Here is a 230,686-nt window from a genome sequence, read left to right on the forward strand (position 1 = left end):
CATTCTAGTTGTCCTGACTTCCCAAATGTATGGGCAAACCTTTATGGAGAAGGGGCTTGTATATAAGATTTTGGAAGATAGTGTCAGTGTAAAACTTACTGGATATCAATCAATAAACCAATTTGAAAGAGAACAACCATTCCATATTCCTTCAACTGTGTTACATGAAGGAAAATCATATCCGATAAAATGTATCGGCAATGAGGCTTTGGCTGGTCTTTCTGTTGTAGAGTCAATCATTGTTGATGATGGCATAGAGATTATTGGCAATTATGCTTTTGAAAGTTGCATCAACCTCAAATCAGTATATATACCAGCATCAGTTAGAGTAATTGGAGAGGGCATATTTGGCAGTTGTTACAACTTAAAAGAGATTGTGGTGGACTCTCTTAATGAGGACTTTCAGTCGCCAGAAGGGTCGAAAGCGATTATTGCTGACGATGAACTTGTTGCCGCATGTCCCAATGTCAGGATTCCATCGTCCGTGACAATTATTGACGACTATGCATTTTATCATTGTAATACCATGGAGCAGATAGTAATACCTGAGGGCGTGGAAAAAATAGGCTTTGGAGCATTCCAAGGCTGTAGCAGCCTGAAACGTATCACCCTGCCAGAATCTCTCAAAAGAATAGGACCGGATGCTTTTCATGGTTGCACCTCGTTGGATTCAGTCTTTATCCCAAAGAATGTGAGTGAGATATCGGGAGATAATATCTTTGCGGGATGCTATCGTCTGACATCTATAGTTGTTGACAAGGACAATACTGTTTTTGATTCACGAAACGATTGTAATGGAATAGTGAGAAAGGAGGACGCTACTTTGATAGCCAGTTGTGCTACAACTACAATTTGTGAAGACATCAAGGCTTTAGCTAATGATTGTTTTGAGGGCGTCATTCTGCATACTATCAGTATACCTAAATCTATGGAGAAACTGTCAGGCGGAGCCTTTTGGGGATGCAACGAGATTGATTCTCTTTTTGTTGACCCGGATAATGCCTTTTATATGTCACCCAAAGGTGCGAATGCAATCCTGACAAGAGACGGAAAGACTTTGGTTGTAGGATGTCGTTCCACAGAAATACCTACTGACGTAGAAACTATCGATGATTACGCCTTCGTGGGAAGATATACCAAACCGATGTTGAAGTTACCAGAAGGTCTAAAAAAGGTAGGAACCTCTGCCTTTTCAGGATGTAATATGATGATAGAGCTTATTATCCCATCTTCCGTTGAGGACATTTCGTCTTCTGCATTTTCAAATTGCAATAACCTCAATGTTGTACAGTTATTATCGCCCATGGAGAAAATAAAAAAAGAAACCTTTGGCGATTGCAAATCTCTCTCTGTCCTTAGTCTTCCAGAAGGATTAAAACAAATAGATAACTTAGCCTTCAAAAACTGTGTTAGTTTGAAGAATGTTCATCTCCCATCAACTATTGAGGTCGTGAAGGATGGTGCTTTTGAGGGGTGTCCGTATAGTAATAAATGAAGTATATGTATAGGTTCTTTGTTTCTATATTCGTCCTTGTATTTTTCTTGCATGGTGAAGTTCATGCAGATTCCATTTTTTGTGGATTCAGGCATTTAAACACAAGGTAATAGATGGTGAAGCAGAAGTTTCTTTTTATTAATAATCATAAACAATTTATTTAAAATGAAAGGTATTAGAATTTTGTTATTAGTTTTGTTCCCATTATTGCTATCGTCTTGCGGAACAAAGCAGGTACTGACAAAAAATGGCACTCAGGTAGCTAATTGTTGTAGCTATGGCACTGAGGTGGATTTGACAAGTCGTTATGTTCTTGATTATGACATGAATCTATATTTTCCTAAAAATAAGATTCAGTCCTGCTATAGTAGAGCTAAAATAATAGACAAAGTAGAGCACGATACAGTTGAGGTGAAGATGGAGAACTTGAAGTGTGCTATAATAAATAATCCACCGGTAATATTCGCTGGCGTGTTTGAGATAACGCATCAGGATCAACATTATATTGTTCACTTCCTCTGTGATGACAGAACCATAATGAATAAGAAGAAAGGTAAAATGGAATATACTGTGAAGTGCTACAACGTAGAAGATTTAGAACCTGAGATACTGAAACGCTATGCCAAGCCGTAATGATAATCCTGGGATTGGCAGGACTTGCAAGCTACTCCTCTGAAGTAAGGGCCAGTCCTGCTGATCTTTTCAGCTATGTTTTATTTCCGTCAATAGCTAAAATAAATACAATATGTGTAGTAATATATCTGATATTCGGAGAAATATTTTTTTTATGATGTCCTGTGTTTTCTCTATTGTTTGTTATTCGAACAATAGTGTTACTATAGGTCAATTTTGTTTAACACCATGTTCTGATAATCCGTCGGAATATATCATCTCAATGAATAAGGAAGCAGTTATAGATAAAGGAAATGAAACCTTACGTATTCCTTCGGAAATTAAAGATAAAGGGAAAACGTACAAAATTGTTCAGGTGGCACCAAAAGGATTCGTGAACTGTTGCTTTATAAAAGAATTGGTGATAGATGAGGGCATAGAGACGGTTGGAGGAATGGCATTTTATGGATGTTCTGACCTCCGTTCTGTTAGTTTCCCGTCAAGTATATCATCATTGGGTGAATGCATCTTCTATAATTGCCCGGAATTACAAATTATTGAAGTAAATAAAGGAAATCCAGTTTTCGACTCCCGTGAGCAGTGTAATGCTGTTGTCCGAACGTCTGATGACGCCATTGAATTGGGTTGTGCAGGGACTACATTCCCCCAAAGTATATCCCAGATATCTAAAGGTGCTTTCTGTGGATGTACAGGCTTGATAAGTCTTAGCATTCCTAAATGGATAGAGGTTATTGAGGATTATGCGTTTTCCGATTGCTTCCGACTTGAAAAGATCGTCTTGCCAGAGGACGGCACATTGCAATTCGGTCAGTCAACATTCGATGGCTGTTGCTCTCTTACATCGTTCAACCTTCCTGCTGGAGAATTTTATTTTTTCCAGAATCCCTTCACTAATTGTGAGAATCTTTCTTCCTTTACAGTTTCTCCTAAGAATAAAGACTATCGTGCCAATAAGGAGAAGAATGCCTTGGTAAGCATTGATGACTCGGTGCTGTTTGCCGGTTGTTACAATACAACCATCGGTAATGATATAAAGAGAGTATATGCTTCAGCCTTTAAGGGTTGCAGACGACTGACCAAAGTGATTATCCCTGCATGTGTGGAAAAAATAGATGCTGATGCTTTTTCCGGTTGCGTAAATTTGGTAAGCATATCTGTTGACAAAGACAATAAGTTCTATGATTCGCGCGAAGACTGTAACTGCATCGTTGAGTCTCAGTCAAACAAGATTGTCTGTGGTAGTCCTGTTGCTGTAATTCCCAAGAGCGTGAACTCGATAGGAAAATTTGCGTTTTGCGGTATGAATATGCCTGCAGTATTCCATATCCCGGATAATATACTGAAAGTGGAGGAATTTGCTTTTGGGGGCTGTAATGGCCTTAATCAGCTGATTATTCCCGCCAACACAGAACTGAAATATAATTCCTTCTATGGTTGTGCGTATTTGACGAGTGTTATATATGAACCCCAAAATAAATATATAAAGACAAGGAAGGATCTGACATTTATGAATTCACCATATATTTCCTGTAAAAGTCTGATGTCAATAAGTATCTCTGGAGAAAATGTTCCTGCTATAGAATACGGTCTATTTGTAGGTCATAAGGAAAAGTGAAGTTCAGTAAGAGGGTAGCGTGACGGTATTGGATACTGGTGCCAGTCACTGCCTCTACTGACATCTTGATAGTTTAGAGGATGCTATACATTGTTACTTTTTTTGCTATGGGTAATATTCGCTGGCGTGTTTGAGATAACGCATCAGGATCAACATTATATTGTTCACTTCCTCTGTGATGACAGAACCATAATGAATAAGAAGAAAGGTAAAATGGAATATACTGTGAAGTGCTACAACGTAGATGATTTAGAACCTGAGATACTGAAACGCTACGCCAAGCCGTAATGATAATCCTGGGATTGGCAGGACTTGCAAACTACTCCTCTGAAGTAAGGGCCAGTCCTGCTGATCTTTTCAGCTATGTTTTATGATTGACGGCAAGGAGGAGCCTTTCTGGTTATTGCATGGAAAGAAATGATGATATCGATGATTCCCCATCAGTCACCATCCCAGAATTATTCAATGAACATCAGAATCTGATTTGCAATCTGTTCCTCAGTCTTGCCTTCAGAATTGAAGACGAGGTCGTAGTTGCGGGTCTCGTAGCGGGAAGTGGCAGTAAACCGCTTTACGTAATTCTCACGCATCCTATCCACCTTCTCGATAATCTTGCGGGCTTCGTCTTCAGAGATATTCTTTTTGGTGGCGACACGTGCCACACGGTAGGCCATCGGTGCCTGAATGAGAACGCTTAAATGATTCGGATGGTTTCTGAACACGAAGAAACCGCAACGGCCGGCAATGACGCACGACTCCTCTTTAGCAATCTCATGCAGAATCTCCGTCTCTGCCTTGAATACGTTTTCAGTAGTCAGCACATCAGGCTCCTTTTCATATTCTGTAAGACAGAATTTGCTGTCAATCAATCCATCGCCGACACCTACAACACGCTTGAAGCCTTCCCACCATCTGATCTCGCGTCCCTTCATCTTCTCAATCTCTTCGGCTGTGAGATTATACTTCTTTTCTAAAGCCTTGATTAAGGCCTTATCGTAGAAAGACACACCTAGCTTGTGGGCCAGAATTTCACCAATGGTGCGACCACCACTACCTAACTCACGATTAATAGTAATCACAAAATTCTCGTTCCTATTCATAATGCTATAGTACTTTTAGTTTGTTTTACTCTATTTTAAAAGAGGACAATCACGGAAAACGTGATGACGGGGGCATTTCTCTATGCTTTCTGTCCTGTTACTGCCTCGCGCATCTCTTTCAGCAGGTCGCTGGCGAAGATGAAGTCGGTGAGGCGCTTGTTGGTGCTGTTCATAATCTCTGATGAGACGCCCTGCCACTCTTTGTGACCTTCGTAGATAAAGACGATATTCTCGCCAATACCCATTACGGAGTTCATGTCGTGGGTATTGATAATCGTGGTCATGTTGAACTCCTGCGTGATGCTATGCAGCAGGTCGTCGATGACCAGCGAGGTCTTGGGGTCAAGGCCGGAGTTGGGCTCATCGCAGAACAGGTATTTGGGGTTCAGCGAGATGGCGCGGGCAATAGCCACACGCTTCTGCATACCTCCAGATATCTCGCCAGGGAATTTGTGTTCGGCGCCAATCAGGTTTACACGGTCCAGACAATACATGGCGCGCTCCTTGCGCTCACGCAGGGTCATAGACGAGAACATGTCAAGCGGGAACATCACGTTCTCAAGGACGGAAAGGGAGTCGAAGAGGGCGGCGCTCTGGAAGATCATGCCCATCTCGCGGCGCATCTGTACTTTCTCTTGTTTCGACATCTGCACGAAATCGCGCCCGTCGTAGAGCACTTGTCCGCTGGTAGGCTCGAAGAGGCCCACGAGGTTTTTCATCAGTACGGTTTTTCCGCTACCGCTCTGACCGATAATCAGGTTGGTCTTGCCATCCTCGAACACGGTATTGATGCCTTTGAGCACCTCTTTGTCGCCAAATGATTTATATAGGTTCTTTACTTCGATCATGATAGTAGCTGCGTTAAGAAGATGTCACTAAACAGAATCAGCATGCTTGATGAGACAACGGCATCCGTAGAGGCCTTACCCACATTGACGGAACCGCCCTCGACTGTGTAGCCAAAGAAGGCGGGAACACTACTGATGATGAAGGCAAAGAACTGACTCTTGATAATACTCATCCACAGGAACCAGGGGATGAAATCGTGCTGCAGACCAAGGGTGAGGTCGTCGGGCGGCATGATATGTCCGATATAGGCTGTACCATAGGCTCCTACGATACCCATACCACTGGAGAAAATAACCAGGATGGGCATGATGGTGAGCAAACCGAGAATCTTTGGCAGGATGAGATAGCAGGCGGAGTTGACGCCCATAATCTCCAATGCATCAATCTGCTGGGTGACACGCATAGTACCTATCTCTGAGGCGATGTTGGAGCCTACCTTACCAGCCAGTATCAAACACATGATACTGCTTGAGAACTCCAGCAGCATAATCTCGCGGGTGGTGTAGCCGGCAACCCAGCGCGGCATCCAGGGACTCTCGATATTGACCTTCATCTGGATGCAGATAACGGCTCCAATGAAGAACGAGATAAGCAGTACGATGCCGATAGAGTCGATGCCCAATTGCGACATCTCCTTAACATATTGCTTACGGAACATTCGCATGCGCTCGGGCATGGAGAATGTACGTCCCATCAGCATAATGTATTGTCCGAATGTGGTTAGTTTCTTCTGAATAAACATGTTCTACTGTCGTTTTGAACGGATGCAAAATTACAAAAAAAAATAGAAATGCGTCACTAATTATCAAAAGATTATTGTTTTTCGCTGAAATTTAGTACCTTTGTCCCCGATTATGGAAGAAGAAAGTATTGTATTGAGGACCGAAGGCCTCGTAAAGCGATATGGTAAGCGTACGGTGGTGAGCGATGTGAGTTTCCACGTGCGTCAAGGTGAGATTGTGGGACTGCTGGGACCTAACGGTGCAGGTAAGACCACTTCTTTCTACATGACTACCGGACTGGTGCTGCCTAATGGTGGTCATATCTATCTGGGTGACCATGAGGTGACCGACTATCCCGTGTATAAGCGTGCAAGGGCAGGTATCGGCTATCTGGCCCAGGAGCCCAGTGTCTTCCGTAAGATGTCGGTTGAGGACAACATCCTCTCTGTGCTGGAGATGACGGGCAAGCCCCGTGACTACCAGATGGAGAAGCTGGAAAGTCTGATTAGTGAGTTCCGTCTGCAAAAGGTGCGTAAGAATAAAGGTGACCAGTTGTCGGGTGGCGAGCGCCGTCGTTGCGAGATTGCCCGCTGTCTGGCTATCGAACCAAAGTTTATCATGCTTGATGAACCTTTCGCCGGTGTGGACCCCATTGCCGTAGAGGATATCCAGTTTATTGTGTGGAAGCTCAAGGACAGAAACATCGGAATTCTGATTACCGACCATAACGTGGAGGATACGCTGTGTATCACGGACCGTGCCTACTTGTTGTTTGAAGGCCGCATTCTGTTCCACGGCACTCCAGAGGAACTGGCTGCTAATCAGATAGTACGTAAGAACTACCTTACAGACTCGTTCGTGCTGCGTCAGAAAGACTTCCAAAAGTTGGAAGAGGAGCGCATGAAGGAACGTGAAGAGTAAGCTATTCGTTCTTTATAACTGCGTTAAAAAATCGTAATTGTGCTATTTTTACGGCAATTATGAGTAATTTTGCACGCTCAAAATGGAATAATATAATAAATAAGGTATAAAAAGAGATGAACATTAAGTTTGAAAGTGCCGATAAAATCAATGGTCTGATGACTATCAGCATTGAGCAGGCAGACTATCAGGAGGCTGTTGACAAGAAGTTGAAAGAGTATCGCAAGAAGGCTCAGGTACCCGGATTCCGTCCAGGTATGGTTCCCATGGGCTTGATCAAGAAGCAGTATGGCACAGCCGTGAAGGTTGACGAGGTAAACCGCATTCTTGGCGAGAAGCTCTACGAATACGTTCGTGAGAACAAAATTCAGATGCTGGGTGAGCCCCTTCCTAACGAGGAGAAACAGCAGCCCCAGGATTTGGCTGGCGACGGTCCCTTTGAGTTCGTATTTGACATTGCTGTCGCTCCCGAATTCAAGGCTGAGCTGACTGGCAAGGATAAAGTGACTTTCTACAACATCAAGGTTGACGATAAACTGATTGACGATCAGGTTCAGATGTATGCTTCTCAGGCTGGTGAGTTTGTTGAGGCTAAGGAGTGGAGCGGCAACGATACCCTGAAGGGTGACATCCGTCAGCTGGATAAGAAGGGCAATACCCTCGAGGGTGGTATCACCGTTGAAGGTGGTATGATTATGCCTTCATACGTTAAGGGTGAGGACGAGAAGAAGAAGTTCGACGGCGCTAAGCTGGGCGACATCATCACCTTCAACCCCAAGAAGGCTTATCCCGATAACGATGCAGAGGTTGCTGCCCTGCTGAAGACCGACAAGGAGGCTGTGAAGGACCTGGATGCAGACTTCAGCTTCCAGATTACTGAGATTCGTCACTTCCAGCCCGCTGCCGTTGATGCTAAGCTCTTCGAGAAAGTGTTTGGTGAGGGTGTGAAGGATGAGGCTGACTTCCGTCAGCGCATCGCAGACAGCCTGAAGGGTCAGCTGGTTCTGAACAGCGACTTCAAGTTCCTGCGTGACGTACGCGCGTACGTAGAGAAGAAGGTAGGCGATCTGCAGTTCCCCGAGGCTCTGCTGAAGCGTGTGATGCTGAACAACAATAAGGATAAGGGCGAGGAGTTCGTGGAGAAGAACTTCAAGGCTTCTATCGACGAGTTGAAGTGGCACCTCATCAAGGAGCAGCTTGTTGCTGCTACCGGGATTAAGGTGGAAGATGCCGACCTGAAGGCTGTGGCTAAGGATGCTATCCGCGCGCAGTTCGCTCAGTATGGTATGACCAACATCCCCGAGGATGTGCTGGACAACTATGCAGAGGAGCAGCTGAAGAAGCGTGAGAATGTGGAGAGCTTCGTAGAACGTGCCATCGATGTGAAACTCACTCAGGCCCTGAAGGGTATCGTGAAGTTGACAGAGAAAGAGGTAACTCTCGATGAGTTCAACAAAATGATGCAGGAAGCATAAAAGAAGATTTTTTTAATTCTTTAACCAAAAATAAAGTCGGGATGTTTTGCGTCTCGACTTTTTTTTGTAATTTTGTATTTATAAAACACGAAAGATAGGTATAGATATGAACGATTTCAGAAAATATGCAACTCAGCACCTGGGCATGAATGGCTTGGTGCTCGATGATGTGATGAAGACTCAGGCACAGTATATGAACCCATATATCCTGGAGGAACGCCAGTTGAACGTGACCCAGATGGATGTCTTCTCGCGCTTGATGATGGACCGCGTGATTTTCCTTGGTACAGAGGTGAACGACTATACGGCTAATGTGCTGCAGGCACAGTTGCTCTATCTCGATGCTAACGACCCTGGCAAGGATATCAACCTCTATATCAATTCTCCTGGCGGTAGTGTGTATGCAGGACTGGGTATCTATGACACCATGCAGTTTATCTCATGTGACGTGGCTACTATCTGTACGGGTATGGCTGCTTCGATGGCTGCCGTGCTGCTCGTAGCTGGCCAGGAGGGAAAGCGTTCGGCTCTGCCTCATAGTCGTGTGATGATTCATCAGCCTCTGGGAGGCGTGCAGGGCCAGGCTTCTGATATCGAGATTGAGGCCCGTGAGATCCAGAAGTTGAAGAAGGAACTCTATACCATCATCGCCGACCACTCTCATACTGATTATGAGAAGGTGTGGAATGATTCAGACCGTAACTACTGGATGACGGCTGAGGAGGCACGCGAGTATGGTATGATTGACCAGGTGCTGACGAGAAAGTAATTAAGAGTTCTTGGCGGAGCCAAGCGGCGAAGCCGAGCGAAGAATTAAGAGTTAAGAGTGAAGAAAGTATGTAATTTTTGCGGCCGTTCTGAACGTGAGGTGCGTTTGCTGATCACGGGTATCAACGGTTATATATGTGAGGATTGCTCACGCCAAGCCTATCAGATTGTAAAAGAGTCGGGCTTGCTTGAAAGCAATAAAGAGGTAAGTGGCGACAGCGACGGCAAAAAGGCTGCCAAAGAGAAGAAGATTCCTAAGCCTCGTGAGATTAAGGAGTATCTGGACCAGTATGTTATCGGTCAGGACGACGCTAAGCGCTTCCTGTCTGTGGCCGTGTATAACCACTATAAGCGTCTGCAGCAGAAAAAGGACGATAAGGATGGCGTGGAGATTGAGAAGTCGAACATCATCATGGTGGGCTCTACGGGTACAGGTAAGACCCTTCTGGCACGCACCATTGCCAAGTTGCTCGACGTACCCTTCACGATAGTTGATGCTACGGTGTTTACAGAGGCCGGTTATGTAGGCGAGGATGTGGAGAGCATCCTCAGTCGTCTGCTTCAGGTGGCCGACTATAAGGTAGATGCTGCCGAGCGCGGTATCGTGTTCATCGACGAGATTGACAAGATTGCCCGTAAGGCCGATAATCCTTCCATCACACGTGACGTGAGTGGTGAGGGCGTGCAGCAGGGACTCTTGAAACTGCTTGAGGGAACGATGGTCAATGTGCCCCCTCAGGGCGGCAGGAAGCATCCTGATCAGGAGTATATCCACGTAGACACAAGGAATATCCTGTTTATCTGCGGCGGTGCCTTCGATGGTATCGAACGTAAGATTGCACAGCGCCTGAATACCCACACGGTGGGTTATAACTCTGTGCAGAACGTGCGTAAGATTGACAAGGATGATCTGATGAAATATGTACAGCCTCAGGACTTGAAGTCCTTCGGACTGATTCCTGAGATAATTGGTCGTCTGCCAGTGCTCACTTACCTGAACCCCTTGGACCGTGCTGCCTTGGAACGTATCCTGACGGAACCCAAGAACTCTATCGTGAAGCAGTATGTCAAACTGTTTAAGATGGATGGGGTTGACCTGGTGTTTACGCCAGAGGCCCTGCGCTTCATCGTGGATAAGGCCGTGGAGTATAAACTCGGTGCCCGCGGTCTGCGCTCTATCGTAGAGAGCGTGATGATGGATGCTATGTTTGAGGTGCCCTCAAAGAAAGTGAAGAAGTTTGAAGTGACAGAAGACTATGCCCGTGAGCAGCTTGACAAGAGTGCTTCACTGGCTGTCATGAACTAAATCCTGACAATACAGCCTATGACATACGATAAAGGTGAACTGTTAGACGCGCTGAAGCGTTATTTTGGCTTCGACTCCTTCAAGGGAGACCAAGGGGCCATCATACAAAATCTGCTCGAAGGTCGTGACACCTTCGTGCTGATGCCTACTGGTGGCGGTAAGTCGCTCTGCTACCAGTTGCCATCACTGCTCATGGATGGCGTGGCCATCGTGATATCGCCACTGATAGCCCTGATGAAGAACCAGGTGGACTTCATCTCAAACCTGAGTGAGCATGAGGGAACGGCACACTTTCTGAACTCGTCGCTGAACAAGACGGCGATTGACCAGGTGAAGAAGGATATCCGCGAGGGAAGGACGAAACTGCTCTATGTGGCTCCTGAATCTCTCACAAAGGAGGATAATGTGGAGTTCCTGAAAACGGTGAAGATCTCGTTCTATGCAATTGACGAGGCTCACTGTATCTCTGAATGGGGACATGACTTCCGTCCGGAATACCGTCGTATCCGTCCGATCATCAACGAGATTGGTGTGGCACCTGTTATTGCCCTGACTGCCACGGCAACGGATAAGGTGCGTACGGATATCAAGAAGAGCCTGGGTATCGTTGATGCCACGGAGTTCAAGAGTTCGTTCAACCGTCCTAACCTGTACTACGAGGTACGTCCCAAGACCAAGGATATAGATAAGGATATTGTACGCTTTATCAAGCAGCATCCTGGAAAGAGCGGTATCATCTATTGTCTTTCAAGAAAGAAGGTGGAGGACCTGGCTGACGTGTTGCGTGCCAACGATATCAAGGCAGCAGCATATCACGCAGGACTGGATAGTGGTACGCGTTCGCAGACACAGGATGACTTCCTGATGGAGCGTATCGATGTGATTGTGGCTACGATAGCCTTTGGTATGGGTATCGATAAACCCGACGTGCGTTTTGTGATTCACTATGATATCCCCAAATCTCTGGAGGGCTATTACCAGGAGACTGGTCGTGCCGGACGTGACGGAGGCGAGGGTATCTGCCTGGCTTTCTACAGCTATAAGGACTTGCAGAAACTGGAGAAATTCATGGAGGGTAAGCCCGTGGCTGAACAGGATATTGGTCGCCAGCTGCTGCAGGAGACGGCTGCCTACGCCGAAACCTCGGTCTGTCGTAGAAAGATGTTGCTGCATTATTTCGGTGAGCAGTATGAGAAGGACAACTGTGGCAACTGTGACAACTGTCTGCATCCGGGTAAGAAGATTGATGCCAAGAACCAGTTGGTTATTGCCCTGAAGGCTATTCTGGCTATCAAGGAGAATTTCCGTACAGACTATGTCATTGATTTCATCACAGGTCGTGACACCAATGAGATTGTGGCGCACAAGCATCAGAATCTGGATGAGTTTGGCTCTGGCGAGGATGAGAATGAGAAGATATGGAATCCCGTGATTCGTCAGGCGCTGATTGCCGGCTATCTGTTCAAGGAGGTAGAGAACTACGGCCTGCTGAAGGTGACTGCGGCTGGCAAGAAGTTTATCAAGAACCCCACAACCTTTATGGTGGTTGAGGATCATGAGTTTAGTGAGGATGAGGAGCCGGCAGTACCAGAGGGGGGTGCAAGTGCACTGGATCCTACGCTCTCGGCCATGCTGCATGACCTGCGTAAGAAATGGTCACGTAAGTTGGAACGTCCGCCTTATGTCATCTTCCAGGACGTGTCGCTGGAACAGATGGCCACGGAATATCCAGTGAGTCTGGAGGAACTGAAGAATATTCAGGGTGTGGGCGATGGTAAGACGCGTCAGCCTTATGCCAAGGAGTTTGTGGAACTGATTAAGCGCTATTGCGAGGAGAACGAGATAGAACGTCAGTCGGATTTGCGTATCCGTACGAAGGCGAAGGACTCTATGCGCAAGTTGAAGATTCTGCAGAATATCGACCGTCGTATTGCCCTGGATGATATTGCCAATGCCCTTGGTATCGACTTTGAGGAGTTACTCGATGAACTGGAGGGAATTGTGCTCTATAGTGGCAATAAGATTAATATCGACTATTTCCTGAACGATATTATGGATCCGGATGATGTGAGTGATATGTGTGACTATTTTGCAGAGCAGGAGACGGATGATTTGGAGGCTGCGTTTGAGGAATTCGGCTCTGACTTCTCTGAAGATGAGATCCGTTTGGTGCGCATCAAGTTTATCTCTGATATGGCGAACTGATTTTTCTAAATCTGTTAAGAATATGATATGAGCTCCCACATTATTTATATGGGAGCTCATTTTTTTTCGTCTGTTTTTTTGTGTTATATAAAAAATAATGTATCTTTGCATTCAGTAAACCTAAAAAAATGAAGAGATACTTACCTTTGACGCTATGGGGGGCAATGCTTCTCGTGATAGCCAGCATATTGTTGTTGCTGGAGAACGACTTCCTGTGGAAGTTGCAAGAGCAGAACCTTTTCCTGGATACTTCCTTGTTTTTTGAGGAAAGGATGGTGGTGCCTGGCGGCCTGCTGTCGTGGTTGGGTACGTATCTGACGCAGTATTTCTATTACCCGTGGATGGGAGTGATGCTGTTGTGTGTGTTATGGTTGTTGCTGATGTGGTTGATAATGCGTGTTTTCCAGTTGCCTGCACAGTGGAGCGCATTGGCTCTGATACCTGTTGGGATTTTGTTGATTACCATCGTGGATATGGGCTACTGGGTGTATATGCTGAAATTGCAGGGACATGTGTTCGTGGCAACCCTTGGCACCATCGCGGTGATGCTGATGCTATGGTTTTTCAAAGTTCAGCCTTGGCATTTCAGTTTCCGCGTGATGACGATGATAATCACGTGTGCTCTGGGATATCCGCTTTTTGGTATCTACGGACTAGCGGCTGTCTTGCTGATGGGTATCTGGTCATGGCGATTGGAACGGTGGTCGTTACGGAGAAAGGTCGGCTATATCGTGATGGCACTATTGATTGTTGTCACGGTGCCCCTGATGTGCTATAGACAACTCTATCATCAGATAAATCTGGCCAATATTTATTACGCAGGACTTCCTTTGTATTATGTTTCGGAGGAGCATCATGCTTATTATATACCTTATTATCTGTTGGCGCTATTCTTTGTGGTGATCGCATTGGTGCCGCTGAAGCAGGTGAAGATGAGGAAGAGCGTTGTCACACAAGGTGTATTACTGGTGGCTTTGGGTGTCGGCGTGGCGCTGTCCTGGTTCAGGGATGAGAACTTTCATCATGAGTTGAGGATGCAACGATGCATAGAGCAGAATGATTGGAATGGGGTGCTGAAGGAGGCTGCCAGACAGCAGGACGAACCGACGCGTGCCATCGTCATGATGAGAAACCTGGCTCTGAGCCGGTTGGGACGTCAGGGCGAGGATATGTACACCTATGAAAACGGCTCGAAAGCGTATGCGGCACCTTTTGGCATGCGCTTGATGCTGGTGGCAGGACCTTTGATGTATTATCAATATGGTATGCTGAACTATAGTTCACGCCTGAGCACGGAAATGGGCGTGGAGTTCGGCTGGCGGGTGGAAAACCTGAAAATGCTGGCAAAATGTGCGCTGCTGCGTAACGAACAGCAACAGGCACGTAAATACCTGAGACTGCTGAAGCATACCACTTTCTATGGGGAGTGGGCCGGGAAGGCACCGTCATTGCCCGAACTGCAGTCGGTGAAACGAATGATGCATTATGAGAATGTGTTGAGTGGTGACCAGGGAAATATTGAAAGTTTCCTGATGAGTCGCCTGGATGAATGTACGGATACGACGGATGTCTATTTCCAAGAGCAGACGCTGCTGGCCTCATTATGGACAAAGGATATCAATAACTTCTGGTATCACTTCAATGATTATGTGAGATTGCATCCCAAGGCCCGTATTCCACGCTATTATCAGGAGGCGGCCTACCTTTATTGTATGATAGAAGGACGAGAGGGCGTGGACCGTATGCCTTTTGATGATAGTATCAGACAGTCGTTTAATAGTTTTGCGATGGCTGCCGAGCGTTATGATAATGCTGATGTGGATGTGGCACGTAGTGCGCTGCAGGCGTACCGGCATACGTATTTCTATGATTATTACCTGATGAGGCAGTTGCCGGAATATTGAGGTCTGAGATTTGAGATTTGAAAGTTATGAAGAGATATTTTTTACCTTTTTACCTTTTTACTTTTTTACTCTTCTCTTGTGGTCCCAGTGTGCCTGAGGTGTTCACGGAGTGTGATGAGTTGCCAAGGATTTATCCTGACTACGTGGATGTGACGATACCGGTGAACATTGCTCCGCTGGCCTTTGAACTGGATGATGATGAGGCCGACGGCATGATTGCCCGTTATAAGGCGGGAAATGTGGAAGTGGTATGTGAAGATAAGATGCAACCCTCAATCGGAGAGTGGCGCAGGCTGGTGGAGCAGGGTAGTGATATCAGTGTGGACGTGTATGTGAAGCATGATGACCAGTGGATACATCACAAGCCGTTTGAAATCCATGTGGCTGGTGATAGTATTGATGCATATCTGAGTTACCGACTGATACCTGCCTCGTTTGTAAGTTATGAGGCGCTGACCATCAATCAGCGTTGCCTGGAAAACTACGACGAGAGTGTGATATATGATAATATGTTGTGCAGCTTCGAGGTAGAGGGACAGTGTATCAATTGTCATCACTATCAGCAATACAACCCGGAGAGGATGCAATTCCATGCCCGTCAGAAGAATGGCGGTACGATTATTGCTTACGATGGGAAGATCAAGAAGGTGAATATGAAGAACGACTCCATCCTCTCGGCTGGTGTCTATCCTGCCTGGCATCCCTGGCTGAAGCTAATCGTGTATTCTACAGACAAGACCCATCAGAGTTTTCATACCACCGACCCGAATAAGATTGAGGTGTATGATTTGGAAAGTGATATCATCGCCTATGATATAGACAAGGGTGAGGTTACTAATCTGGAGAATGATACGACAGAGTTTGAGGTGTTCCCGGCGTGGGCTCCCGACGGTAAGACGCTGTATTACTGTAGTGCCCACTACGAACGGAAGAATTATCAGGTGTCGGACGCAACAGAACTGGTGAGCCGTTGCGGGGAACTGAAATACAATATCTATAAGAAGCGTTTTGATCCGGAGACAAAACAGTTTGGTCCGCGGGAACTGGTGTTTGCTGCTGACTCGCTGGGAATGAGTGCGGTACTGCCACGTATCTCACCTGATGGCCGATGGCTGGTCTTCACCATGTCGGAATATGGCTACTTCCATATCTGGCATCATGAGGCCGACCTGTGGATAATGGATTTAAGGGAAAAGGTGAATAGTGGACAATTGGCAACCGCTCATCCGATAAAAGGGATCAATAGTGATGATACGGAGAGTTACCATTCATGGTCGAGCAACGGCCGATGGCTGGTGTTTAGCAGTCGTAGGGATGACGGTACCTTTACGCGACCTTTCATTGCACACATGAGTAAGGACGGTAAGTGGGGGAAGCCTTTTGAGTTGCCTCAGGAAGATCCCGACTACCACAGACAGCTGTTGCGCAGTTATAATATCCCGGAGTTTATGTATGGTCCTGTGAATATTGATCCGCACACCTTTGCGGATATCTTGAAGGGTGAGGGAGAGCCCGTGAAATACGTGCAACGACTGCAATAGCCTGTTGCCTGTTGCCTCCGCACTCTGGGAACTCCTGCCGGTCCTCTGTTAAATGGCACTTGCGAAAGTTAAATTATGCAAGAAAAAGGTCGCAAAATACTCGCTATGTCGGAAAAAATGAGTATCTTTGCACGCAATAAAAATTTAAGGTACCAAAATTATGTCATCATTTATTGCAGATAAGATTGTGATGGACGGCCTCACTTTCGACGACGTCCTGTTGATTCCCGCTTATTCAGAAGTATTGCCAAAAACGGTAGAGTTGCAGACACGTTTCTCTCGTAACATCGTGTTGAATGTCCCCTTTGTGACGGCTGCTATGGACACCGTTACAGAGAGCCAGATGGCAATTGCTATTGCCCGTGAAGGTGGTATCGGCGTGATTCATAAGAATATGTCGATAGAGAACCAGGCGCGTGAAGTGGCTATTGTAAAGCGTGCAGAGAATGGTATGATCTATGACCCCGTAACGATTCGTCGTGGTTCTACCGTAGGACAGGCTCTGGATATTATGGCAGAATATCATATCGGTGGTATCCCCGTAGTTGATGAGGATAATCACCTGGTAGGTATCGTGACCAACCGTGACCTGCGTTTTGAACGTCGTCTGGATCGTCCCGTGGATGATGTGATGTCAAAGGAGAACCTGGTGACCACACATCAGCAGACGGACCTGGCTGCTGCTGCAAAGATTCTGCAGGAGAATAAGATTGAGAAACTGCCCGTTGTGGACAAGGATAACCGCCTGGTAGGTCTGATTACCTATAAGGATATTACCAAGGCAAAGGATAAGCCCATGGCTTGTAAGGATGAGAAGGGACGTCTGCGTGTAGCTGCCGGTGTCGGCGTTACTGTGGATACGCTGGACCGTATGCAGGCTCTGGTGAACGCTGGTGCTGATGCGATTGTCATCGATACGGCTCACGGTCACTCAAAGGGCGTGATTGACAAGTTGAAGGAAGCAAAGAATGCCTTTAAGGATATAGACATAGTAGTAGGCAATATTGCTACTGGTGCTGCAGCCCGTATGCTCGTAGAGAATGGCGCAGACGCAGTGAAGGTAGGTATCGGTCCGGGCTCTATCTGCACAACACGTGTGGTAGCTGGTGTCGGTGTACCTCAGCTGAGCGCCGTGTATGATGTATACTCTGCCCTGAAGGGTACTGGTGTGCCCCTTATCGCTGATGGTGGCTTGCGCTATTCTGGTGATATTGTCAAGGCATTGGCAGCAGGTGGCTCATGCGTCATGATTGGTTCACTGGTGGCAGGTACTGAAGAGAGTCCTGGTGATACTATCATCTACAACGGCCGTAAGTTTAAGAGCTATCGCGGCATGGGTTCTCTGGAGGCTATGGAGCATGGTTCTAAGGACCGCTACTTCCAGGCAGATACAAAGGATGTGAAGAAACTTGTGCCCGAGGGTATCGCTGGTCGTGTGCCTTATAAGGGAACGGTTCAGGAAGTTATCTACCAGCTGACCGGTGGTCTGCGCTCTGGTATGGGTTACTGTGGCGCTGCTTCTATTGAAAAGTTGCATGACGCTAAATTCACTCGTATTACAAATGCAGGTGTGATGGAGAGTCATCCTCATGATATTACTATCACGAGCGAGGCTCCCAACTATTCAAGACCAAACGATTGAAACTAAAAATATGAAACTGAAAATGCTTTTTGCCGGATTGTTGGCCTGTGTCTCTGTGAGTGCACAGACGGATGATCCTGTAATCATGATTGTGAACGGAGAGCCTGTGCTTCGTTCGGAATTCGAATATTCGTATAACAAGAATAACTCCGAGGGCGTTATCGATAAGAAGAATATCGAGGAGTATGTGGACCTCTTTATTAATTATAAGTTGAAGGTCTGTGCTGCTCTTGACGCAAAGTATGATACGCTGCAGTCGTTCAAGGACGAGTTTGCACAGTATCGTAACCAGCAGGTGCGTCCTGCTTTTGTAACTGATGCTGACATCGAGAAAGAGGCTCGAAAGATTTATGATCAGACTGTAGAACAGATAGGTCCTGATGGACTGATTCAGTGTGCCCATATCCTGTTGCGTGCCAACCAACAGGCATCGCAGGCGGAGTGGGATGCTGCCAAGGTGCGTATCGACTCTGTGTATAAGGCTCTGAAAGATGGCGCTGACTTTGCAGAACTGGCTAAGAAGGTGTCACAAGACCCGGGTTCTGCCCGTCAGGGTGGTCTGCTGCCTTTTGTACAGCATGGTCAGCTGGTGAAGGAGTTTGAGGATGCAGCTTATGCCTTGCAGCCAGGTGAGATGTCGGGTATCGTACAGTCACCTTATGGCTACCACATCATCCTGATGAAGGAGCGTAAGATGCTGGAGCCTTTCGAATTCCATCATGATGCCATTCTGAAGTTCATCGAACAGCGCAATATGCGTGATCAGATTGCTGAGCAGAAGATTGGAGAACTGGTGAAGAGCACGAATAAGTCGGAAGCTGAGCTTCTGGATGAGAAGGCTGCAGAACTGTCGGCTCAGGATATGGAGATGAAATACCTGATTCAGGAGTATCACGACGGACTGCTGCTTTATGAAATCAGCAATAACCTGGTTTGGGACAAGGCTGCTAAGGATGAGGCCGGACTGGCTAGTTTCTTCAAGAAGAATAAGAAGAAATATGCATGGGACAAGCCTCGCTACAAGGGTATGGCTTATCATGTGAAGGTGAAGGAAGATGTGAAAGCTGTGGCTGACTGCGTGAAGAAACTGCCTTTTGATAAGTGGGCTGAGGCGCTGCGTACCACCTTTAATGCTGACTCTGTGATCCGTATCCGTGTGGAAAAAGGAATCTTCAAACAGGGTGATAATGCGCTTGTAGATAGTGTGGTGTTTAAGAAGGATACCACTGTGACAAAGCTGAAGGATTATCCCTTTGATGCTGTTTATGGAAAGGTGCTGAAGAAAGGTCCGGAGGACTACACCGATGTGCGTGGTCTTGTGGTGGCCGACTATCAGGAGGCGCTGGAGAAGGAATGGGTGGCTCAACTGCGTAAGAGATATGCTTTTGAAGTCAAGGAAGAGGTATTGAAAACTGTCAATAAGCATTGATGAAAAAATATTTTGTTATACTCCTGTCGCTGGTAGCTGTTGCTTCGGCCTATGCCGATAAGCGTGACAGCATTGGCTCGGTTGTTGATGAGGTCATCTGGGTTGTAGGTGATGAGGCCATCTTAAAGAGTGAGGTGGAGGTAACTCGTATCCAGGCTGCTATGGAGGGCATCCGCTGGAATGGTGATCCTGACTGTGCTATCCCGGAACAGTTGGCTGTACAGAAGTTGTTTCTTCATCAGGCTGCCATCGATAGTATTGAGGTGACTGAGAACGAGATAGCATCGGGTATAGAACAGCGTATTGACTATATGATTCAGCAGACTGGCTCACGTGAGAAACTGGAGGAGTACAAGAAGCAGAGTCTTAGTCAGATACGTCAGTCTATGCATGATGACTTGCGTGATCAGATGCTGATTCAGCGCATGAAGGAGAAACTGGTGAAGGATATCAACGTGACTCCTGCCGAGGTGCGTCGCTATTTCAGGGAACTGCCTGCTGACAGTGTGCCTTTTGTTCCCACGGAGGTGGAGGTGCAGATTATTGCCAATACGCCACGAATCTCCATAGAGGAGATTAACCGTGTGAAGGATGAACTGCGTGACTATACGGATCGTATCAATAAAGGTGAGACGTCTTTCCAGACATTGGCACGTCTGTATTCTGAGGATCCCGGCTCACGTCGTGCTGGTGGTGAACTGGATTATACGGGGCGTGGTATGCTTGACCCTGCCTTTGCTGCAGTGGCCTTTAACCTGACCGATCCTAAGAAGATTTCGAAGATAGTGGAGTCGGAATTCGGTTTCCATATCATCCAGTTGGTTGATAAGCGTGGCGATAAGATCAAGGTTCGTCATATCTTACGTAAACCAGTTGTCTCGGATTCGGCTGTCAATGCGTCTATCGCCTTCCTTGATACGATAGCGGATTATATCCGTAATGGCGAGACTCCCAAACAATTGGAGGGCTTGTATGTAGGAACCTTCAATTTCGAGGATGCTGCAACGATTTTCTCTGACGATAAGGATACACGTAATAACCGCGGTTTGATGTTTAACCGTTCGGAACGTGGACAGACCTCACGCTTCCAGATGCAGGATCTTCCTTCTGAGGTGGCACGTGTCGTGGATGGCATGCAGGTGGGTGATGTGTCGAAAGCGTTCTCGATGATTAATGATCAGGGAAAGACGGTATGTGTCATCGCTAAGTTGAAAAGCCGAACGGAAGGACACAAGGCTACTATCACGGAGGACTTCCAGGTGATGAAGGATATCGTGATGGAAAAAAGGCGCGAAAAGGTGCTGCACGACTGGGTGGTCAATAAGATAAAGAATACCTACGTGCACGTCAGTGATGACTATCGCAACTGCAAGTTTGAATATGAAGGTTGGATTAGGTAAGAGTCGCAGAAGCATCAGTTTGGTGCTTCTGTGTGCGCTATGCCTTGTCGTGTATGGCGCAGCGTCGTCAACTCCAAAGAAGAAAACGGAGAAGAGTAGGGTGTACCTGGTACATGCCGATGAGTTGTTTTTTGATATTTGGAAGAATAATAATGCTCAGGTGCTGCGCGGACAGGTGGAGTTTGAGCATGACGGTGCCCACCTGTATTGCGACAGTGCCAACTATTTTGAACAAAGTAATTCTTTTGAAGCCTGGGGGCATGTGAAGATGGTGCAGGGGGATACCCTCTCGCTGACTGGTGACTATGGCTTTTATGACGGTGACAATAAACTGCTGGTCGCAAAGGTCTTTGACAGTGGCAAGCAGGTGGTGCTCCGTAACCGGGCTACAACGCTTTATACCGATACGCTTTATTTCGACCGTAATGATAATATGGGCTATTATGATGAAGGCGGAAAAATTGTGGATAAGACGGCTACGCTGACTTCCTGGCATGGGGAATATCATACTGATTCGAAGGATGCTTTCTTTATGGATAAGGTCAAACTGGTGGATGGTAACTCTACGCTGACCACTGATACGCTGGTGTATAACACGCGAAGCAAGCTGGCCAATATCGTTGGACCGTCGGATATCGTCTCTGGTAAGAGTCATATCTACTCGGAACTGGGGTATTATAACACAGCAAAGAAACAGGCGGAGCTGTTGAACAGGTCGAGGGTGCGGAATGAAGGACGTACTATTGTGGCCGACAGTATCTGGTATGATGGTATCACAGGTGTCAGCGAGGCTTTCAGGAAAGTCATCTATAATGATTCAGTGAATAAGAATGGCATGCGCTGTAACTATGGCTATTATGATGACTTGAATGGCTATGCTATGTCTACGGATAGTGTGGTAGCGCTGGAGTATTCCCAGAAAGATACGCTTTACATGCATGCCGATACTTTCAAGGTGTTTACGTATAACATTGATACTGATTCTGTGTATCGTGTGATGCATGGTTATAATAAGGTACGCGCGTACCGTATTGATATACAGGCCGTCTGTGACTCTCTGGTGTATAATTCAAAGGACTCTTGTATGACGATGTACACCGATCCTATCCTCTGGAATGTCAATCAGCAGTTGCTGGGCGAGATGGTGCAGGTCTTTATGAAGGACTCTGTCGTGGATAGGGCACATGTTATCAACCAGGCATTCTCCATAGAGAAACTGCCGGAGGATAAGATGTATAACCAGGTGTCGTCGAATGAGATGTTTGCTTTCTTCCAAAATGGAGAAATGCACGAGGGACAGGCTGTCGATAATGTGCTGGTGGCTTATTATCCGGTGAATGAGTCGGATAGTACCTATGAGGGACTCGTCAGAATGGAAACATCGAAGATGCGTCTTATCATGGAAAAGAAGAAACTAAGCAGTATATGGACGCCCAAAGCTAACGGTATTATGTATCCGATGACGCAGATACCACCTGAGAAACGGTTCCTTGAAGGCTTCAACTGGTTTGACTATGTGAGGCCTATGTCAAAAGATGATATCTTTGATTGGCGCCCGAAGAAACCGGGAACGGAAATCAGGCCTACTCGACGCAAAGGTGAAATGACCCAGGAAAAGAAAACATTAGCATTATGAGTGATGTGATACAACTACTGCCGGATTCGGTGGCAAACCAGATTGCTGCCGGTGAGGTAATCCAGCGACCCGCTTCTGTAATAAAGGAGCTGGTAGAGAATGCTGTGGATGCTGGGGCAAAGACGATTCGTGTGCTGGTCGTTGATGCAGGACGTACGTCTATTCAGGTCATTGATGATGGTTGTGGTATGTCGGAGACGGATGCCCGTTTGGCTTTCGAACGACATGCGACATCGAAGATCCGGCAGGCTGATGATCTCTTTGCGCTTCATACGATGGGCTTCCGTGGTGAGGCTCTTCCTTCTATTGCCGCAGTGTCGGTCGTAGAACTGACCACGCGTATGGCAAGTGAGGATATAGGAACGCATCTGACTCTGCAGGGGTCAAAGGTGGTGAGCCAGGAACCGGTAGCATGTCCTGTCGGCTGTAATTTCAAAGTTGAGAACTTGTTCTTCAATGTTCCGGCACGAAGGAAATTCCTGAAGACGAACGCTACGGAACTGAATAATATCCTGACGGCTTTCGAACGTATTGTACTGGTATATCCGGATATCCATTTTATTCTGTACAGCAATGGACAGGAACTGATGAACCTGAGGGCGTGTCATCTGCGTCAGCGTATTGCTGATGTGTTTGGCAAAAAGACCAGTCATGACTTGTTGCCTGTAGAGGTCGATACGTCACTATGCCGTATCTCTGGATTTGTAGGAAAACCAGAGGCTGCCCGTAAGAAGGCTGGTTATGAGTACTTCTTTGTCAACGGCCGTTATATGAAACATGCCTATTTCCATAAAGCGGTATGTGGCGCCTTCGAACGATTGGTGCCCGTGGGTATGCAAGTGCCGTACTTTATCTATTTCGAAGTGGATCCTGCTGATATCGATGTGAATATCCATCCTACGAAAACAGAGATTAAGTTTGAGAACGAACAGAGTATCTGGCAGATTCTGCAGGCTGGCGTGAAAGATGCTATCGGCAAATTCTGTGATGTGCCTACTATTGACTTTGATACGGAGGGTAAACCGGATATCCCTGTGTTTGATCCGCAGCGTGACTCGATAGAACTGCCTAAAGTTTCGTATAATCCCAACTTTAATCCTTTCGAGAAACAGTCTTCTGCTAACTCTTCATCATACAGGGAACCGTCATTCTATCGTGAAGGTGGCGTGGCGAAGGACTGGGAGAAACTATATGAGCCAAGGGAGATTCCTTCTTATGCAGAGGAGAACCTCTTTCCAGTAGAGGAACCCGCACAAGAACGTGAAACACTTATTTCAGAGAAATCTCCTGTTCATTACCAGTTCAAGGGATGCTATATCATGACGGCAGTGAAGTCTGGTCTTATGATTATTGACCAGCAGCGCGCTGATATCCGTATACGTTACGAGCGTTATATGGAGCAGTTCCGCCAGAAAACAGCCAATACACAGCGTGTCCTGTTTCCTGAGGTTATGGAGTTCTCCATGGCTGATAGTGTGATGGTTGATAAGTTTATGCCTGATTTGTTGACGATGGGGTTTGATATCAACTCTCTGGGAGGTGGAAGCTACGTCATTAATGGTATTCCGGCAGGACTGGAGGGACTTAGTCCAGACCGGCTGATACGACAGGTGGTGGCAGATGCCATAGAGAAGGGATGTAGTGATGTGGAGGAAATACATTCTGCTTTGGCTTTGAGTCTGGCCCGACATGCGGCTATTCCTCAAGGGCAGGTGTTGAGTAATGAGGAGATGGAGTTGCTGGTGAATGATCTATTTTCTTGTTCCAATGTGAACTATACACCAGATGGGCGCTCAATCCTCTATATATTGCCGCAAAAGGAAATAGAGGCATCTCTAGGATGATAATTTTGAAAAAACTCCCCAAAAATCGACGAAAAAGGCTTTTTTTGAACTTTTTTTATACATAAAATGCATTTTCTTTGCTATTTTTGTTGGAGGTTATAAAAAAAATTTCTACTTTTGCAGCAAATTTGAATTTAAATTTTCATTTATAAATTAAAAATTGTATGAAAAAGTTTTTAATGGTGCTGGCTCTTGCTAGCGTATCTGTTGCTGGAATGGCACAGGAAACAACTGAAAAGTACAGTGTTGCTACCAATTCTTTCTGGAGCAACTGGTTCATTCAGGCTAATGTTGCTGGAACTGCTTTCTATAGCAGCCAGGAAAATAATCTTAATCTTTCTAATAGCCCTCTGAAGGGTTTCCGTAACAACCTGGGTGCTTCTGTGGCTATCGGTAAATGGTTTACTCCAGGTCTCGGTCTCCGTACAAAGGTTAACGGCGTTTGGGGTCGCACTGTAAACGGTGATGACAAGAAGGCAAATGCTAGCAAGTACTGGCAGGCTAACGAGCAGGTATTGTTCAACTTGAGCAATATGCTGTGTGGTTACAATCCTGACCGTGTTTGGAATTTCATTCCTTATCTTGGTGGTGGTATTGGTCGTAACATGACTTACAATTCTTATGCTATGGGTCTGCAGGCTGGTTTGCTGAACGAATTCCGCCTGAGCCGTAAGTTCGCTCTGAACCTCGATCTGTCATTCGGTATGCATGAGCCTGACTTCGACGGTAATGCAATTTCAAACGCAAGCTCACGTTCTCCCAAGTCTAAGGATCGTGACCTGAACCTCGAAATCGGTTTGACCTACAATCTGGGTAAGGCTACTTGGAACAAGGTTCCCGATGTTGACGCTATCAACGCTCTTCATCAGAGCCAGCTCGACGCTCTCAATGCACAGCTCGCTGATGCAAATGCTGAGAACGATCGTCTGAACAACCTGATCAAGAACCACAAGTGCCCCGAGGCTAAGACTGTTACTGTGAAGGAAGTTGCTACAGCTCCTGTATCTGTATTCTTCAACATTGGTAAGTCTAAGATCGCTTCTCGCAAGGATCTGCAGAACGTGAAGGCTATGACTGAGACTAACAAGGATGCTAAGTTCGTTGTAACTGGTTATGCTGATAGCAAGACTGGTAGCGCTTCTTACAACCAGAAGCTGAGCCAGAAGCGTGCTGAGGCTGTTGCTAACGAGTTGGTTAAGATGGGTGTAAGCCGTGACAACATTGAGATTGTTGCTAAGGGTGGCGTTGCTGACCTGACTCCTATCTCTTACAACCGTCGTGCTACTGTTGAGATTAAGTAATTGATCTTAAAAACGAAATTAATAAATGACCGGTGAGTTTTTGCTTACCGGTCTTTTTTTTTTGCCCTTTTACCCCCCTTTTTTGGGGCTAAATAAGCCCTTTCTGCAATTTTTTTCGAGAAAATTTGAAAAAAGTTCGGAAAATATTTGGTGGTTTCAAAAAAAGTCCGTACCTTTGCACTCGCTTAAAAGAATAAGATAACACTCAAAGTTACAACGGTTCAAAAAAGGGCGTTTAGCTCAGTTGGTTTAGAGCATCTGCCTTACAAGCAGAGGGTCGGCGGTTCGAATCCGTCAACGCCCACAAGAAAAGGTTCTGAAGAAATTCAGAACCTTTTTCTGTTTAAAAAACATAAAAACATCTGTTGCGCTAAAAAACTTTTAAATCTTAACTCTTAATTCTCAACTTTTTTGTAACTTTGCAACCTCAATTGAAGAGTATATTATCTAGATAGTAAAAATGGAACTAAACTTATTGACGGCCATCTCGCCTATAGATGGTCGCTATCGCGGGAAGACAGAGCCGCTGAGTGAGTATTTTTCAGAGTATGCGTTGGTGAGATACCGTGTGCGTGTAGAGATTGAATATTTTATTGCACTCTGCGAGTTACCCTTGCCCCAACTTCAGGATTTCAATCATGACCGATTTGAAGCCATGCGTGACATCTATCGCCACTTTACGCCTGCAGATGCGCAGCGCGTAAAGGATATTGAGGCGATTACTAACCATGATGTAAAGGCTGTGGAGTATTTTATCAAAGAATGCCTGGATAAGATGGGCGGCTTTGAGAAATACAAGGAGTTCATTCATTTTGGTTTAACTTCTCAGGATATCAACAATACCAGTGTGCCCCTTTCTGTTAAGGAAGCTATTGAGCAGGTTTATGTACCCCTGTTGGAAGAGCTCATTGAGCAGTTGCACGACTATGCTGAGGAATGGAAAGGTGTGGCTATGTTGGCCAAGACGCATGGACAGCCTGCTTCTCCCACTCGCCTGGGTAAGGAGATTATGGTTTATGTTTATCGTCTTGAGGAACAGTTGCGCTCGTTGAAGGAGGTGCCCGTGACGGCAAAGTTCGGTGGCGCTACAGGTAACTACAATGCACACCATGTGGCTTATCCCCAGTACGACTGGCGTGAGTTCGGTAATCGTTTTGTAAGCGAGAAACTGGGATTGGAGCGTGAGCAGTATACTACACAGATTTCCAACTACGACTGGCTGGCTGCTATTTTTGATGCTATGCGTCGTATTAATACCATCATCATCGACTTGGATCGTGACTTCTGGATGTACATCTCAATGGATTACTTCAAGCAGAAGATTAAGGCTGGTGAGGTAGGTTCAAGCGCTATGCCTCACAAGGTGAACCCCATCGATTATGAGAATTCAGAAGGTAACCTGGGTATGGCTAATGCCGTGCTGGGATTCCTGGCACAGAAGTTGCCTGTAAGTCGTTTGCAGCGAGACCTGACCGACTCTACCGTACTGCGTAATGTCGGTGTACCTATGGGACACTCGCTCATTGCTTTCCAGAGTACGCTGAAGGGACTTCGTAAGCTGATCCTGAATGAGGATAAACTGCACGAGGATCTTGAAAATACATGGGCAGTCGTGGCAGAAGCGATTCAGACTATCCTGCGTCGCGAAGCCTATCCTAATCCTTATGAGACGCTGAAGGCTTTGACACGTACTAATAAAAAGATGGATGAGAAGACCATCCATGATTTCATCCAGACCCTTGAGGTCAGTGATGAGGTGAAGGAGGAGTTGATGGCTATCACTCCCTGGAACTATACTGGAGTTTAACTAACTTTTTTATATAATCATTATTTTAACGTCGTGTGACGGAGAAAGAAACATTAAGAACATTAGAATTTTTTGAGAATTATGGATTTTGAAAACGAAAAGAAAGACGAACAGCAGTTCACGGAAAATGCTGCTAGCCGTGAGGGTTACCAGAAAGAGTATCGCCCGGTAGGACGTTCACCACGTCCACGTATTCACACGGGTCAGCGCCCAGTTAACTCAAACTTCGAGCGCCCAAGTTTTAACAAACACAGTCAGGATGATGAGGGCGGCTTCCGTCCAGAAGGCTTTGGTGCAGGTCTGCAGAGTCAGGCACCTCAGCGTAGTTATCGTCCCCGTACAAATAACTATAATAACAATGGTGGTGGCTACCAGTCTCGTCAGCAGGGTGGTTACCAGCAGCGCCCCCAGCAGGGTGGCTATCGTCCTCGTTACAATCAGGAGGGTGATGACCAGCAGGGATATCAGTCTCGTCAGGGTGGCTACCAGCAGCGTGGCGGTTATGGCCAGCGTCCTCAGCAGGGCGGTTATCAGCAGCGTGGCGGTTATGGCCAGCGTTCTCAGCAGGGTGGTTACCAGCAGCGTGGCGGTTATGGCCAGCGTCCTCAGCAGGGCGGTTATCAGCAGCGTGGCGGTTATGGTCAGCGCCCTCAGGGTGGCTTCCGTCAGCGTACAGCCGATTATGATCCCAATGCAAAGTACTCCATGAAGAAACGCATTGAGTACAAGGAGCAGAACTACGATCCTACGGAGCCTATCCGTCTGAATAAGTTCCTTGCTAATGCTGGTGTATGCAGCCGTCGTGAGGCTGATGAGTTCATCCAGGCTGGTGTGGTTACCGTTAACGGTGAGGTAGTTACCGAATTGGGTACAAAGGTAATGCGCACTGATGTGGTGAAGTTCCACGATGATCCCGTATTGCTCGAGAAGAAGGTGTATGTATTGCTTAATAAGCCCAAGGACTATGTGACTACCAGTGACGATCCCCAGCAGCGTAAGACTGTGATGGATCTGGTGAAGAATGCTTGTCCTGAGCGTATCTATCCTGTTGGTCGTCTGGACCGCAATACCACTGGTGTGTTGCTGCTCACCAACGATGGTGATATGGCTTCTAAGCTGACTCATCCTAAGTTCCTGAAGAAGAAGATCTATCATGTGTACCTGGATCGCAACGTAACTGCTCATGATTTGCAGCAGATTGCAGAGGGTATCACACTTGATGACGGCGAGATCAAGGCAGACGCTATCGAATATGCTGATCCCGTGGACAAAAAGCAGGTGGGCATTGAGATCCATTCTGGCAAGAACCGTATCGTACGTCGTATCTTCGAGAGCTTCGGTTATAAGGTATTGAAGCTTGACCGCGTACAGTTTGCCGGTCTGACCAAGAAGAACCTGCGTCGCGGTGACTGGCGTTACCTCACAGAGGAAGAGGTTGACCGTCTGCGCATGGGATCATATGAATAATTGACAATTGATAATTGACAATGAAAAGAATAAAGGTAATTGATGTGCTGAAAAGCACAGAATATGGAAAAGAAGTCTGTGTGAAGGGCTGGGTGCGTACGCACCGCTCTTCCAAGGCTGTCGACTTTATTGCACTGAACGATGGTTCTACCATCAATAACGTGCAGATTGTGGTGGACCCCACAAAGTTTGATGAGCAACTGTTGAAGGATATCACGACAGGTGCTTGTATCTGTGCAGAAGGTACACTGGTGGAGAGCCAGGGCGCAGGTCAGAGCAGTGAGATTCAGGCTACCAATCTGGTGGTTTATGGTCTCTGCGGCAATGACTATCCTATGCAGAAGAAGGGTCAGAGCTTTGAGGCTATGCGTAAGAATGCCCATATGCGTCTGCGTACCAATACCTTTGGCGCTGTGATGCGTATCCGTCATAACATGGCAATGGCTATCCATACCTATTTCCATGAGCATGGCTTCTATTATTTCCATACACCTCTGATTACTGCTTCTGACTGTGAGGGTGCAGGAAATATGTTCCAGGTAACGACCAAGAATCTCTATGATCTGAAGAAGGACGAACAGGGCAAGATTATCTATGATGATGACTTCTTTGGTGAGCAGACCTCTCTGACGGTGTCTGGTCAGCTGGAAGGTGAGCTTGGTGCTACTGCACTTGGCGCAATCTATACCTTTGGTCCTACGTTCCGTGCAGAGAACAGTAACACGCCTCGTCACTTGGCTGAGTTCTGGATGGTAGAGCCTGAGGTTGCTTTCCTCGACCAGGAGGAGCTGATGGACCTCGAAGAGGACTTCATCAAGTATTGTGTGAAGTGGGCGCTGGATAACTGTAAGGATGATCTTGAGTTCCTCAATAAGATGATTGATAAGACACTTATCGAGCGTCTGCAGGGCGTACTGAAGGAGACCTTCGTTCGCTTGCCTTACACTGAGGGTATCAATATCCTGCAGGAGGCTATCAAGAACGGTAAGAAGTTTGAGTTCCCCTGCAACTGGGGTGATGACCTTGCTTCTGAGCACGAGCGCTACCTCGTTGAGGAGCACTTCAAGAAGCCTGTTATCATGACTGACTACCCACGTGCCTTCAAGTCATTCTACATGAAGCAGAATCAGGATACAACTGATGGTGGTTCTGTAGGTTATAAGGGTGCTATTGCTCCTGGTCCTACAATGCAGGGTACCGACGTGCTGTTCCCACAGATTGGTGAGATTATTGGTGGTTCTGTCCGTGAGGAGAGCTACGATAAGCTGATGGGTGAGATTGAGCGCCGCGAGATGGATCAGACCCACCTTTGGTGGTATATCGATACCCGCCGTTGGGGTTCTTGCCCTCACGCCGGTTTCGGTCTCGGCTTCGAGCGTCTCATCCTGTTCGTAACAGGTATGCAGAACATTCGTGACGTGATTCCTTTCCCACGTACACCGAAGAGTGCAGAATTCTAAATACAAGAAAGCCTCGCCAACTGGCGAGGCTTTTTCGTTTATGCTAGGCGAATACCATTTTCCTCTATCACGATGAGGCGTCGGCGATACAGGTCACCGATGGCTTTCTTGTAGGCTTTCTTTGATACCTTAAAACGGTCGTAGATTAGTTCGGCATCGCTCTTATCGCCTAAGTCGCAGTGCCCGTCGTTCTCGTAGAGATAGCGCAGGAGCACTTCGGCAAAGTCGAGCGTGTGTTGACGACCGGTAGGCTGCAAGGTGACGTCAATCTTGCCGTCCTGACGCACATGGTCAATATAGGCCGTAAGACGGTCGCCTGTGTGCCGCAGCTGGAAAATCTGGTTGTCATATATCTGACCTTGATAGCGGTTGTTAATGATGGTCTTGAAACCAAGGTCGGTTTTCTGCCAGATGAGACAATCGCAGGTGTCGCCGTGCTTGAGGGGAGACCAGACAGCAGACCCGACGGGTATTGTATCAGTAGTACTGGATGTGCTGGCGTTGGTCGAGGCAGGTGCAGGTTCCAAATAACGCTCCACTTTTGCGGTAGCCATCAGACGATGCGACTCTTCATCCTCTTTTACAAAGACGATATAATGCTTGCCAACCTCCATGCGCTGTTTCTGCTCACGGAAAGGACAGAAGAGGTCTTTCATCAGTCCCCATTTCAAGAAGGCGCCGTATTGGTTAATCCATGCTACTTCCAGACAGGCAAACTCGCCCACCTTGGCGGCAGGTTTTTCTGTGGTGGCAATGAGGCGTTCGTCCTGGTCGAGATAGACGAAGACTTCAATTTCTTTTCCGATGGCTAAACCATCGGGCACATAACGGTTGGGAAGCAGGATATCGCCGCTACGTTCGTCACCTTCCAGGTAAAAGCCCTGGTCGGCGCGGCGAATAGCTGTAAGTGTGTTGTAATCTCCTAGTTTTATCATAGAATAGATGTTTATTATATGTCAGCGGAAAGATCGCTGACCACAGGTATATCCAGAAGACCGTCACGCATGTGAATCGTGCGGTCTGTGATGGTGGCCAGTTGTTCGTCATGTGTGACGATGACGAAGGTCTGGCCGAATTTATCACGTAGGTCGAAGAAGAGCTGGTGCAGCTCCTCCTTGTTCTTTGTGTCAAGAGAACCACTGGGCTCGTCAGCCAAGATGACGGCAGGACTGTTCACCAGGGCGCGGGCTACGGCTACACGCTGCTTCTCACCACCGGAGAGCTCGTTGGGCTTGTGGTTTGCACGATCCGTGAGTCCCATGAACTGTAGCAGTTCCTTAGCACGCTCCTTGGCAGCCTTATTGGATGTGCCAGCGATATAGGCTGGAATCATGATATTCTCGATAGCCGTGAATTCAGGCAGCAATTGATGAAACTGAAACACAAAGCCTAAGTGACGATTGCGGAAATCGGCAAGGGCTTTTTGGGAAAGGGCGGTGGTGTCGATGCCATCGACACATACAGAACCAGTATCTGGTTTATCCAATGTGCCGATGATTTGCAGCAGGGTGGTCTTTCCGGCACCGCTGGGGCCTACAATACTTACCACCTCTCCTTTGTCGATATGGAGGTCGATGCCTTTTAGCACCTGTAATGAGCCGAAACTCTTGGTTATATTCTTTATGTCTATCATTTTATTATGGGTCTAATGGGTCTAATGGGGGTAATGGGGATGATGAGCTTAATGGGCTTTGTTGGATTTGTGTATCCAGCGTAGCAATGTATCATAGATACTATTCTCCTCATGGTGCTGAGCCTCGGTGAAGCTCATCTTCTCTTCCTTCGTATTACCATACTGGTCGGGGAAGATAATCATGAGATTTGTACCCGAGAAATATTTCGTCAACTCATCCGGCAGACGGTCGAGCGCGTTCTTGTAACTGATGGTTCCCTTACGGGCTGTAACTACTACCAACAAGTTGTCGGGACCGATATGACTGGCCAGTTGAGGCAGTTCATTCCAGTGTGCCATATAGGTGTACTTGGCACGTACGTTGGGATGCTGACTATTGATGTACTGCTGAATCAGTTCCATGGATTCATTGCGGCCATGAAACTGAATGCGACAATCCAACTGGCCCGCAAACCGGCACAGACGTTCCAGCCAGCGATGGAAGCCAGGCTCATATTCCGCCCTGCTTGGTACGGCTACCTGAATCTGGCGAAGGGTACTGAGCGGCTGGGTGAATCGCATAAGAAGAATCTGACGGTTCAGACCATTGTAGAGACTCTGTATGAACTCACCCCAGAACTTGCTGCTTACCTCAGTATGGACGTGCATACCCATGACTACCTCAGAACAACCACTCTCGCGGAAGGCGTGCTTAATGCCGTTGGCGATGTTAGTGGCCAGTCTGACCTGCGTCTGTACCTGCACTTCTGAAGCGCTGGCCTGATGCTGCAGTTTTTCCAAAAGCCGAATGCCCTTCTCCCGTTCTTGAATGCTGCCCTCGCCGTCATACACCACATTGAGAGCTACGAGTTCACGCTTCAGTTTCTGGTTGCGGGTGAGAAGAGCCAACTCCAGCAGTTGCGGTGCAATCTCAGGATATTTCACGCATACCATGATACGTTCATCATCAGATGCAGCCCCGTCTCCGGCCCCTCCTTGCAAGGGTGGAGCGTAGTTACTCACCGTTATTTCTTGCGAAGCCCGTTCTGTAGTCAGTGTTGAGATGATACAAGTGACCAATATCATGATGACTACACCATTCAGCATATGATCATCAGCCAATGCCACGTTTGCGTCAACCATCAGTCTGCGACCTACCATCACCATCGCGATGGCACCGGCAGCATGTGCAGATGTCAGTCCAAACATCATTTTTCCCTCCGATTTCGTCAGACGGAACATCAGTGCTGAGATGTATGCAGCCAATGCTTTTCCGAATGTGCCGAAGAACGCTATGAGGAACATGATACCCCAGACCTCCAAGCCGTCTGCCAACGACTGCAGGTTGATAAGCATACCTACGCCAATCAGGAAATAGGGGATAAAGATGGCATTACCGATGAACTCGATACGATTCATCAAGGGTGATACATGAGGGATGTATCTGTTGATAATCAATCCGGAGAAGAAAGCACCAAAGATGCCCTCCAGTCCGATGAGTGCCGACAATGCTGCACTGATGAACATCACAGCCATGACGAAGATATACTGCATTACCGCATCACTATAGCGGCGCAGGAAATAGCGCGTCAGACGGGGGATAATCAGAATGCTGCCTGCACAGAAAGCGGCAAATTTTGCCACAAACAGCAACCAGAACAGCCACCCGCTATCCTCGCTGAATGTACCTACCAGTCCTGCTAACATGACCAGTGCCAGGAAAAGCGACAGCATGGAAGAACCTACGCTGAGCATTACGCTGGAGTTGCGCTGCAGGCCATAACGCCCGATGATAGGGTAGGCCACCAGCGTGTTTGACGCCATGATACATCCTAAGAGGAATGAAGCCCGTCCGCTATAGCCCAGGATGCTGATTGACATCACATAGGTCAGGATTAGTGGTACAAAACAAGTGAGAAGTCCGAAGATGACCAGTCGGTTGGAGTTCTTCTTGATGCTCTCAAGGTCCATCTCAAGACCGGCAAGGAACATGATGTAATAGAGTCCTACCTGTCCGAAGACCTCAAACGACGTGTCGCGTGACAATAGGTTGAACCCGTATTCACCTATCAGCACACCTGCCAGTACCATGCCAATGATATGCGGGATGCGCAACTTACTCATCACGATAGGCGCGAAGAGAATGATGAGCAGCACCACGAAAAATATCATGGTTGGGTCTTGTATGAGTGGCTCTATCTTGATTTGTGCTTCCATTTTGTTGGCAAAGGTACAAAATTTTCTGTCAATTTGATACATAATTGGCGGAAAAGTTGTAAATTTGCACCCAATTTTAAACTTGAGTGATATGAAAGTAGCAATTGTTGGCGCCTCAGGCGCAGTAGGGCAGGAGTTCTTGAGACTGCTCGACGAGAGAAATTTCCCGATGGATGAATTGGTGTTGTTTGGTTCTGAGCGTTCTGCAGGCACCAAATATACCTTCCGTGGCAAGGAATTGACAGTGAAACTTCTTCAGCACAATGATGACTTTAAGGACATCGATATCGCCTTCACCTCTGCCGGTGCTGGTACAAGTAAGGAGTTTGCCGAGGATATCACCAAGTATGGCTGTGTGATGATTGACAACTCAAGCGCTTTCCGTATGGACGATGACGTACCCTTGGTTGTGCCCGAGTGTAATGCAGAGGATGCCCTGAAGCGTCCCCGTGGCATTATTGCCAATCCTAACTGCACAACGATTATGATGGTTGTTGTACTGCAGCCTCTGGAGAACCTCAGCCACATCAGGCGCATCCATGTATCTTCATACCAGAGTGCTTCTGGAGCAGGTGCCGCTGCTATGGCTGAATTACAGCAGCAGTACAAGGAAATCGTTGAGGGCGGTGAGGTGAAGACCATCAAGAAGTTCCCCCATCAGTTGGCATATAACGTGATTCCTCAGATTGACGTGTTCCAGCCCAATGGCTATACCAAGGAGGAGATGAAGATGTACAACGAGACACAGAAGATTATGCATACCGATGCTAAGTGCTCGGCTACATGTGTTCGTGTATCTTCCTTGCGCTCTCACTCTGAGTCTGTATGGATTGAGACCGAGCGTCCCCTCAGTGTAGAGGAAGCGCAGAAAGCTATCGCTGCAGCTCCTGGCTGTACTTTGGTTGACGATCCCGCTAACCTCGTTTATCCCATGCCTCTTGAGACTGCAGGCAAGGATGATGTCTATGTGGGTCGTGTTCGTAAGGATATCTCTGACGAGAACGGACTGACCTTCTGGCTTTCTGGCGACCAGATCCGTAAGGGTGCTGCCCTGAATGCAGTCCAGATTGGTGAGTATCTGATTAAGGTTGGTAATGTGAAGTAAGCATTTCCAATTATTTCCATAGAACTGCGTGCTCTCAGAAACAAGGAGAGTACGCAGTTTATTTATGGTAAAATAAGACAATAAAATCGAAATACTTGATACTGAGTATTGTGGAATAGAAAAAGATTTCGTAACTTTGCCGCCGCAGAATGCATTTTAATTTAATACGATTTTTATATATGAAGACTAATACGTTTATGAGGACGCTTTTCCAGATTGCTTTCCTTTTATTGATAAACAGTAACTTGATGGCGCAGACTGACTCTATTACAGTGCGCGTCAAGGGAATGCGCTGTGAAGAGTGTGCGCATAAGGTAAAGAATGTGGTGAAGAAACTGCCTGGTATTGAGGGTGTATCCTTCAATATTGAACGTCGTACGGCTACTATCGCTTATGACCGTGCGCAGACCTGCGTAGACAGTATTCAAGCTCGTCTGGCTGCCACGGGTCGTTATAAGGCCTCTTCTTACAGTCCCAATGATACCATCATTCGTGGCATGGGCCTGCGTATTGCTGATATGCATTGTCAGAACTGCTATAATCGCATCAGTCAGCGTCTGCAGACGATGGTTGGCATCGACAGTATGGCTCCTCATCTGGACAAGCAGTATGTTTTTGTGCGCTATGATGCCAATCGTACCAGTAAGGGCGAGATTCGTCGGGCTTTGGGTGAACTGGGTTTCACACCAGTGAATTACTACAGTGGTCCAAAGGTGGCCTATGCCTATTATAATATCCCTGCCAGTCAGGTGAATCAGGCTACGATAGATGAAGTTATCATCGTGGATGGGGTAGAGGATGCCAATGTCAACAGCCGGCAGAACGCGCTTGCCGTGACCTATTTCACCGATGAGACCACTGCCGATAAACTTGCTGCCGACATCAAGGCCGCAGGCATTGATATCGTGGTGCCGCCTGCCCATGAGTGTGACGAGAAATAATGATTCAGAAAAACGAAAAAAAAACGATAGAAATGAAATTAACAAAGAGAATGATGGCCTTCGTGGCTGCAACAATTTTTGTGTCGACATCCGTGATGGCTGGCGACGGAACAAAAGAGAATCCCTTCACTGTGAGTGAACTGAATGCGCAGAAAGAGTTACTGACTGCCAATGCTCAGACGGTCTGGGTGAAAGCTGATCTGAAAGGACTGGGTGTTGATGGCTCAAAGACGATGAATAGTGGTGATGAGTGTGCTGCCCTTTTTGGCGATGCTACTGGTGAATTCGTGGCATATAGTTGGCAGATTCTTGGTACCCTTGATATGACCGACCTCACAAATACCAAGGACTTGTTGATTAGTCTGACCTATGGCACAACCGGACATGCTTATGGCAATACGGACAATCCCCAATATGCTTCTGACAATGAGTCGAAAACGGTTACAGATGCCCACTTCTCTCTTGCTGAAGTACACAATGCCCTGTCGGTGAATATTGAGAACGGTCTGCGCGGCTATCATTTCTCAGGCTGTTATATCGTTCCTGAGGATGTGATTGCTGTTAAGGTTAATGCTGGCTACTCTGCTTCAAAGGGTGCTTATGTTACATATACCAACTTTGACGGAGCTGAGTCTGCTACAGTTACACCCAAGGATGCTGCCCTGGTGCTGATGGCTGAGAGCGGAACTCATGATTTCGTGCTGTCATCAGCCCTGTATGACCAGACCATCAGTAATGGTAATTCCATGAGTGCAGGTACGCAGGCAGGTGTGAATGCTGGCACTACAAAGAACCGCATCCGTATGGCCTTTGTCAATGATGGTACGAAGGCTGGATTCCAGAAAAACAGCGATGAGAACTGTACTGTGACTTTGCAGCAGAAGAGCGACGTGTATCTGCAGATTAATTCACAGGAAACAAATTTCTATGGCAAATATGCCTGGGAGACTGAGACAAAGGACTGGATTACATGGGGTGGTGGTAAGTATAGCGACTACCATGCTGCCAATGCTATCTCAACTATTCCTGCAAAGGCTACGTCTGCAGAGAGTATCTACTCTTTGCAGGGTGTTCGCATGAACAAGTTGCAGAAAGGCGTGAATATCGTCAACGGTAAGAAAGTGGTGATGAAATAACTCACCTCTTTCAGACCATAAAAATTAATCATATTATGGGAAGAGTAAAAGAATCTATTATCCTGGCCATCGGCGTGATGGTGATGGGATGGTGTGTGAAGGCCGGTATCGACAATTTCACCAACAAAGACCGTAAGGTCACAGTAAAGGGTCTGGCTGAGCGTGAGGTGCCTGCAGATAAGGTGACGTGGAGTATCAGCACCAAGGAAACGGGCAACGATCTGCCTACGCTCTATGAACGTATCAATGTGCAGGCTGGTAAGATTAAGGCTTTCCTGAAACAGAATGGTTTGGAGGAAAGTGAGATTACGGTGAACCCGCCCTCTGTATCAGACCTTGAAGCTCGTGAGTGGGGCGATAACCAGAAGCCTTTCCGCTATATCGTCAACACAACGATTACGGTGGCTACGACAAAAGTTGAGGCTGTGAATAAGGCTATCTTCAAGCAGGCAGAACTGCTGAAGCAGGGCGTGGCACTCGATAGCAGCTATCCTAACTATGAGTATGCTTCGTTCCAGCAGATGAAACCCGAGATGATGTCTGAGGCTATCAAGAATGCACAGAAGACGGCAGAGCAGTTTGCTGAGGCCAGTGAATCGAAACTTGGAAAGATTCAGACCGCTGGTCAGGGACAGTTTGAAATTGAGAACCGTGATGAGAATACACCGTATATCAAGAAAATCCGTGTGGTAACAACGGTTACTTACTCGCTCGACGACTAATAAGAAAAAAGGAATGTCACCGTGACATTCCTTTTTCTTTTTGTTCTGTGCGCCTGACAGGACTCGAACCTGCACGTCGCGAGACACTAGATCCTAAGTCTAGCGCGTCTACCAATTCCGCCACAGGCGCTTTTTTTTCGTGGTGTTTGTGGTATTTGCGGCTGCAAAAGTAATACTTTTTGTCGAGATAGCCAAATTATTCATAAAAAAGTTGTATCTTTGCGCTCTGTAAAAACTGATGATAATGAAAGCGTATATTTCCTTTTTGGTGATTGTTTTTGCCCTCATCGCCTCTTCTTGTGGCGGTGGAAAGAATAGTGCCAATGGCTTGGCACTGACGGAGGCAGATTCTCTGGGCGCGGCCCCCCGCTATGCAAAGGGTTATTCCGTCAAGGTTCTTGACAATGGCGTCCGCCTGATTGATGTGGCAGACCCACAGGATGATGAAGAAAAAATGCCTGTGAGTTATCACTTTGCATTGGTTGATAAGGGTATGGATGTCGAGGTTCCGGAGGGCTATACGAAAGTGGAGGTCCCCATTGAACGTACGCTTGTCATGACCATGTTGCAGTTGTCTAACTTTACGGCTCTTGATGCGCTTGATGTTGTACGGGGCATCACGGGTACGAAGAATCTCTTCAATCGGGATATTCGTCAGCGTGTGAAGGATGGACGCATGGTGAAGATTGGTATGGAGGGCAACTTTGACACAGAACTGATTCTTGCGGCTCACCCGGAGGTTATCTTTATCTCGCCCTTCAAGCGTGGGGGCTATGATGCCATTAAGGAGACGGGTATCACGCTTATTCCGCATCTGGGATATAAGGAACTGACCCCGCTCGGTCAGGCGGAATGGATTCGTTTTGTAGGAATGTTTATTGGCAAGGAACATGAGGCTGATTCTATCTTCGCCGGCATCGAACATCGTTACAACGACTTGAAAGAGAAGGTGGCAAATAACTCCCATCCCTCACAGGGAGGTGCTGGGGAAGGTTCTCCAACTGTTTTCAGTGGTGAGATGCACGGCGGCAACTGGTATGCTGTGGGAGGTAAGAACTCGCTGGCTCAGATTTTCCGTGACGCCGGTGCACGGTATGTCTTTGACAATGATGATACGGGCGGCGTGAATATTGAGTTTGAGGAGATGTATGCCGCTGCTGCCAATGCTGACTATTGGCGCATTCTGAACAGTTACGAGGGCGACTTCTCCTATGATGCCCTGAAGGCCAGTGAACCTCGTAATGAATTGTTTAAGGCTTTCAAGGATAAGAAAGTGATATATTGCAATATGAAGCAGACACCCTATTATGAGAAGTCGCCTGTGATGCCTGATGTGTTGCTGAGTGACCTGGTGGCTATTTTCCATCCGGAATTGATGCCTGCTGACTATGAACCGACTTTTTATCGTATGCTGAAATGAGACGTCCGTTGTTGTTGCTTATCCTGCTGCTGAGTATCATGTTGTTCTTCGTGCTCAACCTGCTGTTGGGTACGGTGCGCATCCCCATGATAGAGGTATGCCGTATATTGCTGGGAGGTGGTGACAATGAGATATGGACAAATATTATATTCTCCTCGCGTGTGCCGCAAGCTTTGACGGCTTTGGTGGCAGGTGCTGGATTGGCGGTGAGTGGTCTGCAGATGCAGACGGTGTTCCGCAATCCGCTGGCAGGCCCTTCGGTGCTGGGTATCAGCAATGGCGCCTCGTTGGGCGTAGCATGTGTGGTACTGCTGTCTGGTTCACTTGGGGGCGTAGCCTTGAGCCGACTGGGTTACATGGGAGATGTGGCTATCAGTATAGCTGCAATTGTTGGCGCCCTGGCTGTGATGGGTCTCATTCTTTGGGTAGCAACCAAGGTGAGAAGCAGTGTGACGTTGCTGATTATTGGTGTGATGATTGGCTATCTGGCTACAGCCATCATCGGTGTGCTGAAGTTTTTCTCGGCCGAGGAGGATATCCGTGCTTATGTGGTATGGGGCTTAGGTTCCTTTGCCCGTGTGTCTGGCGACCAGATGATGCTTTTCGTTATATTGATGTGTATCCTGTTGCCGTTGAGTATGCTCACGGTGAAGGCCATGAATCTGTATATGCTGGGTGATGCCTATGCCAGTAACTTGGGACTGGATATCCGTCGTACCCGTTTGCTTCTGATTGTATGCTCGGGCACGCTTGTGGCTATCGTTACGGCTTATTGCGGTCCTGTGATGTTTATAGGATTGGCTGTTCCCCATTTGGCGCGTGCCATCTTCCGTACCAGTGATCATCGTGTGCTGATGCCTGCCACCATGTTGGCTGGTGCCGCATTGGCGTTGTTGTGCAACCTGATTGCGCGTATGCCGGGATTCGAGGGTGCCCTGCCCGTTAATTCCGTCACGGCACTGGTGGGCGCGCCTATCATCGCGAGTGTATTGTTCCGTCGTCGGAAATCAGAAGGATGATGAGGTCGCCGTTGGGTAGCAGGGGCCTGCAATACGTCTCACAGTGACTGATGACAACATCGCAGAAGGTCGGAAGCTGGTCTTCTGGAATCCTTTCCCATAACTCCCTTGCCAGTGTGATATTATCCAGAGAAATCTCTATATGGGCTTCGTTCAGCATTTCCTGAATGAAGCCTATATTCATTGTACTTTTACGACTATGGGTGTCTAGTTGTCCTTCTGCCAGTTTGACGGCTTTACCCAGCATGACGCCCAGGGTGATGTTGGGGATGGTGAGCTCTGCGGCCATGCGCAGCGTCTCACCGATATAGTTTCCGTATTGCACAAAGGCTTGTTGGGGCAGGCTGGGGTAGAGGGCCTTGAGGAAGCGCTCACTCTTGGCACCGCTGTTGATGACCACGCGGTCGGAACCACTGGCTTTGGCTACCGTCATGCACTTGCGGATACTGTCGATGAAAGCTTCTTCACTGAAGGGTTTGACGATACCGCTGACACCGATGATGCTGATACCGCCCTCGATGCCTAGGCGCGGGTTGAAGGTACGACGGGCTATTTCGGCGCCGCCAGGGACAGAAAGCCTACAGACCCACCCCCAGCCCCTCCCTGAATGGAGGGGAGTGAATAGACTGTCTAGGTTCTGACGAATCATCTCGCGCGGGCCCTTGTTGATGGCAGGCTCGCCTACGGGAAAATCAAACCCAGGCAGGGTGAAGCGACCGATGCCCTCGCCGCCCTCAATGACTAACCACTCCCCTCCATTCAGGGAGGGGCTGGGGGTGGGTCTGTAGGGTCGGCAACTGGCGCGGACCTCTATGCCGTCTGTAACGTCGGGGTCATCGCCAGCCTCCTTGATGCAGTAGGCGTAGCCGTCGGCATAACCAACGGACACGTTGATGGTCTCGCCATCGGGCAGCAGGACGGGCACCTCGGCAGGTGTCTCTCCTTTGACGAGACGAATGGTGGCGGCGATGGTGGCTGCTGTGGCGCATGTTCCTGTGGTTAGTCCGCTGTGCAGCGGGAAAAACTCCGGCAGAAGTTTTTCCACCATCCTCCTTAGTCCGTGCGGACCGTTAACCATGAACCATAGCCCATGAGCCATGAAGCCCTCCGGTCGTTTGATGGCGATAATACGCATGTTTTTTCTACGTGCTTCATTTACTTTCTCAATGAATCCACCACTGATGCCGCTCTCTTTCATCAGGATGGTATCAGCAATGGGCATATCACCGTCATCGTAATAGCAAAGCTGGTTGTCTGAGGCGCCTTGCTGGTGAGCCAGTACGATGCTGCTTTCGCGGTTAAGAATGCGATAAATGACCTTTATCCCTTCAGCTTCCAGATGTTTCAGCTTGCCGATGCTCTGTGCGCCTGTTGTTGCGAGGAGCCGACCCACTCCCTGCCCCTCCCTGCTGAGGGAGGGGAGTATATAGTCGAGGTCGCTGTAGTCGTCAATCCATGTGATGTCGGAATCGCGTGGCGGATAGATACGCTCGTAGCGCACAACGGGTATTTGTAAGTCGGCGGAAACTTTGCCTATCGTTTCGTGTAACTTAGAGGCGAATGGATGGGCGGCATCTATAATCAGACGTATCTCGTGCTTGCTGACAAACGCCGTCATCGTCTTCTTGTCCATCGCACCGCTGATGACTGTACCATGATGGAGCGTGATGTCTTGTTCGCCCGTTTTTGTACTATAATAGAATGCTGAGCCGCTCTCTTCGAGCACCTCTGCAGCTTTGCGTCCTTCTGTTGTTCCTCCAAATATTAGTATCATGTCTGCACGAAGAAGATGCTCAGTTACCTTTCCTAAATAAATGAGTAAAATGTTTGTTGTATAACTCCGATAGTCCCTGACGGTTATCGATGGCCTCACCGACAACGAGCATGGTGGTAAGCGTCAGGTGATTGTCGTGCACGATTTTCGCAAGATCTTTCAATACTCCGCGATAGATTTTCTGGTCGGGCCACGTCAGGTGATAGCAGGCGGCCACGGGGGTATCCTCCGGGTATTCCTGCAGTAACTCCTTTTGCACGTCGTCCACGATGGCGGCCGAGAGGAATATGCACATGGTGCTCTGGCTTTTTGCTAAGAGGTGCAGCTGCTCCTTCTCAGGCATGGGTGTGTGCCCCTCGCCGCGGGTCAGGATGATGGTTTGCGTCCTTTCAGGAATGGTGAACTGGCTCCTAAGTTCTGCGGCTGCAGCCAAAAAACTGCTGATACCTGGGGTGATATGATAGTGCATATTGTTGGCATCGAAGAAGGCCATCTGCTCCTGTATGGCACCGAAGATGCAGGGGTCGCCCGTATGCAGACGAACGATGGAGTGTCCCTTGTCGTAATGTTCCTTCATCAGGGCGCACTGTTCTTCAAGGTTCATATCTGCAGATGAACGAACAATGGCACCTGGTTTGTGACATTCCGTCAAAGCCTTAGGCACCAGCGAGCCGGCATAGAGAATGAGGTCGGCGCGTTCCAGCATCTTGCGTCCGCGCACACTGATGAGATCGGGGTCGCCAGGTCCGGCACCGACAATCTCGATGTGGCCCTGTTTATGCCTAAGATATTTCTCGTCGATGGCTAAAGCCGCCGTCCAATTCTTACCTTTGATCTTTGGAATGATGAGTTGTCCATGATTGGAGCCTAAGATTGCTGCTGCTTCGCACACGCTTGGAGTGCCTACATGTTTTTCGACGGTGGCACTGGGGGTAGGCACCTTGATGGCAGCAAGTTCCTCGGCTGTAAAGAATTCGACTTCTTCGTTGTATTCCTCTCTGAGTAATTCACAGAATTCTTCATCCTTTTTGACGTCGATGGTGCAATAGCGATAGGTACAGGGCAAAATGCCGCGCTGTGCAAGGGCTTCATCAATCTCGTCGTAGATGCACTCGAAGTTGTCAGGGTGATGAGCCAATCCAAAACCTATTGTCCCCACCATTGGTACGAAATGCAGTTCGAGCATGTTGTTGGGAGTATTGTGGATGAAGGGAGATACGATGATGAGAAGTTCGTATTTCTGCGGGTCGGCTTCACTGATATCATTGATGATGGTCACGTGGTCGGGTTTGGTCTGTTCCAGATAGTCGGTGCCTTCGTCACGCATTTCAAGTAGTAAGGCTGTAGGCTTACGGTTGACAAATGTAAAAATACAGTCGTTCATGTCTGCTATGTCACTGGCAATAGGCCAGTTAAAACGTTTCTCAAATGTGTCGAGAGCCCACAGTCCTGCATTGTCGCTCTGGGTGGTGATAACCTCTTGTCCACCGATTGCAGCACTGATGTCTCGTGTCAGGTCGTTCGCACCGCCTATATGTCCGGATAGCACAGCGATGACATGTTGACCGAAACTGTCGATACATACCACGGCAGGGTCATTGTGCTTGTCCTCAATAAGCGGGGCAATGGTTCGCACGCAGATGCCCATGGCTCCGATGAAGACGAAGGCGTCGAATGCCTTCCAGTTGCTCCCTACGGAATCGCGACTGATAATCTCGGCTTTGGGGTATTTCTTTTGCAGGCGGGTGGTAATCGGTTCACCAGCCTCATTGATTTGTATGATAGCTATTTTGTTCATTTTAGTAGGTGTTCTAAGAGTTGTTTGCAGTGTCCAGGCATGATGATATGATGGTTGCCTATTGGATTCGTGAGAAAATAACTGGTGGTGAGACTCTTGTCTGAGAGTCGTATCACCTGTTGGGTGCGACAGAGGTCTGGCTTGGCCTCATTACGGACTAGTTCACCTTCGGCGATGAAAGAACGTGAGAGGTTGCCTGCGACCTTGAAGATGGTGACGGGACCTTCTTTCATATAGCCACGTATGCCTGTTCCAATGCCCGACTCGAAATGGGTATCGAGTTCATAATGCTCTACCATGTCAAGAGGTATGGTGCAATGAGCAAAGAGCATCTCGCCGGTCTCTGGATTGATACGTGAGGGGTTGGCTTGGAAGCCGGAGATGTCCAACAATGAGCGGACAATCATCATGGATAGCATGGCGGGGACGTCGCCCTCGCAACCAGCTACATAACCCTCGCTGTTCAGCTTGGCTAAAGCCATGCAGCCAGTATCCTTTACGGTGGTGAGCAGGTCAAAGCATCTTAGGGTAAATCCTTGCAACTGGTATCTGTTGATGAGTACCTTCAGTGTCTCGTATATTTGCTTTGTGTCGCCAATTTCATCAAGCAGTTCCTGCATGGGGATGTCTATCAGTTCTATTCCTAACATCTCCTTTACCTTTGCTTTGTCTGCGTGACTGGAAATCAGCCAGTCAGAAGGTTCACCGATGATACCCAGACGGGTTCCGCAAAGTTTCTTTTTGGCTTCTTCAACCTTCGATAACAGATGGATACGACGGGTGATATAATCGCTGTCGCCATGGATAATCTCACCACAGATGTCGTTTTGACGCAGGAAAGACAGAATCTCCATAGAGGCTGCGAGTGAATTACTCTTGCCAGATGTCAGCAGGTAGAACGGACGCTGACTCTTGTTTTGTAACTCAGGGAGCAGACGACGGAAGATTCCTTCGGTGCCGCCAGTGCGGACATATATCAGGTTGAGGGCGTGACTGCCATAGTCGCTATAGTCGGTGCCTTTCAGCTGATACTCTATTCCCAGACTCTCAAGGAAAGCCATTGTCATCGTTGTCACAGCTTTCTCGTCATGCAGTTCGGAAGTCAGGGTATAGATGGCGATGTCTTGTTTCATAGTTTATTTGATTTAAATGCTGTTAGTATCTCTATTGGATTATAGTCGTTGAGTAGAATATGAAGGGGGCGCCCTTGTTGGAGTCCGAGGTCTTGGCAGGCCTCGTCCCATAGAGCACGACTATTGGTGGGAACTTTTGGAGAGGTGACGCTGTTGAAGACGATGATGCCGTCATCTGTAAGTACCGTCAGCACCTTTTCCATAATCTCCTTGAGGTGACCACCATGTCCGCCGATGAATACTGCATCGGGAGAACCCATCGGAGAACCCATCGTAGATACGATGGGAGTGGTGGCTGGAGTGGTGGCAGGAGTGGTGGCTGGAGTGGTGGCAGGAGTGGTGGCATCGAGGAAGTCGCCGATATGGATGTTGATGCCTGGAGCACCAAAGCGGCGGGCGTTTTCCTGGATGATGGCTTCACATTCAGGACGGATCTCGAAAGCTTCAATCTGAAGATGCGGGAACAGTAGGCGGGCCTCGATACTGATGCTGCCCGTGCAGGCACCGATATCCCATAGAACGTGGCGATGGGGCAGGTCGAGAGCCTGAAGGGTCAGAAGACGGATGGGCATCTTGGTAATCATCTTCTCGCGACCGTCAAGGAGGGAGAAACTGGCATCAGGAATACCGAAGGTCCTCGTGTGCTCTGCGGTTTTTCCGCAGAGAATCACGCAGTTAGGCATGGTAAATTCGCGCTGGGATGCCTCCTCAAGAGTGAGTGTACTAACCTTCTCCTGTTGCGGGTTGCCCAGGTGCTCGCCGATATGCATGATGTAGTCCCTGTAGCCATACTCCAGCATTCGTTGTGCGATAGCGGCAGGTGTATGCTCCTTGTCGGTCAGGATGCCAATCTTCTCTGCCCGCTCTATGAGAGCGCGGTCGAACTCTGGCCAGGGACGTCCTGTCAAGGATACGATGCGCATGTTGTGATAGGGCATTACAAGACGATGAGCGAGGAGTTGCAGGGAGTTGAAAGTGGGATAGACCACTATCTCTGCGTCAGGCATCTTTCGCTTGATGGTATTGGCGAACCCAAAGAAAAGCGGGTCGCCACTGGCGAATACGATGATGGGAGCCCCCTCGGAGAAGTGAGCGGCACGGTGATAGGCTTCAAATACAGTATCCAGCGGCACGGTGATGTCGATCCATTCTGCACCTTCAGGCAGCAATGACGCCACGATGTCGTGATGCCGCTTGCCGCCTGAGAAGATTTTTCCATGACGTATAACATCCAGCACCTCTGGTTGAAACCATGGTGCTGGATGATCTGTGATACCTATGATGATGAATCTCGCTCGCTCCATATCATCTTAGTTTTGCGTCATCTTCATCACGTCTTCGAGTGTGAACTTACCCGAGAAGACCATGATCGTTGTCTGGTCGTCATCTTCTACAAGCATGACAACAGCCGACTGTTGTTTTCCTATATGGTGATAGATGTTTACCTTGTTGTCGTCCTCGTTTATCTGCATCATCAATTCGTATTTCTCTTTTGCGATGATGGCTTTTGCGTCGTTCTTCAGCTTCTTCTGAGCTGCATTGTCCTCAGAGGTGATAATCTGAATACCCGACAGTTTGTTGGACAGGCTCTTAACGTCTACACCAGGAACTGATAGTCCGGCACTCTTACCTGCCAAGCCAAGCATATATTTTGAGATGAAGACATAGGTCACGTTCTTCGTGTCGGCATATTTCTCGAATGCCTTTACCTGTGCGTGGGCGCTGAGACTGCCTAGGGCCACCACCACGCAAAGGAGGAATTTTATCATTGTCTGTTTCATGTTATTCGAATACCTTTAATTGTTCATTTAATGTTTGTTCCGTTTTATCGCTCAGGGCTTTCGCCTTTTCCAGATGTCCCATACCCTTGTTGAGGTTCATTGCCAGCAGGTTGAGGGCGCGTTCTGCTTCCATTTTTGCCTGCATGGGATCCTGGTAAGTGTCTTGTTCGGCCAGATCCATATACTTATCCTGGCTCAGCAGATGAATTCCCACACCAACAACGAGGACGACACTGGCTGCTGCAGCTGTATAGCGCAGGGCTTTTGGGAAGAGTGAGCGGTGTTTGGTTTCCTGCTGTTTCTCTTCTTTCTCCCATTCGTCAATCTTAGCCGACAGACGCTCTTCCAATCCTTCGGGAATGGGTATTTGTTCTAACGTTTTCAGATTCAGTTCGTCCATGTCTTCGTGATATTTTGAAATTGTTGCTTAAGTTTCTTTTTCGTTCGCATCACGATGATGCGGATATTGCCTTGCGAGAGTCCTGTGTCTTGCTCTATCTCCTCGTATGAGCGGTCGTCCATCAGGTGCATCTGAATGATTCGTGCCTCCCTTTCAGGCAGTTGACTGATGAGTCCCTCCATCTTTTGAGCCTCGTCTCTGGCATCTATCTGATAATCGAGACTCCGTTCATCGGGTGGCCCGTCCTCATTCTTCAGTTCTGCCGAGGCATCCAGGTGTTTCAATCGCCGTTGATCTACGAACAGATGTCGTATCATTGTCACGAGATAAGCTTCCTTCATCGCCTCATCGGGCAGGTCGTCGCGCTTCTGCCAGAGTTTCAGGTATAGGTCCTGAAGCAGGTCTTCGGCATCCTGTTCATTGCCCGTCAGGTGATAGGCTACCCGATAGAGCACCTGATGATGGGGCATATACCGCTGTTTGAACTCCCGTGCGTCCATTGGCTATTTCTGCTCTTTATCATTGCGAGAGAATTCTATCACCACGTTCTTCTTAGTATGTGGATATTTCTCCTTGACAGCTTTGCCCACAATCCAATTCTGGTGGTTGAACGAGATTTGTTGCTGCCTCATATATTCTTCAGCTTCCTTTGTCGAGTGAAGTTCAGGATGCTCTTCGCCATTGATGACAATGAGGACGTTACCTTTTTCGACATCTTTGAGGGTCTCCTTCATGTCCACACTGCTATCATCATCGTCATCATCGTCATCGCTGGTAGAAAAACTACTTCTTTCCTGCAACTTCATCCAGACGTCCCTGTCGATCTTGGTGTCTATATACGAGAGCGCTACCGTGTTCCAAATGTCGAGGCGTATCAGCAGGTCGCTGACCATCTTGCCGTCCACCTTGCCGTAGCATCGCATCTTGACAGTTGGATTCAGGAAATCAGAAATCTTTTGCTTAACCACATTAGCAGAATCTCCTAAACTCTCAGAGCCAGCGTTGCGGACTGTTTCGAACAGCAGTTCGTAGTTCTTCAGGGCTTTGATGTCCTTGTTGATTTCTGCCAACTGTTCCTCGCTGACATTCTGGATTTGCACCTGTTCGCTCTTCTTGAAGTGTTTCTTCAGTTTGGCGATTTCATCGGCAGACAGGATGGTATCCCCCTCTTCAAGTCCCTTGAGACTCTCATTTGTTGTATTCTCATACACCGCACCAGGCACAGCCTTGTATTTCTCAATTAACTTGGCAGGTGTCTGCCCGAAGGCATTCCCTACGCAGAGCAGCATCATGATTGATAAAAGAATCTGTTTCATATATCATCTTTTGGGATTAGTCCTCTTCTTCTTCGTCTTCATCCTCCTCCTCATCATCCTCTTCGTCGTCATAGCCTCCATTAAACATCTTGGCCAGGTCTAATGTGCCGTCGATGACAACCAGTACAGCTTCACCATCTTGAATTGCCAGTACAACGTTTGTGAATTGTTCTCCTTTCTTTGCCTGATATATTTTTACGATCTGTCCTTCATCATTTTTCGTATCCATCAGTGAGTTCCATTTCTTGCTTTTCAGCACCTTCAGAGCTGCTTTCTTGAACGATTCAATATTGTCTGCTCCTTCGCGTCTGAACACTTTGACATCAGCTATTTTTTTAAGAATCATGCCATCTTCGTCATCAATGTTGATGGCTTCTCCAAGGTGAAGGCCTTCGCCAGATTCAAAAGCTTGTTTTACGATATCTTTATTAATGTGTGTGAACTCCACGCCTTCCATCTTAGCCAGTTTGTCGAAATCTTTGCACTCGGCATTGGCATTGATGCAAACGAAAACCAACATGACGCAGATGGCCAACTTCTTCATACTCTTCAAAGGATTGAATGTCTTAGATGAATACTTCATAATACTTTTAATTTTCAATTGTTAATCTTTAATGTTTAAGGCCTCTTTGATTGACCCTTCTAATCATACATACGGGTATTTCATAGAACTTGTTACAAAGAAGTTGATATTTTTTTTGTTTTTTTTCTACAGGTCACGTCCAGGCTTCAGTTGGGCGGCATCATCAAAGGTCAGAATGGCGTTGCAGAGTGTGGCGGCAAGATTGCTTCCGCCCTTGCGGCCCTCGACAATCATCTTGGGTATCTGCTTCAATGTCTTGACGGCATGTTTACTTTCGCAAACATGCACAAAACCGACTGGTGCCGCAATGATTCCCACGGGATGCATCTTGCCTTTACGCACCAAGTCGCAAATCTCGAAAAGTGCCGTTGGCGCATTGCCTACCACATAGAGCGCCTCGGGATATTCCTCCGCTGCCAGTTGCATGCAAGCCTGACTGCGGGTGATGCCTTTCTCGTCTGCCATCTGCTTGGAACGAGGGTCGTTGATGTAACAATGCACCTCGATGCCCAGTCGCTCCAAAGCCCCCTTACGGATACCGCTTGCAGCCATTGTGACGTCGGTGACAATATGTTTCAGACTGCCGTCAACCACCTTATTATATAATATCTCCGTAGCACGGTCATCCATCCAAAGACACTCTTCCATGCCGAAGTCTACCGTCGTATGAATGGCGTGTAGCAACGGCCATAGACGCCATGTAGGCACATCAGGATGCTGCATCTCGGAACGTATCGTTCGGAAACTTTCCATCATGATAGACTGACCGGGCTTTATGTCCTCCTGCTTCTCCTCACGATAGTAGCCACGAGGCGTGATGAATTTTCCGTCGTTGATATATGACTGGGAATTACCAATCAGAACAACGGTAAACATATCGATGTCCTCAGGGTCGAACTCGCTGAGGGTGGTGAGTTTCACTTCTTGTTCCTCACGTCCTGCCTGACGGACATAGCCTACGGGTGTGCCGGCACTGCGTTCCTGTAGGAAAAGCTCTTGCAGACGGTATAGCTGCCAATAGCGACCATGCGACTTGGGATTATAGATAGCGGTGACGAAATCGCCCATGGCAGCTGCCTTGATACGGCGTTCAATCACCGCCCACGGTGTCATGAGGTCTGAAAGAGAGATGATACAGAGGTCATGCCCGATGGGGGCGCCAAGCAGGGATGCAGCTTTCTGAAAGGCGGAGATACCAGGGAGAGACACTACTTCGATGTCAGCGGGAAGTCCGTTGGTTACACGCTCTCGTTTCATCTCGTAGATGAGTGGAGCCATACCGTAGATGCCAGCGTCGCCACTTGAGATGACGACAACAGTATTTCCCTGCTCTGCCAGCTTAAATGCCATCTCTGCTCGTTCACGCTCTTTCTTCATGCCCGTGTCAATGCATTCGCATTCAGGCTTGATGAATGGTTTGATGAACTGGAAATAGTATTTATAGCCTACCACAATATCAGCTTCTTTCACGGCCTCCATCACGGCGGGTGTCATATCTTCTGGGCTACCAGGTCCTAAGCCTGCAATAATAATCTTCTTCATACTGCTGCAAAGTTAGAGAATATTTTTGAGAATGAGGCATATCATAACGAGAAAAACCATCAGCACCTCTGCGATGCGGTTGATGCGAACGGCTCGCTTCATGTCGGTGGTGGTCAGTTCGCGCTCGTTCTCGCCGATATAAGGTTTGGGGAAGAGTTGTCCGAAGTAATAGTGGGGACCTCCGAAACGACAATTCAGGATGCCTGCAAGGGCGGCTTCAGGGTATCCGCTGTTAGGTGAGGCGTGACGTCGTCCGTTCCTCCAGATGAAGCGGAGCAAGCCTTTCCGGGGTGATGCGATTGCCATTAAAAGTGCCGTCAGTCGGGCTGGTATGTAGTTGGCGACATCGTCGATATGGGCAGCCCAGCAGCCAAAGTCCTTATACCGTTCTGTCTTATACCCAATCATCGAGTCGAGGGTATTAATCATCTTATAGGCTAACATGCCAGGCACGCCAAGGACGGCAAACCAGAACAGAGGGGCAATGACGCCGTCGCTCAGGTTCTCTGCGAGTGTTTCCAAGGCTGCCGTCCTTACCTCCTGGGCCGAGAGTGCTGACGTGTCGCGGCCAACGATACGGGCCACTTGTTGTCTGCCTTCTTCCAGAGAACGGTCCACAGCCAGGAATACTTCACGTACCTCACGGATGAGGGTGGTGCCGGCCAGACAGAAGAAGACTAAGATAGAGTCGAAGACCCACCCCCAGCCCCTCCCTGTAATGGAGGGGAGTAAATTGAGATAGTGACGAATGAGATAAGTGATAACAAAAACAGATACGATGAGACCAATGGCTACGAGTGCTCCTTTCAACTTCCGATGACTCCCCTTGTTGAGCCGATGCTCAAAGAAAGCAATGGCTTTGCCGAACCACACAATAGGGTGGGGCAGTTTGGATGGGTCGCCAAAGATAAGGTCGAGAAACCAACCAACGAGCAGGGGCAATATGACAATCATCCAGTTATCCATTTCTTGATGTGATATATTGGTTGATGGCATCTACAAGTGCATCATTCTCAGAAGGTGTCTGTGATGCGATGCGGAAATGGCTGGGTGTTAGACCTTCGAAGTTGGAACAGTCGCGAATGAGAATATGATGCTCACGAGCCAGATACTCTTTAAGGTCATGAGCTGAAGCTTTTTCTTGGCGGCAGAGCATGAAATTGGTCTGAGTAGCTTCAACACTTATACCTTCAATATGACTGAGCATATCTCGTAATCGTTGAGCTTCTGCAAGGTTGGGCCGACAGATGAGTTCGTCATGCTGAAGCAGGAACTTACCAGCCTCAATAGCTAATGAGGATACACTCCATGGGCGCAGGTTCTTTCGCAATTTTTCAGCCAACTGCCTCGAAGTAACAATATAGCCTAAGCGTAGTCCTGGTACAGCGTATGTCTTTGTCATGGAGTGCAGCAGGATAATTTTCTTTCTCCTGATGGCTTCTGCTGCTGTCATGAGAGGTTGGGTGGTGTAGTGTTCGTACGATTGATCTATGACGACCAGATTAAAATAAAACAGAGCGTCATCCAGCTTCCCGGTAGAAAGCATGAGTCCTGTGGGGTTATTGGGATTGCATATCCAGATACTATTCTTACTCTTTGTGTAAGGGGAGAATATTTTGCAGGCATCGGCATATTCGCTGAATGTTGGCTGCGGTATGTGCGGCTGATAGCGGAAAGTCTGGGCTATAAGGTAGATGGCCTCAGTAGCACCACTGGTGACGATAATATTCTCAGGACTGACGTTTTCACGCTCAGCGAGTTTTTCTTCCAGTGACCATGCCTCAGGCTCTGGATAATGCGCTAACAACTCTGGGCGTTTTGACAGATAGTCTGTTACTGCCTGGCAGGCAGCTGGATTCTGGCAGATATTCGACGAAAAGTCGCTCTTGATGCCTTCATACTCATATATATCGTCACCGTGTCCTTTAATCATTGCTTGAGAGTATTTGATAGATGCGTTCTATATCCACATACTGACGTACGTGGGCAGCCAGTTTGTTGTATTGCTCCTCCTTGAAATCGCGATAAGAAACAGCCCTCTCACCTCTTCGCTCTAACTTCTTACCTCTTAACACATACTCAATAACTGCTGCGTTGTCGAGGAAGCCGTGGATGTAGGTGCCGATGCAATGGCCGGACTGCAGGATGGCCTCATCGGTATCGCTGACACCCTGATGAATCTCATAGCCCTGACATGTCTGTCCGTCGAATTGGAACGTGACCTGCTTCGTGGTCTTGTCAGCTCCCATGGTGGTGTGGATAGGCAGCAGACCGAGTCCCGGCAGATGCTTGATGTCGCCTTCGATACCTTCCGGGTCGTCGATGGTCTGACCCAACATCTGATAGCCTCCGCAGATGCCGATGACCATCTTCCCGTCACGATGGGCACGCTGAATAGCCTGCGCACATCCGTTGCGACGTAGTTCCATGAGGTCGTCGAGGGTTGACTTCGTGCCAGGCAGGATGATAATGTCCGCCTGACTGATGTCTTGCGTGTTGTTGGTATAGAAGAGGTTGACGCGTGGGTCGCGTTCCAGCGTGTCGAAATCGGTATAGTTGCTGATATGGCGTAGCAGGACGACGGCGATGTTTACCTTTCCCTCTGCCAGTTGCTTGCGCTTCTTCTCCAGACTGACGCTGTCTTCCTCCTCGATAAAGATATCCTTGTAATAAGGAATAACACCAAGAACCGGTACCCCACAGATGTCTTCCAACATCTTTCTGCCTTCATCGAAGAGACGCATATCGCCCCTGAACTTATTGATGATAACGCCCTTGATGAGTTTGCGGTCCTCTGGCGATTGAAGCATGATACTGCCATAGACGCTGGCGAAGACACCGCCCCGGTCTATATCGCCTACTAAGATGACATCTGCCTTGGCATGGCGAGCCATCGACATATTGACCAGGTCTCTGTCCTTCAGGTTTATCTCTGCAATACTGCCTGCGCCCTCCATCACAATGGGGTTGTAGCGTGAGGCAAGACGGTCGAAAGCGGCATGGACCTCTGATTGGAAGTCGATGGGGGTGTTGGGCTTCGTGGGATTAATGGGCGATTTTTGGGTGGGACGCCAATAATCGTACGCATCCTTATTGCCAATGGGTCGCCCATTAAGAATGACCTGCGAGGTGTGGTCACTTTGGGGCTTCAGCAATAGCGGGTTCATGTCCGTATGACAGGGAATGCCTGCTGCCTCAGCCTGTACGGCCTGGGCACGTCCAATCTCCAGCCCCTCTGGCGTGGCGTAGGAATTAAGCGCCATGTTCTGTGCCTTAAAGGGTGCAGGCTCGTAGCCATCCTGCTTGAATATGCGACAGAATGCTGCAGCAACGATGCTTTTGCCTACATCGCTACCTGTACCTGCGAACATGATGGGATGGAGAGATTGTTTCATATTTGATAGAGGTGCGTATAGCTTGCTAATACGTTTTTATATCTGAATACTGGCGTCGCCACAGGTTCACCTTTGGCATTATAGACCTGTGTGACGCTTTCTGGTGTTTCTACGAATTGGGTGTAATGGAATTCATGTCCACGATATTCCTTGCCATCGAGTATAAAACGGCGATAACCCAAGGATAACTTGCGGTCTGCCTTGCGTGCTGTGATGGCGTAGGGCAGAACACCGCACATGGGATATTCGCCCTCGTCGGTGATAATTTTTTCACAGAGGTACATCATCCCTCCGCATTCTGCAATGATGCGTCCTCCCTGTTCAGCATAGTCTCTGATTGCCTTTCTGCAGGCTTCGTTCCTGACTAAGGCTTCTACATGCTTCTCTGGGTAGCCGCCTGGCAGATAGAGCAGGTCGATACCTTCCAGCGAGGGTATGTCTTTTTCTGGGTCAAAGAAACTGACGGAGGCAAATGAGTCGATGATTTCCTGATAAATGAAACTGAAACTTTCTGCATTGAGTGCGCAGCTCACTTTCAGTCCGTCGCCTTCGGACGCACAGTCCGTCGCCTTCGGACTCACAGTCCGTCGCTCTCGGACTAACGAGGAACAGATGCTTTTCCAATCGATATGTGACTCTATCAAGTTGATGAGTTCCTCGTTTTCTGTTTTTTCAGAGAAGTCCAGCCCCAGGTAGCGTGAGCCTTGCTCCAGCGAACTGTTTTTGGGAAGATAGCCAAAACAGGTAATCTGCAAATCGTCGCATACCTGACGGAGCATCTCAAAATGTCTTGATGACCCCACCTTGTTGAATATCACACCTGCGATATGCACGTCCTTTCGGAAGTTGATGAAGCCTTGCAGCAGTGGTGCCATAGAGTAGGCAGCACTCTTGGCATCGACAACCAGGATGACAGGCAACTGCAGAATGCTGGCAATCTCGGCCGAGGACCCTTTATCGCGCTCATAGCCATCAAAGAGTCCCATCATCCCCTCTACGATACATACATCAGCCCCTTTGCCATAATGCTCAAAGAGATTGCGTACATGCTCAGGGGTAGTCATGAAAGTGTCCAAATTGATGCTCGGACGACCGCATACAGCTTTGTGAAATTTTGTGTCTATATAGTCTGGTCCGCATTTAAAGGGTTGTACACGATAGCCCTTCTGCGTGAAAAGAGCCATCAGGCCGCGTGCAATGGTTGTCTTACCACTGCCGCTGGTAGGTGCTGCTATGAGAAATGCGGACTTCATACAGGTGACAAAGGTACAAAGTTTTTTGCGAAATCAGGCAGGATAGATGATGCAAAGTGAAAAATAGGGAAATTGACGAGACTGAATCTCGTCAGACAATGAGGTATGATAGGCTTCGGGCGTGCCTACATTTTCGAAGTAATGACAAACGGTTTGTGGGTTCCGACGCAGGAATTCTTTGACTGCCTCCTGACATTGTGATAGTTTCATCACGACAACCACATGATTGCTGTCTAATAGCTGATGAAGCGTCTCTGCGTCAGCATCGCCTGGCAGAATGGTGAGTCGCTGCTGCTGACTGACTAAGGACAGCCCTGCTGAGGCTGCGGCGGCAATAAACGAAGGGATGCCTGCCGATTGTACCACAGGAATACTTGCTTCCTCTAAGCGTTCCATCACATAATGGATAGAGGCATAGATGCTTACGTCGCCTTCAACAGCCACCACGATGCGTTGCCCTTCATGATAGAGCCTGACGCAATCCGCAAAGATCCTGTTGTAAACCAAAGATACCGCTTGACGGTCTTTGAGCATGGGTAGCTCATAGACCATCAGGCGGTTGTCGTCGCACCACTCGCTGATAATGTCTGTGGCGCGTGATTTCATTACACCCTCATTGTTTCTTGTCGCAGGCACCATCACCACATCGGCATCCTTCAAGGTCTTCACGGCTTTGAAGGTCAGCAACTCAGGGTCGCCGGGGCCTAGCGATAGGAAAGTGATAGGCGTCATACGTCTTATTTTTCAAAGAAGCGAATCTGGTCGAAGTAAACGCCGGTGGCCAGTTTTGAACCAAGGCTCACGTTGCCAGTAGCCACATCGTAGATATAGATACGGTTCTCTGTATCGTTGCTCACACCGAAGTAGGCCTTGTTCTCCTTGGCGTTATAGACAGAGCGCTGAGAGAAGCTGCCTGCGCTATAGGCGATATCCTCACCGTTATACTGCAGTCGGGTGGCCTGCTTCGTGTCGAGGTCTACGATAGAATAATAGTATGCTACATCCTGAATACCTGTGCCCACTGCGTTGTCGCCGGAGTAGACAAGTGCCTTGTTGCCACCCAGATACTGAATGGTCAGGATCTTACCTTTGGTGTCGGGGAATGCATTGTAACCCTTTTCGAAGTCGTACTCACCATTCTTGATGCGCAGCAGCTGACCGTAGTTCTTCTTGCTCTTGGTGCTGAAGGCGGTAAGATAGAGGTTGTCGTCCTTATCAAAGAAGATGAAGTCCTGGAGCAGTTCGCCGTAAGCAGAACCCTGCATCTGAGCAGCCTCACTGTTGATAATCTCCTGCTCAACGGCCATCGTCTCAGGATTGATGACGGCAATGCGGAAGAAGGGTTCGTTGGTGCTCTTGTTGCTTCCGCTGGTCAAGCCCTTGTTGTTGTAGAAGTAGAACAGTTTTTTGTCGCTCTTACGATAGGTTAGCAGACCGCTGGTTGACAGCACGTTATAGCCTTCGGCCACTTTGATGCCGTCCACCGTTCCCTCATTAATGATGCTCATGTCCTTGACGTTCAACTTCGTCCAAATCACCTTGGTGTGATCTTCTGATGTTGACATGATAAGCAGGGTGTTCTTGTCGAGCCATGCGTGGGTGTAGTTACGTGGTGTGTAGGTGTTCTTGTCGAATCTCTGCTCCTGTACCACCGTCAGTTCGTTGTTCTTCAACTGCAGTTTAGAGAAACGGTCCATTGAAGAGGGCACCTGATACATGAACTCGTCGTCGTAGATGCTTTCAATTGTGTAGTCGGCAATCTCAACACCCTTGCCGTCGAACGTGATAGTCGTGTCGGGGTCGCTCAGCGAAGCCACGCTCAGTGTCACGTGGGTCTCTGTTTTTGCCATACCACCATGCTTTCCTACTGTAATAGTCAGGTCGTAGTGGGCACCTTTTGATGAGCTGGAAGTACCGTTGTCATCATCTTCAGAACATGCTGTAAAGGCAGCGGTGATCATCAGTACTGCCATCAGCGAATGAAGGAAACTTAGTTTTTTCATTTTGTCTTTTGAATTTAAATTAGTTGTTATATTGTTTATTGTAATAATAGCCTGAACTTGGCGAACAGTGTGCGACCTGGTCTCTGCAACTTATAGTTGTCGTAGGTCGTTGCATCAAACAGATTGTCGCAGTCTATCGAGACGCTATATCTGTTGCGGCACCATGAATAGGTGATATTTGCACCTATGGTATTCTTTGTCGGAATGCGGGCTTTGGTACTCTTGCTGCCGTAGGCCTCCCACGACAAGAAGAACCAATGGACCCATTGATAGTCGGCACTCACGGTCAGGTGGTCTTTTTCTTGGAAAAGGTCGAAGAACGAGTAGTGAGCTTCTGTCGATGCGAACAGCCAAGGACGGTTGGGCACGCGATTGTTGAAGGTGGCATTGGGCTGCCCGTTAGTCAGGTATTCCTGACGGTTGCGCGCATCTTGCCAACTCATGTTGCCCACTATCTGTAGGCGCTTATCCCAGTTGTAGCGCACCTCTCCCTCAATACCTTTGATATGCACGGCAGGTTCGTTGGTGTATTGCATCATACCTTCTTTCTCGGCTATTTGTGGTTGGATATAGTTGTCCACAAATCGCAGAAAACCATTGGCTTCATAGTAAAAGGTGTGTTGTCCGTATTGCAACGTACCAAAGAGACCTAGGTTTAGGTTGTCGCTACACTCAGGCTTTAATGCCATATTGGCGTAGATAGTAGTACCGTTGCCCAACAGTTCTCTTGCCAGGGGTAGTCGAACACTATGTTCGTAGCTGGCTTTGATGGCCAAAGGTCTGATAATTTCAAATCGGCTGCCTATGCCTCCACCAATGTTGTTCTGGGTGTTCGAACCGGTCACGTCTCGCGAGTTGGTCAGGAAAGCCAGGTCTGTCTGTTCTACTGACAGATAATTGATATAGTCTTTCACAAAGAAGGTGTTGTACCACCGCCCTTGCATTAACGACTGGTTATAGGCCAGTCCGATGATATGCTTGGCCAGTACGTCATTGGCAGGCTCAAACTCCTGGTCCACATCATCCCAGCGGTTGTTTCCTGTACGATTCAGCGCATAACTGATGTTCAGCATGTGTTCGTCAGAGAATAGGTAGTTCAGTTCGGCTCGCGCATTCGTCATGGGTCGCTTAATATGCCTCCGTTTGAAGTTTCTGCCGTTCAACTCGTTATGTCCGCTGACTATATAGTCGCCGTTCCAGTCGTACTGGCGGTGAGCGGTATCTGTGGCGATAGAATGGTCCCAGGTGTGAGAGAACGAGAAGTTGGCATTGAGACCTTCCAACAGGAACGCGCGTTTCTGATAGCGGGCGCCAACGCTCCAGGCTTTTGTCTGTTTATCTGCCATACCGATGACACGTGTCTGCACCTGTCCTGTCTGCAGTTCTTTATCCGTCTGCTGGTAGGATGCGCTGACAAAGAACTCGTCTGTCCACCATTTATCCGTAAAGCCCACTTCCACCTGTCCTAACAATGAAAGGTAGGCATCGTGAAAACGCTTGCGGTCTTGTGGCAGGAACTTTCGTGCCGTCTCGTCCCAAAGTTCCACGCCTTTCATTGTATAGTCGTTCTTCGAGTAATTGATACCAAGGGTAGGGCGGATGGTCAGTCCGTTCCTGAAGATATACTGCGCGTTGAGGTCGGCTTTATGGGTATGGAAGGAACCCATGCCATACGACGCATCGAGGTAATTGGTCTTCTTGCGATTAGTCACCACGTTGACGGCTCCTCCCAAGGCATCGCTACTGAGCCACGTAGGTACTACACCTTTATATATCTCTACACGGTCAATCATACTGATGGGCAGATTGGCCAGTGTGACGCCAGAGCCTTTTGTGTCGAGAGGCACACCATCGATGAAGTATCTCACGGCATTGCCAGACATTCCGTTGATGCTCAGGTCGAAGTCGCTGCCCAGTCCACCTTCCTCGCGTATCTTCACACCTGCTGTATGGTCAATCAGACTGTTCAGGTTGCTGATACTGCTTATCATCGAACGTACGTCGATGGCATTCACGGTAAGAGCCCCCTCGCGCAGTTGCTGTGTCTTGCTCTTACCCAAAACGGTAACGTTGTCAAGTATCACGGAGTCGCGCATCGCGTTCTTTCGTGACTTTTGGGCAAAGGAAACCGCTGCGACCATAAGCCACAGTGCAAGCATCAGCAATAGTTTCTTTCTTCTCACTTTCTTAACTTTCTTCCGAAACCCTATTCCCGGGGCGTTCGTGTCAATGTTCGTAATGACTGGCAGGTTTCCTGACTCTCTCCAAAAAAGCCTTCCTTCCCGATTGCCTCAGTGGATATCTTAGGCTTTTCATAATGGAGATTACAGTAGCGGGCACTGTTCAGGTCTTTCACCTGATTCCCTCTCTCCCCCTGTGAACCACAGGGAAATCACCAAATCGGGTGCAAATATACGAACTTTTTCCTGAAATAATGTTTGGTTTTCAAAAAAAGTTGTATCTTTGCACCCGCAATGTCATACGTGACACTGCCCTGAAAGGTTCGCTTAGCCGCGATTAATTGGGAACTGGAGTGTGAATCTCCGACTGTCCCGCAGCAGTGAACTCCATTATGACTCCTAAGCAAGCATGCCATTGCCCGTTTGGACGAGAAGGCGCTTGGGAGCGGAGGAAAGTCTGAAGACCAGCCTTTTACAGGAAGAAAAGTCAAATGCTCTCGATGTAAGGGCGTGCGACGCAAGTTTTGTTTTTTTTGTAGAATCAACGAGGGCGCAGGCCTTCATTGTACGTGTATACGTGTATTATTATATAAGTTCATACGGAGGCCGTCCTGTCGGGAGATAGCACGTCCTCTTTTTAAAAAACGAAACAAAGATGCTGATGAGGCAATTAATGATAACTGGATTCATTCTTTTGGGGATGGTCTCTTTTGCTGAAGCTCAGGAACCCATCAAGGGCGACTCGTTGCAGGAAGTGGTGGTGACAGGCACTGGCACCCATCATCTGTTGCGTACGGCTCCAGTCCAGACTGAGGTTATCACCCGTCGTGACCTGGAACAGTATGGCGGACGCAGCATCGAGGAAATTCTCAACGGACTATCTGCCAGTTTCTCCTTCAATGAAGACGATATGGGCAGTCAGATGCAGATGAATGGTCTGGGCAATTCCTATATTCTTGTCTTGGTTGACGGCAAACGCCTGCATGGTGATAATGGTGGTGAGAATGACCTGGGACAGATTAATCCAGCCCGTATTGAGCGCATAGAGATTGTGAAAGGTGCGGCGTCAGCGCTCTATGGCTCAGATGCTATTGCTGGCGTTATCAATATCATCACACGAAAGCAGGAAAGCAATCTTCAGTTGGAAAACGAAACGCGTGGCGGATCGTATGGTGATTTCCGCCAGCATAATACTCTGGGACTTACATTCGGCCCTGTTCGCAGCATGACGAACTTCCATTTCCGTCATTCTGATGGCTGGAAAAATTTCTCGATGGAGGCACCCGAGCGTTATGGTGGACGCATCATCACGAATACGATGAATAAGACTGTCAGCAAGAACCAACTGTGGCAACTCTCCGAGCGTCTTTCCGTAGAACCGGCCAAGGGGATGGAGGTCTATGCGGAGGGAATGCTCTACCATAAGCATATCTATCACCCGCGTGGAGGTGATTCCGAGGTGGCTCATTATTATGACCTGTCATACGATGATGCAGCTGCCGCTGCGGGGTGGTCGTGGCGGATGAATAATGGAGACATGTTGACAGCCGATGTCACTTGGAATCGTCATGCCTATTATTACGACTACACCTCACTCAATGGTGTTATCGATGAGACGGATCCCTCGCCTTATGCTGCTATCTATTTTGATGGCGACCGTATCCTGCAGTCTGACCAGCGCAGGATGATGACCCTACTGAAAGGTGTGTTCTCGTTGCCGTATAGTCAGCGTCTCAGCGTAGGTTATGATTATCGTTACGACTGGCTGAAAGCTCCTAATCGTGTGGCCGGCGGTACTGCTACCGACTGGACTCAGGCACTTTATGCGCAGGATGAGTGGTCGCCTCTCGACAATCTGAATGTGACAGCCGGCTTGCGCTTGGATCATAACCAGCAGTTTGGCTTGCATCTCACGCCAAAGATTAGTGCCATGTGGAGTCTTGGTGATATGACGCTGCGTGCTTCGTGGGCACAGGGATTTAAGTCGCCCACGCCCAAGGAACTGCATTATCGCTATATGAGCACGATGGCGGGCTTGTGTCTGGGTAATACCAGTCTGAAGCCCCAGACCAGTAATTACTTCTCTTTGAGTGCAGAGTATCGTATCCAGCAGGTGAATATCAGTCTGACGGGCTATTATAATAAGGTGGACCATATGATTAGCCTGGTGAAGATACCTCTTTCGCAGGCACCTGGCGAGTATATCGTCCAGTATCAGCCGCAGCTGGTGCAGCAGTACAAGAACCTGGAGGATGCCTATACCACCGGTCTTGATGTCAATGTGAAGTGGAATGCCACTAAAGAACTCTCTTTTGGTGGTGGCTATAGCTATCTGCAGGCTCGTGGTAGCGTGTATGATGAGGACACGGAACAGTTCCGTCGCCTGACTATCAATGGCACGGCCCATCATAAGGGAAATGTCTATGCTACATGGACAAAGACCCACCCCCAGCCCCTCCCTGAGAAGGAGGGGAGTAAGATGCTGCGTCCAGTCAGTAAGGGCATCGGTCTTTACGGTCGTGCATCTACCAAGCGGTATTACGAGAAACATGGTGATGGCAAGGGATATATGATATGGCGTCTGGCTCTTCGGTATAATGGGATACTAACTACTCCCCTCCTTCTCAGGGAGGGGCTGGGAGTGGGTCTCGAGGCTGGCATCGACAATATCTTCAATTATGTGGATGATACGCCTCATGGCCGTCATGTAGGCACCACTTCCGCAGGTACTACTGTCTATGCCTCATTGATTGTTCGTTTTAATCATGGTAAGAAAATCAAATATAATCAACATTATTCAACTTTAAAATCAAATCACAATGAAGAGGATTAAGTTTCTTTTGATGGCCTTCATGGCTATGACATTGAGTGCTGGTCTCGTGGCTTGTAGCGATGACGACAAGTCAAGTAGTAACTTCGAGAAGTACATGAAAGCTGTAGATTCTCAGGTAAAAAGCAAAAAGGCTAAGAGTGGCAATAAGAAGGCGCTCCTGCTGGTGGCTTTCGGTTCTACCTGGGAGAATGCTCACAAGACTTTTAAGGGCATCGTTGCCGACTATGAGAGTGATGCTTCTTTTAAGGACTATGATGTCTATTTCGCATTCACCTCTGCTATCTGTATCAATCGTAGCCGTGAGGGCGAGCACTATGCCAGTCAGGATTTCTATGCTCCCAACTACTGGTTGGAGGCATTCGGTCGTCAGAAGTATGAAGAGGTGCGCGTGCAGTCTTTGCATGTCATCCCTGGTGAGGAGTTCCTCCGTCTGCGCGACTCTTACATCAAGGATTTTAAGAATAATGTCTATGGCGACCTTGATGGTCAGTATCTGGAGGAGGGCGTGAAGGTCTTCGTTGGCGGTCCTCTGATGGCCGAGGAAGACGATGTTGAGGCTGTTGCCACAGCTCTTGACGACCAGTTCAGTAAGTATGTTGAGGGTGATAACGTGATGGCTTTCTTAGGTCATGGTAACCCTGAGGGATATAACTATGGTAACGGTAATATCCGCTACAACCAGTTGGAGACTGCCCTTCAGAAGAAAAATGCCAACTATTTCGTAGCTACTGTTGACCAGGAAGATAATCTGCTCGATGACCTCTATCAGCGTATGCAGGAACAGGGTAAGGTGAAGCAAAATGTGACATTGACCCTTCATGCTCTGATGTGTATCGCCGGCGACCATGCCCACAACGATATGTCAGGTATTGAGAACGAAAACGATAGCTGGCGCGAGTTCTTCGTTGAGAAGGGTTTCAAGTGTCAGTATGATGGCAACGATGCCAATGCTTTAAACAACTGTATTCTGAAGGGACTGGGCGACTATGCCGCTATTCGTGCTATTTGGAAGCAGCACACGAAAGATGCTGTTGAGATGTTTGCTGAGGAGGAATAACACAGATAACATAATCTACTATTTATATATTCAACGAACTCGGGCCGAAAAGCAGTGATGCTTTCGGCCCGATTCCTTTTTATCTCTTAATGTTTCTTTTTTGGGGGGGATTCTGTCTTTTTACAGACAGTAGATAGAACCTTTTGCAATTAATTCATTAGCTTCGTTCCAATTCTTTGTGATGGTCTTTACCATCTTCTTTGCAATCTTTTTCATTTTCATTTCCTTTCTTTTAAATCCATCTGACCCTTTGTCAGAGGCGCATCAATAATCTGTTATCCTTTGTTTGAGACTGCAAAAGTATCACTTTTTCTTGATGTGGGCAAGAATTTGTTCTACTTTTCGGTAAGAAAAGCCTGTTATAGTGACTTAAATCAATTGCAAGGCGTGCTTTTATTGGACTAGTAACTGGCGGGCAAACTCTATCAGCGTATCTTTTCCCTTCGCAAAATCCTCATCAGTTTGCTGGACGTTATAGTCGGGCTCAATACCAAATTCCGCAGATTCTTCCTGTGCATCATACATAGGTACGGCAGAGAAACGTACAGTCCATCCGCATGGCAGACTGCTGGTGAAGGGCATACCGGCACCACCACCAGTGTGATCTCCTACCAGGCGTACATTGGGAAGCGTCTTCATATAGACCGCAAACTCGTTGGCTGCGCTATACACACGACGGTTGGTCAGTACGACAGCGGGCTTGTTCCAGCGTACATTGGCTGATGGCTCCAGATAGCGTGCCTCCTTGTCGGAGAAATCCTGATGCCCGGGGCCGGTCTTATGCTGATAGTAGCCCACGAGCGTTTTCTCCTGACAGAAGCGTGCTGCCAGTTTCTCGGCATTGGTCAACATGCCGCCACCGTTGCTCCTGATGTCAATGATGAGGCCCCTGCAAAGAATCATGTGCGACAAAGCCTCGTTCAGGTTGCCCTCGCCTATGGGGTCGCTGAAACTCTCGTATCGGATGTAACCGATGTTGTCGTCCAGTATCTTATAGGAGATACCGGAGGCAATCTGATAGTCGGTACCCATATAGCGACGTATCAGCGTGTCGCTGAAATTGGTGGGGTAGTCCTCGAACCATGACCAGTAGCGACCGATGTCGTGGGCTGCGCTGAGGTTGACATGTCCGTCGCGCAGTTCGCCCAACATGTCGCATAGCACTTCAAACTGCTGTTTCCTTGTCAGTTGGCCTTTTACGCGCTCCTTGTATTTCTGGTGTACGGCATCCCAGTCCAGTCCGTATTCCTGTTGCTTGTAGTCCAGAAAACAGTAATGCTCATCAATAATCTTCCACAATGCCTCCATATTCCCTTGTGGGGTGTCGGCAAACTCCTCCTCGTCAACGCAGGAAATGAAAAGGGGTATCAGACAGAATATATACAAGAGTTTTCGCATACGTTAGAATCCTTTGGCAATGCCTATCATGAGGCGATGTGAGTAAACATGCTGCTTCAGGTTGTTGACCTGCAGTTGCTGATAGTCGCCCAGGTAGCCCAGTGTCAGGGCCGTCTTCCTGTTGAATTGCCAGGCTACCGTCAACTGCTGGCGAAACGAAGGCGCAGATATGAAGGTGGTGGGCACCACGTTGCGGTCATAGTTGCCCAACGAGAATATCTCGTAGTACGACTGTCCGTAGTTGGGACTGAACACGATGCCCGCCAGCGGCAGGTCCAGTTCATAGCGGAATATGAACCGGCTGATGTTGTAGGTGGCAATACCTGACGGACGTGCCTGCAAACCCAGTCGTGCCTGGGCTGGGTTGTTAGAGTTCTGCGTGTTGTAGATAAAACCCAGTCCGAAGTCGCCAAGCAGTCCTGCCTGTAGCTTCAGGTGGTTGTAAAGCAGATGCCAGGCACGGTAGCGACCGATATAGAGGTTGTAGATACCCTCCAGTTCAGAACAATCCTTCGAACGGTCTTTCACTTGCGACAGATTGACCTGATGCTGCCATATGGTTGACCAGTTGGCATCAGGCTTGGCATGCTCGTTGACATTGAGGAATGTCAGGCCTGTGCCTTTGAATTTCTCTTGTGTCAGGTAGGTATCCAGAATGTGGGTCGTACCCATACCAACCTGGTAATTGCTTTGGGCATTGGCATAGCCAACACCCAATGCCCAGCAGGCAATACCTAATACGAAACCCCTGACATTCATTACTTACGCTTCATCATCAAAGAGCCTGAGCTGACCCGTCATTTCGTCAACAACCTGCTGCTGACTCTTACCTGCATCCGGATCGAGGTCTTGCTCTTCCTGAGTTTCCTGATTGTCTGTATTTTCAGAAGCCTCTGGCTCTTCAGGGAATCTTGTAGGCTCCAGTTCTACGATACTCTCTATCTGATAGGTACTGATACGCTTACCCTTGGCTTTGAAGCCCTTGACGGCAATAAACTGCTCGGCATCAATCTCCTCAGAACCACGGAACTCGTCAGCACCACCGTAATTCACCTGGATACGTGGGTAAGCCACGTCGGTGAGCAGTACCAGCTGCGACTGTGCATTCTCGCCCAGATAGTTCTGCTTACGCTTGGTGGCCTCCATCTGGAAGCGCTTCAGGTAGGGATAGCCCTGGTTGTCGGCATCAAAGAGCACACAGGTCCATATCTTGTCGGCCTCAAATTTCTCGATGCGCAGGATATTCTCTTCGTAGTGGTTGTTCAAATCGAAGTTGGTCAGATAGAACTCACCACTCTTCAGTACTACCAGGATCTGGTCCTCATCGAAGAACTCGCCTAGCAGTCTGCCGTGCTCGTCGTAGTTCAGACGGTTTACATCTGGGTCGAACCATACCTTGCGGCCACCCAGCGTAGAATGTCCCTGACTCTTCAGCGTGATGCGATGAACGGGGAATTTCGTCAGGATATTACCCTTAGAAGTACGTCCCTTGATGTCGATAGAGGCAAACGAGCGCTCCAGGAACAGACTCATGCGAGGATGGTCATTGAGCACGGCGGCATCGAGCGTCACCTTGATAACCTCAGCCTCACCATTGGGGTTGGCTGTGAAGTAAAGCACACGTGTACCAGGTGTGCCCATGGTCAAATCCACCTCACGGTCGCGTGTGATACCCGTCACGTTGAAACGCTTGATATAGCATGTGCCCACCTTTCCGTCGCGGTATATCATATTATAGATAGTGCGCTTGTCGTTCTTCTTGAACACGCCCAGCCATATGATGTTCTTGCCTACGAAGAGCTTTTCAGCTACGCGTACCACCTTGAACTTACCGTCACGATAGAAGATGATGATATCGTCGATGTCAGAACAGTTGCATACAAACTCGTCTTTCTTCAGTCCCGTTCCGATGAATCCCTCGCTGCGGTTGATGTAGAGCTTCTGGTTGGCTTCTGCCACCTTGCTTGCCTCAATGGTGTCGAAATTGCGGATCTCCGTGAGTCGTGGATGAGTCTTTCCGTATTTATCCTTCAGGAACTGGAACCATGAAGCCGTTACCTCTACCAAGTTGGCCAGGTCGCGGTCAATCTCCTCTATCTCGGCCTTGATGCGGGCCATCAGCTCGTCGGCCTTCTCCTTATTGAATTTCAGGATGCGCTGCATCTTGATTTCCAACAGGCGCAGAATATCGTCTTTCGTCACCTCACGTACCAGCTGTGGATAGAAAGGCGTGAGTCGGTTGTCGATATGCTCACAAACCTTGTCTACGTTGGGCGCCTCCTCGAATTTCTTGTCCTTATAGATACGTTCTTCGATGAATATCTTTTCCAGAGAGCAGAAATGATACTGCTCCAGCAGTTCGTTCTTGCGAATCTCCAGTTCCTGACGAATCAGGTCCTTGGTACGCTCTACGCTATGGATAAGCACATCGCTCACCGTCAGGAACTGAGGCTTATCATCTTTGATGACACAGCAGTTGGGCGAGATGTTAATCTCACAATCCGTGAAGGCATACAGGGCATCGATGGTCTTGTCGCTGCTGACACCAGGAGCCAGATGTACCAATATCTCTACCTCGGCCGATGTCAGGTCGTCCACACGACGTGCCTTGATCTTACCCTTCTCAATGGCTTTGGTGATGCTTTCGCAAAGCGTTGACACGGTCTTGGTGAAAGGCAGTTCGCGGATGACCAGTGTCTTCTGGTCCAGTTTCTCAATCTTGGCACGAACCTTGACCACGCCACCACGCTGTCCGTCATTGTATTTTGATACGTCGATGCTGCCACCCGTCTGGAAGTCAGGGTAGAGATGGAACTCCTCGCCATGCAGGTAACTGATAGCTGCATCGCAGATTTCACAGAAGTTATGTGGCAGGATCTTAGACGACAAACCTACGGCGATACCTTCGGCACCTTGCGATAGCAGCAACGGGAATTTCACAGGGAGCGTGATAGGCTCCTTGTTACGTCCGTCGTAACTGAGCTGCCACTCGGTGGTCTTGGGATTAAACACCGTGTCCAAGGCAAACTTAGACAAGCGTGCCTCGATATATCGCGGAGCAGCGGCACGATCGCCTGTCAGGATGTTACCCCAGTTACCCTGCGTGTCAACCAGCAGGTCTTTCTGGCCCAGCTGCACCAGGGCATCACCAATAGAGGCATCACCGTGAGGGTGAAACTGCATGGTGTGACCCACGATGTTGGCCACCTTGTTGTAGCGTCCGTCGTCCATACGCTTCATTGAGTGAAGGATACGGCGCTGTACGGGTTTCAGTCCGTCCTCGATATGAGGCACGGCACGCTCCAGAATAACATACGAGGCATAATCCAAGAACCAATTCTGATACATACCGCTCAGGTGATGCACCACCGAAGCGTCGAAACGGTTCACGGGCTTGTAATCAGAGTGACCCTCTGACCCTTGCTCTTCGTCATTAATTTCAATCAATTCGTCGTCTTTCTTTTCGTCGTCCATTGTGTATTATGGTTTTCGGTTTGTCTGCAAAAGTACAAAAAAAAACTGAATATCTTCGCAAAATGCCGAGATATTCAGTTTTTTTTAAGAAAAGCCTCGTAGGAAGCTTCCACGTATTACTTGATAATCACTTTCTTTATCTTCAGAGAGCCATCGGCCTGAGGCAAGCGGACAATGTTAATGCCTTTGCGGAGTTTTGTCTGGCGCATACCGTTGATGTCGTAGATTTCAGATGTAGTAACGGTCTTCTCTCTGATATAAGCAATGCTGGTGGGAATCTCCTCGCTGTCGTAGCTCAAGCGGAAGTTGTCTACCTTGAACCATCCCTGGCCGCGAAGGTTGCCGTCGCCGTTGGGGTCATCCTCACCGTTCTTCACACCATTAATATTGATACCGTTGGTGCGGAAACCGATGGTCATCGTACTGTCGGGACCTACGCCAAACGTTACTGACATAGGATGAAGCAGAGAAGAATTAGCATCACCCATCAAGCCGTTTGTGCAAGTATATCCGGCATAAGTTAACTCAGCGGCATTGATTGCGTCGGCAGGCATATTCAGTTCGCTATAAGCTTCAGGCGTGCCCCACATCTGTACGCAGTTGTTGGCGAAGATACGCTGTGTGGTGGTGTTGTCGTTGGCCCAGTTGTATTCAACCATCACGTCGGCTTTCAGTGTGTAGGTACCTGGAGGCATATTCATAAACGTCTGACTGAGTTCTACCTCAGGTATGTTTTCATTCCAGATGCCCCAAAGATACTCGCCATCAGTGGGTTGCTTTGTTGCTTCTGTGCCGTTGTCAAGGGTGACACTGATATTATCTCCCTTGTTGATAGCGCACCATCCGCCGCTTACGGTTTGGGCAGCCTCACCGTCAACATATAGGTTCCATCCCTTAGGTGCGTTCTGTGCACCACTGTCTGGGATGTCGTTCTGGTTACTCAAATCCTCGAAACTCGGGTTTTTCAGAACAAACGTGATATCACCCAATGCGATAGCTGTGGCTTTGAGTTGTTCAATGCCGTCTTCCAATTGCTTGATACAAGCCTTGATTTGCTCTTCGTTGGCATTGCCATCCTCGTAGATGTCATAAATGTCATAAAAGAGATCCTCAAAACTGTTAGCGCTTGCGCTATGTTCATAGATCTTAAGGTTCTCTTCACTCTTCACAAGAGCGGCTTTTAACTCACTATACACATCGGCAGAACGTTTTGCTTCGGCATAGATGTTCTTGATGGCTGTGAAAGCTGTGATAATCTGCTCTAATGTGCTTTTGTTGTCGATTTCGTATTGTTCCAGTATATTTCTTGCTTCTTTGTAAATCGAGGTCCCCATCTTGTTGTTGAGAAGTTGTTCCAGAGCTTCAGCGAAATGTACGTAGATGGCAACAGCATTGTCGGACGAGAATTCTGTCTTTTCAATGCGGAAGTTGTCAACTTTGAACCATCCGTCGCCACCAGCGCCGTTGCCATTGTCGCGCAATGCTGCAGCATAGTCACCATTAGTGCGCACTCCGAAGGTTAAGGTGCCGTCGTAGACCAGTGCCTCGACGCTCATCTCTTGCATCTGACGGTCGGTAATAGGCTCTACCAGTTCTGCAAAACGGTACACCTCAGACTGGTCTAAGCGTGTCTCATCATATTCGTCTTGAGATGCGAAGTAGGTAGAGTTTAGGTTACCGAATATGCGCTGTGTGGTACGGCGTGAGCCACTGCCGTTAGCGCCTACCATCAGGGCGGCCCTAACAATGTATGTTCCGTTCTCCAATCCGCTGATGGTCTGTGAGATTTCGTATTCCGGAATACCGCCATTCCAGATTCCGAAAGCTAGATTTCCGTCTTTGGTTTCGCCTTCAGAGTCATCGTTCACACCATGCCAGGCGGTAATGCCAGCAGCTTTTATCTCGTCAACTGTGGTTACCTGTTTACCTTTGATAAAAACATTCCATCCTGTGGGAGGCGCAGCAATGCTTGAACTCTGTGAACCATTTTGTGCCGACAGATCCTCGAAGCTCATGTTTGTTCCCAGGACAGTCAGATCGCCAGAGCCCTTGGCATAGGCCTCTTCGGCGGCCTTCAGCGTGCTGACTGCTGCATCGAGGTCGGCATTGGCATTGTTGAAGCTGCTTACTGCGTTGTTGATAGCATCTGTAAAGGTGGCATCGTTGTCGTTACCCAGCAACTCAAGGGCTTTCTGAATTTCATCATAAAGATCGGTGTAATGTTTGATGATGGCTGCTGCGGCCTCATAGTCTGTCTCGTCAAACTCTGCTTTCTGGTAGTAGGGCAGGGCAGCGTTGATGGCATTTTGGAAGCCCTCTTTGTACATATCATCCTCAAGGTAGTTATCCTCAATGCCTTGTAGAAGTGAATAAAGTCGAACCTTTTGGTTGAATGATGCCAGATTGGTGGTAGTCTCAACGAAAGCCCAGTTCTGGGAAATGGTGTTCAGTGGTACGGGTAAGTAGCCGTTTTCATCTGTAATAGGCTCATCGTATTCGTTCTTCTGAACACCTCCATAGTAGTCGGGGAACCATTGGTTGGAACTCTCAGAGATAACAACAAACTCATTGCCGTTGTTCAGGTGCAGATAGCCGCCAATGGTCTTTTCGTTGCCTTGACCCTCGCCAGCTTTCAACTTGTAGAAACCGGGATAATCGCCTTCTGTCACTTCCCATTTCACGGGTTCCTCAAGGTTGGCATTCAGGTTGTCTGTGCCACTTGGAATACCCACGAAGTAAGTGGTGGTGATTGTCTCTTCATTTTCGCCTTTGGAATCGACGTCAATCGTAAACGACCATGTGTTGTCGTCGTTCTTAACTGCCTTGAAAGCTGAATTCTTGATGTTGTCTGCATTGTAGGGCTGTAGATAGAATGCACCGTCCCACGATGTGCGTGTCCAAAAATTAGAGGGATTAGAACGACTTGTCAAAATGTAAACCTTCCCATCCTCTGGTGCTCCACCGATGGCAGGAAACTCAATGGCAGATGCTGAAACTGAGGTAACAAGAGCCAAAGCCAGCAATGCCTGTTTTGCGTAGTTTTTCTTCATGCTGATGTGATTTTAGTTTATTGTTCTTAGTTATATATTGTAAAAACAGTTGCAAATATACACTTTTTATTGTGAAAAAACATAGTTTTACAAATAATTTTGTATTTTTGCAACCAAATTTATAGAAATTTATAACATTGCCTAATGGTGTCAATGCACGTATGGTGATTGGTGGTGATGAAGAAGTTTTATAGTCTCTGGGATTGGGAAGGTGAGGATGGTGAGGCTTATTGACGGCTTTTTTGACCCCTTTAACTCCCTTTAACTACTTGTTATCCCTTTAACTCCTCAAAATATTGTATCTTTGCACGCAGATTTCTAGAAATTTCAAATAATTATGGCACAAGAAGACGTATTTAAGAAGATTGTATCGCACTGTAAGGAATATGGTTTTGTATTCCCCTCAAGTGAGATTTACGATGGTTTAGGAGCCGTTTACGATTACGGTCAGAACGGTGTTGAGTTGAAGAATAACATTAAGCAGTATTGGTGGAAGGCTATGACGATGTTGCACGAGAATATCGTGGGTATCGACAGCGCCATCTTTATGCACCCGACAATATGGAAGGCTTCTGGTCACGTGGATGCTTTCAACGATCCCTTGATTGATAACCGCGACTCTAAGAAGCGCTATCGTGCTGACGTGCTGATCGAGGATCAGATTGCCAAGTACGACGAGAAGATCCAGAAGGAAGTGGAGAAGGCTCGCAAGCGTTTCGGCGACAGCTTCGATGAGGCTAAGTATATGGAGACCAGCGAGCGCGTGAAGGAGACTAAGGAGAAGCGCGACAACCTGCACGCACGCTATGCTGCTGCCATGCAGGGGCCTGACTTGGCAGAACTGAAGCAGATCATCCTCGACGAGGAGATCGTGGATCCCATCAGCGGCACGAAGAACTGGACTGACGTGCGCCAGTTCAACCTGATGTTCTCTACCGAGATGGGGGCCAGTGCAGATGCTTCGATGAAAATCTACCTGCGTCCTGAGACTGCTCAGGGTATCTTCGTGAACTACCTGAACGTACAGAAGACCGGTCGTATGAAGATTCCTTTCGGTATCGCCCAGATTGGTAAGGCTTTCCGTAACGAGATTGTGGCTCGTCAGTTCATTTTCCGTATGCGTGAGTTTGAGCAGATGGAGATGCAGTTCTTCGTACAGCCTGGTACGGAGCTGGAGTGGTTCCCCAAGTGGAAGGAGACCCGTATGAAGTGGCACCTGGCACTGGGCTTCGGTGCTGAGAACTATCGTTTCCACGACCACGAAAAGTTGGCTCACTATGCTAACGCCGCTACCGATATCGAGTTTAAGATGCCGTTTGGCTTCAAGGAGGTAGAGGGTATTCACTCTCGTACCAACTTCGACCTCTCACAGCATGAGAAATACTCTGGCAAGAGCATCAAGTACTTTGATCCTCAGACCAACGAGAGCTATACTCCGTATGTCATTGAGACCTCTATCGGTGTAGACCGTATGTTCCTGAGCATCATGTGCCATGCCTTTGACGAGGAGAAGCTGGAGAATGGCGAGACACGTACCGTACTGCGTCTGCCTGCTGCTCTGGCACCTGTCAAGTGTGCTGTGATGCCTCTGGTGAAGAAGGACGGTCTGCCCGAGAAGGCTCGTGAGATTATTGACCAGCTGAAGTATCACTTCGCCTGCCAGTATGACGAGAAGGACTCTATCGGTAAGCGCTATCGCCGTCAGGACGCTATTGGTACACCATACTGCGTCACCGTCGACCACGACTCGCTCGTTGATGGCAAGGTTACGCTGCGCTTCCGCGACACCATGGAGCAGGAGCGCGTGAACATCAGCGATCTGAACAGCATTATCGAAGATAAGGTGAGCATTGCTTCTCTGCTGAAAAAATTGCAGTAAATGAAAAAGTATATCCTATATCTTTTCGCTATGACGATAGGTCTTGTAGGCCTGTCGTCATGCAGCGAGGAGGCTTCTGAGGAGGAAGAGTACGCTAACTGGAAGAATCGCAACGAGCAGTTCCTTGCTTCTTTGGCCAATGACTCGCTGAAGCAGTCTAACTGGCAACGCATTAAGTTGTTCTCTCTTGATCCTAACACGGAAGGTGCAGCTTCTGACTATATCTATGTGAAGAAGATTTCTAATGGAGAAGGTACGGAGATGCCAATCTATACGGATTCTGTCCGCGTGGTCTATCGTGGACGCCTGATCCCCTCGAAGTCTTATCCTAAGGGCTTTATCTTTGACAGTACAGTCTTTGGCGAGTATTCTGTCAAGACCGCCTATACAAAACGCCAGGCGGTGTCGAATACTATCTTAGGCTATGCCACGGCTTTGCAGAATATGCATAAGGGCGACTACTGGCGTGTCTATATCCCCAGTGAGTTAGGCTATGGCACATCGGACTATAGCACCATTCCTGGCTACAGCGTCCTGGTGTTCGACCTGACCCTGCTTGATTTTTCTCCTGTTGGTGAGGCTATGAAGCCTTGGAGGTAATTCATATATGAGATAAAAGAAAAAGGCAATCACTTTACTTGGTGACTGCCTTTTTTTCTTGCACTTCCATAGACTAAACCAAAAAATATTACGTTTTCTTTTTGACTTTTGCCTTTCTTGGTTGTATGCTATAATAGAAGGACCTACAAACAATGATACAGATAGAGGACGATATTCTCACACGATGCCAGGGCGGCGACAAGGCCGCTTTCCGATGGGTGGTGCAGACCTATCAGCGCATGCTGTTCTCGCTTGCGCTGAAGATGCTGGCAGATGAGGAGGAAGCCAAGGACGTGGTGCAGGATACGTTTGTACGGGCTTGGACGGCTATCAGAAGCTACAATCCACAGCAGCCTTTCGCCTCGTGGCTTTACACCATCGCCTCCCGACTGTGTCTCAATAGGCTCAAAGCCGTGAAGAAAGTCGCTGCCCTGCCGGAAGACATGACCGTGTTGCGACAGTTTGCCTCTGATGATGACAACCAGCGTATCCTCGAGAACAGCGAGTGGGTGGCAATCGTGAGGATACTGGCTGAGGGACTGAGCGAGAAGCAGCGTCTGGTCTTCACGCTCTGCCAACTGGAAGGACTGTCATCTGAGGAAGCAGAACAGATTACCGGCATGGATGCCCGACAGATAAAGAGTAACCTCTACGTGGCCCGACAGACAATTCGTAAACGACTAAAGGATTTAGGATATGAAGAAGATTGACGACATATTGAATGGATTGCAGGGGCAGCAGCCCGACGTCAGCAACCCTGACGAATGGACTGACCGTATCATGGACAGTCTGCCAGACTTACCCACTGAGCAGCCTAAGCCTGCACGACGTATCAGGCTCTACATCGCATCGGCAATAGCCGCAGCCGCCAGTGTCCTGCTGCTTATCTCTTTAGGCATCGTTACCAATAATCAAAATGATGAAGGAAACAACCTTGTGGTACAAACAGACACCACGATTGTCAGTCCACAAACAGGGACTAAGGAAGTAGAGACTCTTCCGCAGGAGAAGAAAGAAAGTAAGGAGATGGCTGACACGGTGAAAAGGGTGAAAGAGATTCTTCACATGTCCAAACCATCGAAACACTACATGGCGAAAGCAGAAACGACAGAAAGCACACTAGAGCCTGAGTTCATGGATGCAACAGAACTTGCGGAAAAAGCCATCGCTGAGGAAATGAGACGTATGGAAATGGCAGTACAAATAAACGGCAGCCTTCAAACCGACTTCCAAAAGATGACCAGAGAAATCCGCCAACGCGGTAAACATATGACCCAGCAAGTGGAAATGGCAATCAATAACGAGGAGTATTAATTTGTAACTAAATGACGAACAAGATATGAAAAAAATCGCATTTACACTTTGTGCCACATTCATTGCCCTTAGCACGATGGCTCAGGGGACGCTTCAGGAGCGCATGCAAGGCAATCCGAAGATCGATAGTCTTGTGAGCGTAGTGCAGGCGCTGGGAGGCAGCGCACAAGTTTCCTATGACTACCACGGGAGACTCCACAAGACGGTCCACATCACCTGCCGACTGATGAACGACTTCCAGCCCACGCCACCTACGGGTGACCCCAAAAAGGACGCTCAGAACCTTAAGATAGACAGCATCCGAAAGGAGCAGAACGAGCGGACAAACGGGATATACAATGCTGTACGCAATACCTGTAAGTCGATCACCGACGACGCCACGGAGAGCTACACATGGGAATACCACCGGGGCGGGGTGGACAGTGTGCGCTATACCATCGCGTTAGGAGAATATGAGAGTGGCGACACCCTCAAGACTTGGCAGCGCCAAAGAGAGGTGCTGTATGACGGTGCGCCCGAAATCATCACCTTCCGCTATGACCCTATGGCTGGCAACAACGAGAACCCATGGATACCCAAGGGGTTAGGTTTTTTCAGCTATGAGTACACGCCCGACAGCGTGGGTAGGCAGATGAAGGAGTTGGTGCCCTTCAATAAAGCGGCCTACACGTCCTTGCTCCAGCCCATCCTAAAACAGCAGGGCATCGCCACCCGCCAGTTCAATGTCTATTGCGATACCACCTATACTTTCAAAGAGGTGAAATGGAATGACAACGACGACTTCGTCATTCACCAAAAAACGCTCACTCCCCTGCAGCCAAAGAGCGAGACGAAGGGAACCGTCTATACCATGCATTCCAGGGCACTGGCCGACTCGGTGCTAAGCCAACTGATACAGACGACATGGGCGTTCTTAGAGGACAATCCAGGCATCTGCTTCCGATTTATGCCCCACACCACTTACGGACTTAGAACCATGAGCGAACTGTTCGAGAATCTCGACTACCGTAGAGCTTTGGGCTTCTACCACATCTATCTTCACTGCATCGACGACCAGGAGTTCAACATCGTCGTCGTCGAGGGAACGGGCGACATGATAGTGCCCATGGAGTGGCTCATCCTGAAGAGTTGGAAGAATGGCAAGGTGGTCTATGACAAGAAAAGGATGAAGGCCCTGACACCCAAGCAGGCAAGGAACAGCACCTCCGGCCATCGCTTCACTCAAACCAGACAATACGAGCCCATCGACTAAAGCAGAACAATGAACAAGCAAACCATCATCACCATCCTCCTCGCCCTCGCTGCAATGGCGGGGCAGGGGCAAGTGAGGTGTCACGTCATTGGCACGGTGGCCGAAGGGACAACGTCCGTAGAACTGAGGATATACCGCGACGGTGAAGACCCGAAGGACAGTACGTTACGACCCGTGTTAAAGAACGGACGCTTTGAGTGCGACGTGGAGGACGCACAGATAGAGCGATGGCACATCGTGGACTTCGGCGAGGTGATGGAGAAGGGCATGACCCTCCGCTCAGGAGAGTTTTTCGTGGAGGGCGGCGCGACCGTGACCATCCAGCTCGACGGCGACAAATTCGACATCCAATCCACAGGCAAGGAGTATCAGGCGTGGCACGCTAGGGAGCAAGCTGCCGAAGAGAAGTTCATGTCTGCCTATGAGAAACTGGACGAGAACGACAAGCAGAAGATGGCGGAACTGGAGAACGAATACCACGAATGGACGCTCGACTACTACAAAGCCCACCCGATGCTCGGTTTCCTGTTCGAACTCGACGGGCAGCTCAAGGGCTTTCATTTCAATGACACGGGCCTTGCCGCTATGCTTGACATTTACCACCGCCAATACACCACGCTCTATCCTGACCACCCCGTGCATCAGCGTATCGCCAAGCAAGAGGCTGTGGGTTATCAGATTTGCGGGCGAAAGTACAATGACTACGATGTGCGCACAATGGACGGCCAGCAAGTCTGCGCCTCTGAATACTACAAGGGCAAGTTGACGCTCGTCATCTGCTGGGCCTCATGGTGCTCGCCCTGCATCCGTGACGCTTGTGACATCATCCCTATCTACAACGAATACCGCAATCGTGGTCTGAACGTGTTCAGCCTTGCTCACGAATTCAAGTCCACCGATGCCATGCGCAAGGCCATCGAGCGTCACGCCTTCCCCTGGCCCTGTCTCGTTGACCTTGACGATGAGTTCGGCGTATTCCATAAGCACGGCACTCAAAACAGTGCCCTATTCCTCATCGACCGCGACGGCACCATCATCGCCGTGCCAAACAGTGTAGAAGAACTGAAAGCGAAGCTCGAAGAGATTTTCCCCAACAACAAATAAACCAAATCGAACAATGAACAAGCAAACCATCATCACCATCCTCCTCGCTATCGTCGCATTGGCGGGGCAGGCAAAGACATTCAAGACCATCAAGAACCCCGTGGCAATGGCCTGCGTGAATGTGGCGAACGGTGAGCTGAAAGCTCGCGAAGTTATATTCAGAGACACAGCAACCACAGTACATTTCACAATGGAGTACTCCAAGGGACAGAGTTTCCAATTTGTCTCATCATCCTATCTCATGGACGAGGACGGCAACCGCTACCCGTTGCACTCTGCCGAGGGACTGAAACTCAACACATGGGTGCAGTCACCAGAGAGTGGAATCACCGAGTTTACCATGCATTTCGCGCCATTACCGAAGAAGATACAGATATTCGACTTCATCGAGGGCGATGGCTCTGGGGCATTCAAACTGTTAGGCATCCACGACAAGAAATACAAAATCAAATTCCCAACGATGCAGGAACTCGCCGACGCTAATCCGTGGACGGTGCCACAGGATTGGTTTAAATCCGACACGATTACTATTAAAGGGCGCATTGAGGACTTCAACGCTGAACAGTTAGGATTTGACATGCTGCACTGCTACTACGAGGATGAGTTCGAAAAGGAGGATGCCGTGCAGGTACTCAACATTGCACCCGACGGTACATTCTGCAAGAAGTTCAAAATCAGCTATCCCTTCCGGCAACTGTTCTGGACCAAGGAAGCGAAAACACAGTTCGACGAAATTCCATTCTTCGCCCGTCCGGGCGAGACCATTGACATCACCGTCAAGAAAGACAATCAAGGTAGGTACGTTTGCGTCTATAACAGCGGCAGCAGCCACGACGTGGAGCGGTGGTTGCACACCGACGACTACAGCGATGTATTCAGACCGCTTTCTTCTTTTAAAGGTAAGTTGGAGGATGCTAACAGCCAGGCCGAAAGCGTCTGGCAGAATGCAATGTACCGCCTACAGACGGTGAGCCGCCGCGAGCATTACACGCCGATGGAGATGCAACTGGCACTGGCCGACATACAGGCGAACTTCATAGAACGTTATTTGTCATACGTCGACAACTATGCAAGTGACTTGGTAAAATATGAGGAGCGAGACGGAAAATGGAGCGAAGAGATACTTGACAGCGTGGAGTACGAGAAGATTTACGACGCCAAGAACTACTACCCGCTGCACCGCATCGACTTTGATAATCCGCTGCTTCTCGCGAATCAGGATTTCCACTTTACGCTCAACCACATTCAGTTTGCCAATTATGTCAGAAACCGCCAGTACAAGGGGCTTATGGACGAGAACGGCGGCATGGAGACAAACTTTAAGAACTACTCCGCAGCTCTCAGCAACTACCTCTCAGCCCTCCGCGACCTTATGGGAACTGACAAGGACAATATGATGGTGCAGCTGTGCGCCTACAAGGATATGCTGTCAGACTTCGATAACTGGGTTGACGATGAAATTCTGAATCAATGGCAACCCAATGACACGACTATTACCGAAGCTAGAAAAAAGGAATATATAGAGAACTGGCCTACACGCAACAAGATGCTGTCGCTCTATCTCGCAACCTTCACCAACCCCTATATCCACCAGAAGGCCGAGCAGTTCTGTGCTTACAAGAAGTCGCAGACCAACCTCGCTACGCCCCTCCCTGACGCGCCGATGGCCGACCTTATCCGCTCACTCTGCACCAAATATCCAGGCAAGATTCTGATGATTGACTTCTGGGGTATGAGTTGCGGCCCTTGCCGTGGTGCTATCCAAGCAAGTAAGGAACTACGTGCCGAGATAGCCAAACGCGACGATGTGAAACTTATATTCATTGCTGGGGAGCGCACTGCCGATGGCAGCGACGCCTACAAGCAGTACGTGGCCGAATGGTTATCTAATGAAGAGACCGTCTGTGTAACCAATGCCGACTTCACCCGCCTGCAAGAGTTGTTTCGCTTCAATGGCATTCCACACTACGAGACCATCACCCCCGACTGCCGCCGCGTCCGCGATGACCTCCGCATAGATGGATATGACTACTTCGATTACAAACTTCAAAGGTTATTAGATAAACTCAAATAACAATTCGTGCCCCATTCACTTTATGTCAAACTTTCAAAAAAACAGTAAGGATTATGGAGAACCCATAATTTTTTTAACATAGACTGTACTCTCGTCATTTATCTTTTATCACGCCAAAACGACGCCAAAATAGGAAAAGAAAAATCTCCAAATTGTTGATTTTTCAACGACTTGGAGATTTGTTTTGTGTCGACACTTGGATTCGAACCAAGGACCCCCACCATGTCAAGGTGATACTCTAACCAACTGAGCTATGCCGACCTTTTTTCTAAAGCGGGTGCAAAGGTACGAATTTAAATTGAGATTTGAGGTTTGAGGTTTGAGATTTTTCGCGTTGAATAAGATATTTAACATTTCTTTGAGAAAAATCTGTGCGCTGATAGAGCCTGTATCGGAAAATAGTTGTATATTTGCGACATAATTAAAAATCTGAAGACTATGCAGAAGTACGCAGATTATATCAAGAAGATTGAGATTGATTCGCTGTGGAGTGGTAAGAAGCACATTGTGTGGGAACTGGATCCGCATGTAAATATCCTGAGTGGTATCAATGGCGTTGGTAAGAGCACCATCCTGAATAAGGTGGTGAAGGGACTTGCTGCTGGTGGCGAGTTTCCCAGTCACATGCTGAAGGGTGTCCGTCTGGAAGTGATGCCCGATGAATGCAAGTGGATTCGCTATGATATGATTCGTTCCCTTGACTCGAATCTGTCGCAGGCATTTACGGAGAGCGATGGCTTTGTACGTCAGGCGCTGACTGCCTTGGCCGGGGTAGGGGGCGGCTCTCTGCTCGATATCCAGCTCTATAATCTGCAACGCAAATATCTGGATTATCAGGTAAATATAGGCAATCGTATCATCGAACAGCTGCAGCAGGGGCATGCGGATGCAGCCCAGCAGCTGTCGCAGAAGAAGACGCGCTTCCAGGATATGGTCGACGAACTCTTTGCTGAGACGGGTAAGCGTATCGTCCGTACAGAGAACGAGATCCGCTTCACGCAGATTGGCGAGGTGTTGGTGCCTTATCAGTTGTCGAGTGGCGAGAAGCAGATGCTGGCCATCCTGCTCACCGTCCTGGTGCAGGACGATCAGCCTTATGTCCTCTTTATGGACGAGCCAGAGGTAAGTCTGCACCTGGAGTGGCAGAAACGGTTGATTGACCTGGTCATGGAGCTGAATCCTAATGTGCAGATTATCATGACCACCCATTCGCCTGCCGTGGTGATGAACGGTTGGGCAGATCGTGTAACTGAAGTGAGCGAGATTACTGTCAATGGCTAACCGGCTGATAGACAATATAGATAGTCGTTACTTCGAGGCGGCCAATGCCTTGAGGGGTAAGTCGGCGCGACGTAGAATCGTGGCTTATGTCGAGAGCTATGATGATATCTATTTCTGGCGTACGGTGCTCAGTCGTTTCGAGAACGAGAAACGCTATTTCGAGGTGATGCTGCCTTCGAAGATGAACCTGACGCGAGGCAAGAAGTCGGTGCTGATGAATTTTGTGGGCGAACATGTGGGGCCTGATATGATAGCCTGTGTGGATGCCGACTTCGACTACCTGATGCAGGGCGCCACGGAACAGTCGCGCCGTGTCATCAATAGTCCTTACGTATTCCATACCTATGTCTATGCCATCGAGAACTACCAGTGCTATGCGCCCTCGCTGCATGATGTCTGTGTGGCTGTGACGCTCAATGACCATCGTATCTTTGACTTCGAGGACTATTTCCGCCAGTTCAGCGAGGCCTGTTTCCCGCTCTTTGTCTGGTCTGTCTGGGCTTATCGCACAGGGCATCACGGACGCTTCTCCCTGTCTGATTTCAATCGTGTCATCGACCCAGGTGGCTTCACGGTTCAGAATCCGGGTGTGTCCATTGCCAATATCCGTCGTAAGGTGGGTACCAAGATACGTGAACTGCAACGCCAGTATCCCAATAATAAGGAGGCTTACCTGAAGGTGAAGAATGATATCCAGGCTCTAGGCGTCACGCCTCAGACTACCTATCTCTATGTGCAGGGCCATCATCTTTTTGATACGGTTGTCAGTCCTATCCTTACCAAGGTGTGTAATATCCTGCGTCAGGAGCGTCAGAACGAGATATACTATTCTCAGGCTCATCGCACTCAGAAGCGCAATGAGATGTCGTGCTACGAGAACTCGCAGCAGGATGTCAAGTCAATGCTCAAGAAAAATGTAGGCTATCAGCACTGTCCTCTGTTCTTGCAGTTGCAAGATGACATAGCTGATTTCTTGGGAAAGCCCCAAAGCAGCGAGGCAACAGAGTAACTGTGTCACATTTTTGAAATAAATGACAAAAGATGAAACTTTTTGCATCATTCTTGCGTCTAATGTATAGAAAACTTATTAAAGAATACGATTATGATACTAACAACAACTCCACAGATTGAAGGTCAGACCATCCGCGAATACAAGGGTGTGGTGACTGGTGAAACGATTATTGGTGCTAACTTCGTGAAGGATTTCTTTGCTGGCATACGTGACATCGTTGGCGGTCGTGCTGCCAGTTATGAGCAAGTGCTCCAGGAGGCAAAGGAGACCTCGATGCGTGAGATGATGCAGCGTGCACAGGCTATGGGTGCCAACGCCATCGTGGGCATCGACATAGATTACGAGACAATAGGGGCTTCAGGTTCTATGCTGATGGTTGCCACCAGTGGCACAGCCGTGGTTATTTAATGTTTTTCACCTTGCTCTCATCTAACAACCGCACTTCCCTCGCTTTAGCCATACTGCAGTCTGCTTCTAGCCTCGTTCGTGAGTGCTCCACGGAGCAGCCTAGAAGCAGGCTAGGAGCAGCCTAGGAGCAGAGTGATTGCTGCCTAAGAGCAGGCTAAAGCATTTTTGACAGTAAAGTAATAAAGAAATTCTCTAGAGAATTTTGTCCTTACTAAGTGATATAGCATTTGCAACTTAGTTATACAGGGAATAATTCTCTAGAGAATTTTCTTGCTATCATATACAAGGCAGATTGAAAGTCAGTAATATCGTTTTTGTTTCTAGGTAAATCTTCTCTTACTCTAGCCTTACTCTAGCCTTACTCTAGCCTTACTATAGCCATACTGCTGCCTTACTCTAGCCTTACTCGTGAGTATGGCTAGAAGCAGCCTAGAAGCAGAGTGATAGCAGTCTGAAAGCAGGCTAATGGAGTGTACTGATTCGTTTAGAACTGATGTGTTATATCTTGGCAATCAGCGTGTCAGGGTATTTGGGCATAGCGCCATTCTGTGTGCAGACATAGGCACTGACCTCTACAGCTATGCGGTGAGCAGCCTCTAAGGGTTTGCCGTTGAGGATGGCTGCGCAGAACGAGCCCGTGAACGAGTCGCCAGCACCTACCGTGTCAGCAACGGTCACCTTCGGCGTCTCCTGGAAAGACGTCAGACCAGGCGCAAAGACGTACGAGCCATTGGTGCCACACGTCAGAACCAGCATCTTCAGCTTATATTCTGCCAGCATCTTCTCGCAGATGCCACGCATATCCAGATCGTCATAGCCATACATGCGCTTGATGACAACCAATTCTTCATCGTTAATCTTCAGGATGTTGCAGCGCTTCAGCGACTCCTCAATGACATCCTTGGTATAGAACTGCTGGCGCAGATTGATATCGAAAATCTTCAGGCAGTCCTCTGGCGTGTTGTCAAGGAACTGGCGGATGGTAGCCCATGAAGTGACATTGCGCTGAGCCAGCGAACCGAAACAAACGGCACGGCACTGACGGGCAATCTCTGCAATTTCTGGTGTGTAGGGAATGTTGTCCCATGCCACATTCTCCTTGATCTCATAGGCAGGAATGCCATCGCCTGATAGCGTAACCTGTACTGTACCGGTAGGATAGGCCACGCGTGGCATCAGGTAATTTAAGTGATGTTCCTTCAGTGCTTCGATGGTTTCTTCTGCCAAATCGTCTTGACCCAAGGCACTGATAGCTACTGTCGGCAGTCCAAACTGTCCAGCATGATAGGCAAAGTTGGCGGGTGCACCACCCAGTTTCTTACCTTCGGGAAGAACATCCCATAAAGCCTCACCGAGACCTACTACAAATCGTTTCTGTTCCATTGTCTTATGCGGTTTTTAATTGTTTGATATACGTAAAGAGGTAGATGACGCCAACAGCCATGACCAACACGGCTCCTGCCTGTCCCATAGCGTCGCTCATGAAGCCCATCAGCAGCGGGAAGATGGTGCCACCAAACAGTCCCATTATCATCAGACCGCTCACCTCGTTCTGTTTCTCAGGCATCGACTCCAAAGCGGTAGCGAAACACATGGAGAAGACATTCGAGTTGCCGTAACCCACCAGGGCTATGGCAGTATAGAGCATCCACTGCTCAGTGCCGACGAACAGTCCGCACATCGACAGGGCCATCATGGCGATAGAGATGGTGAAGAAGGTGCGCATCTTCAGTACGCGGAGGAAGAACGAACCCGTCAGACAGCCCAGGGTACGGAAGATGAAGTACAGACTTGTGGCAAATGCCGCCTCGTTGAGCGTCATTCCCAGGCGCTCCATCAGAATCTTCGGTGCGGTAGTGTTAGTACCTACGTCAATACCCACATGACACATGATTCCCAAGAACGATAAGAGGACGATAGGTGTTCCCAGCAGTTTGAAACACTCTACAAAGGTCGACGGCCTGCCCTCAATGGGTGGCTCCTCGATAGGTGTTACGAAGAGCAGCACCGTAGACAGGATGCCCACCACGAAGAAGATGCCGAAGAGCACGCGCCAGTTCAGTCCGAACTCAGGAATGACCTGTGTAGCGCCCCACATAGCCAGATAAGGTGCCGAGAAGGAGGCAATAGCCTTGATGAACTGACCAAAGGTCAGCGTTGCTGCCAGGTTGCCGCCACCCATCACCGTTGATACCAGCGGGTTCAGCGAGGTCTGCATCAGTGCGTTGCCGATGCCCAGCAGTGAGAAGGCGATAAGCATCAGTGTAAACGTCTCGCCAAACAGTGGCAAGAGTAGCGACACGACAGTCACCCCCAGTGACAGCAGTACAGTCTTCTTACGACCAATCTTGTTCATTAGCATGCCCGTGGGTACGCTGAAGATGAGGAACCAGAAGAATACTAGCGATGGCAGTACGTTGGCTACCGAGTCGCTCAGTGCGAGGTCTTCTTTTACATAGTTGGAGGCAATGCCCACCAAGTCCACGAAGCCCATGCAGAAGAAGCAGAGCATCACGGGAATCAGGTAAATTGTTTTGTTTTGCTTAGTCATAATATTTTATAATTATCAATTCTTAGCTGTTAGCTCTTCACTATCTTTCTTAACTCTTAATTTTTAATTCTTAACTTGATAGATCGTAGCCTTTCCACCTTTCACCTTGAGGGTGTTGTAGGGCTCTGACGGGAATACCAAGTTGGTCATAGCCATCTTGCCCTCTGCATCAAACACCTCGATGCTGCAGCGGTCGATGAAGATGCGCAGTTGTTTGACGGTGCCAAACGTTGGGGCTACCGTCACAGCAGGGAATGCCTCGCTGAAGCTGACGTCGCCACTCTTCACACGCTCCATCATAAACGTCTGCTGTTGGCCGTCGTATTTCATCGTCACCTTCTCGCCCTTGTTGTTGGAGAGTACTATCTCCGTCTGGCTCTTTGTGTCGATGAGAATCTCGCAGGCCTCGGTAGGATTCTTTATCTTTGCGCCACGCACGGCCAGCATCTCCTTGGAAGGTATTACGCTGACGTAAGTCTCTTCACCATGACGGAACAGTCCTAGGTCGCGGGGTATGGAGTTGGCTGAGCGGAACTGCTTGGTGGGTACCTGGTTGGCATACTGCCAGTTGGACATCCATGCCAGTACCGTGCGGCGGTTGTCGGGTGCATTGTAGAACGACACCGTAGCATAGTGGTCTTTGCCGTAGTCCAGCCACTTCGTCACCTTCGGCATCGACTCGCACGTGAACTTGTGACCATCGAACTGTCCTACGAAATATTGCGTAGCACTACCGCCAAAGGGGCCACCAGGATTGATGTTGCAGATGAGCACCCACTTGTTGTCTATCTTGAACAGGTCAGGACACTCCCACACACCACTGTGGTTGCCATACTCTTTGCCAAACGACGACTCATACTTCCATGCCTTCAAGTCCTTTGACGAGTAGATGCGCATCTCCTGGCCTGCAGCCAGGATGAGGTTCCACATCTTGGCATCCTCGTTCCAGAATGCTTTGGGGTCGCGGAAGTCGGCAATGTCGCTGGTCGTCAGGATAGGATTGCCGCTATACTTCTTAAAGGTGCGGCCGCCATCCTTTGATACCGCCATGGATTGTGTTTGATGATGACCTGCAGAGGTGTAGAAAGCCACCACCTCGCTGCCGTTCGTTACACACGAGCCGCTGAAGATAGAACCTAACCAGTCGGCCTCGATAGCCAGTGGCTGAGCCTCCCAGTGTATTAAGTCCTTCGAGGTGCTGTGCCCCCATGTCATATTCTCCCACTGACTGCCGTAAGGATTATACTGGTAGTAGAGGTGCCACACACCGTCCTTGTAAAACATTCCGTTGGGATCGTTCATCCAACCATAGAGAGGGGTGTGGTGGTAGACAGGACGGAAGTGCTCACGGTTCTGAGTGTCGAAAGTATTGGAGTACTTCATCTCTCGCCAGCAAGCAAACTCACCCACAGCGCCCTTCTGGCGGCGGTCTCCGTGGAATTCGATATCCAACAGACAAGCACCCTTCAGTTCGTAAGGCACATAATAGTCTACGCGGTCAACGGCCAGCTTCACGTTGAGGCGTTGTACCATATTATTATAGTTGTCTAACACGGCGATGGCTGCGATGTCTTCCGTTTCCTGTACAGGCAATAGCAGATAGCGGGAGCTTTGCTCCATTTTCAACATGGCGTGCTTGTCGCCCAGCACGATAGGCTTCACCTGTGCTCCAACCGTACAGGTTAGCATGACAGTCATCAGTGTCAGTAAAAATCTTTTCTTCATTGTCGTTTGATGTTTTAGTGTAGAAATCTGTTGCAAATATACATGATTTCTCTTTTTGCTCCTATAAATTATGATACAAAAGCTAATAAAAAACGTTCATTGCAACAAAAAAGACAGACAATGAACGTATTTTCTATTTTTTTTCGTATTTTTGCCAACAAAACCTGTTAATACAATTCTAAAATGATGCATAAACAACTTTTGGGGGCTTTGCTGTTGGCGTTGCTACTGACTATATTAGGATGTGCCAACCCTAAACCTCATTATATAATAGGTGTATCTCAGTGTTCGGCAGATATCTGGCGTGAGAAGCAGAATGCCGAGCTGCGTATGGGAGCCTATTGTCAGGAAAATGTAGAGCTGCGTTTTGCTGCAGCCCACGATAGCGACGAGCGGCAGGTACAACAGATAGACTCGCTGGTGGACAGCGGCATTGACCTGCTGATTGTTGCTCCCAACCAGCTGAAAACCATCTCGTCAGCCATCGACCGCGCCTACGATAAGGGCATTCCTGTTATTGTCTTTGAACGAAAGACCAATTCACAGAAATATACGTCATTCATCAGTGCCGACAACTACGAGATGGGGCGCATCATGGGTGAATACATCGCCAGTCGACTGCATGGCAAAGGACGTGTCATGGAAATCATGGGACTCAAGGGCTCGTCACCAGCCATCGAGCGCCACAACGGTTTCGCTGATGCCCTGAAGAATTACCCAGACATCACTGTCGTTGCAACCCTGCAAGGCGACTGGACAGAGGAGAGTGCCGTCAAGGCCGTGAAAGCCTATCCTGGCAATCTGGACCATATCGACTTTGTCTTTGGGCAGAACGACCGCATGGCCATGGGTGCCCGTCGTGCCTTGCAAGAAAGCCAACAGCTATCAGCTGACAGCCATCAGCCACTCTACTGCGGCATTGACGGTCTGCCTGGTGAAGATGGCGGCATCCGTCTGGTACGCGACAGCATCCTGGATGCTTCCTATGTCTATCCTACCCATGGTGACAAAATCATAGAGTTGGCTATCAACATCCTTGAAGGCAAACCCTACGAGAAGGAAACTCTTCTGCAGTCAGCACTGGTTACTCGCGACAATGCTAAGGTGCTGTTGATGCAAAACGAAGAGATAATGCACCAGGCTGAGTATCTCGACCAGTTGCATAGCAGGGCAGACACCTATCTGAAAGAGTTAGCTACGCAGCATGTCGTCAACTGGATGTCGATGGGTGTCATTCTGCTCTTGGTGGTAACCATCGTGTTGTTCTATCTGTATCATCTCCGTAACGTGAAGTTACAGCAAGAGCGTGTTGTCAGTACCCTGTGGAATATGGAGATAGAGCCAGCACCTGTTGCTGACGAAACAAAGGAGCATACAGCAGACAGCTCGGCAGACGAGAATCCATCCGTCGTTGCCGAAAGTGCCTTCCTGGCACGGTTCCGCGAGGTCGTTGAGGCTCGCATGGAAGATAGCGAGGTCAGTGTCGACGACCTGGCAGCAGAGATGAGCCTCAGTCGTGTACAGCTCTATCGTAAGATTAAGGCGATAACCGGTTCCTCACCCGTAGAACTGCTGCGCACCACGCGCTTGAAGCGCGCCTATCAGATGCTGCTCACCACCGACAAGAGTGTCAGCGAGGTGGCATACGCTGTAGGATTCACTGCCCCCAGCTACTTCTCCAAATGTTTCAAAGAGGAGTACGGCATGGTGCCTGGCGACATCCGGAAATAGCACGGAAATATTTGTAATACTAAGATTATTCGTTCATTCCATTGTAATTTTGTTACATTGCAACAATTTTTGAATGGGATGAACGATATTTTTCATACCAATAACTATATCATTACTACTTTTGCGTCAGAATCTAAAACGAGAGTATTAACTAAAAACGTAAAGCAAATGAAACAATCGAAACGAGTGTTTTTGAGTTTCCTGACTCTGATGCTGAGTACTTTAATGTACGCGCAAACAGAGATTACGGGAACGGTGATCGATGATTTCGGCGACGGAGTTATCGGAGCTACGGTGAAGGAGAAAGGCACGGCCAATGGCACGGTGACCGACTTAGTCGGTAACTTCAAGATTAAAGTCAAGGCGGGTGCTATCCTTTCCATCTCTTATGTCGGCTACCAGACGCAGGATGTTCCTGCGCAGAACGGTATGAAGGTGCAATTGCAACCCGATGACAAAGTGCTGCAGGAGGTGGTGGTGACGGGTTATACCACCCAGCGCAAGGCTGATCTGACAGGTGCCATCTCAACGGTGAGTATTGACGAGATAGCCAAGCAGAATGAAAATAACCCGATGAAGGCTCTGCAAGGTCGTGTACCGGGCATGAACATCTCTGCCGATGGTAATCCATCAGGAGCTGCCACGGTACGTATCCGTGGTTTGGGTACGTTGAACAACAATGATCCTTTATATATTATAGATGGTGTGCCCACCAAGTCGGGCATGCACGAGCTGAACGGCAATGATATCGAGTCTATTCAGGTTCTGAAGGATGCCGCTTCGGCTTCTATCTATGGTTCGCGTGCTGCCAATGGTGTGATTATCATCACGACCAAGCGCGGCAAGGAAGGAAAGGTGAGAGTAGATTTTGACGGTAGTGTCGCTGCTTCTTTCTACGCTCATAAGATTGAGACCCTCAATGCCCGCCAGTTTGGTCAGGCACTTTGGCAGGCAAACATCAACGATGGCAAGAATCCCAATAATAATATTGTGGGCTATAACTTTGACTGGGGATACGATCAGAACGGTCATCCGCAGCTCTATGGCGTGACCATGGACAACTATCTGGACGCCAACGGCACAGTGCACGCTGGCGACACCGACTGGTTTGACGAGGTCACTCGCACAGGCATCGTTCAGCAGTACAACCTCTCTGTGAGCAGTGGTTCGGAGAAGGGTAGCTCGTTCTTCTCTATGGGCTATTACGATAATAAAGGTACGATCAAAGAGTCAGAGTTCAGTCGTCTGTCGGCACGTGCCAATACCGAATATAAGTTGCTGGATGGCATTGTAACGATTGGTGAGAACTTTACCCTGAACCGCACCAAGGGAACCGATGCTCCTGGCGATATTCTCAGAAACGCCTTGCAGTTCAGTCCCAATTTCCCCATCTACGCCGAAAATGGTGAGTACGCTCAGCCCGTGGAAGCATTCCCAGAGCGTGAGAATCCCCTGAGTATGCTTTCAAGAACGAAAGACAACGAATATACGATGTGGCGTATCTTTGGTGATGCCCACATCAGCATTACGCCGTTTAAGAACTTCATGATTCGTTCTACCGTCGGCTTGGACTACAGTCAGAAGCAACAGCGCAATTTCCAGTATCCCGTGGCTAATGGTAAGATTGCCAACTCCGAGACCGCTGCTGAGATGCGTCAGGAGCATGCCCAGCGCTGGATGTGGAATGCCATTGCTACTTATAATTTGGAGATTGGCAAGCATCGTGCAGACGCAATGATTGGTACAGAGTTGAACCGCACGGACGACAACTGGAGTAATGCCCGTCGCTATGGCATGGCAGTACTCACTACCGATTATATGTGGCCCACAGCAGGCTCTGGTCGTCAGGTGGCCGAAGGCTCAGGTGGTGGCTTCTCGCTGGTTTCTTTCTTCGGAAAAGCCAACTATACCTATAATGATACTTACATGGCATCTTTCACCTTGCGTCGCGATGGTTCAAGCCGTTTTGGTAAGAACAACCGATACGGTACCTTCCCCTCTGCATCAGCTGGTTGGCGTATCACTCAGGAGAAATTCATGGAAGGCACCAGAAGTTGGCTCGATGATTTGAAGGTACGTTATTCTTGGGGTATGACTGGTAACCAGGAAATCTCGAATACAGCCCGGTTCACCATGTATGCACCCGTCGTTACCACCGAGTTGTGGAATGGTGAGGCCCCTGCCGGCACCGTTTACGACATCACCGGAAGCAATGGTGGCACCAACCTCCCCAGTGGCTATATCCGCAAGCAGATTGGCAACGAGGATATCAAGTGGGAAACCACCACGCAGCATAACATCGGTTTGGACTTTGCATTGAAAGGTAATGAGATTTACGGTTCGTTTGATTGGTTCAATAAGAAAACGACAGACATCCTCGTCGAGATGAAAGGACTTGGCACACAGGGTGAAGGTTCTTCGCAGTGGATCAATGCCGGCGAGGTGAAGAACGTAGGTTGGGAGTTCTCGTTGGGCTATCGTCATAAACAGGCCAACGGCTTCTCTTGGGACATCACCGGAAACATCAGTAAGTACACCAACGAAGTAACGAAACTGCCAGAGACCGTCGCTGCTGCCGGTACCTACGGTGGCAATGGCGTGTTCAGCATCATCGGTCACCCCATGTATTCAGAGGTTGGCTATGTGGCAGACGGTTTGTTCCGCACGCAGGAAGAAATCAATAACCACGCCTCTCAGGAGGCTGCCGGACTGGGCCGTATTCGCTATCTCGATGTGGTTAAGGACGGCACTATCAACGAGAGCGACCAGGCATGGATCTACGACCCCACACCCGACTTTACCTGGGGTCTGAACATCTATCTGCAGTATAAGGATTGGGACCTGTCCATGTTCTGGCAGGGCGTTCAGGGCGTTGATGTCAACTGCTACGACTATAAGACCCAGACCGATTTCTGGACCAATACTTATGATAAGGTGAACCTTCCCTATTTGAATAAGGGCACCCGAGTACTTGACGCATGGAGCCCTGCCAATCCTGGTAGCGATATCCCTGCGCTGAGCACCAGAGATGTTGCCAACGAAGGCCGTCTGTCTTCATATTACATAGAGGATGGCTCATTTGCTAAGCTTCGTACCATTCAGCTGGGCTACAACCTGCCCAAGTCTCTTGTCAACAAGTTGAAGATGGAACGTGTACGTCTTTATGCTTCAGCCCAGAACCTGCTGACCATCAAGAGCAGCAAGTTCACGGGTGTCGATCCTGAGAATCCTGGCTTCGGCTATCCAATCCCTCTCAACCTCACATTCGGCATGAATGTATCGTTTTAATTGATAACAGACAATCGAAATATGATAATTATGAAGACTATATATAAAGCATTTTTCGCATGTTGTGCGCTTGGTGGTTTAACTTCTTGCTCTGACTTCCTCGACGACCAACTGCCACAGGCTACACTGACCGAGGAACAAGCAAAGGATCCTGCTAACGCAGACAACATCCTTACCTCTGCATATGCCGGACTGGTAACCATCGAGGATATGAACGCCTCGTTCTCCTTGTGGAACTACGACACGCGCTCGGACGATGCATATGTTGGTGGTGCCGACCATTCTGATGGTACTCCTTTCCATAACCTGGAGCTATGTACCGGTGTGATGACCACCGACTGGAACTTCAGTTCCATCTGGACCAGACTCTATAAGTATTTGTCGCGCGTTAATCTTTGTCTTAATGTGCTGTCGAATGGCAATCAGGACGATGCAGCCGTTCAGGAGCGCATAGCAGAGATGCGCTTCCTGCGTGCCTACGGTCACTTCCAGCTGAAGCGCTTGTTCAAGAAGATTCCTTTTGTCAACAAGCCTAATCTGGGGGAAGAAGATATTAAGAATATCTCAAATACCGAATACACCAACGACGAAGGTTGGATGCAGATCATCGAGGACTTGAACTACGCCTACGAGCATCTGCCTCAGACGCAGGCCGACAAAGGTCGCCCCAACAAGTCTGCTGCCGCTGCCTTCCTCGCCAAGGCTTATCTCTACAAGGCCTACCGCCAGGACGATGCCAACAGCAATCAGGTAACCAGCATCAATGAGGACGACCTGAAGAAAGTGGTGGAATACACCGAGCTCACCCTGTATCGTGGCTACGACCTTGAGGGCGACCTGCACAACAACTTCCGTCCTGAAGAAGCCTACGAGAATGGCAAGGAGAGCATCTGGGCCATTCAGTATTCAAAGAACGACGGTACGAACTACGGTAACCTGAACTTCTCAAACCGTCTGATTCCACCTGAGCTTGAAGGTATCCTGGGCGGTTGCGACTTCTACAAGCCCTCACACAATTTGGTGAATGCCTACAAGACCGACTTCGAGGGCCATCCCATGTTTGATGAGGCTAATGCCACAGACTATGCTGTGCTTGTAGGCAAGACCGTCGGCAACAGCCAGACTGTTGATCCACGACTCTTTATCACCGTGGGCATGCCCGGTACACAGTTTATGTTCAATCCCAGTCCCAAACTTACCATTGGTGAGGGCAAGCCTTGGAGTCGTTCTAATGGCAACTATGGCAATTTCATCTCCCTCAAGCAGTGCGTTGACCCCGACCTGACAGATAAGTACATCTTCAATGCAGACAACCAGTGGGCCACATCAATGAACCGCATCGTGTTCCGCTATGCCGACGTGCTGCTGATGCGTGCAGAGGCACTGGCACAACTGAACCGGACTGGCGAGGCTATTCAGCTGGTGAACAAACTGCGCAATCGCGCCAAGAGCATGCAGTCAAGCAGTGTTGTGGCCAACTATCCCAGTACGCTGAACGTACGTTACAATGTGAAGCCCTACGAAGGCACTTACGACAAAGCCAAGACATTGAGTATTGTCAAGATGGAACGTCGTCTGGAACTGGCTATGGAGTGCGAGCGCTTCTTCGACTTAGTGCGTTGGGGCGAAGCAGCCAGCGTGATCAATAACTTCTATGCCACCGAGAGCAAAAGTGCCAAATTCCTTGAAGGTGCACAATTCGTGGCCGACAAGAACGAATACCTGCCTGTGCCTCACGAGCAGATGGCTGCCTCTAATGGAAAGTACACTCAGAACTGTGGTAATTGGTAATAAGAACATTTAAACTCAATATTATGAAGACTAAAATATTTAATATCATCTGTGCACTGATGGTTGCCTGCGGGTTTGCTGCCTGCTCAGACGATCATACAGGCAGTCTCAGCGTCGGTGGCGATTGTCTGGTGCAGAAGTTCGTGCTTAACGACCAGTACGAAGCAACCATCGACATGGCCACCAAGCTGATCAAAGTGAAGGTGCCCGTCGATTTTACCGCTAAGAACGACATGGTTGTCACCAGCATGATTGTTTCGCCAGGAGCATCCAGCAATATCAAGCAGGGCGACCATATCAATGTGGAAGCCGACCAGACCTTGCGCATCACCAATGGCGACCTGATGATGGAATATCGCATTGCCGTGCGCAATGACGAGGCCAAGCTCTATAACTTCTACCTTTCAGGCATCAAAGGTGCCATCAACGAAGAAGACAAAACCATCACCGTCTATGTGCTGGGCATCAGTGGCATCGACCTGAGCAATGCTTCCTTCACTGTAGATAATAGCGAGGATGCTGTCAGTTTCCCGGCCAGCGGTTCGACTGCCGATTTTAGCGATCCGAACAATCCGTTCCAGCTCACGCTGAACGATGGTACGGCTACTAATACATATACCGTGAAGATCGTGCTGATCGATAAACCTGTAGCCATCTTCGCAGGCAACGCAGCTAATGTCGATGAACTGAAAGACGAAGAGAAGGCTGCTGCCAAATGGCTGACCAGCAATATTCAGGGCTCGGCTTATGTCTCTTGGGAACAGATTGCCAACTTCGACGGTCTGCTGGACGAGTGTAAGTTCATCTTCTTCCATCGCCAGACAGGTGCTTATACCTCCTTCTCTGGATTTGAGGGAGGCGAGAAGAGTGCCATGGATGCTCTGCCAAAACTGAAGGAATACTGGAAGAAGGGTGGCGCTTTCGTGCTGCAGCGCATGGGTGTTAACCTGGCAGCAGCGTTAGGTGCTATGCCACAAGACGGTTGTCCTAACAACTGTTGGGGTGGCAATGGCGAAGGTGGTCCACAGATGGGGGATGATCCCTGGACGTTGCCTGTCTTCGACAAGAACCATGCTTTGTGGCAAGGACTTGTTGTCAACCCTGCCAATCCCGAAGCCATTTACACGCTTGATAAGGATTACACCATCTGTAACTCAGCATCTCAGTATCACTGGGACGGCGTTTCCGACGAAGCCCTCTATCAGAAGTTCGACGAAGTGACTGGTGGTAAGGCTCGCCGCCTGACCGGACATGGCAACGAGATATCCTCTTGGGAGTTGAAGAATTACGATGGCAATTTCGGAAAGGGTGGTATCATCTGTTTCGGTGCCGGTCTGCTCGACTGGTATTCTCCCACCGACTATACCTCTGTTTACCATGAGAACATGGGCAAGATTCTGATGAATGCCTATCATTATCTCACCGGTGAATAATCAATAACTGTCTAACCTTATATAATAGAACAATATGAACACTAAAAGCATAAAAAAATTGTCCCACACAATGACAGTGATGAGTTTTTGCTTGGCGGCCATTGCACTCTTTTCCTGCTCTGACGACAAGATTATAGGCGATCCCGGCAAGGACTGGAATAGCAGCGAAGAGCGTTATTCGCCTGTTGACGAAGATGCTTTTTTGACCTACTTTAAGCCCGCACTTGGACGCGTAGGCGACCCCATGCCGTTCTACGACCAGAAGGCAGGCAACTTCAAGGTGCTCTATCTGCAAGACTATGATGACAATGCCAAGTATTGTTTCCACCCCTATTGGGGCGTTCAGACCACCGATGGATGTAACTATCAGTCGATTGGCGAGGTGCTGGCAGTAGGTAGCAACGACTATCAGCAGGATGCTGCGCTTGGCACTGGCTGCTGTTATTATAACGAGAGTGAAGGTCTGTACTATATTTACTACACTGGCGAGAACGCCGACTGTAAGGATCGCCAGGTGGTAATGCGTGCCACATCACCCGACTTCAAGACCTGGACGCGCGACAATCTTTGGCAGCTCCATGGTTCCGACTATGGCTATTCTGGCTGGGACTTCCGCGACCCACAGATCTTCGTGGCCGACGACGGTCTCTATCACATGGTCATCTCTACCAAACCTTCCTACGGTGGCGATCCCAAGTTCGCCGACTTCAAGTCTGCCGATATGAAGAACTGGGAGCACGTCGGTCAGTTCAACATGGTGTGGGAGCGCATGTGCGAATGCCCCGATGTGTTTAAGATGGGCGACTGGTGGTATCTCGTGTTCAGCGAGGGACAGGCAGTCAACTGGAGCCGCAAGGTGAAGTATGTCAAGGCCAAGAGCTGGGACGAGCTGAAGACTTGCCTCAACGACCCCAAGGTGTGGCCCGACTATAAGGAAGGCGTGCTCGACAGTCGTGGTTTCTATGCCGGCAAGACGGCCTCAAACGGCACCGACCGTTATATTTGGGGATGGTGCCCATACCGTTCTGGCGCAGATATCGATGCCAAGAATGTCAATGTGGGTGCTGGCGGCGAGCCAAACTGGGGTGGTGCGCTGGTTTGCCACAAGATTATCCAGCACGAAGACGGTACCATCTCACTCGGCGAGGTGCCTGCCATGGCAGCCAAGTACAACAAGCAGCAGGCGCTTCAGGTGGTGGCTAGCAATGGTTACGCCAATAGTCAGCTCACTGGCGAAGGCGCCTATGTGATGTTCGGCCGACTGGGCACCTGCAACCACATCAGCATGACGGTGAAGACCGAAGGCAATGCCGACAGATTCGGCATCTCGCTGGTTCGCAGTGTCGATGCCAAGAAGTACTATACGCTGATGGTAAACCCCGAGGCCGGTGGCGAAAAGCGCAAGGTGAACTTCGAGCAGGAGGGCGAGGAAGGCAAGGGCTTCATCGAGGCAATCGATGGCTACGAGGTTCCACGTCCTGAGGATAATACCTATCAGATTGATATCTACACCGACAACTCCGTTTGTGTGATGTACATCAACGACAACGTCTGCTACACCAACCGCATCTATGGCATCCAGAAAAACTGCTGGAGCATCAACAACTATGGTGGTAACATCACCATTAGCGACTTGAAGATCAGTCAGCAGTAAGAGATTATTTGCGACAAATAAGAAAAAACGTTCAAGGTGGCGTAAAAATGTTACCCTGAACGTTTTTTTTTTATTCTATGAAACATTATTGATAGTACTTATTGTAATTTGATACTAATTTTGCAGCAACCAAAAACAATATTAACTCTAAAACAACAACGCTTATGAAAAAAGTATTTTTACTCGCAATGCTCTTCGCAGCAACAGTTTGTAACGCACAGGTAGTTCTCTGGGACGGAACGGACAAGGAAGTCGGTTCGGACGGTGGTTTCTGGAACCGTGCAGATCCTACTGTAGTAGAAGAAGATGGCAACAAGATAATGAAGTTCACGCTGAAGGCTAACCCTGGTGGCTGGAACGACGAGCACCACAACGCAGCACTGCCTGTTGGCGATGTAGACTTCAAGGCACTGCGCCGTTTGACCATGCGCCTGAAAATGACTGATGCACACAATGTACTGGTACAGCTTGAGGGTAAGGATGGTGCCTATAATGCTGAGCGTATAGCATGGTACAATGGTGGTGACGGATGGCAGGTTATGGTTTATGAGTTCGCTGCCGGTCCTGACAACGAAAAGGTTACGGATAATGGTAATAATGTGCTGGCTATCTGGCCTTTTGAAAAGACGCCTCAAGGTGAAGGTAAAACCTTCTATGTCGATGATATCAAATTTGAGGGTACGATGGTGAATGGCAAGGGTATTCTTGCATGTGCCGACAATTCGCTGACAGGTGAAGTCAAGGTGACTGGTGTCATTGGCAAGGGCACCTATCAGTGTACATGGGATGGCGACTGGCATCCGGAGGCTTACGACGACTATGCTCTGCTGGCTAAGAAACTGGCTTCTACAGCTACTGTTCTCGACGTCTCAGAAGCTGGCCGTTGGGACGAGGACTGGACAGCCATTCAGACTAAGTGTCCTGGCATCGTCATCCGTACCGATGCTACTGGCATTGCCAATGTAGCAAAGAGCCAAGAGCAAACTGCCAACAGCCAGTACTTCAACCTCGCTGGTCAGCGCGTTGCTCATCCTGCTAAAGGCCTGTATATCGTCAATGGAAAGAAGGTTATTGTTAAATAGTTAGGATTGGTTAGTAGTTTTTTTTGATGAAAAGATTTTTAGTTAGTTAGTGTGCCGCCCGCGTCTATAGAGACTGCGGGCGGTTTTTTATTGCCAGAGCAGTTTTTAGAACACCTGGGGACACTCGACCGCCCCCTATGTACTTCTAGTATCTTCTGTAGCTGGGTCGTGCTGCGACGACTGAACTCAATCGTTAGAGCCATTTCGCAAACATCGTTTTGAATTCACCCATCGAAACTGTCTCGCCACGATCTACGGCAGCTATTTCCTCCTCAATATCTGGAGTCACCTGCAATACGCCGTCCACGATATTTGCATAATCCATATCTTCAGGAATTGCCAGTACTTCAGGCTCTGCAAATGCCACAGCGGCCTCAGAGGCTTTCATGCAACTGCCGTCCTCTTCCTCAATACGTGGATATGGTTTACTCTTTTTCATGACGATTATCTTTCATATTTTCTGCAAAAATACGACAAAAGAATGATACTTCCAAATTTATCTTCCACAAATCTTCGATTCACATCGCACTTTTCTGATTATTGAATAGTATAGTTCGCAAATGGATGAATGCAGAGGTTTTTAGGAGTCACTTGATGTCACAGATTGTGATTTCAAGTCTTTTGCGGTCGCAATTCGCGACCGCAAAGTATTCCACTCTTATTTAGTAAGTAAAACATCTGATGTGATGACAGAAGACTGTGATGGCAGGTGTCAGTCCCCTGCCATCTTTCCTGAGCTCGTAGTTAGGGATGAGAGACATCAGTTGCGAGAATACAGTATTTCCGGCATTCATATCCTGTGCTATCTTATATATGAGACAGTACAAAGATACAAAATCAAATCGGAAAATTTTAAAATCGCTGTATCTCATTGATAATTAAGTATTTAGTTAACGTTCTAAAAAATATTACCGGACACTAGTGATTCTCCATTTATATTTTGTATCTTTGCAAAAAAGTTAGGCTATGAGAAGAAAGACAAATGAACAGTTCATTAAAGATGCTAAATTAATATGGGGTAATCGCTATGATTATTCACATGTGGTATATACCAATTCCAAGAATAAAGTACTGATTAGGTGTATTGAACATGATGAACTATTTGAACAAACTCCCTTCTGCCATGTTGTTATGAAAAGAGAAGGATGCCCAAAATGCCAAGAAATTGGGAAGGAAAAAAGTCGAAAGAAAAGGGCTTTGTCAACAGAAGAATTTATCCGTAGATCAAAAGTAAGGTTTGGTGAAAAGTTTAATTATTCATGTACAAAGTATGTCAATCAAAATACTAGTATTGAAATAATCTGTCCTATAAATGGGCATGGCAGAGTAAAGATGTCACCGCAGGCCCATTTAAATTCTGATTATGGTTGCCCAAAATGTGCTCGTGAACATTGCCAGAATAGCCGGAAAATTAGCAAAGATGAGTTTTTAATAAGGGCAAAGAACAAATATGGGAACGGCTTTGACTATTCAAAAATCGAATATGTAGGGTATGAAAAACCCATCATCATTTATTGCAATGAGCATGGATATTTCCAAACCACACCATTTTACCATTTGCTTACAGATAATGGTGGTTGTAAAGAATGCGCAAAAGAATCAGTAGCGAAAGCTATAAGAAAAATGACTACGGCCGAGTTTATAGATAAAGCTCGTGAGATACATGGGGATCTGTTCGACTACTCCTATACCAAATATGCTTCATACAAGAAAAAACTCAAAATTAGATGTCCTAAACACGATTTTGTTTTTGAGATGCTTCCTCAAACCCATCTCAACGGAAAGGGGTGTCCAATTTGCGATTTGGACAAACTAACAGATTACGAGAAAAGAAGAGATGTTGCATTGGCAGAGCGCAAGACTTTTAGAGAGAGACAAGCATTAAAGCGAGAGAGGAGTAATAGACTCCTTGCAGGGAAACCTGCAGGCATAGCTTATGGCGTCGAAGAGTTTTTGCGCCTAGCGCATTTAATTCACGATGATGACTTTGACTACAGATATGTAAAATCACAATACGTAAATCTTAATACACCTGTAACTTTTATTTGCAAGCGGCACAATAAAGAATTTTCTCAAACTCCAATAAAACATCTTAGAGGACAGGGATGCCCTAGATGTATTGGAAGATTACGTACAACAGAATCCTTTATTGAAGAGGCAAAAGAAGTACATGGTGACAGATACTCTTATGAGCATGTTAGATACAAAGATTGTGGAACAAAAGTTTCTATCACATGTAAAGAACATGGTGATTTTGATATGATTCCGGTGGAACATTTACGTGGCAAGGGATGCCCTGATTGTTCAACATCAATTTTGGAAACTCAAGTTCAGGTTTTCCTTCAAACTCATCTTGATGTAGAATTTGAAACACAAGCACAATTCCCTTGGCTCAAAACGACAAGAACAATGCCACTTGATATTTATATTCCCCAATATCATGTTGCAATAGAGTGTCAAGGTGCTCAACACTTCGCAGAAAGAGGAAGATATGAAGATTTAAAAGTTCGACAAAAGAAAGACAGACTAAAATATGATCTTTGCAAAGAACATGACATAACGGTTCTATACTATGCTAAAACGACTTATGAAGTCCCTAAAGACTATTGGGCCAATGTGTATATAAGGTTAGATGACTTATATGAGGCCATTATGGCCTCGAAGCATTAAAACATTATTATTTTTATGAAACAGTATTTAGAATTACTGGACAGAGTTCTTGGCAATTCCAAAACTCTTAGTAAAATTGAGTTTGAAAAAGAGTACAAAGGAAATCCAATTCAAATTATCCTTAGTGCTCCACTTGTCTTCAATGACTCAATGAGCCTATATAGAGGTAGGCTTGCTGATGATGTTGGGAAAAAAGAAGATTTGTCAAGCCCTGCAACGTTTTCTTATGTTCCCCTTGTGTTGAACAAAGATGGACTGCCAAAAATGGGAAGGGCTAACTATAAGGGGCAGTCTATCTTCTATGCATCTGAGCAAATGAAGACTAATTTCAAGGAGATTAGTAAAGACAGTAATATAGGCGATGAGGCATATATGGCGAAATGGAAACTCAAGCCTAATTCAAATCTTTGTTTGTATCGTACAATACCTGCATGGGGAATTAATACAGATAATGAGCCTAATAGCATCTTCACGATAACAGAACCTAATATCGTTAATAGCGAATTAGGAGTTTATTTGAAACGTTTAGGCTATATAATGATGTCAACTGAAGAGATTGGAAAGTATCTAGGCTCTTCGTATATTGCGAATTGTATTTATTCTGCTAATGGTTTTGCCAAAGATTCAGCTGGAAACAAATATGAAATTCATTATGATGGTATTATTTACCCCAGTGTTGCCTCTGGTGGAACGGAAGAGGTAAATATCGCACTAAAACCAGAATTCGTAGACAAGAACCTTGAACTTGAATGTGTAATCAAAGGACGCTTAGCTCCAGATATGCGGTCTGTGAAATATGAAAAAATTGGAATCAATGAAAATGGAAAAATCGTATGGTATACATCTTTTATAGACGAGGATTCTATTATGAATATTGTTACTCAATATTATGGCTCTGATGGAAATAATGTTGATGTATCAAAAGGAAAGATTCTTGATGCTGACAATAATGTCGTTTCAGAGTTGATACCATTGGTTCATGCTTTAAAATTTCATCGTGATGAAGTGTTTAATGCTTTGGCGCAATTTATACAGACAGAAGTTAAGGAGAACCAAACGGTAACGAAAACATCTTTGGAAAAGAGTGTGAATCTAGGCCTCATTCGAGAATTTAATGGTTGGAAGTTACTTAGTGGCGGAAAGAGTACACCACTAAGTAAAGTCATGTATTCTTTCACATTGAAGAACCAGTTAAGAGAAATTATAACTGACGAAGTGAGATAAATTGTTTGCAATTGACGATGCCAGATCTAGGAACACCTGGTGTCCGCTGCTGCTCCGACATACCTTAATTATTCTCAAAAACAGCCACAAAATTACTCATAAAACCTCAGAATTTATCAGAAATGACTAATTTTGCAACATTGTTTAAGTAAAAAGGTCTTGGTAGTTTAGAGCCCCTTGATAAGGGGCGGCTATAATGCAGGGATTAAGAGTATGAAGAAAGTAATGTTTTTGCTGGCAGTAGGAGTGATGTGCCGCAGTTCGCGACTGGCTGTTCAGACAAAGCAAATAGACCTTGGCAAATCCAAACCGACAGATGAAAAGATTATATATTGAGCGTTTCTACTTGAATAGGGCCGATGACGAGTACCCTATGACAGTGCGCATCATCCTGCAGATGAGGGATGGCGTGGACGGGCATCTGCTCGAAGAAGCAGTGGCAGCAGCACAGACGAGATACCCTTACCTGTGTGTCAAACTTGGTGTCGAACGCGATGCTGACGGCAACGAGCACTATGTCTATCACGACAATCCACAGCCTTGGAAAGTCAATGGCTGCCGACAGCCGGTATGTTTGTGCAGTGAAGAAGCCAACGAACATCTGATGGCTTTTTCATGGTGGGACGATTGCGTGGCATTGGATTTCTTTCATGCGCTCATCGACGGGACTGCCGCCTATCGCATCCTCAAGACATTGCTCTATGAATACTGCCGGCGACGCTACGATAGTGAGTTAGACCCTGCAGGAGTCTGGGTGGCAGGTGACATCATCGACGAGGCAGAGTGGACTGATCCTGCCACACTGCCAAGACCAACGAGCATCCACCCGCAGCAGCTGCCTGAACGTCCTAAGGTTATCAATCTGGCCACCGATGCCATCGTACCCCTTGCTGATAAGAAAGAAGTGGTACAGATACGCATCTCTGAGGAGCAGATGATGAAGCGTGTGCGGGCATGCGGTGCCACGCCTACTTCTTTCCTAACCCTGCTTCTGGCAAGAGCCATCGCTCGTCTGCATCCAGAGAGTGCGCCTCTGGCACCAACCGTTACAGTAGCAGTTGATTTGAGAAAGACACTCGGAACCACTGCGGCACACCATTCACAAGTAGGCGGACTGTTCCTGCCACTGGGGCAAGATATGCGGCAGGCGGACTTTGATACTCAGATAGCAGCTTTCCGCAAGATGATAGCCGAGCAGACTTATCCAGACAACCTGCAAGACTATTTCTGGCAGACCCAAGACCGGATGGAAAGGGTGGAACAGCTGCCCACGCTTCAAGCCCGCTATCAGGCCTTTGCTCCGACAAACCAACTGAGCCAGCAGTACGGTTCATGCATGTTCAGCTATGTAGGGAAGGCTGGTCTTGGTGCTGCCGAACAATATATCAGGGAGATGCGCACGGAGACCGACTCTGCCTATATGATTGTAGTGGAAGTAAGTGCTGCCGCAGGTGTTTTCAGCATCAGTTTCATGCAGCGTTTTGCAACCGATGTATATCTTGATACGTTCCTCGACGAGCTGCATCAGCAGGGGCTGACTTACGAGATTCCAGACCGTCATCCGCTACAGATAGCCCCCATTGCCGATTATCGAAATGCTAAGCCGAAATGAATATAGAAGACTATCGCGAGTATTGCCTGTCGTTAGGCGAAGACATAGAAGAGAAACTGCCTTTTCAGAAGTTCAAGAACGGAGAGGGAGTATTGGTGTTTTACGTAGCAGGACACATGTTCTCATTCTTCGATTGCAATGATTTCTCCGTTATCTCGCTGAAATGCCAGCCAGAACGCATTGAAGATCTTAAGGCACAGTATGAGTGTATCGGGAACCCGTACAACGAATCACCCAAACACTGGATAGGCATTAATCCAACGACAGCCCCTGATGATCTGCTGAAGGAACTGACTCGAAACTCATACAAGGTAGTCAAGGCGAAATATACGAAAAAAAAGATATGAAACTGTTATTATCCTTATTATTGACTGTGGCCAGTCTTTCAGCTTTTGCACTTGAAAATAGATTAATCAATGGTAAACAATACAAATAAAAAGAATCATAAAAAGGAACTGGTCGCAAAATGCGACCAGTCCAAGGAGGTGGTTGCAAATTGTGATAACCTTCAAGAAACCAATCTCAGTCAATATGATATTGAGAAGCTAATTGTTACAGTAAGAGGTGAGCAAGTGCTTATAGACCAAGATATTGCAAGGCTTTATGGAGTAACGACAAAACGTCTTAATCAACAGGCAAAGCGTAATATTGAAAGGTTTCCTGAGTCTTTTCGTTTTGAATTGACAAAAGAAGAAGTTGGCGAGGTGGTTGCAAATTGTGACCACCTCCAGTCTTTGAAGTTTCGTCCCACCTTACCTTATGCTTTTACAGAGCAGGGAATAGGACAACTTTCAAGCGTTGTGCATAGTAAAATTGCTATAGAAAGGAGCATTACTATTATGAATGCTTTCGTGGCTATGCGACGTTTTATGGTTCAGAATGCTGGCATACTGATGCGAATCGCTCATCTGGAAAGACAACAGATAGAGACTGACGAGAAGATCGACAAGATTCTCAACAGAATGGACGAACAATCGCCCAAACTCCTGCCAGAGCAGATTTTTGCCACTGGTTGCAGTGGGATGCATGGACGTACGTATCTGACTTAGTGAGGAGTGCTAAGCAGCGCATAGTGCTGATAGATAACTATGTAGACGATCGAGTGCTTTCGCTTTTGGATAAGCGAGCTGATGATGTGGAAGCTATGATTAATAGCCGCTATTACGAGCCGTTCCTGGTGGATCTGAAGAAGCATAATGAGCAGTATCGTGAAATTAAGTTCATACAATTGCCACAAAGGAACCATGATAGATTTTTGATTATCGACGATGATGTCTATCTGCTTGGTGCCAGCGTGAAGGATATGGGCGCAGGCATGTGTGCTGTTACGAAGATGGAGGTGTCGCCAGAAACTGTATTGCAATTATTGAAGTAACGGCCATGAGATCAAGTAAATAAAAAAGTAAACAAAATTACGGGCCTTAAAAATGGCCAGTTAACTAATTTAATCGTTTGAGTTAACTAAAATCATCAATCGAGTTAAATCAAATCATGATTTTAGTTAACTCAAAATTTTAGGGGTGTTTTAGGGGGATTTTAGGGATATTAAAAAATATCTTACAAGGCAACTTGATTACGGCAATTGTTCAGTCGCTCGTTCAGTATCTCGAACAGTTCTTCTGTTTATTTATTGTTTAATACGCCATCCACGCTGCCTGCCTCCAGCAGACGGCGTTCGGCTTCTTCATAGGAGATGCCAAGCGACTCCTGAATCATGCGGGTGCCGCGGTCTACGAGCTTGGCATTTGTGAGCTGCATCTTCACCATGCGGTTACCCTCTACACGTCCCATGCGTATCATCAGCGTGGTGGAAATCATGTTGAGCACCATCTTTTGTGCTGTGCCGCTTTTCATACGACTGGAGCCTGTGACGAACTCAGGGCCTACAATCGTTTCAATGGGAAAAGCAACGGCCGAGGCAAGGGGCGTTTCTGGGTTGCTGGTGATGCAACCAGTAAGCAGTCCGTGCTGACGGGCTTCACGAACGGCACCTATGACATAAGGCGTGGTGCCGGAAGCGGCAATGCCTATCACGGTGTCGTCTGCTGTAGGCTGGAAAGACGCGAGGTCCTTCCAACCTTGTTCAGCAATATCTTCAGCGTTTTCTACGGCGTGGCGTAACGCCTTGTCGCCACCAGCAATGAGTCCAATCACCCAGTCTTCTGGCACACCAAAGGTAGGAGGCAGTTCGCTGGCATCGAGCACACCCAGACGGCCGCTGGTGCCTGCGCCCACATAGAAGAGTCGGCCTCCACGTTTCATCCTTGGCTCAATAGCTTCCACCAAAGCCTGAATCTGCGGCATAGCCTTGTGTACAGCCTCTGCCACCAGCATATCCTCTTCGTTGATATGTTGGAGCAACTCAGCTACCGACATCTGTTCCAGGTGATCGTAGCGTGAAGGCTGTTCGGTGATTTTATTTTCTATCTTCATTGCTGATATGAAATAGTTATCTCAGGTATATCTTTCCGTTGCTCACAAAGGCACCCTTGGACGGCTTCTTGCTGAGACGACGTCCCTGCAGGTCGTAGATGGGTGCTGACTGACGGGTGATGGATGACAGCGTGATGCCAGAAGCATCGGTAACACCCGTAATCTCTACATCGTCAATCTGCCACCAGTACTGCAGACCTTCGTTGGTGGTGTCGTAACAATGGAAACGAATCTTCATGGTCTCTGACTGATAGGGTGTCAGGTCGAGCACTATCTTCTGATAGCCAGAGGCTGGTGTAACGGTCTTTCCTTCTGCATCGCGAGGATAATCGCCCAGCACATTAAAGAGCGAGGTCCATGAGTTGCCATTGTCGCTGCTCACCTCAACAAGATAGAGGGGGGGCTGCTTAGGCGTGGCGTTGCCACCATTGGTGTGTGAATAGAATGTCAGCAGCGTGCCATTGGCAAAGGTGGGAGAGGTGAGCTTGGCATCCTGATGGATCTCCTCAGAGAAGGTCTCGAGCATAGACATGGCGTGCGTACCGCTATTCACCATCTTCTTGGCCTTTCCATTGGTGGTGCCCTCAGTATATTGCCATCCCTTGCCGCTCTCGCCCTCGTTCTCGATAACCCAGCCGAGAGGATTCTGCGTGTTCTCGAAATTATCAGAGAGAATCACATTACCCGTCTGCTGTTCCTGGGCAATGGTGAACGACTTGTTAAGAGCGGCATCGCTGTTGCTGGTCACGATTAGCGTAGCCTCGCGAGTAGCACCCGTGGTGTTGTCGCTATTGGCTGTGAGGCTTACGGTAGTGGTGCCGGCATTACCAGATACAGGTGTCACGGTGAGCCATGCAGGCACGCCAGTAATGGTCCAGTCATCGTCAGAGGCGATGGTGAGGCTGGCAGCAGCATTAGCCTGTCCTTTCAGGGTGAACGACTCCTGAGAGAGAATCAACTGCTTGTTACTCTCCAGAAGGTCGAAAGAGATGGTCTCGCCACAGGTTGACACGTTGGCAATGGCGAAGTTGGCCTTCGTACCATCGCTATAGAAAGGCTGCAGGGTAGCAGCACCTCCGATGCCTGTGCGACCACTCTCGGCACTCAGCGTAGCCTGGGAGATGGTGCCGTCGGCCGTTGTGGTGCCACCAGGACGGAAGATATATTGCTCGTCCAGACGGGTGGTGCCGTTGTAGTTGACATTACCACCTGTATAGGCGGGATTGATACGATAAACGAGCAGACCCTCGGCAGGCAGAATGCTGTCGAAGCCCGCCTTGCGACGATATTCCAGGACGAAGTATTCGTCACGTCCTACGGGGTGAATCTTATAGGCGATATTGTCCTTTGTGTCGCTCTCTACAGGATGAAGCGTATAGGTGCCGTGAGCCTTGATCTCAGGAATCTCGTCAATCCACTTGCAATAGCGCCACTTGGTATAGACCGTCATCTGTTGGGCTTGCATCTGATTGTCGCTCATCAGGTCCCACACGCCAACAGGATTCAATTTGTCGTTGACATGATAGAGGTCGTAGGTGCCCAGCGAGTGAGACATCTCGTGGCAGAGTGTTCCTGTATTCAGTTTCAGTGGGTTGAACTGTGAGCCATAGCCATTGGCATAGTCGAACACCATGAGGTAGCTGGTCATCTTTTTGCCTTTGATGCGTACTGCCTTGTCGTCAGGCAGTGCCAGGTCAGAACGGTGAGGCCACAACAGGTGCTTGTTGCCAATCTCAGAACCATTACTCAATACGATGGTAAGGTTGTCCACGATGCCATCGTTATTCTGGTCTATCATTACACCGTCATCAAGGGCGTTGTTCAGTTTGTTGCAAATCTCTGTGACAAGCGTCAGCTCACGGTTGGCTTTCTCTGTGTCGTCCTCATAGCCATCGGGTGCTACGCTTGACTTCTGTTGATAATAGGTACGCGTATGGGCTACCTGCATAGACGTGATGTTCTCGCCCTGCTGAACAGGGTAGAACGTGCTGCGCCATGACAGTTGACCATAGCTGGCCACGCGGAAATAGTTGAATACGGAATTGGCTCCACTCGTCTCGTCATTGAACAACTGCTGATAGGTGGTCACGCTCTGATCGAAGGCGCGACGCTCAGTCTCAGTGTTCACCTCATCTTCATCGGCAAAGCGCACAAAGCACACCAGGTTCTGCAAATCACCTGTGTTCTTGTCGAAGGCCTGCGTCGTTGTGGGAACCAAGAGTAGAAGGATGGCCGTAATGACCTGAAAAAATCTTTTTATCATGTTGTATTTAATCATAGTTTCTCTTTCGGCATGCAAAGGTATATCTTTTTTTGAACATCTTGATTGTTCGTGGTCAGTTTTTTTAATAAAAATATAATAATTATTATTTTTTATGTGGGTTTTTCGTGCATTTTTATTACTTTTGCAGCCATTATTTAAAATAATTGTTATAAAAACACCATTATGAAGGAAAAAGTATTACTTATGATTACTTTGCTCTCTGTTTTCGTTGGAGGGGCAAAGGCGCAGGAGCCTGCAATCACGTTGACAGCTCCTGCCGTAGAGCGTACCATCACCATTGGCTTGAATGCAGCCGGCAAGGTACAGATTGATTGGGGTAACGGCGAGAAGGTAGAGCAAGAGGCTACTGCAGCCTATGACGGTTGGGACAATGCGCTGGAGTTCACTGGCACACCTTCTGGCGAGGTGAAGATCTATGGTGAGGGCATCAATTACTTGCAGAGCTTCACCAAGATGGTTGACGGCAAGGTAGAGAATGGTATAACTGCTATTGACCTGAGCAAGGCTACAACCATTACTGAGCTCGATCTGCATCAGAATAACCTGACTGCTCTGGATCTCTCTAAGCTCGCAGCTCTTGATAAACTGACTATTGGCGTAAACAATTTTGAGACGATTGACCTCAGCGCCAACACAGAACTGACAACTTTTGATGCTAACTGCACCGCAGATGGTAATCTTACATCACTCGACCTGTCGAAGAATACTAAGTTGACTACACTCAAGGCTAACAACAATAAGATTCAGACTATCGATCTCTCAAAGAACCTGTCTCTGAAGAACGTCTACCTCTTGGGTAATGGCCTGACTGCAGTTAACTTTGGTGAGAACACCACTGCCAAGATCTATATCTCGCTGAACAATAATAAGCTGGAGACACTTGATGTGACAGCACTTACAGGTTTGTCTACTGGCTCTTTGCTTCTCTTGAATAACAACCTGACCGAGGTGAAGCTGCCTACAGCAGTAAAGACTTTGAATGTTACAGGCAACAAGTTCACACTGGCTTCTCTCTATGCATTGACCAATAGTTCTACAATCACTTCGCTTACCGCTGCTTCTATGCAGGATATGGTTATCGCTGACGCTATCAACGAGAGCATCGACCTCTCTGAACAGGCTATTCTGGGCGAGAATGCTTCTACTATCAAATGGTTCCAGAAGGATGGCACAGAACTGGTAGAGGGTACTGACTATACCGTAGAGAATGGTGTCTATACCTTTATCAAGGCACAGAATGATTCTGTTTATGCTACCTTGCAGAATACTGTGGCTCTGCCTAAGTTGACCACTGCTATCAAGACTACGCTGGCAAAGGTTACGCCTGTTGTCGCAAATGGTATCAATACCGTAGCAACAGGTCGTAAGACTGGTGTGGTGTATAACCTGAAGGGACAGCGCATCGCCGCTCCTCGCAAGGGCTTGTACATCATGGATGGCAAACTGATGAGAAAATAACCTTTCAGGTAGCTGAATACAAAATGCCCTGGCAGTCATGATGACGCCAGGGCATTTCTTTTTGTATCTATTAAAGATGTGTTGCTTACATAATCACCTTCTTACCTGCAATGATGTTGATACCCTTAACAGGTGAAGTCATACGCTGACCAGCCAGGTTGTAGTAGGCGTTGCGCTCCTGCTTGTTTGTAATAGTCTCCTGAATACCTACAGTCTCCTGCTTAGGAGTGGTGATGCGGATAGCATGGACGTAGATAGGGTATTTGTGGCAGTTCTGCAATGCGAAGTAAACAGGGCTCTCGCTTTTGAAGGTTATATCATTGTTGAAACCATTGTTCAATGACTCAACGCCTTCCCACTTCCACTGTCCTGCGCCATGAAGTGAACCAAGCACAGATGCTTTGGCATAGATAGACTTCGTGTCGCCAGTCCAGGGATTCTCACCAGTACTGTTATCATTATCGATACCATTAGTGGACGAAAGCATCAAGGTACGTCCCAACATACGTGCTTCGGAAGAAAGCATCAGGTCGATGGTAGCGCATGAAGGCAAGTTGAGTACCAAGCAACCACCATTCGTAGCCATCATGGCACTGGCAGGAGCAAGTACGATAGCGCCCTTGATGCACTCATCCTTGTTGACGCCCTCGTCAAGGATTGTGTTTCCTTGTGTGTCAACACCGTATGCTTCAGGATCAGCATAGGTCTCTGTGTAGTCAGGGTTGATATTGGCAAAAGCCAGCTGAATCACTTTGCCGTTGGGGTCAACGGTGTAAGCATCTTCGTTGATCTTACCAACGTATCTGTCAATCTTCTCTTGTGTGTTCAACCAGAGCCAACCATCTGCATCGCAGTCGGCTGGTGAGAACAGGTTGAAGGTTTCCTGAGCGCTGGCACTCATCGTTGCAACGGCCAGCATGGCAAGTGTAACAATCTTTTTCATAATCCTTTTTTATTATCCTTTTTTGTTATTATTGAAAATTTCAAATATTAAATCTCATTCCAGTCAGGGTTCTGGTCGAACTGCTGATACTTCACCTCGCTCCAGGGGATAGGCAGGTAGTACTGCTTGAGCTGGAAGATGTAATTGGCACTGGCACGACGGTCAATGTTGCTAACTTGATACTTCGTGGTGCCTTTAGTCACCGTGATGGTTATTTTCTTCAGAGGATTGGTAGAGCCATTGCGCTTCTGATAGACGGTGCCCAGACGGAACATATCCCAATAGGTGCTCTCCTCGAATGCCAGTTCCACACGACGCTCATTGAGAATCTGGTCGATGGTGATAGTGGGCAGAGCGTCCATGTGGACACGCTGACGGATATCGTTGACCTGCACACGTGCTTCCTCTGTATAGCCCAGATTGAACAGCACTTCGGCATAGTCGAGCTTGGCCTCTGCCAGTCGCCAGATGATATAGTTCTGCTTAGAGGCATAGGTGTCGTTATTGTCGATTGCCTGTGTCTCGTCAACAAACTTACCCATGTAATAGCCTGTAAGGGTGTAGCCGGCTGTGGTAGATGTGCCGTAGGGCTGGAGGTCGGCTCCTGCTACGCCGTCGGTGGTGTGCATGTTGAGCGTCTGACCTTTATATACAGAGCCGTCATAGAGGATGTTGGCATAGAAACGATAGTCCAGATTGTCGTAGGGATGGTTGGCATCGTAAACGGCACCATCGCGCATGCCGTATTCCAGCACATGGTTATGCGTGGGAGTATATGCACAATAGGTGCCCGTGAGTGATGGGGGTGCGGCATAGCGGTCCAGACGGTGTCCGAACTTGTTGGCATAGTCGCCATCATCAGAATGCTGTACCTCCAGGATGCTCTCCTTGCTATTCTTGGTGAGGAATATCTGACGATACTCGTTCTTAATGCCATCTTGTGTAGTGGCTGCGATAGGAATCAACTCGTAGGCGTTGAGGGCAAAGAGGTCTTCGTAGGCTGTCTTGGCTTTCTCCAGCATGTTCTGACGCTGGTTGTCTGTGAAGCCTAGGTATGACTTTGAATTGTCCTGATAAACCTCGCTGGCAGCCCAGAGATAAGCTTTTGCCTTGAGCATAAGGGCGGCACCACGCGTCACGCGACCTGCTTCAGAGGATGATTGCGTGACAGGGAGGATACGTGCTGCTTCGTCGGCCTCCTTCACAATGAAATCAAGCATCTCCGTATAGCTGGCACGAGGCGTGCGCTCCGCATTCTTCAAGGGGTCGATAGTGTGGTCAATGAGAGGTACACCACCAAAACTACGCCACAGCATATAATAATAGTACGCACGGAAGAAATGGGCCTCGCCATTGATGCGCTCACGCAGGGTAGCATCGCTAATGCGGTTGCTATTCTCAAAGAAGGCGTTGATATACTGTATCTGTGTGTAGTCGTTTGTCCACAGATTCTCTGCATAGTCGGTCAGCGTCTTCTCATTGCCTTTGAGCATATCGCTATAGCCTGAGTTGAGCCAGTCTTTCTTGCTGATGGTAATCTGGTCACCAAGCCAGGGAAGGAAATAGCGCGACATGGAGCCGAATCCAGACGAGGTGAAGATAAAGTTATTGAAACCGCTGTTCATGTTGCGGTACCACGTGTTTACATATTCATCGAGCAGCATGGAGTTGGTCCAGACATCTTTCTCTGAAATCTGGTTCATGGGCGCGTCGTCAAACAGACTGTTACAGCTGGTAACAGACAGCGAGAGCAGGGCTCCTATGATATAAGTATATAGTTTCTTCATCGTTCTTTATATTTATGTGTTTAGAAACCTAAGTTCAGCGTGAGTCCATAACTGCGCTGTATGGGATAGCCTCTGCTGGTCTGCTCAGGATCCATATCGGTCAGGTCGGTCAGCGTGAAGAGGTTGCTTCCCTGAAGGGCAATACTAGCCGATGTGAGGTGGGCCTTCTTGATCAGCGCCTGGGGGAACTGGTAACCGATGTTGAGCATCTTGAGGCGCAGGAAATTACAGTTCTTTACCCAGAAGGTTGACTCCTTGCGGTTGTTGTCGCTGCTGGTAGCAAACTTGACTCGTGGATACTCGGCATTAGGGTTCTCTGGTGTCCAGGAGTCCGTGAGGTGATATCTCTGAAAACGCTGCAGGGTTCCGTTGTCCAGTGAGTAATACTCCTTGATATTCTTCTTGTAGCCAGTCTCGCCCTGGAACATGGCATTGATGAAGAATCCTTTGTAGGAAGCACCCAGTCGTACGGCAATATCCATATCGGGATATGATGAGTTCTTCACATAGATCATATCATTGACATCAATCTTATGGTCATCGTTCTGGTCCACATACTTGATGTCGCCAGGAGCAATAGAGGTGTTGCCCTGTCCGTCCTGGTCGGCCCAGCCGTCAATTTCTTCCTGACTCTGGAAGAGTCCGCAGGCTTCATACATCGTCCACACCATGCTGGGCATACCCTTACGGCGCAGGTTGGCATTCTGTGCACTCTCGTCACCGAAGTCCAGATACTCGTCGTCGGTCTTCGACAGTACCACACCGACATTATACTTGAACTTGCCGATCGTGTTGCGGTGGTTGATGCTGAGATCCCATCCCCATGCCTTCAACTCGGAGAAATTCAGATTGGGCACATTACCGCTGACGCCGATTGAAGGCGGATAGAGATAGTCGGGTGCTGCTGTAATCTTGTCAGTCTCATAGCGCCAGAAATATTCTGCAGAGAGACCTATGCGACCACCCCAGAAACCAAGGTCGAGGGCCAGGTTGTAGTCGTGGGTCTTACCCCATGTGAGGTCGGCATTGGGATTGCCGTTCATCTGGATACCAGGACGGTAGTTGCCGCCAATGGTATAGCCGGAGCGTGGCACCTCCATATAGGTCTTCAGATAACTATAGGCAGCTGCCACTCCATCGTTGCCTAACCATCCGGTTGAGGCTCTCAACTTGGCATTGGTGAGCACCGACTGGTTCCAGTGACGGAAGAAGGGCTCGTTGCTGATGACCCATGCACCAGAGATAGAAGGGAAGAATCCCCAACGTTTTGAGGGGGCGAAATTATTAGAGCCGTCAACACGGAAGCTGAACTCCACGAAGTAACGGTTGTCATAGCCGTACTTGGCACGTCCGATGAGTGACGCACGCTGATTCCTGCTCTCATTACCTGTAAGCGTCTTGTCGCCCAGCGCTGTTCCCATCGTTTCCGGATAGATGCCCTTATCCTGATTGGTACCTTCCATATAGAGCGTATGGGTGCGCTGGTAGTTGGCTACCAGGGTTCCCTCCACGTCATGACGGGCGTTAAACGTTCTGTTGTAGTTCAGACCTATTTCGTAAATCTGACTGTCGTAGAACTGGTCGTACTGGCTGAGAGAGACCTTTGCAGTGGGATATACTGTGTTGGGATCGGGACTATAGCTGTCTGCCGTTGCATCATAGGTATATAATGTCACTGGCTTGCTGAAGGTCTTGCGTACCTGACTATTGTCATCGAAAGTACCTCTTGCATAGGCGTTCAGGCCTTTCACCCAGGGTATTTCCCAGTTAAGGGTGGCTGTGATAGCCTGCATCTTGAAATTGTCCTGTCTGTAGCCGCCCAGTCCCAGGATATTGATAAGTGGGTTACTGCCGTCGGCACTGGCCAGTTCGCCATTGGTGAAACGGAGCACCTGAACAGGCGAGAAGCTATAGGCGGCATCAACCGTGGTATAACTGGAATTCTTGGCATTGGTGCGTGAACCGTTGAAATCGAGCGAGAGAACCAGTCCCTTGGCAAGTGTGGCATCCAGCTTCGCCATATAGTTCAGTCGCTGACGGCCCACGCCGCTATAGATACCCTTGGTGTCGGCATAGCCAAATGACATATAGTACTTCACTGCATCGCTGCCACCAGAGGCTGATAGGCTGTGGGTGGTTGACCAACCTGTCTTGTCGAGGTAGTCGAGCATATTCTCGTCACCATAGACATTGGGATTGCTGTGTGTGCGGATCTCTTCGAGCTGGGCATCCGTATAGGGTGTCAGCGTAGAGCCGCTATTCTCGATAGCCTGGTTGCGCAACTTGGCAAACTCATAGGCATTCAGGAAGTCGGGCAGGTGAGTGGCTTCCTGCAGGTTGAACTGTCCGCGATAGTTCAGGTGCAACTTCTGCTTGCCGCTTGCCCGCTTGGTCTGAACGAGGATGACGCCATTGGCAGCACGGGCACCATAGACAGCTGCAGCTGCAGCGTCCTTCAGTACGGTGACACTCTCGATATCATCGGGGTTAAGGTCGCTCAGGCGCATCTCACCATCGCTGGTGTTTGTACCAAAACGGGGCACACCGTCGATAACCAACAGTGGGTTACTGTTGATACCACGTACATGGAGGTCTGCCTCACGAGCCGAACTGGGGTCGCCTGTTGACTGCATCACCTGCAGACCGGCTACCTGTCCTACCAATGCCTGGTCGAGATTGGTGGTCGGCATCATCAGCAGGTCCTCTGCCTTGATGGTCTCTACCGAGCCAGTGAGGGCGGCTTTCTTCTGCAAGCCATAGCCCACAACAACTACTTCATCAAGATTCTGAGCATCGTCTTCCATCTTGATGCTTACCTGGGTCTGTCCTTCGCCAAGAGTCAGCTGTCTGGTCTTGTAGCCGATAAAGGAGACCACTAAGGTGCGGGTCTGCTCACTGGGAGCAATAGAAAAAGTTCCGTCAATGGCAGTGGTGGTAGCTTCTTTCGTTTCTTTCCACCTTACCTGTGCGCCTATGACGGGTTCATTGCCGCCATCGACTACCTTACCCGTCACTTTCTGTTGTGCAAACAGTGAGGTGACTGAAAAGGTCAGGAACGCTAATAAAAATAGAATGCGTTTCAACTTTATTTATTCTTTAGTTTCTCAATTTGCAGTATCTGATAGTCGTAGAAGTCGCGCGTGCTTCCTGTTGACTGATTACGATAGACGCGGTACTTCTGTAGTACGCGGTTCAGGCGTCCGGTCATGATGGCACCCAACTGACTGGCAGAGAGTGATGCAGTGCCCAGGTTGATTCGTACAAAGTTGTTGTCGCCAGTCATACTGCACCAGTTGTCCTCTTCCTGCATGGGTTCATCGGCAAATGAAGATGAAGAAGAGCTTGTCTTAGCTTTCAGTCCGGAGTTGTTCATCATCAGTGCGATAGCACTTCCCTGCAGGTCCTGTTCTGCCTGTGAGAGTTTTCCACCCTGAGGTGCCTTGAAGAGCTCATTTGTCAGGTCGTCCAGATAGTTGTCCAACTGATAACATTCTGCGGCGTTGGTCTCGCCTCCCTCTTTGATACGATAGAGAGTTGGTGAACTGAACAGGGAGTTGACAATCGTGGTTCTCAACTTGTCGTTGACGTTCATGTCGAGCTCCAGTTTTGAGATAATGGAAGAGGGGGTCAGCCAGTTGTTATAGGTGCGTGCCTGACTGAGCAGCCATTTCATGGCCTGTCTCTGCTTGGCTTTTCCAATATAGTGCTTGCCGGTAGCCTTGCCGTCGCCTTGTCTGATTTCCTCGAAACGGATACCTCCGATATAGGGGATGACGTGGCGGATATAGCGGGTGTACTGAGTTGTTACCTGACGATAGACTTTCTCAGTCTCATCATAGCGCTCTCCTTTCTCCATAGTCCAGTTGAGCAGGTTCTTCATGAGCACCTTCAGGTTGGCAATACCAAGGTCGCTGGCCTTGATGTGGTCATCACCCAGGTCTTCCGTCTGGTCGGTGGGGTCGATGGTAGCAATCACCTGCTGAGCACCAAACTCATACATGGGGTCGCCAGCGTGTTCCTGAATCCATGCTTCAAGGGTAGGCTTCTCATCCTCGGGCTTCTGGATATTGGGAAGCAACTGATAGCCCCAGTGGATGGCATGGATATCATAAACACCGAGATCGGGAGGCGTGAGCTTAACGCCACGCTCCAAATCGCCAGGCTGTGCCACGTAGTTATTACGGGCATAGTCCATGATACTTGGGGTGGTGCCATATTTCTGCGTAAATGAAGGGCTGCGCAGTGAGTCAACAGGGAACGAATAGCTGGCACCCATGTTGTGCATCAGTCCAAGGGTGTGGCCAACCTCATGTGAGGCGGCATATTTCATGGACTCCTTCATCAGGTCGTCGTCAAAGGTGACTGTTCTCACGCGCTTGTCGACTGTACCTGTCTGCACAAAACGCCAGTTGTGAAGCAGAGATACGATATTGTGATACCAGATGACATCGGCAGCCAGAATCTCGCCCGTGCGTGGGTCTGTGTAGCTGGGGCCCATGGCGTTGGCTGTTGATGTGGCGGCATACTTGAAACAGTTATAGCGCATATCGTCCGGGTCGAAATTGGGATCGTTCTTGGGATAGTCCTTGGCAAGGATGGCATTCTTGAAACCAGCTTTTTCGAAAGCACGGTTCCACTCCATGATACCCTCCTTGATCGTAGAACGCCATTTCTCAGGGAAGGCAGAGTCTACATAGAAAACGATAGGACGGGCGGGTTCTACCAGTTCGCCACGGAAATAACGGTCGCGGTCTTCTTCGCGTGGTTCCAGGCGCCAGCGGTGAATATAGGTCTGGTCCTCGATACGGTCGCGATTGGTGGAGTAAACGTACTGGTCGCTATAGAAATAGCCTACGCGGTTGTCCTGCAGACGACGTGGCATGGGATCTTCTGGCAGTACAAACAGCGAACGGTGCATCTTCAGCGTGTAGGGCTTCTGAATAGCGCCTGTGGTGTTGTATGTCAGCATGCTCTTTATCTCGATGTTTTTCTCGAAAGCCTTTACCTCGCTGATGCCTGATGCGTCAGGCACAAATGTGCCTTTCAGGCCATTGTCGCTACCCAGCAGTTTGCTGACGGGGTTTGACTCCTTGATAGGACTGATGCATTTCTCGTTGCCGCCAAAGAATGAGGTCACGTCAATGACAACGTTCTTGCCATTGGTAGCCGTAATCTTAAAGGCCTTCAGGATGGGATGCAGGAAATTTTTCTGGAACGAAGAGGCCATGGGGTCTCCCTCAACAACCATATCCATATACTGCATCTTGTGCAGGTAGACATTGCGCTCATCTTTGGTGAAACAGATAAGGATAGGTGAGGTTGACATCTGACCTGCTACATAATCTTGTGTGTCGCTTGTAGCAGCCACACGACTAGATAACATGTAGGTGCGGTGGAAGGCTGTGTCGGGCATTTCAAACAGCAGTTTTCCTTCTTTTGATTTGTATATCACATTGAACAGACCTTGCATGGTCTTGCCGCCCTGAGTCGCTTTCTTATAGTCGGCATTCACAGAGTCTTTTTGTAAAACATTGGCAATTGCTGGGGTCTTCTTTTTCTTCTTTGCCATTGCATCTTGTGTTGATAATCCTGAAAAGAAGATGCTGGCTAACATAATGTAAAGATAGTATTTCTTCATTATAATATTAAATTTTATCTTTTTTCGGGGTGCAAAGTTACAAATAATCGAAGAAAATGCAAAATTTATTAATATTCTTTACTGATTTATATCTTTGCAAGTGAATAAAAAAAAGCAAAATGTTCAATTTTACTTTAGGAGGAAGTGGATATGTTTTAGTTTTCTTTCCAGAACGCACGGGTGAAGAGTACCAGTACGGCGACAATCTCCAGACGACCAACAAGCATGAGGAATGAACATAGCCATTTGATGCCATCGGAGAGGTCGGCCCATGACATCTGCGGGCCCATGTTGGTGTCAAGGCCTGCACCTACGTTACTGATGAGGCTCAAGGCGATGGTAAAGGAGTTGGTGATATCTATACCCGACACAATCATGATGGTGGCTACCAGCAGTAGGGCAAGGATATAGAGGGTGAAAAAGGCCAGAAGCGTGGTAAGACGGTTCTGGGGTATGCTCTGTCCTGACAGCTTGACGGGGAGTACGGCATTAGGATGCAGGATATGGCGGAACTCGTTACGCAGGACTTTCAGAAGCATCAGTACGCGGATACTCTTGAATCCACCCGTTGTACTGCCTGAACAGGCACCCATAAACATCAATACCATGAGGATAATCCATGTGAGATGAGGCCATGCGCCTGCATCGGTATTGCTCAGGCCGGTGGTGGTGATGAATGACACGACCTGGAACAGGGCCGAACGGAATGCTTCCTCGAAGTCGTAGTCTAAGCGGGTGAGCAACAGATACATGATGAGTGCCGTAGCAATGAGTATGGTGATGATATACATCTTGAACTCTGAGTTACGGAACAGACTGCCCATCTTCCACTTAATCAGTCCCATATATAATAAGGTGAAATTGATACCCGCCAGGAACTGGAACAGAATGGCCAGGTACTCAATGAGGGGTGATGCCAGGAAGATGGTGCCGTTATGGGTTGAGAAACCGCCTGTGGCAGTTGTTGACATGGAGTAGTTGGTAGCATCAAACCAATCCATGCCTGCCAACCAGAATGACAGGGCGCAGAGGATGGTGAGCAATACATAGATGCTCCATATCCATTTGGCGGTCGTCGACAGGCGCGGGTGCATCTTTGAACGCATGGGTCCTGTGGCTTCTGCAGCAAACACTTTGACGCTACCGCCTACCAGCTGGGGTAACAGGGCTACGGTGAAGAACACGATTCCCAAACCTCCTATCCATTGCATCAATGAACGCCAGAAGAGCAGGCCGTGAGGCAGTGACTCTACATCGTCAATGACTGTAGCGCCAGTCGTCGTAAAACCTGACATAGTCTCAAAATAGGCATCGGTGATGCTGGACATGGAGCCATGGATCAGGAAGGGGAACATGCCAAAGAACGAGAATACGACCCAGGTAAGGGTTACCACCACATACGCATCGCGACGACTCAGGGCGTTCTCTGCCTCATGTCCGAAGAACAGGAAGATAAACGCACCTCCAAACGTCAGTATCGTAGATGCCATAAAAGCCAGTTCGTCGTCTTCATGGAATGAAAAAGCCATAGCCAGACAGCAGGCCATGAAAAAGGCTTCAATGAAGAGCAACGAGCCCAGGATCTTTGATATGATGCGGAAGTTGATCAATTTGAACTTTTTTCGTTATGACATTACTCGAATAAACAACTTTACCAGAGGAGGGACTTCTTGAAGTATTTCTCTGCTTTGTCGAGTTGATGTTTATGGCAGAACACCATGACGGAATCGCCTGGCGTTATCTGTGTGTTACCATTCACGAGGATTCCCTTGCCGTCGCGCACCAGACCACCAATGGTGATGCCAAATGGCAGTCCAAGGTCTTTTACGGGTTTTCTTGTCACCTTTGAATCCTCGGCTGCTACAAATTCGGCCACGTCGGCCTCAACCATCATCAGCGAACGCATGTTCCTGACGTCGGCTTTCATCATCATCTGGAAGATATGGCTTGCGGCTACGGTCTTCTTGTTGATAATCGTGCCGATGTCAAGTCCTTCCGCCATGCTGACGTAATCCAGGTTCTCGACCATGGCAACCGTCTTGCGTACGCCCAGTTTCTTGGCTGTCAGACATGCCAGGATATTGGTCTCGGCATTACCTGTCAGGGCTACAAATGCCTGTGTGTGCTTGATGCCTTCTTCGTTAAGCAGTCCCAGGTCGCGTCCGTCACCATGAATCACCATGGCATCATTGGAAGCGAGTAGCTGGTTGAGTCGTTCACAACGGGCTGCGTCAATCTCGATGATCTTGGCGTTCATGTAATCGGGCATGGTGAGTGCTGCCCTGACAGCCGTCTTTCCGCCGCCCATGATGATGACGTTGTGCACGTCCTCGTAGTGTTCCTTGCCTACAATCTTCCGGATATAGGGAATATACTCGCTGGTGGTCATGAAATAAGCCAGGTCATGAAGCTGTAATTCATCCATACCACCAGGGATAATCGTGTCGTTATTGCGCTTGATGGCTACAATATGGTAAGGGTCGTCAGGACCGCAGAGGTCTTTCAGCGGCTGGTTGAGGATTTCGCATCCCTCGCGCAACTTGATGCCCAGCAGCACCAATGCACCGTCGTGCACATCCCAGCGCTGGCGAACCCACGACAGTTTCAGACCGTTGATGATGTCGGTGGCAGCCAGAACCTCCGGATATACAAGTGAGTCGATACCTAAATCATGAAAGAAAGGCAGATTCTGCGGCAACAGGTATTCGTAGTTGTCGACACGCGCAACCGTCTTCTTGGCACCTAAGGCATGAGCCAGTGTGCAGGCCGTGATATTACGGCTTTCATAACGGGTTACGCCTACAAAGAGGTCTGCGCTGCCTACACCGGCATCTTTCAATGTCTTGATGCTGGTTGGTGAGGCGTTGACGGCCATGATGTCGTAGTTCGAGTCCATGCCGCCCAGACGATCCTCGTCATCATCGATGAGTACACAGTCGTGATGCTCTGTAGAGAGCAACTTCGACAAATGTGTTCCTACGGCACCAGCGCCGGCAATGACTACTTTCATGATTTGAGGGTTTAGGTTTGTGAATTGAGTATTGCTTTCTTGATACTCTCATTATCGAGTCCAATAATCTCTCGCAGTTGGTCGATGGTGCCGTGTTCCACGAATTGGTCAGGCAGTCCCATGCGAGTAACTTTGACGTCGTAGTCGTGGTCGCTCATCCATTCCAGTACGGCAGTGCCCAGTCCGCCTTTGCGTACACCGTTCTCCACGGTAACGATACGACGGAATTTCTTTCCCACTTCATGTAGGATATCCTCGTCAAGTGGCTTCAGGAAGCGCATGTCGTAATGGGCTACGGAGAGGTCCTTGATTTCATCAATCACCTTTGCTACGTCATTTCCCATCGGACCGATGGTGAGTACGGCAACATCGTCACCGTCGCGCAACTTACGACCGGTACCAATCTTGATTTCCTCAAACGGACAGCGCCAGTTGGTTAATACGCCGTTGCCGCGTGGATAGCGAATGACAAATGGTCCTTTTCCCTCGAGTTGTGCTGTATACATCAGGTTGCGCAACTCGTGCTCGTTCATGGGCGACGAGATGGTCAGGTTCGGAATAGGACGCAGGGCTGCCATATCGAAGGCACCATGATGTGTAGGTCCGTCTTCACCCACCAGTCCGGCACGGTCAAGACAGAGAACTACAGGTAGCTTCAGGATGGCTACGTCATGAATGATATTATCATAGGCGCGCTGAGCAAAGGCACTGTAGATATTACAGAAAGGGATGAGCCCGTCTTTCGCCATGCCTGCTGAGAATGTGACGGCATGACCTTCGGCAATACCTACGTCAAACATCCTGTCGGGCATCACCTTCATGGGAATATTCATAGAGCATCCCGTAGGCATGGCTGGTGTTACACCCACAATCTTTGGGTTAGCCTGAGCCAGTTCCAACAGGGTTTCACCAAATACATCCTGGAACTTGGGGGGCATACCTTCTGTGTCGCTCTGTATCAGTTCACCTGTGTCAGGGTCGAATTTTCCTGGTGCGTGCCATATTGGCTTGTAGTTCTCTGCAGGTGCATAGCCATGTCCTTTCTGTGTATGAAGATGCAGCAGCTTAGGACCTTTCATGTCCTTCAGTTGTCTGAGAATACGTACCAGTTCCTTGACGTTATGTCCGTCGTAGGGGCCGAAATAGCGGATATTCATGCCCTCGAAGATATTCTGCTGTTCTGAAATAGCACTCTTCACGGCATTGGCCAAGCGGATGATTCCCTTCTTGCGTCCCTCTGACAGCAGTCCTTGTTCTACCAACCATTTTGATGCCTTATAGCGTAATGAGTTGTAAGTCTTATTGGTACTCAATCTCAACAGATACTCTTTCATGCCTCCTACAGAGCGATCGATAGACATGTCGTTGTCATTAAGAATAATGAGGAGGTCGTTGGGTGAACTGGATACGTTGTTCAGACCTTCGAAAGCGAGTCCGCCACTCATGGCGCCGTCGCCAATAACAGCCACAACATTGTAGTTGCCTTTTGAGGCTACTGCCATGCCAAGTGCTGCAGAGATGCTATTGGAAGCATGGCCACAGATAAATGAATCGTATTCGCTCTCTTCCGGTGTAGGGAAGGGGCGGATACCATGTAATTTGCGGTTTGTGTCAAAATTATCGCGACGCCCAGTCAGAATCTTGTGACCATAGGCTTGATGGCCTACGTCCCAAACAATACGGTCCTGAGGCGTATTGAATACGTAATGCAGTGCGACAGTCAGTTCCACAACGCCAAGGCTCGAGGCAAGATGACCGGGGTTGACAGACAATTCCTGTATGATGTCTTCCCGCAGTTCTTTGCACAATTGCGGCAATAATTCGGGCTTAACAAGGCGCAACTGACTAGGACTGTCGATGGTTTTCAGTATTTTAAGATCCTTATGTTCCACGGTTTGATTTTAATCATTTGGGGGACAAAGTTACAAAGATTCGGGGATATATCAAAAAGAAACCTTGTTTTTTTTGGTTGTTACATAATTAATTCATAAATTTGCACTCAAAAGCTAACCCTAAACAAAAGAAATGAAGTACATCACCCTGCCTGACACTATTGAAAGGCGCCTTTCATTTTACCTGGCAATGGAAGAATATATCGCCCGTCATATAGACGAAGACGATTGTTTTTTTATGTGGCAGGTACAGCCCAGTGTCATATTCGGGCGTCATCAGGTGGCTGAAAACGAGGTAAACTTTGATTACTGCAAACAGCATGGTATCCAGGTGTACCGCCGGAAGAGTGGGGGAGGCTGCGTGTATGCAGACAAGGATAATGTGATGTTCTCGTATGTGACGAAAGAGGAAAACGTAGGACTGACATTCAACCGGTTCGTAAACATGCTGTTGCTTGTGCTTAGAAAACTGGGCGTTGAGGCAACAGGTACGACGCATAATGACGTGATGATTGGCGACAGGAAGGTGAGCGGTACGGCTTACTATCATCTGCCAGGCCACAGTATCGTACATGCCACGATGCTCTATGATACCAATATGGAGCATATGCTCAATGCCATTACGCCCGGCCCTGAGAAACTGCAGGCAAAGGGCATACAGAGTGTGCGTCAGCGCATCACCTTATTAAAGGATTATATCCCCCTGACCCTTGAAGAGTTTAAATCGTTCGTCAGGACAACGCTGTGTGAGGGTGAACGGATGCTGACTCCGGAAGAGGTGAAGGGTATAGAAGAGCTGGAGCAGACCTATTTGCGTGAGGACTTTGTAAAACTAATTAAATCATAAACGTTCATTTACTATGGGAATTAAAACAGAACCAGTCAGAAGAGACAAACGTACGTGCCTGTATGAAAGACATGTGGCGTTGGGGGCTACAATGGTATCTTTCGGTGGCTTTGACATGCCACTCCTTTATCAGTATGCTGGTATCGCACCAGAGCATATGGCTGTTCGTGAGCATGCCGGACTCTTTGATGTGTCGCATATGGGAGAAGTGACCGTCAAGGGACCTGATGCCGAACGTTACGTGCAACATATTTTTACGAACGATATAGCCAATGCACCGGTAGGTAAGATCTATTATGGCATGATGTGCTACGAGAATGGCGGTACTGTTGATGACTTGCTCGTCTACAAGATGGCAGAGAATGATTTCTTTCTGGTCATCAATGCTGCAAATATCGATAAGGACTGGGCCTGGATGCAACAGAATGCCAAAGGCTTTGATATTGATCTGCAGAACCGTAGCGACTATTATGGACAGATAGCGTTGCAAGGTCCGGAGGCCGAACATATCATGGAGACGGTCCTGAACCTGCCGTGTAGCGAACTGGCTTTCTATACCGTGAAGACGATAGGCGATGTCATCGTGTCGCGTACGGGATATACAGGTGAGGACGGCTTTGAGGTCTATGCCTCTCATGAGTACATCCAACAGTGTTGGGATAAGCTGATTGACGCTGGCGTTCAGGCCTGTGGCCTGGGCTGTCGTGATACCTTGCGCTTTGAGGTGGGCTTGCCTCTTTACGGCGACGAACTCTCAGAGGATATCACTCCAATCATGGCCGGCCTGGGGATGTTTGTGAAACTTGATAAGGAGGAGTTTATCGGAAAGGATGCTCTGGCCCGGCAAAAGGCAGAGGGACCTGCCAGGAGACTCGTGGGTATTGAACTCCTTGACAGGGCAATACCTCGTCATGGCTATCCTGTCCTGAATATGGAAGGTGAACCTATTGGTGAGGTAACGACGGGTTATCATGGTATATCTGTTGATAAGAGTGTCTGTATGGCCTTGGTGGACGCACAATATGCTGCTTTGGGTACTGACCTCCAGATTCAGATACGTAAGAAGGTGTTCCCTGGCAAAGTGGTGAAGAAACAATTCTATAGCAAGAACTATAAAAAATAAATCTAAAAACTATAAAAACAATGGCAAAAGTAATTAAAGGACTCCTTTATAGTGAGTCGCATGAGTATGTGAAGGTTGAGGGAAATATCGGTTACGTTGGCATCAGCGATTATGCACAGCATGCCTTGGGTAATGTCGTATATGTTGACATGCCTGATGTTGACGATGAGGTTGAAGCCGGTTCGGAGTTTGGTGCCGTGGAAAGTGTGAAGGCTGCCAGCGATCTGATAGCGCCTGTTTCTGGTGTGGTGATTGAGGTCAACGAGAAATTGGATGACCAGCCCGAACTTATCAACCAGGACCCTTACGAGAATTGGATTATCAAGGTGGAGTTGAGTGATAAGACAGAACTCGACAGCCTGATGGAAGCAGATGCCTATGAGGCATTCTGTGAGAAATAACCATACAATACAGTTTTTGCGAAATGTATAAATATTTTCCTCATACAGAGGATGACCTGAGAGACATGTTGGCCAAGGCGAATGCCGATTCCCTTGACGCTCTCTATGCTCAGATACCTGAGGGTATCCGTTTCAAGGGTGACTACCAGTTGCCGTCGGAGATGAGTGAGCTGGAGGTACGCCAACTGTTTGAGAAGTTGGGCTCGCAGAACTACCAGCTTACTTGCTTTGCTGGCTATGGCGTTTACGACCATTACATGCCATCGGTAATACCGAGTCTGCTTCAGCGCTCAGAGTTCCTGACATCATATACCCCGTATCAGGCAGAGATATCTCAGGGCACCCTGCACTATATCTTTGAGTATCAGAGTATGATGGCCGAACTGACAGGTATGGACATCAGCAATGCGTCGATGTACGACGGTACTACTGCATGTGCCGAGGCCATGATGATGGCTGTAGCAGCCGGTAAGAAGCAGAACAAGGTGCTGGTATCGGACACATTGAATCCTGATACCCGCAAGGTGCTTGATACCTATGCGCTGCATCAGGGCATCGAACTGGAAACGATAGCCGAGAAGGATGGCGTGACTGATATTGATGACCTGAAGTCGCGTCTTGCCCAGGGTGGCGTTGCTGGTGTGATTGTTCAGCAGCCCAATGCTGTGGGTATAGTTGAAGACTACACAGGCTTTGCTGAAGCTTGTCATGAGCAGAAGGCACTATTCATCATGGATAGTGTGGCTGCCGATTTGGCCGTGCTGAAGACTCCTGGCGAGTGGGGTGCTGATATCGCAGTGGGCGACGGTCAGTCGCTTGGTATCCCCATGCAGTGGGGTGGCCCATACGTGGGTTATATGTGCTGCACAGAGAAGCTGATTCGCAAAATGCCAGGTCGTATTGTCGGTATGACTAGGGACAGCCGCGACCAGCGTGCTTTCGTGCTCACCCTTCAGGCTCGTGAACAGCATATCCGCCGTCAGAAGGCTACCTCAAATATCTGTTCTAACCAGAGCCTGATGGCACTCTTTGTAACCATCTACATGTCGTTGATGGGAAAGCAGGGACTGAAGGAGGCTGCAGAACTGTCGTATGCCGGCGCTCACTATCTCTGCGACAAGCTCTTGGCTACAGGACGTTTCTCTCTTGTTTATGACAAGCCATTCTTTAATGAGTTCCTGGTGCGTTATGATGGCGATATGGACAAACTGTTCTCAACCTGTGTGATGAATAGAATATTCCCAGGTATTCGTATGACGGATGGTAGTTTGCTGATAGCCGTAACCGAAAAGCGGACAAAGGAGGAGATTGACTACTTCCTGGATTTGATTGGTATCGCAGACGGATTGAACTAACTAAATAGGCAAGAGATTATGAACAATAAGCTATATGGTAATTTAATCTTTGAACTCTCTAAGGAGGGACGCAAGGGCTATAGTCTGCCAAAGAATAATTTTGGCAGTTACGAGATACCGTCTGCGATGAGACGTACAGAAGATGCTGTCCTGCCCGAGTGCGACGAGCTTACTGTGGTGCGCCATTATACTAATCTGTCGAACAACAACTTTGGTGTAGATACAGGCTTCTATCCATTGGGATCGTGTACGATGAAGTACAATCCCAAAATCAATGAAGAGGTAGCTGCTATGCCACAGTTCCAGAACCTGCATCCCAAGCAGCCTGCTGCAACCGTAAAGGGTGCTCAGGCATTAGTATCGCTGCTTGAGAAATCGCTATGCGAACTTACCGGTCTGGCTCATTTTACCTTTAAGCCCTATGCTGGTGCTCATGGTGAGTTGACTGGTCTGATGACGATTGACAACTACCATCGCAGTCGTGGCGATATGGCGCGCAAGAAGGTGGTAGTGCCTGATAGTGCCCATGGCACCAATCCTGCCTCGGCAGCAGTGTGCGGACTGGAAATTATTGAGGTGAAATCATTGGCTAATGGTCAGGTTGACTTCGAAGACCTGCAGCGTATCGTGGCTGAGCAAGGTCAGGAGATTGCTGCTATGATGATGACCAATCCTAATACACTCGGCCTGTTCGAAACCCGTATCCCTGAGATTGCAAAACTGATACATGCCTGTGGGGGATTGATGTATTACGATGGTGCTAACCTGAATCCGATGCTGGGGGCTTGCCGTCCCGGCGATATGGGATTTGACGTGATGCATATCAACCTGCACAAGACATTCTCAACACCTCATGGAGGTGGTGGTCCTGGCTCAGGTCCTGTGGGTGTTCGTGAGGGATTGCAGCAGTTTTTCCCGTTTGTCTCACCCTATCAGGGCAACTATGCGGTGATGATGCGTGCCTATGCATACATTCTGTCGCTAGGTCGCGAGCATGTCAAGGAGGTTGGCCCGTTGGCAGTGCTTAATGCCAACTATATCAAGGAGAGTCTGAAGGATGTCTACGAACTGCCTATCGACGGTTTGTGCTGTCATGAGTTTGTGTTCGACGGACTGAAGGATAAAAGTACGGGTGTGACTACGATGGATGTGGCTAAGCGTCTGCTTGACTACGGCTATCATGCACCTACGATTTATTTCCCCTTGCTCTTCCATGAGAGTCTGATGGTTGAGCCCACGGAGAACGAGTCGAAGGAAACGCTCGATGAGTTCATCGGTGTGATGCGAAAGATAGCAGAGGAGGCTAAGAATGATCCTAACCTGGTGAAATCGGCCCCCCACAACACACCTATCGGTCGTGTGGATGATGTCCTCGCCGCCAAGCATCCTGTTGTGACGTACCGTCAATTAAAAAATGAGACAATGTAAAAATGAAAGAGTGCGATTTGATTATCATCGGCGCGGGCCCTGGTGGTTATCGTGCAGCAGAATATGCGGCGAAACAGGGCTTGAATGTGGTCATCTATGAAGGTGATGCTGTGGGTGGTACGTGCTTGAATGTGGGATGTATTCCTACGAAGGCCTATGTCCACAGTACAACCTTCACAGAGGCTCGTGAGCGTATGCCGCAGGTGGTGAGCCAGTTGCGCAGTGGGGTGGAGACTATCCTCTCTCATCCTAATATCACGCTGGTTCGTGAAAAGGCTGTGTTCCCCTTGGATATCCAGGCGAAGAACGTGATTATTGCAACGGGCTCGGAGACAAAATGGCTACCGATAAAAGGTGCGGATACAGACCCTCGTGTGGTTGACTCTACGGGGCTGCTGAATCTGGATACTTTCCCCAAGCGTTTGGCGATTATCGGTGCTGGGGTTATCGGTATGGAGTTTGCATCGGTGTTCAATCGCTTTGGTACCGAGGTGACCGTGATTGAGTTCCTGAAGGAGTGTCTGCCTGCTCTTGACAGCGATATAGCCAAGCGTCTGCGTAAGTATTTAGAAAGGCAGGGTATTACCTTCAAGATGAAGACTGCCGTAGAGAATATCGCAGATATCGATGCTGATGTAGTCCTGATGGCTACGGGCAGGAAACCTCGTGTACAGGCCGACTTCGCCAATGCTGGCATTGAGTATGATGAGCGTACGGGCATCAAGGTGGATGAAAACTTTGAGACAACGAAGAAAGGCATCTATGCCATTGGTGACGTGAATGGTAAGCAGATGCTGGCCCATGCGGCAGAGATGCAGGCTGTGCATGCAGTGAACCATATTCTGGGTAAAGAGGATGCTATCCGCTTTGATATCATGCCGGCAGCAATCTTTACAACACCCGAGGCGGCCTGCGTAGGTCCAACAGAGGATATACTCAAGGAAAAAGGTCTTGCATACGAATGTCGCAAGGCCTTCTGGCGTGCCAATGGAAAGGCATTGACAATGAACGAGACGGAGGGTATGCTGAAACTCTTCTCAGAGCCCGGGTCCGGTCGTATCCTTGGCTGTCATGCCTATGGTGCCCACAGTGCTGATATCATTCAGGAAGTCAGTTCCCTGATGTGTCGTGATACCACGGTCGTACAGTTGCGCGACATGGTACACATTCATCCTACACTGGGTGAGATTCTCAGTGAAACCTGCTCTCAGTAAACTTTACATTGACGAGCGTCAGACGTGCAGTCGGCTCGTCAATGTTTTTTGCTTCCTTATTGTAAACGATTGAGCAGTCCTTGATAGTGATATCATTGACGCAGTCAAGGCCTTCAATACCACTGGCCTTGATGCCGGTCTTACAACCTCGGCATACGACGTTGCTGATATGGATATCCTGGAAATGGGGTGCCCATTTCTTCTCTGCCTCCGTGAATACGGGAGCCTTACCGTCGTCGCCTGCGTGACGGTTCACGTAGTCACATTGGAAGATGATGGCCTCTGACGCAATGTCATTCATCATGACATCGCTGATGTATAGTGCTTCTGTCTTTCCGCCACGACCCAGTCCGCTTTTGAATCGAAGGCCTACGTCGGTACCACTGAACGTGTTGTGACGAACCACGATACGACGTATGCCTGCAGCTGTTTCGCTACCCAGGACAAATCCGCCATGGGCGTGGTTCACCGTGTTGTCTTGTATCACGATGTCCTCGCAACCGCTGATGGCATGACTTGATGACGGCTTGCTGCTTTTCATGCAGATACCGTCGTCACCCACGCTCACCGTAGAGTTGACAATCAGGGCCAGATGACAATCAGAGAGGTCTATGCCGTCACCATTCTGGACGTTCCATTCCGAACGTACGTTGATGCCGTCGATAATCACGTTCTCACAGTAACAGGGATGCAAGTGAAAACGAGGTGAGTTCTGGATGGTGACTCCCTCTATGAGCACATTCTTGCAGTCTGTCAGTCTTATCAGGTCATTGCGCATGCCTTCCTGCTTCACGGGACTGTCGGCAATGTCTGCATAGCCGTTCTTCATCTGCCAGGGATACCACAGATCGCCATTCTCTGTAATCTGTCCTCCCATGTCCTTGTACATATTCCATTCTACGTCGCTCATCTTTCCTCGTTTCACCGGGCGCCATTGCTGTCCGTTGCCATCAAGCGTTCCTTTGCCCGTAATGGCTATATTGGTGCGCTTGGAGGCGCGGATACAGGGAAACACGCGGCCGGCAGGTGCGTTTTTGTCGAGGAAGAGTGATTTGTCTGGTGAGAATACTACCAGTGCATTCTTTTCCAGATGCAACTCAATGTTGTCCTTCAGTGCAATAGGACCGGTGAGCCATACGCCTTGTGGGATGATGAGGCGTCCGCCGCCCATCTTTGACAATTTGGAGATTCCTTTCTCGAAAGCCTCAGTACAGAGGGTGACACCGTCGCCCACGCCACCGACTTCTGTCAGGTTGACTTCATTGGCAGGGATGGTGATGCGCTCTACTGCCTTTACTGTTGTGGGCAGGTTCTTGTAATACTGTTCGTAGTGGTTAGCCTGGGCATATAGGACTATTGTAGACAACAATAATCCAAGAATCGTAGTGGTTAGTTTTTGTTTCATGTTTTGTTATAATTAGTAATGATGCCGCAAAAATACAAAAAAATCTGATAACTCATTAGGAATTATCAGATTTTAAAGTATTTGGAATTAAAAAGTGTGTACTTTTCTTATACCAGGTGGCTGATCAGGTCCTCACGGTCGCCAGGCAGCATGTCGATAACGGGAATCTCAATCATGGTGTAGCAACCGGGCTGCAGACGCATAGAGGCGCGGGCTACGTTAACCAATACCTGACCGGTGAGGGCGGGGTTGTTGATTGACATGTTGAATTCCAGACGCTGGTTCTGGGTCTTGCCAGATACACCTTTGCGTACGAGGTTGACACCATGGCCCATGTCGCGTACGTCGTCAACGCTCTCTACCTGGAATACGTGAGTCTCATCGCTGGCGAAATAGGGATCGGCCTTGATGGCTGCGGTTACCTCTTCCAACTTGGCACCATCCTCAAGTTCTACATATACCATGCGGCGGTGGATACCCTCGCCCAAGGGAATGGTCATTGACAGAGCATTCTTGACACCTGCCTTGGAACGGACGCATACAGAGTGTCCCATTGACATACCAGGACCGAAGTTTGTATAGCTCAATCCCTTGGGAGCCAGACTCTGCATCAGTGTGCGGACGATTGAGTCTGAACCTGGATCCCAACCAGCGGCAATCACGCTGACGGTATTGGTCTTCTTGTTCAGATCCATCAATGTACGGCGATAGTCACGAATCAGTCCGTGGATATCGAATGAGTCAACGGTATTGATACCCAATGGCAGAATCTGCTTGGCGTATTCCTCGCATGAGCGGGTAGGGGTAGCCAGGATAGCTACGTCAACGTCCTTCAGTTCCTTGATATCCTTTACAACATCATACTGAGCCAGTTCGGCAGGCTTGTTCTCGGCACCCTGACGGCGTACGATACCTGCTACCTCGAAATCGGGTGCTGTTTCCAGCGCCTCGAGTGCATACTTTCCAATGTTGCCGTAACCAACGACGGCTGCTCTGATTTTCTTCATTTTTATAATGTAATTATTTGTCCCATTAATTGTTTGCGGCGGCAAAAGTAATGCTTTTTATCTTAAATGCATTACATTTTGACGGAAAAATTATCTTGAAACTGTCATTTTGTGATAATTCGCAAGTTTATGCCCTCGAAATACAATAATTTGTCAACTTTAAGCGTTTTAGAGGATGTATATATAAAAAATTGAAAGTTATGATAGAATATATTAAAGGCGAACTGACCGACCTGACTCCTGCCATGGCTACCGTTGAGGCCGCAGGCGTGGGCTACGGACTGAATATCTCGCTTACTACCTATAGTGCCTGTCAGGGTAAGAAGGAAGTGAAGCTCTATGTCTATGAGGCCATACGCGAGGATGCCTATGTGCTTTATGGCTTCTATAATAAGAAGGAACGTGAGATGTTTGAACTGCTGATTACGGTGAGTGGCGTTGGTGCCAATACGGCCCGGATGATGCTCTCGGGCATGAGCGTCAGCGAACTCTGTTCTGCCATCTCCACGGGTAATGCCAAACTGATTCAGGGCATCAAGGGTATTGGTAAGATGACGGCCCAGCGTATCATCGTTGATTTGCGTGACAAGATTGTGGCCCTGGGTATTGCCGAGGAGATTCCTGCAGGCGGCAGTGTCTCTGCTCCCGTTAATAATGCCGTACGTGATGAGGCCGTTGCTGCTCTTACTATGCTGGGATTTGCCCCTGCTCCGACGCAAAAGGTCGTGGTGCAGATACTGCAAGACCAGCCCGCATTACCTGTAGAACAGGTGGTGAAGTTGGCTTTGAAGCAGATAAAATAACATATTTATATTGTAAAAACGGGCGTAGATGCAATATCTGCGCCTGTTTTGCGTTATTTTAACGAACAAGATTCTATAGAATAGCGTTGAAACGACTAGTATATATGTTGTCGTTGCTGATTCTGGGCATTGTGGCTTTTGCCGCTATTCCACAGCAAGACGATGACGATAAGGATAAAAAGAACGCGCCAAAGGTACAGCCGAAAGCACAGCCAAAGGCCCTGACGGTCGAGGATGAGAGCATCCCCGACTCATTAGTGCATTCGCGCTGGAAGATACAGAAGACGGCTCCTGTACTTACGGCAGACCTGGATTCCAGTGCCCTTGACCTGCGTATGCCTGAGAATGTGAAGCAGCAGGTGGAATATAATGACTCCCTGAATCTTTATGTGATAGGTTCCAAGATGGGTGACTCCTATCTGAATGCACCTATTGTGATGACACCTGAGGAGTATATGCGCTGGAGCGAACGAAAGGCCCGTCAGCAGTTCTTCCGTGTGAAGGATGCAGAGAATGCGAAGTCTCAGGGAAAGGATAAGTTCGACTTCTCTGATATGCATTTCGATTTAGGACCTGCAGAGAAGATTTTCGGTCCTGGTGGCGTGCGTGTGAAGACGCAGGGTACGGCCGAACTGAAGATTGGTGCCACGCTGAAGGATATTGACAACCCCTCGTTGCCTATCCGTAACAGGAAAACTACATCATTCGACTTTGATGAGAAGGTGAATCTGAGTGTCAACGGAAAGGTGGGTGACAAGGTGAATATGAACCTGAACTACAACACCGATGCTACCTTTGACTTTGATACGAAGAACCTGAAACTGAAATACGACGGCAAGGAAGACGAGATTATCAAACTGGTTGAGGCTGGTAATGTCAGCTTCCCCTCCAATAACTCGCTGGTACATGGCGCGTCGGCCCTCTTCGGTGTACGTACCGACTTGCAGTTTGGTAAGTTGAAACTGCAGACGGTCATCTCACAGAAAAAATCAACATCGAAGAGTGTTTCCAGCAAAGGTGGCACACAGACCACTCCGTTCGAGATTGATGTGGCTGATTATGAAGAGAACCGCCACTTCTTCCTCTCTCATTTCTTCCGCCTGATTTACGATAAGGCGATGTCTACCTTGCCCAACCTCACCACAGGTGTGAAGATCAACCGTGTGGAGGTGTGGATTACGAATAAGTCGGGTACCACGTCCAACTCCCGTAATATCGTGGCCTTTGGCGAACTGGGTGAGAATACCTATCTGACGAATCCGGTATGGAATACCACGGGCATGCCAGTTCCCAGCAACCAGGCCAATGATATCTATTCTTCGCTGGTGCAGCGGATAGACTCTGCATCACGTACCATCGATCAGGTCACCGTGCGCTTGGAGTCGATGAGTGGCATAACGGGTGGCGTGGACTATGAAAAACTGTCGAGTGCCCGCCTGTTGAGTTCCAGTGAATATACGGTGAACACAGCCCTTGGCTATATCTCGTTGAAGTCGGGTCTCCAGACCGACCAGGTGCTGGCTGTGGCTTATGAGTATACCTATGGTGGTCAGACCTATCAGGTGGGTGAGTTCTCTACGGATATGACGCAGACCGACAAGTGCCTGTTTGTGAAGGCTTTGAAGAATACATCGAATACCCCCTCACAGCCCAACTGGCGCCTGATGATGAAAAACGTGTATTATCTGGCATCGACAGTCGAGAAAGAGAAGTTCCGCTTGGACATCAAATACCAGAGTGACACCACAGGTACCTATCTGTCGTACCTCCCAGAAGAGTCGTTAAAGAGCACCACGTTGCTGAAAGTAATGGGACTCGACCGGTTGGATGCTAATATGAAACCACATGCCAATGGCCAGTTCGACTTTGTTCAGGGCTATACCATTAATAATGGTCGTGTGTTCTTGCCTGCAGCAGAGCCCTTTGGTGAGTATCTGCGTAACTACCTGAGTCAGAAAGGTGTGGCAAATCTGGCAGATACCTATTGCTTCGACCAGCTTTATGACTCTACGAAGACCGTAGCCAAACAGAATGCCGAGAAGGACAAGTTCATCATGACGGGTCAGTATAAGGGTACTGCCGCCAATGTCATCTCGCTGGGTGCCTATAACGTGCCCCAGGGTTCAGTGAAGGTTGTTGCCGGTGGCGTGGAGCTGCAGGAGGGTTCCGACTATAGTGTGGACTATTCCCTGGGTGAGGTTACCATCCTGAACCAGAGTATCATCGATGCAGGCACCAATGTCAGCGTATCGCTGGAGGATAATACCAGCTATGGCATGCAGCGAAAGACCATGCTGGGACTGAACTGGCAATACGACTTCACGAAGAATTTCTCACTTGGCGGTACACTGATGCACCTCAATGAACAGGCGCTGACCACGAAGGTGACCATGGGTGACGAACCTCTGAACAACACCATCTGGGGCTTGAATATCAACTGGAAACAGGAGTCGCAATGGTTGACGAACATGTTGAACCGCCTGCCTCTGATTCATGTGACCCAGCCCTCGCAGATTACCTTTACGGGTGAGTTTGCCCAACTCATTGCCGGCAATGCCAGTGGTACGCAGGATAATGCCTCGTATATTGATGACTTTGAGAATACCAAGGACCTGCGTGATGTGAGCGACCCCAAGGAGTGGGTACTTTCAAGTGTGCCTACGATGTTTGCCAACCACAATGACAAGACAACGGTGAGCAGTGGCTACGGCCGTGCCTTGCTCGCGTGGTATACCGTAGATCCCATCTTTACCCGCCGCTCATCCAGTCTGACACCTGCGCATATCAAGAACGACCTGGACCAGTTGTCCAACCACTATGTGCGTGAGGTCTATGTGAAGGAACTCTATCCTAACCGTGACCAGAGTACCTATAACGGTGCCGTGTCTACATTGCCCGTCCTGAACCTGGCTTATTACCCGCAGGAACGTGGTCCTTACAACCTGACGCTTGACTACAATAGCGACGGTACGCTCCGTAATCCAGCCCAGCGCTGGGGTGGTATGATGCGTAAGCTGGAGACTACCGACTTCGAACAGTCTAATATAGAATATGTAGAGTTCTGGCTGCTCGATCCCTTCATCTATACCCGTCAGGAAGGTACTGCCAGCAAACATAGTGGTGAGTTGTATATCAACCTTGGTGAGGTGGGCGAGGATGTGCTGCGTGATGGCAAGAAGTTCTACGAGAGTGGTATGCCGGTTGATGGCACCTCATCGTTTGAGACAACCCAGTGGGGTAAGATTCCCGTGCAGGCTACGCAGACCTACGCCTTCGCTACCACCAGCGGCTCCCGCCAGAAGCAGGATGTGGGTCTCAATGGTTTGACAGATGAAGAAGAACGAACCTATGGCGCATATGCTGACTGGTTGAATAATGTCGGTAATGTGGTACATAATGATTCCTTGCTTCAGGCTTGGCGACAAGACCCTGCCGGCGACAACTATCATTATTACCGTGGTTCCGACTTTGATGCTGCGAAGACCAGTATCATGGATCGCTATAAGCGTATCAATAATCCTCAGGGAAACTCTCCTGCCAGTGATAACCAGACAGAGGGTTACGATACCTCTTATAAGACCGGTCCCGATGTGGAGGATATCAATCAGGATTATACTCTCAACGAGTACGAGCGCTATTATCAGTATCGTATTCCTATCAGTGATGATGAACTGCAGGCCTACAACCGTGGGGCTAATCCCGAGGGCTCTCATATCGTAGACCACCGTGACTACAAGGCCAAGCTGCGTAATGGCGACTCTATTACCGTACGTTGGTACCAGTACCGTGTGCCCCTGACGGAATACGACTCAAAGATTGGCTCCATCAACGACTTCACCAGCATCCGCTTCATGCGTATGTTCCTCACTGGCTTTGAGGAACCTATCGTGTTGCGTTTCGGTTCTCTGGACCTCGTACGTGGTGAATGGCGACGCTATAAGCAGAACCTGCAGACATCAGCAGGTGCCGAGACGGGTCTGTTGGAGATGAGTGCTGTCAACGTGGAGGAGAATACGGACCGTCAGCCTGTGGCCTATGTGCTGCCTCCGGGCATTACCCGTGTTACTGACCCCGGTCAGCCCCAGCTTACAGAGAATAATGAGCAGGCGCTCTGTCTCACCGTGAAGAACCTGTCGCAGGGCGAGTCGAAGGCTGTGTATAAGAATACCAATCTGAACCTGCGTCAGTATAAGCGCTTGCAGATGTTTGTTCATGCCAACCATTTGGTCCCCAATAGCACGCAGCTGGAGGACAACCAGTTGGCTGTGTTCATCCGTCTGGGTTCCGACTATAAGAACAACTATTACGAATACCTCATTCCCCTGAAGCTCACCCCGCAGGGCCATTACCGCTGGAATGTGCCCAGTGACCGTGCCAAGGTATGGCCAGAGGAGAATATGCTCGATATCGATATGAGCATCTTTACAGCGTTGAAGAAAAATCGTAATAAAGCAAGAGCTGCCGGACTGGCCAGCTACACACAGGTTTATTCGGAGTATGATCCCAATAAACCTAATAATAAGGTGAGCGTGGTGGGTAACCCCTCGTTGGCCGAGGTGAAGACCATGATTATCGGTGTGCGCAACCTTAGCTCCGGCATGAAGTCGGGTGAGGTATGGGTTAACGAGATGCGCCTTCGTGAGACTAATAACGAAGGTGGCTGGGCTGCCTCTGGTGCACTTAATGTACAACTGTCCGACTTGGGTAGTGTGAACATGACAGGCCGTTATGTTACTGATGGCTTCGGTGGACTGGAAGAGACCATCCTGCAGCGTTCTACCGATACGCAGAAATCATACACTGTTACGGCCAATGTTGATCTCGGCAAACTATTTCCTGAAAAAGCCAAGGTCTCTGCACCACTTTATTACTCTTATTCTAAGGAGATTATCAGTCCGAAGTATAATCCGCTGGATTCTGATATGGAACTTGATGATGCCCTGGAGTCGGCTGGCAGTCAGCGTGAGCGCGATTCTATTGAGTCTATTGCCGTAACCAAGCATATCAACCGCAATTTCTCCTTGAGTAATGTGCGTGTGGATATCAAGAACAAGCGTCATCCGTTGCCTATCGACCCTGCCAACTTCTCGTTCTCTTATTCACACTCTCACCGTAACACCACGGGCGAGACTACTGTTTATGAGAATGAAGACCAGTGGCGTGGCTCTATCAACTATTCTTATACGCCTGTATTCAAGACATGGGAGCCGTTTAAGAATTCCAAGAGTAAGTCCAAGTGGATGAATTTCCCCAAGGCACTTGGCTTCAACTATCTGCCCCAGAATATCTCGTTCAATTCCGAGATGGTGCGTATGTATAGTGAGTTGCAGGAGCGCGACCTCGAGAATACCGAGAATCCTAATCTGCCCCTGACGTTCAGTCAGCAGTTCCTGTGGAACCGTGACTTCTCGCTGCGCTGGGACTTCACCAAGAATCTGCACATGACTTTCCAGAGTGCTACCCATGCCGAGATTGAGGAACCCTATACACCGGTGAATCAAGATCTTTATCCGGATCGCTATTCGGCTTGGAAAGATTCTGTATGGACCAGTATCAAGAACTGGGGTGTGCCCCTCGACTATCAGCAGTCGTTCTCCTTGTCATACCAGTTGCCTATCGATAAACTGCCTGTTTTCGATTGGGTGAAGGCTGATGCCTCGTTCAAGTCCAGCTATTCATGGTTGCGTGGTACTGATATGGAGGATGGTACCTCTCTTGGTAATACCATTTCTAATAACCGTAATCTGAATATCAACGGGTCGCTCAATATGGAGACGCTCTATAACCATATCCCCTTCCTGAAGAAGACCAACGAGCGCTTCAAGAAACAGCCTGCCAAACCTGCAGGAAAGTCCAAGACGGTGAAGAAGGCTGATACGAAGGTAAAGGGCGGTGATACGAAGGATGGTGCCAAGGAACAGACCAAGGACGAGAAAGCCCTTCCAAAGAACAAGAACACCTTCCAGAAGGAGATCACGCTGATACCCGACAGTCAGATTGTGGTACAGCATGGCAAGAAGTCCAAGCGCCTGATGGTGTCTGCTCGCAATAAGGATGGCCGTAAGGTCGACGTGAAGTGGAAGACCGTTGATGAGAATAAGATTAAGGTATGGGGACCTGACTCGCTGCAGATAAAGATCTCTGTCACTCCCAAGGAACCCCTTGAGAAGGAATGGTGGTATAACTCGGCCCAGCATGCCGCCCATATCCTGACGATGATCCGTACGGTGAATCTCAGTTACCGTCATCAGTATTCTATGACGCTGCCGGGCTTTATCCCCAACGTAGGCGATGCCTTCGGACAGCGTACGGGTAGTGTGATGGCTCCAGGCCTTGGTTTCGCTTTCGGTCTTACTGGCGACGAGTATATCGAGACGGCCCGTAACAACGGATGGTTGCTTTGCAGTGACGATGTGGCTACTCCTGCCAATACCTCGGCAACAGAGGATTTGCAGTTGCGTGCCACCCTGGAACCTGTGCGCGACCTGAAGATAGACCTCTCGGCCACCCGTACTGCTACCAAGTCGCGCAGCGTGCAGTTCATGTATGAGGGTTCACCCACCACCTATAGTGGCAGTTTCACCATGACCACGATCTCCTTGCGCAGTGCACTCGAGGGTATGGGCGATGCCAACAATGGCTATAACAGTCCGTCGTTTAACGAGTTCTGCGGCAAGGTAAATGCCTTCCGTGATCGTGTACAGGCACAGTATGAGGGCTCTTCTGTTCAGGATGCCAATCCTGTGAATGCCTATGGTGCCGACGTGCTGATACCTGCCTTCCTCGATACCTATACCATGGGTGCTGGTGGCTCGCTCGACATCTTCCCCGTACTCACGCGCCTGTTGCCCAACTGGTCCATCCGTTATGGCGGACTGGCTAAGTTGCCCTGGATACGCGATCATTTCAAGAGCGTCAACCTGAACCACTCGTATAAGAGTGTCTATTCCGTAGGTTCCTATGCCTCATACAGTTCTTGGATGGAGTATATGGGCGACCTCGGTTATGTAAAGGCTGCTGATGGCTCTTTGACGCCCTCTTCACGCTATAATATCTCTACAGTGAGCATCAACGAGGCCTTCTCACCGCTGTTGGGCGTTGACATGACGTTCAACAACAACCTGACGTGTAAGGTGGAATATCGTACTACCCGTGTGCTCAACCTCTCTATGACCAGCGTGCAGATCAATGAGTCACAGTCTAAGGACTGGGTGATTGGCATGGGCTATAAGATCAGCAACTTCAACCTCTTTGGCAGTGGCTCAGGCAGCAGTCGCAAGGCATCGGGTGGCAAGGGCAGGAATGATGATAACAAGAACAACAGTTCCAAGACGCAGACCACGAGCAAGAAGGGTATCAACCACGATCTGAACACCCGTCTGGATGTCTCTTTCCGTCGTCAGGCTGCCATCACCCGTGATATCGCCTCTGGCGTATCATCTGCCAGCAGTGGTAACAGTGCCTTGAAGATTTCGCTTCAGGCCGACTATACCTTGTCGCGCATGCTGACACTCACGGCTTATTATGACCGTCAGACCAACACGCCTCTGCTCTCAAGCAGCAGTTATCCTACCACGACGCAGGACTTTGGTGTCTCCCTGAAATTCTCATTGACACGATGAATCCTGAGGAGTTAAGGAGTTAAGAAGTTAAGGAGTTATGACGAATGATTTTGCGCTGACATTATTGCCTTGGTTTCGTGAGAATGGGCGGGATTTACCCTGGCGACAAACCAGGGACCCCTATGCCATATGGCTGTCGGAGATCATCCTCCAGCAGACGCAGGTCAAACAGGGATGGGCATACTGGGAGCGTTTCATGCGCCGTTGGCCTACCGTGGAGCAACTGGCTGAGGCCAGCGAGGACGAGGTGCTGCGTGAATGGCAGGGACTGGGCTATTATTCCCGTGCCCGCAATTTGCATTTTGCCGCCAAACAGATTGTGGCGCTTGGTGGCTTCCCCACGACGATAGAAGGTATCAAAGGCTTGAAAGGCGTTGGCGACTATACCGCTGCTGCCATCGGAAGTATTGCTTTCGACCTGCCTGCTGCAGTTGTCGATGGTAATGTCTATCGTGTTCTGAGTCGCCACTTTGGCATCAGCACACCCATCAACTCCACAGAGGGCAAAAAGGAATTTGCCCTGCTGGCTCAGGACTTACTACTCCCCGCCCTTGATAAGAAGGGGATGGGGGCGGGTCTTTACAACCAGGCCATCATGGACTTTGGCGCTATCCAGTGCACGCCAGCCAGTCCTGATTGCATGAACTGTCCGTTGATGGAGTCGTGCGTGGCATTCCGTAAGGGTAGGGTAGCTGAGCTTCCCGTAAAACTCAAGACGCTGAAGGTGCAGGAACGCCGGCTCACTTATGTCTATATACGCTATCAGGGTGAGACAGCTATCCATCGCCGTGGTGAGGGGGACATCTGGCAGGGACTCTACGAACCGTTGTTAATTGAGAACGGAGAGTTCTCAATTCTCAATTCTTGCGTCCCTCCGGTAGCAAGCGACCAAAGGTCGAGCGCTCAGTTAATTAAGAAGAACGTCAAGCATGTCCTCACCCATCGTATCCTCTGGACCGACTTCTACCTGTGGGAACCGGCAGAGCGCCCACAGCTCCCTGAGGACTATTTCTGGATAAAAGAAGCGGAGCTCGACGATTATGCCAAGCCCCGCCTGATAGAGATATTGTTAGACTCTCTTACTCTTTGATCATCACTTTCCTCTTGTTTTTGATGTAGATGCCGCATTTTTTGCGATTAAACTAAAAAAAAGAAATATTTTTGTTGCCAATATAAATACTTTTGCTATCTTTGCAGCATCCAATAAAACAATCTACTATTATTCATTTACTAAAAACCAATACAGTATGAAAGACTTACAGATGTACATCAACGGCCAGTTCTGTGAGAGTTCGAACGGCAAGTGGATCAATGTGTTAAACCCTTCAACTGAGGAAGTTATCTCCCGTCAGCCGGAAGGTACCATTGAGGATGTGAACCGTGCGCTGGATGCTGCCCGTGTAGCTCAGAAAGCGTGGGCCAAGACACCTGCCATTGAGCGAGCCGGTTATCTGCTGAAGATGGCTGAAGGAATCAGAAAACGCGAGAAGGAATTTACTGAGATTATCATGCGCGAGCAGGGTAAGACCCGCAACTGGGCTGCTATCGAGGTTGGTGCTACCATTGCCTATTTTGAGTATATGGCCACCTTTGCCCGCCATATCGAGGGCGAGATTATCCCTTCCGACCGTCCTAACGAGACCATCCTGCTCACTAAGAAACCTATCGGTGTTGTTGCAGGTATCCTTCCATGGAACTTCCCCTTCTTCCTGATTGCTCGTAAGGCTGGTGCCGCTTTGATTGCAGGATGTACTATCGTGATAAAGCCCTCACAGCTCACGCCCGAGAACTGTACGGAGTTTGCCAAGGTGGTGGCCGAAACAGGTCTGCCCGCAGGCGTCATCAATATCGTAACGGGTAAGGGTTCCGTCATTGGCAACGAAATGGCAGGCTCACCCAAGATAGATATCGTCAGCGTGACGGGTTCCGTAGGTGCTGGCGAAAGCATCATGGCAGCAGCGTCAAAGAATATCACAAAGGTAAGTCTGGAATTGGGTGGTAAGGCCCCCGCTATCGTGATGAAGGATGCCGACCTGGAGCGTGCTGCCCAGTGGATTGTTGATAGCCGCATTGGCAATAATGGTCAGATTTGTAATAATGCAGAACGTGTCTATGTACAGAAAGAGGTGAAGGCCGCTTTCACAGAGATACTGGTGAAAAAGATGCAGGCTGTAAAGGTGGGCGACCCCTGTGCCGACGATAGTGTTGACATGGGACCATTGGTAGAAGCTCGTGCGCTTGAGAGTGTTACGGAGAAAGTGGAACGTGCTGTCAAACAGGGCGCAAAGCTCCTCTGTGGTGGACATCGTGTAGGCACCAAGGGCTACTTCTATGCTGCTACCGTGCTCGACAACTGTCGTCAGGATATGGATATCATCCATGAAGAGACTTTTGGCCCTGTTATCCCATTGGTAGAGTTTGAGACCCTCGATGAAGTTATCGCTATGGCTAATGACTGTGAATACGGTCTGGCTTCCAGTATCTTCACCAAGGACCTGAACGTTGCCGTGAAGGCTTGTCGTGAACTTGAGTTTGGCGAGACCTATATCAACCGTGAGCATTTCGAGGCCATCCAGGGCTTCCATGCAGGTATGAAGAAGAGTGGTATTGGCGGTGCCGATGGCAAACATGGTGTCGATGAATACCTTGTTACCCACGTCACCTATTTGGATACCTGGGATTGACAATAATTGATAACTGAATGAAAATAGGATTATTTGTTCCCTGTTATGTCGATGCGCTCTACCCAGAGGTGGGCGTATCGACATATCGCCTGTTGAAGAGTCTGGGATTGGATGTTGACTATCCGGAGCGCCAGACCTGTTGTGGACAACCAATGGGTAATGCTGGCTTTGAAGGCATGGCGCTGCCGTTGGCCAAAACATTTGATGAACTGTTCTCGCCCTACGACTATGTGGTGGCCCCGTCGGCCAGTTGCGCAGCCTATGTGCGTTGTTTCCATCCAAATCTGCTGAAGGGCCATTCGTGCGAGTCGGCAGGGAAGACGATGGATATCGTGGAGTTCCTGCACGATGTGGTGAAGGTGGACCACCTGCAGGCCCGTTTCCCTTATCGCGTCAGCGTGCACAACTCCTGTCATGGCGTGCGCGAACTGGGACTCTCGTCACCTTCCGAGCGCCATGAGCCCCGGTATAATAAGATCATTGACCTCCTGAAACTGGTCAGGGGCATTGAGATTGTAGAGCCCGAGCGTCCTGACGAGTGCTGCGGCTTCGGTGGTATGTTCGCTATCGAGGAGCAGGCCGTGAGTCGCCGCATGGGTATTGACAAAGTCAACCGTCATCTCGCCACCGGGGCCCAGTATGTCACGGGGCCCGACTCCTCTTGTCTGATGCACATGCAGGGCATAGCCGAGAAAGAGCATCTGCCTATCCGTTTTATCCATGTCGTCCAGATTCTAGCTTCCGGTCTAACGTCTTAACTCCTTGACTCCTGAATATGAGTACCCAACATTCAAAAGCTGCCGAGGCCTATCTGCAGAAACCTCGCGTAGCAAAGCATCACGACCAGACCTTCTATGGTGTGCGCCAGAAGCGCGACCGTATGGCCCAGGACCTTCCTGAGTGGGAAGACCTGCGCGAGGCTGCCAGTCAGATCAAGAAGCATACCATCACCCATCTGGCCGACTATCTGGAACAGTTTGAGCAGAATGCCGTGAAGAATGGCGTCCATGTGCACTGGGCAAAGGATGCTCAGGAATATAATGCCATCGTCCTGGATATCCTGCAGAAGCACCAGGTGAAAAAGGTGGTGAAGAGCAAGAGCATGCTCACGGAGGAATGCCATCTCAACGAGAACCTGGAGCGCAGTGGCATTGAGGTCATCGAGACCGACCTGGGCGAGCGTATCCTGCAGATGATGAAGCTGGCACCCAGTCATATCGTGATGCCTGCCCTCCATGTGCATCGTGAGGATATCGGTGCCACCTTCCGTCGCCTCATCCCCAACTACAAAGAGATAGCAGCCTCTTATGCTGGTCGTGTGGGCGGCGATTCCATTGCCGACGAGAACGACCCCACGTTCCTCACCTACGTAGCCCGCATGCACCTGCGCCAGCAGTTCATGGAGGCCGATGCCGGCATGACGGGTGCTAATTTCGGTGTGGCCGAGACGGGTGATGTGGTGGTGTGTACCAACGAGGGCAATGCTGATATGTCGACCTCTATCCCTAAGTTGCATATCGTCTCCATGGGTATCGAGAAACTCGTGCCCAACTATGCCGCGATGGGTGTGTTCCAGCGCCTCCTGGCCCGTAATGGCACAGGTCAGGAAACCACCGTCTATACCTCCCATTTCCGTGGCCCCCGTCCTGGTGGCGAGATGCATATCGTGCTGGTGGACAACGGGCGTAGCAGTATCCTGTCCAATCAGGAACACTGGCAGACGCTGAAATGCATGCGCTGTGGTGCCTGCATGAACACCTGTCCCGTCTATCGCCGTTCGGCAGGCTATAGCTACACCTATTTCATCCCTGGACCTATCGGCATCAACCTGGGCATGTTGCGCGACCCTCGCCGCTATAGCGATAACGTGTCGGCCTGCTCCCTCTGTTGCTCCTGCGACAATGTCTGTCCGGCCAAGGTCGACCTCTCTGCACAGGTCTATCGCTGGCGACAGCAGCTCGACTCGCTGGGCAAGGCCGACCCCATGAAGAAGTATATGTCCGTGGGCATGAGCTTCCTCTTCAATCGTCCGCAGGTCTATACCTCTGCCCTGCGCCTCTCGCCGCTGGTCAACTGGCTGCCTGGTCCCTTGTTGCAGAACAGCCTGAATCCCTGGGCCTATGCGCACCGCATGATGAAATTCCCCCCGAAGTCGTTCCACCAATTATGGAAGGAGAAGAAACTATGAGCAGTAAACAACAGATACTTTCCGCCTTGCGCCATCATACGCGCGAGACGTACGACATGCCCGACCTTACCCGGTTGAAGCCCATCACCTATGACGACCCTGTGGCCGAGTTCAAGAAAAAGACCACGACCATCGCGGGTGCCAGCCTGATTGAGATTTCCGAGGACGACGACCTCAATGCGGTGATTCGCGACCGTGTGGTGGGCGGATGGCCTGCCAGTCCCGTCATCGCCACCAATATCATGGGCATCGATGCCCAGCTGAACCCTGACACCGTGGCCAGTGCCCAGGAATTGGAACGTGTGGATGTCGGTATTGTCCGGGGCGACATCGGTGTGGCCGAGAATGCCTGCATCTGGATTCCGCAGACCATGAAGGAGCGTGCCATCTGCTTTGCATCCGAACATCTGGTCATCGTTATCGATGATAGTCATATTGTGAACAATATGCACGAGGCCTATGACCTCATCCAGCAGTCGTCCTACTATTTCATTGACTATCAGTTTGGTACCTTTATCAGTGGCCCCAGCAAGACGGCTGATATCGAGGGTGCACTCGTTTATGGTGCCCAGGCTGCCCGTGCTGTAACGGTTGTGTTCGTAAACAGAAAATAATTTAGGGTAAATGGACAAAAAATGTTCAAAAAAGTTTGGAGGGAAAGAAATTTTCTCCTATCTTTGCCAACGTGAAATTCTCAACAAGGCTTACCTTAAATTAATATACTTCAATAAAAAAACACCTGATAGTGCGATTCCGTTCCTGGAGTCGCATTTTTTTTGTCTTACTGTTGCGTGAATAGATTTTTTTCTCTAATTTTGCATCCGATAAGCAAACCCTTAACTATTTATTATTACAACTTACAATGATGAAAAAACTGTTTTTGCCTCTTCTGCTTCTCGTAGCAGTATCTGCCCAGGCAGCAGACAAGAATCCTGTGTTATCCATTGAGGGTGGTAAGGTACAAGGTGTGCTGGCCGACGATCATCCAGAGGTCTTCGTCTATCGTGGCATCCCCTATGCTGCACCTCCTATCCGCGAGAACCGTTGGAAGGCTCCTCAGCCCGTGCTCCCCTGGAAGGGCGTGAAGATCTGCGACACTTTCGGCCGTCCCAGTTACCAGGCTATCCAGTATACAGGTGGCTACTACACGGAGTGGGGCTATGGCAAGGAGGCCGCTTTCAGTGAGGACTGTCTGTATCTGAACGTATGGACCAAGGCGCCTGGTGAGGTGGGCAAGAAACTGCCCGTTGCCCTGTGGATTCATGGTGGCGGCTATCGTGAGGGTTTTGGTTCAGAACCTGAGTTCGACGGACAGGAGTGGGGTGCCAAGGATGTGGTGCTCGTCACGATCAACTACCGTCTGGGCGTGTTTGGCTTCCTCACGCATCCGCTGCTGGCTGCCGAGAACCCTCATCATGTATCCGGCAACTACGGTATCCTCGACCAGATTGAGGCCCTGAAATGGATTAAGAAGAATATCGCCCAGTTTGGTGGCGACCCCAATAACGTGACTATCTTTGGCCAGAGTGCCGGTGGTGGCAGCGTGCGTACGCTTTGTGAGTCGCCCTTGGCTCGTGGCCTGTTCCATAAGGCTGTCATCATGAGTGCCCAGGGACTCAGCATCCCCAACCCCAATGGTGGTGGCATGATGGGCGGTCGCTATAGCGGTGGTTCTGTGGCCGATGCCGAGGCCAATGCCAAGAAGGTGTTCGACTGGGCCGGACTTACCGATCTGCAGAAGATGCGTCAGGCCTCTACCGAGACCGTCTTTGCACTGCCCACGCTCTATTATCAGGTGAACAGCGACGGCCAGCAGGGTGGCGGTATGCCCTTCATGCGCGGACTGCCCTTCATGCCTATGATCGACGGCTATGTCAGCGAGAAGAGCTTCGACGATGCTACGCGCCAGGGTACCTTGGCCGATGTGCCTTATATGATTGGCTTCACCCTGAACGACATGGGTAATATGGCTCCCAATATCGCTGAGTTCTGTAAGGTACGTGCCGAGAAGGGTGGCAAGGCCTGGGCCTATGAGTTTGCCCGTCCTCTGCCCGACGACGGTTCCCATCCTGAGGTTACCCAGCGCCTGAAGGGTGCGTTCCACTCCAGCGACCTTTGGTTTGTGTTCAAGAGTCTGAAACATTGCTGGCGTCCTTGGACAAAGGGCGACTGGGATTTGTCTGAGAAGATGCTCACCGCCTGGACCAACTTCGTGAAGTACAGCGACCCCAACGGACCTAAGGGTGGTGCCTGGAAACCTTGTACAGCCCAGAATCCCAAGTTCATGGTGTTCAAGTTGAACGACAAGGATGCAGAGGCTTCTGTCTATGGCGAGCCCGAGATAGCACCTCAGTCGCAAGGCTTCGGCTTTGGACCAAGGAGATAAACATGAAAAAAAGGAGCCGCGGGGCTCCTTTTTTTATATCTTGAATCTTCGCCACAACCAGCGGGGAATCAGTTGCCAACCCTTTGTGAGCACTCTGTAGCGCCAGTCTATTATTCTTACGTGGCGCTTTCGGTAGATGCTCTGCACAATATCTTTTGCCACCGTCTCAGGTTTCATCATCAACGGGTAGGGGAAGTCATCATTCAGCAGTGCTGTATCCACGAATCCAGGGCGGATATCTGTAATTCTGATGTCCAACTTGCGTTGGCGAGCCTGCTGCTCCAGCGCCTGCAGATAAGTGGCCTGCAAGGCCTTAGTGGCTGAGTAGGCAGGCGCAGGTCCCAGTCCCTTGGTGCCTGCAATCGATGAGATGGCAGCAATATGTCCATTGCCCCGTTCTGCGAAATAGCGATAGGCTGTGCCAATCATCCTGGTGAACCCCACGGCATTGGTAGCCATCGTGCGCAGTTCTATATCTTCTGTCAGCGTGCGGTTCTGCTTGCCGATGCCCGAGGCGTGGAAATACAGGTCCATGCCACCAAGTCGCTCTATCAGCATGAGCAGTTGTTCGCCCGCATCCTCTTTTGTCACGTCAATGGTTATCACCTCCACGCGCTCTGGTGCCGTGGCTTTCAGTGTCATCAGTGGTTCCTCTCTGCGTGCTGCCACACCAATATGCCAGCCATCGGCCAGCAGCAGTCGGGCCACTTCCTGTCCTATGCCAGAGCTGGCTCCTACGATAATAGCTTTCTTGTTCATTTTATTGTTCTGATGTTCTGTTGGATGAATACAGTTTGGCAACGAGGGCACCACTGATGTTATGCCATACGCTGAATACGGCGCCGGGGATGGTGGCCAGTGGATAGGCGGCAAAGTGCAGTACAGCCAGTGATGAGGCTAGTCCGCTGTTCTGCATGCCCACCTCAATGCTGAGTGCCACGCACTTTGGTTTCTGCAAGTGCAGCAGTCGTCCCACGGAGAAGCCGATGGCCAGTCCCAGAAGATTATGAATCATCACGATGAGCATCACCAGCAAGCCAGCCGTCAGTACTCTGTCGGCATTGTGTGCCACGATGATACCAACCAATAGTGCTATCATTACCGACGAGAAGGCGGGCAGATAGGGCGTCACACGTCTGGTCACTCTTGGTATGAAACGCTGACAGAGCAGTCCGCCGACTATAGGCGCTATGACTACATAGACGATGCTCATCAGCATGCCTAGTGCATCTACGTCAACCATGGTGCCGGCCAGTGCCCATACCAGCAAAGGTGTGAGCAGTGGGGCCAGTAGCGTGGAGGCGGCAGTCATACCCACCGACAGTGCCAGATCGCCCTTAGCCAGATAGGTGATAACATTTGATGCCGTGCCACCTGGACAACAGCCCACGAGTATCACGCCGATGGCCAGTTCTTCGGGTAGGGCGAAGGCCCATGTCAGTCCCAGTGCCAGCAGGGGCATCACGGTGAACTGTGTCAGGCATCCTATCAGTATATCCTTTGGCCGGCTCAGCACAATCTTAAAGTCCTGTGGCGAGAGTGTCAGTCCCATGCCAAACATGATGATGCCCAGCATCGGGTTGATGACCCACGTACCTATCCACGCCAGTGATGTAGGCACCATCAGCGCCAGTGCTGCCACCAGCACCACCATGGCTCCCATCCATCGGGCTATGAAATCACAAATTGTTTTCATTTGTTATAGAATTGCGTCTTTTTTTCGTTCAATTATGCAAAGTTACGAAAAGTCAAGGGAAAAGCAAATGATTTTCGGATTAATTTCGTATCTTTGCCACCAAAACGCTTAATATTATGGATGCAAAACGAATAATGAAGTATCTGAAGCAGTTGTCGGCCAATAACAGTCGTGAGTGGTTTCAGGCGCATAAAGACGAGTACGATGCTATTCGTGCCGACTTCGAACAGGGTGTGCAACAGGCTATTGTGCGTATCGCCTCGTTCGACCCCTCGGTGGCTCATCTCACGGTGAAGGACTGCACCTATCGCTTCTATCGCGATACCCGCTTCTCCAACGATAAGTCGCCCTATAAGACCCACCTCGGTGCTTATATCGCCGCTCATGGCAAGAAGGCGCTCCATGGCGGCTATTACCTGCATCTGGAGCCTGGTCATTGCATGGTGTGCTGTGGCAACTACTGGTTGCCCACTAATATCCTGACCTCATGTCGCAATGAGATTATGGGCAATATCGACGAGTGGCTCCGCTATGTGCGCAGTCCGGAGTTCCTGAAATACTACGGCAATCCAGAGCCCGGCAGTTTCAAGACCCCTTCCGACGTCTCCAGTTGGGACCAGCCTCAGGGCTTTGGCCTTGAGCGCCTGAAGACCTGCCCCTCCGGCTTCCCCCGCGACTGGGAGTACGTGGAGTATCTGCGCCAGAAGGACTACTGCTGTTGGCACCGTGTGCCCGACACCTTCTTCCAGGGCGACCAGTGGCTGGATGACATGCAGCCCATGCTCCTTGCCGCCAAGCCCATGATGGACATGATGAATGCTGTCATCGATGATTATGAGTAGCAACTGCTAAATCACTTAATTAGGGATAAATTCTCGAGAGAATTTCTTCGCAACTTTACTGTTAAAAAATCTTTAGCCTGCTCTTAGGCAGCAATCACTCTGCTTCTAGCCTGCTCCTAGGCTGCTCCTAGGCTGCTCCGTGGAGCACTCACGAGCGAGGCTAGAAGCAGGCTGTAGTATGGCAAAGTGCTGTCTCGTGCCTGCTTAAGCACATACAGATGCTGCCAGCATGCCAAGGCAAATGATTGTGGCTGCGCAAGTAATGGTAATCATAATTAATGGTTTTATGTTGTTGATAAATGGTTTATTCTTCTCTATATTCCAGGATGTCGCCAGGCTGACAGCCTAACTCGTGACAGATGGCCTCAAGGGTGGAGAAACGTATGGCTTTGGCTTTACCCGTTTTGAGGATAGACAGGTTGGCCAGTGTCAGTCCTACGCGTTCGGCCAGCTCGCTCAATGACATCTTACGCTTGGCCATCTCTACGTCTAAGTTTACAATAATCTTTCCCATAGGCATTTTAAATCGTTAAATCATGTTCCTCCTTCAGCTTCAGACCGATAGAGAAGGCCTCAGCCATAATCAGAATAAAGATTCCGTCAGTAATAACACTGATAGCATCACTCCATGTGTCTAGCAGGTTGATACTGTCGAACGACATGGCTGTACACATCACGGTTGTTGTTACAACGATGCACCATCCCACCGTTTTAAGCAAATCGACATTTGCCCAGGTGAACACCTCGCCATGATTGACGTTGAGGATAAAGCGCACATAGCAGGCAAAGGCATATATATATACGATAAAGCAGGCAAAGATGATTAAGCCTTCAATAATGCTATAGGCTGATGTTCCAGAATCATTCATACCGTCTTCATAACCTTGTTTAAAATCGTTGACACCTGCAAAACCTGCCATCACCATGCCTACTATCATGAGAATCAGCAGCACGATACAGAAAAAATTGAGTTTTGTTTTCATTGTTTTTATTGTTTTAATTTATACATTTATCGACTTTCGATATGCAAAAGTATATATTTCTCAGATATCTTGCAAATAAAAACGATAAAACTTTATCGAAAAACGATATATTTAACGTTTGTAAACATAAACAAAGGTCAATTTTGTTCAAAAAAAGAGAATGGAAAGAAACACTTATGTAGTGGTGTTCAACACGTGAGCGGCACTCACGTGTTCAAAATGGCAGATACTGTTTTAAAAACCAAACTTTTTGGATTAAAAGTGAGACATTTTAACAATCCTTGTCTATTGATTGCATTTACACGCAGCATTCATGCCCTGTTTTCAATGTAAATTGCGACAGGGCTCTGCTGTGATGTAAGATTCAATGCTTAGCGAGTTCCATAACAACAATCAGTGTATGGCGTTTATCGTCTGCGGCGATGTTTTTCTGATGTTTACGGGTGCAGCCGCACTGGCTCTCCTCAGCAGTGTGCTATGTTTTATGATTATTTCTTTGTTATTTAAAAGGATTTGATTAACTTTGCAGCCATCAAGGGAAGACTGCGTTCTGCGGCTATTCTTCAGCCAATGTTCCAACATCTATCCCGTGAGGCTGGCCTTCAGTGGTTTCAGCCTCTTTCTTTTGCCTATTACATGCAGGCTTGTCACGTGTCGGGTCATACTTCTCTCCACTTTTCCAAAGGCTGTATATGAGCAGTAGTAGCTTGCGCATAGTGGCTGTTACTCCAATCATTTTCGACTGTGTATTCCTGTCACATAGGCGCCCATAGAAATCTTTCATCTGAGGATTACACTGAGTGCTGACAATGGCAGGGAAATAGAGTGCCGTTCTGATGTGTACGTTGCCCTGCTTTGAGATGTGGCGCTTAGGGTCAACAGGTCCTGACTGATGTGCAGGAACGTCAAGCCCTGCATATCTGGCTAACTGCTTACGATTTGTTATCAACGCAAAGCCATTAGTCTCTGCAACCACGGCAACTACAGTCATAAACCCTATGCCGTTGATGGTTGTGATACGGTCAATACGCTCTGACAGTCCGGGCTCCTGCTTGATCTTCTCGCGGATGGCCTTCTGATTACTGTCCAGCTGTTTGTCTATCTCGTTGATAAGTTTGTTATAGTGCTTGACGATGCTCTTCTCCGCTATCTCGCTGTGTGCGAGTGCCTCCAGATGGTTCCTCAACTGTGTCTTGACCTTGTTGATGTCGGCCACGAAACGCGTCATCTGTCGCAGTTCCCTATAGATAGGAGATGGCGGTGCCCAAGGTTTGAGGCGCTTGTCCAAACACCCAAGCATCCCAAGAGTATAGGCATCCATGTCATCGGTCTTTGTAAGGATGCCTTCGTACTTAGCAAACTCACGGGCCTTATTAGGCAACACAACACAGACGTCCAGGCCGAGTTTACTCAGATGAACTGCCAGCTGCTCATAATAGACACCAGTGGGTTCCATCACATAGCGCAAAGGATAGCCCTTCAGAGCCTCCTTACGACTCCATTTGACGAACTGGTTGAAACCAGTCTTGTCGTTGTTAAACACTACAGGGGCGGTAGAGCATCCCTGATCGAACTCATACATACACAGGCAGGCCGTGAACGTACCCTTTGCAATGTCGATTCCCACGCACTGCATAAACCACTTGCCAGGTTCGAAATTCGGTTTCATACGGTTTGAATTTTAAGTTAATAATGTTGATGATTATAGCCTCAAATCCTCACCGCCTTTCCTCTTGTATATACTCTGAATCATCCCCTGCCATACCTGAGCGATGTCCTCTGATACTTTGTCCTGGCTCCAAAGATCTGAAAAATGAGGGTGGAAGCTTATCCTGCCATACGATATAGCCGATGCTTATCTAGGTACCAGCCTTCTCACCCTCAACGGCATAAATCTCTAGCAAAGCTACAAAACTTAAACCGTATTGCATCCATCTGCAAGAATTATTTCATGAAAATGGAACAATCTCTATAATCGGATGCAAAGGTAAGAGGTATCAGTCCGAAGGACATGTGTTAAAATTAGCACATCATTCTTTTATTTCGTAAGTTTTTCATAACTTTGGGGCGAGATTACAACTAGCTGAAAATATATTTTTCTCTACCCTCTGCCACGCATTGGCGTACCCTTGTCATACTTTTGCAGAAAATCAAAGTATTATGAATAACGATAGAGGACAAAGTTTGATAACTAAATACGTTTGGGTGATAGATACTATCTATCGCAGACGTAAGATCTCATTTAAGGAACTGAACGAGCTATGGCTTCGTGATGAAATCAGCAGGGGAGTAGAAATTCCCAAACGTACCTTTGACAACTGGCGGCAAGTTATCTTCGACATGTTTGGTATTAATATCACCAATGAGAATCGAGGTGAGTATCGCTATTATATAGAATACGAAGAGGATATCCATAACAATGGTGTCCGTTCCTGGCTCTACAATACGCTTTCTGTTAGCAATGCTTTAGCAAAGAGTCAGGGCCTTAAGAACAGGATCCTGTTGGAATATGTACCTTCTGGACAGGAGTACTTGCAGCCCATCATCGAGGCAATGAAGGAAAACCGCGTTCTGAATATCACTTACCATAGCTATTGGAAGGACGAGGAGACTAGTTTCGATGTTCAGCCGTATTGCGTGAAGCTGTTCCGTCAGCGTTGGTACATGGTGGCTCGTAGCACCTATCCATATTATTTCGAGCAAGGGCCTAGGGTTTACGCTCTCGACCGTATTCATGATTTGTATGCTACGGAGGAAAAATTTAAAATGCCTAAAGACTGGGATGCACAGAATTTCTTTAATGGTTGTTTCGGTATCATCGCAGACCAGCGCATCGAGCCTCAGACTGTGAAGCTTAAAGTGTCAGCAGGGCAAGCCAACTATATCCGCGACCTCATGCTTCATGAGTCGCAGGAAGAGATAGTTAAAAACGAAGAATACAGCATCTTCAAATACTATATTCGTCCTACGTTTGACTTCATACAGGAAATCCTATTGAACGGTGAGAGCATGGAAGTGTTGGAGCCCCTGTCACTACGTGAAGAGATAGCAGGAATCATTAACCGAATGAACAGCAAGTACACAATATACAATACTTAATGATATTGATAATATGAAACAGCTAACAGATAATATGATAAAGAATGCCTTTGATGAATTGGCCTTAGATAATAAGTACTTTGATAAATTCAAGGAAGTTGCAGAATATTATTATTCGGAGTTACAGAGAGACTGTCCTGATGATGACGAGGATAATTCCAATGCCGATGAAAGTATTCGTTTCTCCAAAGAATTCATGAAATACTATGTGCCTGAGAAAGAAAAAGGACACTGCGATATTTGGGCTGAAACTTATGCCAATTGTCGTACTCATTGGTTAAAGGAATACAAGTCATATTGTAATGCTTACAATGCCCTTGAAGAGAAAGAACATCCAGAGAAAGAATTGGATATCCACGTTGCATCAATGAGTACAGACCCGCTTTTCAGGGAAAGATATGAGTACGAGTTCCTATGTTCTAAAATCGAGTGCGACCCTAAGGAAGCAGTTGAAAACTATTGCAATGATTACAGAAGAATGATTGCTTTAGGTAAAAGTGAGATTTACGCCCGCGCTTATGCCGACTGCCACGATGAGTGTAAAGAGGAGCTTAGTGTTATATACGCCCAGGCATTTGAATTGGCAAAGAAACACGGAATGAATGACGGCGAGCCCTATCTTTTCGGCGAAACATGTATCACAGCTGTAGATCAAGGTATATGGTCGTACACGAACGAGTTCTTGAAACGATATTATGAGGAATGGCAGAAGGATTTCTATTTCACCCTGATAAAAATGAATTTTGAAGAGACCGAGCATCGTAAAATGTCTCAACATGAAGAGGAGAAATTTAGGAAAACATTATTTGGATAGAAACGATAATACCCCATTACTCTACGCACTTGATGATGTAGAGGCTTGCACTTGGATTGCGTGAAAGATATTGTAAATAACTAAAAACTTGTAATTATGTTGTACAAAGTAACTGTAAAAAATAGCATGAGCGTGAACGGAGTTCGCTTGGAAAAAGGAATGTCAGTTGAAGTTGCCTACAATTCATTCAGCTCCCCTGAAAGCACTCATCAGGGCAAAGCCCTAATACAAAATGCTTTTATGCTCAAATATGGTGTTGACCTACAGAAGGCCTGCGCTTTTAATTCCGGGAAATTAGATATTCAACGAATCAATTAAATTTCAAGAAAATCGAACAGTATGGAACATGTGTTTTTTAAGCCTTGGATAGGAAAGAATTACAAGACGGGTGGAATCTTTCATAAAAAGATTCTTGTTGTTGGTGAAAGCCACTATTGTAATGGTTGTAACTGTTGTGGATTAAAGTATGCTAAAGAATGTGAGGACCTTAATACTACTAAAGTTGTTAAAGATTATTTGAATCCATCAAAATGTTCTGAAAAATGGAAAAATACGTATAGAAAGTTTGAACGTTCACTTGTAAATAGAGAAACAACATTAGAGGATGCCAAAGAAATATGGCAATCTATTGCATTCTTCAATTTTTTGCAAGTGGCGATGAACGAAGCACGTCAATCCGGCACTCCCGAAGACTACATAGAAGGACAGAAGGCTTTTCTTGAGGTAATAGATGAATTGCAACCAAATTTGATAATTGTATGGGGTGTAGGGTATTTGTATGAATATTTGCCAGGCGAAAAGGATGGCTGGATTTGGGGTGATGAATTAAAGATAGATGAATACAACGTAAAAAATGGATATTATCAACGAAATGGGAAAAAATCCCGTGTTATTGCTATATATCATCCATCTGTAGGATATTCTTGGGATTGGTGGCACAAAGTGATAAAGACCCAGTTGTAATTATTAAAACTGAAGTGGCAACAGGATAAAACGGCCATAGAAAAGATGTTGTGTAAAGTTACCACTAATAGAGCGATTTCAGCGAATGGTGTTAAAGTTGAGAAAGGAATGTCTGTAGAAGTAATATCACAGACTAGTAATTTTAATAATAGTAAGGATAGAGAGGCTATGAAACAGGCTTTTATTCGAGCATACGGTATTGATGTCACAAAGGCTATGCCAAGTCTTTCGTTTTTTCAAATAGAAGTGCTCTCGCGTTAAGTTTTTTATATAAAACGCATTTTCCTTAGACCTCTGCCACCAGCTGGCGGAGGTCTTTGTTTTCTTTGCATCATCAACTTAAATAGTCAAAATAAATAAGGATGTTATGCAGCAGGAATATAATGACAGCAATATTCGGACATTATCAGGACTTGAGCATATTCGTCATCGCCCAGGAATGTATATAGGCACATTGGGTGATGGTTCATCGATTGACGATGGCATCTATATCTTATTAAAGGAAGTGATGGATAATTCTATTGACGAATTCAAAATGAATGCAGGCAGTAGGATAGAAGTAAATGTTGAAGATGGTAAACGTATTTCAGTTCGAGACTATGGAAGAGGAATACCACAAGGAAAACTCATTGAATGTGTAAGTGAACCAAAAACTAGTGCAAAGTTTGAGTCAGACAAGACGAAGAAGGTATTTAAGAACTCTATTGGAATGAATGGCGTTGGTATCAAAGCTGTTACTGCATTGAGTTCTCGGTTTGTAGTAAGCAGCTATCGAGATGGGAAAGTACGAACGGCAGTCTTTGAAAGAGGTATATTAAAAAATGATGTCACGGAACCGACAGATGAAGAAAATGGTACTTTTATATTCTTTGAGCCTGACGACACAAAGTTTCTAAATTACCATTTTCATGATGATTATTTGGAGAGTATGATGCAAATGTATTCATACGTGAATGTCGGACTCACTATCAAGCTCAATGAAAAGCAATTCGTTTCTCATCGTGGGTTGGAAGATTTGTTTCAAGACAGGATGACTTCAGATGCCCTTTATCCTATAATCCATATAAAAGGTAGTGATATAGATATTGCGTTTACACATACATGCCAAGATAATGAAGAGTACTTTTCGTTTGCCAATGGACAATATACCTATTATGGTGGTATGCACCAAAGTGCCTTTAAGGAGAGCATTGCTCGTACCTTAAGAGATTATTATGGGAAATATGAGTTTGCCGATATACGGGCTGGTATTGTGGCTGCAATTGCCATAAATGTAGAGGAACCAATATTTGATGCACAAACAAAAAGGAAGTTGAGCTCAAATATGATGTCACCAGATGGCATCAGTATCAATAAGTTCGTTAGTGAATTTGTTGGTATAGAGGTTGATAATTATCTTCATAAACACACAGATATTGCACGGATTATTGAACAGAAGATAAAAGATAATGAAAAAAGGCACCAGGAGATGATGGGTGTTACCAAGATTGTCCGTGAGCATACAAAGAAAGCCAATCTTCATAATCCTAAACTGCGAGACTGCCGTATACATTATTGCGATGTTAGAAATCCACAAAGGGAAGAGTCATGTATCTTTATCACTGAAGGTCTTTCAGCAAGTGGAAGTATCACAAAAATTCGTGACGTAAATACACAGGCCGTATTTTCTTTGAAAGGGAAAATGCTTAATACGTATGGTCTGACAAAACGTCAAATCTTTGAAAACGAGGAAGTATGTCTGTTGCAAGCAGCTCTTAACATTGACTCTGGCCTTGACAAACTCAGATACAACAAGATCATAATTGCGACTGATGCAGATGATGACGGAATGCATATTCGCCTGCTTGTCCTCACGTTCTTTCTTCATTTATATCCAGAAATTGTAAGGCAAGGACACGTATATATTCTGCAAACGCCTCTGTTTAGAGTACGTAATCGTCGAACCAAGATAAAAAATCGCCATATTCTTGAAGAAGTAGATTTAAAGAATGGCAAAAGAGATGACTATGTTACAAGGTATTGCTATAATGAAGAGGAACGCCGTATTGCAATCACGGAGCTGGGACCTGAACCGGAGATAACCCGATTTAAAGGTCTTGGTGAAATATCCCCCAAAGAGTTTACCTACTTTATCGGACCAGAAATCAGACTGGAACAGGTAAGAATCGGTAAAGACGAACAAATAGAGAAGATCTTAAAGTATTATATGGGAAAAAATACAATGGAACGTCAGAGGTTCATCATGGAGAATCTTATAGTTGAAGAATACACTTCTGTGGAGTAAATACTTCCAGCAATGTAATTTTCTCAAACCTCTGCATCCAACAGGCAGAGTTTTTCTTTTCTTTGCTGTGTGAAATTATAAGACTGAAGGGCCAACAGGATAAAACGACATTAGGGATATGGGAATTTATGATGAAAACGGGAACTTGAATGAGAGTCACTGGATGTTTGTGGCTGCACGTTGGGCGGGTTCACATTACAAACTAATACGATGGATTCTGCTACTTTCAATTTTGATTATAGTAGGTGTCATATTGTGGAGCATTGCTAAAAACTAACAAGAAAACGATTATGATGGAAGCATTAAAAGATAACAAGGAGTGGATAGGACTAAAAGCTACCCTTCAATTTGTGGAAGACAAGATACTCCGCATTATTATGAGTAGTAAAGGATGGATGATGGTAAAAGAACTGGAGAATGAAGTAGATGATCTGCTCTCAGAACGTCATTTTATTATGAACAAGATGTTTCGCCTACATGTTACAGAGCAAGAGGTCACACGTTTCCGTAAAGTGAACGACCATTTGCTGGAGATGACGCGTAAGATGTTCCGTGAACATGCGAAACTGTTGGAGTCTCTCAAAGACAATCCCATTTTGTCTCTTACTAGTTGGGATGACGTTGTTGTAGAGAGCAAATTAGATGTGGATGAAGATGCTGAGGTTCTACGTTATGATGACGATGATGACTACGGTTCAGATTTCTTACATATGATTGATGCTATTGCCTGGACTGAGAACTTGGAGATTCATTCCTTCTACACGATTCTTGGAGAGAAACCAGAACCAGATCGTCTTGATGATGGTAGTAGTTGGGCTGAAGGTTGTCTTGATATACCACAGTTCAGTGGTATTGATGTCTGCTATGCTGTACATGATCTCTGCACCCACAAGAACTATTCTGTCCCTGACCTTCTCCACATTCGGTCCTTTTCAGTTCAGAATACAATTAAGGGCAATCGTAAGTACAGAGTGGATGGGTGAGTGTCGGAAGATGTTAGAAGTCAGATGGCTGATGTAAGATATAGGAGTATACATTATGATTTTGTCTTATGAGAGGGGACAGATGGTACAGATGGGACAGATGATTTCAAGAAACACTTTGCGTACATATGCGCATATACGTACGCGAGAAAGTCTTTAGAAATTACTGTATCATCTGTATCTGTATTCAGAGAGCGCTTTGAAAACGTCAGTGGATATAATTGATGGCTGATGTAAGAGGAAATAAAGTTGTTCCGCTTCGAATAATGTTTTTGTCTTATGATTAAAGTTATTCTCACGTCGTGAGAATTGTTCTTAGAGTGCACTCCAGTAAAATTTGGAGTGCAGAGAAAAAATATTTTGAGTGCAGAGGAATTTAAAAGTGCGACGATGCGATGTCTTTATCAAATTATGTTGGCGTATTTTCGTGCGTTCGTGCATGCACTTATATATATGTGTGCATGCACGAACGCACAAACAATTACTTCTTCAAAGTTGCAAGAAACTCTTCAGCTGTATACAACGGCAGTTGACAGTATTCTGCAAAATCTTTCTTGTTGTTTGTGATGATGACATCACAACCTCCAGCAACGGCACATTGATATTGCAACATATCCTCAAAGTCCTTGCATGGATGGTCAATGGCATTCCGCAATTGATGCCTGTCCATAGAAAGTGCATAGATACGTTTTTCGACCTCGTCAAGCAATGTATAAACACTTTCTATTGAATTACCTCGTTTGATTATATATGCAAATGTGGCAAACGTCAGAGTAGATGCAAAGAGGTTGATCTTTCCTGTCATAGCATTTCTGAAAAGAAGTTCTGCAGCATCTGCTCCATCCCTATTCAGGTAATAGTCAAGGAGTATGTTGGTGTCGATAAAAACTTTGATCATTTGTTCAGGATGTATGCTAGGCGGTCATCTTTGTCAATATCTTCTTGGGTGAAGTGTCCCATGCCTCTTATCTGCTTAAACTCCTTGGGGAGCTCAGGCAGGTCGTTCCAATCGGTCTTTTCATTCGTGGCCTTAGCCTTGGAGGCACGTCGATGCGAGGTGGTGATACGACGGAGAGCCTTGATAGCTTTCTCCATCATCCCCTCATCTGTAACAATGACATTTAATTCACGGAATAACTCCGCATTTAATTGTAATGCAGTCATAGCTCATCCTTTTAATTCACGCTGCAAAAATACAAATAAAAAATGAAATAACAAGCGAAATAGAAAAAAATCATTTGTCGAAGGTACTTGCGCTCGACAATAAAAACAAAAAACTGATTTTTGTTTTGTATTGTTCTCGCTTATTCGTACCTTTGCACCCCACTTAACTGACTATGAACAGGATAATTTATCATTTAACGGCTTTTCTGGTGGTGGCTTTATGGGGCACCACGTTTGTTTATACCAAACTATTATTGATGGCGGGACTCACGGCGGCACAGATCTTTGTGCTGCGATTCATCATCGCTTATGTGATGTTGCTGGCTTATTCCCTGCCAAAGAAATCGTTCAGGTTGTTTGCCTCATCATGGAAGGACGAACTGCTGATGGCGGCACTGGGATTGACGGGCGGTTCGCTGTATTTCCTGACGGAGAACAGTTCGATGATTTATACCACGACGACAAACACGTCGCTCATCGTCTGTCTGAGTCCGCTATTCGCCATGGCACTGATAGGTATGTTCTATCGCTCCCAGCGACTGCATGGCATTCAGATAGTGGGCACGCTGATGGCGGCATTGGGTGTTATCGTGGTGGTGCTCAACGGACATTTCGTGCTCCATCTGTCGCCCCTTGGGGATACGCTGGCTTTCATGGCCTGTCTCTGTTGGGCGTTCTACTCCCTGCTGATGATTCCTGCTAACCAGCGGTATCGCACGCTGTTTATCACGAGGAAGGTGTTTTTCTATGGTCTGGTATTTATGATTCCTTATTTTATAATATGGCCTGGAATGCCGCCGCTCAGCGTGTTGACGCGGGTGGATGTGTTGGGTAACCTGCTGTTCCTAGGATGTATCGCTTCGATGGTGTGCTTCTTGGCGTGGAACTGGGCCATGAAGAAGATAGGTGAGGTGGCGGTGACCAACTATGTGTATTTCAACCCCGTGACCACGGTGCTCTTTGCCTGGATGGTGCTCTCAGAGCGTATCACCCTCTATTTCATTATCGGCACGGTGCTGATACTCGCAGGCATGTACCTTTGTAATAAGGCTGAGGGCTGATGGATGATGTAAGATGGAAGATGGAAGATGGAAGATGTAAGAGGGATGATTGAATAAAAAATACAAAAATTCATACCGTTTTATTGCGCAATTCAAATAAATGTGGTAAATTTGTCAGCAGAAATTTAAAAACAAACAAATATGATTGACGTAAAAGAGACTTTAGGACAGGCAGAAGAGCGCATGGAAATGGCGGCTATGTACCTGGAAGAGGAACTGAACCGTATTCGCGCCGGTCGTGCTAATACCGCCATTCTGGATGGCGTTCGTGTGGAATCCTACGGCAGTCGCGTACCCCTGAATCAGGTGGCTACCGTGAACTGTCCCGATGCTCGTACCATTGCTATCAAGCCTTGGGATAAGAAGCAGATTCGTGATATTGAGAAGGCTATCATGGATAGCGATGTAGGCATCACGCCTGAGAACAACGGTGAGATTATCCGCCTGGCTATTCCTCAGCCTACGGAGGAGCGTCGTCGTGACCTGGTGAAGCAGTGCAACAAGATTGCTGAGAAGGCCAAGGTGGAGGTGCGCAATGTGCGTGGCGATATCAAGGAGAAGCTGAAGAAGGCTATCAAGGACGGACTCTCTGAGGACTTGGAGAAGGATGCAGAGAACGACCTTCAGAAGTTGCACGACAAGTACATCAAGAGACTTGATGAACTGATGGAAGCCAAGAATAAGGAAATTATGACGGTTTAATTGGTAATTGACAATTGATAATTGACAATTGAAAGGACTCGTCGTTAAAAATACAGGCAGTTGGTACACCGTTCGCACGGACGATGGCCAACTGCTTGATTGTAAGGTGAAGGGTAACTTCCGCCTGAAGGGTATCCGTACCACCAATCCTGTGGCTGTGGGCGACAGGGTAGAGGTGAACAAGGAGGGATGGATTATCAACATCGAGGATCGTCGTAACTATATTATCCGCAAGAGTATCAACCTCTCGAAGCAGAGTCATATCATTGCGGCTAATGTGGACCAAGCTTTCCTGATTGTCACCGTGGCTAATCCGCAGACCTCAACGACCTTTATTGATCGTTTCCTGGCTTCGGCTGAGGCTTATCGTGTGCCGGTGATTCTGATATTCAACAAGACGGACTTGCTGGATGAGGATGCACTGCATTATCAGCAGGCCGTGGTGAATCTCTACGAGACGATTGGCTATGAGTGTCGTCAGATATCGGCAGAGACGGGCGAGGGCGTGGATGAACTGCACGCCATGTTGGAAGGTAAGATAACGCTGCTCAGCGGAAACAGTGGTGTGGGTAAGTCTACGCTCATTAACCGCTTGGTGCCTGGTGCCAACCTGCGCACAGCCGAGATTAGTGATGCCCACAATACGGGTATGCACACCACCACGTTTAGTGAGATGATAAGCCTCGACTCTGGTTACCTTATTGATACACCAGGAATCAAGGGCTTTGGCACGTTTGATATGGAGCCGGAAGAGATTACCAGTTATTTCAAGGACATCTTCCACTTCTCAAAGGACTGCCGCTTCTCTAACTGTACGCATACCCATGAGCCTGGATGTGCGGTGCTGAAAGCTGTAGAGGAACATTATATCGCAGAGAGCCGCTATCAGTCGTACCTCTCAATGCTCGATGATAAGGAGGAGGGAAAATACCGCGAAGCACAATGATTATTGAGGTTTCTTCATTAAATGAGCCTGGCATTGAGGTCTTTGGCCGGTTGACCGAAGCCCAGTTGCGCAATGCCCTTGACCCAGAAAAAGGCATCTTTATTGCAGAAAGTCCCAAGGTGATTCGTGTGGCGCTCGATGCAGGCTACGAACCACTGTCATTGCTCTGCGAGCGTCGTCATATCACGGGCGATGCCGCTGATATCATAGAGCGTTGTGGTGATATTCCCGTATATACAGGCGACCGTGAACTGTTGGCACAACTCACGGGCTATACCCTGACGCGTGGCGTGCTTTGCGCGATGCGTCGTCCGCAGGCCAGGCCCTTGCAGGAGGTGATCAGGGATGCACGTCGTGTGGTGGTGATCGATGGGGTAGTGGATACCACGAATATCGGTGCCATCTTCCGTTCGGCTGCTGCACTGGGTATCGAGGCGGTGCTGCTCACGCGTAACTCGTGCGACCCCTGGAACCGTAGGGCGGTGCGCGTGTCGATGGGTTCTGTATTCCTGGTGCCCTGGACGTGGCTCGACAGTTATGAGGACCTGAAGGCGCTGGGCTTCAAAACGGTAGCGATGGCCCTAACAGATAAATCCATCTCGCTCGATGACCCTGTCCTTAAAGCCGAAGCCCGTCTAGCTATTGTGATGGGCACCGAGGGCGACGGACTGCCCAAGGAAACTATCGCCTCCACTGATTATGTGGTGCGTATCCCCATGGCGCATGGCGTTGACTCCCTCAATGTGGCGGCAGCAGCGGCTGTGGCTTTCTGGGAACTGGGGAAATGCCAATAATTTTTATTTGAATAAAACATTGTCGATATTATTTTTTTTCTTACCTTTGTACCCGAAAACCAATTACTAATATACAAAACTAATCAATGAAATCAAAATTTTATGCTTTAATGGCATTATTGCTGATGCTATGTACTATAGCGGGCAGCGCTAAGAAGGTGCACACCTTGGGTGATTCTACGATGGCACCTTATGACGAGAACGCTACGAATACCCGTGGATGGGGTATGTATTTCGGAAACTTCCTGACCAATGGCTGGACATCGGTCAACTATGCCAAGGGCGGACGCGATTCGCGTGCCGGCTATAATGAGTTGTGGAACAATGCGAAGAATAATGTGCAGGCGGGCGACTACGTGCTTATACAGTTTGCACACAACGACGGAAAATACAATGGTGTGGATAACTTGGAACTGCAGGCTTACTACACCGCCAAGGGTGATGCCACGAATGCCGCTGCCGTGAAGAGTGACGGACGAGGCACGACGCCCTCTACAACCTATAAGGAGTGCCTGAAGCAGATTGTCGATGCGGTGAAGGAGAAGGGTGCAACGCCTGTCCTCGTATCGGCTGTATGTCGTTGCTACTTTGGAAGCGACAACAAAATCACCCGTCCTGGTCGTCATGACTTAGGTGATAAGTTTGATGCCATCATCGACGGACAACTGAAGACGGGACAGAAGATTGCCGCCTCTGATCATACGATGGACTATGGTTATCAGATGCAGCAACTGGCTTCTGAACTGAATGTTGCTTTCATCGATATGACTAGTGCCACGAAGGAACTCTACGAGAGTTATGGAACGTATGACAAATGCTATGCGGCTTTGTTTGACAAAGGTGCTGAGAAGGATAACACCCATTATAACCTGACAGGTGCGCTGACGGCAGCCCGTCTCTGTGCACAGCTGATGAAGGAAAAAGGTATCCTGGCTGATGATATCGTGATTCCTACAGAACTCTCTATAGCTCCCGCTTCTGTTGATATGGGTGAGGGCTACTTGGGTAAGACGGCTATGAAGGAACTGACACTTAGCGGACTGGGACTGAATCCTGCTGCAGGTACGGTGAATGTTGCTGCTACGGAAGGCATCATGCTCTCCACCGATAAGCAGAACTGGCAGAACTCTTTAGAGGTGAACTATCAGAACGGTTCACTCATCAAGACTTTCTATGCCCGCGTGTCGCTCACTGCTGTGGGGAAGTTCAATGGTACTGTTACTGCCACACAGGGCACAAAGAGTATTGAAGTGCCCGTCACAGTTAATGTGATAGAACTGGGCGGAGGCGAGCCTTTTTCTGTTTCCTGGCCCATGGTTCCTAATGATGAGGCAACCGTTACGGGAAATGTCGTAGCTACAGCGGCTAAATTGGAAGGTCTAGGCAAATATGGCAATGTGAACGGCTACGGTGCCCTCATAGCTCCCGATGGGAAAACAGGCGCATGGTCTTCTGCAGGTATCGACGACTCGCCTAATCAGTATGTGCAGTTTGCCGTGACGGCTCCTGAGGGCAAGAAGCTTGATATCAATAGTCTTTCAATGAAAATCAAGGCACAGGGTGGGGGCGCCCTCCAGTGTCATGTCTATTATTCTACTGATGGTTTTGTTACACGAAAGACCATCTTCTCGTCTGCTGTGCTTACCAGTACATGGAACGAAATTACTTCTGACGATGTCATCAAGGTGGACGAGGGTGACAAGCTGCTCATCCGTGTCTATCCTTGGTCGAAAAACGTGGATAATGGCAGGTGGATATGTGTTTCCGATGTCACTATAGTCGGTCAGGTGAAAGATGCTGCTGGCGTGAACGTCACGGGTTCTGTCACTTATACCCTTGACAAGGGCGGACTGGCTCAGGGTGATGATGTCGTGTTTTCCCCTGAAACGCTGAGCGCTGGTTTTGCCGCTAAGAAATGGTCGGCAGGTTCGGCTTTGACTGTTGATGGAACTATCCAGTATGTAGGCCAGAACAATGACAAGACAAATCAGACTAAGATTTATAACGGTACTGCGGGCAGTCTTAGCAGTAGTCGGGTTGACGATAATGCACTCAAGCTGACACTCACTCCTGAGGATGGTTTCACTTTCGTCCCTTCAAAGGTGGGTTTTAAGGCTGCCCGCTATGGTACGGATGGTGGTAATATCGGTGCTGCCGTAAAGGCTGGTGACGAAGAGGTGGTGCTGGTAGAGAATGCGGCTGTAAACCGTGGCGGCAAGAATCTTGATATAGCTTCATTCAGCGAACCTGTTGATGGTATTACGGCTACGGCGGAAAAGCCTCTGGAACTGAGTTTCTATTTCCTCGGTTTGGGTAAGACCAAGTCAATGGGTATCTCGGATGTCGTTATTGAGGGACAGCTGGTCGGTGCTGCTGCGCAGGTGACGAAATACACCTTGAATACACAGGTAGTACCATCTGTTGAGGCCGGAAATATCAGTTGTGAGCCTGACATGGAACAGTTTAAAGAGGGTACGGTAGTAACGCTGAAAGCAACGAAGAACTTCGGTTATCGTTTTAAGGAGTGGCAGGATGCTGAGGGTGTAGTGATTAGTTCTGAGCCTACTGTCACAGTCACCATGGATTCTGAGAAGACCGTGAAGGCGGTTTTTGAGTCTGTGCCTGTATATAAGGTTACGACAAAGGTAACTAATGATGCTGAGCGTCAGATGGGTAGTGTTGTCCTGTCGCCCAATGAACATGATGGTCAGTACGAGGCCGGAACCAAGATTGTTGCAACAGCCAATGAATCGAAGATACTGAAGTTCCTCTCCTGGACTGATGCCAATGAGAATGCCAACGCCCTGAAAGAACGTGAACTCACGGTGAATGGTGACATGGAGTTGGTGGCCAACTACGAAGTACAGGATTTTATTGCCGTATTTGATGCCAGCAGCAATCAGAGTTATGCTTATACAACAACTGCTGGCTATCCTTTTGCTGCTGATGAGACATGGGATAGTGAGCGTAATGCCATAAGTAGTGTGGTAAAGATGAGTGACGGTTCGCTGTGCTATACGAAGGATGGTGGTACACCAGTGGTTCGAAACCGGGAGAGTGTGGTAATTAGTGCTATCAATGGTCTTTATCAGAATGGCTATCGCACCAGCGACATCGCCTTCCAGTATCAGTTCTCAACAAAGGGCTTCACGACTGCTACCTTTACGGCAGATATGTGTGCCAAGAATGCTGCCACCAGGAAATACAAGGCGCTAATCTCTGTTAATGGTGCAGAATTTACGGAATTGAAGGAAGCTTGGGATGTAACAGCCAATGCTGTCAACCCCATTGAATTGGTATTGCCGAGTGAAGCGATGGGGCAGGAGCGTGTGGTCATTCGCATCACGGGTGTTGGTGATGAGGTCAACAATACCAACTATCCTTTCGATAAACAATTTGACGGACTGGATTATTGCGACCATTCTGAGAGTGGCGTGGGCAATGTCTTTATTCTTGGTGAGGCTGTCGTTGAAGCTGATGAACAGGCACCCGTGGTTACTGCTACGATTCCTGCTGATCATGCTACAGGTATTAGTGCGACAGGAAAGATTATCATTTCGTTTGACGAGCGTATTTCGGCTGTAGAGGGAGCCGGCAAAGCTATGCTTGACGGCAAGGAACTGCAGCCTGTATGGAGCAGTCGCAGTGTGAGCTTCGACTACAGTATGCTGGACTATGGCAAACAGTATACCTTTACCATGCCAGCCAACTATGTGCAGGACCGCTCTGGAAACAAGCTTGCAGAGCCTGTAAGCATTACCTTCACAACGATGCAGCGACCAACTGTTACAAAGGGACTTTATGACTTTATTGTACCTGATAACGGTACCATCAGCGAGGCACTGGCTGCTGCCAATAGCCGTGCTGACAAGAACGTGCGCTATCGTGTATTCATCAAGAACGGTAATTATGTATTCGATACTAATGGTAAGACCACGGGTGGCGACGGTAAGGAATACGACGACCCACGCTCGTACCTGAAAGCAGCCAATACCAGTCTTATCGGTGAGTCGATGGAAGGGGTCGTGATTACTAACCATACACCAGCTGCTACATGGGATAATGGTTTCGGCCAGGCTTGTCCGTTGGAAGGTATTGGCAAGGGCGACGTCCTTATTATCGAGGGTTCGGCTGTCAACAGCTATTTCCAGAACCTGACGCTGAAATCATCGATGGGTGATGCTCACGGTCGAGATATCGTGCTTCACGACTATGCAACACATACTATTTTCAAGGATGCCTGTATCTGGGCTTATCAGGATACCTATGTATCGAACAAACAAGACGGTGCCTACTATTTTGAGGGTGGCGTAATCCGTGGTCGTACTGACTTTATCTGTGGTTCGGGTGATGTGTTCTTTAATAAGGTGGATATCATCATGTGCGAGAAAGGCGGCTACGTCGTTGCTCCACAGGGTAACAGCAAGTATGGCTACGTGTTCAAGGACTGCACCATAGAAGGTGGCAAGAGCGATGTAGACGGCACCTACTATCTGGGACGTGCCTGGACAGCTGCGGCAGAAACCTACTTCATCAACACTACGATGAAGGCCAAGCCAGCCAAGGCAGGATGGCATGAGTGGAACAACGGACCTACGCGTTTCGCAGAATATAAATCCGTCAATGCCAATGGTGCTGCTATTGACCTGAGCCAGCGTGCTACCAGCATCAATGGCACACCCAACGAGCCCGTTCTGACAGATGAAGAGGCTGCAGTGATTGGTGATATGGCTAATACTTTTGGCGACTGGCAGCCCTCGCTGATAACTGAGCAGGCTCCTGTACCAACAAATGTAACGCTGAATGGCTCTGCACTCTCATGGGACAATAGTGACTACGCCTTACTTTGGGCTATCTGTAAGGATGGTGCAGTCGTTGCATTTACCACGAATCCTACCTATATAGTAACTGAACCTGGCGCCTATACTGTTCGTGCAGCCAACGAGGCAGGAGGCTTGAGTAAGGAGTCGGAAGGTGTAGTTGTCACCAACGAATCACTGACAGACGTAAAGGAAGTGAGAAGTAAGAAGGAAGAAGTAAGAAGTGGAACTTACGACCTTCAAGGAAGAAACGTTGGTGCGATAGGAAAGAAAGGTGTCTATATTGTGGACGGACATAAGACGATTGTCCGGTAAACATGAGAACACAACTCATTACTAACTTACAAAACTGATTGATGAAATTAAGATGTTATGCTCTGATTGCATTGTTGATGATCATTTGCGTCACAACGGATGCACAGGATAAAGGGCAAAAAATAAAACCCTGGGAGCACGGAAGACTGCGGGTATCGGACAACCAGCGTTTTTTGCAACATGAGGATGGTACCCCCTTCTTCTGGCTCGGTGAGACGGCATGGCTGATGCCTCAGAGGTTGAACCGCGACGAGGTGCAGTACTATCTGCAGATATGCCATGAGGCGGAATATAATATGGTACAGGTGCAGGTGATGAATGAGGTGCCTTCGTATAATGTCTATGGACAGAAGTCGCTCACGGTAGACGCTGAAGGGACATGGCAGATGAGCGAACCCTATTGGGAACATATGGACCATATTGTACATCAGGCCGAACGTCAGGGCATTTACGTCGGTATGGTATGCATCTGGGGTAATGCCGTTAAGGCGGGGAAAATGGATGTCAGTCAGGCGAAGGCCTACGGAGCATTTCTGGCCAACCGCTATAAGAATCGCAAGAACATCATCTGGATTATCGGTGGTGATATCCAGGGAGATGTGAAGCCTGAGGTGTGGGATGCGCTTGCTACCACCATCAAGTCGATTGACAAGAATCATCTGATGACTTTTCATCCTCGTGGACGTACTACATCGGCCCAATGGTGGAGCAAGGCTTCGTGGATAGATTTTCATGCCTTTCAGAGTGGGCATCGTAAGTACGGTCAGCGCATGGGAACCGTGAACTATCCGATACCCGACAATACAGAGGAGGATAACTGGCAGTATGTGGACTCGGTATGGTCGTATCAGCCGCTGAAGCCTGTCATAGACGATGAACCCGTGTATGAGGAGATTCCCAAGGGACTGCACGTTACCGATGAGGGCTATTGGCACGCATCTGACGTGCGCCGCTACGCCTATTGGAGCGTCTTTGCTGGCAGTTGCGGGCATACCTACGGCCATAACGCTATCATGCAGTTCTATCGCAAGGGGCTTCCGCCTGCCTATTTCTGTGAAAAGGAATGGACGGAGGCGCTTCGTGACCCTGGCTTCAATCAGATGAAGTACCTGAAGCGACTGATGCTCTCGTTGCCCTATTTTGAGCGTGTGCCCGACCAGAGCATCATCCGGGAAAATGGTGTTCAGTACGATCGTCTGATTGCTGCTCGTGGCGCGGATTATCTGTTGGTCTATAACTATACAAGTCGTATAATGACCCTTGACCTGCGTAAGATATCAGGCGATAAGAAACGCGTGTGGTGGATGGATGCTGCCACAGGACGCTTCACTTTCCTGGGTGAGTTTGACAGTAAGGTGTGCACCTTCCGTCCTCATAAGACCATTGATGGTATTGAGGATGGTGTGCTCATTGCTGTTGATGCCTCAAGGAACTATCCTTTTTTGCCTTAGCAACCGTAAAACAAATTACTAATATACAAGACTAATCAATGAAATCAAGACTTCACATTTTAACAACGTTGCTTGTTGCGCTGTGTACGGTAGTAGCCAGTGCGGAAAAACTACCTAACAGGGCACTATGGGCGAGTATCAACGGTGCCAGTAATGCGTCACTGGGTGACTATCAGCAGCATACGGGAAAGGTGCTGGTGTCGTGGCGCATGTTGCCTGGCGACAATGCCGACACAGGCTTTGACCTTTATCGCACCATCGGTACTGGTGCAGAGAAGAAAATCGCATCGAATATCAAGAATCGTACGTGCTATCAGGACGGCACGGCCAGTAAGACGGCGGATAACCATTATCGTCTGACCTATGCGGGTAGTGCAGAGACACTATCAAGCTTTACGCTGACGAAGGCGCAGGTATCAGGTGGACTGCCTTATATCAGCATCCCATTGGCCGATACGAAGGATGTGTATGAGAATACGTCGAAGATTGTCTATACGGCAAACGACGTGAGCATAGGCGACTTGGATGGTGATGGCGAGTTTGAACTGGTGGTGAAGCGCCTGCAGAGTGTGAAGGACGAGAGCGGAAATATTGTGAGCGATGGCTCGGGCGCCAGTTATTCGCAGCAGGACTGCCTTTGGGCGGTCATCTGGGATGCATATAAACTGGACGGCACGCTGCTGTGGCGTGTGAAGGGCGGTCCCGGCGTTATTCTGGGTAATTCATCCAGTTTTGCTGTGGCCGACTTTGATGGTGACGGTTGTGCCGAGATGGCTATCCGCACTTGTGAGGGCACGGTATTTGGCGATGGCACGGAGATTCCTGACACCAACGGTGATGGGAAGATAGACTACCGTACGTGGGGCAATCTGAATACGTCGAAACCTGGCTATCTGGACCATTATAACTCTGCAGGACCAGAGTTCCTCAGTATCATCGATGGTAAGACTGGTCGTGAGTTGGCCCGTGACAACTTCATTGACCGCGAGACCAGTGAGTCCTGGGGAGATGGTTACTGGAAACGTGCCTGCTCCTTTCGTGTGGGAGTAGGCTGTTTCGATGAGACGGGACTGCCGTCGGTAGTGCTGGGACGTGGCGTCTATGGTCACAGCGTCATTGAGGCGTGGGACTGGCGTGACGGACAGCTCACGAAGCGTTGGCGCTTCGACACTAATGATGGTGGCACAGGCAAGGATGGCAAGAAGCATAGTACTTATGCCAGTCAGGGTAACCACTCGCTGAATGTGGCCGACCTCGACGGTGATGGTCTGGACGAGGTGATGTATGGCTCGATGACAGTGGATCATGATGGTATAGGCTTGTGGAACACGGGACTGGGACATGGTGATGCCAATCACGTGGGTAAGTTCCTGCCTGAGCGTGAAGGCCTGCAGATGTTTCACTGTCTGGAGACAGGTAAGACGATGGTGGCACTCCACGATGCCCGCGACGGTTCAGTCATCTGGAAAAAGGACGCTACGAGTGACAATGACATGGGGCGCTGTCTGGTGGGCGACTTCTTCCCTGAATATCCGGGTTGCGAGTTCTTCTACTATCAGGGGAACTATATCAAGCAGGATGGGACGGAGACCACTATTAATACCAAGGGACAGAAGGGCGGATGCGGCATGGCTATCTGGTTCGATGGTTCGTTGTCACGTCAGTTGATAGAGGATAATATCGTTCAGAGTCCTAAGTACGGACGTACCTTTACGATGTATCGGTACTCGGAGACCTTCATCAACGGCACGAAGTCTAACCCGTCATGGTATGGTGACCTCGTGGGCGACTGGCGTGAGGAGATTATCGTGCCAGATAATACCCGCCTGCAGGATATCAAGATATTTTCTACCTGGTATCCCACGACGCATAAATTCCCATGGCTGATGACCGACCACTGCTATTGGATGTCGGCTCTCAACGAGAACATAGGCTACAACCAGCCCACCAATACCGGTTACTATTTGGGCAGCGACTTGAAGGGTGATGCTGAGGCGTGGGCGGAGGCAGTGAAGGTGCAGAACGTGAACATCCCAACGGCTATCAATAATGCTGCTACTTATAGGACTTCTGTTAATAGCAGCATCTATAATCTGTCAGGACAGCGTGTGGATGTGTCGTACAAAGGAATCCTTATTAAGAATGGAAAGAAAGTATATAATAAGTAAGGTATGAAGAAGTGTTTTTTATTCTATATACTGCTGATGCTCGTTGTGAGTGTGAATGCTACAGAGCGACAGAAACTCAATTTCAACGGTGGCTGGCGACTGGCAGTAGGCGATTTCGCTGAGGCTGCCAAACCAGGTTATGACGACAACCTGTGGCAACAGGTAACGCTGCCTTACGCCTTCAACGGCGATGAGGCTTTTAGGAAAGATATTGTGGATTTGACGGATACCGTCTGTTGGTATCGCAAACACTTCACGCTGACGGAGGCAGATACCAAAGGAAAAGTGTTTGCTGAGTTCGAAGGTGCCCGTCAGGGTGCCGATGTCTGGGTGAACGGACAAAAGGTGGGCTTCTCGGATAATGGCGTGATGGCTTTTGGATTTGACCTGACACCTTATATTAAAGAAGGACAGAACGTGATAGCCGTACGCTGCGACAACAGTTGGACGTACCGCGACCGCACATTGAATAGTCGCTATCAGTGGAATGATAAAAATTTTAATGCCAATTATGGTGGTCTGCCAAAGAACGTATGGCTGCATATTACCGGTAAGCTTTATCAGACCCTGCCTTTGTATAGTAACTTAGGCACAACAGGTACCTATATCTATGCTACCGATTTCGACATACCTAATCACCAGGCAACCATCCATGCCGAATCGCAGGTTCGCAACGAGGACGTCAAGCCCCGTTCGTTTACATTCTTTGCCAAAGTGCTTGATATGGATGGTAAAGAAGTAGCCCGTTTCCATGGCGATCGCATTACCATGCAGCCTGGCGAAACACGTACTGTAAGAATACAGCAGTCTGTTAACAATCTGCATTTTTGGTCTTGGGGGTATGGGTATCTGTATATGGTGAAAACGGGGCTTCTTGTCGATGGCAAAACTGTCGACCTCGTTGCTACCCGCACCGGTTTCCGCAAAACACGCTTTGCTGAAGGCAAGATTTGGCTGAACGACCGCGTGATGATGGTTCATGGCTATGCCCAGCGTACCTCGAATGAGTGGGCGGGTGTAGGCATCAGTGTGCCGGCATGGTTGAGCGATTACTCAAACGGCATGATGGTAGAGAGTGGGGCGAATATGGTGCGCTGGATGCATGTGACGCCATGGAAACAGGATATTGAGAGTTGTGACCGTGTGGGATTGCCACAGGCCATGCCTGCTGGCGATGCAGAGAAGGATGTGGATGGCGCCCGTTGGCAGCAGCGTACGGCCCTGATGCGTGATGCCATCATTTATAACCGCAACAACCCTTCAATACTTTTCTACGAGTGTGGCAACGAGAGTATCAGTCGTGAACACATGCTGGAAATGAAGGCTATCCGTAATCAGTACGATCCTTATGGCGGACGAGCCATTGGTAGTCGTGAGATGCTTGACATCGATGAGGCTGAGTATGGTGGCGAGATGCTGTATATCAACAAAAGTAAGAAGCACCCCATGTGGGCGATGGAGTACTGTCGCGATGAGGGCTTGCGCAAATACTGGGATGAGCAGAGTTATCCTTTTCATAAAGAGGGCGACGGTCCGTTGTATCGCGGTAAGCCTGCGGATGAGTACAATCATAACATGGATGAGTTTGCTGTGGAGATGGTGCGTCGCTGGTATGACTACTGGCGTGAGCGTCCTGGCACGGGTACCCGTGTGTCTTCTGGCGGTGTGAAAATCGTCTTCTCTGATACGAATACCCATCATCGTGGCGAGAAACATTATCGCACCAGTGGTGTCGTGGATGCCATGCGTATTCCTAAGGATGCTTTCTATGCACATCAGGTGATGTGGAACGGATGGGTGGAACCAGAAAAAGCAATGACATATATCGCAGGCCATTGGAATTATCCTGCTCATACGGTGAAACCTGTCTATGTGGTATCGACGGCTGACAGTGTAGAACTGTTCCTTAACGGCAAATCGCTGGGTAAGGGTAAGCAGAGCTATCGCTATCTTTATGTTTTTGACAATGTATCCTTTGAACCTGGTACGTTGGAGGCTGTGGGCTCTGATGGCAGTCGCTATAAACTTGAGACGGTGGGCGAACCGTATCAGATGAAACTCACTACCATTGAGAATCCGCAGGGCATCAAGGCCGATGGCGCTGATATGGTGCTGGTCCAAGTGGAGGTGACTGATAAACAGGGACGTCGCTGTCCGCTTGATAACCGGATGATACATTTCTCTCTATGGGGTGAGGCCCGATGGATAGGCGGCATAGAAACTGATGCAATGTCCCTGCCCGTGGAGTGTGGTGTGAACAGGGTGTTGCTACGCACTACCACAAATGCAGGTAAAATAAATCTTGCTGTCTATGCCGATGGTGTGAAACCGGCGTACGTCTCGTTGAATAGTAAAAAAACTGATTTTGTAAAGTCGGAAAAACTGAGCAGTCAGTTAGACAGAGGAGAAACACCGATAACTCCTTCATACAAAGAGCTGGCTCGTGGTATAGATATCGTATCGGCTAAGGCTGGCTATGATAGTGAGCATGCCATTCGCAGCTATGATGATAATGAACTGTCGGAATGGAAAAACGATGGACGACTCTCTACGGCTTGGATAACCTATAAGCTGGCTAAGAAGGCGGTAGTGGACGACATCTGCTTGAAACTTACCGGTTGGCGTCTGCGCAGTTATCCGATAGAAGTGTATGCTGGCAAACAGCTTATCTGGAGCGGTGAGACGGAACGTAGTCTGGGATATATCCATCTGACACCCACCAAGCGTGTGAAGACCAACGAAATTACCATCCGTCTGAAAGGTGCCGGTAAGGACAAGGATGCTTTTGGAGGAATAACGGAGTTGGCTCAACCTGTCGCTGGCGAGCTGGATTTGTTCAAAGCCAGGAACGGTGGAGAGACAAAGAGTGAGTTGCGTATTGTAGAAATAGAATTTATTGAACATATAAAGTAGGAGAATCAGATTTTTTTTGTACTTTTGCACCTCGTAAACAGACCATTAAGTAGTATGAAGAAATCTTTTATTCTGATAGCGCTGACAGCAGGTGTCCTGAATGCTGGGGCGCAGGTGAAGACAACGGTGACGGAGTTTAACATGGCAGGTCCCTTTGCAGTGCAGGCTCCTGTTGGTATGGATTCCGTGGATGTGAACGGCAAGAAGTTTGACGAGAAGAGCTTGTTGGGTGGCTTGGCACTCTCTGCAGAGCCTACCACCGTGTTCAGCGGTAAGGTGCTTCCGTCGCTGAAGGACAGCAAAAGTGTGGGCATCCTTTCCTTCTTTGTGAATAACAAGGACTACGTGAAGGGCTCGGTCAGCGTGAAAGGTCCGAAGAACTATAAACTGTTTGTTGACGGTCAGGAAGCTGGCGGAGAGGTGAAACTTTCACCTGAGCATCACACGCTGGCTATCAAATACCTGGCAGAACCGTCGGATACTGACAGCATTCAGGTGACGATGGATATGACGCGTGAGGTGGTACCTACACTCAGTAAGAAGCATCCCTACATGGTGCACGACCTGACGGATGGTAAACGTGTGCGTGGTATCTCGCTCTCTGCCGATGGTAAATACGTGGTGGTGTCTTATCAGACCACGGCACGTGGCGGTAATAGCCGTTGGGATTACGAACTGCGCGAGGTGAAGTCGCAGCGTTTGTTGCGCTATCTGAGTAAAAATGTGACATGGATGCCGCGCTCTACTGCCTATATTGAGGAAGAATATCAGGGGGATAAGCGCGTGCTCTTCAAGGTGGATCCGTTGACGGGACAGCGCACACAGTGGGCCTACGATATTCCACGTGAGAGTTATGTGATCAGTCCTACGGAGGATTATCTGATTATCTCGTGCAGCGAGGAAGGTCCGAAGGAAGATGCTGACGTCTATGAGGTGCTGGAGATGGACGACCGTCAGCCTGGTTGGCGCTCACGCAGCTACCTGAAGAAATATGATTTGAAGACGGGTATCTGTCAGCGCATCACCTTTGGTCATAAGGGCGAGCATCTCTATGATATCTCTCAGGATGGTAAGAAACTGCTGATAGTATCGTCATATTCACGTTTGGCAAAGCGTCCTACTGAGGTAGAGGATGTCTATATCATGGATGCTCAGACGCTGAAGATGGATACTGTGTTACAGGGTGAGGGCTTCCTTGGCGGCTGCTCTTTCTCGCCTGATGCCACCCAGATTCTCTTCAGGGGTAATCCGGAGGCGTTCAACCGTATTGGTTGTCAGTTGCCCGAGAACGTGACACCAAGCATGACGGAGTACGAATTGTTTCTTTATGATATCGCTTCGAAGAAGGTGACGCCGCTGACGAAGGATTTTGACCCCTCTATAGAAAATGTTGACTGGTCATTGGCCGACGGTCAGATTTATCTGACGGCGGAGGATCGTGACTATGTGAATATGTTTGTGCTGAACCCCAAGACTGGCAAGATAACCAAACTGCCTATTCAGGGTGACTATGCCTATCGCTATGATTTGGCTGAACATGCATCCGTGGTAGGCTATCTCTCGTATAAGACGATGGAGCCCGCATCGGCCTATGTGATGACACTCAATTCAAAGGCGGTAGCCAACTCTAAACTCTCATCTCTCAACTCTCAACTCTTCTTCGATGGCAAGACTGCCCTTGGCGATGCCGAGATTGGTACCTGCAAGGACTGGAACTTTACTAATTCCAAGGGTGATACGGTCTATGGCCGTCTCTACCTGCCCAAGGACTTCGATGCCACGAAGAAATACCCCATGATTGTTTATTATTATGGTGGCTGTTCGCCCGTGAGCCGTTATTTCGAGTCGCCCTACGCCCCTCAGTACTGGAACTCGCTGGGCTATGTGGCCTATATCATAGAACCCAGTGGTGCCACGGGCTTCGGACAGGAGTGGGCCTCACGTCATGTGAACACCGCTGGTCGTGGTCCTGCAGAGGATATCATTGAGGGTACGAAGAAGATTTGTGAGGCGCATCCTTATATCAACAAAGAGAAGATTGGTTGTATGGGGGCCTCGTATGGTGGCTTCATGACGCAGTATCTGCAGACGCAGACGGATATCTTTGCTGCTGCTGTGAGTCATGCTGGTATTGCCAATCACACCAGCTACTGGGGACAGGGCTACTGGGGCTATAACTACAGTGAGGTTTCTATGGCCAACAGCTATCCTTGGAGTCATCGCCAGTTGTATGTGGATCAGAGTCCGCTGTTTAATGCCGACAAGATTCATACACCTTTGCTTCTGCTGCATGGCGACGCAGACACGAATGTACCTTTGGTAGAGAGTCTGCAGATGTTTACTGCCTTGAAACTCCTCGGTCGTGAGGTGGCCCTTGTGCAGGTAAAAGGTGAGAATCATCACATCCTCGAATACTCTAAGAAGGAGAAATGGCTGGCCACCCAGATGGCGTGGTTCGCCCGTTGGTTGAAGGACGACCCCACATGGTGGGACGCCCTCTATCCGAAGAAGCATCTGTAAGAACGGCGCTTGTACTGACGATGGACAAATGCGTAAAAAGAAAAAGATAAAAATCAATTTTTTCGATTTCCTGTATTATGCAGTAGATGCAGGAGGATTTGGCGTGGAGTTTATAATGATGCCCATTCTTTGGATCATTCTCCTAGGTATGTCTCTGATTCTGCCTCTGATTAATCCTTCTTTTATATCTATAGGGTTCATCGCCCTTGCAATAGGTGCTGGCTTGATGGATTATCTCATGCGCTGTTATTTTTATAAGCGGGAGGATGCTATTTGGAAGCATTTTGACAAGACCAAATATCGTAAGGCAACGTGGAGGTGGGGCTTCGTTGGCCTATGGATTTTCCTTTGGGTTGTACTGCCATTGATAGTCATCGGGCTATGTGTGAGGGGCTAGCTGACGGAAATCTTGCGTCCCTTCCTTTATTTTATGTCCGTACAAATACACCTTGTCATTTCATTCAGTTCTAGACATTGATTTCGCTTGATGGTTAGTTTTTCGTTATGATGCTCCCATGGGGCAAGAATCAGTAGTTGACCTTTGGCGCAAGCCTCCATGCGCTTTCCGCCTGGCTTTGCCAAATCCGTAAAGCCATTCTCTTGCAGGTAAATCAGGGGGAGTCCTTCTTCAAAGGCGGCTCGCATAATGGTCTTTTCGCCTTGCGAGATAGCTGGTGATACAAGCACGGCTCCCAGACGGGCTGCTCTCAGACACTCTGTGAGTTTAGCCTGCAGGTCGGCCTCCGTGATTTTTCTTGAGCATTGCACTTGCAGCTTCACTGGGCGTTCCAACAAGAAGCGGTTGCCGATGGCTGAAAAACTAAGCCCTGCGTATGTCAAGCCTCTCTGTACACGGAAGAGGTCTGGGTTCTCGCGTTTCATCAGCAGGCGCCTTGGGTTGTCCTTCAGGTAGTTGAGCCATCGCTCCAGCTGTCCTTCCCTCATCAGGATTTGGTCGTTGAAGCCCTTTGCAAAGAGCAGGCCGTTGCTCCGTGCTTGTTGTGCGTGTTGCTGTGCCACAGCAACAAACTGTACAGGCATCAACTCGCGGAATGCCTGGTTGCAAGCCTGCTTAACGCCTAACAGCACCTTCCCCAAGGGCTTCGCCATCTGAGCCTTTACAAAAAGGACAGCATGCAGATGGTCGGGCATCATCTGAAGAGCTATCACCTTCACCTCAGGATGATAGTTTCCCATCGTCAGCCAAATATGTTCTATGGCCTGCCCTAACGTCGAAAGCTCTATATGTGGTGCATCGGCCGACGGTTCCACAGCCTCGCTACGTCCCACCACCTTGCCAAAAAGCGGCTTCCGCTCCTCAGTCACCATCGTCACCATATACATCCTCCGTGCCGTGTAGTCGTTGTCCACACAGCGCCGTTGCATTGATGGTTTCTTCTCTCCAGCAAATGCTTTCTGACTTTCAAACGTTGCTCTGTCCATGATTATCAGATCGGCCACTCGCTGGCATCTATCCTATGCTCCTCTTTTATTCTCCAGCAATAGAATTCCTCGAAATCAACGTAGAAATCCTTGATTTCATCTGACAACGTCTCATCGCTGAGGGTATTGACGTTAGGGTCAAAGACCTCTTGCGTGCCGTCTTCGCGTACAAAGACAAGCAGGGTGAGGTGGCAATTCTGATATTTGATGAAGAACGTGCCCCCATACTCGTTGTACTTGAAATATCCGCAGACATTCGATGAGTCAAAGAGGGGCTGCGACAGCCATTCTTGCAGTTCCTTCATCGCAGCCTTCGTAGCCTTCGACTTGGGAATTGTGAAAGAAAAGGAGAATGTGTCAAGCCAATCAAAGAAAGGGACATCATAGAATTCAATGAAGGGGTGGGTGGCTGCAAATTCCTTGCATGCCTCCTGCCGCCTGTCAAACTCCTCTTTGACATCGTCCAGAGGAATCTGAATGGTCTTGGTGATGACAAGCTGCTTTTGCTTTGGGCGATATTCATATTGGATTAGATTGTCATGATCCATAGACCAATACGTCTTGACTTTTCCACCACCAAAGACATCTATTTTCTGCTCTTCATTATCCGACAGCCATTTGATTCTATATTTCAGCCATTCGTCTGGCCTTAATGATTGCCAGAATGCTAACAACGACACAACACCTAAAATGATGAATATGAGGATATAATTTCCGCCATCCACCTCAGATATAAATGACAACCGAGAAATGGCGAGCAAAACAAACGCGAAGATAGAAACCACCATGATGTATGCCACAGCCCTACCAACTCTGTTGACAGGCTCTGACTGTTCTGGCTCATCATTGCTTGTCTGACTTAATGAAACTTTCCAGTCCTGATAGCGTTTTCTGATATAGATGAAGTCCTCAGCCGAGAAAGTATAGATACTGTCATAGACCTCGTCAGCCTCGACGGCTTCAAACAGACCGTCAATCGTCTGGTATGAATCATCTAACTCATCGTAATCAATTCTTACGAGATATCCTATTTCGCTGGCATAGGTTTCATACGCCTCTCCGTCAACATAATGAATGTAGTAATAGACATCTGACAACTTATCCTGAAAAGTGAGATAGGTTTCCGAACGATTCACGGCTTTCTTATCAACGAGGACTTCGGAGGGAAGTTCTATGTATTCCGCTTCATCTTCTTCCGTCTCATCGGGCTCTTCAACCATTTGGGTTTTCTTTTTCTTCCAAAACGATTTTGGATTCAAGGACAGTGCCAGCAAGACAAAAGAAAGTATTGTCATCCATTTTCGAGCACTGCCATAGTCCATCTGAAGCCCAATAATCAGTACGACTACGGCTGCTATGATTAATACTAACGATATAATTTCTTCTTTCCTCATGATTTACATCTCCACGATAATCTTTCGAGCCATACTATTCTAAATTTTCTGCAAAATTACAATCAATCCCACATACAACCAAATATTCATCTCGTTTTTTCTGTAAAACAACAATGAATACCTCACAGAAATCCTGAATTTCTTAAAAAAAATGCTCCGCAAGTTCTTGGAAATGCCCTGTACATGGGCCAAGGACTGCGGAGCATTTTTAATACTCTGCACTTATCTCGCTGATAGATAGTGTCTTACCTTGTTTCGTTGATTCCGTCGATTCCGTCAGGCAATTTCGCCCTGTGAATCAGAACGCAGAACACGATGATGATGGCGAAGAGCGCACCTACGGTAGATAGGATGAGAACGGGGGTGGCTCCGCCATTCAAGGCGCAAACCAGGGAGGTGTAGCCGATGGTGAAGGTGAGAACCAACATCATGAGGCCCGTGCATCTGGTCATGCGCACCACTAAAGTCCACTGCTGAGGTGTGGAAACCGTTACGGGGATGTTCACCTTATGCGGAAAATAGGCTATTATCATGAGGACTAAGCCTGTGAGTGAGGTGACGCCGCAGGGAAACAGGATACCAATCTTGGATCCCCAGTCGTTGGGTTTTCCGTCAGGACCGAAGTGGTTGAAGGACGATGCCTCATGGTGGGATTCCCTCTATCCTAAGAAGAACCTGTAAGAATAAGAAACGGATGCTTTCAACACAGAAGGGCATCCGTTTTTTTATGATGATTGAAAAAAAGTGTGATTCATTAAATCTTTTTTCTTACCTTTGCGTCTTAATAAGTAAAAACCTCAAAACGATGAACGAAGAAACGGAACAGTTACTCACAGAATTGGAGCGGATTGTCACAGAACGGCAAGACTGGCTCTTCCGTTTCGCGTATATGCGTATCGGCATCAGGGAAGATGCAGAGGATGTGGTGCAAGAGGTGCTGCTGGGCGTCTTCCGTAGGTTGAGGGAAAAGACGCGGGTGGACAATATGGAGCAGTACGCTATCCGGGCCATCAGTAATGCCTGCACGGATTACTTCCGCAGAAAACCGCTGCATGTTGTACTGCTCGACCAAGCCAAGGAGGTGGCGGTGAGCGATCATGACAAACAGATTCATGAGGAGTTCCTGAGGGTGAACCGACTGCTGGATACCTTGCCCAGGGAACAATCGGAGATAGTACGTCTGAAATGTTATGACGACCTGACGTTCAAACAAATAGCGGAACTGCAGGATATCCCGGAAGCAACGGCAAAGTCGCGCTATCGCTACGCTATCATGCATGTTCAACAGATGATGAAGAAAGGAGAAAAAAGATGAATACAGATCACTTTGACGATATTGAGCAGATGCTGAAACCGCAATGCGAGTTCAAAGCATCGGAATCGCTGAAACAGAATGTGATGGCGAAGGCACGCCAGGAGTTTCGTCCGCATCGCACCATCAGACTATGGCCCTGGGTAGCAGCAGCGTGTGTGGCTGGCTTCCTGATGCTCTATTTCATGCCACCAGAGACGGCTTCTCGTGATGCGGCGCTTCATGCCCGATTGGTGAAAGCCTATCAGGCAGATTGCCAGCAGACGGCTTATGTGCGCACCTCTGACTTTGAGTCGTTTGACGTCATAGAGCACAGAATGAAAAGTCGGGGTGAGCAGATTAAAGAGGAAATCGAAAATCTAAGGACTTATAAAATGATAGAATAAAATGAAGAAAATCATCATATTATCAGGTGTACTACTGATGGCCTTGTGCGCCTGCAAAAACAGTCAAACAGTGAGTGATCAGCCTGTGCCAGAGACCTTCGACGAATTCATGGACAGCCTGAACAATCTAGAGGAGTGCTTTGAGTATTCTGTATCGAGCGACGACTCTGTTACCACCAGTTTCCTTACATACTGGTGTCATCGTTACGATATGCGAAGCTATGACCCCAAGGAAATACATGACGCCGAGGACACCAACGATTCGGTAGCCAACCTCTTGGCTGAACAGAAGGCTATCAACGACAGCATTCTGGAGAGGGAGATGGCCATCATGCACTATGTGGACAACAGCATGAAGTATCTCTGCGATAAGTATCGCCCCAAAGCTGCAAAATTCTATGAATACGAGACGCATCGTAAGAATGCCGACACGCTGGAATATATTATTGCACCCAAGGAACTGGAAAACACGTTGCCTGAGGACTATCAGGGTACGGACTTCAAAGAGAATTTCAGATGTTACCCAGAGTTCCTGACTTTTAATCGTGAGTCCCAGGCTACGAAGAAAGGTCAAAATATCATGGATTGGGTGACGTATCACAAAGAAGAAAAGTATCCTGGCAAAAAACTGACCAACGAAGATGAGATTAAGCAGATTTTCCTGGAGCGTATCTCAAACATCAAGGGCATGAAAGCAGAGCCGGTGAAATACCTCTCAGATGATGGCAAGGGCTTTGATGTTCCTACGGTTTCGTTCAACTGGCGATCGAAGAAGGAACAGGTGGCTCAACTGGATGGTGTGCTCTATGAACTGCCTCTTAGCGGAGAGCAAAAGGTGGCGCTTCTGGAAGATTTGCGCGCTGCATTGCTGGACTTCATGAAGACGCACTATGCACCGTATCTGGAACTGAATTTCTACCACGACTTTGAACTGGCTGATACAAGCAGTTATCAATGGGCGTTGATGGGTATATCTATCAACAGCAACCGTCTTGCAGAACATGCACGTCAACTCTCTGGGTTGTTCCGAGTGCAGGTGGGTAATCTGGCAGACAAGGGCCTCAAGATTCTCTTCCTGAACGTCAGGAATGAGCACTTTATGATTCCGCGTGAGTGGATGGAAATCAAGGAAATCCATAACGACACCATCCGCTGGTTGCCCAACGGCATCTATCACAACGGCACGGTGACTACAACGAATGGAAAACAGATAGAATAATAGAAAGAATAAAGGAAGGCTGATGATTTGGCCTTCCTTTATTCTTGTATTATTTTTTGATTTTATCCGATGGTAATCGTGTATTCACTCATGAACGAGGCACCGGGCTGCAGGTGGTTCATGTAGGGCTTATCCTTGAACTCGCCGTCGTAGCCGCGATGGTCGCCCAGACCGTACCATGGCTCGATACAGATAAAGGGCGCCTGCTTCTTGTAAGGACTCCAGAAGGCGATGACCGGACAACGGTAGTCGAGTGTCACGGCAGGTGTGCCGTCTGGGTTGAGCAGTATGGCCTGTGAGGTCTGGCTCTTGTGGAACTTTACGCTGTCATCGGCAAAGGTCTCGTCGTTGATTGCCAGCATACCGTCCTTGGTCTCAGCCTCTATCTCGGTCAGTTCGTGAGAACCGTCGATATAGCTCTTCAGGTTCTGCATCTGTTCTTTATTGTCAAACACGATGACTCCCTTCAGGGGCTCGTCTTCCTTACAACCAGGAGCCAGAAAAGCGGGGTGACCGCCAATCTGGAAGTGGATATCACGCTTGTCGGTATTCTCCACGTGCCAGATAACGTGTATTTTGTTGCCTTCCAACTTATAGGTCACGGCAAGGTTAAAACAGTAAGGATAAACCTTCAGTGTCTCCTCGCTCTCGTGGAGGGCGTAGGTCACACGGTCTGGTCCCTGTGCGATGAGCTTGAACTCGGTATCGCGTGCAAAACCGTGACGGGGAAGATGATACTCCTTGCCATCTACGCGATAGGTATCATTATTGACACTGCATACGATGGGGAACAGAATAGGAGAGCGGCGTGGCCATTTCTCGCCAGCCTGCCACAGGTATTCACGTCCGTCACTATCTTTGATGCTCTGTAATTCGGCTCCCATAGCCGACACCTCTACGGTGAGTAGTTCGTTTTGAATTGTTTCCATAATCGTTAGATACTTTTTAGATTGTTGTGAGCGCAAAGGTACAAACATTTCCTTAATCTACCAAACTTTTTGCATAAGCATTTGGATGGGTAAGAAAAAGTTCATACCTTTGCACCCATGAATAGAAATGAATTGGAAGGTAGGCGCATTGCTGTGCTACTGTCAGGAGGCGTTGACAGTAGTGTGGTGGTGTATGAGTTTGCGCAGCTAGGACTGCATCCAGACTGCTTCTATATCAAGATTGGCTCTGACGAGAAGGACGAATGGGACTGCTCGATGGAGGAGGATATGGAGATGGCAACGGCTGTGGCCCATAAGTACGGTTGTAAGCTGGAGGTGGTGGACTGTCATCACGAATACTGGGACCAGGTGACGAAATATACGATGGATAAGGTGAAGGCTGGTCTGACACCTAATCCTGACGTGATGTGTAACAGGCTCATCAAATTTGGTGCCTTCCACGAGAAACGTGGTCATGATTATGACTTGATTGCCACGGGACATTACGCGCAGACGGAGATGATTGACGGACAGAAATGGCTGGTAACGAGTCCTGACCCTGTAAAGGATCAGACTGATTTCCTGGCTCAGATTTTTGACTGGCAGTTGCAGAAGGCTATCTTTCCGATAGGACATTACGTGAAGGATGAGGTGCGCCAGATTGCTGAGCGCGAACATCTGGTGAATGCCAAGCGTAAAGACTCACAGGGCATTTGTTTCCTGGGAAAGATTAACTACACGGACTATATCAAAATGTACGTGGGTGAACAGAAAGGTGATGTGCTGGAACTGGAAACGGGGAAACGCATTGGCCAGCATAATGGACATTGGTTTTATACCATTGGTCAGCGTAAAGGCTTAGGTTTTGGCGGTGGTCCCTGGTTCATCGTTAAGAAGGATATTGAAAAGAATATCCTCTATGTGTCTCATGGCTATGATCCCGACACGGCCTACAAACAGGATTTCCCTATTCATGGATTCCATAGCATCAACGGAGAGATGCCGGAACGTGAGATTACATTTAAGATTCGTCATACACCTGAATATCATCCCGCCACGCTGGAGGCTTTGGGTGATGGTCGTTATATGGTGCATTCTCAGGACCGTATCCACGGTGTGGCACCAGGTCAGTTCTGTGTCATTTATGATAATCGCCACCACCGTTGTTACGGCAGTGGCGAGATTACCATCTAATAATCAAAGATTTTAAACTCATATCCCTGTTCTTTGAGCCAATGAATGCTCTCGGGCAGGGCTGTTTTCAGTTTCTCAATAGACTTCAGTGAGTCGTGGAAGGTGATGATGGAGCCGTTGCGTGCGTAGCGTTTCACATTATTCACCACATCCTCGGCAGTAAGCCATTTTGAATAATCACGTGTGACGAGGTCCCACATCACAATCTTGAACTTTCTGGATAGCCAGGCATAATGCGGCAGTCGCATCCATCCGTGAGGTGGGCGCATCAACCGACTGTGGATATATGCATTGGCCTTCTCAACGTTATAGCTATACTCCTTGATGGTATGGCGTATGCTACCGATATGATTGTGTGTGTGGTTGCCCACTTGATGCCCTTCATCCAGAATCCTTTGGAAGAGCTCGGGATATTTACGCACATTATCACCGACACAGAAGAAGGTCGCTTTGATACCTTCGTCACGAAGGGTGTCGAGAATAAACGGCGTAGCCTCGGGGATGGGACCGTCGTCGAACGTCAGATAGACTGCGTGTTCGTGACGGTCCATTCTCCACAGGGCATTAGGATAAAGCCATCTGAGGTATATCGCTGGTTGTTCTATGAACATGTGATGATGTCTGCGATGATATTACTGCTGTCCACCGCCTTTGCTGATGAACTTCTGCCACTGCTGTTCAAAGCGTGGTGCATACTCGTTAAACTTCTTCTCATCAATATGCTCAACCAACTCTGTGATGCGCTTCATCATATAGAGGGGCAGCTGAATGCTAGGCTCTGCCACCTTGAACTTCTTGCGGTCAAGAGAGTTGTAGTAGACCATATACTGGTCGTACTTAGACCACAACTGCTGGAGGATATCCAAGGCCTTTGTCTTGTCGCCAATGGCGGCATAGGCCTGTGCCATCTCCAGTGAAGAACTCTGGAAGTCGTGAGGCACATTGCATGAGGGGAACTCCTCCTCGCATCTGTCGAGCACTTCCTTGGCCTTAGCATCCTTGCCTTCCATGATGAGGTGTGAAGCAAGTTTCACCATCAGACGACGATGGGTATAGCACATACGCATCACGGTCTCATCGAGGTAGATGCCAGGTGTCTTTGCACCACCGAACTTGAATCGGTGCATCACGTTGTTGTAAGTCTTCTCGGTATCGAAATTGGTCATGCCTGGGATAGGCTGATCGTTGATGTTGGTGGTGAACGGTGTGATACGGTTGGTGAGACCTTCCTGTACAAAGTTATCACCAAGGTTCATGTAGTTCTCCTGACCAACGGTATAGGCTACGTAGATAGGACGACGCCAGTTGGCATTGGCTACCATCTCGAGCATCATCAGCTTACTCTTGTCCAGTCCGCCAAGACCTGCGAGTGAAATCGTCATACGGTCGGGTATGGCAGCATCAATATCTACTGAGTCATTACCTTGCTCTATACCCTGAATCAGCATGCCGCTCTCCTTCACTGCCTGTTTGTCGATAGTGATGAAGACGGTGTCGGTAGGAATGACGCAGAGTGACTCGTCCAGACTATAATACTGGTCGTTCATCACCTCGGGCATCTTTGTGAAGGCAAACTCGATAGCATTTCTCTGACGCTCTTTCAATTCGCTTGTGCGGTGGTCGCGTACCCAGAACTCCAGAACATTCTTCAACTCGAATGGGTTATCGCCAAACAGCTCGGTGGTCTCCTTGGGATAGTCACGCATCAGCAGTTCAATAGCCTTGCGAATCTTGTTGTCCACGCGTACATATTCGTTTGTGCCAGAACAGTACTCCAGTCGGCTCCATGAGATAGGCAGAGCAGGAGAGTCGTAGGCAGGACGAATCATCTGGTCTATGTACCAGTCGGTCTGCAGGTACGACAGGTTACATACACGGGCATCGGTACGCACACCTTCAGTATCTTGGTTGTACCAGAGGGGGAAGGTATCATTATCGCCATTGGTGAAGATGATGGGGTTACCTTCTTCCTGCAGAGACATGAGGTAGTTCTGACCGAAGTCACGACAGGTGTAGCGTCCGCTACGATCGTGGTCATCCCATGTCTGAGAAGCCATCTGAACAGGTACCAACAGAGCTGCAGCACCAATCACGATAGCAGGGATGAGCTGGTTCTTCTTGAAGATATCCCATGCCATCTGAATCAGGGCAGCAACACCCATACCACACCAGATAGCGTAGGCATAGAATGAACCGGCATATGCATAGTCACGCTCACGGGGCTGCTCTGGTGTCTGGTTCAGATAGAGCACGATAGCCAGACCTGTCATGAAGAACAGGAAGAATACCACCCAGAACTGCTGAACGCCTCTCTTGCCGCGCATAAAGAGCTGCCAGAAGATACCGAGAATACCCAGAAGCAGAGGCAGGCAGTAGAATACGTTATGTCCCTTGTTGTTCTTCAGGTCATCGGGCAGCAGAGACTGGTCGCCCAGACGAGCATTGTCGAGGAACGAGAAACCGGTAATCCAGTTGCCGTGTTCCAGTTCACCATGACCTTGAATATCGTTTTGGCGACCGGCGAAGTTCCAAAGGAAATAACGCCAGTACATCCAGTTACACTGATAGGCGAAGAAGAATTCCAGATTCTCCATCTGTGTAGGTATCGTTACAAAAGAACCCTGACGATAGTTCGATGGCTCCTTCTTTCCCTTGATGCCTCCAACCCAGCTGTTGTATGCAGCGATATGGCGCTGGCTATTGGAGTACATACGTGGGAATATCATATTCTGTGCATAGACGGGCTTATCCTTTGTGCTAACCACAAAGTAAGTATCGGGCTCGTCGGCAGACTTCTTCTCCTTACGCTGATAGATAGGTGCACCCGGATCCATCTCAACATGACCGCTTTGGTCAATCTTGTATTCAGAACTGTAGGCCTGACCGAATGCCAGAGGGCGATAGCCATACTGGTCGCGGCTCAGGTAATTACCAAGGGTGAAAATATCCTCGGGTGAGTTCTGGTCCATTGGTGGGTTGGCTGCAGAACGGATGACGATAACGGCATAGGTGGAATAACCAATCATCAGCATCAGCATGCAGAGCAACGTGGTGTTCTTGATGCGGGGTGAAATGATCTGCTTCTCCATGCCAGGCAGGAATAATACTGCAGCGATGGCGAGTAATACAACAACGCCAATGAAGAAAGCGCTCCAGCCAAAGCCATAGAAAGGAATACCTAACATGCCAATGGCAACAAGGAAGGCAACGTTCTGGCGTATCCAACTGCCTTTTGTCTCCTTGGCCATCTGTGTCTCATAGATAGCCCAGATAACGAGGGCAACCAACAGGAAGAGGTAGATATACTCACCAGTGTTGAACGACATGCCAAGTGTGTTGACAAAGAACAATTCGAACCATCCGCCAACGGTGATAATGCCTGGTACTACACCATAGAGTACGGCTGCAAGCAGTACAAATGAGATGAGCAGGGCTACAATACTACCTTTGGCATTGGCATTGGGAAAACGCTTGAAATAATAGACCAATACAATGGCAGGCAGACACAGCAGGTTCAGCAGGTGCACGCCAATGCTAAGGCCGGTCATATACATAATCAATACCAGCCAGCGGTCACTATGAGGCTCGTCGGCATGGTCTTCCCATTTCAATATCAGCCAGAATACAACTGCTGTGAACGCAGAAGAGTAGGCATATACCTCGCCTTCAACGGCTGAGAACCAGAATGTGTCGCTAAATGTGTAAATCAGTGCACCTACCAGTCCGCTGGCTTCGATAGCTACGAGTTTTGCCGTACTCAGTTCCTCCCAACTGTTGATAAATAGTCGTCGCACCAGATGGGTGATGCTCCAGAAAAGGAAGAGAATACATGTTGCTGACAGAAGAGCACTCATGGTGTTGACCATACGTGCCACCTGAGTAGGATCACTGGTGAACTGTGAGAACAGATTTGCTGTCAGCATAAAGAAAGGCGCACCGGGTGGGTGTCCAACTTCCAAACGATAACCTGTAGTAATAAACTCTGGACAGTCCCAGAAAGAGGCTGTCGGCTCGATGGTTGAACAATATACGAAGGCGGCTATAAAGAATGTCAGCCATCCGAGGATATTGTCCACGAGGCGGAATTGTTTCATTTTAAAAGGTTTTATTTTTAACGTTAAAATTGTTTCTGACGTGCAAAGGTAGTAATTATAATTGAAAATTGATAATTGAAAATTGATAATTTTCTACTGCTCTACATTAATTAACAGAATAACCATTTTACGCCGTAGATAAGTAACCAGTAACGCAGGAATTTTCCGATGGCTATACTGACAAAGGAAATTAACATGTTGGCGCGCATGAATCCCAAAGTCACGGTGATGGCACTACCGATGATGGGGAGGAATGCAAAGAACCCCATCCATGCACCTCGTCCTGCCATGAACCGTTCTGCCTTGTCCATGCTTTCTTTCTTGATTTTCAGGTATTTCTCAATCCATTCCAGTTTACCCATCCGGCCCACAAAATAATTGAATATAGAACCCAGTATGTTGCCGATGGTACCATAGATGACGAGTTGCCAGCCGTCAAGTCCTGAGCCCAGTAATGCCACCATCATAGTCTCACTGGAGAATGGGAATACGCTTCCGGCCAGAAAAGCGCCTAAGAGCATGCCCCAATAGCCGTAGCCTGTCAGAAATTCTAGAAATGCATCCATAGGTTTATAAAGGTGATAATGATGCAGGTCGATAGAATCACAAAAAAGGCAATGTTAGTGATGCGTGAATGTGTCAGTGTCATGAAATGGGCAACAATAGGACTGGCACAGATGATGACAATGCGGATAAAAGCGTTGAACTGCTGGGGTTGTAAAGCAATGAAAAGCAATGTCAGCAGGTTGACGGCAATAAAGAATCCGAATAACTGGCGTATATGAATCTTGTCTTCATAGCTATATTGCCAGAAGTGAATGATACCGGTGATGGATACAACGGCCAGGAATATGTATACGAGCAGTTGTTCTAGCGTCACTGCTAAGTAGTTTGCTGGAAGTACGAATGAATTCAGGTCTGACAAATGATCTGTCAGTGGCGTGAAATCCCAGATATAGAATAGCCATAGGGACACAAACCAATAAGGGGTGATGATGCCGAGAATCGACGCCACCAGGGTGCGCCAGCTAAGGGAATTTAACCGGCTAATCATGAGTACCCATAGAAGGGGTACATAGTATAGGTATTCGGCATACAATAAACTGCTACAGCCAAGGGCAAGAAAGGCATAGTAGGTCTTCCCGGCTGCTTGCTGGTCCTGATATGTGCTGAAGAGTATCAGGAAACTTGCAATAATTCCTACAAGTCCTAAATCACCTATGAGTGACTGAAAACCACTGATATACATGCATGACAGAACGATGAATGTTGCACCCACCATTCTGCTGCGCACACGTAGCAGGGCATTGCTGTTGTTGAGCTCCACCATCATGTAGGAAGCTGCAACATAACATGCCATTTGAGGCCATGCAAAGAAGGAGGGCGAACCGCCAAACATGGCGATTGCCCAAATCCCGATAGCATAGACAGCTGCTACTGGCAGCGTCATGCCACTTTCTGCTATTCTGTTTTGAAGTCTCTTCAAATCTGTTTAAAGATCTTTTCCGATGTCGCGACGGAAATACTGGTCTGTGAACTGAATTTTCTGAGCCTCTGTGAATGACTTCTTCAGAGCTTCTTCCTTGTCTTTTCCGTAAGAAGAAACAGCGATAACGCGACCGCCATTGGTCACCACCTGACCGTTTACGGTTGCTGTTCCTGCATGGAATACAATGCTGCCTTCTACATTTTCGATGCCAGTGATGGGATAGCCCTTCTTGTAGGCTTCTGGATAACCTCCGCTAACCAGCATCACACATACGGCTGCACGTTCATCGAACTCAATCTGGCGCTTGTCAAGATTTCCTTCAGCTACGCCTTCGAAAAGATCCACAATGTCACTCTTCAGACGGAGCATCACACTCTCTGTCTCAGGATCACCCATACGACAGTTGTACTCGATAACCATAGGTTCACCCTTTACGTTGATGAGTCCAAAGAAGATGAAACCTTTGTAAACGATACCTTCCTGTTTCAGACCTTCTACAGTAGGACGGATGATACGGTCCTCCACTTTCTGCATCCACTCCTTAGTGGCAAAGGGAACGGGAGAAACACTGCCCATACCGCCTGTGTTCAGACCGGTATCGCCTTCACCGATACGCTTGTAGTCTTTTGCCTCGGGCAGAATCTTATAGTGCTCTCCGTCGGTGAGAACGAAAACTGAACACTCAATTCCGCTGAGGAATTCCTCAATGACAACTCTTGAAGAGGCATTGCCGAACATGCCGCCCAGCATATCCTTGAGTTCTTTCTTCGCTTCTTCGAGGGTAGGCAGGATAAGAACTCCCTTACCGGCACACAAACCATCGGCTTTTAATACATAGGGAGCCTCAAGTGTCTCCAGAAAGGCTAATCCCTCTTGCAGGTGTTCACCGTCGAAAGTCTCGTAGCGGGCTGTGGGGATGTTGTGGCGCTGCATAAATCCTTTGGCGAAGTCTTTCGAGCCCTCAAGTACGGCGCCTGTCTTTGAGGGACCAATAACGGGGATGTTCTTGGTACGATCATCTTGACCAAGATTGTCATAGATGCCCTTTACCAATGGATCCTCAGGGCCGACAACTACCATGTCGACACCTTTTTCCACTATGAATTGCTTGATGGCTTCAAAGTCGTCAGCTTTCATGTTGACGTTTTCTCCGCAGTTTGAGGTACCTGCATTACCAGGGGCAATAAACAGTTTCTCTACTCGCTCGCTCTGAGCAATTTTCCAAGCTAAGGCGTGCTCGCGGCCGCCACTTCCCAAAAGTAAAATCTTCATAATAAGTCGGTTGATTTCGAAATCGTCTGCAAAGGTAGTGCAATTTGTGCGAAAAACAAAAGAAAAATAGGGGTAAAATTAATGTTTTTGTTAGTTTTTGACTAGTTTTTCGGAAATAATTACTAATTTTGCAGTCTCAAACTAAACCATTATTTATTTTATGAAGAAATTTTTGTTAATGTTGACAATGGCTTCTGCTACTTTGGCAGCTGAGGCTGGTGGTCTTATGACCAACACTAACTATCACATTGCATTCGATCGAATGTTTGCTCGAGGTGCTACAACGGAGATTGATGCCGCTTACAGTAACCCTGCAGGTTTGGCATGGGGACATGAAGGTCTTCAACTTTCACTGAATTTCCAGAAACCTTGGCAGAATCGTGATATCGAGACCGATATTCCTAATTTCCTGATGGTTGGCAATAACTTCCACCAGAAATATAATGGTAAGGCATCGGCTCCCATTGTACCCGCGCTTTTTGCTTCTTACAAGCAGGAGCGTTGGGCTGTTTCAGCGATGATTGGCATCGTGGGTAGCGGTGGCTTTGTGAAATACGATGAGGGTGTTCCTATGTTTACAGTGCCTATCACGACTATGTTGGCTCAGAAGGGTGTGATGCCTGGTACGTATGCGATGGATGCCCAGATGGAGGGTAAGCAGTATATTTATGGTGGTCAGTTGAACTTCACATACAAGCTGACTGATTTCCTGAGTGCTGCCGTAGGTATGCGTGCCAATTATTATGATGGTTATAACCGTGGACATGTGCTGGCAAATATGGGCGGCACCGAACTTGTTAGTCTGCAGTTGGACTGCTTGCAGAAAGGTTGGGGCTTTGCGCCTATTGTGAGTGTTGATTTCCATCAGGGACCACTTACTGTGGCAGCCCGTTATGAGTTCCGTACGAAGATCAACACGGAAAATGATACTAAGGAACTGTCGGCTACGGTGACTGGTATGACGCCTGCTCAGGTGGCTGCTGTCTTTGGTGAAAAAACGGCTCCATATATGGATGGTGTGAAGACGCGTTATGACATGCCTTCACTACTCACTGTCGCTGCCCAGTATGAGATTACGCCAAAGTTACGTGCTGCTGCAGAGTATCATTTCTTTGATGATAAAAATGCCAAGATGGCCAATAATCGACAGGATGAGTTGGAGCATGGTACTCACGAGGTATTGCTGGGCGCAGAGTATGATGTCAACGATAAACTGACATTGAGTCTCGGTGGTCAGCGTACGGACTATGGATTAAGCGATAACTATCAGACGCATACTTCCTTCGCATGTGATAGCTATTCATTAGGTTGTGGCGCTGCTGTTAATCTGAATGAGCGTATGCGATTGAATGTCAGCTATTTCTGTACGCTTTATAGTGACTACAAAAAAGAGCAGACCGCTTATCAGGGCCTGCCCTTTACTGGTTCAGATACCTTCAGCCGTACCAATCATGTGATAGGCTTGGGTATTGACTATAAGTTCTGATTACAGAGGAAGAGTGATAACAAAACGGGCACCGGGACCTGCGTAAGTAGTATCGAGGATTACCTCGCCCTTCATTCGGTGGGCTATCATTCTGCAGAGTGGCAGTCCCAGTCCCAATCCTTCCTTGAAATTATCAAGTTTGACGAATCGCTCGAAGATGTGTTCTGCTTCTTGAGGGTCAATGCCGCAACCAGTATCTTCTATGGCTATATATAGATGTTTACCTGTTAAAGATGTCTTTGCAAGGATATAGCCCTCGGTCGTGTTCTTAATGGCGTTGTCTATAAGCAGACTGACCATACGGTAAAGCATCTTCCTGTTAGTTGATATGGCGAATGAATCAGGTAGATTGTTTTCTATTTTGATTTCTACACCATGATTCAGTAGAGGTTGGTAGTCACCTGTTATTTCTAGCAGAAGCTGTTGAATGTCAACGGCTTCTGTTTTTATTTCTTCGCCAGAGTTTTCGTTGAGAGATATCTCTATGAGTTCATCAAACTGATTGGTAATGATATTGGTGTTCTTAATCACCATTTGCGAGATGTTTTTCAGCTCTTCTGCACACATCGTAATGTTACCGTCTGCGATAATCTGTGCAAATCCGGATATGATGTTGAGTGGAGTACGAACCTCGTGGCTCACATTGCGGATGAATGCAGTTTTCATGTTGTCTGATTCTAGGGCATGTTCATAGGCCTTTTTCAGTTCCTTCATATGGCGTCGGCGAGCAAATGCAATATAGGATAATGCGCAGATGAGCATGGTAAGAATCAAGATGGTGACAATCATGTACACGGTGCGTGTATGAGCTGCCTCACGTTCAATCTCGTATAACTTTAACTCGTCCTCAATACCTTTCATGCTATTGCTCAGAATGATATTGTCTATTGAGTCGTGTTCTTCAAGTTGAACCCGTAATGCCTCATAGGCTTCTTTCCATCTGCCTGCATTCTTGTAGAGGTTGATGCATATCTCGTTAGCGTCGTCTCCGAGTGTTTCTTTCGCCATCTTGATTGCCTTGTCCACATTGCCCTTGTAGGCCTCGTGATATACTTCTATGGTGCGTCCGTGAATGGTGGTCTGCCCGCTATCAACCCCTTTCTTATATGCATTATAACCTTTCTCGAACTTTTCCATATCTCCTTGGTTATAATAGCTGAGTAATCGGCGTGACTCAATATCAAACAGACGCTCAGGAGAATATTTGCGAGCTATTTCTGCAGCTTTCTCCAGCATTTCTATAGCTTCATTGGGATCGTCGTCCATCTCGACGTTGACAATGTTCATATAGATAGGAGGCATACTCTCATAGTAGCCATATTTCTCCATGAGTTCAATCACTTCATTGAAAGCTTTCTTTGCTCCCTCGTGGTTACCGCAATAACGATAGATATGCCCCATCATGTTGACAGCCATATACATCTCCTTGTCGAGTCCCTTTTCTCGCAACTCTTTCGATAACTTCTGTGCTTTCTTATAAGCTTCGAAGATATGCTGAGAGTTCATCAGAAAGACGATCTCGTTACATCGTTGGGTGTAGTACAGGTGCAGGTCGCCTTGCTTAAGTAAATAATCCTCAAGCTTGGTGACGGATTTAAAAAAGTCTGTACTATCACCTGTGTTGAATGCATTGCTCATCTCTGTGCGCATGGCCAGATAGGTGGAGTCGTTCTTACAGTCTCTGGACTGCACCGTGGTGATGCAGTTCAGAGAAAGTGTTATAAGTACTGTGATGTGTTTTAGGTTCATATAGTCAGAAAGGTTTAGTTTTATGTTATGTTATTTTAGGTAGTCTTCGAAGTATTGCGTGATTCGTTCATGTAAGTGTACGCTGGCGTGTCCCCGCATGTTGTGCTCCTCTCCTGGATAGGCAAAGAAGTCGGGTTGCGTGCCGGCTTTGATACACGCATCGAGGAACGACAGACAGTGTTGGGGAACAACAGTGTTGTCGTTATATCCAGTGATAATCTGGAGCTTTCCTTTCAGGTCTTTTGCTTTATTGATGAGGCTTGTCTTGGCATAGCCTTCTGGATTGTTCTGTGGTGTGCCCATATAGCGTTCGCCATACATCACCTCATACCATTTCCAGTCGATGACAGGGCCACCTGCCACGCCCACTTTGAATACGTCAGGGTAGTTGGTAATGAGTGATATGGTCATGAATCCACCGAATGACCATCCGTGAACACCAAGTCTGTTCATGTCGATGTAGGGTAGGGTGCGCAGATACTCCACACCTTTCATCTGGTCTTGCATCTCTATCTGTCCCAGTTGGTGGAATGTGGCCTGTTCAAACTCTCGTCCACGATTCTCTGAACCGCGATTATCCAGAATGAATACGATATAGCCTTTTTGCGCCATGTAGGTCTCCCATGAGCGACTTGCCCAGTGCCATGAGGCCTCGACATTATGAGCATGAGGACCGCCATAAACATAGACCACCGTGGGATATTTCTTTGTTATATCAAAGTCGTGCGGCTTCACCATACGCCAGTAGAGGTCTGTCATGCCGTCGGCCGCCTTAATGCTGCCACTCTCAAATATGGGCTGTACATAGTCTTTCCAAGGGTCCTCAGCCGTGAGTAGGTTTGAGATTCGAGGTTTGAAGTTTGAGATTTCTATTGCGTTAACTGTATTTGGCGTTGTAGGTGTGCTGTATTTTTCGTACAGTTTTGTGCCAGAGCTTGATAGTTTTCCCCAGTGTACGCCTTCTCCATTATCGAGTAATGTGCGCTTGAGTGTCTTGATGTTGACTGCATACAAGTTGCTTTGCAGCGCATGTTTCTCATTAGAAGCAATGATGATGCTCTTGTCTTTCTGATTGAAACCCAGAACATCCATGACAACCCATACGCCTTTAGTCAGCTGTTTGACCATCTCACCTTTTTTATTATATAGGTACAGGTGGTTGTAGCCGTCGCGTTGACTCTGCATCACAAAGAGGTTACTGTCCCAAGGCAGGAACACGATGGGATGCAGCGGCTCTACATATTTGTCGCTGGTCTCACGATAGAGCTCTGCTTTCTTGGCACCAGTGGTGGCATCATAGCTCACAAGACGGCAATCATTCTGCTCACGGTTGAGCTCGAACATATAAATCGTCTTTGAGTCTGGACTCCATGCGATATTCGTAAAATAACGATTCGTTGGGTCGCCAGTCTGCAGATAGACCGTCTTCTGCGTTCCTAAATCATATACACCTACAGTGACTTTATGCGAAGTCATGCCTGCCATCGGATATTTGTCAGGCTCGTAGCTGGCAGAGCGAGGGAAGATATCTACCTGTGGATAATCGGTCACCATGCTCTGGTCCATGCGATAGAAAGCAAGATGCTGTCCGTCAGGACTCCAGAAAGTACCCTTCTCAATACCGAACTCGTTGCGGTGAACAGACTGTCCATAGACAATCTCGCGACTGCCGTCAGTAGAAAGCTGATGCTTCTTGCCTTGTCCGTCAGCAATAAAAAGCTGATCGTCTTCCACGTAAGCCGTAGCGCGTGATGTCTTATTCCAATCGTAGGCTGTCTGTCCGGAGATGCTGTCCTGCCAGACAATCTTCTTCTTTCCGAAATCCAACAGGATGACAGACTTCTTGAAGCCCAGCATGACAAGTTTCTCGTTGGGGTAGGGGAATGTGGCATTCGTCAGTTGGCGCACGTAATGGTCATCATCACTGCCCGCCCATTTATTGATATCGTCGAGAGTAAACAGCAATGTCTTCTTGCCTGTCTTGGTGTCAATGGTGTAGCACTCCTCCACGTCTGTCTGAATCAGTTGGTCGCCCCACCATGTGAGGAAGATATTCTCAGGCCTCAGATTGTGGAAATTGGTGCCACCGAAGTTCAGGTCCTCCAGTGTGAAAAGCTTCTGTGCAGACATAGGTGCTGTCATTGCTGTAAAGAGAAGAATGGACGCTACATAGTGCGCCCATTGCTTAATATTATTCATCGTCATGATTAAATCGCTTGTTTCGTTTTCCTCCACTGCGGTCGAAACGCTCGTGTCCGCCGCGGTTAGGACTGTCACTATATTTCTTTCCCCTTCCGGAGAAACTTGATTTGCCGGCATCCTTTGAGTAGCGGGGCTTTCTGTCTTCCCGGTCCTCTCTTCTTGGTCTTCTTTCTCCACGCTCTTCCTTCTTGAAGTCGTGTTTGTGGAAAGTAAATGAGCGGATATCGCTGCTCTCATTTTCCTCTTGTTCGTCCAGGCGCTGCTTGAACTCACGGTTTTTCTTGAAACGATGCTTCTCGGCCATCTGACGCTTCTCGTCATCGGTCTTCACTACGCCGCCTTCGCTACGGAAATCCTTCAGTTTACCGTCAAAAATCTGGTACTTACGGAACTCACATTCCAATGAGCCATTGTAAACAGGAATCTTGATAGATGGTTTCAGACCAATTTGCTCAAAGCACTCCTCACGGTAAGACAGAATCCATGCGTCGTTATTGAGGAACTGATGCTTCAGTCGCTCACCAATCATACGATAGGTGCCCAGCAGGTCGGGCGTAGAGATACGCTCACCGTAGGGAGGGTTGCATACCAGGATGCTCTTCTCCTTGGGTTGTGTGAAGTTCTTGAAATCCTGCTCTTCCACAGTGATGTCTGCTGTCAGACCAGCGGCCTTCACATTCAGACGGGCAGTGTTCACAGCCTTGATATCTACGTCGTAGCCATAGATGTGATGTGTGAACTCACGCTCCTTAGAGTCGTCATTATAGATGTGGTCGAAGAGATCGGCATCAAAGTCTGGCCATTTCTCAAAGGCATATTCCTTTCGGAACAAACCCGGAGCCATGTTGCGGGCGATGAGGGCTGCTTCGACGAGCAGTGTGCCAGAACCGCACATAGGGTCAATAAAGTCGGTCTCACCCTTCCAGCCGGTCATCAGAATCATACCTGCTGCCAGTACTTCATTAAGGGGAGCCTCTACGCTTTCCTGGCGATAGCCACGGCGATGCAATGACTCACCAGAAGAGTCCAGACAGAGCGTACACTCGCTCTTGCCAGGTGCTACGTCTGCGATATGAATATGCAGACGCAAGTCTGGATTGGCAACTGAAATGTTGGGGCGACTGCCAGTCTTCTCACGGAACTGATCCACAATAGCATCTTTTACTTTGTAGCTCACAAACTTTGAGTGGCGGAACTCTTCCGAGAATACCACAGAGTCAACAGCGAAGGTGCGGTCGTTATTCAAGTATTCAGTCCAATCGATTTTTTTAATTTCTTCGTAGACATCATCAGCACTTTGTGCTTTGAAATGCGCGATGGGTTTCAGAATCTTGATGGCTGTATGCAGCGAGAAATTGGCGCGATACATCATCTCCTTATTACCCGTAAACGACACCATGCGTCTACCTATTTGCACGTTGTTGGCACCCAGTTGTGTCAACTCTTTCGCCAGCACAGGTTCCAGTCCCATGAACGTTTTGGCGATTAATTCGAATTCGTTTTCCATTTTTATTATGATTTCGTTTGCAAATATACAGAAAAACAGAATAAAAACAAAATTAATAGTGATTTTTTTTTGCGTTTCGGGAAATATTTGTACTTTTGCACTTATATGATAAACCTAACGATAAATATTGCTCTTGACATACAGTTTCTGAATATGTTACCACACGTGCTTCTCGTACTTGTGATTATATCGTTGGGCGTAGTCCTATGGTATCAGATTAGGGCTGGTAAGCAACTGAAGTCGGAGTTGCAGATGTTGGACAAACTTGGTAAGCACAATGTAGAGTACGAGTTCGTGCTTGGTACCATGAAATTGTCTATCTGGCATCTTGATGTGAAGACTGGTAAGTTTACCTTTGAGCATGATTTCCGTGAAAAAGGTAATAATTATATCAATGTTGACGGTATGGCTATGGGAGACAGTCTTTTGCCACTGGACCCGCATGATACTGAACGCGTGCGACAGTCCTTGGCAGATTTGTGCGATGGTCATTCTTCTGCCTATCATGAGATTTACCGGGTTTTGGTACCTTATGATAACTCTTTTTATTGGGAAGAAAGTTATGCCACAGTGGCTGCACGTGACGTAGATGGTAAACCTGTTAAAATCGTAGGAACCACCCAGTGTATTGATGACCGGAAGGCATTGGAGGACGCATTGGTAAAGGCACGTAATCGTGCAGAAGAGAGTGACCGTCTGAAGACTGCATTCATTGCCAATATGAGTCATGAGATTCGTACCCCACTGAATGCTATCGTTGGTTTTACTAGTGTGTTGCCTGATATTGATGATCAGGATGAACGTAAGAGCCTTTTAGACTTGATTCACGAGAATACGCAGAAGTTGTTGCGTATTGTTGATGATGTGGTGAATATCTCGAAGATTGAATCCGGTCAGGAACAGCTGGTCATGACGACATTCGACTTGAATACGTTGTTGGCAGAGGCTATGGCAGTTTTTGCTGAAAAGTTACCATCGGGTGTGAAGTTGGATATCAGTTTTGCTCAGGATGCACTGTCTATTACCACTGATATGATTCGTCTGAGTACTATTGCCAATCATCTCATTTCCAATGCGATGAAGTTTACGCAGCAAGGTTCTATTGTCGTAGGCTATGACAATCCCGTTGATGGTCGTGTATGTATCTGGGTGCGTGATACTGGTAAGGGTATTGCAGAGGAGAATCTGGAACGTATCTTTGAACGTTTCTACAAAGTGGATGAATTTATTCCGGGTGCTGGCTTAGGACTGAGTATCTGTCGTGTGATGGCTTCCAGCCTTGGTGGAAGTGTTACAGTAGAGTCAAAACTAGGCGAGGGTTCTATCTTCAGGGTAGATATTCCTATCAAGTAAATTCGAAGCGAATAAATACTTAGCGGAACGAGTCTGTCAGCAGCTTAATCTCAATCTTTGGTGCAATACGTTCGTAGAGGATGTTGTAAACGGCATCCAGGATAGGCATGTTAACGTGCCAATGGCGGTTGATTTCCTTCATACACTTAGTGCCGAAGTAACCCTCGGCAATCATCTCCATCTCCATCTGGGCACTTTTCACGCTATAACCTTTACCAATCATCGTTCCGAAAACACGGTTGCGCGAAAAGTTCGAGTAGCCCGTCACTAATAGGTCGCCTAAGTAAACACTATCATAGACATTGCGCTCAATGGGGTGCACACTTTGCAGGAAACGAGCCATCTCCTGCACGGCATTGGCTATAAGTACGGCCTGGAAATTATCTCCAAATTTCAGACCATTGCAGATACCTGCCGCAATGGCATAGACATTCTTCAGAACGCTGGAGTATTCTATGCCGATAACATCGGTTGATGTCTTTGTCTTGATAAACTGGCTGTTCAGTATTTCTGCAAAGGATTGGGCCTTCTCCATGTCTGAACATCCTACAGTAAGGTAACTCAATCGCTCCAGTGCCACCTCTTCTGCATGACTGGGACCGCCAATGCAGGCCAGGTTGTCGTGTGGCACATCGAATACCTGATGGAAGTACTCTGTACAAATCAGGTTCTCATCGGGCACAATACCCTTGATAGCTGTTACGATGAATTTATCCTTCAGTCTCACCTTCAGTTTCTTCAGGTGATTTTTTAAATAAGGTGAAGGCACTACGAACACCAAGGTGTCGTAGGCCTCCACAATTTTATTGAGATCGCTGTTGAAATTAATCTCGTGAACGTCAAAATGCACGCTGGTCAGGTAACTGGGGTTGTGACTCAGTCGTCTGAAGTCCTCTATCTGGTCATCGCGACGCATATACCAACCAATGTGGTGCGTGTGCTGCACTACAATCTTGGCAATGGCTGTAGCCCATGAGCCTCCACCGATTATTGCTATCTTACCGCAGTCGTACATGGTTCTTTGAACTTTGAACTTTAAGCTTGCGCCTTATCAATCCAACTCTGAACCTCGTCCAGAGATGGCTTCTCGTAGTTCAGCTTGAACTTCTTGTTGATCTCGCCAATCTTCTGCTGCAAGCCCTGAGCTTTCTCGTCCTTGATGTCCTGGATGAGATAGAAACCAGCCTTACGCAGCACATAAGCCCAGTTCTCGGGTACGCCAATAGCTTCCCATTCCTGGATGCTGCTCTGAGGAGCCTTCTTCTCGGGCTTCATCTGTGGGAACAGCATCACCTCACCAATGGCGAACTTACCTGTGAGCAGCATCACCAGACGGTCGATACCGATACCGATACCGAAGGTGGGAGGCATGCCATACTGCAGAGCGCGCAGGAAGTCGTGGTCGATAATCATAGCCTCGTCATCGCCCTTGTCAGCAAGTTTCATCTGCTCTACGAAACGCTCCTCCTGATCGATAGGATCGTTGAGCTCAGAGTAGGCGTTAGCCAGTTCCTTACCATTAACCATCAGCTCGAAACGCTCGGTGAGCCCGGGCTTACTGCGGTGCATCTTGGTAAGAGGTGACATCTCGACGGGATAGTCAGTAATGAAAGTGGGCTGGATGAAGGTACCCTCGCAGAACTCACCAAAGAGTTCGTCGATGAGCTTACCCTTACCCATGGTCTCGTCAACCTCCATGCCCTTAGACTTGCAGAATGCACGAATCTCATCCTCAGTCTTACCGTCGCAGTCGAAACCGGTCTTCTCCTTGATAGCATCGAGGATTGGCAGACGGCGGAATGGAGCGCGGAATGAGATAACCTTGCCGTCGATCTCCACCTCAGGCTTGCCGTTCACTGCTGTACAAATCTCCTCCAGCATCTTCTCGGTGAAGTCCATACCCCACAGCAGGTCCTTATAGCTCACGTAGAGCTCCATGCAGGTGAACTCTGGGTTGTGGGTCTTATCCATACCCTCATTGCGGAAGTTCTTACCCATCTCGTAAACACCCTCGAAGCCACCGACGATGAGGCGCTTCAGGTAAAGCTCTGTGGCAATACGCATGTACATGTCCTGGTTCAGGGCATTGAAGTGGGTGATGAATGGGCGGGCTGATGCACCACCTGCGATGTTCTGCAAAATAGGTGTGTCAACTTCTGTATAGCCTGCATCATCAAGGATGCGACGCATGGTGCGGATGATGGTAGCACGCTTGAGGAAGGTCTCTTTAACACCAGCATTCACAATCAGGTCAACATAGCGCTGACGATAACGCAATTCTGGGTCATCGAATGCGTCATATACCTTACCGTCAGCATCAGTCTTCACCACAGGCAGTGGCTTCAGACTCTTGCTCAATACGGTCAGTTCCATCACATGAACACTGATTTCTCCAGTCTTTGTGCGGAATACGTATCCTTTTACACCGATGAAATCACCCAGGTCAAGCAGCTTCTTGAAAACAATGTTGTAAAGGTCCTTGTTCTCGTCGGGGCAGATGGCATCACGCTGTACGTATACCTGAATACGACCCTTAGAGTCCTGCAACTTGGCAAAGGCAGCCTTACCCATGATGCTCTTGCTCATGATGCGGCCGGCAATACTTACCATACGGCTGTTCTCCGGTGTAGGCGTCTCGCGTACATCGTTGCCTTCCTCATCTTTTCCGATGACGGGTAAGTCCTCAAAGTTTTCAATAATATCTGTGCTCCATGCATTTACGGGATACTCTGCGGCAGGGTAGGGGTTGATGCCCATCTTGCGCAGCTCGTCGAGCGACTGTCGACGGAGAATTTCTTGTTCACTCAGTTCAAGTATGTTCATGTCTTATATTCGAATATTTGCAATTTGGGTGCAAAGTTACGAATAAATGAGTGAAATGCAAAAGGAAAACAAGTTTTTCTTTTCATTTCCGAGTGAAAGTAACTTCGGTTAGGCCAAAGTTACGAAAAAAAGAATAGATTCGCCAATTTTATTTGTTTTTTTTAGTATCTTTGTGCCCTGAAACAAAATAATAAGAAAGAATGGCTAAGAAAGTTTTTGTTTTTCTGACCTTTGTGGTGCTGATTCTGTTGGCAGCAATGGCTTTTTCCAAACCAGAGCCATGGGAACATCAGGCTGCGGTAAGACAGTTGGCAATGAATGTGGTAAGTCAAGAAGTGTCTAATGCTCAGTTACCGGATGAACTGGTTGCTGCGGGTACTGATATGGCGATGAATGCTGCCGGTTCTTTCCTGCAGAGTAATATGCAGGTAGATGATTATCTGGTAGTTACCGTTGGCACGGTGAGCTTTCATGGCCAGACGCTTCCCATCACCGTCGGTGCCTTTGGCAAGGTGTTCGTTCTTGCCGACGAGGAGGATGTGAGACACATTGTAAGATGAGATGAAAGGAAATGAAGGGTAATAATAAGCGTAAACATCGTTTTCTTGAGGTTTTTGGCGTGTCGGTGATGGTGCTGGCCTTGGTACGTTGTGCCTTTCCTGGTATCGCTACGTCATCATCCGACGTGGCAGAGGTAGCAGATAGTCTGGCAGTAGATTCTGTTGCAAACGAGCTCCCTGTTGCTGAGGTCGTTGAGGAGCCTGCGGCTGTTGAACCTGAATCTGAAGCCGTCCTGGCACCTTCTGTTTCTGCTCGCTATGTGCCTGATGGTGAACGCTATCATCGTATTCGTAGTGTGTCCAGCTATAAAGGTGCTTTCCCTGATAGTAATAGTGTGCAATTGATTGCAGCTAACAGATGGGGCGTTAAGCCGGTGAAGAACCGGTTGGATGCGGAAGAGAGAAAAGACGAACTGGTGTTCATTGACTGCTCACCTTATTATTATATAGACCCCTTGCATAGCAGTATTCCATATCTGGTACCACGTGCAGCTGTTCTTCTGCAGGATATCGGTCAGGCTTTCTTTGACAGTCTGCAGGTAAAAGGTGTGCCCTTGCATCGTTTCATCGTGACCAGCGTGCTCCGTACGCAGGAGGATGTGGCCAAGCTGCGCCGCCATAATGGCAATGCCACAGAAAACTCCTGTCATCTCTATGGCACCACAATAGATATCTGTTATAACCGTTATAGGACAGTAGAGGATCCCGACGGCCCCAGTCGCCGTCAGGTACGCAACGACTCGTTGAAATTTATCTTGAGTGAGGTACTTAATGATATGCGTCAGCAAAATCGCTGTTTTATTAAGTACGAGGTGAAGCAGGGTTGCTTTCATATGACCGTAAGGTGAAAAAATAAAAAGGTAAAAGGCTAAAAAGGTAAAAAAGTGAAAAATGGAAATTATTTCCTTACTTTTTTACCTTTTTGCTTTTTTTATCTTAATAATTTTCGTACCTTTGTGCGCTGAACGAAAAAGCTAAAAACGCGTCAGCGGGCTTAAAAATGGCCTTAAACGCAATTTTGGCTAAAAAGTAAAAGAGTAAAAAGGTAAAAAAGTAAAACGATAGAAAAGTGGATCAGACGATTGACAACGACAGAATTTTGAAGATTAACATCGAGGAAGAGATGAAGTCTTCGTACATCGACTATTCGATGTCCGTGATTGTGGCCCGTGCCCTTCCTGATGTTCGTGATGGATTTAAACCTGTGCATCGCCGTATTCTTTATGGTATGATGGGTATTGGTAATACCAGTGACAAGCCACACAAGAAGTGTGCGCGTGTTGTTGGTGAGGTGCTCGGTAAGTACCACCCCCACGGCGACTCATCTGTATATGGTGCCCTGGTGCGTATGGGTCAGGAATGGAATATGCGCTACACGCTGGTTGACGGTCAGGGTAACTTCGGTTCGGTTGACGGTGACTCACCTGCTGCCATGCGTTACACGGAGTGCCGTCTCTCTAAGATGGGTGAGCATATCATGGACGACCTGGAGAAGGATACCGTTGATATGGACCCCAACTTCGACAATACCTTGCTGGAGCCCAGCGTGATGCCTACCAAGGTGCCCAACCTGCTGGTGAATGGTGCTAACGGTATTGCCGTAGGTATGGCAACGAATATGCCTACCCATAACCTGGGTGAGGTGATTGACGGTTGCTGCGCCTTTATCGATAATCCTGAGATTGACTGCGAGGGCCTGATGCAATATATCCCCGGTCCCGACTTCCCTACAGGTGCCTATATCTATGGCCTGCAGGGCGTGAAGGATGCTTACGAGACTGGTCGTGGCCGTATCGTGATGCGTGCCAAGGCTGAGATTGAGGCTGGCGAGCAGCACGACAAGATTGTGGTGACCGAGATTCCTTATGGTGTCAACAAGGCCGACCTCGTGGCTTATATCGCTGACCTGGCTACCCAGCATAAGATTGAGGGTATCTCAAATGTCAACGATGAATCTGGTCGTCAGGGTATGCGTATCGTGGTTGACGTGAAGCGCGATGCCAATGCCAATGTGATTCTGAACAAGCTGTTCAAGATGACAGCTCTGCAGAGCTCGTTCTCTGTGAACAATATTGCCCTGGTGCCCATCCCTGGTACTCATGGCAAGATGCGTCCGAAGTTGCTCAGCTTGCGTGAGTGTATCCGCTACTTCATTGAGCACCGTCATGAGGTGACTATCCGTCGCACGAAGTTTGATTTGAAGAAGGCTCAGGAGCGTGCTCACATCCTGGAGGGCTTGATTATTGCAGTGAATAATATTGACGAGGTGGTGCACATCATCCGTCAGTCTGCTACGCCTACCGATGCCCAGCGCAATTTGGAGAAGCGCTTCGATTTGGATGAGCTTCAGTCAAAGGCAATCGTGGATATGCGTCTGAGTCAGTTGACCGGTCTGCGTGTTGACCAGTTGCATCAGGAGTATGACGACTTGATGAAGCTCATTGCCGACCTGGAAGAAATCCTGAACAATCCTGAGCGTTGTAAGCAGGTAATGAAGGAAGACCTGCTGGAGGTGAAGGAGAAGTATGGCGACGAGCGTAAGACGGAGATTATTCCCTTCGATCATGAGTTCAATGCAGAGGACTTCTATCCCGATGATCCCGTGGTGATTACAATCAGTCACATGGGTTATATCAAGCGCACACCGCTGAGCGACTTCCATGCTCAGAGTCGTGGTGGCTTGGGTGCTAAGGGTGCCCGTCATCGTGATAACGACTTCACAGAGTATATCTATCCTGCCACCATGCACAACACGTTGCTCTTCTTCACCCAGAAGGGACGCTGCTACTGGCAGAAGTGCTACGAGATTCCTGAGGGCGACCGCAACTCTAAGGGTCGTGCCATCCAGAATATGCTCAATATTGAGCCCGATGATGCTATCAATGCTGTATTGCGCATCAAGAACTTCAACGACGAGGAGTTCCTGAAGACACACTACGTGATGTTTGCTACCAAGCAGGGTATTATCAAGAAGACCTGTCTGTACGACTACCGCAACGTGCGTGCTGCCGGTGTTCGTGCTATCAATATCAACGAGGGCGACCAGGTAGTAGGCGTTCGTCTGACCAATGGTCATAACGAGATCCTGCTGGCCAACCGCAACGGACGTGCCGTTCGCTTCAACGAGGATGCTGTTCGCACCATGGGCCGTGTGTCAACGGGTGTGATTGGTATGCGTCTCGATGGTGGCGACGACGAGGTAGTAGGCATGGTATGCGTGAACGATCCTCAGACCGAGACCATCATGGTGGTCAGCGAGAACGGTTATGGTAAGCGTTCGGATATCGAGGACTATCGTATCACCAACCGTGGTACCAAAGGTGTGAAGACCCTCGCTATCACAGAGAAGACTGGCCGACTGGTGGCTATCAAGGTGGTGACAGACGAGAACGACCTGATGATTATCAACAAGAGCGGAATCCTAATCCGTCTGAATGTCAGCGAGGTACGTGTCATGGGTCGTGCTACTCAGGGCGTCCGTCTGATTAACCTGACCAAGAAGAACGATACCATTGCCAGCGTCTGCAAGGTGCAGAAAGCCACTGAGGAGGAGCTGGCTGAGGAGCAGGAGAATCAGGAGGCAGTAGAAAACCAGGAAACAAATAACGAATAACTGTTTAACTAATAAATAATATGAATATGAAAAAACTAATGATTATGGCTCTGATGGCAGGTGCTGCCACCACAGCCTTTGCACAGGATGCAGTGGTGAAAGAAGCCAAGAAACTGCAGTCAAAAGGTGACTTTGATGCTGCCGCTCAGGTGTTGGCTCCTGCACTCACCTCAAGCGAGACAACAGACAAGGCAGCAGCATGGAATCTTCAGGCTGATATTATGTTTGCTAAGTTCTCTGCCATTCAGGAGGAGAACCTGAAGAATCAGGTGGCTCAGAAGAAAGTGGCTTTCGATACCCTGGGTATGAACAATGCCTGTTATGAGGCCCTGAAGGCTGCTATCGAGTGCGATAAGTATGACGTACTGCCCAATGAGAAGGGTAAGGTAAAGATTCGCTACCGTCAGGGAAACCAGCAGCGCATGATGAATGTTCGCTTGAACCTGATCAATGCCGGTCTGTTCGACTATAACCACAAGAACCTCGACGGTGCTCTTGCTAAGTGGTCGCTCTATATCGACAGCCCTGAGAATCCACTGTTTACGGGGTTCGCTGATGTGGCTGACCTGAGCAAGGACCAGTATCGTTCTGAGATTGCTTACTATGCAGGTCTGGTGGCTTATCAGAAGAAAGACTACGCTACTGCAGAGAAGTATGCACATATCGCAGCCCAGGATCCTAAGAAGGCTGCTGAGGCTAACGAGATTCTGCTCTTCTCTAAGAAGGAGACCATGAAGACTGCCGAGGACTCACTGGCTTATGTCAACACGGTAAAGGATCTGCACAAGGCCAATCCTGAGGAGGAACGCTACTTCAACCTGTTGATGGAGTTCTATACCCGTTCAAACAACCAGAAGGCTCTGGCTGCTTGGGCTGAGGAAGAAATTGCTCTGAATGCTGAGAACAAGATGGCTTGGGCCCTGAAGGGTGAGGTGCAGATGAACGAGCGCGACTGGGACAATGCTGTTGAGTCTTACAAGAAGGCTATCGAGATTGATCCTACCTTCATCCAGTGTATCTTCAATGCTGGTGTATGTCTGAATGGTAAGGCCATCGACCTGAAGGATAAGTTGGCCGACAAGAATACTGGCGGTCTGACAAAGGCTAATGCCGACAAGGTGAAGGCTATCCTGACCGATGCCCTGTCATTCCTGGAGCGTGCCAAAGAACTGGATCCCGATCGTGAGAAGGTGAACTGGGCATATCCTCTCTATCAGATTTACTATTCGCTGGGCAACAAGGCCAAGTCTGACGAGATGGAGGCCCTGGTGAATGCCGGACGATAATATCAACCCTTTAAATTAGAGAATGAAGCAACTCATTGCAGTTACGCTTCTCTTATTGATGACGACACCGTGCTTGATGGCTCAGAAGAAAGAGCTTAGTCAGGCACGGTCGTCTATCAAGAGTGGCAAATACGCAGATGCTGAGAAAACATTGACAGCTCTGCTGAAAGACTCGACCAACCGTACCAACAAGCGTATCTGGCTGGCCTACTACGATGCCGTGCTTGGACAGTATGAGCAGGGCAACGAGAAACTGTATCTCAAACAGCAATACGATACGGCATCTTTCTTTGCGAAGGCTCTTCAGATGCTGACCATTGCAGAGACACTTGACAGTCTCACAACAGATAATCGTAAGAGCCTCTCACAACAGCTAAATGCGCTGCGCCCTAATATCTTCAATGGGGGCTCTTTCCTGTTGAGAAAGAATAAATGGGCTGATGCCTATCGCTATTATGAGGCCTATCTGGACTGCGCCCGTCAGCCTCTGTTTCAGGCCTATCATTACGACTCCCTTGATACTCGTATGTCTGAGGCGGCCTATTGGGCTACCTATTGCGGCTACAAACAGCAAGACCCTGTGCTGACGCTCCGTTACAGTAAGCGTGCGCTCCAGGACACGGCCAAGGCCGATTTTACCCTGCAGTTTATTGCTGAGGCCCGCCGCTTGCTCAAGGATGATGAACTGTATGTGCAGACCCTCGAAGAGGGCTTCCGCCGTTATCCACAGTTCCATTATTTCTTCCCTCGCCTGATGGACGCCTATGCCAATATGGGCCAGCACGAGAAAGCCTTGGCGCTGACTGATAGTGCGCTGACAGTCAATCCCTCCAGCGAACTGTTTCTCTTTGCTAAGTCCACCACGCTATTGCGTATGGAGCGCTATGCGGAGAGTATCAAGTATAGTGAGCGACTCATAGAATTGAATCCAAATCTGGCCGAACCTTATTTCAATGCTGGTACGGCTTATGTCAATATAGCTGAACGTCAAAACGACAAGCGCGATAAGAAGCTGATGCGCCAGGCTTATCAGAAGGCCTGTCCTTTTATGGAGCACTATCGCAAACTGATGCCCAAGGAGAAGGCTAAGTGGGCTCCTGTGCTCTATCGTATCTACCTGAATCTGAATATGGGTAAGCAGTTTGACGAGATCGACAGACTGTTAAAGGAAAAGTGAATAGTGAAAAGAGAATAATTTGCTACCGCTATGAAAAATATTTGTATTGTTGCGGGCGCACGCCCTAATTTTGTGAAGGTGGCACCTCTGATTCGTGCCATTGAGAAGGCTGAGGGTGCCGAGTATGAACTGGTATATACTGGTCGTGAGGACGATCCTACTTTGGAGACCTCGCTCTTCGATGATTTGCAGATGCCGCGCCCGTCTGTGTTCTTTGGTGTCGACAGTACCATCCTGAATGAGATAACCAGTAGGGTGATGGCTCATTTTGATGCTTATCTGGAGGAGAATCCTGCTGATGTGGTGATTGTGGTCGACGACCTTGCCTCTACGATGGCGGCTGCTATCGTTACCAAGAAACGAGGCATCAAACTGGCACATCTTGTGGCAGGCACCCGTTCGTTTGATATGAATATGCCTAAGGAGGTGAACCGCCTGGTTATTGATGCCCTCAGCGACTATCTCTTTACGGCCGGCACACGCAGTAATAGTGTGGCTGCACGCGAACAGTCGGATAGCAACAATACTTATATGGTGGGAAATATCCTGATGGATACCCTCCGCTTTAATCATCAGCGTCTGCAAAAACCAGCTTTGGATATAGAACCGGGCTCATATTTCGTGTTTACTGTAAACAGAAAGGCGCTCTTAGCCGATGAGGATAAGTTGAAGAAGATGCTTATTGCCATGTCCGAGGCTGCAGGCGGTACACCTATCATTGCGCCTTTGCGAGGCAAAGCTCTTGAAGTGGTTTCAGGTTTCAGGTTTCAAGTTTCAAACCTGAAACCTCAACCCTCCCTGAGTTATCTTGAATTCGGTTGGTTGACGGCTCATGCCAAGGGTATCATCACGGATAGTGGTAATGTAGCCGAGGAAGCTACGTTCAACAGTGTGCCTTGTATCACGCTGAACAGCTATACAGAGCATCAGGAGACGGTCAGCGTAGGTAGTAATGTCCTGGTGGGTGAAGATCCTCAGCGACTGAAGGAGGAGATGCAGCGTATCGAGGCCGGACAATGGAAGAAATGTGCCCTTCCTGACCGATGGGATGGTCGTACGGCAGAACGTATCGTACAGATTCTGTTGGGCTAAAGATAAAAAAGAGCGGTTAGACATTTGCCTAACCGCTTTTTCTTTTAATTAATAGTTTTCTGCCTTTACCTGGAAGTAAGCCTTGGGATGATCGCAGACGGGACAAATCTCGGGTGCCTTCTTGCCGATGATGATATGTCCGCAGTTGCTGCACTGCCAGATAACGTCGTTGTCTTTGGAGAATACACACTCCTTCTTGACGTTGTCGAGCAACTTGCGATAACGCTCCTCGTGCTCTTTCTCGATCTTTGCTACCATTCTGAACTTTGCGGCAATCTCCTTGAAACCCTCTTCGTCAGCCTCCTCGGCCATGCGGGCATACATGTCTGTCCACTCGAAGTTCTCACCGTTGGCTGCATCCTCAAGGTTGGCCATTGTGTCGTTGATCTTGCCACCATTCAGGTATTTAAACCATATCTCAGCATGCTCCTTCTCATTAGCAGCTGTCTCCAGGAAGATATTACTAATCTGTACAAAACCATCCTTCTTTGCTTTTGAAGCATAGTAGGTGTACTTGTTGCGTGCCTGACTCTCGCCTGCAAAAGCTTCCTGCAGGTTTTTCTCTGTCTTTGTTCCTTTCAAATCTTTCATTTCTGTAAGTGTTTGTTTAGTGAATAATTGGGTTAGTTTTATTTCTCAGCCACAAAGTTACGAATTAGTTTCCGAATAAAAAAATAAAGGTCGTATTTTTTTTTATGATTGAGCCTAATCATCACACGATTCCCTCAAAAACTTCACTCGTGTGAAATCATCGATTGACTCGAGTCAATTCATGAAATCACTCGAGTCAATTCATGAATTCAGCTATATATATGCGCGCCCCGATATTTTAGGGTGACTGATTCTTCAATTTTACTCTATGTTACGAAATGCAAACATCTGCCATAAAAATCTTTCAAAGTGGTACACAAATTAAGCGAAAATGTGCATAATCAATAATAAATTGACAGAATTTGTACGTTTTTGAAACTTTTTTGGCATTTTATTTGTATATTTAATAATTCTTACGTATTTTTGCACGCTGATAGGAAAAATTAGTGAAAAGAAAGCGATGTACGCGCGAACAATATTGATAATATAATAATACTTTAACAATTAACTTAAAAAACGAGAGAGATTTATGGAAAAAAGACTAATGACAATGTTAGTGGGCTTATTCCTTCTGGTAGGAGGAGTATTGGCTCAGACAAAAGTCAGTGGTACCGTTGTGTCTCAAGATGACGGACAACCCGTAGTGGGTGCAACGGTCCTGGTTGTAGGAACCAGCACAGGTGCTGTGACAAATGCCAATGGTCAGTTCTCAGTGACTGTACCTGCAGGCAAGAAAACCTTGCGCGTATCATACATTGGTATGGTTACGCAGGATGTGACTGCTCGTCCCAACATGCGTATTAGCTTGGTCTCTAACAACAAGGCTCTGGATGAAGTCATCGTTGTGGCTTATGGCACACAGAAGAAGTCTTCATTCACGGGTTCTGCCCAGAGCATCAGTGCAGAGGACGTAGAACTTCGCCCTGTAACGAGTGTAACAAAGGCATTGGAAGGAAACGTGACTGGTGTTCAGATGACTTCTGGTTCTGGTCAGCCTGGTTCTTCGCCTAGTATCCGCGTACGTGGTTTCGGTTCTATCAATGCTTCAAGCGCACCTCTTTATGTGGTTGATGGTATTCCTTACGATGGTAGTCTGGCATCACTGAACCCTTCAGATATTGAGTCTATGACCGTGCTGAAGGATGCTTCTTCTGGCGCTCTGTATGGTGCTCGTGGTGCCAATGGTGTAGTGATGATTACTACCAAGAGAGGTCAGGAGGGTAAAACTAACGTGACTTGGCGTTCTAACGTAGGTTGGTCAAACCGTGCTAATAAGCGTTACCAGAATGTCAGCCAGACTGAGTTTACTCAGTTGGTTTACGAGGCTCTGCGTAATGCTGAGTGGGATGGCGGCGCATCTTGGACTGATGCAGAGGCTATTGCACGCGCCAGTCTCGGCAGCGAACTCGGTGGCGAGAGCTACAACCCCTTCAAGAACTATACTTGGGATCAGATTATCGACCCCGCTACAGGTCAGGTTCGCACAGACGCAAAGTCTGCATGGAATGAGGATTGGCTTGATGCCGTAACACGCGACAACGCTCTGCGTCATGAGCATCAGCTCTCTCTGAGTGGTGGTAACGAGAAGACTAAGTATGCTATGTCACTGGGTTACCTGAACGAGGATGGTATCTTGAAAACCACTTCTTTCCAGCGTTATAACGCCCGCGTGAATGTGGATACAAAGGTGAACGACTGGTTCCGTGCTAATGTTGGTTTGAACGTGGCTCACTCTATTTCAAACTTCAGCGACTATGATGGTACTTCATATTCAAACGTATGGTACACAGCTCAGTTTGTCAATCCCTTGTTCCCTGTATACCTGAAAGATGCAGAGGGTAAGTCTGTCTATAGAAATGGTCAGATTGAGTACGATTGGGGTGAGGCTCTTGCTAATGGCGACCAGCGTCCAGGTTCAATGAGCGACCATAGCTCACTGGGTATGCTGATGCTCGACAAGGCTGACATCCGTCGTGACGTAGCAGGTATGCGTTCTGGTTTGGTATTCGGTAGCGACGACGATAAGATGGGTTGGGCAAAAGGCCTGAAGCTGGCTATCAACTTCGGTTTCGACTATGACAACAATAACCGTATGCGTTATATGAATATGGAGCATGGTAACCAGGCTGCTTCTGGTGGTTTGCTCACCAAGTACAGCATGCGTACTCAGAGCTACACTTTCAACCAGCTGCTGACTTGGAGCCGTTCTTTTGACAAGCACTCTTTCGATGTTCTTGCAGGTCACGAGTTCTATGCTTATAACTACAAATTCATGGATGCAGAGCGTTCTGGTTTGATGAGCGGACTGCTGGAGCTTCGTCCAGGTGCCACTCTGAAGGATGCTGACAGCTATTCTTTGGATTATCGCATCAACTCTTGGCTGGGTCGTTTCAACTATAACTACGACGATAAGTATTATTTCTCTGCTTCTCTGCGTTCTGATGCTTCTTCACGCTTTAAGAGCGGTAACCGCACTGGTACTTTCTGGTCTCTGGGTGGTAACTGGCGTATCTCAAGCGAGGAGTTCATGAAGGATGTGAAATGGGTGGACAACCTGTCACTCAAACTGAGCTATGGTGAGCAGGGTAACGATGACATCCTCGATGCCGATGGTAATTCTAACTATTATGTATGGCAGGGTCTGTCAAGTGTGGCCTATCCTAATGCCAACACTGTGGGTGCTGTGCTCTCTACACTGCAGAACAACGAGGTGTCTTGGGAGAAGAACTCAAACCTAAACATTGGCTTGGAGGGTACTCTTCTGGATCGTCGTATCCGCTTCAGTGCAGAATACTATGTTCGTAAGACAACTGATATGTTGCTCGACTACCCAATGGCTGTTTCAACTGGTTTCTCTGGTTACTCTGCTAACGTGGGTAACATGAAGAACTCTGGTTTTGAGTTCGAGCTGTCTGGTACTCCCGTTCGCTTCCAGGACTTCGAATGGAATGTTTCTTGGATGGGTTCTACTATCAAGAACGAGGTTACCAAGCTGACTGCTGAGTCACCTGAGATTCTTTCTGGTAGCTATATCATCAAGGAAGGTCTGCCTCTGAATACATTCTATCTGCGTAAGAGTGCAGGTGTGGATCCTGCTACTGGTAAGCAGCTCTACTGGGTTTACGACACTGATGCTGATGGCAACCGTGTGAACGAGCGTATCAGTGATAGCTATTCAGAAGCATCTTCTTGCCGTTATGAGATGGGTTCTCGTATTCCAGATTTGTATGGTAGCATTGGTACTGATGTCAGCTATAAAGGCTTCAACCTGTCAATCCTGACAACTTACTCAATTGGTGGTAAAGTGCTGGACAACATGTATTACAACTCAATGAACCTGAGCTATCTCAGTTCTACTTGGAATAAGAATGTGCTGCGTCGCTGGCAGAAGCCAGGTGATATTACCGACGTTCCTCGTGTAGGAATTAAAGAGAATGTTCACGTGACCGATCGTTATCTGATCAACGCTTCTTACTTCGCCATTAAGAACATTACTCTGAGCTATACTCTTCCAAAGTCTTTGGTTAGCAAGGCTAGCCTGGGTGGTGTGAAGGTTTATGGTTCTTTCGATAATGTGGCTCTGTTCAGTCATCTTGACGGTATGGATCCTCAGTATAATTTCAGTGGTGGCACTACTTATTCTTACTCACCGAATAAGACGCTGACCATGGGTATTGAAGTTAATTTCTAATACAAAAAAGAAAGGAATAAAATATGAAAGCAATATATAAATATACACTGATGGGCTTGCTTGGTGCAACCATGTTGACTGCTTGCTCAGATGATCAGTTGGACACCACGCCTTCTACCTCTGTTGCAACAGAGAAGATGACAGGCTCTGCAGGTAGTGCTATTGCAGCTATTGATGGTATCTACCGTACAATGTACACCACTGGTTATACAACAGGATGGGAGCATGAGGAATTTGGACTCTCTGCTATCAACCTGGCTGCCGACCTGATGGGTGAAGACCACATTCAGGCAAAGTCTGGTAGTGGTTGGTTCTACTATGACTATCTCTATGATGTGAAGGGTGACTATACTCATACACAGGGTCGTCCTTATGGTGTGTGGAATTTCTTCTATACGCTGATTGCCAATGCCAACTATGTGACAACGGCTGAAAAGACAATGACTGGCGACCCTTCAGACGTGAATTATGTTGTTGGTCAGGCTTACGCTATCCGTGCCTTCAGCTATTTCATGCTGGCTCAGTGGTATTCACGTACTCTGGTAGGTCATGAGACGGAACCTTGTGTACCTATCTACACGGAGCCCACTACAAAGGATACGCAGGGTAAGGCTCGTGAGACTGTTGCTAAGGTATATGAGCAGATTGACAGCGACATCAAGAAGGCTGAGGAACTGCTCTCTGCTACGGAACACGATCGCAATAGCAAGTCACACATCAATTTGGCTGTAGCTTACGGTCTGCACGCACGTATCGCACAGGTAGAGGAGAAATGGGATGATGTTCTGACTTATTCTACCAAGGCTATTGCCGAGGCTAAGAAGGAGAAGATTAATATCATAGAAGTTGGCCAGTTTGCCGGACTTAACAAAGTGTCTGCATCTAACGTGATGTGGGGTATGAACATCATTGCTGACCAGACCACAGGTTATGCAGGCTTCTTCACTCATATGGATGCTGATCAGGGAAAATATGGTGCGTCTGCCCGTCAGCAGATAACCAGGGGCCTTTACAACAAGATGGGTGCTAACGATGCCCGTCGTGCTTGGTGGAACCCTGAGGATCCTGCAAATGGTGACAATGGTTACCAGCAGGAGAAGTTCAAGTTCGTGAACTATGCTACATGGGAAGGTGACTATATCTTCATGCGTGTTGAGGAAATGTATCTGGCAAAGGCTGAGGCCGAGTGTATGCTGGGTAATGATGTTGATGCTCAGAATACATTGAAGGCCTTGATGGCTTATCGTGATCCTGATTATACTTGCGCAAAGACTGGTACAGCAATGTCTGCAACAACCGATTTGGCAAGTGGCTCACTGCGTGAGGAAATCATCAAACAGCGTCGTATTGAGTTGTGGGGTGAGTTCGGTCGTATCTATGATATCCGCCGTTTGCATCAGGGCTTCGTACGTAGCACAGCCGATGGTCATCCTTCAGCTGCAGCATCAGCTAAGTTGAATGCTGCCACAAGTAATCCTGAGAGCTACAAGTGGGTGATGGTTATTCCTCAGGCTGAGTTCGATGGCAATGCAAATATGGATGATAGTAAGGATCAGAATCCATTTGATTAATAATAATGTAAAATAATGAGATTTATTATGAAGAAATATATATTAGGCTTGGCCTTATTCGCAGGTATGATGCTTACTGCTTGTGATACGGATAACGTGGGCACTACTTATACCACGTCGGCTCAAAACATCTCATTTGAGAATGCAGAGCCAAATACTGTTGTAACAAAAGCGTCTTCAGTTACTGTACCTGTTGCTATAACTCGTTCTAATACGGCATCTGAATATACGGTACATTATACTTTCTCTACAGAAGATGGTACTGTACTGACAGATAAGAATGGTGGTACTGCAACCTTTGCAGCTGGTGAGTGGTCAACAACTGTCTCTATTGACGCTGCTGGTATGGAGCCTGGTACAACCTATACTTGTAAACTGACACTTAGCGATGAAGACGTTGCTACCGCTGATACGATTGTTGGAGGTTCAATTAATGCTACAACAACTGTCACTGTGATGTGTGACTACGATTGGGAAGAGCTTGGTACGGGTGTTTACACGTCAGAACTCTTTGAGGACAGCTGGGAACAGCCTGTTTTACGTGCAAAAGGAACAAATGTATACAAACTTCCTGATTGTCTTTACAAAGGCTATGACATCCAGTTTGAACTGAGTGATGATGGTAACAGTCTTGTTGCTTTTGAGCCTCAGAAGATGGGTTATAAGCATAGTAGCTATGGCATGGTCTATTTCTATTCTGAGGAAATGGCTCGTGTAGGTAATGTATTGAATTTCAGTATGTATGGACTGGTAGTATATAATGGAAAATTAGCAACCTTGTGGAGTGGATTTACCGAGTCTATTCAGCTTCCATAAGTATGTTAATAAGATGAATATAAAAAAGAGTGTCACAATAGGGTGACACTCTTTTTTTTATGATAAATTACACCGTTATCTCTCCACAGATACTCTGTTTCATAAATTTCCGCACCTGCTCTGGATCATCATATTTTCCTTGCAGATACATCAGTTTGGTGACTGCTGCCTCTACGGTGCCGTCGTAGCCGCTGATGACGCCGGCTTCCTGAAGTTGGTAGCCAGTGTCGTAGCGTCCCATCTCCACACAGCCTTGCAGACACTGACTGATATTGATGATGACCTTGCCTCTGCGGGTGCCTTCACGCAGGGCGCTGATCAGCCAGGGGTTCTGGGGCGCATTGCCAGAGCCGAAGGTACGCATCACTATGGCGCGCAGATTGGGTGTGGCAATGATATGACGAATCAAATCCTCACGGATGCCTGGGAACAGTGAGAAGATAATCACGTTGTTGTCGAGGCGGAACTGTGGGGTGAGGGATGGGTTCTGAAGACGGATGGCTGATGGACGATGGATGTACTCGTCGTGATAGGTGATCTCTACACCTGCATCCGCCAGATGGGGATAGTTGAATGACTCGAAGGCATCGAACTCATCAGCACTCTGTTTGGTGGTGCGATTGCCGCGCATCAGGTGACCATTGAAATAGATGCCTACTTCGGGCACCATCGCCGTGCCGTCCTGACGACGGGCGGCAGCAATCTCGATGCTGGTGATGAGGTTCTCCTTGCCATCGGTACGCAACTGGCCGATAGGCAGCTGTGAACCAGTGAGTATAACGGGCTTGGTGAGGTTCTCGAGCATGAACGACAGGGCAGAGGCTGTGTAGGCCATTGTGTCTGTGCCGTGCAAAATCACAAAACCGTCGTACTCCTCGTAATGATCGGCAATGATATGTGCCAACTCTGTCCAGAGCTTTGGCGACATGTCGCTGGAGTCGATGGGCGGGTTGAACTGATGGGTGGCTATCTCGGTCTGAAACTGAGTCAGCTCTGGCACCCTACTAAGCAGGTGCTCGAAGTCAAATGGCTCCAGAGCACCTGTCTGTGGGTTGTGGTTCATACCGATGGTACCACCGGTGTAAATCAATAGTATCTTTGAGATTTGAGGTTTGAGGTTTGAGATTTGAGGTTTGAGGTTTGAGATTTGAGGTTTCATTCTTTTATGTTTTTTGTCGTTTTAACAATTTTGATGAGTACTGCATATATTCGATTCCAATCGGCATACAATGATTCGAATTGAGAATCATCGATGTATTTTGATTTGTGGATTAGGTCTAACCAGAACCCTGTTTCTCCAGCCTCTTTTAAGGCGATACTCATTTTGTTGCAAAAATCAGCTCTACTTTGGGCATTTTTTCCTTCGAACGAGTTGGCTCCGATACTAGTTCCTGATCTGAGAATCTGCTTTGACATGACATATTCATGTTTCTCATCTGTAAGATACTTATACAGGTTGACAATCCTTATGGCAAAGTCGCTTGCAATATCATAGATATTATTCTCAATAGTCTTCATCTACTAAACCTCAAACCTCAAATCTTAAACCTCAAAACCTAAAGTCAAGCTCCACGTCAACCATGTTGTAGTTGTGCTTGTCGGCGTTGGCGATGGTGCGGTCGTTCACACGGGCATACTCCAGGTTGATCTGCAAGTTCTTGGTGAACATGTAGTCAGCACCAACCTCATACATGGTCTTTGACTGTCCCCATTCCTTGGCCTCGCGGTAGAGGTCGTAGCGAGCCTTTACGTGCATCTTGTTCTTCTGGATAGGAGCAATGCAAAGGGCATAGATACCATCGGCCTTGTCGCTGGTGTGGGCTGCATTCCAACCCTGGCTGTGGATATACTCCGTGCGGAAGGTCCAGTCGTTCTGGGCATATTCGCCTGAGAGGGCGTAGCGATTCTTCTCGCCAACACCGGCACGACTACCAGTCCATCCGAAAGCACCAATGCGCATACCCTTAACGGGCATTACCCACATTCCACCGATGATGTCCTTGCGGTTGTCCTTATCCTTCTGGTTGATGCCCTCACCATTGAAAGCACCTACCTGATAGTGCAGCAGGTTGCGACCTTCGGCATTCTTGAGGAAGTCACCCTGAATCTGAACACCGATGTCACGACCATTTGAAGCGTTGCCGCCACAGCGGTCAGAGAAACCAGCCAACTTGCTGACGTTTTGAGAGTAGCTCATGAAGCCCTGTGTGATAGGGTGCATGGGGTTCTCGAATGTGAAGGGACGCTTGAACTGACCTGCCTTCACCTTGAAGAACTCGTACTTCTGCCACTCACCAAAGAGGTCAACCAGACGAATGTCGGTTGAAGACTTGTCAGGATCGTAGGTGTTACCATTGATCTGCATCTGTACCTTCCAATAAAAATCCTCGTGGGCACGGCCTTCTAATGCCATACGAACCAAGCGCAAGTTGAAACCATTGTTCTCTTTAGCATCCTGGTCACTGGCTTGATACTGCACCATGCCGTAACCACTGAACTTCACATTCTTAAACCATTCGCTCTGAGCCTGTGCGCCCAGTGTTGCGCCCATCATCAGGGCTGCTAATAATACTTTCTTCATATTGTTTGCTTTTTGTTTTTTTATCTTTTCTTCAATAAGACTACATTCTCCACATGTGGGGTGTGAGGAAACATATCTACGGGTTGCACCTCTATCACCTTGTACTGCTCGTCCAAATCCTGCAGGTCGCGAGCTTGTGTGGCAGGGTTGCACGATACATATACAATGCGGTCGGGGGCTGCGCGCAGAATAGTCTTCACAACGTCTGGATGCATACCGGCACGTGGGGGGTCGGTGATGATGACATCTGGACGTCCGTGCTCTGCGATAAAATCGTCGGTGAGGATATCCTTCATATCGCCAGCATAGAACAGGGTGTTGCTGATGCCATTTATCTCGGAGTTGATTTTTGCATCCTCGATAGCCTCTGGCACATACTCGATACCAATCACCTGCTTGGCTTTCTTGGCAACGAAGTTGGCAATGGTTCCTGTGCCGGTGTAGAGGTCGTAGACCATCTCGTTGCCTGTCAATCCTGCGAACTCACGTGCTACACTGTAAAGGTGGTAGGCCTGCTCGGTGTTGGTCTGATAGAATGACTTTGGACCTACTTTGAACTTCAGGTCTTCCATGAGCTCAAAGATATGGTCTGTACCCTTGAACACGAGGATGTCCTGATCGCCAATGGTGTCATTGCACTTTTGGTTGTCGAGGTAGAGTAAGGACGTGATCTGTGGGAAGGTGTCGGCTACGTGTTGCAACAGGTCGAGTGCTTCTTTTTCGCCGCCCGTCTCATCATAGTGGAACTGGATAATCACCATCAACTCACCACTGGCGCTATTGCGGATAATGATGTCACGCAACAGACCAACCTGAGCGCGCAGGTCGAAGAACGATATGCCGTGCTCCATGGCGTAGTCGCGGATGTCATTGCGAATCTGATTATGCAGGTCGTCCATCAGCCAGCACTTCTCGATAGGCAGTATCTTATCGAAAGCACCTGTGATATGGAAACCGATGGCGGGCACATCCTTCAGGCTCTGACTCTCATCCTTAGGCAGTGCCGTAATTTCCTCTTTCGTCAGGTAACGTTTGTTGGCACAACCGAAGTCCAGCTTGTTACGATACTCCTGAGTCTTTACAGACCCGAGAATAGTGCGGAACTCGGGCAGTTCTACTTTGCCGATACGGTGTAGCTGGTCAAATACTTGCTGCTGCTTGAACTTCAACTGTTCTTCATAGGGCAGGTTCTGCCATTTGCATCCACCGCATACACCGAAGTGCTTGCAAAAAGGAACGGCGCGCACCTTGCTGTATTCTACAAAGCGCACCACCTCGCCCTCGGCAAAAGAGTGCTTCTTGCGGCGAATCTGGATGTCGCAAACGTCACCAGGCACGCAGAATGGTACGAAGACCACCAGGTCGTTCCAGTGGAACAGGCATTTACCTTCGGCAGCAACAGCCTCAATGGTAACGCCTTCTAACAGGGGTAATGGTTTCTTGCTTCTCGCCATTATCAATTGTCAATTCTTTTAGTCGGCGTTCCGCCTTTGTAAAAGCGGCAAAGCCGAGCGTTCAATTATCAATTAGATTTCAAAGTCCAGACAAGCACGCTGGACGGTGTAAGGACGTACCTTGCCGTTGGCTACTGCTACATGCTCAGGATGCTGGGCATAGCCTTTCAGTGCCTCTTCTGACTCAAGTGTGGAGTCGAGCATTACGTCGGCATTTGATGATGCCAGGCGTCCGCTGATATTTACTTTCACGTCAATCAAACCGGGAACCTTGCCTACGAGGCCTTCAAGTCCGGCTTTGATGCCTTCTTTTACTGTCTGTTTCTCCTCTTCTGACAATTCTGGGTTTAGTGTCCAAAGAATAATGTGTTTTACCATATTATATATAAATAAAAATGAAATCGATGCAAAGGTACAAAAAATAATCGATTCGCACTGCATAATTATTTTTTTTTGTATTTTTTGCCCGTTTTCTTTGGTAATGTGCAAAAATTCTACTAACTTTGCACAATTCGAAATACAATAACTTTATATAATAATCTTAAATATCCAAATTAATGAGTCAAAAGAGAGTTTACCTCTTCGGCAACGGTAAGGCCGAAGGTAATGCAAAGATGCGTGAGGAACTCGGCGGTAAGGGCGCTAACCTTGCTGAGATGAACCACATCGGTGTTCCTGTTCCTCCTGGTTTTACAATTACTACTGACTGCTGTAATGAATATTATCAAGTTGGACAGCAGAAGATTATGGAGTTGCTGAACGATGACGTAATGGCAGCTGTAAAACATATTGAGAACTTGATGAATTGCAAGTTCGGTGATGCTAAGAATCCTCTGTTGGTTTCTGTACGCTCTGGTGCCCGTGCTTCAATGCCTGGTATGATGGATACTATCCTGAACCTGGGTCTGAACGACGAGGTGGCTGAGGGTATGGCCGCTAAGACAAATAATCCTCACTTCGTATACGACTCTTATCGTCGTTTCGTACAGATGTACGGTGACGTGGTGCTGGAGATGAAGCCCGTTAACAAGACAGATATCGACCCATTCGAGGAAATCATTGAGAAGGTGAAGAAGGAGAGCGGTGTTGTTCTGGACAAGGATCTCTCTGTTGAGGACCTGAAGAAGTTGGTTAAGCTGTTCAAGGCTGCCATCAAGGAGCGCACTGGTAAGGACTTCCCCAACGATCCTATCGAGCAGTTGTGGGGTGCTATCTGCGCTGTGTTCCGCTCTTGGATGAACGAGCGTGCTATTCTCTATCGTAAGATGGAAGGAATCCCCGACGAGTGGGGTACAGCCGTATCAGTAATGGCTATGGTATTCGGTAATATGGGTGATACCTCTGCTACTGGTGTATGCTTCAGCCGTGACGCTGCTAACGGTGAGAACCTGTTCAACGGTGAGTATCTGGTGAACGCACAGGGTGAGGACGTTGTGGCTGGTATCCGTACTCCACAGCAGATCACAAAGATTGGTTCTCAGCGTTGGGCTGAGCGCGCTGGTATCTCTGAGGAGGAGCGCGTAGCCAAGTATCCTTCAATGGAGGAGGCAATGCCTGAGATCTATGCTGAACTGAATGGTATCCAGGATAAACTGGAGCATCACTATCACGATATGCAGGATATGGAGTTCACCGTACAGGAGGGCAAGCTCTGGTTCCTCCAGACACGTAACGGTAAGCGTACAGGTGCTGCTATGGTGAAGATTGCTATCGACTTGCTCCACGAGGGTATGATCGACGAGAAGACTGCCATCCTGCGCTGCGAGCCTCAGAAGCTCGATGAGCTGTTGCACCCCGTATTCGATAAGAAGGCTTTGGCTTCGGCTAAGGTTATCGCTCAGGGTCTGCCTGCTTCTCCTGGTGCTGCCTGCGGTCAGATTGTATTCCACGCTGACGACGCTGAGACCTGGCACAACGATGGTCATAAGGTCATCCTCGTTCGTATCGAGACATCTCCTGAGGACCTCGCTGGTATGGCTTCTGCAGAGGGTATCCTGACTGCACGTGGTGGTATGACCTCTCACGCTGCTGTGGTTGCCCGTGGTATGGGTAAGTGCTGCGTATCTGGTGTAGGTGCCCTGAATGTAAGCTATAAGGACAAGACTGTCGAGATCGACGGTGTAGTATATAAGGAGGGTGACTTCATCTCTCTGAACGGTACAACTGGTCAGGTTTATGCTGGCGAGGTTACTACCAAGGCTGCTGAGTTGTCTGGTGACTTCAAGGAGCTGATGGACCTCTGCGACAAATACACCAAGCTGCAGGTTCGTACCAATGCTGATACTCCTCGTGACGCTCAACTCGCTCGTGAGTTCGGTGCTAAGGGTATCGGTCTTACACGTACTGAGCACATGTTCTTCGAGGACAAGAAGATTGTTGCTATGCGTGAGATGATTCTGGCCGACAGCGTTGCCGGACGTGAGAAAGCTCTGGCTAAGCTGCTGCCTTACCAGAAGGCTGACTTCAAGGGTATCCTTGAGGCTATGGACGGTCTGCCCGTGAACATCCGTCTGCTTGATCCCCCTCTCCACGAGTTCGTTCCCCACGATCTGGCTGGTCAGGAGACTATGGCTAAGGAAATGGGTGTTAGCGTAGAGGATATCAAGCGTCGTGTTGACTCACTGGCTGAGAACAACCCAATGCTGGGTCACCGTGGTTGCCGTCTGGGTATCACCTTCCCTGAGATCACTGCTATGCAGACAAAGGCTATCCTGGGTGCTGCTTGTGAGCTGAAGAAGGAGGGTAAGAATCCTATGCCTGAGATCATGGTTCCTCTGATTGGTACTATCAACGAGCTCAAGCAGCAGAAGGAAGTTATCCAGAGCGCTGCTAAGGAGGTATTCGCTGCTGAGGGTGTTGAGGTTGAGTTCGAGATCGGTACAATGATCGAGATTCCTCGTGCTGCCCTGACAGCTGATCTGATTGCTTCAGAGGCTCAGTACTTCTCATTCGGTACTAACGACTTGACACAGATGACCTTCGGTTACAGCCGCGACGATATCGCTTCGTTCCTGCCTGTATACCTCGATAAGAAGATCCTGAAGGTTGACCCATTCCAGGTTCTCGACCAGGAGGGTGTTGGCCGTCTCATCAAGTTCGCTGTTAAGGAAGGTCGCGAGGTTCGTCCTGAGCTTCGTTGCGGTATCTGTGGTGAGCATGGTGGTGAGCCCAGCTCTGTGAAGTTCTGCGCTAAGATTGGCATGAACTATGCATCTTGCTCTCCATTCCGTGTGCCCATCGCACGCCTCGCCGCCGCCCAGGCCGCCGTCGAGGACTAAAAAATTTACAAAATATCAATAATCTAAAAATGCAAGTGCTTTATTATCAAGCACTTGCATTTTTGCTTCTCTTGAGAAAACGTGTTTTTCTGGTCAACACTTTTTAAATATGTAAACCACTGATAAATAAGTAGTTGAAAAATTGTAAAATGCTCTTCTGTGTGCCAATAGGAAGTTCTGCATCAAATTTGTTTACCAAAAATTTAGCCTGTTTACCAAAAATCTGAGTACATTTTTTGAAACCAATATTATAATGCTGATATGTACCAGATGTACCTTTGCTGGTTATTCTCTTCTATGTGTCAATAGGTAACAATATACCAAATTTGTTGTTAAATAGAGAATGTCTTCTAGAGTCTGAATTATATTATATGAATGCGCACTATTGCGTGTAATCATATAATATAAACTTAATATGGCAACATTAAAAGCTACGGTAAAATCAAAGAGAAAAGATGGAATGTATGTCGTATACATACGTTTTGCCCACAATCGTAAAGTCTCTTATCTGAGAACATCATGGATGGTTAACGATAAGGGGTTGAGTCGGAACAAAAAGGATATTCTTGATCCTTACGTTATTCAACAAACCTCTAAATTGATTGATCAATACTACAACACTCTGAATAGGATTGACACACAAGACTGGACGGTCAAGGAAATTGTGGACTATATTCAGAAAGGTAAGGATGGCATCTCGTTCTCAGACTACGCTCGTAAGCATATAGAGAAGATGAAAGCCAGAGGCCAGGAAAGGACTTCACGCGACTATAAGTGGGCACTTTATAGCTTGGAGAAATTTGCAGGTGGTAATGAGGTCATGTTTTCACAATTGACATACTCATTCCTTTCTAGATGGATATACTCTCTTTCCCAGACGGCAAGGTCTAAAAACAAATACCCAATCAACATCAGACAGATTCACAAAGCTGCCATGTTGGAATATAACGATGAGGAAAGAGGTATTCAGTTAATCACAAACCCTTGGCCCAAGATTACAATACCCAAGGAAGATACACCAAACAAGAGAGCAATAAGCCCCAATATGCTTCGCAGGTTCTTCGCCGTTGTTCCCGACTTCAGTAGATTCACGCATCCGCTCCAGGAACTTGGACAGGATATTGCGCTGATAAGCTTCTGTATGTGTGGCATCAACAGCGTTGATTTGTTCTTTGCGAAAAAGGACCAATATCACGATGGCATTTTCCACTATAACAGAAGAAAGACAAGTAAATCCCGTTCCGATAACGCATACTTTGAGATAATGGTGCCACAATTTATAAAGCCCACTTTCGAGAAGTACTTGTCCAAAAACGTGGAATCTCCCTGGCTATTTGACTTTCAAGACCGTCTAAGCACATCAGACTCATTCAATGCCAATGTAAATGCAGGCATCAGCCAAATCTGCAAGAAAGTCTCGTCAGACTTCCATGCCAGCCTGTATTCGTTTCGCCATTCATGGGCAACTATAGCACAGAACGGATGCGGTGCATCGCTTGGTGATGTTGACTTTGCTCTCAATCACTCAACATACAAAATGGCAAGAGTATATACAAAGATAGACTACTCGCCGGCATGGGAGTTGAATGAGAAAGTCATTGACTATCTTTTCTTCAGTAACGAGGAAATAGATAATCGTGAAGATCCCGGCAGATCATTTGAGAGAATGTCGAAGTACAATCTTATCCGCGGAGAGGCGTTCATCAGCGGTGAATGCATATTTGTAATTGAGGACTCTGGATTTACAAACGTCGAACAGGTTATAACGACACTCCTTTCGGCCTTCCCTGAGGATGTCGAACGTCCAATCAAGGTACAGATAAGGATTACTAATATGGACAAGAAGCAGACTCAATTGTATCAGAGAATATTGCAGTAAGAAAGAGCTGCGAGTGTCGGCCTATACGGACTACTGAGGAACTATGAAAATGGTGATAGTGTGTGGCTGATGGTTACAATTTTGGTGTACAAAGATAGCAAAATGTCAGGAATTCGACCGCTTTTTGTCAATTTGTCGATGGAAATGAACAATAATTGAAAGAAAAAGTGTAACTTTGTAGCGTTTTTTTGAGAATTTAGGCATGAGAAGGATTGAAGTGATAACATTGTTTAACGCGAATTGTTTGGTGATTCCAAATAATTCGTTAACTCACTCACTCACTCACTCACTCACTCACTCACTCACTCATTATACTTCTATAGAGGCTAAAAAAACATTGAGCGACGACACGTGTGTCGGCGCGCAATGGCGATATACGGCTTGCTCTGCACGAACGCAGGGCAAGCCGCTGTGTTTTTGTACCCCACCGATACAAATAAAGTTAAACCATTAAACATAAACAATTAAAAAGAAAATGAGAAAGTTAAGACAGAAAATCAATTTCGTCCTCACCCTCGCTGCGATGCTCATGATGGCGCAGACGGCATGGGCAACAGACGACGTAACCGTAACCTATCGGCTCATCACTGGTACGAAGGGCGTTATCAAAGCAAACATTGACGGCAACATCCAAGATATCATAGTACCTATTGGACCCGATGTCAAGATTGCCAGTGATGGTAGGGTAAGTAACAATTCAACGTCCCATGTAACAGAAGACGCACAAATCAAGACATCTCACATCAACGGCAAAATAAAGCAAGTCGAATTTACCAACATACGCAGAGGTCTCTCCACTGCTTTCAAGGACACCTACTCCATGGGGATTGACGGTATGAAATACGGCAATGCCGATGCTGTGACAGAAACGAGCGAGGAAGGTAGTGTCACCTTCACAAGCACCACAGGTGTATTGAGTACGAATAATCTCACTATTAAGTTAGGCGCAGAATCCAATTTTAGACCAAATAGCGGCTGCGATTTGGTCATCACTTATGAGCCCAGTGCTGCGCCAGTACACTCGCACAACTTCACGTTCAATGCTGTCGGAAATACGCTGACCGCTACCTGCGGCCACAGCGACGAGCTGGACTGCTCGCTTGCCGATGCAAATTATCAGGCCACGTTGACGCTTACACCGCCAGTTGACACTTACTATCGTCCTTACAGTACTTACTCTGCCACACTCAATTTGACAGCATTCAACGCACTGACGGGACTCAACGCTACGGCTACTGATATTACGTACGTGAACAACATCAGCGGTGACAATCTCGGCTCTGCGGCACCGACGACGGCAGGAAACTACACTGCTAGCGTTACCGTCACCATCGACGGCACAAACTACGCGCTGACAACGGACTTTAAAGTCAACACTGAGAATAGCATCAACAATAACATTCGTCAAATCAGCCTGAACAAGACCAATGCTGCGAATGACGAGGAGATAACCATTACCTTCACACCAAGGTCGCACGAACTGGTGAACACGCTGACCGTGACGGGCGCAACCACTGACATGAGCATCGGTAACGGCATTACCAAGGTGGACGAGTACACCTACACGTTCTTGATGCCTTACGAGGAGGTGACGGTTGGCGCTACGTTCAAGTCATCAAACCCCTCACTATACAAACACACTATCACCACGGACATTACCGGTTCGGGCGCAGTGGACTATAACGCCGAAGAGTATCTGGGCGTGGGCGACGTTATCACGATAACGTTTATGCCCTATCTGCAAGGCAATCTGGAAGCAGGGTCGGTGGTGCTGGAAGGACTGACCGTGACGGGTGCGACAACAAACATGAGCGTGGGCAACGGCATTACGGACAACGGGGATAACACGTACACGTTCACGATGCCAGGCGAGAATGTGACAGTGACAGCCAAGGCGTATCTGTCGGCTGACGCCATATTGTCGGGCACTATCAATGAGCCTATCTACATCAAGCAGGGCAACGGCATCCAGATAGGATGCAACAACAAATGGACTTACGTGAATGACGGTGCTCTGCCACTGGTCATCCCTGACGGAAACACACTGAGACTGGCAGGCGGAACGGACGTCAGACTGGATTTAGCAGACAAGAACGCTATCGCGTGTGAGGGTGACGCAATCGTCGAGTTGATTCCCAATGAGGTAGCAAACGAGATATGGATAGGAGACCGACCCGAACGCAATTCGGGCAAGGCAACGATTAAGGTTGGACCTGTCGGCAAGACACTTACCATCCGCGTAGCTGACGAGAGTACAGAGACTGTACACCTAACTGTAAAAAGCATAAGCCAATATGACAGAAGTTGCGATGTGATAGGTTGCGACGAAGGCGGTTCGTGCGGCAGCATCGTTGTTGAGAGCGGTCAAGTGGAGTCGAGGGAATATTTCAACCATAGCGGACGAGCTTTCCGCACGACCGACGGCACCATCACTTTCGGATATAAGTATCCAGATGACAAGATTATCTTCGATGGCGGCAGCGAGGGTACGGTGAAAATTGAGGATGGTAAGCAGTTCCACTCCTACACCGACTACAACACCAAGTACAGCGGTACCATCAACCTGCAAGGAATAAATTCCTTCTATGCACGGCCTGACAAGTACACCGTGACTTTCGATGAGAACGGTGGTAGCGATGTGGACAACCAGACAGTTGCCCACGGCATGAAAGCCACAGAGCCAGCAACAACTCGCGAGGGCTACACCTTTGTGCATTGGAACAATGGTGAAGATGCGTATGACTTCAATACAGTCGTGACAAGCGACCTGACGCTGACGGCAGAGTGGACGAAGAACGCGCTGGAGCTGGCTAACGCAGGCGACAATGGAGATGCCATCACCACAGCAGCAGGAAGCGGTAAGGTATATGAGGTAACTCTCAGCGGCCGCACGCTCTACAAGGACGGCAAATGGAACACGCTGTGCCTGCCATTCTCGTTGAATGCTGAGCAGATTGCTGCCAATGCGGACTTTGCTGGTGCTACACTGATGACTATGGACGTGACAGAGAAGAACGGCTTCGATGTGGAAGATGGAACGCTGTATCTGTGGTTCAAGAAAGCGACAGAGATTGAGGCAGGAGTGCCATATCTGGTAAAATGGGATAAGGCTGCAGACTACGACAACAACCCTTCTGTCTATGATATCGTAAGTCCTGTATTCGAGGGCGTGACCGTAAGCAACTCAACGGCTCAGATTGTGGAGAGTAAGACAGTTGGACTGGAGACAGTACAGATGGTAGGTACGTATTCTCCAGTCGGCGTTACAGCTGATGACAAGAGCATCCTATTCTTGGGTGACGCAAACACATTGTACTACTCAACAGTTGACCGCCAGATTCGCTCATGTCGTGCCTACTTCTCAGTGCCGTACATCAATGGACACGCTGGAGCTAAGGCACGTGCGTTTGCATTAAGCTTTGACGGTGAAGAAACAACAGGCATTCCTGAAGTTTCTGCAAATTCTAATGAA

Annotated in this window: 170 protein-coding genes, 3 tRNA genes and 2 riboswitches (2 of these 175 cut by a window edge); of the genes, 101 read left to right on the forward strand and 72 right to left on the reverse strand. The window is 48.1% G+C overall.

All coding sequences use genetic code 11. From position 1 onward, the window contains the following. Together L6468_RS02690 and L6468_RS02695 are read left to right on the forward strand one after the other, a co-directional pair. Nucleotides 1-1,495: the 3' portion of a leucine-rich repeat domain-containing protein gene (locus L6468_RS02690; protein WP_237794902.1), read on the forward strand. Its footprint begins 29 nt before the window's first position; 1,495 of the gene's 1,524 nt are visible here — the last part of the coding sequence; its start codon lies off the left edge, out of view; its stop codon occupies nucleotides 1,493-1,495. A gap of 895 nt (nucleotides 1,496-2,390) precedes the next feature. Beyond that, a complete protein-coding gene (locus L6468_RS02695) occupies nucleotides 2,391-3,743 on the forward strand; it encodes a leucine-rich repeat domain-containing protein (protein ID WP_237794910.1) in 1,353 nt (450 codons plus the stop codon). Between the two features lie 458 nt (nucleotides 3,744-4,201). Here L6468_RS02695 and L6468_RS02700 read toward each other — a convergent pair whose 3' ends face one another. From L6468_RS02700 to L6468_RS02710, 3 genes are all read right to left on the reverse strand, one after another. After that, complete coding sequence (locus tag L6468_RS02700; protein ID WP_237794912.1) at nucleotides 4,202-4,843, reverse strand: cytidylate kinase-like family protein; 642 nt, start codon at nucleotides 4,841-4,843, stop codon at nucleotides 4,202-4,204. Nucleotides 4,844-4,923: 80 nt separating this feature from the next. Next, nucleotides 4,924-5,691, reverse strand: a complete 768-nt coding sequence (locus L6468_RS02705; RefSeq protein WP_237794915.1) for an ABC transporter ATP-binding protein — start codon at nucleotides 5,689-5,691, stop codon at nucleotides 4,924-4,926. Beyond that, nucleotides 5,688-6,434 (reverse strand): MlaE family ABC transporter permease, encoded by a 747-nt coding sequence (locus L6468_RS02710; RefSeq protein WP_091815325.1) that lies wholly within the window; start codon nucleotides 6,432-6,434, stop codon nucleotides 5,688-5,690. Before L6468_RS02710 ends, L6468_RS02705 begins: the two co-directional genes overlap by 4 nt. A 112-nt stretch (nucleotides 6,435-6,546) precedes the next feature. On the opposite strand from L6468_RS02710, the gene lptB reads away from it, so the two are divergent. From lptB to asnS, 17 genes are all read left to right on the forward strand, one after another. Then, nucleotides 6,547-7,335 (forward strand): LPS export ABC transporter ATP-binding protein, encoded by a 789-nt coding sequence (gene lptB, locus L6468_RS02715; RefSeq protein ID WP_091815321.1) that lies wholly within the window; start codon nucleotides 6,547-6,549, stop codon nucleotides 7,333-7,335. Nucleotides 7,336-7,451: 116 nt separating this feature from the next. Continuing rightward, nucleotides 7,452-8,810 carry a trigger factor gene (tig, locus tag L6468_RS02720; protein ID WP_237794922.1) on the forward strand — a complete coding sequence of 453 codons (1,359 nt, stop codon included), beginning with the start codon at nucleotides 7,452-7,454 and terminating at the stop codon, nucleotides 8,808-8,810. A 106-nt stretch (nucleotides 8,811-8,916) separates the two neighbouring features. Continuing rightward, a complete protein-coding gene (gene clpP / locus L6468_RS02725) occupies nucleotides 8,917-9,579 on the forward strand; it encodes an ATP-dependent Clp endopeptidase proteolytic subunit ClpP (protein ID WP_237794925.1) in 663 nt (220 codons plus the stop codon). Nucleotides 9,580-9,636: 57 nt separating this feature from the next. Beyond that, nucleotides 9,637-10,884: an ATP-dependent Clp protease ATP-binding subunit ClpX gene (gene clpX / locus L6468_RS02730; RefSeq protein ID WP_237794927.1), complete on the forward strand. Its 1,248-nt coding sequence runs from the start codon at nucleotides 9,637-9,639 to the stop codon at nucleotides 10,882-10,884. Between the two features lie 18 nt (nucleotides 10,885-10,902). Further along, nucleotides 10,903-13,089 carry a DNA helicase RecQ gene (gene recQ / locus L6468_RS02735; protein ID WP_237794929.1) on the forward strand — a complete coding sequence of 729 codons (2,187 nt, stop codon included), beginning with the start codon at nucleotides 10,903-10,905 and terminating at the stop codon, nucleotides 13,087-13,089. Between the two features lie 128 nt (nucleotides 13,090-13,217). Then, on the forward strand, nucleotides 13,218-14,993 hold the full coding sequence (locus L6468_RS02740; protein ID WP_237794931.1) for a DUF6057 family protein: 1,776 nt from the start codon (nucleotides 13,218-13,220) through the stop codon (nucleotides 14,991-14,993). 26 nt (nucleotides 14,994-15,019) lie between these two features. Next, the gene (locus L6468_RS02745; RefSeq protein ID WP_237794933.1) at nucleotides 15,020-16,534 is read left to right on the forward strand and encodes a TolB family protein; all 1,515 of its coding nucleotides are present in this window, start codon (nucleotides 15,020-15,022) and stop codon (nucleotides 16,532-16,534) included. 160 nt (nucleotides 16,535-16,694) lie between these two features. Next, complete coding sequence (gene guaB / locus L6468_RS02750; protein ID WP_091815299.1) at nucleotides 16,695-18,176, forward strand: IMP dehydrogenase; 1,482 nt, start codon at nucleotides 16,695-16,697, stop codon at nucleotides 18,174-18,176. A gap of 10 nt (nucleotides 18,177-18,186) precedes the next feature. After that, entirely contained in the window at nucleotides 18,187-19,605 is a 1,419-nt protein-coding gene (locus tag L6468_RS02755; RefSeq protein WP_237794935.1) for a peptidylprolyl isomerase, read from the forward strand. After that, nucleotides 19,605-21,005 carry a peptidylprolyl isomerase gene (locus L6468_RS02760; protein WP_237794937.1) on the forward strand — a complete coding sequence of 467 codons (1,401 nt, stop codon included), beginning with the start codon at nucleotides 19,605-19,607 and terminating at the stop codon, nucleotides 21,003-21,005. The genes L6468_RS02755 and L6468_RS02760 overlap by 1 nt, the downstream gene beginning before the upstream one ends. Then, nucleotides 20,986-22,641, forward strand: a complete 1,656-nt coding sequence (locus L6468_RS02765) for an OstA-like protein (protein ID WP_091815289.1) — start codon at nucleotides 20,986-20,988, stop codon at nucleotides 22,639-22,641. Before L6468_RS02760 ends, L6468_RS02765 begins: the two co-directional genes overlap by 20 nt. Then, on the forward strand, nucleotides 22,638-24,485 hold the full coding sequence (mutL, locus tag L6468_RS02770; protein WP_237794945.1) for a DNA mismatch repair endonuclease MutL: 1,848 nt from the start codon (nucleotides 22,638-22,640) through the stop codon (nucleotides 24,483-24,485). The genes L6468_RS02765 and mutL overlap by 4 nt, the downstream gene beginning before the upstream one ends. A 164-nt stretch (nucleotides 24,486-24,649) precedes the next feature. Then, the gene (locus L6468_RS02775; protein WP_237794947.1) at nucleotides 24,650-25,786 is read left to right on the forward strand and encodes an OmpA family protein; all 1,137 of its coding nucleotides are present in this window, start codon (nucleotides 24,650-24,652) and stop codon (nucleotides 25,784-25,786) included. A 229-nt stretch (nucleotides 25,787-26,015) separates the two neighbouring features. After that, nucleotides 26,016-26,090 (forward strand) — tRNA-Val (locus tag L6468_RS02780). 156 nt (nucleotides 26,091-26,246) lie between these two features. After that, nucleotides 26,247-27,593, forward strand: coding sequence for an adenylosuccinate lyase (gene purB / locus L6468_RS02785; protein WP_091852237.1), 1,347 nt, complete (start codon nucleotides 26,247-26,249; stop codon nucleotides 27,591-27,593). A gap of 81 nt (nucleotides 27,594-27,674) precedes the next feature. Further along, nucleotides 27,675-29,060, forward strand: a complete 1,386-nt coding sequence (locus tag L6468_RS02790) for a pseudouridine synthase (RefSeq protein WP_091815275.1) — start codon at nucleotides 27,675-27,677, stop codon at nucleotides 29,058-29,060. 20 nt (nucleotides 29,061-29,080) lie between these two features. Further along, complete coding sequence (gene asnS, locus L6468_RS02795; RefSeq protein ID WP_091815272.1) at nucleotides 29,081-30,520, forward strand: asparagine--tRNA ligase; 1,440 nt, start codon at nucleotides 29,081-29,083, stop codon at nucleotides 30,518-30,520. A gap of 38 nt (nucleotides 30,521-30,558) precedes the next feature. Here the strand turns inward: asnS and L6468_RS02800 are convergent, their stop codons facing one another. Genes L6468_RS02800 through L6468_RS02810 form a run of 3 tightly spaced genes read right to left on the reverse strand, consistent with a single transcriptional unit; the run spans nucleotide 30,559 to nucleotide 34,349 of the window. Continuing rightward, on the reverse strand, nucleotides 30,559-31,455 hold the full coding sequence (locus L6468_RS02800) for a CvfB family protein (RefSeq protein WP_237794954.1): 897 nt from the start codon (nucleotides 31,453-31,455) through the stop codon (nucleotides 30,559-30,561). A 14-nt stretch (nucleotides 31,456-31,469) separates the two neighbouring features. Next, a complete protein-coding gene (locus L6468_RS02805) occupies nucleotides 31,470-32,153 on the reverse strand; it encodes an ABC transporter ATP-binding protein (protein WP_091852246.1) in 684 nt (227 codons plus the stop codon). 48 nt (nucleotides 32,154-32,201) lie between these two features. Next, nucleotides 32,202-34,349 (reverse strand): cation:proton antiporter, encoded by a 2,148-nt coding sequence (locus L6468_RS02810; protein ID WP_237794956.1) that lies wholly within the window; start codon nucleotides 34,347-34,349, stop codon nucleotides 32,202-32,204. Between the two features lie 91 nt (nucleotides 34,350-34,440). Here L6468_RS02810 and L6468_RS02815 point away from each other — a divergent pair, with 91 nt between their 5' ends. The 4 genes from L6468_RS02815 (at nucleotide 34,441) to L6468_RS02830 (ending at nucleotide 38,253) form a co-directional block, all read left to right on the forward strand. Beyond that, entirely contained in the window at nucleotides 34,441-35,454 is a 1,014-nt protein-coding gene (locus L6468_RS02815; protein ID WP_237794964.1) for an aspartate-semialdehyde dehydrogenase, read from the forward strand. A 179-nt stretch (nucleotides 35,455-35,633) separates the two neighbouring features. Continuing rightward, nucleotides 35,634-36,395 (forward strand): heavy-metal-associated domain-containing protein, encoded by a 762-nt coding sequence (locus tag L6468_RS02820; protein ID WP_237794966.1) that lies wholly within the window; start codon nucleotides 35,634-35,636, stop codon nucleotides 36,393-36,395. 32 nt (nucleotides 36,396-36,427) lie between these two features. Beyond that, complete coding sequence (locus L6468_RS02825) at nucleotides 36,428-37,531, forward strand: hypothetical protein (protein ID WP_143005686.1); 1,104 nt, start codon at nucleotides 36,428-36,430, stop codon at nucleotides 37,529-37,531. Nucleotides 37,532-37,566: 35 nt separating this feature from the next. Further along, on the forward strand, nucleotides 37,567-38,253 hold the full coding sequence (locus L6468_RS02830; protein WP_176756924.1) for an SIMPL domain-containing protein: 687 nt from the start codon (nucleotides 37,567-37,569) through the stop codon (nucleotides 38,251-38,253). A gap of 48 nt (nucleotides 38,254-38,301) precedes the next feature. Here L6468_RS02830 and L6468_RS02835 read toward each other — a convergent pair. Continuing rightward, nucleotides 38,302-38,383, reverse strand: a tRNA-Leu gene (locus L6468_RS02835). A gap of 114 nt (nucleotides 38,384-38,497) precedes the next feature. Between L6468_RS02835 and L6468_RS02840 the strand changes: the two genes are divergently transcribed. Together L6468_RS02840 and L6468_RS02845 are read left to right on the forward strand one after the other, a co-directional pair. After that, a complete protein-coding gene (locus tag L6468_RS02840) occupies nucleotides 38,498-39,673 on the forward strand; it encodes an ABC transporter substrate-binding protein (RefSeq protein WP_237794974.1) in 1,176 nt (391 codons plus the stop codon). Continuing rightward, nucleotides 39,670-40,692, forward strand: coding sequence for an iron ABC transporter permease (locus L6468_RS02845; RefSeq protein WP_091852260.1), 1,023 nt, complete (start codon nucleotides 39,670-39,672; stop codon nucleotides 40,690-40,692). Before L6468_RS02840 ends, L6468_RS02845 begins: the two co-directional genes overlap by 4 nt. On the opposite strand, the gene cbiD is transcribed toward L6468_RS02845, so the two are convergent. The 17 genes from cbiD to L6468_RS02930 all read right to left on the reverse strand — a co-directional run bounded on the left by cbiD (nucleotide 40,649) and on the right by L6468_RS02930 (nucleotide 59,853). Beyond that, a complete protein-coding gene (gene cbiD, locus L6468_RS02850; protein WP_237794981.1) occupies nucleotides 40,649-42,466 on the reverse strand; it encodes a cobalt-precorrin-5B (C(1))-methyltransferase CbiD in 1,818 nt (605 codons plus the stop codon). The genes L6468_RS02845 and cbiD overlap by 44 nt on opposite strands. 19 nt (nucleotides 42,467-42,485) lie before the next feature. After that, nucleotides 42,486-44,264, reverse strand: coding sequence for a precorrin-4 C(11)-methyltransferase (gene cobM, locus L6468_RS02855; protein ID WP_237794983.1), 1,779 nt, complete (start codon nucleotides 44,262-44,264; stop codon nucleotides 42,486-42,488). Further along, nucleotides 44,261-45,397, reverse strand: a complete 1,137-nt coding sequence (locus L6468_RS02860) for a hypothetical protein (RefSeq protein WP_237794985.1) — start codon at nucleotides 45,395-45,397, stop codon at nucleotides 44,261-44,263. Before L6468_RS02860 ends, cobM begins: the two co-directional genes overlap by 4 nt. Further along, on the reverse strand, nucleotides 45,394-46,701 hold the full coding sequence (gene cbiE / locus L6468_RS02865) for a precorrin-6y C5,15-methyltransferase (decarboxylating) subunit CbiE (protein ID WP_237794987.1): 1,308 nt from the start codon (nucleotides 46,699-46,701) through the stop codon (nucleotides 45,394-45,396). Before cbiE ends, L6468_RS02860 begins: the two co-directional genes overlap by 4 nt. Nucleotides 46,702-46,707: 6 nt before the next feature. Then, a complete protein-coding gene (locus L6468_RS02870) occupies nucleotides 46,708-47,178 on the reverse strand; it encodes a DUF4252 domain-containing protein (protein ID WP_091815235.1) in 471 nt (156 codons plus the stop codon). Between the two features lies 1 nt (nucleotide 47,179). Next, entirely contained in the window at nucleotides 47,180-47,578 is a 399-nt protein-coding gene (locus L6468_RS02875; protein WP_091815233.1) for a hypothetical protein, read from the reverse strand. After that, a complete protein-coding gene (locus tag L6468_RS02880) occupies nucleotides 47,566-48,078 on the reverse strand; it encodes an RNA polymerase sigma factor (RefSeq protein WP_237794989.1) in 513 nt (170 codons plus the stop codon). Before L6468_RS02880 ends, L6468_RS02875 begins: the two co-directional genes overlap by 13 nt. Nucleotides 48,079-48,081: 3 nt before the next feature. Then, a complete protein-coding gene (locus tag L6468_RS02885) occupies nucleotides 48,082-48,894 on the reverse strand; it encodes a hypothetical protein (protein ID WP_237794991.1) in 813 nt (270 codons plus the stop codon). A 16-nt stretch (nucleotides 48,895-48,910) separates the two neighbouring features. Then, a complete protein-coding gene (locus L6468_RS02890; RefSeq protein WP_237794992.1) occupies nucleotides 48,911-49,477 on the reverse strand; it encodes a DUF4252 domain-containing protein in 567 nt (188 codons plus the stop codon). A 126-nt stretch (nucleotides 49,478-49,603) separates the two neighbouring features. Then, on the reverse strand, nucleotides 49,604-51,019 hold the full coding sequence (cobJ, locus tag L6468_RS02895; RefSeq protein ID WP_237794994.1) for a precorrin-3B C(17)-methyltransferase: 1,416 nt from the start codon (nucleotides 51,017-51,019) through the stop codon (nucleotides 49,604-49,606). 12 nt (nucleotides 51,020-51,031) lie between these two features. Next, the gene (gene cbiB / locus L6468_RS02900; protein WP_237795003.1) at nucleotides 51,032-51,985 is read right to left on the reverse strand and encodes an adenosylcobinamide-phosphate synthase CbiB; all 954 of its coding nucleotides are present in this window, start codon (nucleotides 51,983-51,985) and stop codon (nucleotides 51,032-51,034) included. Then, the gene (locus L6468_RS02905) at nucleotides 51,978-52,952 is read right to left on the reverse strand and encodes an aminotransferase class I/II-fold pyridoxal phosphate-dependent enzyme (RefSeq protein WP_237795010.1); all 975 of its coding nucleotides are present in this window, start codon (nucleotides 52,950-52,952) and stop codon (nucleotides 51,978-51,980) included. Before L6468_RS02905 ends, cbiB begins: the two co-directional genes overlap by 8 nt. After that, entirely contained in the window at nucleotides 52,945-54,414 is a 1,470-nt protein-coding gene (locus tag L6468_RS02910; protein WP_237795012.1) for a cobyric acid synthase, read from the reverse strand. The genes L6468_RS02905 and L6468_RS02910 overlap by 8 nt, the downstream gene beginning before the upstream one ends. Next, nucleotides 54,411-55,667, reverse strand: a complete 1,257-nt coding sequence (locus tag L6468_RS02915) for a cobyrinic acid a,c-diamide synthase CobB (protein WP_237795014.1) — start codon at nucleotides 55,665-55,667, stop codon at nucleotides 54,411-54,413. Before L6468_RS02915 ends, L6468_RS02910 begins: the two co-directional genes overlap by 4 nt. Nucleotides 55,668-55,700: 33 nt before the next feature. Further along, the gene (locus L6468_RS02920) at nucleotides 55,701-56,399 is read right to left on the reverse strand and encodes a precorrin-2 C(20)-methyltransferase (RefSeq protein WP_237795016.1); all 699 of its coding nucleotides are present in this window, start codon (nucleotides 56,397-56,399) and stop codon (nucleotides 55,701-55,703) included. A gap of 5 nt (nucleotides 56,400-56,404) precedes the next feature. Next, nucleotides 56,405-57,670 carry a hypothetical protein gene (locus L6468_RS02925; RefSeq protein WP_237795024.1) on the reverse strand — a complete coding sequence of 422 codons (1,266 nt, stop codon included), beginning with the start codon at nucleotides 57,668-57,670 and terminating at the stop codon, nucleotides 56,405-56,407. A 35-nt stretch (nucleotides 57,671-57,705) separates the two neighbouring features. Then, nucleotides 57,706-59,853: a TonB-dependent receptor plug domain-containing protein gene (locus L6468_RS02930; protein WP_237795032.1), complete on the reverse strand. Its 2,148-nt coding sequence runs from the start codon at nucleotides 59,851-59,853 to the stop codon at nucleotides 57,706-57,708. A 44-nt stretch (nucleotides 59,854-59,897) separates the two neighbouring features. Then, a riboswitch (cobalamin riboswitch) is annotated at nucleotides 59,898-60,085 on the reverse strand. 67 nt (nucleotides 60,086-60,152) lie between these two features. Further along, a riboswitch (cobalamin riboswitch) is annotated at nucleotides 60,153-60,337 on the forward strand. A 186-nt stretch (nucleotides 60,338-60,523) separates the two neighbouring features. On the opposite strand from L6468_RS02930, the gene L6468_RS02935 reads away from it, so the two are divergent. Next, on the forward strand, nucleotides 60,524-62,683 hold the full coding sequence (locus L6468_RS02935; RefSeq protein WP_237795040.1) for a TonB-dependent receptor plug domain-containing protein: 2,160 nt from the start codon (nucleotides 60,524-60,526) through the stop codon (nucleotides 62,681-62,683). Beyond that, nucleotides 62,670-63,740: a sirohydrochlorin cobaltochelatase gene (locus L6468_RS02940; protein WP_237795042.1), complete on the forward strand. Its 1,071-nt coding sequence runs from the start codon at nucleotides 62,670-62,672 to the stop codon at nucleotides 63,738-63,740. The genes L6468_RS02935 and L6468_RS02940 overlap by 14 nt, the downstream gene beginning before the upstream one ends. Nucleotides 63,741-64,133: 393 nt before the next feature. On the opposite strand, the gene L6468_RS02945 is transcribed toward L6468_RS02940, so the two are convergent. From L6468_RS02945 to L6468_RS02960, 4 genes are all read right to left on the reverse strand, one after another. Beyond that, nucleotides 64,134-65,138, reverse strand: a complete 1,005-nt coding sequence (locus L6468_RS02945) for a S41 family peptidase (RefSeq protein WP_237795044.1) — start codon at nucleotides 65,136-65,138, stop codon at nucleotides 64,134-64,136. Between the two features lie 3 nt (nucleotides 65,139-65,141). Next, complete coding sequence (locus L6468_RS02950; RefSeq protein WP_237795046.1) at nucleotides 65,142-65,897, reverse strand: DUF3316 domain-containing protein; 756 nt, start codon at nucleotides 65,895-65,897, stop codon at nucleotides 65,142-65,144. Between the two features lie 3 nt (nucleotides 65,898-65,900). Continuing rightward, nucleotides 65,901-68,612, reverse strand: coding sequence for a DNA gyrase/topoisomerase IV subunit A (locus tag L6468_RS02955; RefSeq protein ID WP_237795048.1), 2,712 nt, complete (start codon nucleotides 68,610-68,612; stop codon nucleotides 65,901-65,903). A gap of 116 nt (nucleotides 68,613-68,728) precedes the next feature. Continuing rightward, the gene (locus L6468_RS02960; RefSeq protein ID WP_237795050.1) at nucleotides 68,729-71,662 is read right to left on the reverse strand and encodes a hypothetical protein; all 2,934 of its coding nucleotides are present in this window, start codon (nucleotides 71,660-71,662) and stop codon (nucleotides 68,729-68,731) included. Nucleotides 71,663-71,999: 337 nt separating this feature from the next. Here L6468_RS02960 and L6468_RS02965 point away from each other — a divergent pair, with 337 nt between their 5' ends. The 7 genes from L6468_RS02965 (at nucleotide 72,000) to L6468_RS02995 (ending at nucleotide 79,885) form a co-directional block, all read left to right on the forward strand. Then, on the forward strand, nucleotides 72,000-73,541 hold the full coding sequence (locus L6468_RS02965) for a glycine--tRNA ligase (protein ID WP_237795052.1): 1,542 nt from the start codon (nucleotides 72,000-72,002) through the stop codon (nucleotides 73,539-73,541). Further along, entirely contained in the window at nucleotides 73,542-74,141 is a 600-nt protein-coding gene (bamJ, locus tag L6468_RS02970; RefSeq protein ID WP_091852321.1) for a BamJ family beta-barrel-assembly machinery protein, read from the forward strand. A gap of 152 nt (nucleotides 74,142-74,293) precedes the next feature. Next, nucleotides 74,294-74,851, forward strand: a complete 558-nt coding sequence (locus L6468_RS02975) for an RNA polymerase sigma factor (protein WP_091852324.1) — start codon at nucleotides 74,294-74,296, stop codon at nucleotides 74,849-74,851. Next, nucleotides 74,838-75,455, forward strand: a complete 618-nt coding sequence (locus L6468_RS02980; protein WP_237795054.1) for a hypothetical protein — start codon at nucleotides 74,838-74,840, stop codon at nucleotides 75,453-75,455. The genes L6468_RS02975 and L6468_RS02980 overlap by 14 nt, the downstream gene beginning before the upstream one ends. Nucleotides 75,456-75,480: 25 nt before the next feature. Further along, nucleotides 75,481-76,707: a hypothetical protein gene (locus tag L6468_RS02985; RefSeq protein WP_237795055.1), complete on the forward strand. Its 1,227-nt coding sequence runs from the start codon at nucleotides 75,481-75,483 to the stop codon at nucleotides 76,705-76,707. Between the two features lie 9 nt (nucleotides 76,708-76,716). Continuing rightward, nucleotides 76,717-77,811, forward strand: coding sequence for a peroxiredoxin family protein (locus L6468_RS02990; RefSeq protein ID WP_237795057.1), 1,095 nt, complete (start codon nucleotides 76,717-76,719; stop codon nucleotides 77,809-77,811). 13 nt (nucleotides 77,812-77,824) lie between these two features. After that, nucleotides 77,825-79,885, forward strand: coding sequence for a TlpA family protein disulfide reductase (locus L6468_RS02995; protein WP_237795059.1), 2,061 nt, complete (start codon nucleotides 77,825-77,827; stop codon nucleotides 79,883-79,885). Between the two features lie 187 nt (nucleotides 79,886-80,072). On the opposite strand, the gene L6468_RS03000 is transcribed toward L6468_RS02995, so the two are convergent. Then, nucleotides 80,073-80,146: transfer RNA gene (locus tag L6468_RS03000), tRNA-Val, on the reverse strand. 177 nt (nucleotides 80,147-80,323) lie between these two features. Here L6468_RS03000 and L6468_RS03005 point away from each other — a divergent pair. From L6468_RS03005 to L6468_RS03015, 3 genes are all read left to right on the forward strand, one after another. After that, a complete protein-coding gene (locus L6468_RS03005; RefSeq protein WP_237795061.1) occupies nucleotides 80,324-81,166 on the forward strand; it encodes an AAA family ATPase in 843 nt (280 codons plus the stop codon). Further along, complete coding sequence (locus L6468_RS03010; RefSeq protein ID WP_237795062.1) at nucleotides 81,159-82,175, forward strand: DUF4435 domain-containing protein; 1,017 nt, start codon at nucleotides 81,159-81,161, stop codon at nucleotides 82,173-82,175. Before L6468_RS03005 ends, L6468_RS03010 begins: the two co-directional genes overlap by 8 nt. 93 nt (nucleotides 82,176-82,268) lie before the next feature. Then, nucleotides 82,269-82,586, forward strand: a complete 318-nt coding sequence (locus tag L6468_RS03015) for a heavy metal-binding domain-containing protein (RefSeq protein WP_091815371.1) — start codon at nucleotides 82,269-82,271, stop codon at nucleotides 82,584-82,586. A gap of 498 nt (nucleotides 82,587-83,084) precedes the next feature. On the opposite strand, the gene L6468_RS03020 is transcribed toward L6468_RS03015, so the two are convergent. The 3 genes from L6468_RS03020 to L6468_RS03030 form a co-directional block, all read right to left on the reverse strand. Further along, a complete protein-coding gene (locus tag L6468_RS03020) occupies nucleotides 83,085-83,969 on the reverse strand; it encodes a carbohydrate kinase family protein (protein ID WP_091815155.1) in 885 nt (294 codons plus the stop codon). Between the two features lie 4 nt (nucleotides 83,970-83,973). Further along, nucleotides 83,974-85,137: an MFS transporter gene (locus L6468_RS03025; RefSeq protein ID WP_237795064.1), complete on the reverse strand. Its 1,164-nt coding sequence runs from the start codon at nucleotides 85,135-85,137 to the stop codon at nucleotides 83,974-83,976. Nucleotides 85,138-85,200: 63 nt separating this feature from the next. Then, the gene (locus L6468_RS03030) at nucleotides 85,201-86,862 is read right to left on the reverse strand and encodes a glycoside hydrolase family 32 protein (protein ID WP_091815150.1); all 1,662 of its coding nucleotides are present in this window, start codon (nucleotides 86,860-86,862) and stop codon (nucleotides 85,201-85,203) included. 183 nt (nucleotides 86,863-87,045) lie between these two features. On the opposite strand from L6468_RS03030, the gene L6468_RS03035 reads away from it, so the two are divergent. From L6468_RS03035 to L6468_RS03060, 6 genes are all read left to right on the forward strand, one after another. Then, nucleotides 87,046-88,593, forward strand: coding sequence for an AraC family transcriptional regulator (locus L6468_RS03035; protein ID WP_237795066.1), 1,548 nt, complete (start codon nucleotides 87,046-87,048; stop codon nucleotides 88,591-88,593). Nucleotides 88,594-88,761: 168 nt separating this feature from the next. Continuing rightward, the gene (locus L6468_RS03040) at nucleotides 88,762-91,881 is read left to right on the forward strand and encodes a SusC/RagA family TonB-linked outer membrane protein (RefSeq protein ID WP_237795073.1); all 3,120 of its coding nucleotides are present in this window, start codon (nucleotides 88,762-88,764) and stop codon (nucleotides 91,879-91,881) included. A 30-nt stretch (nucleotides 91,882-91,911) separates the two neighbouring features. Continuing rightward, complete coding sequence (locus L6468_RS03045; RefSeq protein ID WP_237795075.1) at nucleotides 91,912-93,672, forward strand: RagB/SusD family nutrient uptake outer membrane protein; 1,761 nt, start codon at nucleotides 91,912-91,914, stop codon at nucleotides 93,670-93,672. Between the two features lie 23 nt (nucleotides 93,673-93,695). After that, nucleotides 93,696-95,105, forward strand: a complete 1,410-nt coding sequence (locus L6468_RS03050; protein WP_237795077.1) for a DUF4960 domain-containing protein — start codon at nucleotides 93,696-93,698, stop codon at nucleotides 95,103-95,105. Between the two features lie 70 nt (nucleotides 95,106-95,175). Then, the gene (locus L6468_RS03055; protein WP_237795078.1) at nucleotides 95,176-96,759 is read left to right on the forward strand and encodes a glycoside hydrolase family 32 protein; all 1,584 of its coding nucleotides are present in this window, start codon (nucleotides 95,176-95,178) and stop codon (nucleotides 96,757-96,759) included. A 164-nt stretch (nucleotides 96,760-96,923) separates the two neighbouring features. Then, nucleotides 96,924-97,841: a hypothetical protein gene (locus L6468_RS03060; RefSeq protein ID WP_143005690.1), complete on the forward strand. Its 918-nt coding sequence runs from the start codon at nucleotides 96,924-96,926 to the stop codon at nucleotides 97,839-97,841. 193 nt (nucleotides 97,842-98,034) lie between these two features. Here the strand turns inward: L6468_RS03060 and L6468_RS03065 are convergent, their stop codons facing one another. Both L6468_RS03065 and L6468_RS03070 read right to left on the reverse strand, forming a co-directional pair. Then, nucleotides 98,035-98,280, reverse strand: coding sequence for a hypothetical protein (locus L6468_RS03065; RefSeq protein ID WP_237795080.1), 246 nt, complete (start codon nucleotides 98,278-98,280; stop codon nucleotides 98,035-98,037). A gap of 223 nt (nucleotides 98,281-98,503) precedes the next feature. Further along, entirely contained in the window at nucleotides 98,504-98,635 is a 132-nt protein-coding gene (locus L6468_RS03070; RefSeq protein ID WP_237795082.1) for a DUF4372 domain-containing protein, read from the reverse strand. A gap of 172 nt (nucleotides 98,636-98,807) precedes the next feature. On the opposite strand from L6468_RS03070, the gene L6468_RS03075 reads away from it, so the two are divergent. The 6 genes from L6468_RS03075 (at nucleotide 98,808) to L6468_RS03100 (ending at nucleotide 104,722) form a co-directional block, all read left to right on the forward strand. After that, complete coding sequence (locus L6468_RS03075; RefSeq protein WP_237795084.1) at nucleotides 98,808-100,511, forward strand: DUF723 domain-containing protein; 1,704 nt, start codon at nucleotides 98,808-98,810, stop codon at nucleotides 100,509-100,511. Nucleotides 100,512-100,526: 15 nt separating this feature from the next. Next, nucleotides 100,527-101,735 carry an RES domain-containing protein gene (locus tag L6468_RS03080; protein WP_237795086.1) on the forward strand — a complete coding sequence of 403 codons (1,209 nt, stop codon included), beginning with the start codon at nucleotides 100,527-100,529 and terminating at the stop codon, nucleotides 101,733-101,735. 316 nt (nucleotides 101,736-102,051) lie between these two features. Further along, the gene (locus L6468_RS03085) at nucleotides 102,052-103,347 is read left to right on the forward strand and encodes a hypothetical protein (RefSeq protein ID WP_237795088.1); all 1,296 of its coding nucleotides are present in this window, start codon (nucleotides 102,052-102,054) and stop codon (nucleotides 103,345-103,347) included. Then, a complete protein-coding gene (locus L6468_RS03090) occupies nucleotides 103,344-103,694 on the forward strand; it encodes an MmcQ/YjbR family DNA-binding protein (protein WP_237795090.1) in 351 nt (116 codons plus the stop codon). Before L6468_RS03085 ends, L6468_RS03090 begins: the two co-directional genes overlap by 4 nt. A gap of 69 nt (nucleotides 103,695-103,763) precedes the next feature. Continuing rightward, nucleotides 103,764-104,396: an ORF6N domain-containing protein gene (locus L6468_RS03095; RefSeq protein ID WP_237795092.1), complete on the forward strand. Its 633-nt coding sequence runs from the start codon at nucleotides 103,764-103,766 to the stop codon at nucleotides 104,394-104,396. Further along, nucleotides 104,396-104,722, forward strand: coding sequence for a hypothetical protein (locus tag L6468_RS03100; RefSeq protein ID WP_237795094.1), 327 nt, complete (start codon nucleotides 104,396-104,398; stop codon nucleotides 104,720-104,722). The genes L6468_RS03095 and L6468_RS03100 overlap by 1 nt, the downstream gene beginning before the upstream one ends. Before the next feature lie 248 nt (nucleotides 104,723-104,970). Here L6468_RS03100 and murQ read toward each other — a convergent pair whose 3' ends face one another. Both murQ and L6468_RS03110 read right to left on the reverse strand, forming a co-directional pair. Then, nucleotides 104,971-105,780 (reverse strand): N-acetylmuramic acid 6-phosphate etherase, encoded by an 810-nt coding sequence (murQ, locus tag L6468_RS03105; protein ID WP_237795101.1) that lies wholly within the window; start codon nucleotides 105,778-105,780, stop codon nucleotides 104,971-104,973. A gap of 16 nt (nucleotides 105,781-105,796) precedes the next feature. Then, the gene (locus L6468_RS03110) at nucleotides 105,797-108,043 is read right to left on the reverse strand and encodes a M6 family metalloprotease domain-containing protein (protein WP_237795108.1); all 2,247 of its coding nucleotides are present in this window, start codon (nucleotides 108,041-108,043) and stop codon (nucleotides 105,797-105,799) included. A 183-nt stretch (nucleotides 108,044-108,226) separates the two neighbouring features. Between L6468_RS03110 and L6468_RS03115 the strand changes: the two genes are divergently transcribed. Next, nucleotides 108,227-109,522 (forward strand): leucine-rich repeat domain-containing protein, encoded by a 1,296-nt coding sequence (locus L6468_RS03115; RefSeq protein ID WP_237795110.1) that lies wholly within the window; start codon nucleotides 108,227-108,229, stop codon nucleotides 109,520-109,522. A gap of 85 nt (nucleotides 109,523-109,607) precedes the next feature. Here L6468_RS03115 and L6468_RS03120 read toward each other — a convergent pair whose 3' ends face one another. From L6468_RS03120 to dxs, 7 genes are all read right to left on the reverse strand, one after another. Beyond that, nucleotides 109,608-110,465: a T9SS C-terminal target domain-containing protein gene (locus L6468_RS03120; RefSeq protein WP_237795112.1), complete on the reverse strand. Its 858-nt coding sequence runs from the start codon at nucleotides 110,463-110,465 to the stop codon at nucleotides 109,608-109,610. A 47-nt stretch (nucleotides 110,466-110,512) separates the two neighbouring features. Further along, nucleotides 110,513-112,252: a RagB/SusD family nutrient uptake outer membrane protein gene (locus tag L6468_RS03125; protein ID WP_237795119.1), complete on the reverse strand. Its 1,740-nt coding sequence runs from the start codon at nucleotides 112,250-112,252 to the stop codon at nucleotides 110,513-110,515. 20 nt (nucleotides 112,253-112,272) lie between these two features. Further along, the gene (locus tag L6468_RS03130) at nucleotides 112,273-115,335 is read right to left on the reverse strand and encodes a SusC/RagA family TonB-linked outer membrane protein (protein ID WP_431356692.1); all 3,063 of its coding nucleotides are present in this window, start codon (nucleotides 115,333-115,335) and stop codon (nucleotides 112,273-112,275) included. A gap of 2 nt (nucleotides 115,336-115,337) precedes the next feature. After that, nucleotides 115,338-117,866, reverse strand: a complete 2,529-nt coding sequence (locus L6468_RS03135) for a zinc-dependent metalloprotease (RefSeq protein WP_431356698.1) — start codon at nucleotides 117,864-117,866, stop codon at nucleotides 115,338-115,340. Nucleotides 117,867-118,045: 179 nt separating this feature from the next. Further along, complete coding sequence (locus L6468_RS03140) at nucleotides 118,046-119,500, reverse strand: TrkH family potassium uptake protein (RefSeq protein WP_237795124.1); 1,455 nt, start codon at nucleotides 119,498-119,500, stop codon at nucleotides 118,046-118,048. 41 nt (nucleotides 119,501-119,541) lie between these two features. Further along, the gene (gene trkA / locus L6468_RS03145; RefSeq protein WP_237795126.1) at nucleotides 119,542-120,900 is read right to left on the reverse strand and encodes a Trk system potassium transporter TrkA; all 1,359 of its coding nucleotides are present in this window, start codon (nucleotides 120,898-120,900) and stop codon (nucleotides 119,542-119,544) included. A gap of 11 nt (nucleotides 120,901-120,911) precedes the next feature. Then, nucleotides 120,912-122,792: a 1-deoxy-D-xylulose-5-phosphate synthase gene (gene dxs / locus L6468_RS03150; protein WP_237795135.1), complete on the reverse strand. Its 1,881-nt coding sequence runs from the start codon at nucleotides 122,790-122,792 to the stop codon at nucleotides 120,912-120,914. A 133-nt stretch (nucleotides 122,793-122,925) separates the two neighbouring features. Here dxs and L6468_RS03155 point away from each other — a divergent pair, with 133 nt between their 5' ends. The 6 genes from L6468_RS03155 to L6468_RS03180 are packed head-to-tail and all read left to right on the forward strand — an operon-like array spanning nucleotide 122,926 to nucleotide 129,160. After that, on the forward strand, nucleotides 122,926-123,639 hold the full coding sequence (locus tag L6468_RS03155) for a lipoate--protein ligase family protein (RefSeq protein WP_091852364.1): 714 nt from the start codon (nucleotides 122,926-122,928) through the stop codon (nucleotides 123,637-123,639). A 13-nt stretch (nucleotides 123,640-123,652) separates the two neighbouring features. After that, a complete protein-coding gene (gcvT, locus tag L6468_RS03160; protein ID WP_237795137.1) occupies nucleotides 123,653-124,762 on the forward strand; it encodes a glycine cleavage system aminomethyltransferase GcvT in 1,110 nt (369 codons plus the stop codon). 20 nt (nucleotides 124,763-124,782) lie between these two features. Beyond that, complete coding sequence (gcvH, locus tag L6468_RS03165; RefSeq protein ID WP_091852370.1) at nucleotides 124,783-125,163, forward strand: glycine cleavage system protein GcvH; 381 nt, start codon at nucleotides 124,783-124,785, stop codon at nucleotides 125,161-125,163. 23 nt (nucleotides 125,164-125,186) lie between these two features. Then, the gene (gene gcvPA, locus L6468_RS03170; protein ID WP_237795139.1) at nucleotides 125,187-126,518 is read left to right on the forward strand and encodes an aminomethyl-transferring glycine dehydrogenase subunit GcvPA; all 1,332 of its coding nucleotides are present in this window, start codon (nucleotides 125,187-125,189) and stop codon (nucleotides 126,516-126,518) included. Between the two features lie 18 nt (nucleotides 126,519-126,536). Further along, on the forward strand, nucleotides 126,537-127,946 hold the full coding sequence (gene gcvPB, locus L6468_RS03175; protein ID WP_237795141.1) for an aminomethyl-transferring glycine dehydrogenase subunit GcvPB: 1,410 nt from the start codon (nucleotides 126,537-126,539) through the stop codon (nucleotides 127,944-127,946). Between the two features lie 2 nt (nucleotides 127,947-127,948). After that, nucleotides 127,949-129,160: a dihydrolipoyl dehydrogenase family protein gene (locus L6468_RS03180; protein ID WP_237795143.1), complete on the forward strand. Its 1,212-nt coding sequence runs from the start codon at nucleotides 127,949-127,951 to the stop codon at nucleotides 129,158-129,160. Here the strand turns inward: L6468_RS03180 and L6468_RS03185 are convergent. After that, nucleotides 129,138-130,565, reverse strand: coding sequence for a glycoside hydrolase family 28 protein (locus L6468_RS03185; protein WP_237795145.1), 1,428 nt, complete (start codon nucleotides 130,563-130,565; stop codon nucleotides 129,138-129,140). The two genes, L6468_RS03180 and L6468_RS03185, sit on opposite strands and share 23 nt — an antisense overlap. Nucleotides 130,566-130,672: 107 nt before the next feature. Then, nucleotides 130,673-131,572, reverse strand: a complete 900-nt coding sequence (locus L6468_RS03190) for a diaminopimelate dehydrogenase (protein ID WP_237795160.1) — start codon at nucleotides 131,570-131,572, stop codon at nucleotides 130,673-130,675. A 200-nt stretch (nucleotides 131,573-131,772) separates the two neighbouring features. Between L6468_RS03190 and ruvA the strand changes: the two genes are divergently transcribed. The 8 genes from ruvA (at nucleotide 131,773) to L6468_RS03230 (ending at nucleotide 147,255) form a co-directional block, all read left to right on the forward strand. Continuing rightward, nucleotides 131,773-132,375, forward strand: a complete 603-nt coding sequence (gene ruvA / locus L6468_RS03195; RefSeq protein ID WP_091815066.1) for a Holliday junction branch migration protein RuvA — start codon at nucleotides 131,773-131,775, stop codon at nucleotides 132,373-132,375. Nucleotides 132,376-132,479: 104 nt separating this feature from the next. Beyond that, complete coding sequence (gene sov, locus L6468_RS03200) at nucleotides 132,480-139,997, forward strand: T9SS outer membrane translocon Sov/SprA (protein ID WP_237796639.1); 7,518 nt, start codon at nucleotides 132,480-132,482, stop codon at nucleotides 139,995-139,997. Between the two features lie 37 nt (nucleotides 139,998-140,034). After that, entirely contained in the window at nucleotides 140,035-141,087 is a 1,053-nt protein-coding gene (locus L6468_RS03205; protein ID WP_237795162.1) for an A/G-specific adenine glycosylase, read from the forward strand. A 157-nt stretch (nucleotides 141,088-141,244) separates the two neighbouring features. Continuing rightward, nucleotides 141,245-142,681: an aldehyde dehydrogenase gene (gene aldA, locus L6468_RS03210; RefSeq protein WP_237795164.1), complete on the forward strand. Its 1,437-nt coding sequence runs from the start codon at nucleotides 141,245-141,247 to the stop codon at nucleotides 142,679-142,681. 17 nt (nucleotides 142,682-142,698) lie between these two features. Further along, entirely contained in the window at nucleotides 142,699-143,439 is a 741-nt protein-coding gene (locus L6468_RS03215) for a (Fe-S)-binding protein (protein WP_237795166.1), read from the forward strand. A 17-nt stretch (nucleotides 143,440-143,456) separates the two neighbouring features. Then, nucleotides 143,457-144,869 carry a lactate utilization protein B gene (locus tag L6468_RS03220; RefSeq protein WP_091852393.1) on the forward strand — a complete coding sequence of 471 codons (1,413 nt, stop codon included), beginning with the start codon at nucleotides 143,457-143,459 and terminating at the stop codon, nucleotides 144,867-144,869. Beyond that, on the forward strand, nucleotides 144,866-145,483 hold the full coding sequence (locus tag L6468_RS03225; protein ID WP_237795174.1) for a LutC/YkgG family protein: 618 nt from the start codon (nucleotides 144,866-144,868) through the stop codon (nucleotides 145,481-145,483). The genes L6468_RS03220 and L6468_RS03225 overlap by 4 nt, the downstream gene beginning before the upstream one ends. 248 nt (nucleotides 145,484-145,731) lie before the next feature. After that, entirely contained in the window at nucleotides 145,732-147,255 is a 1,524-nt protein-coding gene (locus L6468_RS03230; protein ID WP_237795176.1) for a carboxylesterase/lipase family protein, read from the forward strand. Between the two features lie 33 nt (nucleotides 147,256-147,288). Here L6468_RS03230 and L6468_RS03235 read toward each other — a convergent pair whose 3' ends face one another. Together L6468_RS03235 and L6468_RS03240 are read right to left on the reverse strand one after the other, a co-directional pair. Continuing rightward, nucleotides 147,289-148,014: an SDR family NAD(P)-dependent oxidoreductase gene (locus L6468_RS03235; protein WP_237795183.1), complete on the reverse strand. Its 726-nt coding sequence runs from the start codon at nucleotides 148,012-148,014 to the stop codon at nucleotides 147,289-147,291. Between the two features lies 1 nt (nucleotide 148,015). Beyond that, nucleotides 148,016-148,951, reverse strand: a complete 936-nt coding sequence (locus tag L6468_RS03240; RefSeq protein ID WP_237795186.1) for a bile acid:sodium symporter family protein — start codon at nucleotides 148,949-148,951, stop codon at nucleotides 148,016-148,018. Between the two features lie 116 nt (nucleotides 148,952-149,067). On the opposite strand from L6468_RS03240, the gene L6468_RS03245 reads away from it, so the two are divergent. Then, the gene (locus L6468_RS03245; protein ID WP_237795188.1) at nucleotides 149,068-149,793 is read left to right on the forward strand and encodes a DUF2461 domain-containing protein; all 726 of its coding nucleotides are present in this window, start codon (nucleotides 149,068-149,070) and stop codon (nucleotides 149,791-149,793) included. 304 nt (nucleotides 149,794-150,097) lie between these two features. Here L6468_RS03245 and L6468_RS03250 read toward each other — a convergent pair whose 3' ends face one another. The 3 genes from L6468_RS03250 to L6468_RS03260 all read right to left on the reverse strand — a co-directional run bounded on the left by L6468_RS03250 (nucleotide 150,098) and on the right by L6468_RS03260 (nucleotide 152,445). Then, complete coding sequence (locus L6468_RS03250) at nucleotides 150,098-150,307, reverse strand: helix-turn-helix domain-containing protein (RefSeq protein ID WP_431356693.1); 210 nt, start codon at nucleotides 150,305-150,307, stop codon at nucleotides 150,098-150,100. Between the two features lie 7 nt (nucleotides 150,308-150,314). Continuing rightward, on the reverse strand, nucleotides 150,315-150,776 hold the full coding sequence (locus L6468_RS03255; RefSeq protein WP_237795193.1) for a DUF2975 domain-containing protein: 462 nt from the start codon (nucleotides 150,774-150,776) through the stop codon (nucleotides 150,315-150,317). A 556-nt stretch (nucleotides 150,777-151,332) separates the two neighbouring features. Further along, nucleotides 151,333-152,445, reverse strand: a complete 1,113-nt coding sequence (locus tag L6468_RS03260; protein ID WP_237795202.1) for an IS110 family RNA-guided transposase — start codon at nucleotides 152,443-152,445, stop codon at nucleotides 151,333-151,335. A 491-nt stretch (nucleotides 152,446-152,936) separates the two neighbouring features. Between L6468_RS03260 and L6468_RS03265 the strand changes: the two genes are divergently transcribed. From L6468_RS03265 to L6468_RS03290, 7 genes are all read left to right on the forward strand, one after another. After that, nucleotides 152,937-153,875, forward strand: coding sequence for a WYL domain-containing protein (locus L6468_RS03265; protein WP_237795203.1), 939 nt, complete (start codon nucleotides 152,937-152,939; stop codon nucleotides 153,873-153,875). A 13-nt stretch (nucleotides 153,876-153,888) separates the two neighbouring features. Next, on the forward strand, nucleotides 153,889-154,689 hold the full coding sequence (locus L6468_RS03270; protein ID WP_237795204.1) for a hypothetical protein: 801 nt from the start codon (nucleotides 153,889-153,891) through the stop codon (nucleotides 154,687-154,689). A gap of 96 nt (nucleotides 154,690-154,785) precedes the next feature. Then, complete coding sequence (locus L6468_RS03275; RefSeq protein WP_237795206.1) at nucleotides 154,786-155,007, forward strand: DUF6140 family protein; 222 nt, start codon at nucleotides 154,786-154,788, stop codon at nucleotides 155,005-155,007. A 21-nt stretch (nucleotides 155,008-155,028) separates the two neighbouring features. Next, entirely contained in the window at nucleotides 155,029-155,652 is a 624-nt protein-coding gene (locus tag L6468_RS03280; protein ID WP_237795209.1) for a uracil-DNA glycosylase family protein, read from the forward strand. A gap of 45 nt (nucleotides 155,653-155,697) precedes the next feature. Then, a complete protein-coding gene (locus L6468_RS14795) occupies nucleotides 155,698-155,913 on the forward strand; it encodes a DUF6140 family protein (protein WP_431356694.1) in 216 nt (71 codons plus the stop codon). A 106-nt stretch (nucleotides 155,914-156,019) separates the two neighbouring features. Then, entirely contained in the window at nucleotides 156,020-157,936 is a 1,917-nt protein-coding gene (locus L6468_RS03285; RefSeq protein ID WP_237795217.1) for a toprim domain-containing protein, read from the forward strand. A gap of 290 nt (nucleotides 157,937-158,226) precedes the next feature. Continuing rightward, nucleotides 158,227-158,919, forward strand: coding sequence for a hypothetical protein (locus L6468_RS03290; protein ID WP_237795218.1), 693 nt, complete (start codon nucleotides 158,227-158,229; stop codon nucleotides 158,917-158,919). Between the two features lie 481 nt (nucleotides 158,920-159,400). Here the strand turns inward: L6468_RS03290 and L6468_RS03295 are convergent, their stop codons facing one another. Then, nucleotides 159,401-159,817: a type II toxin-antitoxin system VapC family toxin gene (locus L6468_RS03295; RefSeq protein WP_091815024.1), complete on the reverse strand. Its 417-nt coding sequence runs from the start codon at nucleotides 159,815-159,817 to the stop codon at nucleotides 159,401-159,403. Next, nucleotides 159,814-160,083: a hypothetical protein gene (locus tag L6468_RS03300; protein WP_237795219.1), complete on the reverse strand. Its 270-nt coding sequence runs from the start codon at nucleotides 160,081-160,083 to the stop codon at nucleotides 159,814-159,816. The genes L6468_RS03295 and L6468_RS03300 overlap by 4 nt, the downstream gene beginning before the upstream one ends. Nucleotides 160,084-160,256: 173 nt before the next feature. Between L6468_RS03300 and L6468_RS03305 the strand changes: the two genes are divergently transcribed. The 10 genes from L6468_RS03305 to L6468_RS03350 all read left to right on the forward strand — a co-directional run bounded on the left by L6468_RS03305 (nucleotide 160,257) and on the right by L6468_RS03350 (nucleotide 178,170). Then, nucleotides 160,257-161,144, forward strand: a complete 888-nt coding sequence (locus tag L6468_RS03305) for a DMT family transporter (protein ID WP_237795220.1) — start codon at nucleotides 160,257-160,259, stop codon at nucleotides 161,142-161,144. A 141-nt stretch (nucleotides 161,145-161,285) separates the two neighbouring features. Then, nucleotides 161,286-161,846: a ribosome recycling factor gene (gene frr / locus L6468_RS03310; protein ID WP_237795221.1), complete on the forward strand. Its 561-nt coding sequence runs from the start codon at nucleotides 161,286-161,288 to the stop codon at nucleotides 161,844-161,846. 28 nt (nucleotides 161,847-161,874) lie between these two features. Beyond that, nucleotides 161,875-162,792, forward strand: a complete 918-nt coding sequence (gene rsgA, locus L6468_RS03315; RefSeq protein ID WP_237795222.1) for a ribosome small subunit-dependent GTPase A — start codon at nucleotides 161,875-161,877, stop codon at nucleotides 162,790-162,792. Beyond that, nucleotides 162,789-163,586 (forward strand): TrmH family RNA methyltransferase, encoded by a 798-nt coding sequence (locus L6468_RS03320; protein WP_237795223.1) that lies wholly within the window; start codon nucleotides 162,789-162,791, stop codon nucleotides 163,584-163,586. The genes rsgA and L6468_RS03320 overlap by 4 nt, the downstream gene beginning before the upstream one ends. A gap of 86 nt (nucleotides 163,587-163,672) precedes the next feature. Beyond that, nucleotides 163,673-168,721: a pectinesterase family protein gene (locus L6468_RS03325; protein WP_237795224.1), complete on the forward strand. Its 5,049-nt coding sequence runs from the start codon at nucleotides 163,673-163,675 to the stop codon at nucleotides 168,719-168,721. Nucleotides 168,722-168,762: 41 nt separating this feature from the next. Then, on the forward strand, nucleotides 168,763-170,172 hold the full coding sequence (locus L6468_RS03330; RefSeq protein ID WP_237795225.1) for a glycoside hydrolase family 140 protein: 1,410 nt from the start codon (nucleotides 168,763-168,765) through the stop codon (nucleotides 170,170-170,172). A 38-nt stretch (nucleotides 170,173-170,210) separates the two neighbouring features. After that, nucleotides 170,211-172,340 carry a rhamnogalacturonan lyase family protein gene (locus L6468_RS03335; protein WP_237795226.1) on the forward strand — a complete coding sequence of 710 codons (2,130 nt, stop codon included), beginning with the start codon at nucleotides 170,211-170,213 and terminating at the stop codon, nucleotides 172,338-172,340. A gap of 3 nt (nucleotides 172,341-172,343) precedes the next feature. Beyond that, complete coding sequence (locus tag L6468_RS03340; protein ID WP_237795227.1) at nucleotides 172,344-175,253, forward strand: glycoside hydrolase family 2 protein; 2,910 nt, start codon at nucleotides 172,344-172,346, stop codon at nucleotides 175,251-175,253. A 54-nt stretch (nucleotides 175,254-175,307) separates the two neighbouring features. Further along, nucleotides 175,308-177,773, forward strand: coding sequence for a S9 family peptidase (locus L6468_RS03345; RefSeq protein WP_237795229.1), 2,466 nt, complete (start codon nucleotides 175,308-175,310; stop codon nucleotides 177,771-177,773). A 28-nt stretch (nucleotides 177,774-177,801) separates the two neighbouring features. Then, complete coding sequence (locus tag L6468_RS03350; RefSeq protein WP_237795231.1) at nucleotides 177,802-178,170, forward strand: hypothetical protein; 369 nt, start codon at nucleotides 177,802-177,804, stop codon at nucleotides 178,168-178,170. 26 nt (nucleotides 178,171-178,196) lie between these two features. Here L6468_RS03350 and L6468_RS03355 read toward each other — a convergent pair whose 3' ends face one another. The 3 genes from L6468_RS03355 to L6468_RS03365 all read right to left on the reverse strand — a co-directional run bounded on the left by L6468_RS03355 (nucleotide 178,197) and on the right by L6468_RS03365 (nucleotide 181,143). Further along, on the reverse strand, nucleotides 178,197-179,216 hold the full coding sequence (locus L6468_RS03355) for a hypothetical protein (protein WP_091852438.1): 1,020 nt from the start codon (nucleotides 179,214-179,216) through the stop codon (nucleotides 178,197-178,199). Between the two features lie 5 nt (nucleotides 179,217-179,221). Beyond that, entirely contained in the window at nucleotides 179,222-180,610 is a 1,389-nt protein-coding gene (locus L6468_RS03360) for a hypothetical protein (protein ID WP_237795233.1), read from the reverse strand. 245 nt (nucleotides 180,611-180,855) lie between these two features. Further along, nucleotides 180,856-181,143, reverse strand: coding sequence for a hypothetical protein (locus tag L6468_RS03365; RefSeq protein WP_237795234.1), 288 nt, complete (start codon nucleotides 181,141-181,143; stop codon nucleotides 180,856-180,858). Here L6468_RS03365 and L6468_RS03370 point away from each other — a divergent pair. The 4 genes from L6468_RS03370 (at nucleotide 181,142) to L6468_RS03385 (ending at nucleotide 183,527) form a co-directional block, all read left to right on the forward strand. Continuing rightward, complete coding sequence (locus tag L6468_RS03370) at nucleotides 181,142-181,291, forward strand: hypothetical protein (protein WP_237795236.1); 150 nt, start codon at nucleotides 181,142-181,144, stop codon at nucleotides 181,289-181,291. The genes L6468_RS03365 and L6468_RS03370 overlap by 2 nt on opposite strands. Nucleotides 181,292-181,415: 124 nt before the next feature. Then, entirely contained in the window at nucleotides 181,416-181,925 is a 510-nt protein-coding gene (locus L6468_RS03375) for an RNA polymerase sigma factor (RefSeq protein ID WP_237795244.1), read from the forward strand. Continuing rightward, nucleotides 181,922-182,308 (forward strand): hypothetical protein, encoded by a 387-nt coding sequence (locus L6468_RS03380; RefSeq protein WP_237795252.1) that lies wholly within the window; start codon nucleotides 181,922-181,924, stop codon nucleotides 182,306-182,308. The genes L6468_RS03375 and L6468_RS03380 overlap by 4 nt, the downstream gene beginning before the upstream one ends. 1 nt (nucleotide 182,309) lies before the next feature. Next, the gene (locus L6468_RS03385; RefSeq protein WP_237795254.1) at nucleotides 182,310-183,527 is read left to right on the forward strand and encodes a hypothetical protein; all 1,218 of its coding nucleotides are present in this window, start codon (nucleotides 182,310-182,312) and stop codon (nucleotides 183,525-183,527) included. 62 nt (nucleotides 183,528-183,589) lie between these two features. On the opposite strand, the gene L6468_RS03390 is transcribed toward L6468_RS03385, so the two are convergent. Next, nucleotides 183,590-184,456: an aldose 1-epimerase family protein gene (locus L6468_RS03390; protein WP_237795256.1), complete on the reverse strand. Its 867-nt coding sequence runs from the start codon at nucleotides 184,454-184,456 to the stop codon at nucleotides 183,590-183,592. Between the two features lie 117 nt (nucleotides 184,457-184,573). Between L6468_RS03390 and mnmA the strand changes: the two genes are divergently transcribed. Next, nucleotides 184,574-185,650 (forward strand): tRNA 2-thiouridine(34) synthase MnmA, encoded by a 1,077-nt coding sequence (mnmA, locus tag L6468_RS03395; protein WP_237795263.1) that lies wholly within the window; start codon nucleotides 184,574-184,576, stop codon nucleotides 185,648-185,650. Here mnmA and L6468_RS03400 read toward each other — a convergent pair. The 5 genes from L6468_RS03400 to purD form a co-directional block, all read right to left on the reverse strand. Further along, on the reverse strand, nucleotides 185,647-186,261 hold the full coding sequence (locus tag L6468_RS03400; protein ID WP_091814981.1) for a polysaccharide deacetylase family protein: 615 nt from the start codon (nucleotides 186,259-186,261) through the stop codon (nucleotides 185,647-185,649). The genes mnmA and L6468_RS03400 overlap by 4 nt on opposite strands. A 21-nt stretch (nucleotides 186,262-186,282) precedes the next feature. After that, a complete protein-coding gene (locus L6468_RS03405) occupies nucleotides 186,283-189,744 on the reverse strand; it encodes a protein O-mannosyl-transferase family (protein ID WP_237795270.1) in 3,462 nt (1,153 codons plus the stop codon). 110 nt (nucleotides 189,745-189,854) lie between these two features. After that, nucleotides 189,855-190,310 (reverse strand): YqaA family protein, encoded by a 456-nt coding sequence (locus L6468_RS03410; protein ID WP_091814976.1) that lies wholly within the window; start codon nucleotides 190,308-190,310, stop codon nucleotides 189,855-189,857. Further along, on the reverse strand, nucleotides 190,295-191,230 hold the full coding sequence (locus tag L6468_RS03415; RefSeq protein WP_237795272.1) for a hypothetical protein: 936 nt from the start codon (nucleotides 191,228-191,230) through the stop codon (nucleotides 190,295-190,297). Before L6468_RS03415 ends, L6468_RS03410 begins: the two co-directional genes overlap by 16 nt. Before the next feature lie 6 nt (nucleotides 191,231-191,236). Then, the gene (gene purD / locus L6468_RS03420) at nucleotides 191,237-192,505 is read right to left on the reverse strand and encodes a phosphoribosylamine--glycine ligase (RefSeq protein WP_091814970.1); all 1,269 of its coding nucleotides are present in this window, start codon (nucleotides 192,503-192,505) and stop codon (nucleotides 191,237-191,239) included. Between the two features lie 160 nt (nucleotides 192,506-192,665). On the opposite strand from purD, the gene L6468_RS03425 reads away from it, so the two are divergent. Continuing rightward, nucleotides 192,666-193,991 (forward strand): OmpP1/FadL family transporter, encoded by a 1,326-nt coding sequence (locus L6468_RS03425; protein WP_237795275.1) that lies wholly within the window; start codon nucleotides 192,666-192,668, stop codon nucleotides 193,989-193,991. Here the strand turns inward: L6468_RS03425 and L6468_RS03430 are convergent, their stop codons facing one another. The 3 genes from L6468_RS03430 to L6468_RS03440 are packed head-to-tail and all read right to left on the reverse strand — an operon-like array spanning nucleotide 193,992 to nucleotide 199,449. Next, nucleotides 193,992-195,740: a tetratricopeptide repeat-containing sensor histidine kinase gene (locus L6468_RS03430; RefSeq protein ID WP_237795276.1), complete on the reverse strand. Its 1,749-nt coding sequence runs from the start codon at nucleotides 195,738-195,740 to the stop codon at nucleotides 193,992-193,994. 30 nt (nucleotides 195,741-195,770) lie between these two features. Continuing rightward, nucleotides 195,771-197,882 (reverse strand): S9 family peptidase, encoded by a 2,112-nt coding sequence (locus L6468_RS03435; protein ID WP_237795278.1) that lies wholly within the window; start codon nucleotides 197,880-197,882, stop codon nucleotides 195,771-195,773. A 49-nt stretch (nucleotides 197,883-197,931) separates the two neighbouring features. Further along, on the reverse strand, nucleotides 197,932-199,449 hold the full coding sequence (locus tag L6468_RS03440) for a THUMP domain-containing class I SAM-dependent RNA methyltransferase (RefSeq protein ID WP_091814960.1): 1,518 nt from the start codon (nucleotides 199,447-199,449) through the stop codon (nucleotides 197,932-197,934). A gap of 153 nt (nucleotides 199,450-199,602) precedes the next feature. Between L6468_RS03440 and L6468_RS03445 the strand changes: the two genes are divergently transcribed. Next, nucleotides 199,603-200,802 carry a PAS domain-containing sensor histidine kinase gene (locus L6468_RS03445; RefSeq protein WP_237795280.1) on the forward strand — a complete coding sequence of 400 codons (1,200 nt, stop codon included), beginning with the start codon at nucleotides 199,603-199,605 and terminating at the stop codon, nucleotides 200,800-200,802. 19 nt (nucleotides 200,803-200,821) lie between these two features. Here L6468_RS03445 and L6468_RS03450 read toward each other — a convergent pair whose 3' ends face one another. Both L6468_RS03450 and lysS read right to left on the reverse strand, forming a co-directional pair. After that, nucleotides 200,822-201,817 (reverse strand): NAD(P)H-dependent glycerol-3-phosphate dehydrogenase, encoded by a 996-nt coding sequence (locus L6468_RS03450; protein WP_091814954.1) that lies wholly within the window; start codon nucleotides 201,815-201,817, stop codon nucleotides 200,822-200,824. A gap of 20 nt (nucleotides 201,818-201,837) precedes the next feature. Continuing rightward, a complete protein-coding gene (gene lysS, locus L6468_RS03455) occupies nucleotides 201,838-203,625 on the reverse strand; it encodes a lysine--tRNA ligase (protein WP_091852472.1) in 1,788 nt (595 codons plus the stop codon). 200 nt (nucleotides 203,626-203,825) lie between these two features. Between lysS and L6468_RS03460 the strand changes: the two genes are divergently transcribed. From L6468_RS03460 to L6468_RS03485, 6 genes are all read left to right on the forward strand, one after another. Next, entirely contained in the window at nucleotides 203,826-204,185 is a 360-nt protein-coding gene (locus tag L6468_RS03460; protein WP_091814932.1) for a hypothetical protein, read from the forward strand. A gap of 11 nt (nucleotides 204,186-204,196) precedes the next feature. Beyond that, complete coding sequence (locus tag L6468_RS03465) at nucleotides 204,197-205,033, forward strand: DUF5715 family protein (protein ID WP_237795282.1); 837 nt, start codon at nucleotides 204,197-204,199, stop codon at nucleotides 205,031-205,033. A gap of 275 nt (nucleotides 205,034-205,308) precedes the next feature. Next, the gene (gyrA, locus tag L6468_RS03470; RefSeq protein WP_237796640.1) at nucleotides 205,309-207,798 is read left to right on the forward strand and encodes a DNA gyrase subunit A; all 2,490 of its coding nucleotides are present in this window, start codon (nucleotides 205,309-205,311) and stop codon (nucleotides 207,796-207,798) included. 26 nt (nucleotides 207,799-207,824) lie between these two features. After that, nucleotides 207,825-209,084 carry a tetratricopeptide repeat protein gene (locus L6468_RS03475; protein WP_237795284.1) on the forward strand — a complete coding sequence of 420 codons (1,260 nt, stop codon included), beginning with the start codon at nucleotides 207,825-207,827 and terminating at the stop codon, nucleotides 209,082-209,084. 22 nt (nucleotides 209,085-209,106) lie between these two features. After that, the gene (locus tag L6468_RS03480) at nucleotides 209,107-210,261 is read left to right on the forward strand and encodes a tetratricopeptide repeat protein (protein ID WP_143005695.1); all 1,155 of its coding nucleotides are present in this window, start codon (nucleotides 209,107-209,109) and stop codon (nucleotides 210,259-210,261) included. A 30-nt stretch (nucleotides 210,262-210,291) separates the two neighbouring features. Beyond that, nucleotides 210,292-211,353, forward strand: a complete 1,062-nt coding sequence (locus L6468_RS03485) for a UDP-N-acetyl glucosamine 2-epimerase (protein WP_237795292.1) — start codon at nucleotides 210,292-210,294, stop codon at nucleotides 211,351-211,353. A gap of 48 nt (nucleotides 211,354-211,401) precedes the next feature. On the opposite strand, the gene rbr is transcribed toward L6468_RS03485, so the two are convergent. Then, nucleotides 211,402-211,944, reverse strand: a complete 543-nt coding sequence (gene rbr / locus L6468_RS03490; RefSeq protein ID WP_091814916.1) for a rubrerythrin — start codon at nucleotides 211,942-211,944, stop codon at nucleotides 211,402-211,404. Nucleotides 211,945-212,473: 529 nt separating this feature from the next. Between rbr and L6468_RS03495 the strand changes: the two genes are divergently transcribed. Genes L6468_RS03495 through L6468_RS03505 form a run of 3 tightly spaced genes read left to right on the forward strand, consistent with a single transcriptional unit; the run spans nucleotide 212,474 to nucleotide 218,022 of the window. Further along, on the forward strand, nucleotides 212,474-215,635 hold the full coding sequence (locus L6468_RS03495; RefSeq protein ID WP_237795301.1) for a SusC/RagA family TonB-linked outer membrane protein: 3,162 nt from the start codon (nucleotides 212,474-212,476) through the stop codon (nucleotides 215,633-215,635). 23 nt (nucleotides 215,636-215,658) lie between these two features. Further along, nucleotides 215,659-217,206, forward strand: coding sequence for a RagB/SusD family nutrient uptake outer membrane protein (locus L6468_RS03500; protein WP_237795302.1), 1,548 nt, complete (start codon nucleotides 215,659-215,661; stop codon nucleotides 217,204-217,206). 27 nt (nucleotides 217,207-217,233) lie between these two features. Then, nucleotides 217,234-218,022 carry a Gmad2 immunoglobulin-like domain-containing protein gene (locus tag L6468_RS03505; protein ID WP_237795305.1) on the forward strand — a complete coding sequence of 263 codons (789 nt, stop codon included), beginning with the start codon at nucleotides 217,234-217,236 and terminating at the stop codon, nucleotides 218,020-218,022. A gap of 67 nt (nucleotides 218,023-218,089) precedes the next feature. On the opposite strand, the gene L6468_RS03510 is transcribed toward L6468_RS03505, so the two are convergent. From L6468_RS03510 to L6468_RS03530, 5 genes are all read right to left on the reverse strand, one after another. Further along, complete coding sequence (locus L6468_RS03510) at nucleotides 218,090-219,181, reverse strand: asparaginase (RefSeq protein ID WP_237795307.1); 1,092 nt, start codon at nucleotides 219,179-219,181, stop codon at nucleotides 218,090-218,092. Then, nucleotides 219,178-219,540 carry a four helix bundle protein gene (locus tag L6468_RS03515; RefSeq protein ID WP_091814901.1) on the reverse strand — a complete coding sequence of 121 codons (363 nt, stop codon included), beginning with the start codon at nucleotides 219,538-219,540 and terminating at the stop codon, nucleotides 219,178-219,180. The genes L6468_RS03510 and L6468_RS03515 overlap by 4 nt, the downstream gene beginning before the upstream one ends. A gap of 31 nt (nucleotides 219,541-219,571) precedes the next feature. Then, nucleotides 219,572-220,603: a porin gene (locus L6468_RS03520; RefSeq protein ID WP_237795308.1), complete on the reverse strand. Its 1,032-nt coding sequence runs from the start codon at nucleotides 220,601-220,603 to the stop codon at nucleotides 219,572-219,574. A gap of 20 nt (nucleotides 220,604-220,623) precedes the next feature. Further along, entirely contained in the window at nucleotides 220,624-222,057 is a 1,434-nt protein-coding gene (gene rlmD / locus L6468_RS03525) for a 23S rRNA (uracil(1939)-C(5))-methyltransferase RlmD (protein ID WP_237795318.1), read from the reverse strand. A gap of 72 nt (nucleotides 222,058-222,129) precedes the next feature. After that, entirely contained in the window at nucleotides 222,130-222,435 is a 306-nt protein-coding gene (locus L6468_RS03530) for a Dabb family protein (protein WP_091814892.1), read from the reverse strand. 179 nt (nucleotides 222,436-222,614) lie between these two features. Between L6468_RS03530 and ppdK the strand changes: the two genes are divergently transcribed. The 3 genes from ppdK to L6468_RS03545 all read left to right on the forward strand — a co-directional run. Continuing rightward, nucleotides 222,615-225,335 carry a pyruvate, phosphate dikinase gene (ppdK, locus tag L6468_RS03535; protein ID WP_237795323.1) on the forward strand — a complete coding sequence of 907 codons (2,721 nt, stop codon included), beginning with the start codon at nucleotides 222,615-222,617 and terminating at the stop codon, nucleotides 225,333-225,335. Between the two features lie 415 nt (nucleotides 225,336-225,750). Beyond that, nucleotides 225,751-227,214, forward strand: a complete 1,464-nt coding sequence (locus L6468_RS03540; protein ID WP_237795325.1) for a tyrosine-type recombinase/integrase — start codon at nucleotides 225,751-225,753, stop codon at nucleotides 227,212-227,214. A gap of 475 nt (nucleotides 227,215-227,689) precedes the next feature. After that, nucleotides 227,690-230,686, forward strand: the 5' portion of a protein-coding gene (locus L6468_RS03545) for an InlB B-repeat-containing protein (protein ID WP_237795328.1). It continues 105 nt past the right edge of the window; only the first 2,997 of its 3,102 coding nucleotides appear in the window; the start codon lies at nucleotides 227,690-227,692; the stop codon falls past the right edge of the window.

The organism is Prevotella communis (assembly GCF_022024115.1).
GTDB lineage: Bacteria > Bacteroidota > Bacteroidia > Bacteroidales > Bacteroidaceae > Prevotella > Prevotella communis.

Excerpts from the sequence above, each read along its gene's own strand:
- L6468_RS02695 (WP_237794910.1), top strand. The coding sequence starts at position 2,391 with ATGAATAAGGAAGCAGTTATAGATAAAGGAAATGAAACCTTACGTATT.
- L6468_RS02700 (WP_237794912.1), bottom strand. The coding sequence starts at position 4,843 with ATGAATAGGAACGAGAATTTTGTGATTACTATTAATCGTGAGTTAGGT.
- L6468_RS02705 (WP_237794915.1), bottom strand. The coding sequence starts at position 5,691 with ATGATCGAAGTAAAGAACCTATATAAATCATTTGGCGACAAAGAGGTG.
- L6468_RS02710 (WP_091815325.1), bottom strand. The coding sequence starts at position 6,434 with ATGTTTATTCAGAAGAAACTAACCACATTCGGACAATACATTATGCTG.
- lptB (WP_091815321.1), top strand. The coding sequence starts at position 6,547 with ATGGAAGAAGAAAGTATTGTATTGAGGACCGAAGGCCTCGTAAAGCGA.
- tig (WP_237794922.1), top strand. The coding sequence starts at position 7,452 with ATGAACATTAAGTTTGAAAGTGCCGATAAAATCAATGGTCTGATGACT.
- clpP (WP_237794925.1), top strand. The coding sequence starts at position 8,917 with ATGAACGATTTCAGAAAATATGCAACTCAGCACCTGGGCATGAATGGC.
- recQ (WP_237794929.1), top strand. The coding sequence starts at position 10,903 with ATGACATACGATAAAGGTGAACTGTTAGACGCGCTGAAGCGTTATTTT.
- L6468_RS02740 (WP_237794931.1), top strand. The coding sequence starts at position 13,218 with ATGAAGAGATACTTACCTTTGACGCTATGGGGGGCAATGCTTCTCGTG.
- L6468_RS02745 (WP_237794933.1), top strand. The coding sequence starts at position 15,020 with ATGAAGAGATATTTTTTACCTTTTTACCTTTTTACTTTTTTACTCTTC.
- guaB (WP_091815299.1), top strand. The coding sequence starts at position 16,695 with ATGTCATCATTTATTGCAGATAAGATTGTGATGGACGGCCTCACTTTC.
- L6468_RS02755 (WP_237794935.1), top strand. The coding sequence starts at position 18,187 with ATGAAACTGAAAATGCTTTTTGCCGGATTGTTGGCCTGTGTCTCTGTG.
- L6468_RS02760 (WP_237794937.1), top strand. The coding sequence starts at position 19,605 with ATGAAAAAATATTTTGTTATACTCCTGTCGCTGGTAGCTGTTGCTTCG.
- L6468_RS02765 (WP_091815289.1), top strand. The coding sequence starts at position 20,986 with ATGAAGGTTGGATTAGGTAAGAGTCGCAGAAGCATCAGTTTGGTGCTT.
- mutL (WP_237794945.1), top strand. The coding sequence starts at position 22,638 with ATGAGTGATGTGATACAACTACTGCCGGATTCGGTGGCAAACCAGATT.
- L6468_RS02775 (WP_237794947.1), top strand. The coding sequence starts at position 24,650 with ATGAAAAAGTTTTTAATGGTGCTGGCTCTTGCTAGCGTATCTGTTGCT.
- purB (WP_091852237.1), top strand. The coding sequence starts at position 26,247 with ATGGAACTAAACTTATTGACGGCCATCTCGCCTATAGATGGTCGCTAT.
- L6468_RS02790 (WP_091815275.1), top strand. The coding sequence starts at position 27,675 with ATGGATTTTGAAAACGAAAAGAAAGACGAACAGCAGTTCACGGAAAAT.
- asnS (WP_091815272.1), top strand. The coding sequence starts at position 29,081 with ATGAAAAGAATAAAGGTAATTGATGTGCTGAAAAGCACAGAATATGGA.
- L6468_RS02800 (WP_237794954.1), bottom strand. The coding sequence starts at position 31,455 with ATGATAAAACTAGGAGATTACAACACACTTACAGCTATTCGCCGCGCC.
- L6468_RS02805 (WP_091852246.1), bottom strand. The coding sequence starts at position 32,153 with ATGATAGACATAAAGAATATAACCAAGAGTTTCGGCTCATTACAGGTG.
- L6468_RS02810 (WP_237794956.1), bottom strand. The coding sequence starts at position 34,349 with ATGGAAGCACAAATCAAGATAGAGCCACTCATACAAGACCCAACCATG.
- L6468_RS02815 (WP_237794964.1), top strand. The coding sequence starts at position 34,441 with ATGAAAGTAGCAATTGTTGGCGCCTCAGGCGCAGTAGGGCAGGAGTTC.
- L6468_RS02820 (WP_237794966.1), top strand. The coding sequence starts at position 35,634 with ATGAAGACTAATACGTTTATGAGGACGCTTTTCCAGATTGCTTTCCTT.
- L6468_RS02825 (WP_143005686.1), top strand. The coding sequence starts at position 36,428 with ATGAAATTAACAAAGAGAATGATGGCCTTCGTGGCTGCAACAATTTTT.
- L6468_RS02830 (WP_176756924.1), top strand. The coding sequence starts at position 37,567 with ATGGGAAGAGTAAAAGAATCTATTATCCTGGCCATCGGCGTGATGGTG.
- L6468_RS02840 (WP_237794974.1), top strand. The coding sequence starts at position 38,498 with ATGAAAGCGTATATTTCCTTTTTGGTGATTGTTTTTGCCCTCATCGCC.
- L6468_RS02845 (WP_091852260.1), top strand. The coding sequence starts at position 39,670 with ATGAGACGTCCGTTGTTGTTGCTTATCCTGCTGCTGAGTATCATGTTG.
- cbiD (WP_237794981.1), bottom strand. The coding sequence starts at position 42,466 with ATGATACTAATATTTGGAGGAACAACAGAAGGACGCAAAGCTGCAGAG.
- cobM (WP_237794983.1), bottom strand. The coding sequence starts at position 44,264 with ATGAACAAAATAGCTATCATACAAATCAATGAGGCTGGTGAACCGATT.
- L6468_RS02860 (WP_237794985.1), bottom strand. The coding sequence starts at position 45,397 with ATGAAACAAGACATCGCCATCTATACCCTGACTTCCGAACTGCATGAC.
- cbiE (WP_237794987.1), bottom strand. The coding sequence starts at position 46,701 with ATGGAGCGAGCGAGATTCATCATCATAGGTATCACAGATCATCCAGCA.
- L6468_RS02870 (WP_091815235.1), bottom strand. The coding sequence starts at position 47,178 with ATGAAACAGACAATGATAAAATTCCTCCTTTGCGTGGTGGTGGCCCTA.
- L6468_RS02875 (WP_091815233.1), bottom strand. The coding sequence starts at position 47,578 with ATGGACGAACTGAATCTGAAAACGTTAGAACAAATACCCATTCCCGAA.
- L6468_RS02880 (WP_237794989.1), bottom strand. The coding sequence starts at position 48,078 with ATGGACGCACGGGAGTTCAAACAGCGGTATATGCCCCATCATCAGGTG.
- L6468_RS02885 (WP_237794991.1), bottom strand. The coding sequence starts at position 48,894 with ATGAAACAGATTCTTTTATCAATCATGATGCTGCTCTGCGTAGGGAAT.
- L6468_RS02890 (WP_237794992.1), bottom strand. The coding sequence starts at position 49,477 with ATGAAGTATTCATCTAAGACATTCAATCCTTTGAAGAGTATGAAGAAG.
- cobJ (WP_237794994.1), bottom strand. The coding sequence starts at position 51,019 with ATGAAGAAGATTATTATTGCAGGCTTAGGACCTGGTAGCCCAGAAGAT.
- cbiB (WP_237795003.1), bottom strand. The coding sequence starts at position 51,985 with ATGGATAACTGGATGATTGTCATATTGCCCCTGCTCGTTGGTTGGTTT.
- L6468_RS02905 (WP_237795010.1), bottom strand. The coding sequence starts at position 52,952 with ATGATTAAAGGACACGGTGACGATATATATGAGTATGAAGGCATCAAG.
- L6468_RS02910 (WP_237795012.1), bottom strand. The coding sequence starts at position 54,414 with ATGAAACAATCTCTCCATCCCATCATGTTCGCAGGTACAGGTAGCGAT.
- L6468_RS02915 (WP_237795014.1), bottom strand. The coding sequence starts at position 55,667 with ATGAAGTCCGCATTTCTCATAGCAGCACCTACCAGCGGCAGTGGTAAG.
- L6468_RS02920 (WP_237795016.1), bottom strand. The coding sequence starts at position 56,399 with ATGACGCCTATCACTTTCCTATCGCTAGGCCCCGGCGACCCTGAGTTG.
- L6468_RS02925 (WP_237795024.1), bottom strand. The coding sequence starts at position 57,670 with ATGAAAAAACTAAGTTTCCTTCATTCGCTGATGGCAGTACTGATGATC.
- L6468_RS02935 (WP_237795040.1), top strand. The coding sequence starts at position 60,524 with ATGATAACTGGATTCATTCTTTTGGGGATGGTCTCTTTTGCTGAAGCT.
- L6468_RS02940 (WP_237795042.1), top strand. The coding sequence starts at position 62,670 with ATGAAGAGGATTAAGTTTCTTTTGATGGCCTTCATGGCTATGACATTG.
- L6468_RS02945 (WP_237795044.1), bottom strand. The coding sequence starts at position 65,138 with ATGCGAAAACTCTTGTATATATTCTGTCTGATACCCCTTTTCATTTCC.
- L6468_RS02950 (WP_237795046.1), bottom strand. The coding sequence starts at position 65,897 with ATGAATGTCAGGGGTTTCGTATTAGGTATTGCCTGCTGGGCATTGGGT.
- L6468_RS02955 (WP_237795048.1), bottom strand. The coding sequence starts at position 68,612 with ATGGACGACGAAAAGAAAGACGACGAATTGATTGAAATTAATGACGAA.
- L6468_RS02960 (WP_237795050.1), bottom strand. The coding sequence starts at position 71,662 with ATGAAGAAAAACTACGCAAAACAGGCATTGCTGGCTTTGGCTCTTGTT.
- L6468_RS02965 (WP_237795052.1), top strand. The coding sequence starts at position 72,000 with ATGGCACAAGAAGACGTATTTAAGAAGATTGTATCGCACTGTAAGGAA.
- bamJ (WP_091852321.1), top strand. The coding sequence starts at position 73,542 with ATGAAAAAGTATATCCTATATCTTTTCGCTATGACGATAGGTCTTGTA.
- L6468_RS02975 (WP_091852324.1), top strand. The coding sequence starts at position 74,294 with ATGATACAGATAGAGGACGATATTCTCACACGATGCCAGGGCGGCGAC.
- L6468_RS02980 (WP_237795054.1), top strand. The coding sequence starts at position 74,838 with ATGAAGAAGATTGACGACATATTGAATGGATTGCAGGGGCAGCAGCCC.
- L6468_RS02985 (WP_237795055.1), top strand. The coding sequence starts at position 75,481 with ATGAAAAAAATCGCATTTACACTTTGTGCCACATTCATTGCCCTTAGC.
- L6468_RS02990 (WP_237795057.1), top strand. The coding sequence starts at position 76,717 with ATGAACAAGCAAACCATCATCACCATCCTCCTCGCCCTCGCTGCAATG.
- L6468_RS02995 (WP_237795059.1), top strand. The coding sequence starts at position 77,825 with ATGAACAAGCAAACCATCATCACCATCCTCCTCGCTATCGTCGCATTG.
- L6468_RS03005 (WP_237795061.1), top strand. The coding sequence starts at position 80,324 with ATGCAGAAGTACGCAGATTATATCAAGAAGATTGAGATTGATTCGCTG.
- L6468_RS03010 (WP_237795062.1), top strand. The coding sequence starts at position 81,159 with ATGGCTAACCGGCTGATAGACAATATAGATAGTCGTTACTTCGAGGCG.
- L6468_RS03015 (WP_091815371.1), top strand. The coding sequence starts at position 82,269 with ATGATACTAACAACAACTCCACAGATTGAAGGTCAGACCATCCGCGAA.
- L6468_RS03020 (WP_091815155.1), bottom strand. The coding sequence starts at position 83,969 with ATGGAACAGAAACGATTTGTAGTAGGTCTCGGTGAGGCTTTATGGGAT.
- L6468_RS03025 (WP_237795064.1), bottom strand. The coding sequence starts at position 85,137 with ATGACTAAGCAAAACAAAACAATTTACCTGATTCCCGTGATGCTCTGC.
- L6468_RS03030 (WP_091815150.1), bottom strand. The coding sequence starts at position 86,862 with ATGAAGAAAAGATTTTTACTGACACTGATGACTGTCATGCTAACCTGT.
- L6468_RS03035 (WP_237795066.1), top strand. The coding sequence starts at position 87,046 with ATGATGCATAAACAACTTTTGGGGGCTTTGCTGTTGGCGTTGCTACTG.
- L6468_RS03040 (WP_237795073.1), top strand. The coding sequence starts at position 88,762 with ATGAAACAATCGAAACGAGTGTTTTTGAGTTTCCTGACTCTGATGCTG.
- L6468_RS03045 (WP_237795075.1), top strand. The coding sequence starts at position 91,912 with ATGAAGACTATATATAAAGCATTTTTCGCATGTTGTGCGCTTGGTGGT.
- L6468_RS03050 (WP_237795077.1), top strand. The coding sequence starts at position 93,696 with ATGAAGACTAAAATATTTAATATCATCTGTGCACTGATGGTTGCCTGC.
- L6468_RS03055 (WP_237795078.1), top strand. The coding sequence starts at position 95,176 with ATGACAGTGATGAGTTTTTGCTTGGCGGCCATTGCACTCTTTTCCTGC.
- L6468_RS03060 (WP_143005690.1), top strand. The coding sequence starts at position 96,924 with ATGAAAAAAGTATTTTTACTCGCAATGCTCTTCGCAGCAACAGTTTGT.
- L6468_RS03065 (WP_237795080.1), bottom strand. The coding sequence starts at position 98,280 with ATGAAAAAGAGTAAACCATATCCACGTATTGAGGAAGAGGACGGCAGT.
- L6468_RS03070 (WP_237795082.1), bottom strand. The coding sequence starts at position 98,635 with ATGAATGCCGGAAATACTGTATTCTCGCAACTGATGTCTCTCATCCCT.
- L6468_RS03075 (WP_237795084.1), top strand. The coding sequence starts at position 98,808 with ATGAGAAGAAAGACAAATGAACAGTTCATTAAAGATGCTAAATTAATA.
- L6468_RS03080 (WP_237795086.1), top strand. The coding sequence starts at position 100,527 with ATGAAACAGTATTTAGAATTACTGGACAGAGTTCTTGGCAATTCCAAA.
- L6468_RS03085 (WP_237795088.1), top strand. The coding sequence starts at position 102,052 with ATGAAAAGATTATATATTGAGCGTTTCTACTTGAATAGGGCCGATGAC.
- L6468_RS03090 (WP_237795090.1), top strand. The coding sequence starts at position 103,344 with ATGAATATAGAAGACTATCGCGAGTATTGCCTGTCGTTAGGCGAAGAC.
- L6468_RS03095 (WP_237795092.1), top strand. The coding sequence starts at position 103,764 with ATGGTAAACAATACAAATAAAAAGAATCATAAAAAGGAACTGGTCGCA.
- murQ (WP_237795101.1), bottom strand. The coding sequence starts at position 105,780 with ATGAAGATAGAAAATAAAATCACCGAACAGCCTTCACGCTACGATCAC.
- L6468_RS03110 (WP_237795108.1), bottom strand. The coding sequence starts at position 108,043 with ATGATAAAAAGATTTTTTCAGGTCATTACGGCCATCCTTCTACTCTTG.
- L6468_RS03115 (WP_237795110.1), top strand. The coding sequence starts at position 108,227 with ATGAAGGAAAAAGTATTACTTATGATTACTTTGCTCTCTGTTTTCGTT.
- L6468_RS03120 (WP_237795112.1), bottom strand. The coding sequence starts at position 110,465 with ATGAAAAAGATTGTTACACTTGCCATGCTGGCCGTTGCAACGATGAGT.
- L6468_RS03125 (WP_237795119.1), bottom strand. The coding sequence starts at position 112,252 with ATGAAGAAACTATATACTTATATCATAGGAGCCCTGCTCTCGCTGTCT.
- L6468_RS03135 (WP_431356698.1), bottom strand. The coding sequence starts at position 117,866 with ATGTTAGCCAGCATCTTCTTTTCAGGATTATCAACACAAGATGCAATG.
- trkA (WP_237795126.1), bottom strand. The coding sequence starts at position 120,900 with ATGAAAGTAGTCATTGCCGGCGCTGGTGCCGTAGGAACACATTTGTCG.
- L6468_RS03155 (WP_091852364.1), top strand. The coding sequence starts at position 122,926 with ATGAAGTACATCACCCTGCCTGACACTATTGAAAGGCGCCTTTCATTT.
- gcvT (WP_237795137.1), top strand. The coding sequence starts at position 123,653 with ATGGGAATTAAAACAGAACCAGTCAGAAGAGACAAACGTACGTGCCTG.
- gcvH (WP_091852370.1), top strand. The coding sequence starts at position 124,783 with ATGGCAAAAGTAATTAAAGGACTCCTTTATAGTGAGTCGCATGAGTAT.
- gcvPA (WP_237795139.1), top strand. The coding sequence starts at position 125,187 with ATGTATAAATATTTTCCTCATACAGAGGATGACCTGAGAGACATGTTG.
- gcvPB (WP_237795141.1), top strand. The coding sequence starts at position 126,537 with ATGAACAATAAGCTATATGGTAATTTAATCTTTGAACTCTCTAAGGAG.
- L6468_RS03180 (WP_237795143.1), top strand. The coding sequence starts at position 127,949 with ATGAAAGAGTGCGATTTGATTATCATCGGCGCGGGCCCTGGTGGTTAT.
- L6468_RS03185 (WP_237795145.1), bottom strand. The coding sequence starts at position 130,565 with ATGAAACAAAAACTAACCACTACGATTCTTGGATTATTGTTGTCTACA.
- L6468_RS03190 (WP_237795160.1), bottom strand. The coding sequence starts at position 131,572 with ATGAAGAAAATCAGAGCAGCCGTCGTTGGTTACGGCAACATTGGAAAG.
- ruvA (WP_091815066.1), top strand. The coding sequence starts at position 131,773 with ATGATAGAATATATTAAAGGCGAACTGACCGACCTGACTCCTGCCATG.
- sov (WP_237796639.1), top strand. The coding sequence starts at position 132,480 with ATGTTGTCGTTGCTGATTCTGGGCATTGTGGCTTTTGCCGCTATTCCA.
- L6468_RS03205 (WP_237795162.1), top strand. The coding sequence starts at position 140,035 with ATGACGAATGATTTTGCGCTGACATTATTGCCTTGGTTTCGTGAGAAT.
- aldA (WP_237795164.1), top strand. The coding sequence starts at position 141,245 with ATGAAAGACTTACAGATGTACATCAACGGCCAGTTCTGTGAGAGTTCG.
- L6468_RS03215 (WP_237795166.1), top strand. The coding sequence starts at position 142,699 with ATGAAAATAGGATTATTTGTTCCCTGTTATGTCGATGCGCTCTACCCA.
- L6468_RS03220 (WP_091852393.1), top strand. The coding sequence starts at position 143,457 with ATGAGTACCCAACATTCAAAAGCTGCCGAGGCCTATCTGCAGAAACCT.
- L6468_RS03225 (WP_237795174.1), top strand. The coding sequence starts at position 144,866 with ATGAGCAGTAAACAACAGATACTTTCCGCCTTGCGCCATCATACGCGC.
- L6468_RS03230 (WP_237795176.1), top strand. The coding sequence starts at position 145,732 with ATGATGAAAAAACTGTTTTTGCCTCTTCTGCTTCTCGTAGCAGTATCT.
- L6468_RS03235 (WP_237795183.1), bottom strand. The coding sequence starts at position 148,014 with ATGAACAAGAAAGCTATTATCGTAGGAGCCAGCTCTGGCATAGGACAG.
- L6468_RS03240 (WP_237795186.1), bottom strand. The coding sequence starts at position 148,951 with ATGAAAACAATTTGTGATTTCATAGCCCGATGGATGGGAGCCATGGTG.
- L6468_RS03245 (WP_237795188.1), top strand. The coding sequence starts at position 149,068 with ATGGATGCAAAACGAATAATGAAGTATCTGAAGCAGTTGTCGGCCAAT.
- L6468_RS03250 (WP_431356693.1), bottom strand. The coding sequence starts at position 150,307 with ATGGGAAAGATTATTGTAAACTTAGACGTAGAGATGGCCAAGCGTAAG.
- L6468_RS03255 (WP_237795193.1), bottom strand. The coding sequence starts at position 150,776 with ATGAAAACAAAACTCAATTTTTTCTGTATCGTGCTGCTGATTCTCATG.
- L6468_RS03260 (WP_237795202.1), bottom strand. The coding sequence starts at position 152,445 with ATGAAACCGAATTTCGAACCTGGCAAGTGGTTTATGCAGTGCGTGGGA.
- L6468_RS03265 (WP_237795203.1), top strand. The coding sequence starts at position 152,937 with ATGAATAACGATAGAGGACAAAGTTTGATAACTAAATACGTTTGGGTG.
- L6468_RS03270 (WP_237795204.1), top strand. The coding sequence starts at position 153,889 with ATGAAACAGCTAACAGATAATATGATAAAGAATGCCTTTGATGAATTG.
- L6468_RS03275 (WP_237795206.1), top strand. The coding sequence starts at position 154,786 with ATGTTGTACAAAGTAACTGTAAAAAATAGCATGAGCGTGAACGGAGTT.
- L6468_RS03280 (WP_237795209.1), top strand. The coding sequence starts at position 155,029 with ATGGAACATGTGTTTTTTAAGCCTTGGATAGGAAAGAATTACAAGACG.
- L6468_RS14795 (WP_431356694.1), top strand. The coding sequence starts at position 155,698 with ATGTTGTGTAAAGTTACCACTAATAGAGCGATTTCAGCGAATGGTGTT.
- L6468_RS03285 (WP_237795217.1), top strand. The coding sequence starts at position 156,020 with ATGCAGCAGGAATATAATGACAGCAATATTCGGACATTATCAGGACTT.
- L6468_RS03290 (WP_237795218.1), top strand. The coding sequence starts at position 158,227 with ATGATGGAAGCATTAAAAGATAACAAGGAGTGGATAGGACTAAAAGCT.
- L6468_RS03295 (WP_091815024.1), bottom strand. The coding sequence starts at position 159,817 with ATGATCAAAGTTTTTATCGACACCAACATACTCCTTGACTATTACCTG.
- L6468_RS03300 (WP_237795219.1), bottom strand. The coding sequence starts at position 160,083 with ATGACTGCATTACAATTAAATGCGGAGTTATTCCGTGAATTAAATGTC.
- L6468_RS03305 (WP_237795220.1), top strand. The coding sequence starts at position 160,257 with ATGAACAGGATAATTTATCATTTAACGGCTTTTCTGGTGGTGGCTTTA.
- frr (WP_237795221.1), top strand. The coding sequence starts at position 161,286 with ATGATTGACGTAAAAGAGACTTTAGGACAGGCAGAAGAGCGCATGGAA.
- L6468_RS03320 (WP_237795223.1), top strand. The coding sequence starts at position 162,789 with ATGATTATTGAGGTTTCTTCATTAAATGAGCCTGGCATTGAGGTCTTT.
- L6468_RS03325 (WP_237795224.1), top strand. The coding sequence starts at position 163,673 with ATGAAATCAAAATTTTATGCTTTAATGGCATTATTGCTGATGCTATGT.
- L6468_RS03330 (WP_237795225.1), top strand. The coding sequence starts at position 168,763 with ATGAAATTAAGATGTTATGCTCTGATTGCATTGTTGATGATCATTTGC.
- L6468_RS03335 (WP_237795226.1), top strand. The coding sequence starts at position 170,211 with ATGAAATCAAGACTTCACATTTTAACAACGTTGCTTGTTGCGCTGTGT.
- L6468_RS03340 (WP_237795227.1), top strand. The coding sequence starts at position 172,344 with ATGAAGAAGTGTTTTTTATTCTATATACTGCTGATGCTCGTTGTGAGT.
- L6468_RS03345 (WP_237795229.1), top strand. The coding sequence starts at position 175,308 with ATGAAGAAATCTTTTATTCTGATAGCGCTGACAGCAGGTGTCCTGAAT.
- L6468_RS03350 (WP_237795231.1), top strand. The coding sequence starts at position 177,802 with ATGCGTAAAAAGAAAAAGATAAAAATCAATTTTTTCGATTTCCTGTAT.
- L6468_RS03355 (WP_091852438.1), bottom strand. The coding sequence starts at position 179,216 with ATGGACAGAGCAACGTTTGAAAGTCAGAAAGCATTTGCTGGAGAGAAG.
- L6468_RS03360 (WP_237795233.1), bottom strand. The coding sequence starts at position 180,610 with ATGAGGAAAGAAGAAATTATATCGTTAGTATTAATCATAGCAGCCGTA.
- L6468_RS03370 (WP_237795236.1), top strand. The coding sequence starts at position 181,142 with ATGAGGACTAAGCCTGTGAGTGAGGTGACGCCGCAGGGAAACAGGATA.
- L6468_RS03365 (WP_237795234.1), bottom strand. The coding sequence starts at position 181,143 with ATGATAATAGCCTATTTTCCGCATAAGGTGAACATCCCCGTAACGGTT.
- L6468_RS03375 (WP_237795244.1), top strand. The coding sequence starts at position 181,416 with ATGAACGAAGAAACGGAACAGTTACTCACAGAATTGGAGCGGATTGTC.
- L6468_RS03380 (WP_237795252.1), top strand. The coding sequence starts at position 181,922 with ATGAATACAGATCACTTTGACGATATTGAGCAGATGCTGAAACCGCAA.
- L6468_RS03385 (WP_237795254.1), top strand. The coding sequence starts at position 182,310 with ATGAAGAAAATCATCATATTATCAGGTGTACTACTGATGGCCTTGTGC.
- L6468_RS03390 (WP_237795256.1), bottom strand. The coding sequence starts at position 184,456 with ATGGAAACAATTCAAAACGAACTACTCACCGTAGAGGTGTCGGCTATG.
- mnmA (WP_237795263.1), top strand. The coding sequence starts at position 184,574 with ATGAATAGAAATGAATTGGAAGGTAGGCGCATTGCTGTGCTACTGTCA.
- L6468_RS03400 (WP_091814981.1), bottom strand. The coding sequence starts at position 186,261 with ATGTTCATAGAACAACCAGCGATATACCTCAGATGGCTTTATCCTAAT.
- L6468_RS03405 (WP_237795270.1), bottom strand. The coding sequence starts at position 189,744 with ATGAAACAATTCCGCCTCGTGGACAATATCCTCGGATGGCTGACATTC.
- L6468_RS03410 (WP_091814976.1), bottom strand. The coding sequence starts at position 190,310 with ATGGATGCATTTCTAGAATTTCTGACAGGCTACGGCTATTGGGGCATG.
- purD (WP_091814970.1), bottom strand. The coding sequence starts at position 192,505 with ATGAAGATTTTACTTTTGGGAAGTGGCGGCCGCGAGCACGCCTTAGCT.
- L6468_RS03425 (WP_237795275.1), top strand. The coding sequence starts at position 192,666 with ATGAAGAAATTTTTGTTAATGTTGACAATGGCTTCTGCTACTTTGGCA.
- L6468_RS03430 (WP_237795276.1), bottom strand. The coding sequence starts at position 195,740 with ATGAACCTAAAACACATCACAGTACTTATAACACTTTCTCTGAACTGC.
- L6468_RS03435 (WP_237795278.1), bottom strand. The coding sequence starts at position 197,882 with ATGACAGCACCTATGTCTGCACAGAAGCTTTTCACACTGGAGGACCTG.
- L6468_RS03440 (WP_091814960.1), bottom strand. The coding sequence starts at position 199,449 with ATGGAAAACGAATTCGAATTAATCGCCAAAACGTTCATGGGACTGGAA.
- L6468_RS03445 (WP_237795280.1), top strand. The coding sequence starts at position 199,603 with ATGTTACCACACGTGCTTCTCGTACTTGTGATTATATCGTTGGGCGTA.
- L6468_RS03450 (WP_091814954.1), bottom strand. The coding sequence starts at position 201,817 with ATGTACGACTGCGGTAAGATAGCAATAATCGGTGGAGGCTCATGGGCT.
- lysS (WP_091852472.1), bottom strand. The coding sequence starts at position 203,625 with ATGAACATACTTGAACTGAGTGAACAAGAAATTCTCCGTCGACAGTCG.
- L6468_RS03460 (WP_091814932.1), top strand. The coding sequence starts at position 203,826 with ATGGCTAAGAAAGTTTTTGTTTTTCTGACCTTTGTGGTGCTGATTCTG.
- L6468_RS03465 (WP_237795282.1), top strand. The coding sequence starts at position 204,197 with ATGAAGGGTAATAATAAGCGTAAACATCGTTTTCTTGAGGTTTTTGGC.
- gyrA (WP_237796640.1), top strand. The coding sequence starts at position 205,309 with ATGAAGTCTTCGTACATCGACTATTCGATGTCCGTGATTGTGGCCCGT.
- L6468_RS03475 (WP_237795284.1), top strand. The coding sequence starts at position 207,825 with ATGAAAAAACTAATGATTATGGCTCTGATGGCAGGTGCTGCCACCACA.
- L6468_RS03480 (WP_143005695.1), top strand. The coding sequence starts at position 209,107 with ATGAAGCAACTCATTGCAGTTACGCTTCTCTTATTGATGACGACACCG.
- L6468_RS03485 (WP_237795292.1), top strand. The coding sequence starts at position 210,292 with ATGAAAAATATTTGTATTGTTGCGGGCGCACGCCCTAATTTTGTGAAG.
- rbr (WP_091814916.1), bottom strand. The coding sequence starts at position 211,944 with ATGAAAGATTTGAAAGGAACAAAGACAGAGAAAAACCTGCAGGAAGCT.
- L6468_RS03495 (WP_237795301.1), top strand. The coding sequence starts at position 212,474 with ATGGAAAAAAGACTAATGACAATGTTAGTGGGCTTATTCCTTCTGGTA.
- L6468_RS03500 (WP_237795302.1), top strand. The coding sequence starts at position 215,659 with ATGAAAGCAATATATAAATATACACTGATGGGCTTGCTTGGTGCAACC.
- L6468_RS03505 (WP_237795305.1), top strand. The coding sequence starts at position 217,234 with ATGAAGAAATATATATTAGGCTTGGCCTTATTCGCAGGTATGATGCTT.
- L6468_RS03510 (WP_237795307.1), bottom strand. The coding sequence starts at position 219,181 with ATGAAACCTCAAATCTCAAACCTCAAACCTCAAATCTCAAACCTCAAA.
- L6468_RS03515 (WP_091814901.1), bottom strand. The coding sequence starts at position 219,540 with ATGAAGACTATTGAGAATAATATCTATGATATTGCAAGCGACTTTGCC.
- L6468_RS03520 (WP_237795308.1), bottom strand. The coding sequence starts at position 220,603 with ATGAAGAAAGTATTATTAGCAGCCCTGATGATGGGCGCAACACTGGGC.
- rlmD (WP_237795318.1), bottom strand. The coding sequence starts at position 222,057 with ATGGCGAGAAGCAAGAAACCATTACCCCTGTTAGAAGGCGTTACCATT.
- L6468_RS03530 (WP_091814892.1), bottom strand. The coding sequence starts at position 222,435 with ATGGTAAAACACATTATTCTTTGGACACTAAACCCAGAATTGTCAGAA.
- ppdK (WP_237795323.1), top strand. The coding sequence starts at position 222,615 with ATGAGTCAAAAGAGAGTTTACCTCTTCGGCAACGGTAAGGCCGAAGGT.
- L6468_RS03540 (WP_237795325.1), top strand. The coding sequence starts at position 225,751 with ATGGCAACATTAAAAGCTACGGTAAAATCAAAGAGAAAAGATGGAATG.